This window comes from Streptomyces sp. A3M-1-3, from assembly GCF_024213665.1.
In the GTDB taxonomy this organism is placed as follows: Bacteria; Actinomycetota; Actinomycetes; order Streptomycetales; family Streptomycetaceae; genus Streptomyces.
Genome location: NZ_JANAVP010000017.1, coordinates 1 through 164,422 on the forward strand (window position 1 = coordinate 1; position 164,422 = coordinate 164,422).

General features: G+C 69.4%; 136 protein-coding genes, 2 tRNA genes, 11 pseudogenes and 1 riboswitch. Of the genes and pseudogenes, 91 read left to right on the forward strand and 58 right to left on the reverse strand.

Going from position 1 to position 164,422, the window contains the following annotated elements; all coding sequences use genetic code 11:
* The first annotated feature begins 114 nt into the window (after positions 1-114).
* Positions 115-378: a hypothetical protein gene (locus tag NLX86_RS20125; RefSeq protein ID WP_254373262.1), complete on the forward strand. Its 264-nt coding sequence runs from the start codon at positions 115-117 to the stop codon at positions 376-378.
* Positions 351-518, forward strand: a pseudogene (locus NLX86_RS20130) (SAM-dependent methyltransferase); the annotation flags it as partial. The gene NLX86_RS20125 and the pseudogene NLX86_RS20130, both read left to right, overlap by 28 nt.
* On the opposite strand, the gene NLX86_RS20135 reads toward NLX86_RS20130, so the two are convergent.
* From NLX86_RS20135 to NLX86_RS20165, 7 genes are all read right to left on the reverse strand, one after another.
* Positions 488-739 carry a hypothetical protein gene (locus NLX86_RS20135; protein WP_254373127.1) on the reverse strand — a complete coding sequence of 84 codons (252 nt, stop codon included), beginning with the start codon at positions 737-739 and terminating at the stop codon, positions 488-490. The pseudogene NLX86_RS20130 and the gene NLX86_RS20135 overlap by 31 nt on opposite strands.
* A gap of 81 nt (positions 740-820) precedes the next feature.
* Positions 821-1,939 (reverse strand): ADP-ribosylglycohydrolase family protein, encoded by a 1,119-nt coding sequence (locus tag NLX86_RS20140; RefSeq protein ID WP_254373128.1) that lies wholly within the window; start codon positions 1,937-1,939, stop codon positions 821-823.
* 255 nt (positions 1,940-2,194) lie between these two features.
* Complete coding sequence (locus NLX86_RS20145; RefSeq protein WP_254373129.1) at positions 2,195-3,628, reverse strand: flotillin family protein; 1,434 nt, start codon at positions 3,626-3,628, stop codon at positions 2,195-2,197.
* 115 nt (positions 3,629-3,743) lie between these two features.
* The gene (locus tag NLX86_RS20150; RefSeq protein ID WP_254373130.1) at positions 3,744-4,229 is read right to left on the reverse strand and encodes a hypothetical protein; all 486 of its coding nucleotides are present in this window, start codon (positions 4,227-4,229) and stop codon (positions 3,744-3,746) included.
* 82 nt (positions 4,230-4,311) lie between these two features.
* Complete coding sequence (locus NLX86_RS20155; protein ID WP_254373131.1) at positions 4,312-6,942, reverse strand: bifunctional FO biosynthesis protein CofGH; 2,631 nt, start codon at positions 6,940-6,942, stop codon at positions 4,312-4,314.
* 122 nt (positions 6,943-7,064) lie between these two features.
* Positions 7,065-7,847: an SDR family oxidoreductase gene (locus NLX86_RS20160; protein ID WP_254373132.1), complete on the reverse strand. Its 783-nt coding sequence runs from the start codon at positions 7,845-7,847 to the stop codon at positions 7,065-7,067.
* 92 nt (positions 7,848-7,939) lie between these two features.
* Positions 7,940-9,139 carry a PLP-dependent aminotransferase family protein gene (locus NLX86_RS20165; protein WP_254373133.1) on the reverse strand — a complete coding sequence of 400 codons (1,200 nt, stop codon included), beginning with the start codon at positions 9,137-9,139 and terminating at the stop codon, positions 7,940-7,942.
* Between the two features lie 150 nt (positions 9,140-9,289).
* Between NLX86_RS20165 and NLX86_RS20170 the strand changes: the two are divergent.
* A pseudogene (locus tag NLX86_RS20170) lies at positions 9,290-9,963 on the forward strand (hypothetical protein).
* Positions 9,964-10,080: 117 nt separating this feature from the next.
* Here the strand turns inward: NLX86_RS20170 and NLX86_RS20175 are convergent.
* The 3 genes from NLX86_RS20175 to NLX86_RS20185 form a co-directional block, all read right to left on the reverse strand.
* On the reverse strand, positions 10,081-10,290 hold the full coding sequence (locus NLX86_RS20175) for a DUF397 domain-containing protein (protein WP_254373134.1): 210 nt from the start codon (positions 10,288-10,290) through the stop codon (positions 10,081-10,083).
* 189 nt (positions 10,291-10,479) lie between these two features.
* Positions 10,480-11,385, reverse strand: coding sequence for a helix-turn-helix transcriptional regulator (locus NLX86_RS20180; protein WP_254373135.1), 906 nt, complete (start codon positions 11,383-11,385; stop codon positions 10,480-10,482).
* Between the two features lie 276 nt (positions 11,386-11,661).
* On the reverse strand, positions 11,662-12,429 hold the full coding sequence (locus NLX86_RS20185) for a GPP34 family phosphoprotein (protein WP_254373136.1): 768 nt from the start codon (positions 12,427-12,429) through the stop codon (positions 11,662-11,664).
* Positions 12,430-12,607: 178 nt separating this feature from the next.
* Here NLX86_RS20185 and NLX86_RS20190 point away from each other — a divergent pair, with 178 nt between their 5' ends.
* The 4 genes from NLX86_RS20190 to NLX86_RS20205 all read left to right on the forward strand — a co-directional run bounded on the left by NLX86_RS20190 (position 12,608) and on the right by NLX86_RS20205 (position 17,600).
* Positions 12,608-15,367, forward strand: coding sequence for a D-alanyl-D-alanine carboxypeptidase (locus NLX86_RS20190; protein ID WP_254373137.1), 2,760 nt, complete (start codon positions 12,608-12,610; stop codon positions 15,365-15,367).
* Between the two features lie 141 nt (positions 15,368-15,508).
* Positions 15,509-17,068: a glycosyltransferase family 39 protein gene (locus NLX86_RS20195; RefSeq protein ID WP_254373138.1), complete on the forward strand. Its 1,560-nt coding sequence runs from the start codon at positions 15,509-15,511 to the stop codon at positions 17,066-17,068.
* Between the two features lie 5 nt (positions 17,069-17,073).
* Complete coding sequence (locus NLX86_RS20200; RefSeq protein ID WP_254373139.1) at positions 17,074-17,295, forward strand: hypothetical protein; 222 nt, start codon at positions 17,074-17,076, stop codon at positions 17,293-17,295.
* 104 nt (positions 17,296-17,399) lie between these two features.
* Entirely contained in the window at positions 17,400-17,600 is a 201-nt protein-coding gene (locus tag NLX86_RS20205) for a hypothetical protein (RefSeq protein ID WP_254373140.1), read from the forward strand.
* A gap of 195 nt (positions 17,601-17,795) precedes the next feature.
* On the opposite strand, the gene NLX86_RS20210 is transcribed toward NLX86_RS20205, so the two are convergent.
* The 7 genes from NLX86_RS20210 to NLX86_RS20240 form a co-directional block, all read right to left on the reverse strand.
* Complete coding sequence (locus tag NLX86_RS20210) at positions 17,796-17,939, reverse strand: hypothetical protein (RefSeq protein WP_254373141.1); 144 nt, start codon at positions 17,937-17,939, stop codon at positions 17,796-17,798.
* A 393-nt stretch (positions 17,940-18,332) separates the two neighbouring features.
* Positions 18,333-19,157, reverse strand: a complete 825-nt coding sequence (locus NLX86_RS20215) for a hypothetical protein (RefSeq protein ID WP_254373142.1) — start codon at positions 19,155-19,157, stop codon at positions 18,333-18,335.
* Between the two features lie 108 nt (positions 19,158-19,265).
* Entirely contained in the window at positions 19,266-19,562 is a 297-nt protein-coding gene (locus NLX86_RS20220) for a hypothetical protein (RefSeq protein ID WP_254373143.1), read from the reverse strand.
* A 34-nt stretch (positions 19,563-19,596) separates the two neighbouring features.
* The gene (locus tag NLX86_RS20225) at positions 19,597-20,124 is read right to left on the reverse strand and encodes a ferredoxin (RefSeq protein WP_254373144.1); all 528 of its coding nucleotides are present in this window, start codon (positions 20,122-20,124) and stop codon (positions 19,597-19,599) included.
* Between the two features lie 307 nt (positions 20,125-20,431).
* Positions 20,432-21,322 (reverse strand): MerR family transcriptional regulator, encoded by an 891-nt coding sequence (locus NLX86_RS20230; protein WP_254373145.1) that lies wholly within the window; start codon positions 21,320-21,322, stop codon positions 20,432-20,434.
* Between the two features lie 104 nt (positions 21,323-21,426).
* Complete coding sequence (locus NLX86_RS20235) at positions 21,427-21,729, reverse strand: transposase (protein ID WP_254373146.1); 303 nt, start codon at positions 21,727-21,729, stop codon at positions 21,427-21,429.
* A gap of 396 nt (positions 21,730-22,125) precedes the next feature.
* Entirely contained in the window at positions 22,126-22,509 is a 384-nt protein-coding gene (locus NLX86_RS20240) for a hypothetical protein (protein ID WP_254373147.1), read from the reverse strand.
* Positions 22,510-23,097: 588 nt separating this feature from the next.
* On the opposite strand from NLX86_RS20240, the gene NLX86_RS20245 reads away from it, so the two are divergent.
* From NLX86_RS20245 to NLX86_RS20255, 3 genes and pseudogenes are all read left to right on the forward strand, one after another.
* A complete protein-coding gene (locus NLX86_RS20245; protein ID WP_254373148.1) occupies positions 23,098-25,146 on the forward strand; it encodes a pre-toxin TG domain-containing protein in 2,049 nt (682 codons plus the stop codon).
* Between the two features lie 14 nt (positions 25,147-25,160).
* A complete protein-coding gene (locus tag NLX86_RS20250) occupies positions 25,161-25,844 on the forward strand; it encodes a hypothetical protein (protein WP_254373149.1) in 684 nt (227 codons plus the stop codon).
* A 175-nt stretch (positions 25,845-26,019) separates the two neighbouring features.
* A pseudogene (locus NLX86_RS20255) lies at positions 26,020-26,311 on the forward strand (IS1380 family transposase); the annotation flags it as partial.
* A 50-nt stretch (positions 26,312-26,361) separates the two neighbouring features.
* Here the strand turns inward: NLX86_RS20255 and NLX86_RS20260 are convergent.
* Positions 26,362-28,005 carry an alpha/beta hydrolase gene (locus tag NLX86_RS20260; protein WP_254373150.1) on the reverse strand — a complete coding sequence of 548 codons (1,644 nt, stop codon included), beginning with the start codon at positions 28,003-28,005 and terminating at the stop codon, positions 26,362-26,364.
* 560 nt (positions 28,006-28,565) lie between these two features.
* On the opposite strand from NLX86_RS20260, the gene NLX86_RS20265 reads away from it, so the two are divergent.
* Positions 28,566-28,901 (forward strand): hypothetical protein, encoded by a 336-nt coding sequence (locus NLX86_RS20265; protein ID WP_254373151.1) that lies wholly within the window; start codon positions 28,566-28,568, stop codon positions 28,899-28,901.
* A 120-nt stretch (positions 28,902-29,021) separates the two neighbouring features.
* On the opposite strand, the gene NLX86_RS20270 is transcribed toward NLX86_RS20265, so the two are convergent.
* Positions 29,022-29,097: transfer RNA gene (locus NLX86_RS20270), tRNA-Arg, on the reverse strand.
* A gap of 136 nt (positions 29,098-29,233) precedes the next feature.
* On the opposite strand from NLX86_RS20270, the gene NLX86_RS20275 reads away from it, so the two are divergent.
* Complete coding sequence (locus NLX86_RS20275) at positions 29,234-30,922, forward strand: class I adenylate-forming enzyme family protein (protein WP_254373152.1); 1,689 nt, start codon at positions 29,234-29,236, stop codon at positions 30,920-30,922.
* Here NLX86_RS20275 and NLX86_RS20280 read toward each other — a convergent pair.
* Entirely contained in the window at positions 30,909-32,186 is a 1,278-nt protein-coding gene (locus NLX86_RS20280) for a M6 family metalloprotease domain-containing protein (RefSeq protein WP_254373153.1), read from the reverse strand. The two genes, NLX86_RS20275 and NLX86_RS20280, sit on opposite strands and share 14 nt — an antisense overlap.
* A 274-nt stretch (positions 32,187-32,460) precedes the next feature.
* Between NLX86_RS20280 and NLX86_RS20285 the strand changes: the two genes are divergently transcribed.
* The 7 genes from NLX86_RS20285 (at position 32,461) to NLX86_RS20315 (ending at position 40,789) form a co-directional block, all read left to right on the forward strand.
* Complete coding sequence (locus tag NLX86_RS20285) at positions 32,461-33,120, forward strand: TetR/AcrR family transcriptional regulator (protein WP_254373154.1); 660 nt, start codon at positions 32,461-32,463, stop codon at positions 33,118-33,120.
* A 194-nt stretch (positions 33,121-33,314) separates the two neighbouring features.
* Complete coding sequence (locus tag NLX86_RS20290) at positions 33,315-34,841, forward strand: MFS transporter (RefSeq protein ID WP_254373155.1); 1,527 nt, start codon at positions 33,315-33,317, stop codon at positions 34,839-34,841.
* Positions 34,842-35,004: 163 nt separating this feature from the next.
* Positions 35,005-35,185, forward strand: a riboswitch (cobalamin riboswitch).
* Positions 35,186-35,417: 232 nt separating this feature from the next.
* Positions 35,418-36,671 (forward strand): ABC transporter substrate-binding protein, encoded by a 1,254-nt coding sequence (locus NLX86_RS20295; protein ID WP_254373156.1) that lies wholly within the window; start codon positions 35,418-35,420, stop codon positions 36,669-36,671.
* The gene (locus NLX86_RS20300; protein ID WP_254373157.1) at positions 36,668-37,762 is read left to right on the forward strand and encodes an iron ABC transporter permease; all 1,095 of its coding nucleotides are present in this window, start codon (positions 36,668-36,670) and stop codon (positions 37,760-37,762) included. The genes NLX86_RS20295 and NLX86_RS20300 overlap by 4 nt, the downstream gene beginning before the upstream one ends.
* A 16-nt stretch (positions 37,763-37,778) precedes the next feature.
* Positions 37,779-38,900 carry an ABC transporter ATP-binding protein gene (locus NLX86_RS20305; protein ID WP_254373158.1) on the forward strand — a complete coding sequence of 374 codons (1,122 nt, stop codon included), beginning with the start codon at positions 37,779-37,781 and terminating at the stop codon, positions 38,898-38,900.
* Positions 38,894-39,622, forward strand: a complete 729-nt coding sequence (locus NLX86_RS20310) for a hypothetical protein (RefSeq protein WP_254373159.1) — start codon at positions 38,894-38,896, stop codon at positions 39,620-39,622. Before NLX86_RS20305 ends, NLX86_RS20310 begins: the two co-directional genes overlap by 7 nt.
* Positions 39,623-40,000: 378 nt before the next feature.
* Positions 40,001-40,789 (forward strand): dioxygenase, encoded by a 789-nt coding sequence (locus NLX86_RS20315; RefSeq protein WP_254373160.1) that lies wholly within the window; start codon positions 40,001-40,003, stop codon positions 40,787-40,789.
* A gap of 16 nt (positions 40,790-40,805) precedes the next feature.
* Here NLX86_RS20315 and NLX86_RS20320 read toward each other — a convergent pair.
* Positions 40,806-41,155, reverse strand: a pseudogene (locus tag NLX86_RS20320) (N-acetyltransferase family protein).
* A 188-nt stretch (positions 41,156-41,343) separates the two neighbouring features.
* On the opposite strand from NLX86_RS20320, the gene NLX86_RS20325 reads away from it, so the two are divergent.
* A complete protein-coding gene (locus NLX86_RS20325) occupies positions 41,344-42,342 on the forward strand; it encodes an RNA polymerase sigma factor RpoD/SigA (RefSeq protein ID WP_254373161.1) in 999 nt (332 codons plus the stop codon).
* Between the two features lie 137 nt (positions 42,343-42,479).
* Here NLX86_RS20325 and NLX86_RS20330 read toward each other — a convergent pair whose 3' ends face one another.
* A complete protein-coding gene (locus NLX86_RS20330; protein ID WP_308409620.1) occupies positions 42,480-43,445 on the reverse strand; it encodes a YafY family protein in 966 nt (321 codons plus the stop codon).
* Positions 43,446-43,503: 58 nt separating this feature from the next.
* Between NLX86_RS20330 and NLX86_RS20335 the strand changes: the two genes are divergently transcribed.
* From NLX86_RS20335 to NLX86_RS20350, 4 genes and pseudogenes are all read left to right on the forward strand, one after another.
* Positions 43,504-45,003 (forward strand): MFS transporter, encoded by a 1,500-nt coding sequence (locus NLX86_RS20335; protein WP_254373163.1) that lies wholly within the window; start codon positions 43,504-43,506, stop codon positions 45,001-45,003.
* 177 nt (positions 45,004-45,180) lie between these two features.
* On the forward strand, positions 45,181-45,942 hold the full coding sequence (locus NLX86_RS20340) for a DeoR/GlpR family DNA-binding transcription regulator (protein ID WP_254373164.1): 762 nt from the start codon (positions 45,181-45,183) through the stop codon (positions 45,940-45,942).
* Entirely contained in the window at positions 45,939-46,886 is a 948-nt protein-coding gene (pfkB, locus tag NLX86_RS20345; RefSeq protein WP_254373165.1) for a 1-phosphofructokinase, read from the forward strand. Before NLX86_RS20340 ends, pfkB begins: the two co-directional genes overlap by 4 nt.
* Before the next feature lie 64 nt (positions 46,887-46,950).
* Positions 46,951-47,235, forward strand: a pseudogene (locus tag NLX86_RS20350) (PTS lactose transporter subunit IIC); the annotation flags it as partial.
* A 32-nt stretch (positions 47,236-47,267) separates the two neighbouring features.
* Here NLX86_RS20350 and NLX86_RS20355 read toward each other — a convergent pair.
* The 3 genes from NLX86_RS20355 to NLX86_RS20365 all read right to left on the reverse strand — a co-directional run bounded on the left by NLX86_RS20355 (position 47,268) and on the right by NLX86_RS20365 (position 49,749).
* Positions 47,268-48,029 carry a DUF6227 family protein gene (locus NLX86_RS20355; protein WP_254373166.1) on the reverse strand — a complete coding sequence of 254 codons (762 nt, stop codon included), beginning with the start codon at positions 48,027-48,029 and terminating at the stop codon, positions 47,268-47,270.
* Between the two features lie 145 nt (positions 48,030-48,174).
* Positions 48,175-49,245, reverse strand: a complete 1,071-nt coding sequence (locus NLX86_RS20360; protein WP_254373167.1) for a P1 family peptidase — start codon at positions 49,243-49,245, stop codon at positions 48,175-48,177.
* A 117-nt stretch (positions 49,246-49,362) separates the two neighbouring features.
* Positions 49,363-49,749: a rodlin gene (locus tag NLX86_RS20365; RefSeq protein WP_254373168.1), complete on the reverse strand. Its 387-nt coding sequence runs from the start codon at positions 49,747-49,749 to the stop codon at positions 49,363-49,365.
* A 340-nt stretch (positions 49,750-50,089) separates the two neighbouring features.
* On the opposite strand from NLX86_RS20365, the gene NLX86_RS20370 reads away from it, so the two are divergent.
* Complete coding sequence (locus tag NLX86_RS20370; protein WP_254373169.1) at positions 50,090-50,908, forward strand: hypothetical protein; 819 nt, start codon at positions 50,090-50,092, stop codon at positions 50,906-50,908.
* 113 nt (positions 50,909-51,021) lie between these two features.
* Here NLX86_RS20370 and NLX86_RS20375 read toward each other — a convergent pair whose 3' ends face one another.
* From NLX86_RS20375 to NLX86_RS20385, 3 genes are all read right to left on the reverse strand, one after another.
* On the reverse strand, positions 51,022-51,336 hold the full coding sequence (locus tag NLX86_RS20375; RefSeq protein ID WP_254373170.1) for a hypothetical protein: 315 nt from the start codon (positions 51,334-51,336) through the stop codon (positions 51,022-51,024).
* Between the two features lie 139 nt (positions 51,337-51,475).
* Positions 51,476-51,958: a chaplin gene (locus tag NLX86_RS20380; RefSeq protein ID WP_254373171.1), complete on the reverse strand. Its 483-nt coding sequence runs from the start codon at positions 51,956-51,958 to the stop codon at positions 51,476-51,478.
* 101 nt (positions 51,959-52,059) lie between these two features.
* A complete protein-coding gene (locus NLX86_RS20385) occupies positions 52,060-52,293 on the reverse strand; it encodes a chaplin (protein ID WP_254373172.1) in 234 nt (77 codons plus the stop codon).
* A gap of 235 nt (positions 52,294-52,528) precedes the next feature.
* Here NLX86_RS20385 and NLX86_RS20390 point away from each other — a divergent pair, with 235 nt between their 5' ends.
* The 3 genes from NLX86_RS20390 to NLX86_RS20400 all read left to right on the forward strand — a co-directional run bounded on the left by NLX86_RS20390 (position 52,529) and on the right by NLX86_RS20400 (position 56,257).
* The gene (locus NLX86_RS20390) at positions 52,529-53,536 is read left to right on the forward strand and encodes a DUF3344 domain-containing protein (protein WP_254373173.1); all 1,008 of its coding nucleotides are present in this window, start codon (positions 52,529-52,531) and stop codon (positions 53,534-53,536) included.
* A 378-nt stretch (positions 53,537-53,914) separates the two neighbouring features.
* On the forward strand, positions 53,915-55,975 hold the full coding sequence (locus tag NLX86_RS20395) for a SpoIIE family protein phosphatase (protein WP_254373174.1): 2,061 nt from the start codon (positions 53,915-53,917) through the stop codon (positions 55,973-55,975).
* Positions 55,976-56,074: 99 nt separating this feature from the next.
* The gene (locus NLX86_RS20400) at positions 56,075-56,257 is read left to right on the forward strand and encodes a hypothetical protein (protein WP_254373175.1); all 183 of its coding nucleotides are present in this window, start codon (positions 56,075-56,077) and stop codon (positions 56,255-56,257) included.
* Positions 56,258-56,415: 158 nt separating this feature from the next.
* Here NLX86_RS20400 and NLX86_RS20405 read toward each other — a convergent pair whose 3' ends face one another.
* Positions 56,416-56,853, reverse strand: coding sequence for a DUF6299 family protein (locus NLX86_RS20405; protein WP_254373176.1), 438 nt, complete (start codon positions 56,851-56,853; stop codon positions 56,416-56,418).
* A gap of 308 nt (positions 56,854-57,161) precedes the next feature.
* Here NLX86_RS20405 and NLX86_RS20410 point away from each other — a divergent pair, with 308 nt between their 5' ends.
* Together NLX86_RS20410 and NLX86_RS20415 are read left to right on the forward strand one after the other, a co-directional pair.
* A complete protein-coding gene (locus NLX86_RS20410; protein ID WP_254373177.1) occupies positions 57,162-57,662 on the forward strand; it encodes a DUF5949 family protein in 501 nt (166 codons plus the stop codon).
* A 130-nt stretch (positions 57,663-57,792) separates the two neighbouring features.
* Positions 57,793-57,990 carry a hypothetical protein gene (locus tag NLX86_RS20415; RefSeq protein ID WP_254373178.1) on the forward strand — a complete coding sequence of 66 codons (198 nt, stop codon included), beginning with the start codon at positions 57,793-57,795 and terminating at the stop codon, positions 57,988-57,990.
* A gap of 7 nt (positions 57,991-57,997) precedes the next feature.
* On the opposite strand, the gene mscL is transcribed toward NLX86_RS20415, so the two are convergent.
* From mscL to NLX86_RS20445, 6 genes are all read right to left on the reverse strand, one after another.
* Entirely contained in the window at positions 57,998-58,480 is a 483-nt protein-coding gene (gene mscL, locus NLX86_RS20420) for a large conductance mechanosensitive channel protein MscL (protein WP_374213916.1), read from the reverse strand.
* A gap of 120 nt (positions 58,481-58,600) precedes the next feature.
* The gene (locus NLX86_RS20425; RefSeq protein ID WP_308409618.1) at positions 58,601-59,062 is read right to left on the reverse strand and encodes a hypothetical protein; all 462 of its coding nucleotides are present in this window, start codon (positions 59,060-59,062) and stop codon (positions 58,601-58,603) included.
* 219 nt (positions 59,063-59,281) lie between these two features.
* Positions 59,282-60,115, reverse strand: a complete 834-nt coding sequence (locus NLX86_RS20430; RefSeq protein ID WP_254373181.1) for an S-methyl-5'-thioadenosine phosphorylase — start codon at positions 60,113-60,115, stop codon at positions 59,282-59,284.
* A gap of 93 nt (positions 60,116-60,208) precedes the next feature.
* A complete protein-coding gene (locus NLX86_RS34790; RefSeq protein ID WP_254373182.1) occupies positions 60,209-60,562 on the reverse strand; it encodes an FmdB family zinc ribbon protein in 354 nt (117 codons plus the stop codon).
* 66 nt (positions 60,563-60,628) lie between these two features.
* Positions 60,629-61,942 (reverse strand): MFS transporter, encoded by a 1,314-nt coding sequence (locus NLX86_RS20440; RefSeq protein ID WP_254373183.1) that lies wholly within the window; start codon positions 61,940-61,942, stop codon positions 60,629-60,631.
* Positions 61,943-62,202: 260 nt separating this feature from the next.
* The gene (locus tag NLX86_RS20445) at positions 62,203-63,753 is read right to left on the reverse strand and encodes a potassium/proton antiporter (RefSeq protein ID WP_254373184.1); all 1,551 of its coding nucleotides are present in this window, start codon (positions 63,751-63,753) and stop codon (positions 62,203-62,205) included.
* A 194-nt stretch (positions 63,754-63,947) separates the two neighbouring features.
* Between NLX86_RS20445 and NLX86_RS20450 the strand changes: the two genes are divergently transcribed.
* The gene (locus NLX86_RS20450) at positions 63,948-66,761 is read left to right on the forward strand and encodes a penicillin acylase family protein (protein WP_254373185.1); all 2,814 of its coding nucleotides are present in this window, start codon (positions 63,948-63,950) and stop codon (positions 66,759-66,761) included.
* Between the two features lie 19 nt (positions 66,762-66,780).
* Here NLX86_RS20450 and NLX86_RS20455 read toward each other — a convergent pair whose 3' ends face one another.
* A complete protein-coding gene (locus tag NLX86_RS20455; RefSeq protein WP_254373186.1) occupies positions 66,781-67,386 on the reverse strand; it encodes a 5-formyltetrahydrofolate cyclo-ligase in 606 nt (201 codons plus the stop codon).
* 84 nt (positions 67,387-67,470) lie between these two features.
* On the opposite strand from NLX86_RS20455, the gene galU reads away from it, so the two are divergent.
* The 7 genes from galU (at position 67,471) to NLX86_RS20490 (ending at position 73,030) form a co-directional block, all read left to right on the forward strand.
* A complete protein-coding gene (galU, locus tag NLX86_RS20460; RefSeq protein WP_254373187.1) occupies positions 67,471-68,373 on the forward strand; it encodes a UTP--glucose-1-phosphate uridylyltransferase GalU in 903 nt (300 codons plus the stop codon).
* Between the two features lie 108 nt (positions 68,374-68,481).
* Positions 68,482-69,795 carry a gephyrin-like molybdotransferase Glp gene (gene glp / locus NLX86_RS20465; RefSeq protein ID WP_254373257.1) on the forward strand — a complete coding sequence of 438 codons (1,314 nt, stop codon included), beginning with the start codon at positions 68,482-68,484 and terminating at the stop codon, positions 69,793-69,795.
* A 68-nt stretch (positions 69,796-69,863) separates the two neighbouring features.
* A complete protein-coding gene (gene moaC, locus NLX86_RS20470; RefSeq protein WP_254373188.1) occupies positions 69,864-70,376 on the forward strand; it encodes a cyclic pyranopterin monophosphate synthase MoaC in 513 nt (170 codons plus the stop codon).
* The gene (locus NLX86_RS20475; protein WP_254373189.1) at positions 70,373-70,981 is read left to right on the forward strand and encodes a molybdenum cofactor biosynthesis protein B; all 609 of its coding nucleotides are present in this window, start codon (positions 70,373-70,375) and stop codon (positions 70,979-70,981) included. Before moaC ends, NLX86_RS20475 begins: the two co-directional genes overlap by 4 nt.
* The gene (locus NLX86_RS20480) at positions 70,978-71,604 is read left to right on the forward strand and encodes a GNAT family N-acetyltransferase (RefSeq protein ID WP_254373258.1); all 627 of its coding nucleotides are present in this window, start codon (positions 70,978-70,980) and stop codon (positions 71,602-71,604) included. The genes NLX86_RS20475 and NLX86_RS20480 overlap by 4 nt, the downstream gene beginning before the upstream one ends.
* Positions 71,605-71,766: 162 nt before the next feature.
* A complete protein-coding gene (glpR, locus tag NLX86_RS20485) occupies positions 71,767-72,888 on the forward strand; it encodes a gephyrin-like molybdotransferase receptor GlpR (RefSeq protein ID WP_254373190.1) in 1,122 nt (373 codons plus the stop codon).
* A 68-nt stretch (positions 72,889-72,956) separates the two neighbouring features.
* Positions 72,957-73,030, forward strand: a tRNA-Ala gene (locus NLX86_RS20490).
* Between the two features lie 258 nt (positions 73,031-73,288).
* Here NLX86_RS20490 and NLX86_RS20495 read toward each other — a convergent pair.
* Both NLX86_RS20495 and NLX86_RS20500 read right to left on the reverse strand, forming a co-directional pair.
* Positions 73,289-75,052: a hypothetical protein gene (locus NLX86_RS20495; protein ID WP_254373191.1), complete on the reverse strand. Its 1,764-nt coding sequence runs from the start codon at positions 75,050-75,052 to the stop codon at positions 73,289-73,291.
* On the reverse strand, positions 75,049-75,960 hold the full coding sequence (locus NLX86_RS20500) for a hypothetical protein (protein ID WP_254373192.1): 912 nt from the start codon (positions 75,958-75,960) through the stop codon (positions 75,049-75,051). The genes NLX86_RS20495 and NLX86_RS20500 overlap by 4 nt, the downstream gene beginning before the upstream one ends.
* 93 nt (positions 75,961-76,053) lie before the next feature.
* Between NLX86_RS20500 and NLX86_RS20505 the strand changes: the two genes are divergently transcribed.
* Entirely contained in the window at positions 76,054-76,371 is a 318-nt protein-coding gene (locus NLX86_RS20505; protein ID WP_254373193.1) for a helix-turn-helix domain-containing protein, read from the forward strand.
* Positions 76,372-76,603: 232 nt separating this feature from the next.
* On the opposite strand, the gene NLX86_RS20510 is transcribed toward NLX86_RS20505, so the two are convergent.
* The gene (locus tag NLX86_RS20510) at positions 76,604-77,047 is read right to left on the reverse strand and encodes a hypothetical protein (protein ID WP_254373194.1); all 444 of its coding nucleotides are present in this window, start codon (positions 77,045-77,047) and stop codon (positions 76,604-76,606) included.
* Between the two features lie 663 nt (positions 77,048-77,710).
* Between NLX86_RS20510 and NLX86_RS20515 the strand changes: the two genes are divergently transcribed.
* A complete protein-coding gene (locus NLX86_RS20515) occupies positions 77,711-78,205 on the forward strand; it encodes a hypothetical protein (RefSeq protein WP_254373195.1) in 495 nt (164 codons plus the stop codon).
* 375 nt (positions 78,206-78,580) lie between these two features.
* Here NLX86_RS20515 and NLX86_RS20520 read toward each other — a convergent pair whose 3' ends face one another.
* The gene (locus NLX86_RS20520) at positions 78,581-82,825 is read right to left on the reverse strand and encodes an FG-GAP-like repeat-containing protein (protein ID WP_254373196.1); all 4,245 of its coding nucleotides are present in this window, start codon (positions 82,823-82,825) and stop codon (positions 78,581-78,583) included.
* 507 nt (positions 82,826-83,332) lie between these two features.
* Between NLX86_RS20520 and NLX86_RS20525 the strand changes: the two genes are divergently transcribed.
* The 8 genes from NLX86_RS20525 to NLX86_RS20560 all read left to right on the forward strand — a co-directional run bounded on the left by NLX86_RS20525 (position 83,333) and on the right by NLX86_RS20560 (position 96,969).
* The gene (locus NLX86_RS20525) at positions 83,333-89,560 is read left to right on the forward strand and encodes an RHS repeat domain-containing protein (protein WP_374213917.1); all 6,228 of its coding nucleotides are present in this window, start codon (positions 83,333-83,335) and stop codon (positions 89,558-89,560) included.
* Positions 89,561-89,610: 50 nt separating this feature from the next.
* On the forward strand, positions 89,611-90,090 hold the full coding sequence (locus tag NLX86_RS20530) for a hypothetical protein (protein WP_254373198.1): 480 nt from the start codon (positions 89,611-89,613) through the stop codon (positions 90,088-90,090).
* Positions 90,091-90,281: 191 nt separating this feature from the next.
* On the forward strand, positions 90,282-90,824 hold the full coding sequence (locus NLX86_RS20535) for a hypothetical protein (protein WP_254373199.1): 543 nt from the start codon (positions 90,282-90,284) through the stop codon (positions 90,822-90,824).
* A gap of 1,276 nt (positions 90,825-92,100) precedes the next feature.
* Positions 92,101-93,054 (forward strand): helix-turn-helix domain-containing protein, encoded by a 954-nt coding sequence (locus tag NLX86_RS20540; protein ID WP_254373200.1) that lies wholly within the window; start codon positions 92,101-92,103, stop codon positions 93,052-93,054.
* A gap of 163 nt (positions 93,055-93,217) precedes the next feature.
* Positions 93,218-95,233: a PKD domain-containing protein gene (locus NLX86_RS20545; RefSeq protein ID WP_254373201.1), complete on the forward strand. Its 2,016-nt coding sequence runs from the start codon at positions 93,218-93,220 to the stop codon at positions 95,231-95,233.
* Between the two features lie 590 nt (positions 95,234-95,823).
* Entirely contained in the window at positions 95,824-96,351 is a 528-nt protein-coding gene (locus tag NLX86_RS20550; protein ID WP_254373202.1) for an FAD-dependent oxidoreductase, read from the forward strand.
* A gap of 132 nt (positions 96,352-96,483) precedes the next feature.
* Positions 96,484-96,711 carry a transposase gene (locus NLX86_RS20555; RefSeq protein ID WP_254373203.1) on the forward strand — a complete coding sequence of 76 codons (228 nt, stop codon included), beginning with the start codon at positions 96,484-96,486 and terminating at the stop codon, positions 96,709-96,711.
* A 9-nt stretch (positions 96,712-96,720) separates the two neighbouring features.
* Complete coding sequence (locus tag NLX86_RS20560) at positions 96,721-96,969, forward strand: hypothetical protein (RefSeq protein ID WP_254373204.1); 249 nt, start codon at positions 96,721-96,723, stop codon at positions 96,967-96,969.
* Between the two features lie 291 nt (positions 96,970-97,260).
* Here the strand turns inward: NLX86_RS20560 and NLX86_RS20565 are convergent, their stop codons facing one another.
* Entirely contained in the window at positions 97,261-99,030 is a 1,770-nt protein-coding gene (locus NLX86_RS20565) for an oleate hydratase (protein ID WP_254373205.1), read from the reverse strand.
* Positions 99,031-100,263: 1,233 nt separating this feature from the next.
* Here NLX86_RS20565 and NLX86_RS20570 point away from each other — a divergent pair.
* Together NLX86_RS20570 and NLX86_RS20575 are read left to right on the forward strand one after the other, a co-directional pair.
* Entirely contained in the window at positions 100,264-102,660 is a 2,397-nt protein-coding gene (locus NLX86_RS20570; RefSeq protein WP_254373206.1) for a SpoIIE family protein phosphatase, read from the forward strand.
* A 46-nt stretch (positions 102,661-102,706) separates the two neighbouring features.
* The gene (locus NLX86_RS20575) at positions 102,707-104,065 is read left to right on the forward strand and encodes a CoA transferase (protein ID WP_254373207.1); all 1,359 of its coding nucleotides are present in this window, start codon (positions 102,707-102,709) and stop codon (positions 104,063-104,065) included.
* Here the strand turns inward: NLX86_RS20575 and NLX86_RS20580 are convergent.
* From NLX86_RS20580 to NLX86_RS20590, 3 genes are all read right to left on the reverse strand, one after another.
* Positions 104,046-104,537: a GNAT family N-acetyltransferase gene (locus NLX86_RS20580; RefSeq protein WP_254373208.1), complete on the reverse strand. Its 492-nt coding sequence runs from the start codon at positions 104,535-104,537 to the stop codon at positions 104,046-104,048. The two genes, NLX86_RS20575 and NLX86_RS20580, sit on opposite strands and share 20 nt — an antisense overlap.
* Positions 104,538-104,706: 169 nt before the next feature.
* On the reverse strand, positions 104,707-105,366 hold the full coding sequence (locus tag NLX86_RS20585; protein WP_254373209.1) for a trans-aconitate 2-methyltransferase: 660 nt from the start codon (positions 105,364-105,366) through the stop codon (positions 104,707-104,709).
* 166 nt (positions 105,367-105,532) lie between these two features.
* On the reverse strand, positions 105,533-105,967 hold the full coding sequence (locus NLX86_RS20590) for a hypothetical protein (protein WP_254373210.1): 435 nt from the start codon (positions 105,965-105,967) through the stop codon (positions 105,533-105,535).
* 344 nt (positions 105,968-106,311) lie between these two features.
* Here NLX86_RS20590 and NLX86_RS20595 point away from each other — a divergent pair, with 344 nt between their 5' ends.
* The 4 genes and pseudogenes from NLX86_RS20595 to NLX86_RS20610 form a co-directional block, all read left to right on the forward strand.
* The gene (locus tag NLX86_RS20595; RefSeq protein ID WP_254373211.1) at positions 106,312-106,692 is read left to right on the forward strand and encodes a DUF6879 family protein; all 381 of its coding nucleotides are present in this window, start codon (positions 106,312-106,314) and stop codon (positions 106,690-106,692) included.
* A 7-nt stretch (positions 106,693-106,699) separates the two neighbouring features.
* Positions 106,700-107,542, forward strand: a complete 843-nt coding sequence (locus NLX86_RS20600) for a helix-turn-helix transcriptional regulator (protein WP_254373212.1) — start codon at positions 106,700-106,702, stop codon at positions 107,540-107,542.
* 216 nt (positions 107,543-107,758) lie between these two features.
* The gene (locus NLX86_RS20605) at positions 107,759-108,556 is read left to right on the forward strand and encodes an exodeoxyribonuclease III (RefSeq protein ID WP_254373213.1); all 798 of its coding nucleotides are present in this window, start codon (positions 107,759-107,761) and stop codon (positions 108,554-108,556) included.
* Positions 108,557-108,752: 196 nt separating this feature from the next.
* Positions 108,753-108,875: pseudogene (locus NLX86_RS20610) on the forward strand (XRE family transcriptional regulator); the annotation flags it as partial.
* A 162-nt stretch (positions 108,876-109,037) separates the two neighbouring features.
* Here NLX86_RS20610 and NLX86_RS20615 read toward each other — a convergent pair.
* Positions 109,038-109,691, reverse strand: coding sequence for a MerR family transcriptional regulator (locus NLX86_RS20615; RefSeq protein WP_254373259.1), 654 nt, complete (start codon positions 109,689-109,691; stop codon positions 109,038-109,040).
* A 202-nt stretch (positions 109,692-109,893) separates the two neighbouring features.
* Between NLX86_RS20615 and NLX86_RS20620 the strand changes: the two genes are divergently transcribed.
* From NLX86_RS20620 to NLX86_RS20635, 4 genes are all read left to right on the forward strand, one after another.
* Positions 109,894-111,423: an NAD(P)/FAD-dependent oxidoreductase gene (locus NLX86_RS20620; protein WP_254373214.1), complete on the forward strand. Its 1,530-nt coding sequence runs from the start codon at positions 109,894-109,896 to the stop codon at positions 111,421-111,423.
* The gene (locus tag NLX86_RS20625; RefSeq protein ID WP_254373215.1) at positions 111,420-112,415 is read left to right on the forward strand and encodes an alpha/beta fold hydrolase; all 996 of its coding nucleotides are present in this window, start codon (positions 111,420-111,422) and stop codon (positions 112,413-112,415) included. The genes NLX86_RS20620 and NLX86_RS20625 overlap by 4 nt, the downstream gene beginning before the upstream one ends.
* Positions 112,412-113,296, forward strand: coding sequence for an SDR family oxidoreductase (locus NLX86_RS20630; RefSeq protein WP_254373216.1), 885 nt, complete (start codon positions 112,412-112,414; stop codon positions 113,294-113,296). The genes NLX86_RS20625 and NLX86_RS20630 overlap by 4 nt, the downstream gene beginning before the upstream one ends.
* 77 nt (positions 113,297-113,373) lie before the next feature.
* Entirely contained in the window at positions 113,374-113,559 is a 186-nt protein-coding gene (locus NLX86_RS20635) for a hypothetical protein (RefSeq protein WP_254373217.1), read from the forward strand.
* 106 nt (positions 113,560-113,665) lie between these two features.
* Here the strand turns inward: NLX86_RS20635 and NLX86_RS20640 are convergent, their stop codons facing one another.
* Entirely contained in the window at positions 113,666-116,923 is a 3,258-nt protein-coding gene (locus tag NLX86_RS20640) for a S41 family peptidase (RefSeq protein ID WP_254373218.1), read from the reverse strand.
* Positions 116,924-117,128: 205 nt separating this feature from the next.
* Between NLX86_RS20640 and NLX86_RS20645 the strand changes: the two genes are divergently transcribed.
* Both NLX86_RS20645 and NLX86_RS20650 read left to right on the forward strand, forming a co-directional pair.
* On the forward strand, positions 117,129-117,719 hold the full coding sequence (locus NLX86_RS20645; RefSeq protein WP_254373219.1) for a TetR/AcrR family transcriptional regulator: 591 nt from the start codon (positions 117,129-117,131) through the stop codon (positions 117,717-117,719).
* Between the two features lie 104 nt (positions 117,720-117,823).
* On the forward strand, positions 117,824-120,061 hold the full coding sequence (locus tag NLX86_RS20650) for an MMPL family transporter (RefSeq protein ID WP_254373220.1): 2,238 nt from the start codon (positions 117,824-117,826) through the stop codon (positions 120,059-120,061).
* Between the two features lie 78 nt (positions 120,062-120,139).
* Here the strand turns inward: NLX86_RS20650 and NLX86_RS20655 are convergent, their stop codons facing one another.
* On the reverse strand, positions 120,140-120,523 hold the full coding sequence (locus NLX86_RS20655) for an SsgA family sporulation/cell division regulator (RefSeq protein ID WP_254373221.1): 384 nt from the start codon (positions 120,521-120,523) through the stop codon (positions 120,140-120,142).
* A gap of 166 nt (positions 120,524-120,689) precedes the next feature.
* Between NLX86_RS20655 and NLX86_RS20660 the strand changes: the two genes are divergently transcribed.
* From NLX86_RS20660 to NLX86_RS20675, 4 genes are all read left to right on the forward strand, one after another.
* Positions 120,690-121,760 (forward strand): energy-coupling factor ABC transporter permease, encoded by a 1,071-nt coding sequence (locus NLX86_RS20660; RefSeq protein ID WP_254373222.1) that lies wholly within the window; start codon positions 120,690-120,692, stop codon positions 121,758-121,760.
* 1 nt (position 121,761) lies between these two features.
* Positions 121,762-122,523, forward strand: a complete 762-nt coding sequence (gene cbiQ / locus NLX86_RS20665) for a cobalt ECF transporter T component CbiQ (RefSeq protein WP_254373223.1) — start codon at positions 121,762-121,764, stop codon at positions 122,521-122,523.
* Positions 122,511-123,296, forward strand: a complete 786-nt coding sequence (locus NLX86_RS20670; protein WP_254373224.1) for an energy-coupling factor ABC transporter ATP-binding protein — start codon at positions 122,511-122,513, stop codon at positions 123,294-123,296. Before cbiQ ends, NLX86_RS20670 begins: the two co-directional genes overlap by 13 nt.
* 349 nt (positions 123,297-123,645) lie before the next feature.
* Entirely contained in the window at positions 123,646-124,806 is a 1,161-nt protein-coding gene (locus NLX86_RS20675; protein ID WP_254373260.1) for a serine hydrolase domain-containing protein, read from the forward strand.
* A gap of 528 nt (positions 124,807-125,334) precedes the next feature.
* Here the strand turns inward: NLX86_RS20675 and NLX86_RS20680 are convergent.
* Positions 125,335-125,457: pseudogene (locus tag NLX86_RS20680) on the reverse strand (EamA family transporter); the annotation flags it as partial.
* 136 nt (positions 125,458-125,593) lie between these two features.
* Here NLX86_RS20680 and cutA point away from each other — a divergent pair.
* The gene (cutA, locus tag NLX86_RS20685; protein ID WP_254373225.1) at positions 125,594-125,926 is read left to right on the forward strand and encodes a divalent-cation tolerance protein CutA; all 333 of its coding nucleotides are present in this window, start codon (positions 125,594-125,596) and stop codon (positions 125,924-125,926) included.
* 4 nt (positions 125,927-125,930) lie between these two features.
* On the opposite strand, the gene NLX86_RS20690 is transcribed toward cutA, so the two are convergent.
* Complete coding sequence (locus NLX86_RS20690; protein WP_254373226.1) at positions 125,931-127,268, reverse strand: XRE family transcriptional regulator; 1,338 nt, start codon at positions 127,266-127,268, stop codon at positions 125,931-125,933.
* Between the two features lie 492 nt (positions 127,269-127,760).
* Between NLX86_RS20690 and NLX86_RS20695 the strand changes: the two genes are divergently transcribed.
* The 4 genes from NLX86_RS20695 to NLX86_RS20710 all read left to right on the forward strand — a co-directional run bounded on the left by NLX86_RS20695 (position 127,761) and on the right by NLX86_RS20710 (position 131,011).
* Positions 127,761-128,111: a hypothetical protein gene (locus NLX86_RS20695; RefSeq protein ID WP_254373227.1), complete on the forward strand. Its 351-nt coding sequence runs from the start codon at positions 127,761-127,763 to the stop codon at positions 128,109-128,111.
* A gap of 1,045 nt (positions 128,112-129,156) precedes the next feature.
* Complete coding sequence (locus tag NLX86_RS20700) at positions 129,157-129,582, forward strand: hypothetical protein (protein WP_254373228.1); 426 nt, start codon at positions 129,157-129,159, stop codon at positions 129,580-129,582.
* A 216-nt stretch (positions 129,583-129,798) separates the two neighbouring features.
* Positions 129,799-130,296 (forward strand): VanZ family protein, encoded by a 498-nt coding sequence (locus NLX86_RS20705; RefSeq protein ID WP_254373229.1) that lies wholly within the window; start codon positions 129,799-129,801, stop codon positions 130,294-130,296.
* 391 nt (positions 130,297-130,687) lie between these two features.
* A complete protein-coding gene (locus tag NLX86_RS20710; RefSeq protein WP_254373230.1) occupies positions 130,688-131,011 on the forward strand; it encodes a hypothetical protein in 324 nt (107 codons plus the stop codon).
* A 138-nt stretch (positions 131,012-131,149) separates the two neighbouring features.
* On the opposite strand, the gene NLX86_RS20715 is transcribed toward NLX86_RS20710, so the two are convergent.
* The 4 genes and pseudogenes from NLX86_RS20715 to NLX86_RS20730 form a co-directional block, all read right to left on the reverse strand.
* Positions 131,150-132,049, reverse strand: a complete 900-nt coding sequence (locus tag NLX86_RS20715) for a recombinase family protein (RefSeq protein ID WP_254373231.1) — start codon at positions 132,047-132,049, stop codon at positions 131,150-131,152.
* A pseudogene (locus NLX86_RS20720) lies at positions 132,048-132,233 on the reverse strand (EamA family transporter); the annotation flags it as partial. The gene NLX86_RS20715 and the pseudogene NLX86_RS20720, both read right to left, overlap by 2 nt.
* Positions 132,230-132,745 carry a YbaK/EbsC family protein gene (locus NLX86_RS20725; protein WP_254373232.1) on the reverse strand — a complete coding sequence of 172 codons (516 nt, stop codon included), beginning with the start codon at positions 132,743-132,745 and terminating at the stop codon, positions 132,230-132,232. The gene NLX86_RS20725 and the pseudogene NLX86_RS20720, both read right to left, overlap by 4 nt.
* A 56-nt stretch (positions 132,746-132,801) precedes the next feature.
* Positions 132,802-134,411 (reverse strand): annotated as a pseudogene (locus tag NLX86_RS20730) (penicillin-binding transpeptidase domain-containing protein).
* 520 nt (positions 134,412-134,931) lie between these two features.
* Here NLX86_RS20730 and NLX86_RS20735 point away from each other — a divergent pair.
* Positions 134,932-136,065 carry a glutathione-independent formaldehyde dehydrogenase gene (locus tag NLX86_RS20735; protein ID WP_254373233.1) on the forward strand — a complete coding sequence of 378 codons (1,134 nt, stop codon included), beginning with the start codon at positions 134,932-134,934 and terminating at the stop codon, positions 136,063-136,065.
* 79 nt (positions 136,066-136,144) lie between these two features.
* Here NLX86_RS20735 and NLX86_RS20740 read toward each other — a convergent pair whose 3' ends face one another.
* Positions 136,145-137,872, reverse strand: a complete 1,728-nt coding sequence (locus tag NLX86_RS20740; RefSeq protein WP_254373234.1) for a phospholipid carrier-dependent glycosyltransferase — start codon at positions 137,870-137,872, stop codon at positions 136,145-136,147.
* Between the two features lie 63 nt (positions 137,873-137,935).
* Here NLX86_RS20740 and rsmI point away from each other — a divergent pair, with 63 nt between their 5' ends.
* From rsmI to NLX86_RS20760, 4 genes are all read left to right on the forward strand, one after another.
* Entirely contained in the window at positions 137,936-138,814 is an 879-nt protein-coding gene (gene rsmI / locus NLX86_RS20745; protein WP_254373235.1) for a 16S rRNA (cytidine(1402)-2'-O)-methyltransferase, read from the forward strand.
* Between the two features lie 138 nt (positions 138,815-138,952).
* Positions 138,953-139,468 (forward strand): hypothetical protein, encoded by a 516-nt coding sequence (locus tag NLX86_RS20750; protein WP_254373236.1) that lies wholly within the window; start codon positions 138,953-138,955, stop codon positions 139,466-139,468.
* A gap of 82 nt (positions 139,469-139,550) precedes the next feature.
* Positions 139,551-140,432: a TatD family hydrolase gene (locus tag NLX86_RS20755; RefSeq protein WP_254373237.1), complete on the forward strand. Its 882-nt coding sequence runs from the start codon at positions 139,551-139,553 to the stop codon at positions 140,430-140,432.
* A gap of 215 nt (positions 140,433-140,647) precedes the next feature.
* Positions 140,648-141,958, forward strand: a complete 1,311-nt coding sequence (locus NLX86_RS20760) for a resuscitation-promoting factor (protein WP_254373261.1) — start codon at positions 140,648-140,650, stop codon at positions 141,956-141,958.
* A 34-nt stretch (positions 141,959-141,992) separates the two neighbouring features.
* On the opposite strand, the gene NLX86_RS20765 is transcribed toward NLX86_RS20760, so the two are convergent.
* The gene (locus NLX86_RS20765) at positions 141,993-142,478 is read right to left on the reverse strand and encodes a hypothetical protein (RefSeq protein ID WP_254373238.1); all 486 of its coding nucleotides are present in this window, start codon (positions 142,476-142,478) and stop codon (positions 141,993-141,995) included.
* A 221-nt stretch (positions 142,479-142,699) separates the two neighbouring features.
* Between NLX86_RS20765 and rsmA the strand changes: the two genes are divergently transcribed.
* The 5 genes and pseudogenes from rsmA (at position 142,700) to NLX86_RS20790 (ending at position 147,874) form a co-directional block, all read left to right on the forward strand.
* Positions 142,700-143,596, forward strand: a complete 897-nt coding sequence (rsmA, locus tag NLX86_RS20770; RefSeq protein WP_254373239.1) for a 16S rRNA (adenine(1518)-N(6)/adenine(1519)-N(6))-dimethyltransferase RsmA — start codon at positions 142,700-142,702, stop codon at positions 143,594-143,596.
* Positions 143,593-144,498, forward strand: coding sequence for a 4-(cytidine 5'-diphospho)-2-C-methyl-D-erythritol kinase (locus NLX86_RS20775; RefSeq protein ID WP_254373240.1), 906 nt, complete (start codon positions 143,593-143,595; stop codon positions 144,496-144,498). Before rsmA ends, NLX86_RS20775 begins: the two co-directional genes overlap by 4 nt.
* Positions 144,499-145,091: 593 nt before the next feature.
* Entirely contained in the window at positions 145,092-146,786 is a 1,695-nt protein-coding gene (locus NLX86_RS20780) for a recombinase family protein (RefSeq protein WP_254373241.1), read from the forward strand.
* 118 nt (positions 146,787-146,904) lie between these two features.
* Positions 146,905-147,057, forward strand: a complete 153-nt coding sequence (locus NLX86_RS20785; RefSeq protein WP_254373242.1) for a hypothetical protein — start codon at positions 146,905-146,907, stop codon at positions 147,055-147,057.
* Between the two features lie 53 nt (positions 147,058-147,110).
* Positions 147,111-147,874, forward strand: a pseudogene (locus NLX86_RS20790) (IS5 family transposase).
* 77 nt (positions 147,875-147,951) lie between these two features.
* Here the strand turns inward: NLX86_RS20790 and NLX86_RS20795 are convergent.
* The gene (locus NLX86_RS20795) at positions 147,952-148,302 is read right to left on the reverse strand and encodes a hypothetical protein (protein WP_254373243.1); all 351 of its coding nucleotides are present in this window, start codon (positions 148,300-148,302) and stop codon (positions 147,952-147,954) included.
* Between the two features lie 93 nt (positions 148,303-148,395).
* Positions 148,396-148,716, reverse strand: a pseudogene (locus tag NLX86_RS20800) (leucine zipper domain-containing protein); the annotation flags it as partial.
* Positions 148,717-148,822: 106 nt separating this feature from the next.
* Between NLX86_RS20800 and NLX86_RS20805 the strand changes: the two are divergent.
* The 9 genes from NLX86_RS20805 to NLX86_RS20845 all read left to right on the forward strand — a co-directional run bounded on the left by NLX86_RS20805 (position 148,823) and on the right by NLX86_RS20845 (position 161,051).
* Positions 148,823-150,016: a transposase gene (locus NLX86_RS20805; RefSeq protein WP_254373244.1), complete on the forward strand. Its 1,194-nt coding sequence runs from the start codon at positions 148,823-148,825 to the stop codon at positions 150,014-150,016.
* A 125-nt stretch (positions 150,017-150,141) separates the two neighbouring features.
* Entirely contained in the window at positions 150,142-151,929 is a 1,788-nt protein-coding gene (locus tag NLX86_RS20810) for an ABC-F family ATP-binding cassette domain-containing protein (protein WP_302061570.1), read from the forward strand.
* Positions 151,930-152,245: 316 nt separating this feature from the next.
* On the forward strand, positions 152,246-153,937 hold the full coding sequence (locus NLX86_RS20815) for a PQQ-binding-like beta-propeller repeat protein (protein ID WP_308409619.1): 1,692 nt from the start codon (positions 152,246-152,248) through the stop codon (positions 153,935-153,937).
* Between the two features lie 70 nt (positions 153,938-154,007).
* Positions 154,008-155,756 (forward strand): PQQ-binding-like beta-propeller repeat protein, encoded by a 1,749-nt coding sequence (locus tag NLX86_RS20820; protein ID WP_254373247.1) that lies wholly within the window; start codon positions 154,008-154,010, stop codon positions 155,754-155,756.
* Positions 155,757-155,948: 192 nt separating this feature from the next.
* Positions 155,949-156,629, forward strand: coding sequence for a LuxR C-terminal-related transcriptional regulator (locus NLX86_RS20825; protein WP_254373248.1), 681 nt, complete (start codon positions 155,949-155,951; stop codon positions 156,627-156,629).
* 182 nt (positions 156,630-156,811) lie between these two features.
* Positions 156,812-157,873: a galactose-1-phosphate uridylyltransferase gene (galT, locus tag NLX86_RS20830; protein WP_254373249.1), complete on the forward strand. Its 1,062-nt coding sequence runs from the start codon at positions 156,812-156,814 to the stop codon at positions 157,871-157,873.
* Positions 157,870-158,838 carry a UDP-glucose 4-epimerase GalE gene (gene galE, locus NLX86_RS20835; RefSeq protein ID WP_254373250.1) on the forward strand — a complete coding sequence of 323 codons (969 nt, stop codon included), beginning with the start codon at positions 157,870-157,872 and terminating at the stop codon, positions 158,836-158,838. Before galT ends, galE begins: the two co-directional genes overlap by 4 nt.
* Positions 158,835-160,013 (forward strand): galactokinase, encoded by a 1,179-nt coding sequence (gene galK, locus NLX86_RS20840; protein ID WP_254373251.1) that lies wholly within the window; start codon positions 158,835-158,837, stop codon positions 160,011-160,013. The genes galE and galK overlap by 4 nt, the downstream gene beginning before the upstream one ends.
* Positions 160,014-160,292: 279 nt before the next feature.
* Positions 160,293-161,051 carry a response regulator transcription factor gene (locus NLX86_RS20845; RefSeq protein WP_254373252.1) on the forward strand — a complete coding sequence of 253 codons (759 nt, stop codon included), beginning with the start codon at positions 160,293-160,295 and terminating at the stop codon, positions 161,049-161,051.
* On the opposite strand, the gene tamR is transcribed toward NLX86_RS20845, so the two are convergent.
* Positions 161,010-161,507, reverse strand: coding sequence for a MarR family transcriptional regulator TamR (tamR, locus tag NLX86_RS20850; RefSeq protein ID WP_254373253.1), 498 nt, complete (start codon positions 161,505-161,507; stop codon positions 161,010-161,012). The two genes, NLX86_RS20845 and tamR, sit on opposite strands and share 42 nt — an antisense overlap.
* Positions 161,508-161,638: 131 nt before the next feature.
* On the opposite strand from tamR, the gene NLX86_RS20855 reads away from it, so the two are divergent.
* The 3 genes from NLX86_RS20855 (at position 161,639) to NLX86_RS20865 (ending at position 164,222) form a co-directional block, all read left to right on the forward strand.
* Positions 161,639-162,496 (forward strand): trans-aconitate 2-methyltransferase, encoded by an 858-nt coding sequence (locus NLX86_RS20855; protein WP_254373254.1) that lies wholly within the window; start codon positions 161,639-161,641, stop codon positions 162,494-162,496.
* Entirely contained in the window at positions 162,496-162,858 is a 363-nt protein-coding gene (locus NLX86_RS20860) for a VOC family protein (RefSeq protein ID WP_254373255.1), read from the forward strand. The genes NLX86_RS20855 and NLX86_RS20860 overlap by 1 nt, the downstream gene beginning before the upstream one ends.
* A 236-nt stretch (positions 162,859-163,094) precedes the next feature.
* A complete protein-coding gene (locus NLX86_RS20865; protein WP_254373256.1) occupies positions 163,095-164,222 on the forward strand; it encodes a PP2C family protein-serine/threonine phosphatase in 1,128 nt (375 codons plus the stop codon).
* The last annotated feature ends 200 nt before the right edge of the window (positions 164,223-164,422 follow it).

The window sequence follows — 164,422 nt, forward strand, 5'->3', positions numbered from 1 at the left end:
TGCCCTCACGGAACCAGCGGTACGCGGTACGAGGGGCGATGCCCTGTGCACGTGCCCATTCCGTCAGGTTCATAAGCAAGATCATACGCTACTCATGACATGCAATAGACACTCATGGACACTCAATCAGCAGCAGCTTCCTACCCCGAGACGGACGATCCCGACCGACTGCTGGCGGCGGCGAAGTGCGCACTGGCCGAATGGGCCGTCGACGACCACTACGTCGACGGCGAAGCGGAAGAAGCCCACCCCGAACTGCTCGGCCAACGCCTGGCGATCGCCCACTCCGTCATCGACCAGGCCCATCAGGTGCGCCGTGCGTTCACGCCGGCTCCGCCCGCTACAGCGGCGCCAACAACCTCGTGCCCATCAACGTAGTCGACCTCACGTCCGCCACCATTCCGTACTGGCAGCTGCGGGCGAAGTCCTCGGTCGCCACTGGGATCGAGGAGGCGTTCCTGACCGCGTACGAGGAGGGCAGCTTCCACTACCTGCTCATCGCCGCCGACCGGATCTGAGCAGGCTGCGCGGCGCTCGGTCCCGGGCCTTGGGCCCCCGACGCGGGTGCCGCGTCGGGGAGCAGCGTGACCGGGCGCGGTTGCCGCGCGCCCGGCGCGTCGGTGCGGGGCGTACCGCTGCTCTCCGCGGCGAAGAGGCCGGCGGTGGCGAGGGCGGCGGTTGTCAGGGCCGCTGCGGTGAGCAGGCGCGGGGCGCGGGCCGGGGTGTGGGGCGCTGTCATGCGTATGACCTTGCACAGGTCGCCCGCAGCCGTCCCGCAGACACGCGTACGGCACGCGTACGGCTGCGAGTCGGCACCCGGTCAGCCGCCGCGCGGGTAGCGCGACAGCCAGCCCGGGGCGGATACCGCCGGGCCGTGCAGGGCCGGGCCCTGGGTCATCTCCATCGCGAAGTCGTCCGCCAGCTCCAGCACCGTGCCGCGTCCCTCCAGTTCGGCCAGCCAGGCGGGCGGCAGCGCCGTCTCGCCGTGCAGTACGCCGAGCAGGGCGCCGCAGACCGCGCCCGTGGCCACGGACGCGCCGCTGTGGTTCACGGCGAGGCGCAGCCCGTGGCGTACGTCCTCGCCCACCAGGGCGCAGTACACGGCGATGGCGAGCGCGTCCTCGGCCACCCGCCCGTCGCCCAGGGACTCGACCAGCGCGGGGGACGGCATGCCCTGGCGTACCGCGCCCAGCGCGTGCTTCAGGGCGTCCGTGACGGGCTGGTGGCCCGGGCGGGAGGCCAGCGCGGACAGCGCTCGCTGAACCGATCCGTCAAGGGACTCGCCGCGGGCCAGGCCGTGCACGATCAGGGCGAGCGCGCCGGCCGAGAGATACGCGGTGGGGTGGCCGTGCGTCTGCGCCGCGCACTCCACGGCGAGCTGGAGGACCAGGGCCGGTTCCCAGCCGACCAGCAGTCCGAACGGTGCCGACCGGACCAGCGCGCCGGCGTCGCGCGCGGTGGGGTTCTTGGGCCGGTCCAGGGTGCCCAGGATCTCGTCGCCCAGTCCGGTCAGGCAGGCGTGGGACGGGTCGCGGCGGGCGTAGAGCCATTCCTCGCGGGCGAGCCAGCCGTTGTCCTTGCGGCGCTCGTCCGGACCCCAGTCGCGCTGGGTGGCGGCCCACCGCAGATGTGCCCGGTGGACGTCCGTGGGCGGGTGCCAGGCCCCGGTGTCGCGGCGCACCTGGGCGCGTATCAGACCGTCGACGGTGAACAGGGTCAGCTGGGTGGCGGCCGTGACCGCGCCGCGTCTGCCGTAGGCGGGGGCGAAGTCCGTGATCCCTTCGGGCCCATGGGCGGCACGTATCTCCTCGAAGGTCAGGTCCGCCGCTCCCGCGCCGAGCGCGTCGCCCACGGCGCCGCCGAGCAGGGTGCCGCGCACCCGGCTGCGGAAGTCCTGCTGCTCCGCCCGGCCCCAGACGGCTGTGGCTGCTGCGCTCATGGCGCAGCACTGTAATCGACCGGGAACGGGCGGCTCAGAGGGCGGATCGGTATGTGGACAGTCGCCCGGCTAGTCACATTTGGCTGCCGCTGCCGCTGCCGCTGCCGCTGCCGCTGCCGCCGGGGCGCCGACTGCCCGACCTGGCGCGCACGGCGTCCGCCGTGCGGCGGGTGCCTGCGGCGTGCGGGAGCCCGGCCGGTGCGGATACCGGCCGGGCTCCTGTCGCCGCATTCGGCGGTCAGTCCGCGATCGCGGTCAGTCTGTGATCTCGATCTTGCCGTTGGGGGACTCGGCGGCGGGTACTGCCGTCGCCGTCGTCGTGCCCCGCTGTGTGATCCCCTTCAGCAGGGTCGCCACATCGACACCCGTGGTCGAGGAGAGCAGCTCCACGCCCTGGGCGACATTGTCCGCGACCGTGCGCGACAGCTGGCTCGCGCCGTCCGTGGAGATCACCGTCAGCTTGTCGATGGCGCTCAGCGGCTCGGCCGCCTTGGCGACGACCTGCGGCAGCACCTCGACCAGCATCTGCAGCACAGCCGCGTCGCCGTACTGCGCGAACGCGTCGGCCTTCTTCTGCATCGCCTCGGCCTCGGCGGAACCCCTCGCGGCGATCGCCGCCGCATGGGCCTCACCCTCGATACGCACGGCCTCGGCCAGCGCCGCACGGTGCAGCTTCTCGCCCTCACCGGTCAGCCGCGAGCGCTCCGCGTCCGCCTCGGCCTCCTTGACCTGGGCGACCCGGCGGGCCTCCGCCTCCTGCTCGGCCTGGTAGCGGGCCGCGTCGGCCGGCTTACGGACCTTGGTGTCCAGTTCGCGGTCGGTCAGCGCCGCCTGCCGCTCGGCCACCTTCTCCTGCTCGGCGAGCACCTCCTGTCGGCGCGCGGCCTCGGCGAGCGGGCCCGCCGCGTTGGCCTTGGCGGCCGCCGCCTCGGTCTCCGCCTTGATCTCCGCCTGGCGCAGGTTGAACGTCCGCTCCGCGACCGCGATCTCCTCGGCGGCCTTCAGCCGCGCCTGCTCCGACGCCCGGCGGGCGTTGGCCTCGGCGATGTCGGCCTCCTGCTTCGCGCGGGCGGCCTCCGGACGGCCGAGGTCCTCCAGGTAGGAACCCTCGGTGGTGATGTCCTGGATCTGGAACGCGTCGAGCACCAGCCCCTGACCGGACAGGCTCGCCTCGGCCTCCTCCGCGACCTGGCCGGCGAACACGGCCCGGTCCCGGATGATGTCCTCCACCGACATCCGGCCGACGATGGCACGCAGCGCGCCGGACAGCACTTCCTGGGTGAAGCCGACGATGCCGTCCTGCTGCTGGAGGAAGCGCTGGGCGGCCGCCCGGATGCTGTCCTCGTTGCCACCGACCTTGACGATCGCGACACCTTCGAGATTGGACTTCACGCCGCGCAGCGTGACCGCGCCGCGCACGTGGATCGGAATGTGCCGGCTGGACAGGTCCAGGGTGAACTTCTGCTGGACGAACGGCACGACGAAGACTCCGCCACCGACGACGACCTTCTGGCCGCTGTTGTCGGTGCTGATCCGGCCGGTGACCGGGTCGGTGGACTTCTTGCCGCGGCGGCCGGTGATGATGAAGGCCTCGCTGGGGCCGGCGACCTTGTAGCGCGTGATCACGACAAGGCCGAGAAGGACGAGGAGTACGACCACTCCCGCCACGGCTATGACGACTGAACTCATGAGAACCCCCCTGCCACCCGGGGACGGCAGATCGAAACGAATCGGATGGTTGGAACAGCGGTGGGACAGGCGGGACAAGCGGGACAGCTGCGATAGATGCGATAGATGCGACAGATCAGCGCTGGACGGGGCGCACCGCGACCGAGGTGGCCGACAGCGCCGCCTCCACCCAGATCTCCGCGCCGCGCTCCACCGGCACCTCGGACTTCGCCGCGAACTTCACCGGCTGGCCGGCGAGTCGCAGCAGCACCTCGCCGTAGCCGCCGGCCGGAATGGCGGTGACCACGGATCCCGCGGTGCCGATCAGATCGTCCTGGTGCGGAGTGGCGGCGGTCAGGTCGCGCATCAGCGCGCGGCTGAGCTTCCACCCCAGCAAGGCCGCCGCGATCCCGACGAGCACCCCGACCACGGTGGCCGCACCGGCCCCGAGGTCCGTGGTGCCCAGCACGATCGCGCCACCGAAGCCGAGCATCGACACGAAGCCGGCGATGACCGGCAGCGACACCAGCCCGTCGAACAGGGCCTCCAGTACGCCGTCGAAGACCAACGACAGCACCAGGAGGACGACCCCCGCGATGCCGAGACCGAGAAACAAGGTCACCGGACTCCCCCCTACTGCCCCGCCACTCCCCTGACCTGTCGGGATCGTCTCACGTCGTCATCGCTTCAGCACAGGGCCGACCTCAGTCCAGCACAGGGAGGAGATCCGGCAGGTGCCCGTCGGAGGCGCGGGCCGCCGCCACCCGCTCCTCGGACACCTCGCCGTACAGCGTCGTGCGCGGCCTCGCCGGCCGGCCCGCCGCCTCCGCGATCGCGACCAGGTCCCGCACCGAGCGGTACGAGCCGTAACTCGATCCGGCCATCCGGGAGATGGTCTCCTCCATCAACGTCCCGCCCAGGTCGTTCGCCCCGGACCGCAGCATCTCTGCCGCGCCCTCCGCGCCCAGTTTCACCCAACTGGTCTGGATATTGCTGATATGCGGGTGCAGGAGGAGGCGAGCCATCGCCGTCACGGCCCGGTTGTCGCGGGCGGTCGGACCGGGCCGGGCGATGCCCGCCAGATACACGGGCGCGTTGGTGTGGATGAACGGCAGCGTCACGAACTCGGTGAAGCCGCCCGTCTCCTGCTGGATGCGGGCCAGCGTACGGAAGTGGCCGAGCCAGTGCCGCGGCTGGTCCACATGCCCGTACATCATCGTCGAGGACGACCGGATGCCCAGCTCATGGGCCGTCCGTACGACCTCGATCCAGGTCGCCGTCGGCAGCTTGCCCTTCGTCAGGACCCACCGCACCTCGTCGTCGAGGATCTCCGCCGCCGTCCCCGGGATCGAGCCGAGGCCGGCCTCCTTCGCCGCCGCCAGCCACTCGCGGATCGACAGCCCGGTCCGGCTCGCGCCGTTGACGACCTCCATCGGCGAGAAGGCGTGCACATGGATGTCGGGGACACGCTCCTTAACCGCCCTAGCGATGTCGAAATACGCGGTGCCCGGCAGATCCGGGTGGATGCCGCCCTGCATGCACACCTCGACCGCGCCCACCTCCCACGCCTGCTGCGCCCGGTCGGCGACCTGGCCGAGGGAGAGGGTGTACGCGTCGGCGTCCGTGCGCCGCTGCGCGAACGCGCAGAAACGGCAGCCGGTGTAGCAGACGTTGGTGAAGTTGATGTTCCGCGTGACGGTGTACGTGACCTCGTCGCCGACCACATCCCGGCGCAGCTCGTCCGCGATCCGGGTCAGCGCGTCCAGCGCCGGCCCGTCCGCGTGCAGCAGGGCCAGCGCCTCCGCGTCGGTGAGCTTCGTCGGGTCGTCGGCCGCCTGGGCGAGGGCCTGCCGTACGTCTGTGTCGATCCGCTCCGGCACCATGCCCGGGGCCGCCGCCTCGCGCAGCGCGTCCCAGTCGCCGTACACCGCGTCGAAGTCGTCCCGGCGGTCGGCGGTCCGCCCCTCCGTGTCGATGGTCCGGTGCAGGTCGGTACGGCCGGACGACGCCACGAAGCCCTCATCCGGCTCCTGCCACGGGTGGCCCTCCACGACGGCATCCTCGCGGGCGAGGCCCGTGTCCGGGTCGGCCAGCGCCCTGACGTGCGGCAGCAGGCGGGGGTCGAGCCAGGGCTCGCCGCGCTGGATGAACTCCGGGTAGACGGCAAGGCGTTCGCGCAGCCGGAAGCCCTCGGCGGCGGAGCGCTCGGCGAGCTCGTCGATCTGCGGCCAGGGGCGCTCGGGGTTGACGTGGTCCGGGGTGAGCGGCGAGACGCCGCCCCAGTCGTCGATACCGGCGCCGATGAGACGCGCGTACTCGCCCGCGTAGCTATTGGATCCTGTCACCAGGTTGGGCGGCGCCTGGAGGCAGGCGGAGGGGCCCATGATGTGCCGGGCGACGGCGATGGTGGCGACCAGCTCGTCCAGCTCCGCGTCCGGCATACCGCGCATCGCCGTGTCCGGCTTGGCCCGGAAGTTCTGCATGATCAGTTCCTGAATGCCGTGGTACGCACGGGAGATGCGCCGCAGCGCGAACAGCGACTCGGCGCGCTCGTCGTACGTCTCCCCGATGCCGATCAGCAGCCCGCTGGTGAAGGGGACGGACGTGCGTCCCGCGTCCTCCAGGACCCGCAGCCGGACGGCGGGCTCCTTGTCCGGCGAGCCGTAGTGGGGGCCGCCGGGCTCACTCCAGAGCCGCTCGGACGTGGTCTCCAGCATCATGCCCATCGACGGCGCGACCGGCTTGAGCCGCTGGAAGTCCGTCCAGGACACGACGCCCGGGTTCAGGTGCGGCAGCAGCCCGGTCTCCTCCAGGATGCGGATCGCCATCGCCCGTACGTAGGCGATGGTGTCGTCGTACCCTGCGGCCTCCAGCCACTCGCGCGCCTCGGGCCAGCGGTCCTCGGGCCTGTCGCCCAGGGTGATCAAGGCTTCCTTGCAGCCCAGTTCGGCGCCGCGCCGGGCGATGGCCAGGACTTCGTCGGGGGACATGAACATCCCGTGGCCCGCGCGGCGCAGCTTGCCGGGAACGGTGGCGAAGGTGCAGTAGTGGCACTTGTCGCGACAGAGCCGGGTGAGCGGGATGAAGACGCTGCGCGAGTACGTGATGACTCCGGCGCGGCCGGCCGCCTCCAGACCCGCGTCGCGCACCCGCGCGGCGGAGGCGCACAGATCGGTGAGGTCGTCCCCGCGGGCCTGCAACAGCACGGCGGCCTCGGCGACATCCAACGCCACCCCGCCCCGCGCCCGCTTGAGCGCGCGCCGCATGGCATTGGCGGTCGGTCCGGTGCCGGTTCCCTGGGGCTGGGGCTGGGGAGCGTCGCTCGTCGTGGTCATCGTCCGAGCATACGATTCAGTGATCTGGGCGGAGGCTGCCTGGCGCGCTATTCGCGACGCCAGTCGTATCGACAGCCGTCGGCTCTCTGCAGTAACTGGACCCGCTGCCAAGGGGGGGGCGCCTACCTCATCAGCTCGCCCGCGTTGACCAGCAGCGACTGGCCGGTGATCGCGCGCGCCCGGTCGGAGGCCAGGAACGCCACGGCCTCCGCCACGTCTGCGTCCGTGGCCAGCTCCGGCAGCGCCATCCGGTCGGCGAGCCGGCCCAGCACCTCCGCCTCGGCGACGCCCTCGGTGTGCGCGGTGAACCGTACGTACGCCTGCACCGGCGGACCCCACATCCAGCCGGGCAGCACGGTGTTGACGCGGATCCGGTGCGGGCCCAGTTCGCGGGCCATGGAGTACATGGCTGAGGTGAGCGCGCCCTTGGAGGCCGCGTAGGCCGCCTGCCGTACCTGCGAGGGTGCGGCCACGGCCGACTGCGTACCGACGATGACGACCGAGCCGCCGCCCGCCTTGAGGGCGGGCAGGCAGGCGCGGGTCATCCGCAGGGTGCCCAGCAGGTTGACGTCGATGACCTGCTGCCAGGTGTCGAAGTCCGCGTCCTCGACGCCGCCGAAGTAGCTGTCCCAGGCGGCGACATGGACCACCGCGTCGACGCGCCCGAACCGTTCGACGGCGAGCGCGGCCAGCGCCTCGCACTGGGCCTCGTCGCCGATGTCCGTGGACCGGTACGCGGTGTGCGTGCCGTCCGGGTCGATCTCGGCGGCCGCCTTGGCGAGGTTCGCCTCGGTCCGGGCGCCGAGCACGGCGTTGCCTCCGTCGCGTACGACGGTGGCGGCGACCTGATGGCCGAGTCCGGCGCCGACGCCGGAGACGATGACGGTCTTCCCTTGCAGCAGCATGCGTGGTCGCCTCCTGGGAGCGCCGATTCTGACGGTGCGTCAGAGTAGGCGCGTTGCGCGGAGCAGGGAAGTCACTCGACGGTCCCCGCGCGTCACGAGACGTGGGCGGCCAGCGCCTTGCCGAGCCGCCGCAGCCCCTCGGCGATCTCCTCGGGGGTGTGGGTCACGAAGGACAGCCGCAGAGTGGCCGGGTCGGGGGCGGCGGCGAAGAAGGGCGCCCCCGGGACGTACGCCACGTCGTGCCGTACCGCGGTCCTCAGCAGCGCTGCGGCGTCGTGGCCCGCCGGCAACCGGGCCCAGAGGAACATCCCGCCCTCCGGCCGGTTCCACCCGGACCCCTCGGGCAGCGCGCCCCGGTCGAGCCCGTCGAGCAGTGCGTCGCGCCGCGCCCGGTAGGCGGTGCGCACCCGGTCCAGGTGACCGGTCAGATCGGCGGCGGCCAGGTAGCGGGCCGCGGCCACCTGGTCGACGGTCGAGGTGTGCAGATCTGCCGCCTGCTTGGCGACGGTGCACGCACGGCGCAGCGAATCCGGCGCGCGCAGCCAGCCGAGCCGCAGGCCGGGCGCCATGATCTTGGAGAAGCTGCCCAGCAGGGCGGTGCGGTCCTCGGCGCCGGGCTGCGCGGCGATCCACCGCTGGGCCTCGCCCTCGTAGCGCAGTTCGCCGTACGGGTCGTCCTCGACGATCCACACGCCGAGCCGGGCGGCGACCGAGGCCACCGCGCGGCGCCGGGCGGCAGGGAGGGTGCGGCCGGTCGGGTTCTGGAACGTCGGGATCGCATAGAGGAGCTTGGGGCGTTCGCGGACGACGAGTTCCTCCAGGGCCGCGGGGTCGATGCCGTCCTCGTCGCAGGGGACGGCCGCGACGCGCGCGCCGGTGAAGCGGAAGCACTGGAGGGCGGCGAGGTACGTGGGGCTCTCGACCAGCACGGTGTCCCCGGGTTCCAGCAGGGTGGTGGCGAGGAGGGTGAGGGCCTGCTGTGACCCGGTGGTGATCAGCAGGTCGTCGGGCCCGGTGGGCAGCCCACGGTCGGTGATCCGGGCGGCGAGGGCTTCGCGCAGCGCGGGGAAGCCCTCGGTGGTGGAGTACTGCAGGGCGCGGCGCGGGGCGGTGCTGAGCGCGTCGTCGTAGGCGGCCCGCAGCCCTTCGGCGTCGAACAGCTCGGGGGCGGGCAGTCCGCCGGCGAAGGAGATCACCCCGGGTCGTTCGGTGAGCGCGAGGATGTCCCGTACGGGCGAACTGCCGACCGAGGTCGCACGGGCGGCGAGTGGGGGCAGGGCGGCGGCGCACATGGGGGCTCCTTCGCTGGGGCGGGTGGCGGGGGCGTGGCGGCTCTCTCCGGCACCCTAACGGGTAAAGGTGCACCTGCCACCTATCCGTCCACGCGGAGAACCTCCTCCCACCCCCTCCCTAACTGACGATCCATCAGATACACCGGAGGGATGACAGAAGAGACTGCACCGACGGCAGGCACCTCTCCCGAGGCGTACGCGGAGCTGGCCGCCGTCGGCCCGTACGGAGTCCGGCCCGGCCACGCGCTGATCACCATGGTCGAGCCGCATCCCGGTCACGAGCACGCCTACAACCGCTGGTACGAGGACGACCACTACACCGCCGGCGCGATGGCCATGCCGTGGATGTACGCCGGCCGGCGCTGGGTCGCCACCCGGGAGCTCCAGCTGCTGCGCTATCCCGAGAAGTCCGCGGTCGCGCAGCCCGTCACCGCGGGCGCGTACATCTCCACGTACTGGATCACCGACGGGCGCTACGACGAGCACATGAAGTGGACCGTCGGCATCAACAAGCGGCTGAACCGGGACGGCCGCGTGGCTCGCCGGCGGCGATGGTGGTGATCTTCCGGCCGACGCCGCTGCCGGGCGACCGGATGACGTACGTGAAGCAGGTCGAGGGCGTGGACACCCGGCTGACCCTGCTGTGGTTCCTGGAGCGCGACCCGCGGGAGTGCTGGCAGGAGCACTTCACCGGGCTCGACGAGGCGGTGTCGGCAGCATCCATCAGCGGCTCCGCCGCGGGGTGCCTCGGGAGGGTCGAGCTGGTGGCGCCGTTCATCCCGACGGTGCCGGGCACGGACCGGTATGTGGACCAGCTCAGGTAGCAGGAAGGCGTGCGGGTGGGAGGCGGGCATGGCCGAGCCCCCTCGGCCAGGACGGCGGACCAGTCGAGAGGGCTCATGTCACTAGTGCTTGTGCAGTTGTTGTGGGGATGGTGGTGGTCAGCCGAGGTCAAACGCGCCCCGGCTCACATCCGCGACGAACGCGGTCCACGAGTCCGGCACGAAGGTGATCGAGGGACCTTCCGGCACCTTGGAGTCACGCACTGCAATTGCCTGCATGACGGGGGACTTCACCTCTACGCATGCACCGTTCCCGGTAGAATACGAGGACTTCGTCCAGGTATCCGTCGCGCCCTGATGAATTGCCATGTTCGCTCCGGTCTAGCCAGTTGTGTCGATTACTGCGCCAACGTTCTTGATGGCGTGATCGACGCTACTCGCCAACGTCGGTGCGCGAAGGGCGCATTCACTCGACCGGATGGCATATACCAGAGGGGTCTTCCCCCCGGAGGTGGCGACGGTGTACCGTACCGGCGCCCTGCCCCCAGGGGCGGGATCTCAGGTCGCGTACCCCGTCCCGCTCCCCGTCCCGCTCTCCGTCGCGCCCTCCTTCGCGTACACCTTGGCGATGTCCGCAATGAATTGCCGGGTCTGGTCCACATTCAGCGCCTGCGCCCGCAAATGCTCGTACATCACGCTGTAGTTCTGGACATCGTTCGCCTTCTCGAGATAGAGATCGCTGGTGACGCCCTCGATGTAGACCACACTTGAGTCGGACGCGTCCGGGAATTCCAGAATCGCGTACTGCCCGTTGACCCCGGGGTGGGCGCCCATCGCGAAGGGCATTACCTGCACCGTCACATGCGGCAGCTGCGACTGCTCTATCAGGTACTCCAGCTGCTGGATCATCAGCTGCTTGTCGCCGACCCGCCGGCGCAGCGCGGCCTCGTCGATCACCGCCCAGAGGCGGAGCGGGTGCTCGGGCGCGGAAATCCGCTCCTGGCGGCGCAGTCGCACCTGCACACGCTTCTCGATGTCGGTGTGCGGGGTCTCGGGCAGGGCGCCGTTGATGAGCGCCTCCGCGTACTCGCGGGTCTGGAGCAGGCCCGGGACGACCTGGGGCTCGTACACGCGCAGCGAGGCAGCGTCCGTCTCCAGGCCGATGTAGACGCTGTACGGGATGTCGCCGAAGGCGTGCCACCAGCCCTGCTGGCGCGAGTCCTTGGCCATCTGCATCAGCGAGTCGACGAGGCGGCGGTCCTCGACCTCGTACACCTCGCACAGATCGCGCACATCGCGCTGGCTGATGGACCGGCGGCCGTTCTCGAGCCGGCTGATCTTCGACTGGGAGACCAGCAGGCGTTCGGCGACCTGTTCGGCCGTCATGCCCTTCTCCTCGCGGAGGCGTCGGAGCTCCATGCCGAGCCGGCGGCGTCGGACGGTGGGATTGACATTGGACGCCACGTGAACGGCACCTCCGACTGCTTACGTATCTCTGCGTATCTGGTGTTGAGCAGATTGCCACCAACCGGCGTGGCGGCGCTGGGAAATGAGATATGCAGCAGGATGCGAGCCGGGCGGCGGTGCGCCCGGAGGGCATGCAGACGCGCGGGGTGGCGCGACCGGTACGGACCGGCTGCGCCACCCCGCGCGTACTGGCAGCTCCCGAACCGGGTCTGTGGGGACAGTCGGTGCGGGGTGTAGTCGTTCGGTGGTTCGGTCGTTCAGTTGCTTGGTCGCTCAGTGCGCGACGGCGCGTGCCATGCTCCCGCGGCGCGGTTGCATCGGCTGCCGTGGCATCGCCTGCAGCGGAACCCCGGCGGATTCCGTGCCCCGGACCGGCGACTGGCGCCCGCCCGGTGCCTGAGCGCGGCGTGGCTGCGCGGCCACACCGTTCTGGACGTCCATCACGGCGTGCGCCACGAGTCCGCCCATGGGGTCGTGCCGGATCAGATCCCGCAGCCTGCTGCGGGACGACCGTCCTTCATTGCCGGGGTACAGGTGCTTGCCGAGCCCGACTGCGTGGGCCAGCGCGGCAAGCGCCGCGGTCCGCGGGTCCGGCGGTACACCGGTGCGGATCGCGCTGTCCAGCCGGGCCCTGATCTCACGGCTGATTGCCGTATCCGTCGCTTGGTAGCGAGTCGTCGGCAGAACTCCGCACATCTGGCCCGCCACGGCATGCACCATGCCGCACCGCTCCAGATGCGAGAGGTAAGTCTGGCGCAGCCCCAGGCGGGGCCCGCCGATCCAGTGGACGGCGCGCACCGGGCTGCCGCGTCTGCGCAGCAGTTCCAGTGCGGAGTCCAATGTCGGATCTCCTGTCGGCCGTGGCATCACCACGGCGATACGATCCCCGTCCGGGGCTATCCGTCCCGCCAGAGCCAGCTCTACTAGCTGGGCCCCGGCAAGGCCGAGGTCGAGCGACTGCGGCTGCGCCGTGGTTCCCGTGGTCGGGTCCAAGGCGAGCAACAGAAGCTCTTCCGGAATTGTTCTGCGGCTCCTGCCCATCCATGCCTCCCCGCGTGGATGAATGACAGGGTGACCCCTCTCACATTCATCTGTCGAGAGTGCCTGGGTGCTTTGTACGGGAACCGGTAGCTATGTCGTTCTCGTCTAGCACGAGAGCGAGGTCCCCGAGACGGGACACTGGTAGACGGTTCGGACAGCTTGGACAGCTTGGACAGCTATGGAGGAGGCATCGGTGGCGGGCGAGTCCCCCGACAAGTCGGAGCAGCAGAGGTCGTCGGGGGAGAGCGCTCCGGCCGAGCGTGACCCGCGGCTGTCCGTCTTCCGTGAGCCGAAGCAAGGTACGGATCAGCCGACGGCGGTGTTCAAGATGCCGCGCCCGGCGGAGGCGACGGACGCACCCGCGGCCGGCGACTCGCGCCTGCGCGCGGCGGTGGCAGCCTGGGTAGCCACGGCGGACGAACCCCCCTCGGGCGCGGGAGCGGAACCGGCGCCGGAGGCCCCTGAGGACGCCTCCCGGCCTGCGGCGGGGCCAGACGCGGACGCCGAGGTGGCCGCCGGCCGCGAGCCCGAGGCTGCGGCGGGTGCGGATGCTGACGCGGAGTCGTACGCGCAGACCGGGGCCGAGTCGGCCACGAAGCCGTCACCCGAGGCGGGGGCGGAGGACGCCGCCCGCGCGTCCAAGGCTGCGGTTGACGCGGAGTCGTCACGCGCGGCTGAACCGGCGCGTGATTCCCGGCCCGTGGCCAGGGCCGAGCCGGACCCAGGCGCGGACGCCACGGACACCTCTCGGCCTGCGGCCGGGGCCGAGTCGGACGTGAAGCGGCAACGTGGTTCGGGGCTTGACGACGTTGTCCGTCCCGCTGACCGCAAGCCCAAGCCTGCGGCGGACGCCGAACCAGGGTCAGAGGCCAAGGACGCTGTCCGGACGGACGCTCCCGCAGGCCGCGAGGCGCAGGCTGCGGCCGAGGTGGACGTGCCCGCTGCTCGCGAGCCCAAGTCCGCGGCGGACGCTGTGCCCGCGCCTGGTTCCCGGTCTGCCACCGAGGCGGAGCCGGACGCCAAGTCCGTGCGCAGCGCGGAGGGCAAGGGGGCCGAGCACGGCTCTCGTGCTGCCCGCGGCGAGACGCAGAGCGACCGCTCCGCGGCTGACGCGGCGTCGGGCGAGGCCCGTGACGCGGCTGCCGAGCCGGATCGTTCCTCCGGGGCGTCTGCGGGGCAGGACGCTGCGGGTGCGAGTGCAAAGCGTGTCGATCAGGCCACAGCCGTGTTCAAGGCGGTCCGGCCGCCTGCGCCGAAGCCCGAGCCGGCTGCCGATCAGGCCACCACCGCCTTTAGGGCCGTACGGCCGTCCGCGCCGAAGCCGGAGCTGGCTGCCGATCAGGGCGCGACCGCGTCCCCGGCCAAGCCGGAGCCGACCGCCGATCAGGCCACGACCGCGTTCAAGGCGGTCCGTCCGCCTGCGGCCAAGCCGGAGCCGGCCGCCGATCAAGCCACCGCGTCCGCGGCAAAGCCCGAGCCGGCCGCCGATCAAGGCACCACCGCCTTCAAGGCCGTACGGCCGCCTGCCGCGCAGCCCGCGCCCGGGGCCGAGCGCGCCGGCAAGTTCGTACCGCTGAAGGCGCAGGCCCCAGCCCCCGCCCCCGCGAGCCGTCCGCTCGGGGAGAGCGAGAGGACCAAGCAGCAGCCACTGCCGCCCAAGCCGCCGCTCGACCTGCTGGCCGAGCTGACCAACACTCCGCCCCCCGCGCCCACCCCGGTGCGGACGGCCGTGTGGCGGGTCAAGATCTGGACTCCGCTCGTCCTTCTGCTGGCGATCGTCTTCGCGGTCGTACAGCTCGTGCGTCCACTGCCCGACCCGCAGTTGTCCATGACCGCGAAGTCGACGTTCGCGTTCGAGGGGGACAAGCCGTCCCTGCCCTGGCCCGCGAAGGGCCAGGCGTTCATGGCGGCGTCGGGACTCGGCACCGTCGGCTCCTCCGGTGAGCAGAAGCCCGTACCGATCGCCAGCGTCACCAAGGCGATGACGGCGTACGTCATCCTCAAGAACCACCCCCTCAGGGAGGGCGAGGACGGCCCGTCGATCGAGATCGACGCCAAGGGCGAGGCCGAGGGCCAGCTGGACAAGTCGGACGGCGAGTCGACGCTCAACACCGTCAAGGAGGGCGACAAGCTCACCCTCCACGACGCCATCGCGGCCATCATGATTCCGTCCGCAAACAACATCGCGCGCCAGCTCGCCCGCTGGGACGCCGGTTCCGAGGAGGCGTTCGTCAAGAAGATGAACGAGGCCGCCAAGGAGCTCGGGATGACGAACACGACGTACACGGACCCGTCCGGACTCAACGCGACGACCGTGAGCACCGCCGAGGACCAGGTGAAGCTGGGTCTGGAGCTGGTGGAGATCCCGGCGTTGATGGACATCACCAAGCTGCCGGAGTGGAAGGACCCGTCGGGCAAGAACTGGCGGAACTGGAACGAGCTCGTCCCGTTCGACGGGGCGCTCGGCATCAAGACCGGCAGCACGACGAAGGCCGGCGGCAACCTGCTCTTCGCCGCGCACAAGCCGATCGGTGGCACGGACCAGCTCATCGTCGGCGCGGTGCTGGCCCAGCACGACACGCCCATCCTCGGCACCGCCATCAAGGCGAGCAAGGACATCATGCTCGCGACGCAGGAACTGCTCGAGTCCCGCGTCGTAGTGAAGAAGGGCGATGTCGTCGGCCATGTCGACGACGGCCTGGGCGGGACGACGCCCGTCGTCGCGACCAAGGACGTGAACGCGGTGGGCTGGCCCGGCCTGACGGTGAAGATCGAACTGACCGACGGCGGCTCGACCGTCCCGCATTCGGCCAGGGCCGGAACGGATGTCGGGACGCTGACCGTGGGTGAGGGCGCCAGTCAGGTGAAGGTGCCGGTCGCGCTCCAGCAGGACCTCGCGGAGCCGTCGTTCGGCGACAAGCTCACGCGAGTCGCCTGACCCGCATCACCTGATGCGGGTCGCCTGGCCCGGGTCGCCCGACCCGGGCACCAGGACCGCACCCGGCTCCGCTGTCTCCTGACCCGCGACCGGGCTCCTGCACTCCCCCCAGTGGTCCTGCGCCCGCCCAGTGGTCCTGCGGTGCCCAGTAATGTGGAGCGCCTCCGCCGCGCGCCCGACCGTTCACGTAACTGCCCCTCGCAGGAGTCCGTCATCAGTACCACGCTGAACGTCGCCCCGGCCGTCGCCGCCGAACGCCCCGCGTGGACCTCCCGGACCACCGCCGCACTGGTCCCCCTGGTGGTGACGCTCGTCCTCGGCCTCTGGGGCATCCGCCGCGAGGGCAGTGTCTGGCGGGACGAGGTCGTGACGTACGACATGGCGCACCGCACCCTGCCCGACCTGTGGAACACGCTGCAGAACGCCGACGCGGTGCACGGCCTGTACTACTTCCTGATGCATGGGCTCTTCGCGGTGTTCGGCGGGGACGTGACCACCCTCCGGTTGCCGTCCGTACTGGCCACGGCCGCGGCCGCCGCGGGGATCGGGCTGCTCGGTCACCAGTTCGCGGGGCCGAGGGCGGGTCTGTTCGCCGGACTGGTCTTTCCCCTGATCCCTGCCGTGCAGGAGTACGCACAGGAGGGGCGCTCCTACGCGGTCGTGTGCGCCCTGGTCACCTGGGCCACCTGCCTCCTGGTGCGCGCCGCGTCCCAGCCCACGAGACGGCTGTGGATCGCTTACGCGGCCGTGGCGCTGACTGCCTGTCTGCTCCATGAGTTCGCCGTGCTGATGCTGACGGCGCACGGCGCGACCATGCTGTTCTCCGGCGTGCCGCGATCCGTGAAGAGGTCCTGGGTCCGGGCGGCCGCCTGTGTTGTCGCCGGGCTCGCCCCGCTCGCCCTCTTCAGCATGAGCCAGTCGGAGCAGGTCAGCTGGATCATGTGGCCCGACCCCATACAGCTGTTGAGCTTTGCGGCGATGGCGGCCGTAGGGTTGTGGTGCGCCCGTACCCCCGTCCGTTCGAGCGGACCGATCCGGCTGCGGACGCTCGCCCTCCCGCTGCTGATCCTGCCCACGGTCGTCCTGCTGCTGGCTTCCCAGCTCAGGCCGATGTATGTCGAGCGTTATGTCCTCTACTACGTCATAGGGTTCGCGCTGCTGATGGGCGCAGCGCTCGACCGGGCTTTCCGGCCGCCGAGCCGGCTGGACCAGACGTCGCGCCGGATGTGGGTGTGGTCCCTGTCGGTGGCGGCGGTCCTGGTGTCCCTGGTGCCCGTGGCCGTGCATCTGCGGAGCCCGGAGAGCCGCGTGGACGACGCCGCCGCCGTGGCGCTGGCGGTGCGGGAAGCCGCGGAGCCGGGTGACGGTCTGCTCTTCACGCCGGCCAGACGGCGCGTCTGGACGCTGGCTCACCAGGCGGAGTTCCGCGGACTCCACGATCTGGCTCTGGCCAGGGAAGTGGGCTCCTCCGATTCTCTGTACGGCGAGGAGATACCGGCTGAGCGGACACGCGCACGGATGCTCGCCGCCGAACGCATTGTCGTGCTCGGCGACCCCGAGGGCGATCAGCTCGACACGGCCGAGCCGGAGGTCGTCAAGCGCAGGACTCTCGAGGACCACTTCGAGCAATGCAGCAGCAAGGAGGTCACCGGGGCACGGATCATGGTCTACGCGCGCCCGGGGCGCTGCTCCGCACGCTGACGCGAATGCGGAAGGACCGTATCCACCCGCTCTGCGCGACCGGTTTGGCTTGCGGACTGTGCGGCAGCGGCGACGGCACAGGCGCGTTGCCGGGGATGAGCTGCCCGGTGTGTGGCGTGGGCCGGTCGGGCGCGGGCCCGGCGGGGCGCGGTCCGTGGATCGCCCGGGAAACCCAGGACGCCGTCGCGCACGCCGCAGCACAGATGCACCTCACCTGCCGCACCTGATCACTCACCCCCGGTCACCGCGGGTGCATGCGTACCGGGCTGCGCCTAGGATCCAAGTGGCGCAGCTTCACCGCATCCCGGCTTCCTCGAGGGAGTGACAACGGATGACCAGAGAGCGTACGAAGGAGCTCACGGCCGCCGCCCAGGCCCAGGCAACCGACCAACCCCCGCCCCCACCCGGCCACGGCTACGCGGGCCCGATCCACAGCAAGGTCAAGGGCGGCGCCCACACGAAGCCGGACCTGAAGCGGGCGGGCTCCCCGAAGGGCGACCGAATCGGCGAGCGGACAAAGGGCCTGAGCTGACGGGAGGCTGGTGGGCCACCCATGGGCCCCGTGATCTACGGCTCGCACCGTACCCCGCGGTCGGCGGAGCGGCTGGTCGGCCTCGGCGTGGATTCCGGTGTCAACGAAGACCCCCAGCCGGGGCGGTGGAAACGGATCAGCGGCCACGGCGCCAGTCCCCGGTGCGAGGTCGCCAGTTGGCCTCCAAGGGCGGCCTCAGCAGAGATCTTTGACGGTGATGTCGATCGTGCTGATCCCCGGAATCGGTGCGGAGGGTTCGTCACCGGCTGGGACGCTGAAGATCGGGAGGGTGTTGGCCGAGAGTCTCCAGTCGCCCTTGATGTACGTCCACCGTGCCACGGCATTGCTGTCCGGATCCGCCTTCCAACCCCGCTTGGCCAGGCGGTCGAGCCCTGCTTCAACAGCAGTGTCGGCGTTGTTGTCCGCGGTCGTGGCCGTCAGGACGACGGAACAGGGAGTGAAGCTGGTCGGGAGGGGCGCGTTTGACCGCGACCTTGGCTCGTTCTCCTGCCGCCGTCGGCTTGTCCTGGCCCGGTTTGTCGGGCCGACCGCTGTAGGTGAACGGGCCGCCCGAGATCACGATCCGCGTCGGCTCCCCCTTCTCCGCGGCACCGCCGGAACCGCCGCTTGGCACGGCGTCGAGGAGTCCGTACGACCGGGCCAGGTCCCCTGCGTGAACCCATGGCTATCTGTTGGGCCCGCCGTACGGCTGAGTTCTTCGTCGTTTCTGTCTCAGTCGTTGGTGCCGCTGGCCGCCGGGAACACGCAGGGGTGGCCGTCGTTGTCGAATGCCTGTCGGCTTTGAGCGAGCTCGGTCATCACGCCGCCCGGGGTGGCCAGCAGGAGCATGCGGACGATGCCTTGTTCGGGGGGTGCCATGGCTTCCCGCGCTGCTGTCAGATACGGACCGCGGGGGCTTCGGTGGTGGGATACGGGCCCCCAGCCGCCGAGCGCGGCGACGGACGCCGAGATCGCGGCCTCCGGGGAGCGTGAGATCGGACCGAGCAAGGCGCCGACCAAGGCCCCTTCCCCCTCAGGTGGCATGTCCGATATCCGCAGATCGGCCTCGGCTCCGAGGACGGCGGTTCGCAACCGCGCGACCTGTTCCCCCAGGAGTTCCCTCACCGCATCGCCGTCGAGCCCGACTGTCTCCACGGTGAGCGACACATGCGTCGACATCCACCAGTGGACCGTGTCGGCGAACTCCTTGCATTCCTCATCGGTGAGCACCGGTCCCAGAGGAACCTGTTCCTCGGGCGGCTGGTCGAACGGATCGCCCCCGATTCTCGCTTGGAGCATGTACGTCCCGCAGACCGTGCCCCCGCTGTGCCAGGTGTCGTCATCGACATCCAGGCGGCCGCTGCCGTCCTCCTCGTCGAAGGTGAACCACTCCTCCCGCAGGCCGAGGCAGGCGATCAGCGGCCTGATCGCCGCACGCAGTACCTGCTCGACGTCATCGCCTGCATCGGACGGCAGGACCATGAGCAGCGAGACGAAGAAGCCCTCGCTCTCCGCATCCGGGTCCGCCGCCCCGCACTGCACCGTCAACGGGCGCAACTCGGCGACCAGCGGCCGACAGGGTCTGCAGGGCAGCTTCCGCGGTGGGCGAGTGCCTCAAGTGGAGGCCGATCCGGGCAACGACATCGGACGGATCGAACTTCTGCATCAGGCGTAGCGGCCGTGTACTCGGGTGGAGCGGCAGGTCATGGGGACCCCCACGACCAGAAGCACCAGCGCCCAGGGCGCGGCGACCAGCGGCAGCACCGGCCACCAAGAGGAGGAGAGGAGGTCGCCGACGATCACCGCGGACGTGCTGCCCGTGAAGACCATGAACAGCAGCACCCGGACAAGGCGGGACCCGACCCTGCGCCGTAGAGCTCGATCGAGCCCGTTCGCGGCGCACATTGCCGCGGCCGCCACAGCGAGCAGCAGCAGCGGCCCCAGGACGCCGTAGATATTCACCGTCGCCCGCCCCTCCTCGCCCTGACGCCGAATCTTACAGCTCGGGCAAACACTCCCCTGGAGCGGGGGAGCGCCGGCAGTCGAGCCAGAACATGTAATGCCGAAGGTCGTCGGCGAGCTCTCCGGCAAGATACTCGGAATACCGGCGAGCGCCCGCTGCCTCGGCGAGATCGCCGTTGGCACCCCATTGAGGCAGGACGCGATCAATCCACTCCTCGACGCGGTGCCGCTCGCTCCACCACTCCCGTACCGCCGGCACAGTCCAGTGCTCATCGCCGTCCCGCGCGAACCCGAGATAGCAGTCGTCGTGGGCGGTCATCACGATTCCGGCAACGGCCACAGCGTCTGATGGCTGCCGGAAGACGAACCCGCGGTCCTCGTCATCGCACAACACGTTGTCCGGCGCGACGTCGAGCAGGTGCCAAACGGTGTCGGTCAGCCCGCAGTAGAAAGGGCCCGGCACGTTGCGCCAGTTTCGGTCGCTCCAGTCACCACGCCACACGAGCCCGCTGTCTCCTGCGGCTTCCAGGGCGGGAAGCGGATCCCAGTAGCCGACCATCACTCACGACCCTCCGTCTCGGGTTCCGCCGTGAAGCGCCGCCAGGCGAACGACCAGGCCAGTCAAGCGATCACTGCCGCTGAGGAATCGAGGTTATGTGCTCAGCCGGCGGTCTGAGTAGGCGACGTAGTCACAAGGTCCCGCGCCGCTGGTCTGCCCCTCCGTTCTGCAACGCCCTCTCCCGCCGGGTGACGTTCGGGCTCGGCACGATGTTCACGCTGGGCGCGGTGGCGGCCGCCGCCTTCTGGTGGCCGGACTGTTCGTCGGGGTCGTCGCGGCGGCGCTGCGCTGGGCGCCCCCGAGGGGGAGCTCAGGCGATGGGGGCGATGGGGAACGCCACGTCGCACACCGGGTCAGCGGGTCCGGCCGCGTCCCAGTCCGCGAAGTAGATCTCGCGGCAGGGCCCGGTGACGGTCAGACCCTGCTGCTGGACCCAGTCCTCGACCGCCTCGAAGGCGGCGGCGATCCGCGGGAAGACCACGTCCTCCTTGTTCACCCGTGCGTACGCGAAGCGCTGCGCGGGCTCGATCCGCAGCGCGAGACTCCGGCCGCTGCTCTGGCTGCTCGCGCCGCTCACCGCCGCGTACGCCTCGGCCGCCGCGACGTCGGAGACCGGTACGCAGGCCTCCGCCGGGCCGTCGCTCTCCTCTGTCACGTCGGCGTAGTAGGCGACGAACGGAATCCCGGCGATCCCGCCGCAGTCCTCGGCCGCCTTGACCAGCCGGTCGAAGGTGGCGGGGATCCACTGCGGCAGTTCATCGGCCAACAGGTGCTTGCGTACGGCCAGTACGGCCTGTTCGGCTACCTCGCAGGTCTTGATCTCGTACATGTCTTCCGGTTTCCTGCCTGACAGTCGGTCACGGAGATGGGACGCGATCGCGCGCTGCACGGTGATGCGTTCCTCGACCGCCGCCCAGTACGTCGCCACCGCCGCCGCGGCCTGCGGACCCGGCAGGCCGACGATCTCGGCGATCTCGGCCAGCGGCATGTCGATCCGCCGCAGCAGGGCCACCAGCCGCGCCTGCGCCACCTGGTCCGTGCGGTACCAGCGGTAGCCGCTGGACTCGTCGACCCGCGCCGGCGCGAGCAGCCCGAGCCGGTCGTACAGGCGCAGGGCCTTGGGCGACAGCCGTGAGCGCGCGGAGAACGCTCCGATGGTGAGCAGAGCGGCGCCGTCGGTGGTCTGGTCAGCCTGGTTCACCTGCCCATCCTCCCGTCACCGGGCCGCTTCGGCCCGGTGACGGGAGTATGGGCCCTGCCCTTGGGGGAAGGTCACCCCGACCACCCGGGCCGGGTCCGCCGCAGCTACTTCACCCACAAGACCATGCAGCGTTTGAGGACCTCACGCTCCATCTCCAGCTCCATGATCTTCTTGGACTTCTCCTTGTCCGCCGCCCGCAGCCGTGCCGGCTCCTCGCGCTCCGACTCCGACAGCGGCCCGCCGGCCGGCTCGGCCTGGCGCCGGGCCTTGTTCACCCAGTTCTGCAGCGTGCCCGGATTGATCCCCAGATCCCCCGCCACCTCTGTGGCGGTCTTCCCGGTCTCCGTCACGATCCGTACAGCCCCCTCATGGAACTCGGCATCGAACTTCCGGCGCGTCTGTGCCATGACCCTCAACTACCCATCTGGTCACGGACTCCACGGTACGAGGGGAACCTCACCCGAAGCGGAGTACGAGCCCAACGAGGCGGAGGAGTCCGTGCCGGATGGTGCTGATCCGTCGGGAGGAATATCGGGGCCTGGCGACCCGTCCGCTCACGCACCGCTCACGCACCGCTCACGCAAACGGCCTCGGACGGGGAGTCCGAGGCCGATTAGAACGCCTTCCTGGGGGAGAAACCCCAGGTCAGCGGCTTAATGCGTTGTGCCCCCGGCAGGATTCGAACCTGCGACACCCGCTTTAGGAGCATGATCATAAGCTCACTCGTCTTGCTTGATCTGGCGTGATGTTTCGCCGTTTCCGCAGGTCAGTGGCCTGATGGGGGAAGGTGAGGGAGTGATCCTTCACGATCCTTCGCGGGCCTTCTTTGTCTTGCTGTTCCCATCAGGTTCCCAGCCTGAGGGCATGCCGACGGTCTTCGAGAGTTGGCAGAGGCATCTACGCAGGTTCGTCGCCCAGCCCGGTTCCATTGAGCACCGCAGATGCTTTGGGAGGGGCGACAGGCTCAGCCACCTGAGATCACCGTCCGCCTCACGCAGGCAAGACCACAGCATGTCGTAGCCCTCCTGCGCGTTGTGCCGCGACCAGGGCGCGTACTCGTCGCACCATGCCTTGTCGAAGGCCCAACCACGCAGGTTGTCCAGCGTCTGCGCACCGAACCCACGGATCAGCGTGCCGCTCCTCAACCGCAACGTCGTCTCACCCAGCGACGAGTTGTAACTCGCCACCTCCAGGCGGAAACACCGACAGCAACCCCGACTTCGGCGGGTCAAAGCAGTGTGAGGAAGTCGCGCTTGAGCAGCTGCTCGACAGTGCATCCGCGCCGGTGCGCCATCTCGCGGAACGCGTCCCCTGCTCGGTGGTCAGCCGAGATGCAGCAGGAAGGGATAGTAGGGCGATCTTGAGCGGCTGAATCACCCTGTGTGCGCGCCTGTCAGCGACTTTCGCCGGTGTTGCGGAGTTGCGCATGGTGGGTCGTTGTTGATGGCCTGGGCCCGGCGGATCGCGCCGAGGGTGGCGGGCAGGGTGCACCAGGTCGCTGGCCGCTTTCCGCTTGCCCTGCCGGGCCGGCAGAAGCCGCTACCTGCCGCATTGACATCATGACGCCGAACCACCGCCGACAGAAACTCGCAGATCATCATGAAACCAACTGGCCCCTGGTGGGGCGGATCGTCGGGGATCGATGCTGCGCGTAAGCTACTGGTCGGTAATTGGTGGGTCGCTGCCTGAAGCGGACGGCCACCAGGGGGAATTCAGAGCCCGGCCGCGCCGGAGAGACCATCCGTGCGCGCCTTGCTCTCCGGCACGGGACGTATATGCACCGCCAACTCAAACTGAAAACTGCCGCACTGCTGACCATTCTCAGCGTCTTCCTGACGTTCGGGATGGGCGAGGACAGCGCGCTGGCCGCACAGAGCGTCAGGCTGACGCACGCCGAGGCGCAGCTCGAGGCCGCCGAGGCGAAGCTCGACACCGACCGCCTGGCCGCCATCGTCAAGGGCACCGCCAGGATCTCCGGCTGCGACAAGCTGTCGCTGCTGGAGAAACCGGCCTGCTATCGCGACTTCGCGCAGAAGGCCCTCAAGGTCGGTGCCGGCGTCGGCATGTTCGCGTACGGCGTCCACTACCTCCACAAGGACACCGTCGAACACTTCGGCACGGTGAAGAAGGAAGCCGCCGGCCTCCAGAAGCTGAGGGAGGCCTTCAAGGAGGACCCGACCAAGATCGCGGACCCTGAGTACCGCAAGCAGGTCGAGGACCGGATCCGCGCGACGGCCGCCGGCGCGCAGAAGGACATCGACAAGCTGATCAAGGACGTCCTCGAGACCATCGAGACGATCCTCGTGATAATCGAGATGACCCTGCTGCTGATCCGGCTGACGCTCGGACTCGCGCAGCTGGTCGGTGACCCGAAGTTCCAGGCCGCGGTCAAGAGCGTCAAGGACAACCTCGACGGGATCGGCAAGGCGCTCGACCAGATGAACGCCGGGTTCGCGCAGATGAACCGCGCCCTTGGCGACATGAACGATGCCGTCGACGACATCAACAAGTCGCTGGGCGGGCTGAACCAGTCCATCAACAAGGCCAACAAGGGCATGGACACCCTCAACGAGGGCATCGGCCAGGCCAACAAGGCCGTCGACGACATGAACAAGGTCGTCCCCGGCATCAAGAAGGCCGCCGAGAAGCTCCGCGAGGTTCCGGCCTTCGAGTTCGACTTCTCGAACGTCGGCAAGACCTGGAGCGACGGCTCCTCCGGCCTGGACAGCGAGGAGCAGCAGCGCCGGATGTCCATCATCCTCGGCCTGATGCCGGGCATCGGCGACGGCAAGGGCATCGTAGAGGCGATCACCGGCAAGGACATGATGACCGGCGAGCACGTCGACGGCTTCGACCGGGCCCTGGGTTCCCTCGCCGTGCTGCGCTGGCTGAAGCTGGGCGGCAAGCTCATCCCGGACGACATCGCGAAGGCACGCAAGACCGATGTGGTCTTCGAGTGCAACAGCTTCCCGGCCGGCACCCCCGTGCTCCTCGCGGACGGCACGCACAAGCCGATCGAGGACGTCCGGCCGGGTGACGAGGTCCTCGCGACCGACCCGGGCGGCGAGTTCGCCGAGCTGACCCGGCCGCGCCCGGTGATGTCGACGCCGTATACCTCCGAGTACACCGACAAGACGTTTGTCCGACTGTCGGTCGCCGGCGCGGACGGCGACGTCTCCGACCTCACGTCGACCGAGCAGCACCGCTACTGGCTGCCGGACCGGCAGGCGTGGGTCCCGGCGGGCGAGCTGCGCGCGGGCGACCGCCTGCACACCGCCGAGGGCACCGAGGCCACCGTCACCGCGACCGAACGGTCCGCCGGCCGGCAGGCCACCTACGACCTCGACGTCAGCGGCATCGACAGCTACTACGTGCGAGTCGGCGCCCAGGACGTCCTGGTCCACAACTGCACCGACCTGGCGCGCGCCGAGCGGATGTTCCCGGGCATCGCCCACACCCTGGACGAGCACGTCAACGTCGACCGGCAGAAGATGGAGGCCCTGGCGAAGGCCAAGACCCGGCGGATGGGCAGGCCCACGTCCAACTCCCGTTGGAAGAGCGCGGACCTCGCCCAGAAGGCGGTCAACCAGCTGGTCGACCAGAACAAGGACCGCATCACGAAGTTCGTGCAGGACGCGGGCAAGCCGGGCAAGCCGCAGCAGCTCACGCTCCAGGGCACGTACGGGACCGGATCGCTCGGCGACAGCATGGACCACCTCGGCAACTACAGTCCGACCACGAGCAACAGCTTCAAGGTGATCCTCGCCGCGAAAAAGGGCCACAAGCCCGGCGGCTTCTACGTCCTGACCGCCTACCCGCTGTAAAGGGGAGCAGAACCATGCACGACCCCGCAGCACAGCACGAGGACATGACCTTCGACTTCGGCGTGACCGAGCTCGGCACGTCCTTCCACGGCGACTGGATCCTCTACGCCGACACGGCACTGGATCATGCCCTGGCCTACCTAGGTGGCCGGAACCCGGGTCTCGAACCCGGCCGTGTCCTGCTCCTCATCGAGGACGTACTGCGGCTGCGGGATTCGGACCTCACCGGCGAGGAGCTGAGCGTTCTCTGGCTGGCCACGGGCACACCGATGGATGGCCAGCCTGAGATCGGCGGCAAGGAGCGCGCGTCCGTGGACCGCCTGCTGTCGCTGATCGTGCCGATCGCGAGAGCACGCGGCGCTTCGGAGGACGCCTGCACGACGTATCCCGTGTGCGTGCCCGACGGGGCCTCGCCGGCGACGGTCGAGCATCGCCGGCGGACGGCGGAGGTGGTCGCCATGGTCGGGCTGCTCGACCAGGGCGGAGACCAGGACACCCGGTCAGCGGCCACCCGTCACGCGCTGATGCGGTGCGCAGAAGTTGTCTGCGCCGAACTGGCCTTCCGGTTCCTGCTCTGTGCTGTCAACAGTTTCGGCACACCACTGACCCCGGCGGCGTACGAGCGACTCGAGCATCTGGCCGCGGCCTTCGGCTACGGCCCACACGTGGTCGACGCGGTCAAGTACCTCGTCAGCTGAGCGCCCGCCCGGCAGGCGCCCGGACGGCACCCCTCCCCGAGAAGACCGGGGACGGGTGCCGTCCGACAAGAGCCCGCATCCCTGCTCGAGTTGTGAAGCCCTCAGGCGATGCCCACCCCAGGCTGCGACAGTGCTGACTCCATGACCACTGCAGTGCATTTGAGAGGACGCTCTCTTGGAAGGCTTGGTCGAGGGCTCTGTACTCAGCCGACGGCTGGGCCTGCTGCGGGTGCTGTGTCCCCGCAGGACCGGCCTGGATCAGGCGATATCAGCGGCGTTGGCGCCGTGGCGCAAGGCGCGGGCGGTGCACGATCCGGGCAAGATCCGGCTGGATGTGGCGCTCGCGTTCGCGCTGGGCGGGGACTGCCTGGCTGATGTGGGCCTGCGTCGGGCCGGTGGCGTCTGATCCGACGGTCTCCCGCCTGATCGACACCCTCGCCGCGGGCACGTCACGAAGGATCGACGCAACAGACCACCAGTAGCAGCTGAGGGCGGTGAAGCAAGAGCACCGCGCAAGCTACGAGCACCTCGTTCCGCTGCGGGGAATCTTGCCGTCGAGCAGGTACGCGTTGACGGTCCTCGTCACGCAGTCGTAGTAGCCGTACGTCGTGTGGCCCTCGCCTTCGACCGTCAGATGGACGCCGACATCTTTACCCAGCTCTTCGGCCATGTGCTTGGAGCCCGGATACGGCGTGGCAGGGTCGCCGGTGTTGCCGATGACGAGGATCGGGGCAGCACCGTTGGCGCTGACGTCAGGGGTGGTGCGTTCGCCGTCGACCGGCCAGTGCATGCAGTCGTAGAGGGGCTGGGCCGATTGCTCGCCGAAGAGAGGAGAGGCTCTCTTGAACTCCGGGAGCCTGTGGTCAATGTCGAGGGGGTCCAGGCGCTGGTCGGAGTCGGCGCAGGTGATCGCGGTATGGGCGGCGACCGAATTGCCGGTTGGCGTCGCGCTGGGGGTGGCCCGGCGTGGTGCTTCTGCCCGGCTGGGTGCGTTCTCGCTGACGAGGTCGTACGCCGAGTCCAGCAGGTCGTTGCCGGTGCCTTGGTCCCTTACCCCGGCCAGGGCGTCCATGAGGAAGTCCCATCCGTCCTCGCCGTCGTACAGGGCGTTGGCGATGCCGCGGACGGCGAGTTCCGGGCCGAGGTTCTCGCCGGTGTGGGTGGTGGCGGGCTTCCTCTTCAGCCTGTCCAGCAGTTCGCCGACTCGTTTGATGGCCTGCTTGGGGTTATTGCCGGTGGGGCAGTCGTCGTAGGTGTCGGCGCAGTATCCGGCGAAGTGATCGAAGGCGAGCTGGAAGCTCTTGGCCTGGCTGAGTGCGGCCTGTAACTGGTTTTCGGTCGGGTCGATTGCGGCATCGAAGACGGCTCGGCCGACACTCTTGGGGAACAAGTGGGCGTAGATGCCGCCGAGTTCAGTGCCGTAGGAGAAGCCGAAGTAGTGCAGTTTGTCCTCGCCGAGCAGCCGCCGCATCAGGTCCATGTCTCGGGCTGTGTTCGAGGTGCCCACGTGGGGAAGGACCTTGCCGGAGTGCCTGTGGCAGGCGGCTGCGTACCTGGTGGGGTCCTGCTCCGATTCGTCCCCGCAGGTCACGGTGGCCGTGTTCCCGACGCCGCGCGGGTCAAAGCTGACCAGGTCGTAGCGGGTGCTGAGCTCGGCGTAGTTCTCGGCGGACTCGGGGAGCAACGCTATGCCGGACTCGCCGGGGCCGCCGAAGTTGAAGACGAGCGAGCCGATCTGCTTCCGCCGAGGCCCTGTGGCCTTCTTGCGGATCAGAGCTACGTCGATGGTTTCGCGGTCGGGCTTGTGGTAGTCCAGCGGTGCTTTCATCGTGACGCACTGCCAGCTGCGGCCCGGGGCGTCGCCGCCGCCCTGGGCCGCGGAGGGTGGCGGGCAGGTCGCCCAGTCGAGCCGCTGGGCGGTGAGGGCTGCAGGCAGCCCGGGCGCGGGCTTCGCCGGGCCGTCCTCCTTGCTCCCCTCGGCCGTCCCGGGCGAGGTGGCTGGCGCCGAGGCCTTGGGTGCCTTGTTGCTTGCTGCCCCGCACCCGGCCGCTGCGGTGATGGCGAGCAGTGCCGCGGCGGTGAGGACGCCCAACCGTATGCAGCCGGGCCGAAGGGCGCCGGATCGTAAAGAACCAGGAGACACGCCTGCCTGCTTTCGCATCTTGACCTCCTCCTCCGCCCCGCGCACCACAAGCCCCAGCAACGCTCTGAAGACCACCGTCGGGACGCCCGCCGCCGCACTCACCGCACCGGTGTCGGCGCCGAACCACGCAGCCAGAGCGGCATAGGAGCCGAAGTGGTCACCAGGTTGACGACGACCGCCCAGAGGAGGTAGTCCGGCGCCTTCAACAAGAAGGCCTTCCAGGGCCGCAACGCACGTCCCAGCCGCGGCTCCCGCTGCGCCTCACCGTCCGGGACCGCGTCTTCACTCCTTGCGCCAGGCATGGGTAGAGCATGGGCGACGCCACGCGCGTGACGCATTCGTTTCGGCGTAACTCCCCCAATTCATAAGGCGGTTGAGAGCCTGAAGATCAGCCCGACCATGGTCAGGAGGGCGCCACTGTTCCCGTGCCGCGCGGTGCAGACCCAACGCGCCGTGACCGGAAAGTGAATTCGACGTTCCACCTGCCTCACCCTGTTCGGCGACCACCAGGATGCGGCCGATCCGGCATCGGACCGGCAGCATCCGCGTTTACTGGTTTCGTCCGCCCACCGGTCTCAGTGACGCTGGGCGATGAGCGGGTCGAGGGTCTGGCGCGGGTCGTTTCCCCTCAGGGCGACATCGACGCGAAGACCTGTCAGCTTGCCGGCGAGCTCGGCGTTCAGGCCGCCTTCGCCGATGGCGTTGTGCATCTGGTGGTGCGGGACGACGACGGCGCATCCGCTTTCGATGAGGATGTCGGAGAGTTTGACCAGCGCCGGGGCCATGGCGAAGGACAGATAGGTCGTCTGATCGTCCGCGAGTCGATGATCTCGATCTTTTCGTTCACCATGGCGCGGTTGGGCATCTTCACTGCGCAGGTGAACAGAGGCGGGGGCCGGCTGTCAGATCGTTAACGAATGTCCGAAGTATGAAAAATGCGCAGTTCAATGTCCCCAGGGCGTTCCCATTGCGCGCCTGAAAGCCTTCCAGGGAGGCTCCCTGGAAGGCTTTCAGTGTGCTGACCTGCGGTGTTGTGGTGCCCCCGGCAGGATTCGAACCTGCGACACCCGCTTTAGGAGAGCGGTGCTCTATCCCCTGAGCTACGAAGGCGGGACGGGGACAGCGTAGCGGACCCCGTCTGTGTGCGGTGTGGAGTGGGGGTGGGGGGGCGGGTCGGGGGGAGCTTGACGGTGTACTTGGGCGGGCTTAGCTTCTGGGGAGCTGAGCACGCGCTTAGGAGATCCCCTTGCCTCACACCGACCTCGCAGTCGCCGCTGCCCGGCTCACCGCTCCCGGCGCGCCCTTCGCCGTCGTACGGGCGGAGGACGGCTCGCCGGTGTACGCGGGCGGGCCGCGCACCCTGCGCGAGTTCGTGGAGGTCACCTGGGCCTTCGGGGAGCGGACGTTTCTGGTGGGGGAGGAGCGGACGTACAGCTACGGCGAGTTCTTCGCGGCCGCCTCCGCCCTCGCCCGGCGGTTCGTCGACGAGTACGGGCTGGTGCCCGGTGACCGGGCCGTCGTCGCGATGCGCAACCATCCCGAGTGGCAGATCGCCTTCTGGGCGGCCCAGCTGGCCGGGCTGGTCGCCGTACCGCTGAACGCCTGGTGGACCGCCGACGAGTTCGCGTACGCCCTCGACGACTGTGAGCCACGCGTGCTGCTCGTCGACGGGGAGCGGCTGCCCCGGGTGGCCCCTTGGCTCGCTGCCCGGGAGGATCCGCCGCGGACCGTGGTGTTCCACCATGACCGGCCGGTCGGGGAGAGCATTGAGCGGTACGAGGATCTGCCGGCCCCCGATCCCCTGGTTGGCCCGCCCGCCGTCGATGTCAGGCCCGAGGACGACGCCACGATCATGTACACCTCGGGGACCACGGGACGGCCCAAGGGCGCCGTCGCCACCCATCTCGCGCAGGCCGGCGCCGCCATGAACCCCCGCTATCTGGCGGCCCTTTCGGCGCTGGGCAGGGGGCAGATCCCCGGTCAGGGGCCGACGCCGGTGACCCTGATGACGTTTCCGTTCTTCCACGTGGCCGCCTTCACCGGGTTGTACGCGGCGATGGCGGCCGGCGGCACGCTGGTGCTGATGCGCAAGTGGGACGCCGGCAAGGCGCTGGAGGCGATCCGCACGCACCGCGTCACCCACTACGGCGGCGTCCCGGCCACCGCGCTCCAGCTGCTCGACGCCGCCGAGCGGGCCGGCGACGGCCTGGAGACGCTGACCATGCTCAACACCGGCGGCGCCGCCGCCCCGCCCGACCTCGTGGCCCGGATCACCGCCCGCTTCGGCGAGCGCGTCGAGCCCCGCAACGGCTACGGGCTGACCGAGACCAGCGGCGGGGTGCTGGCCAACTTCGGGGCGTCGTACCGGCAGCATCCGGGCAGCGTCGGGCTGCCGACGCCCGCCACCGAGGTACGGATCGCCGGGCCCGGCGGCGCCGAGCTCCCCGAGGGCGAGATCGGCGAGCTGTGGCTGCGCGGGCAGGCGCTGGTGCGCGGCTACTGGCGGGACGAGAAGGCGACCGCCGAAGCGTTCCGGGACGGCTGGTTCCGCACCGGTGACCTGGCGGCCGTCCGCGACGGCGGCCGGGTGAGCATCGTCGACCGGATCAAGGACGTGGTCATCCGCGGCGGTGAGAACGTGTACTGCGTCGAGGTCGAGGCGGTACTCCACGACCACCCGGACGTCGTGGACGCGGCCGTGCTCGGCGTCCCGCACCCGGTGCTCGGTGAGGAGGTGGCCGCGGTGGTGCGGCTGCGGCCCGGGGCCGCCGCCGGGGTGGCGGAGTTGCGTGCGCACGCGGGGCAGCGCCTGGCCGCGTTCAAGGTGCCGGCGCATGTGCTCGTACGGGACGACGTACTGCCCCGCAACCCGACCGGGAAGATCGTCAAGCGGGAGCTGCGCAGCGAGGTGATCCGGCTGCTCACGGGCGGGTGATGCGCACCTGGTAGCTGCCGTTCCGGAGCTCGCCGACGACCGAGACGCTGATCTGGTTCTCATCGTCGGTGAAGGTCTCGCCGGGCCGGTAAGGCGCGTCGGAGAGCTCCGCGTGCACGTTGGGCTGCCGGGTGCAGCCGCCGCTCTCGACCTCGCTGTCGGAGACGGTGATCGGCCCCTGGCCGGTGTCGATGTCGGAGTCGACGCGGTAGATCAGCACCCCGGGCTTGCAGACCGCATCGTCGTTGCCGGCGCGGGTGCGGACCTCGACCGCGTAACCGGCCGTCTCGGAGACCGGCACGAAGGCGAGTTTTGCGCCGCCCTCGGTGGCCAGCGGCGTCAGGACGTGGTCGCTGACGCCGGGTATGGAGGCGCAGCTGATCTGGGTCCCGTCCAGCCAGCCGAGCTTCCACTTGTGCCAGCCGAGCAGGTCGTTGTTGGCCCCCCAGTCCTCGGACATGATGTCCCAGTGGCCGACGGCCCCGCCCCCGTCCGGGGTGTAGAGGTCGGGTAGGCCGAAGACATGGCCGTTCTCGTGCGGCAGGACCCGGTAGCCGGTGTCCTGGTACGAACCGGAGCCGTCGTCCTGGCGGCTGTAGACGAACGAGGTGTTGGAGAGCGGGACACCGTCGGCGTGCGGCGCGTCCGCGTTGCCGGAGAAGGTGACCGACAGGACGGTGTCGAGCGCGGAGGGCCCGGCGTTCGGGGTGACCAGGATGTTGACCACGTCGTACGCGCTGAAGTCCACCTCGGCGTCGGTGGCGGCGATGATGTGCTGGACGAGTTCGCGGTAGCCCGGCTCGTACGGTGAGCCGCGCTCGATCCCGTACGCACCGAACGGCTTCGGCATCCGCAGCCATTCCTTGAACGGGGCCTCCGGGCGGTAGCTGAGCCGTCCGTACGAGCTGGTCCTGAACCACTGCGTGGTCTGCGGGAAGAACTCCGCCAGCCGGTCCTCCGCCTTGCCCTCGCCCGGCGCGTCGGCGAAGTCGATCATGAGGTTCAGCGCCCGTATCTCGCCCGTTGAACGCGCGTAGCCGGGCGGCGTGGGCAGCCCCTCCGACATCTGTATGCCCATGGTTCCGGCGATCCGGCACGGGGCGAGCGCGGACTCGTCGGCGGCGGCCACCGGCCCGGCAGCCGCCTTGGAGCGGCTGGTCATGTCGCCGCTGGCTGTGGCGGTGACGGCGAGGGCGAGAGCGGTGACGGCTATGGACGCGCTGGTGCGGCGGGGTCTGCGTATCCGGGGGCGGGGCAGCGGCATGCGAGCGCCTTCGGGTCCGCGGCAGACGGCCGGGCCCGATCTGCACTCCGTGCGATCACCCTGTGACGGCGGTAGCCCATGCGCGCGCCGGGTGCGCCGAACGTGCGTTTCTCGCCCAAAGGTGGTGTGACGTACATCACATTGGATGCCGAAATAACCGGGGATCGTTTCCCCGTTTGCACGTGTGTCAGGCTAACCGGGGAGAGCTTCCCCGGTTGGGGGACGAGAGACCGATGGCACGCCGATCGAGGGATCGACAAGAAGGAGTGCGGCCGTGGATACCGCAGTCACGCATAGCGGCGAGGGACGACAGCGCGCCCCCCGGCCGCGGGCCGACGCCCTGCGCAACCGGGAGCGGATCGTCGCGGCCGCGCGCGAGATGTTCGTCGAGACCGGCCCGGACGCGCCGCTCGACGAGATCGCCCGGCGTGCGGGCGTCGGCAACGCCACGGTCTACCGCCACTTCGCCGACCGCGCCGAACTCGTCCGGCAGGTCGTCCTCTCCGTCACCGAGCGGATCACCGGCGAGGCCGAGACGGCGCTCGCCGAGGAACCCGACGCCTTCGCCGCCCTGCGCCGTTTCGTGCACGCGGCGGCGGACGAGCGGATCGGGGCGCTCTGCCCGATGCTCTCCGACGACTTCGACAAGAACCACCCGGCGCTGCTCGCCGCCCGCGACCGTCTCGAGAAGTCCGTCGAGGACCTCATGGCGCAGGCGCGCGAGGAGGGCAGGCTCCGCGCCGACGTCGCCGTCGGAGACCTGATGGTCGCCCTCTCCCAGCTCAGCCGGCCGCTGCCGGGCATCGCGTGCCTGGACATCGACCGCTTCGTCCACCGGCATCTGCAGCTGTTCCTCGACGGACTGCAGGCCCCGGCACGGTCCGAACTGCCGGGCTCTGCCGCGACCTTCGAGGACCTGCAACGAAAGCCGTAACTCCTGCGCGAACGAAAGCCGTAGCACCCGCGCGCCGACGCGCACGCAACGACCTCACGCAACGACCTCACGCAACGACCTCACGCAACGACCTCACGCAACGACCCCCGCCAACGATCTCAACGTAACGCGCTCGCACCACGCCCTGCTTACGTCCGGATTTGACTTCTCTGTACCGACAGGTGGCTACTCCCATGTCCAAAACAGCCGACACGGCCCTCCCTGATCCCAGCCGCTGGAAAGCGCTGGTCTTCATCGCCCTCGCCCAGCTGATGGTCGTGCTCGACGCGACCATCGTCAATATCGCGCTCCCCTCCGCGCAGCACGACCTCGGCATATCGGAGGGCAACAAGCAGTGGGTCATCACCGCCTACGCCCTGGCCTTCGGCGGACTGCTGCTCTTCGGCGGCCGGATCGCCGACCTGTGGGGCCGTAAGCGCACCTTCGTTGTCGGGCTGCTCGGCTTCGCGGCCGCCTCCGCCCTCGGCGGCGCGGCCTCCGGCGAGGCGATGATGCTCGGTGCTCGCGCCCTGCAGGGTGCCTTCGGCGCGCTGCTCGCGCCCGCCGCGCTCTCGCTCCTCGCGGTGATGTTCACCGATGCCAAGGAGCGGGCCAAGGCCTTCGGTATCTACGGTGCGATCGCCGGTGGCGGCGGCGCCGTGGGTCTGATCCTCGGCGGCTTCCTCACCGAGGTCCTCAACTGGCGCTGGACGTTCTTCGTCAACATCCCGTTCGCGATCATCGCCGCCGCCGGTGCGTACTTCGTGATCCGTGAGCCGGCCGGCGCCCGCAACCGCTCGACGCTCGACATCCCCGGTGTGGTCCTCTCCACCCTGGGCCTGGTCTCGCTGGTGTACGGATTCACCCGCGCCGAGTCCGACGGCTGGTCGGACGCGACCACCGTGGGCCTGTTCCTCGCCTCGGCGGTGCTGCTCGCCGCGTTCGTCTTCACCGAGTCGAAGGTCAAGTCGCCGCTGCTGCCGCTGCGCGTCCTGACCGACCGCAACCGCGGCGGTGTCTACCTCTCGCTGGGGCTCGCGATCATCGCGATGTTCGGGCTGTTCCTCTTCCTCACCTACTACCTCCAGATCGTGAAGGGGTACAAGCCGATCGAGACCGGCTTCGCCTTCCTCCCGATGATCGCGGGCATGATCGTCGGCTCCACCCAGATCGGTGCCCGGCTGATGACCCGGGTCGCGCCGCGCCTGCTGATGGGCCCGGGCTTCCTGGTCGCCGGTGTCGGCATGCTGCTGCTCACGCAGCTGGAGGTCGGTTCCTCGTACGCCGGCCTGATCCTGCCGGCGCAGGTGCTGCTGGGCCTGGGCATGGGTACCGCGTTCATGCCGGCCATGTCGCTGTCCACGCACGGGGTGCGGCCGGAGGACGCCGGTGTCGCGTCCGCCATGGTCAACACCTCGCAGCAGGTCGGCGGGGCCATCGGTACGGCCCTGCTGAACACCATCGCCGCCTCCGCCACCACCGCGTACATCACCACGCACGCGGCGGGCAGCGCGGACCAGCAGGCGCTGCAGCTCCAGGCCATGGTGCACGGCTACGCGAACGCCATCTGGTGGGCGGTCGGCATCCTCGCCGCCGCCGCGGCCATCGCGTTCACCTTGATCAACACCGGGCGCCCGGGTGGCGTCGAGGGCACGGGTGCGGGCACGGCCCCGGCCGACGGGGCGGAGGAAGAGATCAGGATCCCGGTCGTCGCGCACTGACGTACGCGCACGTACGCGCATGACGTAGGCGTACGCCACCTCAGCACCTGCCCTGGCCCCGCTCGGCGGAGCCAGGGCAGGTCCGTGTCTACAGGTTTCCTGTGTGCCTCCTGCTCCAAGACGTACGCCTCCCGGCACAAGTAGGGGGCTGGCGCGCCCGGGTGCCCGTCTGGGATGCTTCCGTCCGACAAGCGACGGCGGAACGAGGAAGCCGGTGAGATTCCGGCACGGTACCGCCACTGTGTAGGGGGAGCGACTCCGCCAAAGCCACCGCCCGTTGGGTGGGAAGGCCGGGGAAGCGTCGATCCCGAGTCAGGAGACTCACGCCGTCGCACCTCGACGTACCGGGGCGGATTTCCCCGAGAGAGGACGGTGGCACTCGTGTGCCCACGTACTTGCGTGACGTTTCCCCTTCTGGCTGCCCATAGAGGACGGACGCGACAACGTGTCGCTCCAGCCATGCCGTAGGAGCGCTGAACAGCCTTCCCGCGCTCGGCGCCCCCTTGCCTGAACCCTGAACCCCCTCTTCGGCGTACCCGTAATGCGGGCGCGCTTCGACGCATGCCAGGAGCCTTCGTGCCCGGACGACCAGCCATACCCGTACCCGTACCCGTACCCGTCCGTCGCCCGACCGCCGCTGCGGCGCTGCTCGCGCTGGGGCTCACGCTCACCGCGTGCGGTACCAGCGAGGCGCCCCCAGCGGCGGATTCCCGCGCCTCCAAGGCAGCGGGCTGCATCTCCGACTTCGACCCGGCCAAGGACTACTTCCCGGTCAAGTCCACGGTGGAGCACGCGAAGAACTTCTCCCTCCGGTACGAGAAGAGCTACCAGGTACTGACGGTGAAGGAGCCCTTCCCCAAGGGCAGGCCCGAGTCGTACGTCCTGGTCAAGTGCGGTGCCCCCAAGCCGAAGCTGACCGGTGACCTCGCCGCGGCGCAGCAGATCACCGTGCCGGTCAAGAGCCTGTACTCCGCCTCGACCACGCACCTGCCGCTGCTGACGGAGACCGGCACCCTTGATGTGCTGACCGGCGTGGCGAGCGGCGCCTTCGTCAGCTCGGCCGAGGTCCGCGATCGCGTGAAGTCGGGCAAGGTCGCCGAGTACGCCAAGGACAACACCCTCAACGCCGAGAAGGTCATCGGGGCCAAGCCCGACGTACTGATGACCCAGGGGACCGACGACCCGCAGTATCCGAAGCTGCGTCAGGCGGGCATCGCGGTGGTCGCCAACGCCGAGTGGCTGGAGCCGAGCCCGCTCGGACGGGCGGAGTGGGTCAAGGCGATGGCCGCGCTCACCGGGGCGGAGGAGCGCGCCGGCGAAGTGTTCGACACCGTGGAGAGCGACTACGCGAAGGTCGCCGCCAAGGCGGCCACAACCGTCTCGGCGGGCAAGCCCGTCAAGGTGTTGCCGGGCACGATGTACCAGGGCACCTGGAGCATGGCTTCCGGTGGCAGCTATGTCGGGAAGCTGCTCAAGGACGCGGGCGGCACCTACCCGTGGGCGGGCGAGAAGGGCACCGGCAACCTCCAGCTGAACTTCGAGGCCGTCTACGCCAAGGGCGGCGACGCGCCGGTCTGGCTGGTCGGTGAGCAGTGGAAGTCGACCGCCGACGCCGTCAAGGCCGACCGCCGCTACGGGAAGCTGACGTCCGTGACCGCCGGTGAGGTATGGACGAACACCAAGACCCAGCAGCCCGGCGGCGGCAACGACTTCTACGAACGCGGAGTGCTGCGTCCGGACCTCGTACTCAGCGACCTGTTTGCCCTCCTCCACCCGGACCAGGCCAAGGGCCACACCTTCACCTTCTACACCAAGGTGCCCAAGGCGTGACCACGCACACCGCCGCGCGCCCGGCCACGGCTCCGGAACAGTCAGGGACAGAGCGCCGTCGCCTTGTGGTGGTCGGCGCTCTGGCCGTCGGTACTGCGGCGCTGTTCGTCCTCACGATCGCCGTCGGCTCCTATCAGGTGCCGGTCCTCGAAGTGGTGCGCGTCCTGATCGCAGACGCGGGGGCTGATCCCCGGTGGACCGTCATCGTCGAGGAAGTGCGGCTGCCCCGCGCCCTGACCGCCACCGCCGTGGGCGCGGCTCTCGCCGTGGCCGGCGTACAGATGCAGACACTGTTCCGCAACGCGCTGGCCGACCCGTTCTCCCTGGGCGTGAGTTCGGGCGCGAGCATGGGTGTCGCGGCGGTGGTGGTCAGTACGGGCGGTGTGGCGGGGAGCTTCACCGGTGACCTCGCGGGGCTGGGGCGCGTCGGTGTGGTGCTGGCCGCATCCCTGGGCGCCGGGGCCGTGCTGGCGCTGGTGCTGCTGCTGTCGCGCTGGGTGCGCTCCGCGGTCAGCCTGCTCGTCATCGGGGTGATGATCGGCTCAGCGGCCACCGCGGTGGTGAGCGTGATGCTCGTGTACGCGCAACCCGAGCGCGCCCAGCAGTTCGTGATGTGGGGCCTGGGCAGTTTCAGCGCCACCACCTGGCCGGACCTCGCGGTGATGCTCCCCGTGATCGGCGCGGGCCTGACCGTAGCCCTGCTGACCACCAAGCGCCTGAACGCGCTGCTGCTCGGCGAGGACTACGCCCGCACGATGGGCGTGAACGTGCGGCGCAGCCGCGACCTCGCGCTGTTCGGTACGTCCCTGCTGGCGGGCGCCGCGACCGCGTTCTGCGGGCCGGTCGCGTTCCTCGGCCTGGCCGTACCTCATCTGACGCGAGTGGCCCTGGGCACCTCGGACCACCGGGGGCTGGTCCCGGCCTCGATGCTCGCCGGGGCGTTCCTCGCCCTGGTGTGCGCGCTGCTGAGCCAGCCGCCAGGTATGGACGCGGTGCTGCCGCTGAATGCGATTACTTCGCTGTTCGGTGCGCCCGTCGTGATCGCGTTCCTGATCCGCAGCCGCCGCGGACTGCAAGGAGTGACTTCATGACGGGAGCGTGACAGGCATGACAGGCATGACAGGCATGACGGGCATGAAAGGCGCGTCGAACATGGCGGGCACGACAGTCCTGGCCACCCCCGCGGAAGCAACTACCCCTCCCGCCATGGGCGGGCTCGCCGCTGACCAGCTCACCGTGGGCTACCGGACGCGGGCCGCCTGGCGGCGCGGCACACCACACGCGGTGCTGTCGGGCCTGGACCTGGAGGCTCGGGCCGGTGAACTGACCGTCCTGCTCGGCCCGAACGGCGCAGGCAAGTCAACCCTGTTGCGCACCCTGTGCGGACTCCTCCCACCGCTCGCCGGACGGATACGCATCGGCGGCCGGAGCATCACCGAGGAGTCCCCCGCCACACTGGCCAGGCGCCTCGCCGTCGTCCTCACCGACCGCGTCGACCCAGGACTGTTGTCGGCCCGCGAACTGGTGGCGCTGGGCCGGCATCCCCACACCGGTTTCACCGGCCGCCTGGCGCCCGCCGACCACACGGCCATCCAGTGGGCGCTGGAGGCGGTGGACGCCGCGCATCTCGCCGAACGGCCGGCCGCCGAGCTGTCCGACGGCGAACGCCAGCGGATCCTTACCGCGCGGGCACTCGCCCAGGAGCCCGACGCCATCCTCCTCGACGAGCCGACCGCGTTCCTCGACGTACCCTCGCGCGTGGCGCTGACCGTGCTCCTGCGCGACCTCGCCCGCAGCAAGGGCCTCACCGTCGTGGTCAGTACCCATGACCTCGAACTCGCCCTGCGGGTCGCCGATGCCGTCTGGCTGGTCGACCGCTCCTCCTGCGTACATACCGGAGCCCCCGAGGACCTGATGCGTACGGGAGCCATCGGCGCGGCCTTCGACGCCGACCACCTCGCCTTCGACCCGCTCTCGGGCAGCTTCGGACTACGCCGGGCCTCCCGCGCCACGGTGACGGTGAACGCCCCGCCCAGCCTTCGGCCTCTGTTGGAACGCGCTCTTGCGCGTGAGGGCATCGCCGCTCAGCACGGCCCAGTGGACGGCCCAGCGGACGGTGCCGCGGAGGTGAGCGCCGACGCGGACGGCAAGCTGACCCTGCGCCGAGATGGAACGGTCGTACGTACCGAGTCCTTCCACGAACTGACCCGGGCCGTACGCACATGGTGAACGACGCGGCCGCCATGCTGGAACAGGTCGCGGACATCGGCCCGTACTTCGCCGTGACCTGCGGCGAGCGTCCGGACTCTGCCGGGTTCCGGCCACTGACCGAGCTGTACGCCGATGCCGACGTGCTGCGGGAGTACGTACGGGCCGTCGCGCGCCGGCTCAGGACCGACCAGCCGCGCGTGGCTGCCTCAACTCTCCACCTCGGCACGGCCTCACGGCTCTGGTCCATCGCGCTCGCCTCCACCGCGCTGACCGGGCGGGTACCCGACCTGAACCCGGACCGGCTGTGGTGGCGGCCGGCCCCTACCCGTCCGGTCGAGCTGTGGCTCCCCACTCCGCGCGAGCTGCCCCAGGCCCCGGCCGCCGCCCTGCACGACACCGTCGCCATACAGAACCTGCGCCCGTTGGCCGACGCGGTCCACCGGGCCTGCGGGGTGTCTCCCCAGATCCTGCGCGGCAACGCGGCCTCGGCACTCGTCGGCGCCCTGCGAGTCCTGCTCACCCGAGCACCGCAAGCACCGCAAGCACCGCACGCCCCCCATCCACCATTGACTTCGGCGCCTGGCACTTCCACCTCTGCTTCGGCGAACACACCGCCACCGGCCCCGCACTCAACCGCATCCGCCGGTGCTCCCGCGCCGAGCTCTACCGCAGCATCGGCTCCTACGGTGCCCCCGTCAGCTGGGGACTGCGCCTGTTCAACGGCCGCGACGAACAGATGATGACCGTCCTGCTGCCCAACCGTTCCTCTGGACTGAGCAGGAGTGAGTCTGCTCAGCCCGCACGCCCCGAACGGTCTTGGGCGCACTGGTCCCCGGCGTACTCAACCCCCGGGGCGGCGACACGCATTCTGTGCGTGGTCCGGGCCCGGGAGGTCGGTTCCCTGCGCGATCCGGCCAAATGGGTACGGCCAGAGGCGACGGGGAGGCCCTGAACCATCACTCCGGTGGAGCAGGGGCCCCGCACGCCGGCGCCGTACCCGGCGTCCCAGATCACACGATCACGTTAACCCGGACGGCCCAGGACGCCGCAAGCCCGGAAGCCGACCATCACACGATCGAGTTGTTGAAAGTTAAATGAAGCGGGGTTAGTCTGTTGGCATGAGTGCTGTACCCGAGCGCATGCCCGCCCTCTACCTCGGCCATGGCGCCCCGCCGCTCGCCGACGACGCCGTCTGGCCCGGCCAGCTCGCCGCCTGGTCGGCGACTCTGCCGCGCCCGAAGGCGATCCTGATGGTCTCCGCGCACTGGGAAGAGGCCCCGCTCGCCCTCGGTGCGACCGGGCCGGCGCCGTTGGTGTACGACTTCTGGGGCTTCCCCGAGCACTACTACCAGGTCCGGTACGACGCCCCGGGCGCCCCCGAACTGGCCGAGAATGTACGGAGGTTGCTGCGCCGCGCCGGGACGCCCGTGCAGGACGTCCCGGACCGGGGGCTCGACCACGGCGCCTATGTGCCGCTGGTGGAGATGTTCCCGGCCGCCGACATCCCCGTACTGCAGGTTTCGATGCCCACCCTCGACCCGCGGAAGCTGATGGGCATCGGGCGCAGGCTCGCGCCCCTGCGGGACGAGGGCGTACTGATCGTCGGCAGCGGCTTCTTCACCCACAACCTGGCCGCGCTGCGCCACCCGGGCGGCGGCGTGCCGGGCTGGTCGGCGGAGTTCGACGACTGGGGGCGGCGGGCCCTTCACGCACAGGACGTGGACGCCCTGCTCGACTTCGAACACCAATCCCCGGCCGGGAAGCTCGCCCACCCGAGGACGGAACACTTCGCGCCGCTGTTCGTGACGCTGGGCGCCGCGGAGGCAGCGGGTGACCTTGACCGCCGCCGGGACGCGGTCGACGGCTTCTGGATGGGCCTGTCGAAGCGCTCGGTCCAGTACGGCTGAGCCCTACGCCGGAGCCCTACGCCGGATCGGCGAGCTCCTTCTCGTACCAGCGCACGTCCCAGTACCTGCCGAACTTCCAGCCCGCCTCGCTCGGTTGGCCGATCTCCACGCCGCCTTGGGGCGGAAGGCGCTGCTGGTTGCGTACCCGAGAATCCGGGCAGACGGGACTTCACGAGCAACCAGAAACTGGTGGGGGCCGTCTTCAGGGTGGGAGCTCAGCCACGGGCGGCGCTGCTCCGGGGTGAAAACGGCCGTGTCAAAGGTGACCGACGTCTCACGGACGTAGTGGTTGTAGATGTCCGTGAGGGCCCCGAGGTCGGCCTCCGCGCCTGGCCTGACCTGCACTTCTGTACGTTCTGGCGGCATGCGTCCCCCCTCGGCGGCTGGACAGGGTACTGCATGATCACGAAAACAAGGGCACGGCATGGGAATTCTGTCCGGATTCCAGTCGTTGTTTCCTTCGGATGCGGGCACTCGGGAGAGTGTTCCGACAGCCACTGAAGCCAGAGACCACCCGCGACAGACTCATTTCGACTCATCGCAAGGGAGCACGCATGGCAACCCGTGCCGTCGCCCGTAGTCAGTCCGCTTCCGGCGGGACGATCAGGGCAAGCAGTGTTCGCGCCGGAGGCGGGGAGATCGCCGACCGCGACCTGGTCGGCATGTACCTCGACGAGATCGCGCGTACACCGCTGCTCAACGCCGCCAAGGAAGTCGAGCTGTCCCAGATCATCGAGGCGGGGGTGTACGCCCAGCAGATCCTCGAAAAAGAGATAGAAAGCGACGCCGGCGGTGCGACGCGCGAGGAGCTCGAGGCGCTGGTCGCCGAGGGCGAGCGCGCCAAGGACGTCTTCATCCGCTCCAACCTTCGGCTGGTCGTGGCTGTCGCCCGCCGCTATCCGCGCAGCGGGCTGCCCCTGCTGGACCTGATCCAGGAGGGGAACGCCGGCTTGGTCCGCGCGGTCGAGAAGTTCGACTACGCGAAGGGCTTCAAGTTCTCCACGTACGCGACCTGGTGGATCCGTCAGGCGATCACCCGCTCCATAGCGGACCAGTCCCGCACGATCCGGCTCCCCGTCCACCTGGTGGAGGAGCTCGGCCGGATCCGCCGCGTGCAGCGCGAATTCAACCGTGAGAACGGGCGCGACCCGGAGCACGCGGAGATCGCCGCGGAGCTGGGCTCGACGCCCGAGCGCGTCGGGGACGTCCTGGACTGGGCCCGTGACCCGGTCAGCCTGAACATGTCCGTGGACGACGAGGGCGAGACGCAGTTCGGCGACCTGCTCGAGGACACGTCGGCGATCTCGCCCGAGCAGTCGGTGCTCACGCTGCTGCGCAGCGAGGAGCTGGAGGATCTGATCGGCAAGCTCGACACCCGTACGGCGTCGATCATCAAGATGAGGTACGGCATCGACGACGGCCGCGAGCGTACGCTTACCGAGGTCGGCAAGCAGCACGGCCTGACGCGCGAGCGGATCCGGCAGATCGAGAAGCACGCCCTGCTGGAACTGAAGCGGATGGCCCGGGACACCGGTTTCGACGCGGCGGCCTGACCCCGCCGCTCGAAGCCCCGCCCCGTCCCCATCCCCCAAGAACGGCCCCGGCACCTATCCCCCCCAGGTGTCGGGGTCCCGCCCCGGCACCTATCCCCCCAGGTGTCGGGGCCCTTCCGTTCCGGGGCTCTTCCGCGTTACGCCTTGCCCGCGCGGGTGAGCCGGCCGCCGAGTTCCGAGACGTACTCGACGAGCGCCACCGGCGCGCGCACCGTGAACTCGCAGTCGATCAGCGCGAGCCGCAGCGCCAGCCACTCCAGCGAGTCCGCCGACTCGGTCCGCAGTCGGCACGTGCGTTCGTCCACCGGCTCCGGCGCCCCCAGGGAAGCCGGCAGCCGTGCGGCCACGAACTCCGCGGGCGCGGCGAACGAGACCTCCACCCGGTACGCCGGCTGCAACCGGGACATCGACCGCTTGATGAACTCCGCCGCGTCACCGGTCGGCAGCGCGCGCGGAGCGAACCGCGCGCCGGTCGCGAACGGCTCGCTCACCCGGTCCACCCGGAACGTACGCCAGTCGTCGCGGCCGAGGTCGTACGCCACCAGGTACCACCGCCGCCCCGTCGAGACCAGCCGTACCGGCTCCGTCAGCCGCCGGCTCTCCGTCCCGTCGCCCGCCCGGTACGCGAACCGCAGCCGCTCCTGCCCGGTGACGGCCGAAGCCATGACCGTCAGCGTCTGCGGGTCCACGGTCGCCCCGTCTCCGCGCGTGAGCGGAATGGTGGCGGACTGGAGCGTGGTCACCCGGTGCCGCAGCCGGGACGGCAGCACCTGCTCCAGCTTGGCAAGGGCGCGTACGGACGCCTCCTCGATCCCCTCGATCGCATGGCCCGCGCCCGCCCGCAGGCCCACCGCGATCGCCACCGCCTCCTCGTCGTCGAGGAGCAGCGGCGGCATCGCGGCCCCCGCGACCAGCCGATAGCCGCCGATCGCGCCCTTGGACGCTTCCACCGGGTAGCCGAGTTCGCGCAGCCGGTCGATGTCGCGCCGGATCGTCCGGGGACTGACCCGAAGCCGTTCGGCGAGTTCGCTGCCGGGCCACTCCCTCGGGGTCTGCAGCAGCGAGAGCAGATTCAGCAGTCGTGCCGGGGTGTCTGTCATCAGTCCAGGATGGCAGCGAACTAGGACGTGACCTGTCCTATATCGGGTTTACGTTCGTCGCATGACATCCCAAGCCCCAGCCCAGTCTTCCGCAGACCGCCGCCGCTGGCTCGCGCTCGCGGTGGTGATGACCGCGGCCTTCATGGACCTGGTCGACGTGACCATCGTCAACATCGCGATCCCGAGCATCGAGCGGGACCTGTCCGCGACGTTCAGCTCGATCCAGTGGATCACCGCGGGCTACGCGCTCGCGTTCGCCGCGGGCCTGATCACGGGCGGCCGGCTGGGCGACATCTACGGCCGTAAGCAGATGTTCCTGATCGGCATCGCGGGCTTCACGCTCGCCTCCGCGCTGTGCGGCTTCGCCGCCAACCCGGAGATGCTGGTCGCCTCCCGCCTCCTCCAGGGCGCGATGGCCGCGATGATGGTGCCTCAGGTGCTGGCGATCATCCACGTCACCTTCCCGGCGCACGAGCGCGGCAAGGTCTTCGGGATGTTCGGCGCGGTCGTCGGTCTCGGCGCGGTCTCCGGCCCGATGCTCGGCGCGTTGCTCACCCAGTGGAACCTCTTCGGCCTCGAATGGCGCCCGATCTTCCTGATCAACCTCCCGGTCGGCATCGCGGGCCTGATCCTGGGCCACCGCTTCATCACCGAGTCGAAGGCCCCGAAGGCGCTCCGCCTCGACCTGGTCGGTGTCGCGCTCGCCACGCTTGGCCTGCTGATGCTGCTGTACCCGCTGATCCGCGGCCGGGAGCTGGACTGGCCGCTGTGGGGCTACCTCTGCATGGCGGGCAGTCTGCCGGTCTTCGGCGGGTTTGTCGCGTACGAGAAGTACAAGGCGCGCAAGGACGGCTCGCCCCTCGTCGAGCTCTCGCTCTTCAAGGTGAAGAGCTTCGCGGCGGGCGTCGCCGTGCAGCTCACCTTCGGTGTCGCGTGCGGCATCTTCTTCCTGGTCTGGACGCTGTACATGCAGATCGGCCTGGGCTGGAGCCCGCTGCGCGCGGGTACGACCGGTATCCCGTTCTCACTCGCGGTGTCGGTGGCCGCCGGCCTGTCCGTACAGAAGCTCGTACCGCGCTTCGGTCGCAAGGTGCTCCAGGCGGGTGCGCTGACGATGGCGGCCGGACTGCTGCTCTACATATGGGAGGCCGGCCGGTACGGCACGGGCATCCACCCGTGGCAGATGGCGCTTCCGCTGGTCGTGATGGGCATCGGCATGGGCCTGATCGTGGCGCCGCTCACCGACGCGGTGCTCTCCGAGGTGCCAGGTGAGCACTCCGGCTCGGCCTCGGGCCTGATCAACACGACCCAGCAGATGGGCAACGCGCTGGGCCTCGGCCTGGTGTCGGTGGTCTTCTTCGGCGCGATGGACGACCGTCCGGCGCCGAGCGCGGTGGGCACGGCCTTCGCGGATGCCTTCCAGAACTCGCTGTGGTGGGTGGTGGCGGTGCTCGCGGTCATCTTCCTGGTGATGTTCGCACTGCCGGCGAGGCCGAAGGCGGCCGAAGCCGCCGCGAGCCCGGCGGTGGCACCGGTCGAGGAACCCGCCCTCGTCTCCTGACGTCCCCCACTCGCGGCCCCGGCCCGTCGCCCCGGCCCCTCGGCTGAACAGCCGAGGGGCCGGGGCATGCGTCCGATTCGACCCACTCTCATGTCCGATTGTATTTACTTACGGGAAACGCGGGCGTAGTCTGTTGGTGAAACCACAGATTCGGGCATGGAACGGATGTAAAACCACATGTACGCACCGGAGCGCCAGCAGGAAATCCTCCGTCTCGCCCGCGAGAGCGGGAGGGTCGACGTGCTCTCGCTGGCCGAGGAGTTCCAGGTCACGGCGGAGACCATCCGGCGCGACCTCAAGATCCTGGACCGGTCCGGGATGGTCCGCCGTGTCCACGGCGGCGCGATACCGGCCGGGCGGCTCGACTTCGAGCCGGACGTCGCCGAGCGCGAGTCCACCGCCGCCGACGAGAAGAACCGCATCGCGCGGGCCGCGCTCGCCGAACTGCCGGCGGAGGGGAGCATCATCCTCGACGCCGGTACGACCGTGGCCCGGCTTGCCGCGGCCATCCCTGTCGAGTCCGGGCTCACCGTCGTCACCCATGGGCTGCCCGTCGCGGCCCGCCTCGCCGACCACCCGGGCATCGCTCTCCACCTGGTGGGCGGGCGCGTCCGGCACCGTACCCGGGCAGCCGTCGACGCGTGGGCGCTGCGGGCGTACGCCGAGATCCGCGCCGACGTCCTCTTCCTCGCCACCAACGGTTTCAGCCCGGACGGCGGGCTGACCACGCCGGATCTCGCGGAGGCGGCGGTCAAGAGCGCCGCGATCGCCGCGGCCCGGCGGGTTGTCCTGCTCGCCGACTCCGCCAAGGCCGGCCAGGAACACTTCGCCCGTTTCGGCTCCTTCGCCGATGTCGACCTGCTCATCACCGACTCGGGGCTCAGCCCCGAAGACGCGGACGCCATCAAGGCGGCCGGTACCGAGGTGCTGCTCACATGATCCTCACCGTCACCCCGAACCCGTCGCTCGACCGCACGTACGAAGTGGCGTCCCTCGACCGGGGCGAGGTCCTGCGGGCGAGCTCCGAACGGCTGGACCCGGGCGGCAAGGGCGTCAACGTCTCGCGTGCGGTGGCCGCCGCCGGGCACCCCACGACCGCGGTACTGCCGCTCGGCGGCGCGCCGGGGGCGGTGATCGCCGAACTCCTCAGTGGACTGGGCATCGACGTCACCGCCGTGAAGATCACGGGCCAGACCCGGTCAAACATCGCGGTCACCGAGCCCAGCGGCACACTCACGAAGATCAACGCACCGGGGCCCGAACTCACCCCCGCCGAATCCGGTCTGCTGCTCGACACGGTCCGTATGCACGCCCTGGACGGCGACTGGATCGCCTGCTGCGGCAGCCTCCCGCGCGGACTCGGGCCGCGGTGGTACTCCGACCTGGTCGCCCGCGTCCACGAGGCGGGGGCCCGCGTCGCTCTGGACACCTCGGGCCCGGCCCTCCTCGCCGCGCTGCATGAGCGCCCCGAGGTGGTCAAGCCCAACGCGGAGGAGCTCGCCGCGGCGGTCGGCCGCCCCCTCACCACCATCGGCGACGCCGTCGAGGCGGCGCGGGAGCTGCGGTCCCGCGGCGCCGGGGCCGTGCTGGCCAGCCTGGGCGCGGACGGCCAGCTGCTGGTCGACGGCTCGGGCACGTACTTCGGCAGCGCGACGGTCGCCACCGTCCGCAGCAACGTCGGCGCGGGGGACGCGTCCCTCGCCGGCTTCCTCCTGGCGGGCGGTACGGGCCCGGAGGCGCTGGGCGCGGCGGTCGCCCACGGCGCGGCGGCGGTGCAGCTGCCGGGCAGCGTGATGCCCACCCCCGCCGACCTCGACCCGTCCGCGGTCACCGTGACCGCGGACGTCCCGCTGCACCGGGCACTGACGGAGCCGACGACTTGAGCGAGATGATCAACGCGGCGCTGGTCGACCTCGACCTGTCCGCCGACCCGAAGGAAGCGGCGGCCCGTTCGCGGCCGCCGACCCGCTTCGGGTGATCCCGGCGGCGATGGCGGGCGGCGCGGTGACCGGCGCCCTGTCGATGGCCTTCGGATGCACACTGCGGGCCCCGCACGGCGGAGTGTTCGTCATCCCGCTGCTCGGCAACCCGGCCCTCTACCTGCTCGCGATCGCCGCCGGCACAGTCGTGACCACGGCCCTGGTGATCCTGCTCAAGGGCATGCGCAAGCCCGCGCCGACGCCGACACCGGTCACCGCCGAGGAAGACCCGAAGGTCCTCGCGGCGGCCTGACCCCCGGACGCGTCCGCGTCAGCGCACCCGCGTCAGCGCACCCGCGCGCGGAGCTCCATGGCTTCGCGCGCGCCCGCCTCCGTGGCGTACACCTCGCACATGTGCCGGCCGTCGGGGGTGGCCGTGTGCTCGACCTCCCAGAGGCTGATCTCGCTGCCGTCGGCGAGCACGAAGCCGTGCTCGTACAGCATGAACGCGGCCCCCGCGCGCGGCCCGTCGGCGGCGCACTGCCGGCCGAACGCCTGGGTGATCCGGTGCGCGTACGCGCCGCGCAGCAGCCGTGCCATGTCTTGGCCCGGCCGGTTGCCGTTCTCCGCGCGGCGCAGCAGCCGGCGCGCATGGTCCGCGGAGTCGTCCGGTACGTACACCCGCCGGGGCGCGGTCGGCGGGGTGGCCAGCAGAGCCCCGAGAACGGCGAGTTCGTCGGCCTCCCCGGTGTCGGCCGACAGCGCGAACTCCACCGCGCCGCCGCCCGGTTCGCCGCCCAGCCGGGACGCGGCAAGGCAGGCCTCCGACTGGTCCGCGTAGAGCTCGTAGCGCATGGTGTCGCCGCCGGTGCGGTACGCCAGCTCCCAGAGGGTGAGTGTGCTGCCGTCGTGGAGCAGACAGGTGTGCCGGTACGTCTCGCGGTGCAGCCCGGACGCCGAGCTGTGGTGCGAGGAGTACAGGGAACTGCTGTGCGCGAGCGCGGCACCGAGACGTTCGACGGTGGCGTCGGGCAGTTCGAAGGAGTTGAGGGCGCGGCCGAGGAGTCGCTCGAGGTGCGCCTCGGTTGTCTCGTACGGATCGCTCAAGGTGGGTCTCCAGGCCGTCGCTGCATGTTACTTCGCGGAAGCTCAACGTAGCCCCTGGGTCGGACATCGTGTCCGTGGTTCGGAAAAACGTACGGCCCGCACGGCGAGTTCCCGCCCTGCTCGGCCAACTCCCTTTCGCTGTACGTCAGTACAGGTCCCGGTATGCCGGGAACACTCCGCCGGGCCCGTCCACGCCCTCCGCGGCCAGCACCGCCTTGACGACGGCACGGGTCACCGCGTCCGCTCCGGCCGCCAGTACGTCGTTGAGGCCGTTGAGCTCGGCCAGGCCGAAGGGATCCGGCTCGGCGGGGGCGGCGAGCGGCCGGTTTCCGGTGGACAGGGTGAACACGGTGTCGCCGTCGTTGAGGAGATGGACAGGGCGCACGGCGCGCGCCAGCCCGTCGTGCGCCGTCCCCGCGAGCTTCTGCGCCTGGGCGCGGGTCAGTACGGCGTCGGTGCCGACAACCGCGAGGGTGGTGTTCAGCGGCGGACGCACGGAAGCCGCCGTCCGCTCCGCGGACTCGGCCCGTGCCTCGGCCAGCCGCCGCTGCGCCGCCGCGTGGACCTCTGCCGCGGGAAACTCGGGCCGGCTGTCCAGCAGCCGCCCGTACAGCACTCCGGTCAGCGGATCGACCACCGAGCCCACGGAGTTGACCACCACCAGCGCCCCGACCGTGATCCCGGAGTCGAGCAGCACACTGGCCGAGCCGACGCCGCCCTTCAGCCCCCCGGCGACCGCGCCCGTGCCCGCCCCGACGCTGCCCTCGGCGACCGGTGCGCCGTCCGCCGTCGCGGCGGCGGCCTCCACGGCCGCGCGGCCGACCGAGGCGTCGGGCCGCGACCGCCAGTCGCCGCCGCGCCCCAGGTCGAAGACGCAGGCGGCCGGGACGACCGGCACCACCTGCGCCGGGTCGGGCCCGACCCGCACCCCGCGGCCCCGTTCCTCCAGCCAGGCCATCACGCCGGACGCGGTGTCCAGCCCGTACGCGCTTCCGCCGGTCAGTACGACGGCTTCGATGCGCTGCACCAGATTGCGCGGATCGAGCGCGTCCGTCTCGCGGGTGCCGGGTCCGCCGCCCCGGACGTCCACCGCGGCGACCGCACCGCCCTCGGGGGCCAGGACGACGGTCGTACCGCTGAGCGCGCGGTCTCCGGCCAGCCGCGCGTGGCCGACCCGGAGCCCGGCCACGTCCGTCAGAGCGTCTACTCGAACCATGAGGCCCATGCGTACCACGTACGCACGCACGACAAGACCCCGGCAGCACAAGCCGCCGGGGTCTCGTCGCATCGCTCCACGGGCATCAGCGGCCCGGACGGTGAAGGGGAGCGCGGGTCAGCCGTTGGACGACAGGACCGGGATCTCGCTCAGGATGTGCGACAGCGGGTCGTCGCCGTCGATCTGAGTGGAGTTCTCGACGCACTGCTGGTTGTTGTTGGACGTCAGGATGTCCTGGACGGTGACCGGCACAACGCCGACGACCGAGCCGACGTTCGCCTTGCCAAGGGCGCCGATGCAGGGCTTGTTCAGCGAACCCTGGATGAGGCCGATCTGCGGGCTGTAGTCGCCCTGGATGGCGGTGTTGCCGTAGGTCTGCGAGGCGCCGTTGCCGTTCACCGTCGTGTCGTCGTCGGCAATGGCCATGGCGGGGGTGGCCATGGCAGCCCCCGCACCAATAACCGAGAACGTCACCGCGGCGGTGGCCAGCATCTTCTTGATCATTTTTCGTCCTTTTTTCGCACGAGTGCCCGCTACTGGAGCGCCCTGATCAACTGCCCGCTGGAGGATTGGTTCCGCTGCTTCACTCGAACGGCCCGCGCGCGGAGCGCCGGCTGCTCCGCAATGCGAGCCCTCTGTGCTCCGTGAGCGGGGTGGCGGCGCCGCTCACCCTCCGTACCGCTCACACGGACGCAGTAGATGCACCGACCAACGGAAACCTGCTGGTCATGAGCCGTTCAAGGAGCTTTCCTCGGCTGAATGGGGTGGTCCGCGCGGTTGCGCTCCGTGCGCGACATTCTCACGGTGAGTGAGAGATCACTCGCACTCACCGGAAGGAACTTCTGTGCGTTTCACATCTATGTCCCGCGTCCTCGTCCCCTCGGCGGTATCCGCCGCCCTCATCTTCGCGGCGTTCGGCCCCGCCGCCGCCGCGCAGAGCGACCAACAGGAAAGGTCGCGCACCGCGATCTCCGCCCAGGCTCCGCTCCCCCAGGCCGAAGCCCTCGGGGCTCAGGTCAAGACCATCAAGGGCCTGTCCGCCGAGCTCGCTCCCGTCACCGAGCTGCTCGAGGACGTGCTCAAGGCGGACAACGGCCAGCTCTCCGAAGCCGAGGCGACGAAGCACGCAGCTGCCGTCAAGGCGGCGCTCGCGCTGTCGACGGACACCAACGCGCCCGCGCCCGCCTCCGGCACCGAGAGCACGGTCGCGTCCGCGGATGTCGTGGACGACGCGCTCGTCGCCCTGCAGAAGGCGGTCGACGAGCTCATCGCGGCGGCCACCTCCGGCAGCGAGGCCGATGTGGCGTCCTCGGTCACGGCAGTCGTGACCGGACTGGTCAACGACATCGTCGCGACGGTGCTCGGCAGCGGTCTGCCGGCCGCGGACCTCGCGGGCCTGCCGACGATGCCCGCCCTGCCCGTGGCAGTCCCGGCCAACCCGGCGGAGCCCGCCATGCCGGCGGAGCCCGCCGCCCCGGCCGAGCCCGCCACGCCCGCTGAGCCGGCCACCCCGGCCGAGCCCGCCACGCCGGCGGAGCAGGCGACCCCGGCGGAGCCCGCCGCTCCGGCGACTCCGGCGGAGCCCGCCACCCCGGTGGAGCAGGCCAACCCGGCCGAACCCGCGGCCGTACCCGCCGCCCCGGCCGTACCGGTTACCCCGTAACGCAGCGGTGGCGGGTCCGGACGCGGACCCGCCACCCGCGTAACGACTGTGGCGCCACCGGCGGGAAGCCGGTGGCGCCACAGTCGTTACGCGCGTCTGCACAGGGAAGAGGCTCAGCCCTGGGTGCCCAGGTTGACCCCGCCCAGCATCGGGGTGCTCTTGGCGACCGCGCCGGTCGTCTTGAGCACCTCCGTCGGGGCGTTGTCGTGAACCCGCTTGAGGCCACCGGCGGCGTCCGCTACCGACTTCACCATGGAGCCCTGCTCTTCCAAGGCGCTCACGACGGTCCCGGTGGTGAGGGTCTCCGCGAGGGCGCCGTTGAGGCTCATGGGAGGAATGGACGCGCCGTTGGCGGCGAACGCGGGAGTGGCTCCTCCCACCGCCACCACGGAACCGGCGAGGACCGCAGCGACCTTGGCGTACTTCATTTCGAATCCCTTTCTCCGGCGGTGCTTGCGACACCGCTTTCACCATGGGTAACGAGTCCTATCGGTAACGGAAACTCCGCTCCCCGGCCTTTCTGGGGCACATTCGATTGACGAAATGCGGCGATTCTCTTATCAACTGCTATTGCGGTCGTCGGCGGTACAGCAGCGCCCCGCCCAGCAGCAGCCCACCGCCCACCGCGGCTGTGGCCGCGAGCTGTTCCGGCGTTCCCGTGGCCGCGAGCTCGGGGACGTCCGGCCGAGGTGCCGGGGGCGCGGGCGGTGTCACCTGCGGTGGGACGTGGCGCGGCGGAGCCGGTCTCGGCGTCTGCGGCCGCGGCTCGGGAGTTTCTGGAATCTCGGGGATCTCGGGAGGGTCGACGCTGTCGGACGCGCACTTGTTGCCGAATGCGGGGTTGAGGGCGCCGACGACGTCGACGGTGTTGCCGCACGCGTTCACGGGGGTGTCGACCGGCGCCGAGACACTGTTGCCGGCCAGGACGCCCGGAGAGTGGGCGGTGTCGCTCGCGGTACCACTGTCCGCGTGGGCGTTGCCGGCACCGAGCGAGAGCAAGCTCGATGCGGCCGCGGCGGTGAGCATGCCTTTGCTCAGAACCTGTCGCATGGGTATTTCCTGTCTTCAGGCAGCTGGAATCCAAGGTGGCCCCGGAGCGCACCGCCGTGCACTCGGGGCCATCCGAGGTTCACCCGCGGAGGGTGCTGTGGTCAGTCGTTCTCGCAGGCGTTGCCGAAGACGGGGTTCAGCAGCGCGATGACGTTGACGGTGTTGCCGCAGACGTTCACGGGGACGTGAACCGGGATCTGCACCACGTTGCCGGAGAGCACGCCGGGGGAGTGGGCCGCCACGGCGCCGGCATCCGAGTCGGCGACGGCCGGGGCAGCGGCTCCCATCGTCATCATGACGCCCGCAGCAACCGTGGCAGCCTTCTTGTGCTTCATTTCGATCCTTCCCGCAGTGGCGCCTGCCGCATACACGACCTTCGCGTTGCGCGCACAGTTCCCTGTCCGTGAACACCGCTGCAGGACTGGTAACGAGCGCCGGTCGGAAAGGAATCGGGAATATGCGGAGGCATCCCCCGAAGGGCTGTACGAGTGAGTGCGGCGTGATTTCCAACTCCCTTTCTGACAAAGTGCACTCCAGCTTTGTTGATTGATCGAAAATGGAGACCGGGCCATGCCGAAGTCGATGGGCCGCGCCGCGCGATGCGCCCTGGGCGTGCTGTCGTGCTTGGGACTTTCGGTGGTTCTTCCCTCGGCCACGGCTACTCCGGCCGCGCCGACAGCGCAGGAATCGGCAGTCGGGATCCCCTTCACGCAGCGCTATCGGGCCGTGCAGCACGGGGGCATCGTCCGGACCGCCAACGCCGCCGTCACCTCCCGTTTCGCGCAGGGCCCGTCCAGCCGCGCCCGGTTGACTCTGCCGCCCGGTTCGCGGGTGACGTACGCCCGCCTCTACTGGGGCGGAAACCTGCGCGTCGGCGAGCAGAAGCCGCCCAAGGACAGCGGCCGGGCCCTCGTCGCCGCGCCGGGTGGCGCGTACAGAGAACTCCTCGCGGACACCCGCGTCGGCCACCGCACCGCCGACGGCAGCGACGCCTACCAGGCCTCCGCGGACGTCACACACCTGGTGCGGGAGAGCCGTTCGGGCCTGTGGACCGTGACTCAGCTGAACAGCGCCGGGGGCCACACCGAGGCCGGCGTATGGGGCGGCTGGTCGCTCGTCGTCGCGTACGAGAACAGCCGGGAACCGCTGCGGCACCTGTCGCTCTGGGACGGCTTCGAAGCCCTCGGACCCACCCGCCGAAGCGCCTCGGTGCGCCTCGGCGGCCTGCGTATCCCGGCGTACGGGGCCGGCCGGGTGGGTGTGGTGGGGTACGACGGCGACCGGGGGGCGCTCGGGGACGCGCTGAGTGTCGAGGCGGGCGGCGGGCGTCGCGTCTGGCTCGGCGATTCCGCCAATCCGGCGGTCGACCTGATGAATTCGACGATCGCGGATCTCGGGCGCACCGCTGTCGGCCGGGAGCCCGCCCAGGTGAACACGCCGGGATACGACTCCGACGTCTTCGACCTCGAGCCGGCCCTGACCCGCGGTGGCGACCATTTGGACTTCCTCTTCCATGCCGCGGGTCCGGGCTACTTCGCGGGCGTGCTCTTCGTACAGGCGGACACGCGCCCGCGGTGAAAAGCAACTGACTGTGAGGGCTGCTGTCTTGGCTGGACCGTTTCCGATCCAGGATCGGCCGTGAACCCGGAGCGAGCGCACGGGCGGGGCTGGGTACGTATCCCCGCCAGCCGCACGGACCCGGAGCCGTACCCGTCCGCGCCGGTGGGTGTGCCCGCGCCCATGCCCCCGCCCCCGCCCTCGCCTGCGGCCGTGCAGTCGACCATCTATCTCGCGCTTCTGAACCGTTGGCGAGAAGCCGGCCGGACACTCCCTGGGCATCCTGATGCAGAGTGGGAGAGACTGATCTCGCAGCCCACGTGGCCCGGCCCCTGGCGCAGTGGTCCCTACCGCCAGACAGACTGACCCGGGCCTCCCGGCGGACCTCCGGAGGGCCGTATGGCAGAGGCAGAGCCGACTGGCCCGGTGATCGGGCCGGGGGAGCGGCTGGCCATGAACCGGATGGGCAGCTTCGACTGGGATCTGGACCGGGCGACGTTCGACCTCGATGACGCCGGGCTTGCCGTGTTCGACATGGAGCGGTCCGAGTACGACCTGAAGCCGCAGACGCTCAGTGCCCGGGTGTCGATCGAAGAAGGCGCACGGCTGGACGCCGCCGTGCAGCACGCGCTGCACACCGGGGAGGAGCAGTACGGCGCGTACTTCAAAATGACCCGCCGCGACGGCACCGAGCAGTGGTCGCACTCCCAGGGGCGCATCCTGCGGGACGGCCAGGGCCGGGCCCGCCGCATCATCGGGATCGTCCGGGACGCCACCGCCGAGCTCGCCCACTCCACGCTGGTGCGCTCGCTCGAGGCGCAGCGCCAGAAGCAGACGACGATCGTCCAGCGCACCACCGAGGCACTGTCGCGGGCCGTGACCGTGGACGACGTGACGGCGGTGCTGACGGGCGCGGGCGGGCTGGAGCGGCTGGGCGCCCAGGGGCTCGCCCTCGGCCTGGTCGAGGGCGACGCGTTCAAGGTCATCGCGCTGAGCGGGGAGTCCCTGGAGATCCTGGACGACCTGCGCTTCAACAAGCTCGACAAGTCGCTGCCGCTCGGTGAGGCCGTACTGACCCAGCAGCCGCGGTTCGTGAGCTCGCTGTCCGATCTGGCCGACAAGTTTCCGCTGCTGGCGCCCTATCTGCCGAGGCTCAGATACAACGCCGCCGTCTATCTTCCGCTGGTCGCCCAGGCCCGGTCCGTCGGCGGCCTCGCGCTCTTCTACCGGCGGCGCACGGACTTCAGCCCCGAGGAGCGCAACCTCCTCCTGGGCCTCGCGGGCATCGTCGCCCAGTCCCTGCAGCGGGCCATCCTCTTCGACCAGGAGCGGGAGTACGCCACCGGCCTTCAGGCGGCCATGCTGCCGCGCCGTATCCCCGAGATCATGGGCGGCGAGATCGCGGTCCGCTACCACTCGGCGTGGGGCGGCCGGGAGGTCGGCGGTGACTGGTACGACGTCATCCTGCTGCCCCGGGGGCGGGTGGGCATCGTGGTCGGCGACGTGCAGGGGCACGACACCCATGCCGCCGCGATCATGGGCCAGCTGCGGATCGCCCTGCGTGCGTACGCGGGGGAGGGCCATCCCCCGTCCACCGTGCTGGCGCGCGCCTCGCGGTTCCTCGCCGAACTCGACACGCAGCGCTTCGCCACCTGCACGTATGCCCAGGTGGACCTGGAGACCGGAGGCGTACGGGCGGTACGGGCGGGGCACCTGGGGCCGCTGATCCGGCACAACGACGGCCGGACCGGGTGGCCGAATCTGCGCGGGGGACTGCCGCTCGGCCTCGCCACGGTCTTCGAGCAGGAGGAGTACCCGGAGACCCGCCTCGACCTGGTGCCCGGCGAGACGCTGGTGCTGTGCACCGACGGCCTCGTCGAGGAGCCGGGGCTCGCCATCACCGACGGCATGGACGCCCTGGCGCACGAGGTGCGCACCGGCCCCCAGGGGGCGGGAGAACTGGCCGACCACCTTTCCGACAGGCTGTGGCAGCGCTGGGGCTCCGGCGACGACGTGGCGCTGCTGGTGCTGCGCCGGGAACCGGACCCGGGCACCCACCGTGCGCCGCGCATCCACCAGTACGTCCACCAGGCCGACCCGGAGGGGCTCTCCGAGGCCCGGTACGCGCTGCGCCAGGCGCTGCGGGACTGGGGCATGGCGGCGCTGGCCGACGATGTGGAGCTGGCGGCCGGGGAGCTGCTGGTGAACGCCCTCCTGCACACCGACGGCGGCGCGGTGCTCACGCTGGAGGTGCTGCCCGAGCCGGTACGGCGCATCCGCCTCTGGGTCAAGGACCGCTCCAGCGTCTGGCCACGGCGCCGGACGCCCGGGGAGGCCGCCACCACCGGCCGGGGGCTGCTGCTCGTCGACGCGGTGGCCAGCCACTGGGGGGTGGAGCCCCGCGGCGACGGGAAGGCGGTGTGGTGCGAGTTCACCGCGCCCGCGGCGGCGGGGCACTAGCCAGAGGTTGCTCAGGGTGTCTGTCGCGACACGCCGAGTTGTGGAGGGTGCGAGGTGGGGCGAACATCGATGCATGGAACGGAATCAGCCATGCGATGGATGAGTAGGACGACCGTCATGGGCCTGCTGGTGCTCCTGCTCCTGGCCGCCGGTCTGCCGACCGTGGCCGCGTACACGTCCGGCAGCCCCCTCGGCGGCCCGAACTGCCAGGCCGTGGCCTTCATGTCCGTCGTGGGCATCGGACCCGACTGCGGCGACCAGGAGCCGGGCGCGGCCCCCTAGGGTCTTTCGTTTGGATCAGGCCGGATCAGTGAGCGGGGTCTGGTGCGTGCAGCTGCAAGGCGGAGGAAGGAGCCACTGCGGAGCATTGGCGACTGACGACAACGCAGCAGATGTGCGTGCCAGGGCACGCGAGCCCGGCAAGATCCGAACGAGAGGCCCTAGGGGCCGACCAGCGTGACCGGGCTCTCCTGGCCGGCGAGGAAGTGCGGCAGGGGGAGCCAGCCGCCCGCCGTGCGGAGCGACATCAGCCTGGCCTCCACCTGCGCCGCCCCCGCCGCGTACACGGCACCCTCCGTGCTCCGGGTGTCGACCTTCCCGGTGTTGGTCCACGGGTGCTCCTGTCCGTCGCAGACGGCGGTGCTGCCACCGATGCTGTGTGACGCGCTGTTCTGCTTGAGGGTGGTCGCGACGAATACCGGACCGGACCCCGAGTCGTTGATGCAGCGGTAGGTGCCGGACAGGGTGACGAGCCCGTCCGCGGCGAGGTGTCCGTACTGCTGGACGGACACACTGTCGTAGGGTTCCGCCGCCTCGGTCGCGACCGGAAATGCCGCGGCCACCAGAATGCCGCCCACCACTGTGCCGAGCATGCGCATGACTGCCTCCGTGAACTGGAAAACGAAATGTTCTGGGTTCGCCAGTTTTGCGCTTCGGTGCGATGAAACCGATGCGCCAGGGGTCGTGTCGTCCGCGTGCACGCGGAATTCACGCGCGAGGATGCTCCGGGGCGGCGGACAGCGGCACCACACCGCCGCCCCGGAATCAGATGGTGCAACGACGTACGCCGGGAAAAGGTCACGGGGAATTCCCGCCGCCACGTTCGTGTATGCGCACCGGTGGCATTCGTCCGTCCAGGTGAATATGCGCCGGAAGGGGGCCTACGGGGCCACTAGGGTGCCGAGCCATGACCTCAACTCATACTGCAGCAAGCAGCTTTCAGCGAGGCCAGTTGGGCACCCTCTCGGTGCTCACATGGATCGGCGATCCCGCGGAAGGGCAGAACATTCCCTATCTGCTCGCTTTTTCGCTCGGAGACGGAACGGACGGACCCGAAGCGGGGGAGGCTGCCGTCCGGGCGCTGATCGTGGAATGCGGGTTGTCGGTGGGTGGCGGAGTGCTGGACGGCACCCGCGTTCCCAGCCTGCCGGTCAAACTTCTGGTCGAGGGCGGACAGGCCGTGCTCAACATGCCGTATCTGAGCGCCCAGTGCCCCGCCCCGCCGGAGTGGCTGCAGTCGGCCAACGAACACGAAGAGGTCTACTTCCTGCTGGCCAGCCGCCCGTGGCCGGAGGCGACGCCGGGCAAGCCGGTCAGCGAGGAGATGCTCAAGGCATTCGTGGGCGACGAGCAGACCCTCACCACGGCGGCGCACTGCCTGCTGCCGGTGACCCGGCTGCGTAAGTGACCCGACCCCGGAGCCGGCCGGTCGCCCGAGGGTGACCGGCCCACGGGGTTCCAGTACGGCGGCGGTTCCCCGGTCGCGCTCCACCGGCGTCACGCCGACCGCCACCGCGAGGGCGCCGTACCCTGGAGGTATGAGCACCGCCCCCACCCCCGGACCGCGCGCGTCGAAGCACGACTCCCAGCCCAAGCCGGCGCTGGTCTTCGACGATCCGACGGACCAGCAGTCCTCGGACGATACGGACCGCGGGTGGGGCGAGCGGCCTTCTGCGGGTGACAGCGCCACCGATCTGGCCCGCTTCCTCGACGAGAAGCCGCCCCACCACTTCTGAGCTCTGGCTACCGCTCGCGCCCGGAACCCGAGTCGCGCTGCGCGACCACGGCGTCCCGGATCTCCTTCAGGACCTCCAGCTCGGTCAGTTCGACCACTTCCTTCGCGCCTTCCTTCGCGGCCTCCCGGGCCGCCCGTCGGGCGAGGTACTTCGCCATGGGCAGCACCATCAGGAAGTACACGACCGCGGCGGTGATCAGGAAGCTGAGCGTCGCGCTGAGCACCGAGCCCCACATGATCGGGATGCCCGACGCGGCCTCGCCCGTCTTGGGGTCGATCTTGCACGGGTCCTTGAGGCAGTAGGTGTACTTGTTGAGGTCCTTGGTGCCGAAGGCGCCGACCACCGGGTTGATAAGGCCCTTGACCACGGCGTTCACGATCTGGGTGAACGCGGCGCCGATGACGACGGCGACCGCCAGGTCGATCACGTTGCCCCGCATCAGGAAGACCTTGAAGCCCTCCAGGACGCCGACCTTCTTCTCGCTCACCACTGAACCCTTCGTCGCCTGCACAGGACACGGAACAAACCGCTCCGAAACCTACGGCAGCGCGGGGGATCACCGTCCAGTCGATGTGCGCGATCTGATGACGTGACTGCGTATCCGTGCGATTCAGCACACGATCACCGCAAGTTGAGAGGTCACGCCGGCGCCCGCGAGCGCCGTCGCCGTGGTGCGGGGGACCGACAGCACTACCAGCGCCCCGCCGTCCTCCACCGCCCGGTCCGGCCTGGGCACTTCGGCCACCCGCGCCGACGCCGCGACCACACGGGCCCGGGAGTCCCCGCCCGGCGAGGAGTCGGCCGCCACCACGTCCACCCGGTCGCCGGGGCGCAGCAGCCGTACCGTCGCCGCGTCCGCGATCCGTACCGGAGCGGAAACCCGCTTCACCGCGGCCGGCCGGTGCCCGGCCGGCGAGGCTGCCGCCTCTGCCGCCGCACTGACCGGAGGCCCGGACCCGGCCGCCATCGCCGCTGCGGCCATCGCCAGCCCCGCGGCCATCGCCCGTCGCCTGCGCCGCACGGCCCGCCGCAGCCGGTGCGCACCGCCGCGCACCCGCAGGGGAGCGAACATCGGCACGACGCGCGGCGGAGGAGCGGGATGCGGCGCGGGAAGGGAGGACGTAGGAGAGGAGGTGGGGAGGGAGGTGGGGGACATGGCTACACCGCCTGCCGTGTGCGGGACTTCGGCCGAACGACCGAACAGCCCTCACGATCCCCTGTCCCGCCCGATCCCGCCGAGCCCTGTGGACGAGTACCCCGGTGTGGAGAACTCGCCCACCCTCCAAGGTGATTACGGCAGCTCGAAGCCCAGGTCCCAGCCGTCGTGGGCATGGGTGCACAGGCAGTCCCGCGCCTCGGTGGCCGGCAACTCCGCCACCGCATCGAAGAGCACGTCGCGCAGCCGCCCCACGTTCTCGCCGAATACCTTGAGCACCTCGGTGTGCGAGACGCCCTCGCCCGTCTCGGCGCCCGCGTCCAGGTCGGTCACCAGTGTCAGCGAGGTGTAGCAGAGCCCCAGCTCCCGGGCGAGCACCGCCTCCGGGTGCCCGGTCATGCCCACCACCGACCAGCCCATCGCCGCGTGCCACTGCGATTCCGCGCGGGTCGAGAAGCGCGGCCCCTCGACGACGACCAGCGTCCCGCCGTCCACCGGTTCCCAGTCCCGGCCGCGCGCCGCCGCGAGCGCCGTCGCCCGCCCGACCGGGCAGTACGGGTCGGCGAACGTCGTGTGGACGACATTGGGGATGCTGCCGTCCGGCAGCGGCTCGCCGTCGAAGTAGGTCTGCGTACGCGCCTTCGTACGGTCCACGAGCTGGTCCGGTACGAGCAGCGTCCCGGGCCCGTACTCCGCCCGCAGCCCGCCCACCGCACACGGTCCCAGCACCTGGCGCGCGCCCACCGAGCGCAGTGCCCACAGGTTGGCGCGGTAGTTGATGCGGTGCGGCGGGAGGTGGTGCCCGCGGCCGTGACGGGGGAGGAAGGCAACCTGCCGGCCCGCTATTTCACCAAGGAAAAGGGAGTCGCTCGGCTTTCCGTACGGGGTGTCCACCTCGATCTCGGACACGTCCTCCAGGAAGGAGTAGAAGCCCGAGCCGCCGATAACGCCGATCTCTGCGTTCGCCATGGCGATCACCCTAGGCCCTGTCCGGTCGCGAAGAACGCCGGGGACCCCGCCGTACATGAAGTACGACGGGGTCCCCGGCGGAAGGCGGAAGCCTCAGGCAGCCGAGGAGGAGCTGCCCGCGGAGCTGCCGGCGGCACTCGCGGAGCTCGTGGAGCTCGACGACGAGGCGGACGACGACGCCGGTGAAGAGCCCGAGGACGAAGAGCCCGAAGACGACGAGGCCGACGTCGAAGCCGCCGGCTTGGCGGCCGGTGCGCTGCTCGACGACGAGCCGCGGCTGTCGTTCCGGTAGAACCCGGAGCCCTTGAAAACGATGCCGACCGCGGAGAACACCTTCTTCAGGTGTCCCTCGCAACTCGGGCACTCGGTCAGGGCGTCATCGGTGAACTTCTGCACCGCCTCGAGGCCCTCGCCGCACGCGGTGCACTGGTACTGGTAGGTCGGCACTTGCTCCTCCTGGCACTCTCACTCATTGAGTGCTAACGACGTTCCATACTGACGTATTCCACTGGATCAGTCCACCGTCACCGGCACGCGGTGACCGATACCACTACGAGTCCCCCGAGCCGCGATCCGGCCCGGCGCCCTCGGCGACAGCCGTGAACGCAGCGCCACCAGGGTCGCCAGCGCCAGCGCCGTGCCCACCAGGGGCACCACGAAGCCGGCGCTCGCGCCGTGGGCGTCGGCCAGCCGGCCGGCCACCGTGACAGCTGCCGCCTGGCCGAGCGCGACCGCGCCGGTGAGCCAGGTGAAGGCCTCGGTCCGGGCGGTGGCCGGGACCAGCTTCTCGACCAGGGTGTAGCCGGTGATCAGCGCGGGCGCGATGCACAGGCCGACCAGCAGGCCGAGCGCCCCGAGCACCGGTACGGAGTGCACCGCCCACAGGGCCGAGGTCGCCAGGGTCAGCGCGGTGTAGCCGAGGAGCAGGCGCCTGCGCGGGCCGGACTTCCAGGCGATGGCGCCGCAGGCGATGCCCGCGAGCATGTTGCCGGCCGCGAAGACGCCGTACAGCAGACCGTTCGCGCCGGGGTTGCCGATCTCCTGGGAGAACGCGGTGAGCGAGACCTGCATGCCGCCGAAGACGGCGCCGATCCCGAGGAACGCGATCGCCAGGACCCGCACGCCCGGCACGGAGAGCGCGGAGGTGTGCGGTGCGGCGTCGGTGCCGGCGGCGGTGCCGGAGCCGCGGCTCGGCTTCGGCTGCGTACGCCGCTGCGCCGCGAAGAACAGGCCGCCGACCAGCGTCAGGCCGGCCTCGGCGGCCAGGCCGGCCGCGGGGTGCACGCCGACGCACAGCGCCGTCGCCAGCACCGGGCCGATGACGAACGTGAACTCGTCCGTCACCGACTCGAACGCGGCGGCGGTGGACATCAGCGGCGAGCCCTCCAGCTTCGCGGCCCAGCGGGCCCGCACCATCGGCCCGACCTGCGGGACGGAGGCACCGGCCGGGACGGCAGCGACGAAGAGGGCCCACATCGGGGCGCCGACGAGCGCGAGAGCGGTCAGCGCGCTGACGGAGGCCGCGTGCACCAGGACACCCGGCAGCAGTACGGCGCTCTGTCCGAAGCGGTCCGCGAGCTTGCCGCTCTGCGGTGCGAACAGCGCCATGGAGACGCCGGTGACCGCGGCGACGATGCCGGCGCTTCCGTACGAACCGGTGGTGTGCTGCACGAGCAGCACGATGCCGATGGTCAGCATCGCGAAGGGCTGGCGGGCGGCGAAGCCGGGCAGCAGGAAGCCCCAGGCGCCGGGTGTGCGCAGCAGTTGCCCGTATCCCGGGCGGGAGTCCTTGGCGGTGACCGCGACGGTGTTGACCGTGGTTGGCACGGTCCTTGCCTTTCTGCTGCCTGGTAGTGCTCCCCCGTCACAGGCCTTGTGAGCCGTACGGGAGCCCCGAGAGCTGTCCTCACGCGCAGGACCGGGGTAGATACCAGGGCCATCCCCAGCGGAGGGGGGGCCGCGGCCGCCGAGCGGTCGCGCCAGCTCTGCGTCAGGCAGAGTTGGTCGATCAGTGTGCCTTCATGCTACAGGGAAATTGGCCTTGCGTGCCTGTGATTGCGCATACACGGGGGATCGTTCACCTGCGATTAACCGGAGCTTCGGGGTCCGTGTCTGCGTCCATTCCGGCCCGTCCCCAGCCACCCGGCCAGCTTTCCGCCCTGCCCGACGGCGCGCAGCCGCGCCTCCGCCGCGTCCCGCACCGGATCCGTCGCCACCACCAGCAGCTCGTCGCCCCGCCGCAGCACGGTAGTGGGCGCCGGTACGAAGCTCTTCCCGTCCCGTACGACCAGGGTGACCGCGGCGCCGGGCGGCAGTCGCAGCTCGCTGACCTCGACGCCGTGCATCCTCGACTTCTCGGGGATGGCGACCGACAGCAGATGGCCGCGCAGCCTCTCCAGCGGCGCCGACTCGACGCCCAGGTCGGCCGCGGTGTCCGAATCGCCCAGCTGCAGCTTGCGGGCCAGCCAGGGCAGTGTCGGCCCCTGGACGAGCGTATAGACGACGACCAGCACGAAGACGATGTTGAAGATCCGGTCGCTGCCCTCGACCTCCGCCACCATCGGGATGGTGGCCAGGATGATGGGCACCGCGCCCCGCAGGCCCGCCCACGACATCAGGACCTGCTCCCGCCACGGCAGCCGGAAGGGCAGCAGGCTGACGAAGACAGACAGGGGCCGTGCCATCACGGTCAGCACCAGTCCCACGACCACGGCCGGCCAGAAGTCCGCGACCAGCTCGTGCGGGGTCACCAGCAGTCCGAGCAGGACGAACATGCCGATCTGGGCGATCCAGCCGATCCCGTCCGCGAACCCGCGGGTGGCGGGCCAGTGCGGGAGCTTGGCGTTCCCCAGGACCATCGCCGCAAGATAGACGGCGATGAAGCCGCTGCCGTGCGCCATCGCGCCGGCCGCGTAGGCGACGACCGCGATGGCCATCACCGCGATCGGGTAGAGGCCGGAGGCGGGCAGGGCCACATGGCGCAGCCCGTACGCACCGAGGAAGCCGACGGCGAGCCCGATGGCCGCGCCGATCGCCAGCTCCAGGGCGATCTTGCCGACGAGTACGTACCACTCGTCGACCGGGCCGGCCGTCGAGAAGGCCACCACCAGGATCACGACCGGGGCGTCGTTGAAGCCGGACTCCGCTTCCAGCACACCCGTTATCCGGGACGGCAGGGGGACCTTCCGCAGGACGGAGAAGACCGCGGCGGCATCCGTCGAGGACACCACCGCACCGATGATGAGCGCCTGCCGCCACTCGAGCCCGACCAGATAGTGCGCGCCCGCCGCCGTGACGCCGACGCTGACCGCGACGCCGACCAGCGACAGCGCGGCGGCGGCCGGCAGCGCCGGCCTGATCTCTTTCCACTTCGTGCCCAGACCACCCTCGGCCAGGATCACCACGAGGGCGGCGTAGCCGATGACCTGCGTCAGCGCGGCATTGTCGAAGACGACGCCACCGACGCCGTCCTGACCGATGGCGATACCGATGCCGAGGTAGATGAGCAGGCTGGGGAGCCCGCTGCGCGACGAGACACGTACCGCCGCGACCGCGACGAGCAGGACGAGCGAGCAGATCAGCAGGAGCTCATTGAGCTGGTGGACAGTCAGGGCCGGCCTTTCCCTCGAATCCCTCAACGCCTGCCGGATCGTTCCACCGGCGGCAGGTACTTCGTTACCTTACCTAATCTTTGACGCGTTCTTTACGCGCCCGCCCGCCCGTGCGACAGCAGTTCGACTGCGTTACTGATACCGCGTCCGGACCGGGTGAGCGCTGCGCCTATGGTTGCTCCCAGCACTCCCAGGACCACCCTGCCCCTCGAAGGACAGCGATGCCCGCCAACGAAACCGCCTCTTCCGGCAAGAAGAAGGGGCGACGTGCCCGCCTGATCTTGATCATCCTGGTGTTGGCGCTCGTCGCAGGTGTCGGGTACGGCGCGTACTGGAGCGTCGACAGCGTCCGTGCCTCGTTCCCGCAGACCACGGGGACGGTGCGGCTCAAGGGCCTCTCCGGTCCCGTCGACGTCAAGCGCGACGACTACGGCATCCCGCAGATCTACGCGAACTCCGACGCCGACCTGTTCCGGGCGCAGGGCTTCGTCCAGGCTCAGGACCGGTTCTGGGAGATGGACGTCCGCCGGCACATGACCGCCGGGCGTCTGTCGGAGATGTTCGGCAGCGGCCAGGTCGAGACGGACGCGTTCCTGCGCACCCTCGGCTGGCGCCGGGTGGCGCAGACGGAGTACGACACCAAGCTCACGCCGGAGACCAAGAAGTACCTCCAGGCGTACGCCGACGGGGTCAACGCGTACCTCGGGGACCGCGAGGGCAAGGAGCTGTCCGTCGAGCACGCGGCTCTCGGCCTGAGCAACGACTACAAGCCCGAGAAGTGGACGCCGGTCGACTCGGTGGCCTGGCTCAAGGCGATGGCCTGGGACCTGCGCGGCAACATGCAGGACGAGATCGACCGCTCGCTGATGACCAGCAGGCTTTCCCAGGCGCAGATCGACGAGCTCTACCCGCCGTACCCGTTCGGCCGGAACAAGCCGGTCGTCGAGGGCGGCCAGGTCGACACCGCCACCGGGACGTACGAACCGAAGGGCGGGTCGACGGGCACCTCCGGGTCCGCGGACGGCAGCACCGGCGGCGACACGTCCGGCGACACGTCCGGCGACACCGGCGGCGACACCGGACAGGGCAGTGCCCAGGGCGCCGCGCAGGGTCTGCAGACGCAGCTCTCGGCCCTCTCCGACACCCTCGACGAGATCCCCGCGCTGCTCGGCCCGAACGGCAACGGCATCGGCTCCAACTCCTGGGTCGTCTCCGGCAAGTACACGACCACCGGCAAGCCGCTGCTCGCCAACGACCCGCACCTGGCGCCCCAGCTGCCTTCGCTCTGGTACCAGATGGGCCTGCACTGCCGTAAGGTCTCGCCCTCCTGCCAGTACGACGTCGCCGGCTACACCTTCTCCGGCATGCCGGGCGTGATAATCGGCCACAACCAGGACATCGCCTGGGGCATGACCAACCTCGGCGCCGACGTGACCGACCTCTACCTGGAGCAGGTCACCCCCGAGGGCTACCTGTACGACAAGAAGACCCGGCCCTTCACGACCCGCGAAGAGGTCATCAAGGTCGCGGGCGGCGCCAGCAGGAAGATCACCGTACGCACCACAAACAACGGCCCGATCGTCTCCGACCGGAGCGACGAGCTGGCCAAGGTCGGCGAGAATGCCCCGGTCGCCGCGTCCGCTCCCGACCGCGGCAACGGCTACGCGATCGCGCTCCGCTGGACCGCCCTCGACCCGGGCAGGACCATGGACGCCGTCTTCGAGCTCAACCGGGCAAGGGACTTCGCGGGCTTCCGCAAGGCCGCCCGCAACTTCGAGGTCCCCTCGCAGAACCTGATCTACGCCGACAGCAAGGGCGCCGAGGGCAACATCGGCTACCAGGCGCCCGGCCGCATCCCGGTCCGCGGCAAGGGTGACGGCCGGATGCCCGCCCCCGGCTGGGACCCCGCGTACTCCTGGAAGAGCGGCGAGGGCGCGTACATTCCGCAGGACGAGCTGCCCTGGGACCTGAACCCCGAGCGCGGCTACATCGTCACCGCAAACCAGGCGGTCGCCGAGCCGGGCGAGGGCGCGTACCCCTACGCGCTCACCACGGACTGGGGCTACGGCGCCCGCAGCCAGCGGCTCAACGACCTCATCGGGACGAAGACGCAGGACGGGGGGAAGATCTCGACCGAGGACATGCAGAAGATGCAGATGGACAACCACAGCGAGATCGCCGTGCTGCTGAAGCCCATCCTGGCGGAGATCGACGTCTCGGACCCGAACGTCCGCGAGGCGCAGCAGCTGCTCGACGGCTGGGACTACACCCAGGAGCCGGACTCGGCGGCTGCCGCGTACTTCAACGCGGTCTGGCGCAACATCCTCAAACTCGCCTTCGGCAACAAGCTGCCCAAGGAGCTGCGGGTCGAGGGCGAGTGCCTGAACGTCCGGCCCGCGGACTCCACCGGTCCGGTGGACGATCTCGCGAAGCCGGTCCGCGAGTGCGGCGAGCGCGACGGCGACACGGCCCAGCCGGACGGCGGCGACCGCTGGTTCGAGGTCGTACGGAAGCTGATCAAGGACGAGGAGAGCGCCTGGTGGCAGGCGCCCAAGACCCGCCTGGACCCGGCGACCAAGACCCGTGACGAGCTCTTCGCCCGCGCCATGAAGGACGCCCGCTGGGAGCTGACCGCCAAACTCGGCAAGGACGTCGACAGCTGGAGCTGGGGCCGGCTGCACCAGCTGACCCTGAAGAACCAGACGCTCGGCACCGAGGGGCCCGGCTTTATGCAGTGGCTCCTCAACCGCGGCCCGTGGAACCTGGGCGGCGGCGAGGCCGCGGTCGACGCCACCGGCTGGAACGCGGCGGACGGGTACGGGGTCATCTGGGTCCCGTCGATGCGGATGGTCGTCAACCTGGGTGACCTCGACAAGTCCCGCTGGATCAACCTCAGCGGCGCCTCCGGGCACGCCTACAGCACGCACTACACCGACCAGACCGACAAGTGGGCCAAGGGTGAACTGCTCGACTGGGCGTTCACCGAGGAGGCGGTCGACAGGACGACAGCCGACGCCATGGTGCTCACGCCGTAAAGGTGCCGGGTTTGTCGGGTCAGGTGTTGAAGCGCGTGACCCCTCCGGGTGTCACCACCGCGTGTACGGGATGGTCGTGCGGCTCCTCCGGGACTCGCGCGACCACCTCGTTGTCGTACAGCAGCACCACCAGCGCGGGGTGCGCGCCCGCCCGTGCGAGCCGGGCGAGCACGCGGTCGTACGAGCCGCCGCCGCGGCCCAGGCGCATCCCGCGGGAGTCGACCGCCAGGCCGGGCAGCAGCACCGCACCGGCCGAGAGGACGGCGTCCGGGCCGAGTCTGGCGCCCGCCGGCTCCAGCAGGCTGATCCTGCCGGGGCGATTGGCGCGTACGAGCTGCTCCGCGCCCTCGTACGCGCCCCAGTCGAGGTCGTTGTCGGCCATCAGGACCGGCAGCAGGACGCGCACGCCCCGCGCGCGCAGCGCGTCGAGCAGCGCGCGGGTGCCGGGTTCGCTCCCTACGGAGACATACGCTGCCACGGTGTCCGCCTCCGTGAGTTCCGGCAGCTCCAGGGCCCGGCGGGCGAGAACCGCGGCGGCGTTCTCGGCGTCTTCCTTGGACAACCGGCCCCTGGCTGTGCGGAGTTCGCGTCGGATGTCCGTCTTGCCTGATCGGTCGTCGTGCATGTTCGACTCGTAAACCCTTCTATATGACCGCGTATTAACCGGAGCATCACCTTCCGCCCATACGCAGCGGATAAGGTTCTGTCCATGACTCAGTCGCACCACAAGATCAGCAAGGCTGTCATTCCCGCAGCTGGTCTTGGAACACGGTTCCTTCCGGCCACGAAGGCCACTCCGAAGGAAATGCTGCCCGTCGTCGACAAGCCGGCGATCCAGTATGTGGTGGAGGAGGCGGCCTCGGCCGGTCTCTCCGACGTCCTCATGATCACGGGCCGCAACAAGCGCCCGCTGGAGGACCACTTCGACCGCAACTACGAGCTGGAATCGGCACTGACCCGCAAGGGCGACGCCGAGCGGCTGGCCAAGGTGCAGGAGTCCAGCGACCTGGCGACCATGCACTACGTCCGCCAGGGCGACCCCAAGGGCCTCGGCCACGCCGTCCTGTGCGCCGCTCCGCACGTCGGCCAGGAGCCCTTCGCCGTACTCCTCGGCGACGACCTGATCGACCCGCGCGATCCGCTGCTGGCCCGCATGGTGGAGATCCAGGAGCAGCACGGCGGCAGCGTCATCGCCCTGATGGAGGTCGACCCGGCGCAGATCCACCTGTACGGCTGCGCCGCCGTCGAACCCACCCAGCACGGGGACGTCGTCAAGATCACCGGCCTGGTCGAGAAGCCGGACGCGGCCGAGGCGCCCAGCAACTACGCCATCATCGGCCGTTACGTCCTCGACCCGGCCGTCTTCGGGATACTGCGGCAGACCGAGCCGGGCCGGGGCGGCGAGATCCAGCTCACCGACGCCCTGCAGAAGCTCGCCGTCGACGAGACCGTGGGCGGGCCGGTGCACGGCGTGGTCTTCAAGGGCCGCCGCTATGACACCGGTGACCGCGGGGACTATCTGCGGGCCATTGTCAGACTCGCGTGCGAACGTGAAGACCTGGGACCCGAATTCCGGACCTGGCTTCGCAGTTATGTCACCGAGGAGATGTAGCACTTGAGCAGCACCGCACCATCGGGCACCGGTCCGTCGGACAAGGGGCCGTCGGGCACCGGTCCGTCGGACAGGGGGCCGTCGGGCACCGGGCTGTCGGACACGGGGCTGTCGGACAGGGGCAGGCCGCGGCTCTGGTCGGTGGACGAGCACCTGGGCGACATCCTCGGCGCTGTCCGTCCGCTCGAACCCATCGAGCTGCAACTCCTCGACGCCCAGGGCTGTGTCCTGGTCGAGGACGTCACCGTGCCCGTCGCCCTGCCGCCCTTCGACAACAGCTCGATGGACGGCTACGCGGTCCGTACGGCCGATGTCGCGGGCGCGAGCGAGGAGTTCCCCGCGGTGCTCATCGTCGTCGGTGACGTCGCGGCGGGCAGCGGCGAGCTGCCCGAGGTGGGCCCCGGCGAGGCCGCCCGCATCATGACCGGCGCCCCGCTGCCGCCCGGCGCCGAGGCCGTCGTCCCGGTCGAGTGGACCGACGGCGGTACGGGCGGGGGTGCGGCGACCGCGATGCGCGCGGCCAGTACCGCTCCCGAGGGTGCGAGCGGCGAGGTGCGGGTGCACCGCGCCGCCGAGGCGCGGGCGCATGTCCGCGCGCGCGGCAGTGACGTCCAGGCAGGCGACCTTGCGCTGGAGGCGGGCACGGTGCTGGGCCCGCCCCAGATCGCCCTGCTCGCCGCCATCGGCCGCGGCACGGTCCGGGTCCGGCCGCGGCCCCGCGTGGTCGTCATGTCGACCGGGAGCGAGCTGGTCCAGCCCGGCGAGGAGCTGGCCGAGGGCCGGATCTACGACTCCAACAGCTTCGCGCTCACCGCGGCCGCGCGGGACGCCGGCGCCATCGCGTACCGGGTCGGCGCCGTCGGCGACGACGCCGAGACGCTGCGCGCGACCATCGAGGACCAGCTGATCCGGGCCGACCTCATCGTCACCACGGGCGGCGTCAGCGTCGGCGCGTACGACGTCGTCAAGGAGGCCCTGTCCTCCGTCGGCGACGCGGACGAGCCGGGCAGCGGCGTCGACTTCCGCAAGCTGGCCATGCAGCCGGGCAAGCCGCAGGGCTTCGGGGCGATCGGCCCGGACCACACCCCGCTGCTCGCGCTGCCGGGCAACCCTGTCTCGTCGTACGTCTCCTTCGAGCTGTTCGTACGGCCGGCGATCCGCACGCTGATGGGCCTGCGGGACGTCCGGCGCCCGACCGTGCGGGCCGCCCTCAGCGCCGACAAGGCACTGTCCTCGCCGGCCGGCCGCCGCCAGTTCCTGCGCGGCACGTACGACGCCGAGGCGGGCACCGTCACTCCTGTGGGGGGTTCCGGCTCCCATCTGATCGCGGCCCTCGCGCACGCCGATTCGCTGATCGTCCTCCCGGAGGACACCACCTCGGCCGAGCCCGGTACCGAGCTCGACGTGGTCCTGCTCGGCTGAAGCCCTCCCGGTGCGGGTAGCGTGGCTGCTCACACAGGCCCTGCGAGGCCCGGACCGGGAGCGCCACAGTGACTGCGATTTCCCGGGGGGAGACCCCCGGATCCACTGAGCAAGACAGACTGACGCACATCGACGCCGCGGGCGCGGCCCGCATGGTCGATGTGTCGGAGAAGGACGTCACCACGCGGACCGCCTGCGCCAGCGGCCGCGTGCTGGTCTCTCCACGGGTGATCGAGCTGCTGCGCGGCGAGGGTGTGCCGAAGGGCGACGCCCTCGCGACCGCACGTATCGCCGGCATCATGGGCGCCAAGCGCACCCCCGACCTGATCCCGCTCTGCCACCCGCTCGCGGTCTCCGGCGTCAAGCTCGACCTCACGGTCGCCGACGACGCGGTCGAGATCCTCGCCACGGTGAAGACCACCGACCGGACGGGTGTCGAGATGGAGGCGCTGACCGCCGTCTCGGTCGCCGCGCTCACGGTGATCGACATGGTGAAGGCGGTCGACAAGGGCGCGGTCATTACGGACGTACGGGTCGAGGAGAAGACGGGCGGCAAGTCCGGCGACTGGAGTCGGTCATGAGCGCCGCGCCGCGCGCCGGAGAGGTGCACAGCCACAGCCACGGACCCGCGGCAGCCGCCGCCCCCGCCCCGGCACCCGAGCCGAGCGTGCCCGCCGCCCCGGTGGCGGCGCCGCGGCGGGCGCTGGTCGTCACCGCCTCGAACCGCGCCGCCGCAGGCGTCTACGCCGACCAGGGCGGCCCGGTCCTCGCCGAGGGCCTGCGCGCCCTGGGCTTCTCGGTCGACGGCCCGCAGGTCGTGCCGGACGGCGATCCGGTCGAGCAGGCGCTGCGCGCCGGGGTCGCCGCCGCCTACGACGTCATCCTCACCACCGGCGGTACGGGCATCTCGCCGACCGACCGGACCCCCGACGCGACCCGCCGCGTTCTCGACTACGAGATCCCCGGCATCCCCGAGGCGATCCGGGCCGAGAACCTGGCCAAGGTCCCCACCGCCGCCCTCTCGCGGGGACTGGCCGGTGTCGCCGGCCGGACGCTGATCGTCAACCTGCCGGGCTCCACCGGCGGAGTCCGCGACGGACTCGCGGTCCTGGGCCGGCTCCTCCTCCACGCCGTCGACCAGATGCGGGGCGGCGACCACCCCCGACCAGCGGGGGGCCCGAGCTGAACGCTCCTTCCTGGCCCGTCGTGCTGGGGGACGGCGATGTCGTCCTCCGCCCGATAAAGCTGCGCGACCAGCGGGCCTGGCGCGAGGTCAACCGGCGCAACCGCGACTGGCTGCGCCCCTGGGAGGCCACCATTCCGCCGCCTGCGCCGGCCGGCCCGGTGGCCCAGCGGCCCACGTACCGGCAGATGGTCCGCCATCTGCGCGCGGAGGCCAACGCCGGCCGGATGCTGCCGTTCGTGATCGAGTACGAGGGCCGCCTCGTCGGGCAGTTGACCGTCGCCGGGATCACCTGGGGCTCGATGTGCGCGGGGCATGTCGGCTACTGGGTCGACCGGGAGGTCGCGGGCCGCGGAGTGATGCCCACGGCGGTCGCCCTCGCGGTCGACCACTGTTTCCGTGCGGTCGGACTGCACCGCATCGAGGTCTGCATTCGCCCCGAGAACGGCCCCAGCCGCCGGGTCGTGGAGAAACTCGGATTCCGCGAGGAGGGCCTGCGCCCGGGTTACCTCCACATCGACGGCGCATGGCGCGACCATCTGGTGTTCGCCCTCACGGCCGAAGAGGTCCCCGAGGGCCTGCTCCGCCGCTGGCACCAGGCCCGGCCCGGGACATCGAGGAAATGAAATATGTGTTCGAAATTGGCCGCCATCCGAACGTAAAAACGCTCACCAACGCAGCCAGTTGATCCGAACAATCACAAAAAAAGTCCGTGATATCAGCCAGATCGTGCGACACACCGGGCCAATTGGCCGATGGCCTCGCTCGTACCCCTCTACGGTGTGAGGGTGAGCAGCAGCGGCCTCATCTACGCAGTCATTGTCGGGGCCTGGGCCGCCTACCTGGTGCCGATGTGGCTCCGGAGGCAGGACGAGCTGAACGAGGCCCGTCCGACGGAACGCTTCTCCACCGCCATCCGGCTGCTGTCGGGACGGGCGGCCATGGAGCGCCGTTACGCCAAGGATCTGCAGGAGCGCAGCGACGAGGAGGCGGAACCCCGCACCGACCCGGATGCCGTGACGGACCCTCCGAGTTCCGTCGACGTCCGGGCTTTCGCCGTGCCCCCGACAAGGACCGAACACACCGAACACACCGAGCACACGGAGCACACGGAACGGCCCGAGCGGCCTGAGCCGTCCGCGCCCGCCAGACCCGCGCGCCCCTCGGGCGACGCCGCCGAGCGTGCCCGGCGCGCCAAGCGCCTCAAGGTCCTCGCGCGCCGGCGGCGCACCACCGTGGTGCTCTTCCTCGCCTTCTCGCTCGGCGCCGTCGTCGCGGCGGTCGGCGGACTCCGCTTCCTCTGGGCGCCGGGCGTACCCGCCGCCCTGCTGAGCGCGTACATCATGCATCTGCGCGCCCAGGAGCGCCGGCGGTTCGCCTTCACCATGGACCGGCGCCGGGCCGAGGCGGCCGCGCAGCGGCTGCGCGAGACCCGGCCGCGCCGCAGGCAGCCGCCGGCGGCAGAGCAGGCCGAGGTGCCGGAGGCGCGAACGGAGCCCGACCCGGTCCCTGTCGTCTCGCCGCAGGAGGCCGGCCGCCGGGCCCTGGTCGAGCAGACCGACCACGCGGAGTGGGTCGACCAGCAGCGCGAGCGCGGTCCGGCCCAGGGCGAGAGCTGGGAGCCGGTCCCGGTCCCCCTGCCCACGTACGTCACCGCCCCGGTGGCGCCGCGCGCGACCGGCAGTGTGGACCTCGGCGCCCCGGACGCCTGGAGCTCCGCCCGCTCCAGCACCGCCGAGCCGACGCAGGACCGCACGGCGCCCCCGGCACCCGACCCGGCCCCGCGGCAGCGCACGCCCTCGACTTCCGCGTCCGCTTCGGCTTCCGCACGCCGCAGCCGCGAGCGCGGCCGCACCCCGCTCTTCGACCAGTACGAGGAGGAAGGCCGGCCGCGCGCCGCCAACGAGTGAGACGTGACCTGCGGAGGAACGGATTTCCAAGCACCCCGACGGGGGTGCTAAGGTTTCACTCGTTGCAAGGGCCTGTGGCGCAGTCTGGTAGCGCACCTCGTTCGCATCGAGGGGGTCTGGGGTTCAAATCCCCACAGGTCCACCGAAAAGGGACGTTCGCGGGTTAGCCCGCGAACTGTTCACGAGATCCCGTTCAGACGGTCACCGTCTGAACGGGATCTCGTCGTTTCGGCCTCTGCTTGTGTGAAAGTCAGCCTGCCGGGCCGCCGGGAAGCGGGGCGGCCCCCGTCGGAACCGACCGGGGGTGGAGATGCGGACATGCCGCGGGGACCGCAGGCATGGAGGCAGACTCCTGCGGTCTCGCGACGTGTCGATCTTCAATTACGGGGTGCGTGCCGGCTCAGGGGCTTCGGCTCAGGCTTCGGGGACGGGGCAGGGCTGTCTCCTCGGCTGCGGGATAGGGCGGGAGGACATCGCCAGGCTGGGGGACGAGGCCGGTAATGGGGCTCTTCTTGCTGGCGGCCAGGTACTGCTCGAGCTCCATGACGTTGTGGATCATGACGGTGATGGCGGACAGAAGCGTCTGGGCGACGCGGCCGCGGGGCTGACGCCTCTCTCGCGAGTGCAGGGCGGAGTCGACGGACTTCAGACGTCCGTTGCCGCCCTCGATGTGGGCACGGAGCGTCTGGTAGGCCAGAGCCCAGGAGGGTGTCTGCCAGGGCAGTTCCTGTCGGGTGCGGGGCATTACGTGCGCTTGCACGGTGACGGACGACTGGCGGCAGCACTTGGGGCGCTTATCGCGGTGGAGGTCGGGGGGCTCGACGGTGGGCCGGGCAGCGGGATGCGCGGCGCGTGCCCGGTGGGCGTCGAGGTCGATGACGACCGGCACGGGGCCCTTCTTCTTTGGGGTACCCCCGCCTTCCCGTTCCTGAGCCCAGGGGCAGTTGAGCTTGGTGCTGGGGCAGGCGTACCGCTCGGTGCCGCGATGGTCGAGGGTGTCCTTGCGGGTGAGGGCGTACGCCTCGATCTCCTCCAACTGTTCGCGAAGGGGGATCCGTTCACGCTCGTTCTTGGCGCTGCGGATCTGCTGGTAGAGGTCGAGCAGGGGGCGTGGGGTGAGCGGGCAGAACAGTCGGCCCACCTTGGTGATCGCGCCCTGGTGATGGCCTTCAGCTGTAGCGGCGGTGACCTGGGGCTCAGTGAAGTCGAGTACGGGCATGTAGCCGAGGGCGCGCATCGGCCGGTGGAAGTTGTCGGGCAGGAGCTTGGTGTAGGCACGGTCGGCGGCTGTGAAGCCGCGGAGTTCGGTGAGCTGGGCCAGAACAGCGCTGATGTAGTGTGCGTGGCGGCCCATGTCTTTCTCGGGGGTGTGCAGCACCATGCCGAGGATCAGCTGTGGGTAGCGGCCGGCCCGGTCCGGGTCGGCGTGTGCGGCGATGGCGAGGGTGGCGCTGTAGCCGAACTCCCGGTCGCCGCCGCCCTTGTAATGCCAGTTGGCGCTCGCCTCCAGGGCGGAACGCTTGCGCGTGTGGGGGCGGGCCCATGTAGGCACGCAGGTGGTGTCGATCGCCGTGTCGCCCCGCCAGTGGCGCATCAGACCTTTGGCGAACGCGGTGCGGACCGGGGCGGTAACCAGCCGGTTGGCAAGCTCTTCCACGCGGCGCAGGGCCGACTGCCCGCGCTCGCCGTTCCACTGAGCGGCCACCTTCAGGCCCGCCGCTCGGGGAAGCCGGCTGCGGCGCTGGTGAGGCGCCGCGTCCAGCAGACGGTTCATGCGGGTCCAGGCGCGGTGGAAGCGGTTGTACAGTGCGTTGACTGCGTTCTGGTCCTCAATGTCGCAAGTAGGGATGGACAGTTCAGCCCGCAGCCGTTCGCTGCTGCCGAAGGTGATGACCTCGAACGCGTCGTCGAGATTGTTGCTGCTCCGCTCGTAGCTTGCGCAGGCCAGAGCGAGCAGTACCAGGCGGATGGGGTAACCGGCAGGGCCTGGAAGTCCGGCGAACTCGGCTTCCACCATGTCCACGACGCCGCTGTGCTGCAGGATGCGGCGAAGTTTCAGGATCTTGCTGTCGGGCAGCGCGGACGGCTCGTGTGAACGCGGGTAGGGGCGGCGGGGGCGCCCGTTGCCGGGCTGGTAGCGAGGATCGTCGGCGGGAGTCCTCATGCCGAGCCGCGCAGCATGCGGGTGGTGGCCGCACTCGTGAGCGGGGGGACCGATGCCCGGTAGGGGGCCAGGGCGGCGGTCGACGTCATGCCCGCCGCAGCGGCGATGACATCTTCAGGGACCCGCTGGCGCAGCAACTCAACAATCCAGGTGCTGCGCAGCCGGGCCAGCTTCAGTTCGGGGAGCCCGGAAGCCCCCTTCAGCGTCCTCTGCGCCCAGTTGGAGACCCCGTTCTTCGGATCGGCGACCTGGCGTTGGGGAAGGAACAGGTACCCGTCGCCGGCGGCGCGTGCTCTCGCGGCGAGGTCTTCTTCCCACATCGCCCGGCAGACTACGAGTCGGTCGCTGCCCGGCACGGCGACGACGACCGCCTCGGACGGAAGCACGGTGATGTCGGTGCCGCGGGTCGCCAGCACCTCGCGGCGGGCCAGCCCGCAGCCGGCGCCCAGGGCCAGCAGAGCCAGGGCGCTGCCGCCGAGGGCGGACGTAGAAGGCAGTGTGCGGGCCCACATCAGGTAGCGCGCGAGTTCCGGCGGAGTGTAAGGGGCGGCCCGGTTCCGCTTGGCCCTCATACGGGGGGTCGGCTGCTGCCCGTACTCCAGCCACAGCAGAGCCTCGCGGACACGCAGAAGGATGCTCCGGTACGTCTGGATGGAACTGCCTTCGAGCTTCGTGCGTGCGAGCAGATAGCGCGTCATGACCTCCGGTGCCAGCCAGGCCAGCGGGTCGCGGGCGATACCGACGCGCTCGGCGTACACGGCCAGTCCGGACAGCGCGAGCATGAGCTTCGGCACCGGGTACGGGACGGAATCGCAGGTCGCGGCCGCCACCATGCGGACACCGTCGGCGACCAGCGGCCACTCCGACGGCTCTTCCGACGGCCGGTAGCCGAGGATCGCGCCGCTCATTTCCGTCTCCAAAGGAACACACCACGAGAAATGGCTACACAAGTGGCCACTTGTTTCGTGAGTGTGCACTTCGACCGTCAGGAGCGCATGCGCATGACCGGAGGACGAGGCCGCAGTGTGCCGCCGCGGCAGCTGGCCCGGGATCCTGAGAACTGGCCCGAGGCGACGATCCCCGACCACGCCCAGGCCCGGGTGGTGCAGGCCATCGCCCAGGCTCTGACCAGGCAAATGACCCGGGAAGGGCTGGGCCTGCGCGCGGTCGCCGCCCACAGTGGCGTCAACCGTCAGGCCGTGGCCAACCTCCTCGCCGGATCGAGTTGGCCGGACGTGGCCACGTTGAGCCGTCTGGAGGACGCGCTCGGGGTCGGCTTGTACCCGGGAGTTCCCGGACCGGGATCGCGGCATTGCTGAACCTCCGATAACCCGCGGTTGCCGTACGCGGGCAGGACGAATTCGGCTCAGCACGCCATGGACGGCCGACTGCTCGGCTACCCTCGTGAGCGCATGCTGAAGCCCCTTGCAGGACCGACGTGTGCAGGTGCCGTCGGGACTGATCCCTCGGCGGCACCACTTCTTCTTCGTCCCGCTCGACTCGGCTGATCCTTCCGGCGTCGAGCGGGATCACTGCTCTCCGTCGCCCTCGCTAGGCGGCTCCCGCGGGCCCGGCGTACTCACCGGTGTTGAGCACGAGCAGGTGGCCGCTTGCCACGAGCTTGTTGCACGCCCGCCGGATACCTTGCACCTGAGTACGCGAAGGGTTCTTGCGGCCCAAGGCGATCGTCACTTCCCGGGCGCGAAGCGGACGATCCGCGCTGACGAGGAGAATGACGATCTTCCGGCTCACCGGCCCCAAAGGCCGGGCCTGTCGTGGCCCCACACGGGGACCGGCCTTCTTCGCCGGCGTTCGTGCCGGCAGCTCGGGCGACTCCCCGGCCAGGAGCGATTCTTGATCAGAATCGCCTGAACCGTCAGTAGCGGATTCGGCGTCAAGGAGTTCGGCAACCGTGCGACGCGTGATTGCCAGAGCCTCCAGACGCCCCTCAAGCACATCAGCTCGTATTCGGGCCTGAAGGATCTGTTCCTGCATGGCACCCTCCTCCCGGTCCAGGCGTTGGAAGAGTGTGTCTGGCGCCACTGTGCCTCCAACAAGTGCGCTGCATCGAGACAGCGTTGGGCTGCTACTCCGAACTGCTGCTGTGGCATGCGAGGTTGAGGGTGCGCACGCGCGTTGCGTGCCCACTGTAGAGGGCTTCTGGGGAGGATCGGGAGGGATTCCTGAACATCGCCAGAAAGAGGGGGTAGTCGCTACCTGAAGCCTCCCCCGCACGGTTGCCGCCTGAGCCAGGAGCCCACGGCGGTGTCATAGAAGCAAGCAAAAGCTGCTTCGCACGAGTGAGAGTGAAGAGGTGCCTGACCTGCAACGACCGGATACTGACCTCCCCGTCGAGGTCTGGTCGCCGGTGCCCAGAGGTGGGGGCACCAACCGTGGTCAGTGGCGCGGCTTAGGCCCTGAATCAGCTGGCACCAGGGGATCGGTGACAGCTCAGAATCCCCCAAGGGCAGCCAGGGCCTACAGGAGTCACTTCGCCTCAGGCGAGCGGGTTCACCATGGACGAAGGGGAGTTATCGCTCCTGAGGTGAGAAGGAACGCCTGCGATCTTCTCGCGGGTGCCCTACGGTGAGGCATGAAGGGACTGGCACACCTGAGCGTCCGTCCCCGAATCTCAGGAACGAGGGTCAGAGGCGGGCGATGACGTCACTGTTCGATCGACTTGACGAAGAAGAGGCCACCATCCGTGGTGAGTTGGAAACTCTCCGCGAGAAGATCGCCGCTGCTGAGGAGCGACTTGCCCGTCTGACCATCACCCGTGACACCCTGCGGTCGCTTGCACCGTATGGCGCAGATCACGACGCGGACGCTTCCGCTTCGAAGGACCACCTACCCTCCCTTGCAACGTCTGACGAAGTCGCGAGGGCCGATCGCGCTGCCGGTGACCCGAAGCGGCAGGAGCCACCCTCCGGTCCGCTCGACCTGGAGACGGCCAGAAAGCAAATGCTGACCCTGCTGGAGAGCGCAGGTCGGCCGATGAGGGTGAACGACATTACCGCGGAGATCGGCGAGCCCTCCTCCAGGACGGAGACCAGCCGCTCAAGGCTCAAGCGACTGGTGGCCGAGCGCTTGGTTATCGAGAATCCGACAGGTTGGTTCGCCATCGCAGGCACCCCAGGATCGGATGACGCCTGATCACCGGGCGTCCATCATGCATCGCATCCGGCCAGCACACCCACCGAGCGCCTGAGTCGGCCTCGCGACCCCCTGATAGGGGTCGGCCCGACGCTGGTGGCTGTTCGCGAGGGGCTCATGCGCCGATAAAGCATTCCCAGGGCAGCGCGACGTGACATCTCCCGGCATGGGGCTTTTTATCTCCGAGTGGGACGGAGGGGCGCGCCCCTGCGCCCCTCGCAGTGACGGGCGCATGACACGGGGGGCCTCGCAAGATCACATCCATCCCTCCGCGGTCCTGCCGCCTCCGCGTTCCCGCGTTCTTCAGTCGAAAGGTGCTCGCCCTGGCAGGGTCTGCCGGGGCGAGCACCAGGTGTGCTGTGTGGTGAAGGTGTGTCAGTTGTAGCGGGTGATCAGGCGTGAGCGGTCTGCCCAGCTGCCCGCAGGGGACAGCCATCCGGCGGCGGGCTCGTTGAAGGTGCCGTCGGTCTTGATCGTCCAGGTGAACAGTTTGATGCTGCCGTCGTTGTAGCCGTACATGGTGGCGAGGTCGTCGCGGCCGTCGCCGTTGTAGTCGCCGGCCGTGAGCTGCATCCGGGAGGCGGTGAAGCGGTCGGGGCCGGCGTTCCAGGCGGCCTTCGGTGATGCGAACTTTCCGTCGGTGTCGGTGCTGAGGCTGATGAAGGTATGGATGCCGTCGCTGCCGTCTGTGTAGTCGTACCAGGTGGCCACGTCGTCACGCCGGTCGCCGTTGAAGTCGCCGGCGTGCATGTCGGTACGGGACCAGTCTCCCCAGCTGGTGCTGGTCCAGGAGGCGACCGGGCCCGTGAAGGATCCGGTGGGGGAGGTCAGGAAGGTCCACAGTTTCACGCTGCTGCCGTAGTTGTAGAGCACGCCGAGGTCGTCCCGGCCGTTGGCGTCGAAGTCACCGGTGACGAACTTGCAGTTCGCCACGTTCCAGCCGGTTGTGCTCCATGAGTTGAACGGGGCGTTGAAGCCTCCCCGTACGTCGGCGGTGAAGGTCCACAGCTTGTTGCCGTCGCCGTAGCGGTACCAGACCGCGAGGTCGTCGCGGCCGTCGCCGTTGAAGTCGCCGCTGTGCAGGGTCATCCGGTCCAGAGTCCAGGTTCCCGACCAGGAGGAGAACGGCTCGTTGAACGAGCCGCCGGTCTTGCCGAGCCAGGTCCAGAGCTTGACGCCGTCGGTGTACTGATAGGCGACCGCCACGTCTCCGTGCCCGTCGCCGTTGTAGTCGCCGGTGGTCGTCTTCATCCGGGCTGGGTCCCAGCCCGCGACGTCCCTGCTCCATGCGGTGAATGGTGCGTTGAACGTTCCGGTGGAGTTCGTCAGGAATGTGTGGACCGCGTCGTGCTCATCAGGGTAGTTGTACCAGCCGGCCACATCACTGCGTCCGTCAATGTTGTAGTCCTGCCGGACGGCTGTGCCGCTGCTCCACTGGGACTGCCCCTTAGCGTTGTAGATCACGAGGTTGCCGCGGTCCTGGAGGAGGGCGTATCCCTCCGCCGCGGTCGTCTCGGATTCCCATAGCACGGTGGAGCCGTCGGCCTTGTAGACCGTGAGGCGGCCGTTGCTCCCCATGACGGCCTTGGCGCCCGAATTTCCTGCAGTCTTCGTGGACCACAGAGCCTTGGCGTTGTTGGAGGTGATCACGAGATCGCCATCGTCCTGCATCGTGAGCTTGGCCGAGCGGGAGGTGACGGACTGACCGCCGGTCAGGGTGATACCGGCGGGGATTCGGGAGCCACCGGTGATGCCGTCGATGACGAAAGAGGCGCCGAACGAGATGTTGTCGGCTCCCGGGGTCTTTCCGGGCCATCCGAGCATGGTGTTGTCGGTCTTGCGAGCCCAAAGGTCGGGCTTGCCGTCCCCGGTTACGTCGCCGACGGACCCGATGGCCGGGTAAGTGGCGCCGCTGAATCCGGTGCCGATCTTCACCCGACCGGCGCTGTTGCCCCAGGTGGTGGGGTCGAGGTAGCCGTTGGGGCCCTTCTTGCCGTACGAGCGCCAGATGGTTCCGTCGGTGTCCCGCAGCCACAGATCAGGCACGCTGTCGCCGTTGAGGTCGCCAGGGGCTACGACGCTGAACTTGTCCCAGTCCCCCCCGCCCACCAGGACGGGTTCGCGGATGGTGTCGAGGGTGTATCCGGCGCGGTTGCCGTAGTAGGCCCACAGGAACTTGCCCTGCTTGACCAGCACATCGGGCTGGGTGTCGCCGTTGAGGTCGCCGGCCGCGACGATCTGCTCAGCGTTGTGCCAGTGGTCGTCACCGGTCCAGGCTTCGTCGCCCATGCAGCCGAGTTCGGGGTCCGGGACCGGGCAGGAGACCGTCAGCTGCGTGTAATTGTCGCTGATGACCCCGCGGCCGTTGTTCGGGTAGGTCCAGATCTTCTTCTTCTTGTCGATCTCGTCGTACTCGAGGGTGATCAGGTCGTTGTAACCGTCCTGGCCCCAGTCGCCGCGGGAGTCGACGCTGCCGCTGGTGAAGGACTTGCCGCCGTTGGTGGCGGCGGCGAAGTCGCCGTTGCCCTGGCCGGCGTAGGTCAGCAGGGTGCCGTTGGAGTCGATGCTCCAGATGTCGCTGTTGTTGTCGCCGTTGAGGTCGGTCGGCCCGTCACGGTCCTGGGAGCGGCCGGCGTAGTAGAGGTAGGTGGCGATGTCGGAGCGGTTGCCGACCTCGTCGACGCTGTAGGCGTAGACGAAGTGGGGGCCGTAGCCCGGGGGCTTCACCGTGGCCGGGACGCCGGGCGCCGCATCGTGCACATCGGGGTCGTAGTCGGTCCACCAGCTGTAGTGGTCCACGTCGGTGACGCCGTTGGGTGCGAAGGTGAACTTGCCATCTTCGCGGGCCTTGCCGGTTGCACTTGGCCAGCCGTTGTCACCAGGCGGGAACTTGTTGCCTTCCGAGGTGATCACGGGCGGCTTGCTGGGCCTGGTGCGGTCGATGGTGAACTTGCAGGTCGCGGACCAGGCGGAGTACGCGTTGTCCTGGTCCTTGGCGCGGACCTTCCACGTCCAGTCACCGGTGGGCAAGTCGCCGTCGGGGACGGCGAAGGTGGCGATCTTGCCCTTGGCGGCCGGGATCGACTTGCTGACGGTGGGGGCGGTTGCGCTGGCCTTGAAGAGCTGGAACTCGGCGGTGAGGTTGCCTGCGTCCTTGTCGTCGATCTTCGCGTAGAGGCTGACCTTGGTGTTGCCGATCGCCCCGCCGGTCTTGCAGTCGGTCTTCGGGTTGGTACCCAGGCTGGCGGGGACCTTGGGCGGGTTGTTGTACTTCGTCTCCAGGACCGCCGTCTTGGCGTCGAACTTCTTCCAGCCGAACGTGTCGGACTCGTCGGCGGCGTACATGCCCAGGGTGATGCTGGACCACTTCTTGTCGGCGGCCTCGCGGATCTTGGCGGTGGCGTCGAACTCGAGGTTGCCGGCCGCGCAGTCCTTGCTCCAGCCCTTGGCGTCGTTGACGGTGTCCAGCGGCTGCCCGCCGATCTGGGCCGGCTGCTTGTTCCACGTGGTCTTCTTCGAGATCGGACCGGTGTGCCACAACTGAACGGGTCTGTCCTGGCAGGACCACGACCAGGTGTTGCGGATCCGGAACGTGGAGGACTTGACCTGGGCGCCCTTGATGTCACTGGTGTCGAGCTGGACGAAGGACCGGGAGATCCGGTCCGAGCCGCCCGTCTCAGCCTCGTAGCCGACCCGGATGGGGTCCTTGGTGTTCCAGAAGGACGTGTCCGGGTACTGCTTGTAGACCCGGGTCCAGTTCTGCTTCTCACCCCAGGCCCACGACGGGTCTATGAACACCGGGTACTTGGTGTCCGCGCCGGTCAGCAGTGCCTGGTCCGGCTTGATCTCCAGGGTGTCCCCGGTCACCGTGGTGGGCATCTGCGCGTCCTGCGCACCCGGCGCGGGATCGAACGCATCACCGGGCACCTCCCCCTCCACAGCCGTGGCACTCATCGCGCCCATCTGGGCGGCTGCCGGGGTACCAGAAGTGACGGTGGTGGAGTCCCACATCAGAGGCGACGGGCTGGTGAACACCGTCTGCCCGGCCGGATTCGTGGCGGTGACACTGCCAGTCTCCGCATCAGTGGACACCGAAAGCCCGACAGTGTCCAGTTTGTACTTCAACGAGGCCAGTTCGGGATTCTGCGCAGCCTGGGCGGACTTGACCACCAGCAGCTGCGAGAAGCCCTCAACCTCCGCCTTCAGCTGCAGATCCACACCCGGCAGCACCTCGGCATAGGTCGCCACGTTCCCACTCAGGGTAGGCACAGGCAGTGCCTTGGGCCACGTCAGCGACAGAGTCCGGCCGTCCTTCACCCCCGACAGCAACGGCCCCGCCCCGCCGCCGGAGAACGTCACCGCCACCGTGGACGCCTTCGGCACCACCTTGCCATCGGACCCGAACGCCAAAGTGGTATCGGTCGGGATCCACGCCCCGTTCCGCAGCATCCGGACCGGCGTGCCGTACCGCTTGACCGACCAAGTCCCGTCCGGCTGGGCCCAAGTGTCCGTGGACTCCGTACGCGCCGAAGCCAACTCGTAGGGCTGACCGGTCGCCGCTGCCTGCTCCAGCGCGTACTCCTCCCCGCTCTTCGAACCCTCCGCCACCGGATCAGACAACGCGACTGCCGTCGCGCCGACCGAAGCGGCCGAAGCCGGGAGAGCCGCCAGCCCGGACGTAATGACACCACCCGCAAGCGCCACAGATATGACCCGTCTCACCCAAGGTCTCCTAAACGAACCGCCGCCACTAGAACTTCGCACAACCCCATCCTTCGCGTGATCGATATTCGCCGCGACTCTATAGAGATGCCAGAGCCTTTGGGCACTCCATCTGGAGTTAGATGGAATATCCGCCTACATCGGCGCATCTGAGCGATCTTGCCTCGAGTGGGGCATTCGATCACTCGTCATCCGTAGTGATGCAGCTTGCATATAGGCAGTGAACTGGCCAATGTGCCGTGATCAAGCCGTGCGGACAGGCGGGGCGCCGAAGAAGAACAGGCCTTTCGGGGACGGTCCCTGTTAGCCTTCGGCGATCATTTCGGGATCGATGGAGGGTGGGGCGTGAGACGCTTCCAAAAGCGCGGGCTGGCGGTTGCCTTGGCTGCCGCAGTCGCGGTGGGGGTGCTGCCGACGGCGGCCGCGGCAGCAAATTCGGATGGAAGAATTCCGCTTCCAAAGTTGAAACAGCCAAAAACTGTTCCGGTTGCGCGGGTCAAGGCGGGCGGTGCGAAGAAGCCTGACGCGGCGGCGGCTCATGCGTGGAAGGGTGCGCCGAAGGTCTCGTGGCCTGCAGCAGGTGCGGCCGAGGTGGATCTGACCACTGGGGCCGGTCTCGGCGCGAAGACATCGGCCTCCTCCGCGCGCGGCCAGGCGGTTCCGCCTGGTCCGAGGAAGGCGGGGAAGCTGCCGGTCTCGGTTGCTCAGGTGATAGGCAAAGCGCCTACAGCGGGGGACATCCCGGCCAAGGTGAAGGTGTCCGTGGCCGGGCGGGAGGCGACTCACAAGGCCGGCGTCGAGGGCGTACTGATATCGGTCGGCCGCACCGACGGAGTAACCAAGGCGGTCCCGGTTCGCGTCGAAGTCGACTACTCCTCCTTCCGGGGAGCCTACGGCGGCGACTGGGCCGCGCGGCTACGTCTGGTGGAGCTGCCGGCGTGTGCGTTGACCACGCCCGATCACGCGAAGTGCCGTATACAGAAGCCTGTTCCGACCAGGAACGACGTAGGCACGGGAAAGCTCTCTGCACCGGTGAATGTCGGCGGAGCGACGGTGCTCGCGGCGGCGGCGGAGGCAGCCGGACCGACGGGTGACTATAAGGCCACATCGCTTCAACCGTCCGGCTCCTGGAGTGCAGGTGGCTCGACGGGAGCGTTCAACTGGTCTTACCCGATCGGGGTTCCTGCGGTGCCAGGAGGCCTGCAGCCGTCGGTCTCGCTGGGTTATAACTCCCAGTCAGTGGACGGACGAACAGCCGCCTCGAACAACCAGCCGTCGTGGCTGGGTGACGGCTGGGACTGGGAGCCGGGATTCATCGAGCGCAGGTATAAGTCGTGCAACGACGACAAGACCGGCGGCACCAACACCTCCAACGTGGGGGACCGCTGCTGGTACAACGACAACGTCACCCTGTCCCTGGGCGGCAAGAACACCGAGCTCGTCTACGAGCAGGACAAGGGTTGGCACCCGGCGAACAACTCGGGCGAGAAGGTTGAGAAACTGACGGGCGCGACCAACGGTGACGGCGGCACCGCGGGTGTCGACGGCGCGGGTGAGCACTGGAAGGTCACCACGGCCGACGGTACGCAGTACTTCTTCGGGCTGAACCGCCTGCCGGGCTGGAAGGACAACGGCACGGCGGCCGACGACCCGGTCACAAACTCAACGTGGACGGCCCCCGTCTTCGGTAACCAGTCGGGCGAGCCCTGCTACAACGCGTCGTTCGCGAGCGCCTGGTGTCAGCAGGCCTGGCGCTGGCAGCTCGACTACGTGATCGACCCGCGCGGCAACGCGATGGCCTATTACTGGAAGACCGAGTCGAACAACTACAGCCGCAACGTCAGCGCTACCACCGGCAAGGGCACCGTCACGTCCTACACCCGGGGCGGCTACCTGGAGCACATCGACTACGGCCTGCGTTCCAGCGCCGTTTACACCGGCAAGGCCATGAGCCAGGTCCACTTCGGCGTCTCCGAGCGCTGCCTTACCACCTGCGGCACCTTCGACGAGACAAACGCCAAGAACTGGCCCGATGTCCCCTTCGACCAGTACTGCAAGGAGGGCGCCACCGAGTGCAAGCAGCAGGCCTCGCCCACCTTCTGGTCCCGCAAGCGTCTCACCTCGATCACCACCAAGGTCCTGACAGCAGGCACGTACAAGGACGTCGACACCTGGGCGTTGGCCCAGGACTTCCCGGCCTCCGGTGACGGCATCTCCACCCCGATGTGGCTGAAGTCGATCACCCGTACGGGCAAGGCGGGCGGTACGGCCGGACTCCCCCCGGTAACCTTCGCGGGCGAGCAGAAGGCCAACCGCGTCGACAAGACTGGTGACGGCCTCGCGCCCTTCATCCGGCTGCGCCTGTACCAGATCACCACCGAGACCGGCGGTACCATCGGTGTCACCTACTCGCAGCCCGAGTGCACGGCGGCCACACTGCCCCCGGCCGATGGCACCAACACCACCCGGTGCTACCCGGTGCGGTGGGCCTTCGAGGGTGAGACGGCCAAGACGGACTGGTTCAACTCGTATGTCGCCACCCAGATCGTCGAGGGCGACAACCTGGTCGAGTCCCCGGACAAGGTGACCTCGTACTCCTACCTGGGCGGCGCCGCCTGGGCCAAGAGCGAGGACGAGTTCACCAAGGCCGGCGACCGTACCTATTCGATCGCGCGCGGCTACGAGCGAGTCCAGGCCCGCACGGGTGCCGGGAGCGACCCCAAGACCCTGGGGGAGACACGGTTCTTCCGCGGTTTCGACGGAAAACAGGTCAACGACTCCGCGGGCGCGGCGGTCACCGACCGCGAGCAGTTCGCGGGAATGGTCCGGGAGTCCGCAACGTACAACGGCGACGACACGGCCAAGCTCGTGAGCGCCACATCGAACACTCCGTGGCGCTCGGCCGCCGTCGCCACCCGCGCCCGTTCCGGCCTGCCGGACCTGGTCGCCTACAAGACCGGCACCGAGAAGGAGTCGACCCGTACCACTGTCACGGGTGGCACCCGCACAACGGAGCTGACGCGCACTTTCGACGCGTACGGCATGGTCGCCACCGAGTCCTCGACCGGTGACACTGCCCACACCGGTGACGAGAAGTGCACGACCACCAGTTACGCCCGTGGCGCCGGCAGTGCGATCCTCGACAAGGTCAGCCGCGTCGAGACCGTCGCTGTCACTTGCGGCAGCGCCATCTCCCGCCCCGGCGACGTCATCGACGACGTCCGCACGTACTACGACGGCGGCGCTCTCGGTGCGGCACCGGTGCTGGGCCTGGTCACCAAGAGCGACCGGATCAACGGCGCGGGCAGCGGCTACGACGTCGTGGGCACCACGCCCAAGACGTGCGGCGCCGCGAAAAACGAGTTCTGCTTTGACCTTTACGGCCGTCCGCTCGCGACAGCGGACGCGTTCGGCAAAGTGACCACTACGGCCTACACGCCGTCCACCGGTGAGGTCCCCACGCAGACCGTCCTGACCAATCCGCGCTCTCACGCCACCACCACGCTCTCGGATCCCCTGCGCGGCCAGGCGACGCAGGTGACCGACGCCAACGGAAAGATCACCACCACGGCGTACGACCCGCTGGGCCGGGTCACCAAGGTCTGGATCCCGACTCGCTCAGCAGCCACCTACCCGGACTCGCCGAACTTCGTTTTCGACTATCTGGTCCGCAACGACGGACCGATCGTCACGACCACCAAGGCACTCGCCCACGATTCCAAGTACAAGATCAGCTACGCCTTCCAGGACGGCCTGCTGCGCTCACGCCAGACCCAGGAGACCTCGCCCGACCGGGCCGGACGACTGGTGAGCGAGACCTTCTACGACACCCGCGGCCAGGCGTGGCGCAGCTCCGGGGTCTACTACGCCACCGGGGCGGCCGAGCCGGTCCTCGTAACCGGCCAGGAACTGAAGTATCCGACCTCCACCGACACCGAGTTCGACGGCGCCGGGCGGCCCACCGCGGTGATCTCGAAGCGGTTCGGCGACGAGACGAAGCGCGTCGCTACCACGTACACGGGTGACACCACGACGGTCGTCCCGCCACAGGGCGGCACGGTGACGACCACGGTGGCCGACGCGCTGGGCCGCACGACGGCCCGGGTGGAATACACCACCGCGGACCGGACCGGATCCCAGTCCACGCTGTACCACTTCGACAAGCGCGGGCGCATGGACGAGTTCACAGACGCCTCGGGCGCGAAATGGACGTACACCTACGACGTGCGCGGCCGCCAGATCCAGATCGACGACCCCGACAAGGGGACGTCGAAGTCGAAGTACGACGCGGGCGACCGGGTGACCGACGCTACCGACGCCCGCCAGATCACCCTGCACACCGACTACGACGAGCTCGGCCGCAAGACCGCGGTGAAGAAGGGCGCGACCGTCCTGTCGAGCTGGGAGTACGACACCGTGGCGAAGGGCAAGCTGGCCAAGTCGACCCGGTTCGTGGACGGCAAGGCGTACGAGGCCGCGATCACGACGTACAACAGCCTTTACCAGCCGGTCGTCCAGCAGGTCACCGTGCCGGACAGCCAGGGCGCGCTGGCCGGCACCTACAAGTGGACGACGAGCTATAACCTCAACACCGGTCAGGTGATGTGGTCCCAGCAGCCCGCGATCGGCGGACTGCCCGCCGAGAAGGTAGCCAACACGTACACCCCCGTGTCCGGGCTGCTGAACACCATCGGCGCCGGCACGGACCCCCTGATGTCGGCGAACACGTACGACCACTACGGTCGCAATATTCGCCAGGAGTACGGCGCGTTCGCCCAGCACCTGTGGGTGAGCAGCGAGTTCGATGAGCACACCGGGGCGCTGAGCCGCAGCTACACCGACCGTGAGGTCGCACCGCAGAGGATCGAGGACACCAAGTACACATACGACCCGGCCGGCAACGTCACCTCGCTGGCCACCGCCTACGGCCAGGACGCAGGCCGCACCACCGACACCCAGTGCTTCACCGTGGACGCACTGCGGCGCGTCACCGAGGCATGGACGAACACTGGCGAGCAGTGCGCCACTGCGCCCTCGACCCCGGTCGTCGGCGGCCAGGACGCGTACTGGACGACGTACACCTACGACGCCGTCGGTAACCGCAAGACCGAGACGCAGCACAAGACCGCCTCGGGCCCGACCGGCGACACGACCCGGACGTACGCCGCTCCGACTGCGGGCAAGCACGACCTGCCCAAGGTCACGCAGACCGGCACCAGCCACGTCGAGGTCTTCACCTATGACGCCGCGGGCAACACCCAGACCCGAAAGATCGGGGCGGCGCCGGAGCAGACCCTCGGCTGGGACGACGAGGGCCACCTCGTCACCGTCAAGGAAGGCGCCACCGAAGTCGGCGGCTACGTCTACGACAGCGACGGTCAGCGGCTCATCCGCAAGGACGCGGACGGCACCACCCTCTACCTGCCCGGAGGCAACGAGCTCCACCTGAGCAAGACCGGCACGGTCACCGGCACGCGCTACTACACCGCGGCCGGCAAGGCCATCGCCGTGCGCACCAATGGAAAGCTGACCTTCCTAATCAGCGACCACCACGGCACCGGCACCATCCAGGTCACCGCGGACGCCGTCATGACCGTAACGCGCCGCGAGACAACCATCTTCGGCGCCGACCGCGGGACCCCGGCCACCGGCTGGACCGGCGACAAGGGCTTCGTCGGCGGCACACGAGACGGGGCGACCGGCCTCACCCACCTCGGTGCGCGCGAGTACGACCCCGCCACCGGTCGCTTCATCAGCGTCGACCCTCTGCTGGTGATCGAGGACCCGCGTCAGCTCAACCCGTACACGTACGGCCACAGCAACCCCCTGGCGTTCAGCGACCCGGCCGGCACCGAGATCGGCTCCCGGCCGAACTCCTGCGAGTACGACCTCGCGAACTGCTCGACGGAAGTGCAGCAGGACGTCGGCTACGACCCGGTCACCAGGACCGTCGGTACGACGTACTACATCAGCAAGCCCCGCCAGCCGCGGGTGTGGTACGTGGACCACTACCCCCACAACCCCAAGGCTCGGGCAAAGCCGATCGACTACTGGAACTGGACCAAGTGGGGCGGCATGAACGCCAGCGGGTTCTGGGGCAGCGCGTCGGGCCTGAGGGATCTGGAGGACGCCATCCCGCTCTACACCCACTACCGCACCGGCTTCGGCACGCCGGTCGAGGTGGACTACGAGAAGGCACTCCGGGAGGAAGAAGGCATCGCCGCCGAGGTCGCTGCGGAAGTGGCGAGATCCCAGCGTTGGGCAGAAGCCATACAGAAGAACAGCGGCAAGTCCGCCTTCTCCATCACCGGCAATGCGGTTTCCGTCAAGTCCTACCCGCAGACGGAGAACTGGCAGAAGGCGATCGGAGAACACCGGATCTGGGGAAGCGCGTCGGTGAAAACAAAGGGAGACCAGTTCACGATGCGTGTCGTCATCCACGCGATGGACCGCTGGGACTTCAATGCCGGCATGAGCGACATCGCCACCGGCACCGCCGACAGCGTAAACGGACGTTTCGCCGAACTCGGCTGGGCAAAGCCGTTCCTCACTTCTGGGACCGCGACGAGGACTGTCACGTGGACCAGGGGAGATATCCTTGGCACCAGCTCGGTTTCCGGAGGAGAGCGATGAGGATGCACCGCTGCCTGGCCGGTACGTTGCCAGTGTCCTTGGTGACCGTTATGACACTCGCATCCTGTGGATCCGAAACAGATACGGACGGCCCGGCCCACCGCCTTGTCGGCCAGTGCACGGTGCGGCAGGATGTCGATCAGATCACAGCACGGTTCCCCGAATTCAGGGAGCTTGAATACACGTCATGGTGCGGGATCACACCCAAGAGCGAATCCAGGGTGCCGGGACCGACGGACGTGCGCCTCGTTGGAGTCCTCAACTCCATGGACGACGCGGCCGTGCGAAAGTATGTCGAGGATCCGGCCCTGTCCTTCAAGCCTCTCGCCCCACGGGATGTGCCGTCCGAGATCGCAAAGGTACTGCCCGAAGGGGCACAGTGGATGGCGAGCGAGCAGTTCGACAAGCTCATCACCGGTGACCTCTACAGCGGGACCTTCTATGTAGACAAGAAGTCGGCACACGTCCTGTTCGACTGTATGAACCCCATCCGGAGGGATGGGCCTGCTCCGACCCTGACTACCGGCTGAACCGAGGGATCGGGCTGCCCAATGCAGCCCGATCCCCACACAGCCCCGCGGGACACAGCTGCAAGGGCCGGGCTCCCGCTGGTGAGGACGCAGATGTTCCTGCCTGCTGACCTCCGGGACGGCACCCGGGATGTCACCCGGGGCAGAGGCGATATCCTCGGCGCGACGGTTTCCGGGGGAGGTGGAGGGCGATGACGGCACGCAAGTTGCCCGCCGGTCCGTTTCTGGCTGCCCTGCTGACCGTGCTCACGGTGTCGTCCTGCGGGACGACCGGGAGTGACGGCGGCAGCACGTGCAAGGTACGGCACGAGATCGACCAGATCACGTCGCGGTTCCCATCGTTCAAGCAGCTCGAATCCACGTCATGGTGCGGAATCGAGCCGGAGACCGACAACTCCCGGGTGCCGGCGCAGGCCAATATCCGTCTGGTCGGTGTGCTCAACGCCGTGGACGACGAGGCGGTGCTGAAGGAACTCAATGATTCCGGCCTGCAGTTCAAACCCGCCGCGCCCCAGGAAGTACCGGCGGAGATCGCGAAGCTCCTGCCGGAAGGAGCCGAGTGGATGATGAGTGAGCAGATCAACAAGCGCATCACCGAGGATCTCTACTTCGGATCCTTCTACTACGACAAGCGGAGCGGGCAGGTGCTGTTCGACTGCTCGAACCCGCACCGGAAGGACGGTCCCGCGCCCAGCGTGACCGCCGGGCACCCAGCAGGGACGCTGGTGGGTTAATTCGGGCCCTGGTGCTTCGCCCCGTCATTATACGGCGGGGCGGAGTGCTGTCACGTGGATGGGTCGGGTGAAGGCGCGGGTTACTGGTCGTGCTTGGCGCGTGCCGCTCTTCAGTCGAGCGTGAGGGGGCCGTCTGGCAGCCAGCCGTCCAGGTAGCCATCGACCAGCATCGTTGTGGTCTCGATCTGCGATTCTTGGTCCAACCAGAGGCCAAGAGCAGGGCGTGGCGCCCACAAGATTCGCCCACCGGGGACCCCGTTGGGCGGCGACGCGTCAACGCGCACGATGTAGAAACGTGCCTCCACGCGTAGCGCCGCAGTGGCAGGTGCGGCAGCCCACCGGCGTCCGACGACGGAACCCAGGCGGGTGGGATATGACGCCAGGAGCTCGTGACAGAGGCGCATGACTGCGTCGGTGTATGACTCCTGGAGCCCTACGGGGCATCGGGGCAGGCCCCATGACCTCCGGCCGCTGCTGTGCCGAGGCCGCAGGACGATTCGGTGCGCAGAGTCGATCGCGATCAGCATCGCGACTCGTCGGAATCGCGGGGTCGGGATGTGCATGAGGCCAGCCTCACCCTAGGCTATTCAAATAGCCATTGGGGTGTGCCGAGAGGGTGAGATGGCGATGGTCGCGCCGGGCTGCCTTCGAGGCTGCCCATGGCTGGGCCCGCCTTCCCGTACGCGCGAGTGATTCGGAACCAGCTGCCGACGGCGACCGTGCGTTGTGACAGACAAGATGATGGATGACTTCGTCGACCCATGTGGGGGCGAGTTGCCCGCAACGGCCAAGCGTTCATAAAAGTCGGAAGTGTCGGCGCTTGGTGCGCGTCTGGCGATGCGGGGTGTGGGATGAATTTGGATGTGTCGTACATCAGTCTGGGAATTCGGCCCTCTGGAGTTGGGAAGCCTCAGGCGAAGGTCGGTGTAACCGCAGCTCAGCCCCACCCATGAACGGCCCACCGAAGGGCCGTTCGCGGGTTTACCCCGGAACGGTTCACGAGATCCCGGTCAGACGGTCACCGTCTGACCGGGATCTCGTCGTTTCAGCCTTGATTGGTACGGAAGTGGTCCATCGGACTGCTGGGAAGCGTGGCTTTCCCGGTCGGGGTGGATCGGGGGCCGTAGCTCACGCCTGAGCAGAGGCTCAACCCGATCGGCCTGGTACAGCGATCAACTACGCTGGCCACCGGCGCATGACGACCGGTGTCCGGGAACCAGGTGAAGCCCCTCCAGGCTGGAGCGCTCAACAGGTGCTGGAGAGTCGGGAGACGCGAATGCTGGAGCCGCTGGGCATGGGCGGTGTGGAGAGTGCTGTCTACATGCAGGTGATTTCTGAACCCAGCAGCACCGCGGCAGAAGTCGCGGGAGGTCTCGGTATGGCTCCGGGCCGGGTGCGTGGAGCCCTGGCGTGCCTGCTCGAAGCCGGGCTCATCACGCTGGTGAGCGGCAGGCCCGTCCGCTATTTTCCCGCCCCGCCGGATGTAGCCGTGGACGCGCTGGTCCGGCGCCGTCAGGAGGAGTTGGAACAGGTCCGCGCTCAGGCAAGTGCCCTGGCTCATCGGATGCGGGAGGCGCCGCGTAGTCGTGGCAGCAACCTGGTCGAACTGGTCGAAGGGGAGCAGGCCGTGGTGGAACACGTGTTGAGGCTCCAGCTCGGGGCGCGGCAGGAGGTACTCATCGTCGACTGCCCGCCGTACCTCTACCGGCCTGCTCCGGGGAACCCGCAGGAAGCACAGTCCATGCGTCGCGGCGTGGCGTACCGGGCCATCTACCATGCTCCGATACTGGACGAGCCAGGCCGCATGGACGACCTGTTGGCCAATATCGCCGCGGGTGAGCAGGCACGGGTACTGCCCGCGATCCGTATGAAGATGGTCATCGCCGACGGCCGACAGGCGTTGATCCCGGTCAGCTTCGACGCCGTCGAACTGAGCAGTCTGATCCTGGTGCATGCGTCGCCGCTGCTGACCGCGTTGGTGACGTCGTTCGAGCATCTGTGGAACAAGGCCGTCCCGCTGTCCGGCGCCCAGGATGAGGGCGGGCCGGGCAAGTCCGACCGTGACATGCTCACCATGCTCGCCGCAGGGATGAAGGACCGCGCCATCGCGCGGGCGCTGGGCATCACGGAGCGCAGTGTCACCCGGCGGGTTGCCCACCTGCTCAATACGCTCGGTGCGGAGACGCGTTTTCAGGCGGCGTTGCGGGCGGCCAAGCTGGGCTGGCTGTAGACGCGCCGCCCTCCTTGCCGCGTCCCGGCCCCACCAGGGTTGTGTCTGCTACCCGTCGAGCGTCTGCTTTCAGACGCATCCGACGACATGCCCGTGACAGGTTGCGCCTCCTAGAGTGCGTTCCGCCCCCACACCCCACGGTTTCGGGAAGGAGCGCAACGGCATGATACGAAGAGTGCTCGCGTGCTGCGTCACAACGGCCACGATCGGCCTGTTCACCTTCGCATGGGCCGCCCCGGCGCAGTCGCAGTCGGAGTCGGTGCAGCGGTCGAACTACATCGTGACGTTCAAGAGTTCAGTGGGCGACCCGGCCGGTCTCGCCGACGAGCAGGCCCGTCGGCATGACGGCGCGGTCAAGTCCGTCTACCGGCACGCGCTGAAGGGTTACTCGGCGACGCTTCCCGACTCGGCGGTCGCGCGCCTACGGTCCGACCCTCGGGTCGCATCCGTCGAGCCCGATCAGGTCGCGACCATCACCGGACAGACCGTGCCCACCGGAGTCCAGCGGATCTTCGCCGACGATAACGTCGACCTCGACATCGACGGCGTGGACGATGTCCGTACCGACGTCGACATCGCGATCCTTGACACCGGTATCGACCACGACCACCCCGATCTCAACGTCGTCGGCCGCACCAACTGCGGATACGGATTCACCGGCTGCAACGACAACGACAGCGAATCCGCGATGGACGACAACCATGGGCACGGCACCCATGTGGCCGGCTCAGCGGCGGCGATCGACAACGGCTCCGGTGTCGTCGGTGTCGCACCGGGTGCCCGGCTGTGGTCGGTCAAGGTGCTCAACGATGCAGGCAGCGGTCCCCTGAGCGACATCGCGGAAGGCCTCGACTGGGTGGCCGCCCGATCGACGACGATTGAAGTCGTCAACCTGAGCCTGGGCTGCGAATGCGCCGGCGACACCGCCCTCTCCACAGCCATCGCCAACCTGGTGGACAAGGGCGTCGTGGTCGTGGTGGCCGCGGGCAACAACGGCAAGGACGCGTCCAGTTTCTTCCCGGCCAGCCACCCCGACGTGATCACCGTGTCGGCACTTGCCGACTTCAACGGCGCTCCCGGCGGCGGAGCCGCCTCGACCTGCCGGGCCGAGACCGACGACACACTGGCCGACTTCTCCAACTTCGGTTCCACCGTGGAGATCGCCGCACCCGGCACGTGTATCTACTCGACGACTCTGGACGGCGGCTACAGCACGCTGTCGGGAACGTCGATGGCCAGCCCCCACGTGGCCGGTGCGGCCGGCTACTACGCGAGTCTGAAGAACCCCGGCAGCCGCGCCGACGTACTGAAGATCCGTGATGACCTCGTCTTCTCCGGGAACTCCGGCTGGACCGACGACTCCGGCGACAGCGCCAAGGAACCACTGCTCGATGTAGCCGCCCCATCGGACCCGACCCAGCCGAGAGCACGCTTCGCCGCCACCTGCGGGCCGACCACGTGTACCTTCGACGCATCCGGCTCTACCGACGACGGCACCGTCACCTCGTACGCGTGGAAGTTCGGCGACGGATCCACCGGCAGCGGCAAGACCGCCTCGCATACGTACGCCCCTGACAAGGTGTACACCGTCACGCTGACCGTCACCGACAACACCGGCAAGACGGACGAGACCAGCCAGGGCATCGTCGTCGGCAACCCGCCGCCCACCGCCTCCTTCACCAGCAGCTGCAGCAGCCCGCGTGTCTGTACGTTCGACGCCTCCGTCTCAGCCGACCCCGGGGGATCGGTCAGCAGCTACGCATGGACGTTCGGGGACGGCACCACCGGCACCGGAAAGGTGCTCTCGCACACGTACCCCGCACCCGGCGGCGGCACCTACACCGTGAAGCTGACCGTGACCGACAACCAGGGCAAGACCGCCACCACAACCAAGACGATCACACCGCCTCCCAACCAGCTGCCGGTTCCGGTGGTCAGCGTGGGATCCTGCTTGGCGTCCGTACACGGCTGCTACCTCAACGGGTACGCCACCAGCGACCCTGACGGCGGTCTCGCGTCGACGTTCACCTACGTCTGGGACTTCGGCGACGGCACGACCACCACCGGCGTCAGCGTCTTCCACGGCTACCCTGCCGCCGGCACGTACACCGTCAAACTCACCGTCACCGACGACGAGGGCACCAGCGCCGCCACCACCAGATCCGTGGTCGCGCCGTAACCCCCGGATCAGCCGGCAGGGTGGCGGGGCACAGCTGCCCCGCCACCCGTACCGGGCTCTGGTGGCTCATGATGCCGGCGGCGTTCGCGCCGGACTCCCGGCTGCCGGGCTCCCGGCTACGGTGGCCCACCGGCGATTCGATGCGGACCTCCGCGTCTTGTCCTGGGGTTCCACTGGGACATGCAGCTGTCCGATCCCACCTACCGCAGGAAGATTGCCCGGCAGCTGAACAAGGGCGAGTCGCCCAGCTCGACGAGAAGGGCCACAGGCCCCTGCGGACCGTGACCACTGACGAGGCCGGGCAGTAGCTCCCCGGACCAGCCCAGTTGCCCGGCCCCTCCAGGGCCTCGGCAACGGAAATGGCCTCATCTGCGCTTTCTGCCCACGCTGCTCAGGCGGGTGGCTGTGACGAGGCCTCGCGAGTGGTGAGGGTGTATCGGTACCAGTCCGGCCTGGGTGCTGTGGCCGGCTGCTCCGGCGGACGGCGGAGCCGGAATCCGCCTCGCCGCGCCCGTCTCGGCCGTGCGGCAGACCACCGACGAGGTCCTCGTCACTTTCGAAGGCGGCGCGCCCGCGCGTCCCGTGTGGTGGTGACAGTGCCGTTCGGGGTCCTGCGCGACATCGAGTTCACTCCGGCACTCGCCCCGGACAAGATCGCGCTGTCCGAGGAGAACCATGCGGGGCAGGGCCAGAAGGTCTGGGTGCTGGCCAAGAACGTGCCTGACGACCTGAGCGGTTTCGGCTGGAACACCGCCTTCGACTTCGTCGGAGTAATCGACGTCACGCCGGACGGCCAGGTGCTGGTCTGTTTCAGTCCCGAGGCGAACGGGGTGGACGTCGACGACGTGGCCACCGTGCAGCGGGCCGTCCGCGCGTTCGCGCCCGACGCCGAGGTCATGGCCGTCGCGAGCCACGACTGGAACGCCGACCCCTGGTCGCGGGGCACCTGGACGACGTTCCGCCCCGGGCAGATCCTCCGCGCCGAGGCTGCACTCGCCCGCCCCGAGGGCGCGATCCACTTCGCCGGGGCGCACACCGCCCGCCGCTGGCCCGGCTTCATCGACGGGGCCATCGAGAGCGGGAGCCGCGTCGCCAGGGAAGTCCTGGACGTCCTGTGATCTCCCGAGCCGAACCGCGCTCCGAGGGCATCCGCGGAGTCCAACTCGGCTGCCCGGCCGTGTGATTGTCTCGCACACCTATACAGGAACACGTCCGACCGGCCCGGGCGGACGCGGGCCTATTCCTCCGACATGACGGACGCGGAGTGGGAGGCGGTAGGCGGCCTGCTGCCCGTGCCGGCGTGTCTGAACGGGAAGGGCGGGCAGCCGGAGGGCTACTGCCACCGGCAGATGATCGACGCGATTCGCTGCCTGGTCGCGGGCGGCATCACGTGGCGGGCCATGTCGGCCGACTTTACTCCAGCTGTAGATCGTGATCTTGGCGGGAGGGTCGGTGGAGGCGGAGGCGGCCACCGTTGATCATCGTGAGTGGGCCAGCGGTTCTACGACTGGGCCGTCACCGACCTCACCGAGGATCGGCCCGGCCACAGCCACCCATCCGTTCATGCGGACCTCCAGTGCAAGCACACCACCGGTTTCCTCACCGTCGCCTACCAGCGCCTGGGCGCCATGCAGCAGCAGTGGCTGGACAAGAACCCCGACGTCGACAAGGACCGGGAGGCTCTCCTCGCCCGCCAAACACGTATCGCCGAAACAGTACTCAACGGGACGCTATGAACCATGCGCCTGGAGGAGCCCCAGGACAGCCGCGGCGAGCACGGACAGCGCGTCGGCCATAAGTCGTACATCTCGTGGGCGAGCGACCTGGCGGGGGGCGAGTGGCACTCGGATGCGTCCTCGGCCCCGGCCGGCCCGACGGGCTCGCGTTTGGGATACCCCGGCGGCTCCGAGCCCTCTTCCCTCTGACCAGGCGCCTCCGAGCCCTCTTCCCTCTGACCAGGCGCCTCCGGTCAGCCGCCCGCTGCGTAGCGGCGCCGGAGTGCTGCCGCCGGGGATGGGCGGCCTCGGCTATTCCGTGTCGGGGATGAGGCCGAATTCCGTCAGCAGTTCGCCGATCTCGGTTGATTCCAGCTTGCGCAGGAGTTGCTTGCGAAGGATCTCTGGGCCTGGCAGGTGGAGTGTCTCGCCGTCCCGTAGCCGGCTGGCGGCGTCCAGCAGTCTGCGGATGTCGTAGGTGGAGTTGAACACCTCCGGTACGGCGCGTTCGATGCCGAGCAGTTGGTAGGCGGCTTCCATGCCTGTACGTACGGAGTACTCGGTGGTGAAGATCGTGTCACGGGTGGTCTCGGCGAACTGGCCGATGAACGCGAAGTTGACCGCTGCCCGTGGTACCACGTCAGGGCGGTCCCCGGCCCGGCGGGGCAGGAAGAAGGCTGTGACGTAGGGCATCATCACAGGCACGCAGGTGGCGCCGTTCGCGGCGAGTTCACTGATCTCGTCGGTGGGGGCGCCGAGGTGGTAGAGCCACTCCTGGGTGATCTCTTCCCCGGTGCAGTCCTGCATCGGCTTTTTCACGTAGTCGCCGGGGCGGTCGGTGAACAGCCCGTAGAGCCATACGACGATCTGGTCGGCCGGCTGCTGCTTGAAGTGGGGCTGCCGGTTGACGGTCCAGCTCATGAGCCAGCTGGAATCCCTGATGGTGACGATGCCGCCGGTGACGACCTTGCCGCTGAACGGGTCGCGTTTGGCGATCTTCTGGATCAGTTTCGGGATCCGCTGGTCGAGTGTGGTGACGGTGGCCGACTCCCATTTGCTCTCGGAGATGTTGCCGCAGAACACCTCGGGGCGACCGAAGGACTCATCACGGCTCGCGATCTTCCGCCAGAGGTCCCATGCCGGGGCCGGGCCCTCGTTCAGGCGGGCCGCGGTGTGGTGGTCGCCGTTGTCCGAGTTCTCGGTGAGGGAGCCGATCGTCGTGAGGAGCAGGTCGTCCGCTGCGAGGTCGGTTCCGCCCGCCTCTCCGGCGGAGATCCAGTGGATGCGGGTCGCCTGCTTGCGGTCCGGGGTGATGTCGAAGCTGATGTCGGTGACCTCGGTGTCGAGTTGGAATGTCACGCCCTGGCCGACCAGCCACCGGGTCAGCGGGAGCACGAGCGACTCGTACTGGTTGTACTTGGTGAACTTCAGAGTGGACAGGTCGGGAAGACCGCCCACGTGGTGCACGAAGCGGTGCAGGTACAGCTTCATCTCCAGGGCGCTGTGCCACTCTTCGAAGGCGAACATCGTGCGCCAGTACAGCCAGAAGTGGCTGTCCAGGAAGTCTCTGCCGAAGACCTCGTTGATGCGTTTGCCCTCCATCTCCTCGCGAGTGGCGAGGAAGATCCTCAAGATGTCCTTCTGCGCACGGTCACTGAGCGCGAACAGCCCGTCGGTGTGAGCGTCCTGCCCCTGGTTCTCGGTGACCCGCTGCAGGGAGAAGTTGGGGTCGTCCTTGTTCAGCCAGTAGAACTCGTCGAGGACCGAGGCGCCCTCGGTCTCGATCGAGGGGATCGACCGGAACAGGTCCCACAGGCACTCCATGTGGTCTTCCATCTCGCGGCCGCCGCGGATGACGAAGCCTTTCTCCGGCTCCTTGATGCCATCCAGCGCGCCCCCGGGAAGTTTCTGCTGTTCCAGGACGGTGATCCGGTCGCCGCTCATATGTCCATCGCGGATGAGGAAGGCGGCGCCGGCGAGCGAAGCGAGTCCGGAGCCCACGAACCAGGCCGTTTTCCGCTCCACCCCCGCAGGCTTGCGCGGCCGTGCGAATGCCTCGTAGTTCCCGCTGCCGTAGTACACGGTGACCTCTTCCTTGGCGGACGCATGCGGCTCTCGTGGGGCCGGGTGTCACCCACTGACGGTTATGCCGGGATAGCACCAAATGACATCGAGATGTGACATTTTGCCGACAAGGAGGAACGTACTGGCCCCCACCTGGCTATGGCCGGACAACACGTCGCCGAGCAGGTGCCCAAACCCGCGATCACGAACCCTCGTCGGTGGCCACGGACCGTAGTGGCCGGTGCCGTTGGTCGGCGAGCTGGCCGACTTCGCAGTCACGGTCGACGCTGATGGAGCCGTAGTGGTTCACCACCGAGCTGCGGGCCTGTGAAATGCGCGCCGGCGCTTCGCGGCCGGCGTTTACTCGTCGGCCTCGATGGGAATGTCAGCCGCCAGCGGGGAGATGACCAGCTCCCTCGTCTTGCTCGGCGGCCCGGGGCGCTGCTACGACGCCGCCCGGTTGGTCGGTGCCTACCGGGTGCATATGCCGCATGCGTCGGCGGTCGGCTTATGGCCCTTCGTCCCGGGCCCCGGGGTGAAGGGCCCTGCCGCGCGGTGATAGCCCTGACCAGCGCGGAGTGGGTGAAGGTGGCGTCGAGATACGGTTCCTTCAGGAGGTGTCCGAGGGACGCGCGTGGTGTCCACATCGAAGTCCGGTCGGGCCATCCGGACTGACCGGGTCCTTCGGATAGGGAAGGGCCTGCGCGAGTGATGAAGACGTGCTCCTCCACCCGAGCCAAGAGCGCGCCCGCCGGCGGAGGTGCCCAGCGCCGTCCTACGACGGATCCCCACCGCGTCTCCCGATCGCCGGAGAGGCGCGCTGCGAGCCGGACGACCGCCTGGCTGTACGACTCCAGCAGGTGGACGGCGCACCGTGGCAGTGCCCATTGCCGTGGGGCGGAACCGGGCCACCTGGGTGTGCCGGACGAGTGCTGCCGCGCTCTGGCGGGATCTCTTCGGTGCTCATCGAAGGTCCGCCCAGGAGTGCCTCGGGGCAATGCTGAAACCCGCTCCCGGTCGTCACGCCTCAACATTGCGGGCAGGGCTTGAATGCACTGTACATCTACCTGGGAGACGGAGTTCTCGACGCCGGGAAGCCCTCTGGGAACGTCCGCGTTCCCCCAGCTCACACCCACCCGTGAACGGCCGACCGCACGCAGAAGTCCCGTCCGATCGCTGAGATCGGGCGGGACTTTCGCGTTCCCTGAAGAATGGCAGTGACCGGGAGCGTCGAGCGAGGTGTGCATGCACATGGTTCGCAAGAGTGAGGGTTTCCTCGACGCCGTGTATTCGGCGGGACTGGTGGTGGACGGCACCGGAACCGTGCTGGGCTGCACGCCCGCGGCCGAGACGCTCCTGGACCGCCGCGCCGAGGACCTGCGCGGACAGACCCTCCCCTCCCTGCTGGCCGATCCCGGCCACTGGCCCCGGGTCATGGCCCAGCGGAGCGGCCCCGTATGGGAAGGCAGGGCCGTCGTACGGACGGGGGACGGCGGGGACTTGGACGTCGCGTTCCGCGTCCTCCCGCTGGACCCGGGCCGGCGGAGCGAGCGCGACTCCCCATGGCTGGTCCTGGGCGCGCCTCACGCCGTGGTGTCGAAGTGGCGTCAGGACTTCGCGTTCACTCAGGAGCTGTTCCTCCAGGACCGTATCGGCTTTGCCGTGTTCGACAAGGAACTGCGGCTGGTGCGGACGAATACGCACCTGCTGCCGTACACGGGCGTGCCCGCCGACCTGGCGGGCCACCGGCTGGCCGACTTCCTCTGGGCCGAGGACGCGCGGCAGATCGATGATCAGCTGCGCGAGGTCCTCCGGTCCGGGGTTCCCTTGGTGGGGGTGGACGCCCTCGTACGCACGCTGGTCGACCCCGGAGCGGGGCGGATCATGGCGGTGTCCGTGTTCCGCCTCCAGGAGCCGGACGGACGGGTGATGGGGGTCACCGGCCTCTTCACCGATGTCACGGAGCAGCGCCGGGCGCGCCGGCGGCTCGATCTTCTGCAGCGGGCCACCGCGGTGCTCGGGAACTCGCTGTCCGTCGCGGAAACCGCGCAGGATCTGGCGGATGTGCTCGTGCCGGATCTTGCCGACACGGCTGTTGTCGACATCGCCGAGGGCGTCTTCCGGTTCGCGGAGGCCGGCCCCGACCGTCATCGGCTTCACCTCCTGCGCCGGGCGGCCGCGGCCGGACCGGGTGCCGGACCGGATGCCGGACCGGATACCGAACCGGCCGAACAGCCCGAACCCGGTGACGTGGTCGAGGTGGACACCGGAGGATCGCTGCGGGACCGGCTCTGGGCCGACGACGGCCCCGACGAGCACCAGCGCGTCCGCTCGGGCATGACCGTACTGCTGCGAGCCAGGGGCAAGCTCCTCGGGCGGGTCATCGTGCGGCGCACCAGCGTTCTCCCGTTCGACGAGAACGATCTGGACCTGCTGGGGGAGATCGCCTCCCGCGCGGCCCTGGTGCTGGACAACGCACGTCGCTTCGCCCGCGAGCGGCGGGCGAATGTGAGTCTGCAGCGCAGCCTGCTGCCCCCGGCCGAGGCCGACACGGTGGCGGTGCAGGCGGCCAGTGTCTATCTCCCCACCGATGCGACCACCGGGGTCAGCGGAGACTGGTTCGACGTCATCCCGCTGTCGTCCGCACGGGTTGCCCTGGTGGTCGGCGACGTCGTCGGCCACGGACTGCACGCCACCGCGACGATGGGACGGCTGCGCACCGCCGTACGTACGCTGGCGGACCTCGATCTCGAGCCGGACGAACTGCTCGCCCATCTCGACGACCTCGTCTCCCAGCTCACGGTCGAAGCCGGCGGCAACGAGCCCGGCGCACCGGGTTCCGAACAGCAGGGCGCGTACCACGCGTTCGGCGCCACCTGCCTGTACATGATGTACGACCCCGTGGCGCGGCACTGCGCGATGGCAAGCGCGGGGCATCCACCGCCGGCCGTGATCGCTCCGGACGGGACAGTCGAGTACGTGGACGTCAGCCCCGGACCGCCGCTGGGAGTCGGCGGACTGCCCTTCGAACCCGTGGAGCTGGATGTCGAGCCGGGCAGCGTGCTCGCGCTCTTCACCGACGGGCTCATCGAGCGGGGCGCGGGCGATGTCGACGAAGGAATGGACGCGCTCCGGCAGCGGCTGATGGACGCCGACGCGCTCTGCCGACCGCTCCCGGACGTCGGTCGGGAGGTGGTGGAGGGACTGGCCCCGAGCCGGCTCCCCGACGACGTCACCCTGCTGCTCGCCCGTACCCGAGTGGTTCCGCCGGACGACAGCGTGACCTGGGCACTGGAGGCGGACCCGGCGGTCGTGGCCGGCGCGCGTGAGCTGGTGGTCGGACAGCTGGCCCGCTGGGGACTGGACGAACTGGCCTTCACCACCGAGCTGGTGGCGAGCGAGCTGGTCACCAACGCCATCCGCTACGCGGGCGGACCCGTCGAACTCCGGCTCATCCGGGCAGGCACCCTGATCTGCGAGGTCTCCGACCCGAGCAGCACCCAGCCGCGGATGCGGCGGGCCCACACCACCGAGGAAGGCGGGCGCGGTCTCTTCCTGATCGCGCAGCTCACCCAGCGGTGGGGCAGCCGCTACACGCGGCGCGGAAAGACCATCTGGGCGGAGCAGCCTCTGCCGGGGCCGGAGTGAGGCCCGCAATGTACGAGGCCACGAGGTACGAGGCCACAATGACCGCATGACAGACGGAATCGACGACACGGCCGCGCAGGCATGGGCCGCCCTCGGCGGGCCGGGCGGGATGGCCGGGCTGGTGTCGTACAGCGGGGCCGGAGACGTGCTCCCTTCGCGGCTGCCGGTGCGGCAGCTGGCTCGGGCCAGTGTCGGGGTGTGTTCGCTCGCCGCCGCCGAGCTGGCCTCTGTACGTACGGGGAAACCGGTGGCCGCGGTACGGGTGGACGAGGGCGCCGTGGCCACCGCGTTCGTCAGCGAGCGGCATCTGCGGATCGGCGGCAGGACGCCGACGACGTTCGCGCCGCTCTCCGGGTTCTGGCGGGCGGCCGACGGGTGGGTACGGACACACGCCAACTACCCGCACCACCGCGACCGGTTGCTGGACGCGCTCGGGATCCGGAACGGGGACCGGCTGGCCGACGCGGTGGCGGAGCTGGCCGCCGTGGAAGTCCAGGAGCGGGTGTACGCGGCCGGCGGGCTCGCCGTCGCGGTGGTCCCGCCCGGAGATGCCCCGGGCCATCCGCTCGCCGAGGTGCGGCCGGCCGGGGAGGAGGGCGGGAGCCCGGCGCTCCCGGCCGGTGTGCTGCCCGCGGACGGGGTGCGGGTGCTGGACCTGACGCGGGTCATCGCCGGGCCGGTTGCGACGCGCACCATCGGGCTGCTGGGCGCGGACGTACTGCGGATCGACTCGCCGGGGCTGCCGGAGGCGGCGGACGCGCACGCCGACACCGGGTTCGGGAAGCGGTCGGCCCGGCTGGATCTGGCGCAGGCGGCGGACCGGCGGGTCTTTGACGAGTTGCTCGGGGCGGCCGATGTCGTGGTCACCGGCTATCGGCCCGGCGCGCTGGACCGGCTCGGTCTGGCGCCGGACTCCCTGCTGGAGCGGCGGCCCGGGCTGGTCGTGGCGCAGGTGTGCGCGTGGGGGTGGTCCGGGCCGTGGGCCGGCCGGCGGGGATTCGACAGTCTGGTACAGGCCGGGTGCGGAATCGCGGAGATCGAGGCCGGGCCGGACGGCCGCCCCGGCGTGCTGCCCGCGCAGGCGCTGGACCACGGAACCGGGTACCTACTGGCCGCCGCGGTACTGCGGTCGCTGACCGGCCGTCAGCGGGACGGACGCGGCAGGCACGTGCGGCTCTCCCTCGCGGGGACGGCGTCCTGGCTGATGCACGGCATCCGGGCCACCCCGGCGGGCGAGGGTGCGTACGAGGCGGAGAAGTGGCTGAACGAGACGGAATCGCCCTACGGGCCGCTCCGCCACGCCCTGCCGCCGCTCGGCTTCGACGGTGCTCCCGCGGACTGGAGCCGGCCGCCGAGCCTGTGGGGTGCGGACCGGGCCGCCTGGCTCACGGATGCAGGGGGCTGAGCGGCTTGGCGAAGCAGCGGCTGTTCTCGTACTCGCGGTAGTGGCCGAACTTCGTGCACGGCAGATAGCCGCTGGAGGCGTAGAGGGCGATCGCCTCCGGCTGCTTCGTCCCGGTCTCCAGAACCATCCGGATGCGGCCCGCCGCACGGGCGCTGTCCTCCAGGGCGGCCAGGATGCGGCGGGCCAGCCCCAGCCCACGCGCCTCGGGGACGACGTACATGCGCTTGAGCTCGGCGTCGCCGTCCGCGTACCCCTCGCCGTTCTGCTCCTGCGCGCGCCAGCCGCCCGTGGCCACCGGCCGGTCCTGGTCGTCGTACGCGAGCAGGTAGAGGCCGCTCGGCGCCTGGAACATCGCCGGGGCGAGCGGCGTGACGTCGCCCTCGTCGTCGTAGCGCTGCGCGTATTCGAGCTGGACCTGGTCGTTGAGCTTGACCGCGTCGGGGTGGTCGTAGGCTGTGGGCCGAATAATCATGTGGAACATCGTACTTCTATGCAGAGGATTGGGTGGGTGCATATCCGGCTCGGTATCGTGCCGCAAATGCTCACTGTGACCTCCGACAGTGACTGTAAAACATGTGCCTACGCGAGACGGCCCCGGCACTCCATCCGGAGGTACCGGGGCCGTGCGTGCCCAGCTCGGGTCAGGGACTGACCTTGGCCTGAACGATCAGCGTTCCGAGATTCTCCGGATCGGGCGCCTCCACGATGCCGGCGTCGACGTCGGTGAATCCGTAGTTCATGAGGATGCCCCTCCACATGTCCTCGGAGTATGCCCACCTCTGTACCGGGAGGATCTTGCCGTTGAAGCCGTTGCCGTACATCCCCTGCGCTCCGTAGCAGCCATCAACGGCCGGGGCTTGCGAAAACACCAGCACCCCCCGGGGAGATAGCCGCTGACGGATGGCGGGGAGCAGTCGGCGTGGGTCGGTGAACCAGAACGCTCCCCAGACCGAATAGATCGCGTCGTACGTCTCTGACGTGGTCGTGAGATAGTCCACCGCCTCACGAAGCAGGAACCGGGCCCCCTCGACGTCGCCCCACCGTTCCGCGGCGTGCTTGAGCTGGGCTGGGGAGAGGTCGACGCCCGTGGCCTCGACGCCCTTCCGGGCGAGATAGGCGACTTCGTTGCCGCTGCCGCACCCCAGCTCCAAGGTGGTATCAGGCTGGCACAGCAGCTCTTCCGCGGGGCCGTGGTAGTCGTACTGCGTCCAGCAGAACCCCTTGTCGACGGAGTCCTGTACCGAACCGATCTTTGTTACCGCTCCGGACGCATAGCGGTCCCAGTAAGTCTCAACGCTCATGCCGCAACGTTCCTCGCTGGACTAGTTGTGAGCATCTGTACCGTCAGGCTCCGACGGGCTCACACGCTACTCGCCGTCCCTCGTGGTCGTGGCCGCAACGTGGACGTTCCCCCAAACGGGAGCCGGCGGCACCCGAGGGATGCCGCCGGCCTGTGGTGTTGTGGTGCTAGTGGCAGCTCGTGCCCTGAGCGCAGGGGGAGCACTTCGAGGAGTCCCGCTCCCACAGCGGCCAGTCGATGACGAACCCGTGTTGCTCGACCACGGCCGCGGTCCTCATGACCGTGCCGTCGGCCTTGCGGTCGATCTCGGGTATGTGGTGGAGGAACTGTCCGTTGTTGTACTTCACGCAGAACGCGGCGTAGTTCGCCGTGTCGAGAATGAGCGCGTGCACGGCGACGTCGACCAGCTCGCCGCATCCGAGTTCCAGACCCTCGCCCATGGTCTCCATGGCGGTGATCAGGTACGCGACGGCCTGACCCATAAGGCGGCCGGCCATCACGCTGTCCATGAGGTAGTCGCGGGTCAGCAGCTGGATTTCCCTGTCCCACACCTCCTCGCCCAAGAGTTCCTTTGGATCACGGACTGCTACTGCTGTACCCATACGGGGCACCTCCCGCTCGAACGGATCTTGCGGAACCCTCCCCGCCCGTCAGATGCGGTTTCGTCGGAGCCGACGACGAACGGGGAGGGGCTTGCTCCCACCTCGGCTGGTCCCTCATCAGCTTGGCCGTGGGTTGGGTGCTGACTTCCGAGGTGGGGTGTCTGTGAGGCCGGACTGCGTCCGCCGTGGTGCGGTGATCGGTGAGCCGGTGAGTCACTCGGTGCGGCTGTAGCGGATGGAACCCGCCAGGCCGTCCTGATGGGGCCGGTGGCGGCCTCGTCGTGGGTGGCGTGCGTGCGCACCCAGCGGGCGAAGTCGTAAGCCTCCGTCGAGCGGAGCACGATGTGAACCAACCCGTGACCGTTGACCACGTCGTCCGGGTAGACCTCGCCGGGGAGGCTCATGATCCGGGGGTGCTCGTCGTCAGTGAGCCGCATTCTCGGTACGTCGGGTGGGAGCACTCCCTGACGTGCCTGAACATGGAGGCCGGCGAAGACATTCGATGGCTGCCCCGTCACCAGCTGCCCGAGGGCATCACCTTCCCCCTGCGCGGGAACGACTGGTGGCTGTTCGATCACCGCCTCTTGGCTGTTGGGCACTTCGACAACGAGGGCCGAGTCCTGGGTTCCGAGCTGATCGAGAACCCCGAGGTGGTCGCGGAATGCGTCCGCGTACGAGACCAGCTCTGGGCCCTCGCAGTCCCTCACGTCGAGTACAAGCCCTGACCCGTCAGTGAGTAACCAAGCACAGGAAGCACGGGAAGCGTTGGGTGCCCGGTTGCGAGGGTTCCGCAAAGATGCGGGCTTCTCAAGCGGTCGGGCATTCGCCGCTGCGACCAGGTGGCAGGAATCAAAGGTTTCCCGGATTGAGAACGGCAGGCAGAACGCGAGTGAGGGCGACATTCGTGTCTGGTGTCGGCACACCGGCTCGGAGGACCAGGTCGACGACCTGATCGCTACGGTCCGGCACATCGAAGAACTGTGGCTCGAATGGCGCCGCCAACTCCAGGCAGGCGCGGAGCCCCGGCAGCGCAAGGCCCTGCCGGTCTACGCGAAAACCAAGGTGTTCCGGATCTGGCATCCCACACTTGTGTGGGGGACTCTCCAGACGGCGGAGTACGCAGCCGAGACCTTCCGTCAGGTCATCGACTTCTACGAGATCCCAAACGACATGGATGCGGCAGTAGCCAAGCGGCTGGAGCGTCAGCAGTACCTGTATCAGGGAGACCGGATCTTCAACGTGCTACTTGCCGAACAGGCCCTTTACACCAACTTCGGCGGCCCGGAGGTCATGAGAGGCCAGCTCGACCGACTGCTCGCGGTGATGTCCTTGCCGCGCATGAGCCTGGGGCTCGTCCCAACCTCAGCCCCGATGCTCGTATGGCCTGGCAACTCGTTTTCCATGTTCGACAGCAAGCTCGTGCTCGTAGAGACCTACTCGGCAGAGTTCTCGGTCGCTCAGCCACGAGAGATCGCGCTCTACGCGAAGGCGTTCGACCTTCTCAAGCGGTCGGCGGTGTACGGCCAGTCGGCAAGGGCGTTGATCACGCGTGCTCTTGAGCGGTTGGACTTGTAGTTCTCTGCCGCACGACCTCGGAAGGCGCGCAAGTTCGAGGGCTACCCGCGGCGGCGTCGTGGGGCGAGGGCGATGCCGTAGCCGGCCGTGGTCTCGGGTCCGCCGAGCGTGGGAAGGCGGCGGTGAGGCCGATGAGGGTCTGCACGACGGTGCGGCCGGCCAGGAGGACGTGCCGAGTAGTCTGCATAACCATTCGCTGAGATCTTGGAGCATGTTTTGCTTACTGTGACGTCCGTGAATGTAAACGGGCTGCGCGCCGCCGCCAAAAAGGGCTTCGTGCCGTGGCTGGCCGGGACGGCCGCCGATGTCATCTGCCTCCAGGAGGTACGGGCCGAGGCTCAGCAGCTCCCGGAGGAGGTCAGGCAGCCCGAGGGCTGGCACGCCGTACACGCCCCGGCCGCGGCCAAGGGCCGGGCCGGGGTCTCGCTCTACACCCGGCGCGCGCCGGAGCGGGTGCAGGTCGGCTTCGGCAGCAGCGAGTTCGACGGCAGCGGGCGGTACGTCGAGGCGGACCTGCCGGGCGTCACGGTCGCGAGCCTGTACCTGCCCTCGGGAGACGTCGGCACCGAGCGGCAGGACGAGAAAGTCCGCTTCATGGGCGAGTTCCTGCCGTACCTCAAGGAGCTGAAGGAGCGGGCGGCGGCAGGCGGGCGCGATGTCCTGGTCTGCGGCGACTGGAACATCGCCCACCAGGAGGCGGACCTGAAGAACTGGAAGGCCAACCGGAAGAACTCCGGCTTCCTGCCGGAGGAGCGTGCGTGGCTGTCCCGGGTGTTCGGTGAGGCGGAGTACGTCGATGTGGTGCGGGCCCTGCATCCGGAACAGGAGGGGCCGTACTCGTGGTGGTCGTACCGAGGGCGCGCTTTCGACAACGATGCAGGCTGGCGCATCGATCTTCTCGTCAGTTCACCTCGCTTGGTGGAGCGCGCGGTCAAGGCCTACGTCGAACGGGCCGCGACGCATGGCGAGCGCTGGAGCGACCACGCGCCGGTGACGGCCGTCTTCGACCTGTAGGCGGACAGCGGTAAGCCCCGCCCGGCTCGTATTGTTCGTCGTCGCCGGACGGGGCTTGGGAGGTGTCCCGCTCAGTGCTCGCGTGGGTGGTACGGCTCTCGGGTGGCTCTGCCGCGCCAGGGCTCCGGTCCCGGGCACGGCGGGGGTGCCGGGGGAGCGATGGCCATGCCACAGGCGAAGCAGAAGTGCCAGCCCGTCTCGCCTGGTCGGGCACGACTCGCCTCTCCTGCATCTGCGCCGGCAGGGTGATGGCGGCATGTTTTCCCGGTTTGCCGAGCATGCCGAGGAGCTGTGGAGCCGGGCCGTCCCTGTCGAGTAGGCGGCAGGCCGGGGTGCTAAACCGAGTGCCTGGTGGCCATTCTCGCTGTCCAGGCGCTCAACGAGATGCTGGGCCTGCACGAGTGTGATCTCTGCCCGCCTGGGCCGAACTGGGGTCATGAACCAAGTTGGTTGAGTGACCCCGGCACCTGCGCGCCGTGGGTCAGTCCTGCCCCGGGCGGGCGAGTCTGCGGTCCATTGCCATCGACAGCTCCGCCTCCACCACGCTCTTGGCCAGCGGGCGCAGCCGTTCCAGTGCGTCGCCGATGTCGTCCGGGCCCTTGGCCATGTGGGTGCCCACGAGTGAGGTGAAGAGGCCGGCCATCGCGTCCGCGTGCTCGCGCACCTGGCGGCCGGCCGCGAGTACGGCGGCGAGCGGGACGCCCTCGCGGACAAGGGCGGCGGAGACGTCCAGCAGCCGGCGGCTGATGTGGACGATCTGGTCTCCGTCGGTGGCCAGGTAGCCGAGGTCGAGCGCGGCGGCCAGGTTCTCCGCGGTGACCTCGCCCTCGAAGTAGTCGGCCAGATCCTCGGGCGTGAGTCGGACAGGGGTCTCCTCGGTCCACTGCGGGAGCTCGCCGAGGCCGAGGAGTTCGCCGACGTCGCGGCCGTGCTCGAACGCGGTGATCAGTTCGGCGATGCCGCCCAGGGTGTGGCCGCGTTCGAGAAGGGCGGCGATGGTCCGGAGCCGGGCCAGGTGGTGTTCGTCGTACCAGGCGATGCGGCCCTCGCGGCGGGGCGGCGGGATCAGCTTGCGCTCGCGGTAGAAGCGCAGGGTGCGCACTGTGATACCGGCCTCCTTGGCCAGTTCGGCCATGCGGTACTCGCGTACGGTGCCTTTGTCGCTCTCCTGTGCTTCTGCCACAACGGCAGCCTATGTCGTGGAGGCCGGGGCGCGGCGAGCCCCATACCGTCGGTAACTTTCCTGCGCCGGACCCCTACCCATGAGTACGGGGCTGCTCTACTCTCCGAACCGTGCCAGTGATTGCTGGCAGGGTCGCAGGACAGCTGGAGGCGGCATGGCCGAGCACGAGCATGTACGAGTGGCGGTGATCGGATCCGGATTCGGCGGCCTCGGCGCCGCGGTCCGGCTGCGCCGGGAAGGGATCACCGACTTCGTGGTCCTGGAGCGCGCGGACTCCGTCGGCGGCACCTGGCGGGACAACAGCTATCCGGGCTGTGCCTGCGACGTGCCCTCGCATCTGTACTCGTTCTCGTTCGCCCCCAACCCCGACTGGCCGCGTACGTTCTCCGGCCAGCCGCACATCCGCGCGTACCTGGAGCATGTAGCCGACACCTTCGGGCTGCGCCCGCACATCCGGCTGAACGCCGAGGTGCGGATGATGCGCTGGGACAGCGACGCGCTCCAGTGGGAGATCGAGACCGCCAACGGCCGGCTGACCGCCGATGTCGTCGTCTCCGCGACCGGACCGCTCTCCGACCCCAAGATCCCCGACATCCCGGGCCTCGCGGAGTTCCCCGGCAAGGTCTTCCACTCCGCCCGCTGGGACCACGACTACGACCTCAGTGGCAAGCGCGTCGCGATGATCGGGACCGGCGCCTCGGCCATCCAGATCGTCCCGGCGATCCAGCCGAAGGCCGGCCGGCTGACCCTCTTCCAGCGCACGCCGCCGTGGGTGATGCCGCGCATGGACCGCGCGATCACCGGCGCCGAGCGCTGGCTGCACCGGCAGCTGCCGTTCACCGGGAGCGCGCGCCGCGGCCTGCTGTGGGGGATCCGCGAGCTGCAGGTGAGCGCCTTCACCAAGCACCCGAACCAGCTGTGGCTCATCGAGTCGCTCGCCAAGTCCAACATCGCGCGCTCCGTCAAGGACCCCGCACTGCGGGCCAGGCTGACGCCCTCGTACCGCATCGGCTGCAAGCGCATCCTGCTGTCGAGCGAGTACTACCCGGCGCTCGCCAAGCCCAATGTGGACGTCGTCGCCTCCGGGCTGACCGAGGTGCGCGGATCGACGCTGATCGCGGCCGATTGCAGCGAGACCGAGGCCGATGTGATCATTTTCGGTACCGGCTTCCATGTCACCGACATGCCGATCGCCGACCGGGTCGTCGGAGTCAACGGCACCACGCTCGCCGAGGAGTGGAAGGGCGGCATGGAGTCGCTGCGCGGCGCGACCGCCGCCGGCTTCCCCAACTGGATGACGATCATCGGCCCGAACACCGGGCTGGGCAACAGCTCGATGATCCTGATGATCGAGTCGCAGCTCAACTACATGGCCGACTATCTGCGCCAACTGACCACCCTCGGCGGGAAGGCCGCACTCGCGGCCAGGCCGTCCGCCGTGCACGCGTGGAACCGCCGGGTGCAGGAGCGGATGAAGCGGACCGTGTGGAACACGGGCGGCTGCACCAGCTGGTACCTGGACGCCAACGGGCGCAATACGACCATCTGGCCCGGTACAACCGGTGAGTTCCGGCGCGCGACCCGCGAGGTCGACCTCGCCGAGTACGAGGTGCTGCGGGTGCGGGCGGCGGCTGCCGTCTCCGCCGAAGCAGACGCCGAAGAGGCCGAGGAAGTGTCCGCATGAGCCGGCTGATGCACGTCGTCGACGGGCCGTACGCGCCCCCCGCAGCCGGACGCGAGCTGACCGCCGTCTCCGCCGACGGGTCCCGGCTGCACGTCGAGGTGCACGGCCCCGCCGGCGCGCCCGCCGTCGTGCTCGCGCACGGCTGGACCTGCTCGACCGCCTTCTGGGCCGCGCAGATCCGGGGGCTGGCCGACAGCCACCGGGTGATCGTCTACGACCAGCGCGGCCACGGACGCAGTCCCGCGCCCGCCGCGTCCGGCGGCTACAGCACGCACGCACTCGCCGACGACCTGGAGGCTGTGCTCGGCGCGGCCCTGGAGCCCGGCGAGAAGGCCATGCTCGTCGGCCACTCCATGGGCGGCATGACGCTGATGGCGAGCGCCGGGCGGGCGAAGTTCCAGGAGCACGCCGCCGCCGTACTGCTGTGCAGCACCGGCAGCTCGCGGCTGGTCGCCGAATCGCTCGTACTGCCGCTCCGCCCCGGGCGTATACGGACCAGGCTCACCCGCTCGGTCCTGGGCTCGCGCGTCCCCCTCGGGCCGGTCACGCCGCTGGCCAAGCGGATCCTGAAGTACGGGACCATGGGACCGGGCGCGTCCCCCGACAAGGTTGAGGCGTGCGCCCGCATCGTGCACGCCTGCCCGCGCGTGGTGCGGCACGGCTGGTCGCACGTCCTCAGCGAACTGGATCTCGAGGCCGCGGTACTGGAGATACGGGTGCCCACCGCCGTGATCGGCGGCACCGCCGACCGGCTCACCCCGATCGTGCACTCCCGCGCCCTCGCGGCCGTCCTTCCCGAGTGCGTCGGCCTCACCGAACTCGCGGGGGTGGGGCACATGACCCCGGTCGAGGCGCCGGAGGCGGTCACCGGCTCGATCCGTGAACTCGTTTCCCAGCACGTACTGGCACCGGCCGAGCGGTCGGCCGAGCGGTCGGCCGAGCGGTCGGCCGAGGAGCCGGCCGAGGAGCAGGCCAAGGAGGGGGCGCTGTGAGCGCACGCAGGAGTCTGGAAGGTCAGGTCGTCGTCGTCACGGGCGCGGCAAGGGGTGTGGGCGAGCTGCTGGCCCGCAAGCTCTCCGCGCGCGGCGCGAAGGTGGCGCTGGTGGGCCTGGAGCCCGACGCGCTGAAGGAGGTGTCCGAACGGCTGCACACCGACAGCGACCACTGGTGCGTGGATGTCACCGACCACGAGGCCATGGCGCGGGTGGCGCAGGAGGTCAAGCAGCGCTTCGGGAAGGTCGACATCGTCGTGGCGAACGCCGGTGTCGCCGCCGGGGGTCCGTTCGTGGACTCCGATCCCGACGCGTGGCGGCGGGTCATCGAGGTCAATCTGATCGGCGGAGCGGTCACGGGACGCGCGTTCCTGCCCGTACTCATGGAGAGCCGGGGCTACTTCCTGCAGATCGCGTCGTTGGCCGCGATCACTCCGGCGCCGATGATGACCGCGTACTGCGCGTCCAAGTCGGGGGTTGAGGCCTTCGCGCACAGCCTGCGCGCAGAGGTCGGCTACAAGGGTGTACGGGTCGGCGTCGGCTATCTGTCGTGGACCGACACGGACATGGTCCGGGGCGCCGACCAGGACGAGGTGATGCGTGAGCTGCGCCAGCGGCTGCCCTGGCCGTCGAACCGTACGTACCCGCTCGGCCCCGCGGTGGACCGCATCGTCGCCGGGATCGAGCGGCGGTCGGCCCATGTGTACGCGCAGTGGTGGCTGCGTGGGATGCAGTCGGTGCGGGGGTATCTGCCGGGCATCATCGCCGCTGTCGGGCAGCGGGAGATGAAGCGGTTCGAACCGCGTCTCGCCAGTGTCAGCAAGGGACTTGTGGGGGCGGGCGGGGCCGCGGACGAGAAGGAACGCACCCAGCACCGTTGATCGAAATGCGTGGAATGTCGGCCCGTGTCAGTCTGGTCGAGGCCCAATCCCGCACACCCCACTAGGAGTGAACTTCCATGGGCATTTCGGACCAGTTCAGGGACAAGGCGCAGGAACTCGCCGACCAGGCCAAGCAGAAGGCGGGCAAGGCCAAGGACGAGCCGTCGCGGCGTAAGTCGCAGGACCCCGACCGGGCGCGGATGGAAGAGGAGCGGCTGGCCGAGGAGGCGCGTCGGAAGTTCGACGACGACTACGACGTCTGACCTGCTGACACGCTCACTGCGTCATGAGACGAACGCCAAGGGGCGCCCCGCCGGGTGCGCCCCTTGGCGTTCGTCTCAACAGCCGTTCGTCTCAACAGCCGTGGCCTCAACGTCCGTTGCGCGGTGGCAGCTTGGGGCGGCGGAGGTCCGGCACGTCCCGGTAGTCCGGCGGTGTCGAGGCCGGGTTCCGGGCCAGCAGGTCCAGGGCCACCTCGACCGCGTCGTCCAGCTGGGCGTGGCGGCCCTCCGCCCAGTCGAGCGGAGTGCGCTCGATCTCGAGGTCCGGCTCCACGCCGTGGTTCTCGATCGACCACCCGTACTGGTCGAACCAGGCCGCGTTCATCGGGACGGTGATGACCGTGCCGTCGCCGAGCTGGTGCCGTCCTGTCATGCCTACTACACCGCCCCAGGTGCGCAGACCCACCACCGGGCCGAGGCCCAGCAGCCGGAACGCCGCCGTGATCATGTCGCCGTCGGAGGACGTCGCCTCGTCGGCCAGGGCGACCACCGGGCCCCGGGGCGAGTTCGAGGCATAACTGACGGGCTGCGCATTGCGGGTGAGGTCCCAGCCGAGGATCGTGCGGGTCAGTTTCTCGACCACCAGCTCGCTGATGTGGCCGCCCGCGTTTCCGCGTACGTCCACGATCAGCGCCGGCCGCGAGACCTCCATCCGCAGGTCCCGGTTGAACTGGGCCCAGCCCGAGCCGCCCATGTCGGGGATGTGCAGGTAGCCGCACTTGCCGCCGCTCGCTTCGCGTACGACCTCACGGCGCTTGGTCACCCAGTCCTGGTAGCGGAGCGGGCGCTCGTCGATCAGCGGCACGATCGCGACCCGGCGCGCCCGCCCCTCGCCCTCCGCCGGCTGAAAGGTCAGCTCGACGGTCGTGCCGCCGGCCATCGACAGCAGCGGATAGGGGCCCGCCACCGGGTCGACCGGGCGGCCGTCCACGTGCGTGAGGACCGCGCCGTCGCGGATACCCGTACCGGCCAGCGGGGAACGGGCCTTGGAGTCGGACGATTCGCCCGGCAGGATCCGCTTGACCACCCAGGCGCCGTCGCGGCACACGAGGTTGGCGCCGAGGAGGCCCATCGCGCGCTGGTAGTGCGCGGGGCCCTCGTTGCGGCGGGCGGGCGAGACATACGCGTGCGAGGTGCCCAGTTCGCCCAGTACCTCGCGCAGGAGGTCGGCGAACTCGTCGGGCGAGGCGACCCGTTCGACGAGCGGGCGGTACTGGTCGAGCACGCTGTCCCAGTCGATGCCGCACATCTGCGGCTCCCAGAAGTACGCGCGGATGATGCGGCCCGCCTCGTCGTACGCCTGCCGCCACTCGGCACCCGGGTCGACCTCGTGCAGGATCCGGCGGAGGTCCAGGTAGACCGTGGAGTCGCTGTCACCGGTCTCGGTCGCCGGTACGGCCCGCAGGTCGCCGTCGTCCACCACCACGACCCGGGTTCCGTCGCCGCTGACCGCGAACGAGTCGAGGTGGCCCACCAGTTCGGTCTTGCGGGCCTTGGTGATGTCGAAGTGTTCGAGCGTGGGACGGCCGGAGATGTCGGCCGGGTTGACGAACGTCTCGCCGAGCGCGCCCGAGATCGGCCAGCGCAGCCAGACCAGTCCGCCGCCGCTGACCGCGTGGAGCGCCGAATACTTGGACGCGGTGACGGGGAAGGGCGTCACCCGGTCCGCGAGCCCCTCGACCTCGACCAGCACCGTGCCTTCACCGCCGGTCTCCCCGTCCGCCGGGTCGAGGCCGCCCGCGGCCGGGCGGCCCTCCGGCGACAGCGCGAAGGGCGAGGGCGTCGCGGACGACAGCGGTACGAGATAGGGGCGGCAGCCCAGCGGGAACGAGAGGTCGCCGGTGTGCACGTCGTACACCGGGTCGAAGCCGCGCCACGACAGGAAGGAGAGATAGCGGCCGTCGCTGGTGAAGACCGGATTCTCGTCCTCGAAGCGGCCGTTGGTGACGTCGACGATGGTGCGGTCCTTGATCCGGGCCACCTTGATCTGCCGCAGTGAGCGGCCGATGCCGGGGTGCGACCAGGTCAGCCAGGCGCCGTCGGGGGAGAAGGACAGGTCGCGGACCGGCCCGTTGACGGACCGGATCAGCTCGGTGACCCCGCCGGTGGATTCCTCGGTGGCGTCGATCAGCAGGAGCCGTCCGTCGTTCGAGGCGATCGCGAGCCGCTCGCCCTCGGGGTCGGAGAGCAGTTCCTGTACGCGGCCGAGTTCCCCGGACGCGAGCCGGCGGGGCTCACGCTCCCCGGTGGCCCGCGGCAGGTAGGCGATCTCGACCGCGTCCTCGCCGTCCGCGTCGGTGACGTACGCGACCTGGCCGCCGCTGCCGAGCATCTCCGGCAGCCGGACCCGTACGCCCGGGGTGTCGGCGATGGTGCGGGCCGGGCCGTCGCGGTGGGTGAGCCAGTACAGGCTGCCGCGGACGGTCACCGCGCTCGCGCGGCCCGTGGAGTCGACGGAGAGCGAGTCGACATGGCTGGAGGCGGGAATCTGGTAGCTGCGCCGGCCGGCCCGCGGGCCGCCGAGCCGTACGTCGAGCTTGCGCGGCGCCGCGTCGGCGCCCAGGTCCTCGACCATCCACACGTCGCCGGCGCACTGGTAGACGATCCGGCGCCCGTCGCTGGAGGCGTGCCGGGCGTAGAACTCGTCGTGGTCCGTGTGGCGCCGCAGGTCGGTGCCGTCGGGCAGGCAGGAGTAGAGGTTGCCGATGCCTTCGTGGTCGGACAGGAACGCGATACGGCCGGACACGAACATCGGGCAGTCCAGGTGGCCCCCGATGCCGTCCAGCAGACGCTTGCCGTGCAGCCACATCCGGCCGGTCGCTCCGCCCTGGTAGCGCTTCCACGCGGCGGGCTCGTGCGGGGGCTTTCCCGTGAGCAGCAGGGTGAGGTGCTCGCCCTCGATGTCGGCGACCTGGATGTCGGAGACCGGGCCCCAGGGCAGCTGCCCGCCGGGGGAGCCGTCGGTGGCCACTTTGTATGCCCAGGAGAAGTAGGCGAAGGGCTGGCCGTGCGAGGAGACGGCCAGGATGTGGCCGTCGGGATCCCAGCCGCAGACCCGGGTGTCGGTGGAACCCCAGTAGGTGAGTCGGCGGGACGGGCCGCCTTCGACGGGCGCGAGGTGGATCTCGGGGTCGAGGCTGCGCCAGGTCGTGTACGCGATGTGGCGGCCGTCGGGGGAGAAGCGGGGATGGCCGACTCTGGTGCGGTCGACGGTGACCCGCCAGGCGCGGCCGGGTGGGTGGCCGGACGGGACGAGCGGGGCCACCCACAGGTCGTCCTCGGCGGCGAAGCACAGCAAGTCGTCGTGGAGATGCGGACAGCGGAGATACGCGATGTCGTCACTCACCCCCCAATGCTTTCCGCGCGAGGGGGCCGCGGCAACTCGTACGCACGGAGTAATCGTCCGGTGCCGTGATGCAGGCCACTGGCGAAACGGTTTCGTTTCGCTCGCGGCGCCCGGTAGATTAAGCGTACGAAACCGTTTCGTTCGGATAGCGCGGATGGTGCGGATAGCTCGGATAGCTCGGGATAGTGCGGACAGGAGGTCGGGAATGGCCAAGTGCGTGGTGTCACGTCGCAGCCGGATCACGCCGGAGCGCGAGGCGGAACTGTACGAAGCCGTACTCGGCCTGCTGCGCGACGTCGGCTACGACGCCCTGACCATGGACGCCGTCGCCGGCCGCACCCGTTCCAGCAAGGCCACCCTCTACCGCCAATGGGGGAGCAAGCCGCAGCTGGTCGCGCGGGCGCTGCGGCACGGTAAGCCGGTGGACGTCTCGGAGATCGACACCGGCAGCCTGCGCGGCGACTTCCACGAAATCGTGGCGCGCTCGGACGACGCCCGGATGGAGCGGGACAGCGCGCTGCTGCGCGGTCTCGCCCGGGCCGTCCACGAGAACCCCGACCTGCTTCAGGCGCTGCGTGAGCTGCTCATCGAGCCCGAGATGACCGGGCTCGACGTCGTGGTGCAGCGTGCGATCGACCGGGGCGAGGTCGCCGCGGACAACCCCGCACTCAAGTACATGTCGCACATGCTCGTCGGAGCCTTCATTGCTCATCCGCTGATCCAGGACCGGTCCCCCGACCAGGCCTTCCTCGGCGACTACATCGACTCCGTGGTCCTCCCCGCCCTCGGCGTCTGACCTCTCCCCGCACCACAAAGTCCCACCTGACGCGCACCGCTCACGTCGTCGGGCTGGTCATCCCTGCCCTCTCGTCCCAACGACCTGACCGGGAGTACGCCCTCGTGGCCACATTCCTCTACAAACTCGGGCGGTTCGCCTTCCGGCGCCGCCGCTTCGTCGCCCTCGTGTGGGTGGCTCTGCTGGCGCTCGCCGGAGTCGGCGCGGCCTCCGCCTCGACTGCCACCTCCGGCTCCTTCTCGATACCCGGTACGGAGGCCCAGAAGGCCTTCGACCTGCTGGAACAGCGCTTCCCCGGCGCCAGCGCCGACGGCGCGACCGCCCGTGTCGTCTTCAAGGCCCCGGACGGCCAGAAGATGACCGACCCGGCCCACAAGGCCGAGGTCGAGAAGGTCGTCGCCGACCTCAAGGCCGGCTCCGACCAGGTGGTCTCGGTCGTCGATCCGTACGCCGGCAAGGCGGTCAGCCGGGACGGTTCGACCGCGTACACCCAGGTCTCGTACAAGGTCAGCGGCATGGAGCTGACCGAGGAGACCCGGGAGGCGCTGGGGGACGCGGGCAAGAAGGCGCAGGACGCCGGCCTCACGGTCGAGATCGGCGGTGACGCGCTCCAGGCCGCGCCCGAGACCGGCGCCGGCGAGATCATCGGTGTCGTCGTGGCCGCGATCGTGCTCGTGATCACCTTCGGTTCGCTGGTGGCCGCCGGGCTGCCGCTGCTGACCGCGATCATCGGCGTCGGCATCGGCGTCTCCACGATCGCGGCACTGGCGAACGTCCTGGACCTGGGCTCCACCACGGCGACGCTCGCGACGATGATCGGCCTCGCGGTCGGCATCGACTACGCGCTCTTCATCGTCTCCCGCTACCGGGCCGAGCTGGCCGAGGGCCGCGAGCGCGAGGAAGCGGCCGGGCGGGCCGTTGGAACGGCCGGTTCCGCCGTTGTCTTCGCCGGACTCACCGTCGTCATCGCCCTGGTGGGCCTGGCCGTCGTCAACATTCCGATGCTGACCAAGATGGGCGTCGCGGCGGCCGGCACGGTCGTGATCGCCGTGCTGATCGCGCTCACCCTCATCCCGGCGCTGCTCGGCTTCGCGGGCAAGAGGGTGCACGGACGCAGGGCCCGTAAGCAGCCGCTGCGGAAGACCGACGCCAAGCCCAACATGGGCACCCGCTGGGCGCGCTTCGTCCTGCGCCGGCCGGTCGCGGTGCTGCTCACCGGTGTGGTCGGGCTCGGCATCATCGCCGTACCCGCGGCCTCGCTGGAGATGGGTCTGCCGGATGACGGCTCCCAGTCGGTCTCCACCACCCAGCGCAAGGCGTACGACCTGCTGTCCGACGGGTTCGGCCCCGGCTTCAACGGGCCGCTGCTGACGGTTGTCGATGCCACCGGCAGCGACGACGCCAAGGGCGCGGTCGACCAGGTGGTCACGACGGTCAAGGACCTCGACCAGGTCGCGGCCGTCACCCCGGCCACCTTCAACAGGGCCGGCGACACCGCTACGATCACGATCATCCCCAAGGACCGGCCGAGTTCGGCCGGCACCGAGGATCTGGTGCACGCGATCCGCGACTCGGGCGCCGGACTCGAGAACGACACGGGCGCCGAGGTGCTGGTCACCGGCGCCACCGCGATGAACATCGACTTCTCGCAGAAGATGAACGACGCGCTGCTGCCCTACCTCGCGCTCGTCGTCGGTCTCGCCTTCCTGCTGCTGATGGTGGTCTTCCGGTCGGTCCTGGTCCCGCTGAAGGCGGCCCTCGGCTTCCTGCTCTCGGTCGTCGCCGCCCTCGGCGCGGTCGTCGCGGTCTTCCAGTGGGGCTGGCTCGGCTCGCTGTTCGGGATCGAACAGACCGGCCCGATCATGAGCATGATGCCGATCTTCATGGTGGGTGTCGTGTTCGGCCTGGCCATGGACTACGAGGTCTTCCTGGTCACGCGGATGCGGGAGGCGTACGTCCACGGCGAGCGGCCGGGGCAGGCGATCGTCACCGGCTTCCAGCACGGGGCCCGGGTCGTCACCGCCGCGGCCGTCATCATGATCGCGGTCTTCTCCGGCTTCATCGGATCCAGCGAGCAGATGATCAAGATGATCGGCTTCGGTCTCGCGATCGCCGTGTTCTTCGACGCCTTCGTCGTCCGGATGGCCGTCGTGCCGGCGGTCCTCGCGCTGCTGGGCAGGAAGGCGTGGTGGCTGCCGCGCTGGCTGGACCTCGTGCTGCCGAACGTGGATGTGGAGGGCGAGCAGCTGCGCAAGCAGCTGACCGACGCTCCTGAAGGCGACGCTTCTGACGGCGACGCTCCTGAGGACCCGGACGAGGAGCGCGAGCTGGTGCGCGTCTGAGTGCGCGTCTGAGTGCGCGCCTCAGCGCGCGCCTGAGCCTGCCGCCGCTTTCCGGCGGCGAGGTTCAGTGGCCCGGTCTCACCCCCGCAGGGAGGTGCTGCCGGGCCGCTGCGCGTCCGCCACCGCGTACGTGTGGCGCAGGAAGCGGCGGAGCGCCGAGCTGTCGAACTGCACCACCGCCACGCCCTCGGGCGAGTGGAACTCGACCACCACCTGGACCCGGCCGCACGGCCAGACCCGTACGTCCCCGGTGCCGGCCGGGGAGCGCAGACCCGTTTCCAGGAGGCGGCGGGTCAGTCTCCACTCGTTCTCGGTGCCGTCGGGGGAGAGCCCGGCCGGGAAGACGATGCGTACGCTCTCGGGTTCGTCCGGATCGAAGCGCAGGGCGACGGCGACCGCTCGGTAGTAGGGGGCGTCGGTGATGATCCGGGCGCGGGCAGGGTCTTCGACGGCGGTGGGCATCGGCCGGCTCCTCACATTCGCGACCTATGTCCCCTAATGTCCCATATTTTCGGGAAAGTGGCTGTTCTTATTTGTGGTGAGGTCGCTCTTGCAATGAGTTCGCAATTGGGCACTATCATCAAACGGTTAAGCAGCTCATCAGGACCGCAGGAAGCGGAGCCCATCCATGCATGTACCCGACGGATTCATCAACGCACCCGTCTCGGTGGCCGCCGGAGTCGTCGCGGCCGGTGCCGTCGCCGTCAGCCTGCGCGGCGCCCGCCGCGAGTTGGACGACAGGACCGCGCCGCTCGCCGGGCTCGTCGCCGCCTTCATCTTCGCCGTGCAGATGCTGAACTTCCCGGTCGCGGCCGGTACAAGTGGCCATCTGCTGGGCGGGGCGCTCGCCGCGATACTCGTCGGCCCGTACACCGGGGTGCTGTGTGTGTCCGTGGTCCTGCTGATGCAGGGCATCCTCTTCGCCGACGGCGGGCTCACCGCTCTCGGCGTCAACATCACGGTCATGGGCGTGGTGACGGTCGTCGTCTCGTACGCCCTGTTCCGCGGCTTGGTCACGATCCTGCCGCGCGGGCGCCACTCCGTGACCGCCGCCGCCTTCGTCGCCGCGCTGGTCTCCGTGCCGGCCTCGGCGGCCGCGTTCACTCTGCTCTACGCCGTCGGCGGCACGACCGACGTGCCGCTCGGCAAGGTGCTGACCGCGATGGTCGGCGTCCACGTCCTGATCGGCATCGGCGAGGCCCTGATCACCGCGGCGACGGTCGGCGCGGTCATCGCCGTACGCCCCGACCTCGTGTACGGCGCCCGGGGACTGGCCGCGCCGCTCAAGCTCCGCGTCGGCGGCGAACTGGTGGACGTGCCCGCCGCGGCCCCCGCTGCCGTCCCGACTGCTGTCCCGGCAGCCGCCCGCTCCACCCGCAGGGTGTGGGGCGCGGGCCTGGTCACCGCCCTGGCCCTCGCGGGATTCGTCAGCTTCTACGCCTCCGCCAACCCCGACGGCCTGGAGAAGGTCGCCGCGGACACCGGCTTCGACAAGAAGGTCGAAGAGCACGCCGCGGCCGACTCGCCGCTCGCCGACTACGGCGTCAAGGACGTCGACAACGCCCGGCTCTCAGGCGGCCTCGCCGGCGTCATCGGCGTCGGGGTGACCGTCGTCGCGGGCAGCGGGGTCTTCTGGGCAGTCCGCCGCCGCCGTACCGAGGAGCCGGTCCGGGCAGGGGCCGCGCGGGAAACGGCCTGACATGGGCGCGGGCCACGCACACAAGCTCTACCGGCACGGCCACTCGCCGGTCCACGAGCTGCCTCCGCACTGCAAGCTCGCCGCGGTCTTCTGCTTCGTACTGGTCGTCGTGTCCACCCCGCGCGAGGCGGTGTGGGCCTTCGGCCTGTACGCGGTGCTGCTGGCGGGGGTCGCGGCGGTGGCCCGTATCCCGGCCGGCTTCCTGCTGAAGCGGCTGCTGATCGAGATCCCGTTCGTCGCCTTCGCCGTACTGATGCCGTTCGTGGCGGAGGGCGAGCGCGTGGACGTACTCGGCATGTCGCTGAGCGTCTCCGGCCTCTGGGGTGCGTGGAACATCCTCGCCAAGGGCACGCTCGGCGTCGCCGCGTCGGTGCTCCTCGCCTCGACGACCGAACTGCGCGCGCTACTGCTCGGCCTGCAACGGCTGAAGCTCCCGCCGCTGCTCGTCCAGATCGCCTCCTTCATGATCCGCTACGGCGACGTGATCAGCGACGAGATGCGCCGCATGTCGATCGCGCGCCGCTCACGCGGCTTCGAGGCACGCGGCGTACGGCAGTGGGGTGTCCTCGCCAAGACGGCGGGGGCGCTCTTCATCCGCTCGTACGAACGCGGTGAACGGGTGCACCTGGCGATGATCAGCCGGGGGTACGCGGGCACGATGCCGGTGATCGATGAGGTGACGGCCTCGCGGACGCAATGGGCGCACGCGGCCGCGCTCCCGGCGGCGGCGCTCCCCGCCTGCCTGATGGGATGGACCCTGTGACTCCCCTTGTGACTGACCCTCTTGCGCCTGCGTCGCTGGAAGTCTCCGGCCTCGCCTACGCCTATCCGGACGGCCACCAGGCCCTGTTCGGCGTCGACCTGACCGTCGCGCGCGGTGAACGGGTCGCGCTGCTCGGCCCCAACGGCGCCGGCAAGACCACCCTCGTCCTGCACCTCAACGGCATCCTCGACGCCGGTGTGGGCACCGTGCGGGTTGCCGGGCTCCCGGTCGAGAAGCGGAACCTCGCCGAGATCCGCCGGCGCGTCGGCATCGTCTTCCAGGACCCGGACGACCAGCTGTTCATGCCGACGGTCCGGGAGGACGTGGCGTTCGGGCCGGCGGCCTCCGGGCTGCGCGGCGCGGAGCTTGAGGCCCGGGTCACCGCGGCGCTGGAGCAGGTCGGCATGGCCGAGTACGCGGAACGGCCCCCGCACCACCTGTCGTTCGGGCAGCGCCGCCGGGTCGCCGTCGCGACCGTACTGGCGATGGAGCCCGAGATCCTGGTGCTGGACGAGCCGTCGTCCAACCTCGACCCTGCTTCCCGCCGTGAACTGGCCGACATTCTGCGGTCGTTGGACGTCACCGTGCTGATGGTCACGCACGACCTGCCGTACGCACTGGAGCTGTGTCCGCGTGCCCTGGTGCTCAGCGAGGGGGTCATCGTGGCCGACGGCCGCACCCAGGACGTGCTCTGCGACGACGAACTGATGCGGGCGCACCGCCTGGAGCTGCCGTTCGGCTTCGACCCGCGCGCTGTGACAATGGACGCGTGAACGAGGACGTGAGGCGAGGGCGAGGGCGTCGCTGCTGTTGTTGACCGGCTCCACCGTCAGCGCGAAGGTGGGCATCGGCCCGAACGACTCGAAGGGCTACGGCCTCGCCGTCGCCCTCAGCGTCTCGCTGCCGCTCCTCGACCAGGAACTGGCGGCGGGCTTCGTGAGCGCGGCGCACCAGGTCTGTCCGTACTCCAACGCGACGCGCGACAACATCGACGTCTCGATCGTGCTGAGCTGCCCCTGCCTGCCCCTGCCCCTGGTCGCCGAGCGGTCGGCTGCCCGTTGCACCATGGAGGGACGACGCGCCACCCGGGTGCTTCAGAACGACGTGGGAGTGAGTGCGCGCGTGGACGTCCAGGGCACGGTGGCGGCAGGCTTCGAGCCGGTCAGGGACGCGTTCGTACGCAACTTCGAGCAGCGCGGCGAGCGCGGCGCCGCGGTCGCCGTCTACCGGGACGGGCGCAAGGTCGTCGACCTGTGGGGCGGCACGCGCGATGTGGACGGCACCGACCCGTGGGCCGTCGACACTGCGCAGATCGTGCGGTCCGCGACGAAGGGGGTGGCGGCGGCTGTGCCGTTGCTGCTCCACCAGCGGGGGCAGCTGGACCTGGATGCGCCGGTGGGTACTTACTGGCCGGAGTTCAAGGCGGGCGGCAAGGAGCGGGCGCTCGTACGGCACCTGCTGTCGCACCGCGCGGGCGTGCCGGTGCTCGACCGGCCGCTGACGATGGCGGAGGCGGCGGACGGCGAGAGCGGGCCGCTCGCGGTCGCCGCGCAGCAGGCGGTCTGGGAGCCTGGCACGGACCACGGATACCACGCGCAGACGTACAGCTGGCTGCTCGGCGAGCTGGTCCGCCGGGTCACCGGGCGGAGCATCGGGCGGCTGGTCGCGGAGGAGATCGCGGGCCCATTGGGGCTGGACTTCTGGATAGGTCTGCCGCCGGAGGAAGCCCACCGGGCGGGCCGTGTCGGTCCGGTCGAGGAGCCTGCGGGGGGCGCGGGGCAGCTGCGGCTGCGCCCCAAGCGGAGCGTCTCGGACGCCTACCGGGATCCGGAGTCCCTCACCCGCCGGGCGTTCGGGGCCATAGATCCACTCCCGGACGAGAACGACCCGGCGTACCGGGCCGCCGAACTGCCCGCCTCCGCGGGCATCTCGACGGCCCGCGCGCTGGCCCGTTTCTACGCCGCGACGATCGGTGAGGTCGACGGCCACCGGCTCTTCGCCCCTGCGACGCTGACGCTGGCCCGCACGGAGGAGTCCGCGGGCCCGGACCGGGTGCTGCTGCCGGCCGCAGGCCGGTGGGCGGGGCAAGGCGCGCGGCAGGTCCGGGATGGGCCCGCCCCGGCCAAGCGGCCCGCCGGCCGGTGGGTGGCCAAGCGGCGCGGCCACTTCGCGGTCGGCCCGGCCCCGGCCAGGCGGCCGCCAGGCCGGTGGTCGGTGCGCAGTCGGCTCGGGAGGGGCCCGGCCAGCTCAGCGGCCGCAGGCCGGTGGGTGTTGGGCACGTGACCGGTCCGCGACGGGCCGGACCCGGCTATCAGGCCGGTGGGGCCGAGGTGTGGCGACGTCAGTCGTGTCGGGCGTCCGCAGGGGCCGTGATCGTGTCCGGTTTGCCAGGATTTATGGCCTGCCTGCGGTCTCCCTCGGCCGCTTGATGGCAGCTCACCTCGGATTGGGCGTTGTGGTGGCACATCAGACGGCCGTCGGTCGCTGAGCCGGGGCCGGGCCACTCCCCGGAGTGGCCGCGCTCCCACCCACCGGCCCGAGGCCACTGAACAGAGCCCGCGCCGCCCGAGCAGCTGATGTGCCGGGCCCCGCTCCCCGGGGCCGCCCGACACAAAGTTGCACCAGCGGGACGCGGCTCACTGTCAAGGGTGCAGCGAAGCGGAATCGCGCAGCGACGCGACGTAGGAGCGCCCTTTGCAGGGAGACGTGGCCCGCCATACTCACAAACCGGGCGGCCCCGGGTTTCCCGTCCGCCCCTCGCCCCTGGCGACCGTCACCCCCCGCGCCCCGCGCCCCGCACCTCCGGCCAGCTCAACTCACCTGCAGCATCAGGCCGATGCCCACCACCATCAGGCCCGCCGCCGCGATGCGGGGGCCGCCGAAGCGCTCCTTGAAGAAGAGCGCGCCGATCGCCGCGCCCACGATGATGCTAGTCAATGCCTGTTTGGACGGTAATAACTTCGCTGGTCAGACAGGGTGGACGTCGGGCCAGACGCGAAACAGCCCCGTCCGGATGGTGGGTTCACTGGGTGCACCCGTTAGTCCCTGGCTGCGCGGATAGGCTCACCGCATGACTGACTTCTTGCAGGTGTCCACAGCAACGGAGAACCGTGAGGCCGCTGTCGAGCTGGCGCAGTCGGTGGTGTCGGCTCGGTTTGCGGCAGGGGCGCAAATCGTCGGGCCTGTGATTTCTGTGTTCTGGCATGAGGGTCAGTTCGGATCGGGGGAGGAGTGGCAGATCTTGTTCAAGATCCGTGCCGACGCCTACGCCGATCTTGAAGGGCACCTGTTGAAATATCACCCGTGGAAGAACCCAGAGGTCTCGGCAGTGCCGATCGTGTCCGGGTCCGCTGCCTACCTGCGCTGGGTGCAGACGACAACCGCACCGGACGCTTCGGGCTGACGCGTCAGACTCCAGCCAGTTCCAGGACTTCGGCCACTGCCGGGAGCTCACGATGAGTGCTGAGCTGCCGCAGCGTCGGCTCGATCCGTTCGCGCGGGCGCACCGATGCGACACCGGCCGACAGTTCCAGGACACGGCCGGTGACGGCGGCTGCCTGCTCGACCTCTCCGGCGGACAAGTAGGAGTCGGCCAGCCACGACAGGTAAAGGCTCTTGTCGCGAGCATGGGCGTCGTCGTACTGGGACAAGGCGTCTTCCAGCACAGGCACGGCGCGGAGCGGGCGACGTAGTTCGGTCCAGCATCGGCCGGTCATGATCTTCAGCTCGTTGCGGTCCACCCATGAGACCCAATCCGGCTGCGGGGTTCCGTCGTCTTCGCTGAGCGCGGTCTCGGCGGCGTTCAGCGCTCGCTCGGTCTCGTTGGCGTGCCCCGCAACGGCGTAGGCCCAAGCCAGCCGCTCGTACAGCAACGCCCGGACACCGCGCGGGGCGTCGGGTCCTGCGGTGCGGCATGACTTGATGGCAATCTCTATGCCCGCCTGCCGGTCACCGTTGGATTTCTGGTAGGCGAGGAAGGCGAGAGCGTTGCCCGCGAGTGCGGCGTCTCCCGCGTCAGTTGCGGCCTGGTAGCTCGCCTCGTACAGGCTGGTTGCGTCGGCGTGCTTCCCTCCGTCGAACGCGGCCCAGCCCGCTTGCTGCGCCTGTTCAGCCAGTACGGAGAGCAGGGCGCGCCCTGTCTCCTCCGCGTAGCTGGCCTCTCGGAGCAGACCCTTCGTGGCTTGGTATTCGCCAAGATAGACGTGGTACGTGTCGCCCCCGCCCAGGACGTCGTCCAGGCGGCGCAGGCGTGCTGTTCGCTTACGAAGTTGCTCGGGGATGCGGGGGCCGATCCGGCGATCCGTCTTGATCTTGTCGACTTCGGGCAGGCCGACCGCCAATCCGGCCCCTGCCGATGCCCTGAAAAACTCCCTGCGCCGCACTCTGGCGTCTCCCTCTCCGTTCGTGGCGATGCTGCGCGCGGGCGCGGTGGGGCGATGACTGGACGGCTCGGACGTCTCCCACTCGCGGGGAGAAAGACCGAGCATGTGCCCTGGGATACGCAAGGCATCAGCAATCCTCGCGATCTTTTCGAACGTGGTGACGCTGCCACAGCCACGCGCCAGGGCACCTACGCGCTCCGGCTTGATGTCACACTCAGCCGCAATCTTCGAGTCGCTGATCTCGGCTTCACTGCGGGCAAGGCGGAATACCGTGCCGAAGTCGTGTGCCGTGATTGCGGCTCTGACGTCCGCGCGGTTCAGGAGATCGCGTGGAAGCGCGGTCGGCGGTTCGTATGCGGCCATAAGGTACCCCGTTGCGCCTGCCGGTGACAGTGTGTCGCGCTGGTCTGGAAGTCAGCCTACCCATGATGGGGATACCCACGGATGGGAAGTCAGTTCCGTTATCCAGCAGGAGGGTTGGGAGATCAGACCCCCGCGACCGCTGACACGGCCCGGGGGCGTGGCCAACGTTGATTGGAGCGTCGACATGTCGCACTGTATCTCCCGGATCTTCGTGGCGTTCTTGCGCCTGTTACTGTCTGCGCCGGGCCGTCACAGGTCGGCCGGCTCGCCTCCCGCGGCACCCTCTGAGGGCATCCCGACGGAGCCCCTGCCGCGCCTCCCCCGGCCTGTTCTCCGGGGTGAGGACATCGGGCTTGTCCGCCCTTACCTCGTTGCGCACGAGCAGCGCCAGGAGGAGCGACGGCAGCGGACGCCGCGCCGGGCGTTGTGGCTGGCCGTGCACGGTATCGACGTCGGCCCCCGGCTCATTCACGGCGTGGAGGTTGTCGCGTGATGGGTCAGACGCATGCCGGGCGGCTGCTGCCGTGGACCGGGCCGGAGGGTAAGCCGTGCTATCTCGTCGGCGACGGGAGGGGGTACCTGTCCCGTGTCGCCGACAACGTGGAGGACGTACAGCTAGGCATGGGCGCTGACCTTCTCGATCACGTGGCCGAAGTGCTCGGCGATGAAAGGGCGACGGTCGTCGAACTCCGATTCATTGCAGCTCGGTTGACCGAGGCCTTGAGTGACGCGCTACGCGTGGCGGAGAGCCGTGGCGAACGCCTGCCGGCACCGGAGTACGACGGTCCGGGCGAGACCGACGGCGATGACGGTCCTGCGCTCTCGGCAGAGGCGTTCGGGTGAGCGCCATGGTGACTAAATCCGTGTACCGGTTCGCAGATTGGACGCTGAGTCTCGATCTCTCCGGGAGTGGGCCGATCTTCGAGGCTGAGTGCACGAGCTGCGGGGAGTTGTCCGGAGCATCTGACGGCAAAGATGCGCCTGAGGTGTGGTGCCTGCGACATGCGGGCCGCTCCGGTCATACGGGATTTCGGGCCGTGGTGACCTCGTTCTTCCGAGCCACCAGTCACGACGGTTTCCACGCGGACTGACGCCCTGACTCGCCGGGACAGCCACAAAACCGCATAAGCAAGTCGGACCACCCCTCGCCTGGACAGCTTCCGGGGTGGTCCGACGGAGAGTCCCTGTTCAGGACCCCGGTGCCGATGGTACCGGGGCTGTCGTCGTTTGCTGATTCGGATCGGTGGCCAATGACGACGTCAAGCCAGCCTGAGAGAAGGGGACTTGAGCTGATGCACGGCCCTGGCGGTGTGAGTTTTGAAGGTGAGGAGTCGGACCCTGACGCGGTGCTGTGGGTGCGTGGTGTGGACTACATCGCCGGCTGGCGGGAGGCGGGGTATGCGCTCGCGGAGCTGTCAGGGGCCCTGGCCACGGCGGGCGTGCCTTCCGGTGACGTGGCGATGCGGCGCTGCACGGCTGGCCAGGCTCCTTGGCACCTCCGGATCGGACGCTGGTTAGGCACTGCTGGGCGGAGTATGGAACTACCTTTGCCTTGAAGTGGCCGACCCGGCTGCGCCTGATATGCAGGAAGGGCTGTGCCAATTATTCACCGTTAGGATGGCCGCATTCTTGAAGCCGGCGGCTGTGTGGGGTACTCGCCTTGGATGGCGGGCCAGCTGCTGGTGGTAGCGATTCGAGCACCGGCTTAGAGGGTCGGATCCTCGGAGGGTGATTAATTAGGATTTGTGGCTGCCTGGAGACCTTAAAGCCCTTCGCTGTGTGATTTAGGTCATACCCATGCCGCTTGACGGTAACCACTTACGCAGTCAAGATCATTTCGGGGAGCACCACACTGATGCGTTTACGACCAACGTTACAAGGAGAAGCTATGCGCATTTCGGCTTCCAATGTTGCGGCAATTGCCGCCTTGGCTCTCATTCCGACTATTGCCGGGGTTTCTTCGGCCACCGCCGGGGGTGCAGCAGTTCAGGGATACTGGAATTGCCCCAGCAATGGATACATCACGCCGGGTGACCGGTGCACCCAGTTGACCAATGGCGTGCTCAAGGTCAGCCTGGGTGATAATGGAAGCTACGTCGATTCCGGCTATGAGAAGACCGGTGGTAGCGCGGTCACTGCGAAAGTAGGATTCCTGCGAACTGGGACGAATCGCTGGGCTGCCAGCCAGACAATGAAGGCGGGCCTTATCTATAGAAAGAATTGGTCGCCGGTTGCATCCCCCTGTTCTCCCACCAACGGCCTCCTGTACTCCGGTGGTACTACCTACCAGACGCCGGCCGCCGACACCTGCTGAACACTGACGTCATGCACCCCTGAGTCGAAAAGCCAAGGCTCAGGGGTGTACGCATAACTTCCCACCTATTTCTCTCAGCTCGTCAGGAAGAATCCCCCAGTGTTGTATGCCGTGTTTCGAGGACATGAATCCTTCATATTCTTGGCGATCTTGACTACTGTGGTGCTTGCTTGCTTTGGATACAAGGTCGCGCGTACACGCGGGGACCGGCCTGGTATGCATGCACTTTTCGTTGCGGCGATAACCGGCGTGATTTGCCTGACGCTATGGACTACAGGTGGAGGATCAAGGCAACCGAGAACCTGTGTCGTCAATCGTGACCTCCTAGAGCCTTTCACCACAGAGCAAGGGCTGCTCAACGCGGGTATGTTCGTTCCGGTTGGCCTGCTCGGAGTGCTGGCCACAAGGCGAGTTCTCGGCCCACTCGTTGCGGGTTTTCTTTTGACTCTTACTATCGAAACCTTGCAAGGCGCTCTTTCCTTCCTAGGGCGCGGCTGCGATACGAGTGATCTCCAGATGAATTCCCTGGGTGTTGGTGTTGGGGTGATCTGTGGATGGCTGGTGAGCCACCTGGAGACGCGTGGCGGCAAATTCCGGGAACCTATGAAACGTTCCAATACTGTCGCTGCCACCGGTGTCTTCGTTGCCCTGGTGGCGACATGGTTTGCGTTCATAACTCCGCAATCGGTCTCTCACACTCTCGCCCAGCGCTGAACAAGAAGAAGCTGCCCGAGAAGCTATCCGTGATGCTTTTGGAGACCACTACAAGATTCGACAAATTAACTTCGCCGAGGGGCCGAACGGGACCGGCACGGTCATGGCATCGTTTGCCGAAGGATTTGCTGAGCTCGATTGGCCTGGCCGAAATAGATTCAGCGCAAGTCTCGACATATCTGACGCCGGGAAGCCGAGCGGGTATCCCATCCCCGGAGTCCACCGCCCTCCTGCAGGCAACGAAGAAGCCCAGCGGCTTGCGCTTAAGTACGCCCAAGCACATGCACCGTGGGGAATCGGCGAGTCATCGACCGTTACCACCCCCGTGGGGCCTAATGCAAGCCTAGGATGGATGACTAGCTGGCGACGCCGAAATGCTAACGGTGTTCTCATGCCCATGCGACTTGACATTCAAGTAGACCGATCCGGCAGGGTATCTCAGCTCATTATGCTGAATGTGAAAGATCCAGAACTTCCATCGCCTCAGGTCGAAAAAGGATCTGCGATTTCAACCTTGCTGACAAAAGCGGACTCGGTACACGTTAAGCATGGCGTGCCAGTAGTAGAGTTGGTTGCCAAAAAAGAACGCGGCGAGTGGCGGCAGCAGTGGTTCATTACCATACCCACAGCGAAAGACGTTATTATCGGCAGCGTGGACGCTATGTCCGGGGCAGTGATTAAGTTTAATCGGCACGCTGACAGCCTTGATGATTAGGCGGCTGAACTGACGCCTTGTCTCGGTATCGGGAGGCGGAGACCTACGGTGCGGTGAGCCTAGACAGCTCCACTGCACCGGAGATCTCCGCCATACGCCTGATCTCCGAGTGGTTAATACCCTCGTGGTCAGTCGCTCTTAATCCAGCAGGTTGGCTTTTGTCTCTACGCGGTCCGTGTCGAAACCGCGCCCCTTCCGCGTGGGCGGGTGAATGATGACTGCGGAAAACAGGAAGCGGTAGATGGCATTGAGTCGGCTGTAGTTTTCGGCCTTCTCCAACTGCGTCCAGTTCGCCCCGGCGTTCGGTCCCGCGATGCCCTCAAGCACTGCAACGGGGCGGAGTACGGTACGGCGCTGACGCTCCTTGATTCGCTTCACGATGTCCGCCCTCATGGCCTTGTACTCGGCTGTGGTGAAGTCGTCGTCAGAGAGCCAGAGCTGATTCAGCTCCTTGAGGCGTTGCTGATCCTTCTCGTCTGCTTCCACGTCAGCCTCTGAACGGGTGGTCGACGCCGGTTCGCGGCCGGATACGTCAAGCTCCGTCAGGACACCGATCGCCACATCACGCATGAACGCTTCGAGCGGTCTGGCTGATACGGAACGGCCGCACTTCTGCTCACCGTTGAGGTTCGCTCGTGTGCATCGGTAGTAGGCGTACCTGCCGCCGTTCGTGCCGGCTATGCACATGCCGCACGTGCATGTGGCCACGCCGCGCAGGACGTAGTACCGGTTCGGTCGCTTTTGCTCTGTCTCGATCGTCGCGGCCCGGTGACTCCTGAGTTCCTGGACCTCGGCCCACTGGCCGCGATCGATGATGGCGGGCCAAGTGCCTACGCCGATTTCTTCGCCGAGATGGAAGCGGATTCCCGCCACGAAGTGGGAGGAAAGCAGGTTGCGGACGTTGTCCTGCTCCCAGACCTTGCCCTTGGATGCAGGCACCTTACGGTCCCTGAGGTCCTGGGCGATGCCAGCGGGCGAGTCTCCATCGAGGTAGCGGCGGAAGACCTCGCGGACGATCTCCGCTTCTTCCTCTACCAACGTACGGCCAGGCCCCGGCGGCCGGCAGCGGCACGAAGCAGGCCAGTACGAGACCGATGACCGCCCCGCCGCCCGCCATCAGCGTGAAGGCGACCAGCTGGTCCCGGATGCCGTGCGCGATGGCGTTCCAACTGGCGTGCGTGACCGCGGCGATGAGGACGGCCGCCGCGACGAGTACGCTCACGCGGTGCGCTCGCGCCGCTCGCGCACGTCCACCAGCGTGCCGCCCGCGTGCGCGATCAGCGTCTTGGGCTCCAGCGGGAAGACCGTGTGCGGGGTGCCGGCCGCCGCCCACACCACCTCGTGGTCGAGCAGCCCCCGGTCGGCGAGTACCCGCGTCCGGGTGCGGTGGCCGAAGGGCGGTACGCCGCCGATGGCGTAACCGGTGGTTTCCCGTACCAGGTCCGCGTCCGCGCGCCCCACCGTCCCGGCGCCCAACTCCCTTCGTACCGCTTCCACATCCACCCGCGAGGAGCCGTCCATCAGGACGAGGACGGGAACACCGTCCGCCGCGAAGATCAGCGACTTCACGATCTGGCTGAGCGCGCAGCCGATCGCGGCGGCGGCCTCCGCGGCCGTACGGGTGCCGTCGGGGAAGCGGCGGACCTCCACATCCAGGTCCAGCTGCCTCAGCGCCTCGGCGAACCGTGGGTGGATGACAGATTCTTCAGCGGCGGCGCTTTCGGGAGTGCTCATGGCCTGCACGCTAGCGCTCGGTGTACGGGCCACGCGAACGCGTTCCGGCCGGCCCGTCAGTTGCCGGCCCGCAGCACCGTCGCCACGATCGGCCCGGCCGCGTCGCCGCCGTGCCCGCCCTTCTCGACGACGGCGGCCACCGCCAGATCGCCGGAGTATCCGGTGAACCAGCTGTTGGGCTGGGCGTTTCCGTCGATCTCGGCGGAACCGGTCTTCGCCCCCTTCGGGGAAGGGACGCCGGCCATCGCAGGGGCGCCCGAGCCAGACGTCGCGGTCAGCTGCATCGCGCGGCGCAGGGCCATGGCGACGGAGGGCCTGAGGCCGTCCGCGCTCGCCAGCTGCCGGTCGTCCAGCGTCTGCGCGACGATCACCGGCTGACGGAACCGGCCCGTCTGCGCCGTCGCGGTCACCGACGCCATGTTCAGCGGGCTCATCAGCACCTTGCCCTGGCCGATCATCGCGGCCGCACTGTCCTGCTTGCCGGTCACCGGCACGCTGCCGTCGAAGGACGGGACCCCGATACTCCACTCCCGGCCGATGCCGAAGAACCGGTCGGCGGCGTCGGTCAGGGACGCGTCGTCGATGGCGTCACTGGCGATCGGCTTGATGAAGGCGGTGTTGCACGACTGGGCGAAGCTCCGCTCGAAGGTGGAGTCCGTCAGCGCGAAGCCCCTCAGGTTGCGGAAGGTCTGGCCGTACCAGATGGCCGTCTTGGGGCAGGGCGCGCTGCCGCCGTACGACATCAGGCCCCTGTCGAGGTACAGCGCGGCCGTGACGATCTTCATCGTCGAGCCGGGTGCCAGCTGCCCCTGGAACGCCGCGTTGTACCCGTCGGCGCGGTGGTTGGCGAACCCCAGGACATGGCCGGTGCTGGGCTCGATCGCCACCACCGACGACTCGCCGTACTTCTTGACCGCCCGTTCCGCCGCCTCCTGCACCTCGGCGTCCAGGGTCGTCTCCAGCTTCGCCGGCTTGCCCTCCGACAGGGTCAGCAGCGTCTGGTCGGGGCTGCCCTCGCCCATGCTGTCGATCCACAGCTCGACCCCTGGCTCGCCGCCCTCGGCCCGGTCGCCGTACCGGGACCTGAGCTCGTCCAGGACCGGCCCGAGCGACGGGTACTTCTCCCTGGTGAGCGGCTGTCCGTCGCGGTCCACCGCCTCCAGGGACGGCGCCGAGGCCGTGCCGGTCTTCAGCTGCAGGCCGGGCGTCAGCTTGGGGTGGACCACCGCCGGTGCCCAGTCGACCAGCGCCTTGCCGGTCTGCACGCCGCGGACGACCGTCAGTGCCGACTCGTACGTCCAGGGCTTGGTCGTGCCCTCGTACGACACCACGGCCTTGACGGTGACGGGACCTTCGCGCCGACCGCCGTGCCCGGCGTCAGGGTCACCTGCGAGACACGTACATCCGTGCGGTACGCGGCCAGCGCGGGCTGCGCCTCGGCCGCGTTGTTGGTGAGCCCGGACGCGGTGTTCACGTCCCCCTCCGCCCAGGCGGCGAGGAAGTCCTTCGCCGTCCGGTCGATCTCCTCGGCGGTGGGCGGGCCCGTCCTGGCCTCAACCGCTCCGCCGCCCGCCCCGCCCAGCACGCTGTACGCGCCGTAACCGACGCCGCTCGCCACGACCACGAACACGCCGCCGACGACGGCGACCTTCATCCCGCTCCGCATCCCCGTAGTCCCTCCCCAGGACCCCGCACTGAACACGTTCAAAAAGGGGTACTTGCCCACACCATACGGTGCGTGAGCGGGCCAGGGTGATTCTGTTATCGGAACGGAACGGAACGGAACGATGCGGTGCCGCGCCTCGCCTACGCCACGGCGCGCCTCAACGGTCCGCGATGTCCTCGCGGAGGCCGTCGGAGAACTCCCACCACGACAGGGGGAGCCAGTCGCCGTTCACAAACGCATCGACAGTCGCGCCGCGACCGCGGACAGTAACCGTTGTTCCGGGCGGGTACGAGGTGCCGGACAGGCCGGGCACCTGGACGAGCAAGGTCCCGAGCCGTGTGCTTCCACGTGTCGCCCTCCCTTTCGTTTCCTCAGTGCCATAGTGCGATACCGGAGCGGGTATTCCTCCTGAGATTAGCGGTTTGACCCATCCAGCAGGCCGGAGAAGTATGAGAGATAGGTCACGTGAAAAGGGGTGGGCAATCATGCGTGCCCATCGCCGATCAGGAGGTGGCAACAAATGAAAGCCGTCGTCTACAAGGGACCGTTCACCGTGGCGGTCGAGGATGTCGAGAAGCCCAGCATGCAACACCCGAACGACGTGATCGTACGGATCACTTCCACCGCGATCTGTGGCTCGGACCTGCACATGTACGAAGGGCGTACGGCGGCCGAGCCCGGCATCGTGTTCGGTCACGAGAACATGGGAGTCATCGAGGAAGTCGGCCAGGGCGTCACCTCCCTCAAGGAGGGCGACCGTGTGGTCATCCCCTTCAATGTCGCCTGTGGGTTCTGCACTAATTGCGTCGACGGATTCACCGGTTTCTGTCAGACCGTCAATCCGGGATTCGCGGGCGGCGCTTACGGCTATGTCGCCATGGGACCTTGGACGGGAGGCCAGGCCGAATATCTTCGCGTTCCCTATGCCGACTTCAACTGCCTGAAGCTGCCGCCGGGAAACGAGCACGAGAGCGACTTCATGCTGCTCGCCGACATCTTCCCCACCGGCTACCACGGCTGTGAACTCGCGCAGGTCCGCCCGGGCGAGAGCGTTGCGGTGTACGGCGGCGGGCCGGTCGGGCTCATGGCCGCCTACTCGGCTCTGCTGCGCGGCGCGAGCAAGGTCTTCAGCGTCGACCGGGTTCCCGAGCGGCTGGAGAAGGCCCGGGAGATCGGCGCGATCCCGATCAACTTCGCCGAGGGCGACCCGGTGAAGCAAATCAAGGATCAGACAGAGGGCGTAGGCACGGACAAGGGCGTGGACGCCGTCGGCTACCAGGCGATGGCGCACGGCACGGACCGCGAGGAACCGGCGACCGTTCTGAACTCGCTCGTCGGCACGGTCCGGGCCACTGGTGCCCTCGGCATACCCGGCCTCTATGTCCCGGCAGACCCGGGAGGCCCTGACGAGCAGGCAAAGAAGGGCATGCTCCTCGTTTCGATCGGCAAGCTCTTCGAGAAGGGCCTACGGCTGGGTACGGGCCAGTGCAACGTGAAGCGCTACAACCGGTACCTGCGCGACATGATCATCGAGGGCCGGGCGAAGCCGAGCTTCGTCGTCTCGCACGAACTCCCCCTGGACCAGGCCTCGTCGGCGTACGACAAGTTCGACAAGCGCATCGAGGGCTACACGAAGGTCATCCTGCATCCGTAGACCACTAAAAACGATCACGGCGGACACGACCCCAACAGGGGCCCTGTCCGCCGTCGTTGCAGCTAGGACCGGGCAGGGCCTAGACCCAGGTGTCGAACCACATCCGGTTGCGCCAGGAGTCCATCGGGATCGTCTGGCCCGTGTAGATCGGATAGAAGTAGATGAAGTTCCACACGATCAGCAGCACCAGCACGCCCGACCCGACCGCCCCGATCGTCCGCCGCCGTTCACTCGCCCCCGGCGGTCCCAGCAGTGCGCCGATCATCATCGCGACCGCCAGGCACAGGTACGGCACGAACACGACCGCGTAGAAGAGGAAGATCGTGCGCTCCTGGTAGTTGAACCAGGGCAGATAGCCCGCCGCGATCGCGCACGCGATCGCGCCCGCCCGCCAGTCGCGGCGGAACGCCCACCGCCACAGCACGTACAGCAGCGCGAAGCAGCCCGCCCACCACAGCAGCGGGGTGCCGAGCGCCAGGACCTCGCGGGCGCACTTGCCCGCCTCGGTCGCCGGGCAGCCGTCCTTGCCGGGGAGCGGCGACTCGTAGAAGTACGAGACGGGCCGGCCCTGCACCAGCCAGCTCCACGGGTTCGACTCGTAGGTGTGGGCCGAGGTCAGGTCCACATGGAACTGGTAGACCTCGCTCTCGTAGTGCCACAGGCTGCGCAGCCAGTCCGGCAGCCAGGTGAAGTTCCCGCCCGCGCCGTCGCCCCTGGCCCAGTCCCGGAAGTAGCCGCCCTTGCCGTTGTCGGGGCTGAGGATCCAGCCGGTCCACGAGGCGGTGTACGTGACCAGCGCGACCGGCACGGTGGAGACGAAGGCAGGCAGCGCGTCCCGCTTGAGCATTGCGAGATACGGGTTCACCGCGCCGGCCACCCGCCGCGCGCCCACGTCCCACAGCACCGTCAGGATGCCGAAGAAGACGATGGCGACCGCGCCGTTCCACTTGGTGCCGAACGCCAGGCCCAGGCAGACGCCCGCCGCGATCCGCCAGGGCCGCAGGCCCAGCCGGAGCCGCTCGGCGACCTCGGCGCCCGGGCGTGCCACCCCGTCCGCGTCGACCGGCAGGGCAGCCGCGAGCCGGGCGCGCGACCAGTCGCGGTCAACGAGCAGACAGCCGAACGCGGCCAGTACGAAGAACATCAGCACCTGGTCGAGCAGCGCGGTGCGGCTCATCACGAAGTGCAGCCCGTCGACGGCCAGCAGCGCGCCCGCCAGACAGCCCAGGAAGGTTGAGCGGAAGAGCCGTCGGCCGATCCGGCACAGCATCAGCACCGAGAGGGTGCCGAGCACGGCGGTCATGAACCGCCAGCCGAACGGGTCGAAGCCGAAGATCCACTCGCCGGCGCCGATGACCCACTTGCCGACCGGTGGATGCACCACATAGCCGGGATCCGTGGGGATCGCGACCCGCGACGGGTCGGCGATGATCGACTTGTCGATGTCCCTGGGCCAGCTGGACTCGACCCCGCGGTTGATCAGCGCCCAGGCGTCCTTGGCGTAGTACGTCTCGTCGAATATCACCGCCTTCGGGCTGCCCAGGTTCACGAACCGCAGCACTCCGGCCACCAGGGCCACCAGCAGCGGCCCGCCCCACGCCGACCAGCGCACCAGCCGCCGCGCGGCGCCGGGCGGCAGCCCGAGCACCGTCCACAGCTGCGCGGACGGCTTGGTGTACGCAGGCACCAGCCGCCGGGCGACACCTGCGTTCGCCGGGGCCGCGTAGCCGAACCGGCGCAGCCGCCGCTGCCAGGAGGGCGGCTGTTCGTCGGCGGCCCGGCCGGGGTGGGTCGCAGTGCTAGTCACCGGGTCATCGTAGGGAACGGATCTGTGCGACTCGCAAGGCCCGGGCCCTGCGAGGATGGTCGGGTGACAGGAACGCTGGTACTCGCAGGGACCCCCATCGGTGATGTCGCGGACGCGCCGCCCCGGCTGGCCGCCGAGCTGGCGACGGCCGACGTCGTCGCCGCCGAGGACACCCGGCGACTGCGCCGGCTGACCCAGGCGCTGGGTGTGCACACCACCGGGCGGGTCGTGTCGTACTTCGAGGGCAACGAGACCGCCCGGACGCCCGAACTGGTCGAGGCCCTGGAGGGCGGCGCCCGGGTGCTGCTGGTCACCGACGCCGGGATGCCTTCCGTCTCCGACCCCGGCTACCGGCTGGTCGCCGCGGCCGTCGAGAAGGACATCAAGGTCACCGCCGTCCCCGGGCCCTCGGCCGTGCTGACCGCACTGGCTCTGTCCGGACTCCCGGTGGACCGCTTCTGCTTCGAGGGTTTCCTGCCCCGCAAGGCGGGCGAGCGCCTCGGCAGGCTCCGCGAGGTCGCCGACGAGCGCCGCACCCTCGTGTACTTCGAGGCCCCGCACCGCCTGGACGACACGCTCGCCGCGATGGCCGAGGTATTCGGCGAGGAGCGGCGGGCCGCCGTCTGCCGGGAGCTGACCAAGACGTACGAGGAAGTCAAGCGCGGCCCGCTGGGGGCGCTCGCCGCGTGGGCGGCCGAAGGCGTCCGCGGCGAGATCACCGTCGTTGTCGAGGGCGCGGCGGACACCGGGCCGCAGGAACTCGACCCGGCCGAGCTGGTGCGCCGGGTGCAGGTGCGCGAAGAGGCGGGGGAGCGGCGCAAGGAGGCCATCGCGGCGGTGGCGGCGGAGGTGGGGCTGCCCAAGCGGGAGGTGTTCGACGCAGTGGTCGCGGCAAAGAACGCGGCTCGGCAGGAGCCGGAAGTCGGTAAAGGACTAACCTGAAAAGCAAAACTTAGGCCGCGCATCGGGGTCTTTTCCCAACAGATGCCCAAGACCGCTCCAACAGCCGACAGACCTGATGCGCTCCCGCCGGAACAGGCGTCCACTGGCAAGTGCCACCAGCGGACCAGAGGAGCTGGCATGAGTGAGATCGCAGACACCCCGACCCCCGGCGCGGCCGCCCGCCCGATCAGCAGCGGCAGCGGCGTGGCCACCGCGCACGAGTCCTATGCGTTCGCCTGCATGAGGTGCGGATACGGCTGGGAGCAGTCGTACGACATCGAGCATCACGTCGACGGCAAGGGACAGGAATTCGTCACCTACAAGGCCAACGGGGAACGGGTCCCCTCGCCGCTCTCCAAGCCCACCTGCCTGAACTGCGGCATGCATGTCGTGCGCATCATGCGGGCCGGTCAGGTCTCCTCGGTACTGGGCACGCTGGAGGAGCTGTACCACCACCCCGTCGCGCCCGGGATCGCCGGACCGGTGCCGGCCGGTGCGCCGGTGAAGCGCCGGCCCAAGCCGGCGGAGCCGGTGGCCGAGCCGGTGGCAGCCGAGCCCGCCGCCGCCGAGCGTGCGACTCCGGGCACGGACGAGGCCCAGGTCGGGCACCACTGGCAGCTGTCCCACCTGTTCCACCCGTTCCACCGCAAGTGATGCGGCATGCGGCACTGATGTGGCACTGATGCGGCACTGATGCGGCTCCGGGGTCCCTCGTACGACTCGTAGGATCGGCCCCATGCCGAACACTCCCGGGGCCAAGGACGCTCCGCCGCCGCTTCCCGAACCGCTCGGGGTGCCGGTCGCCGACTCGCACACCCACCTGGACATGCAGGAGGGCACCGTCGAAGGGGCCCTGGAGAAGGCGGCCTCGGTCGGCGTCACGACCGTGGTCCAGGTGGGCTGCGACGTGAAGGGCTCACGCTGGGCCGCGGAGACGGCTGCCGCCTGGGAGAACGTGTGGGCCACGGTTGCCCTGCACCCCAACGAGGCCCCGCGCATCGTCCACGGTGACCCGGACGGCTGGTCCAGGCAGGGCGCGCGCGAGGCGGGCGGGGACGCCGCACTCGACGACGCGCTCGCCGAGATCGACCGGCTGGCCGCGCTGCCGCAGGTACGCGGCGTCGGTGAGACCGGCCTGGACTGCTTCCGCACCGGACCCGACGGGATGGCCGCGCAGGAGCGCTCCTTCCGGGCGCACATCGAGATCGCCAAACGGCACGGCAAGGCGCTCGTCATCCACGACCGCGATGCGCACGCCGATGTCCTGCGCGTCCTGCGCGACGAGGGCGCTCCCGAGCGCACCGTCTTCCACTGCTATTCGGGCGACGCCCAGATGGCTGAGGTCTGCGCCGCCGCGGGCTACTTCATGTCCTTCGCCGGCAACGTGACCTTCAAGAACGCCCAGCCGCTGCGCGACGCTCTCGCCGTCGCGCCGCTCGACCTCGTACTGGTCGAGACCGATGCGCCGTTCCTGACCCCGGCGCCCTACCGCGGACGGCCCAACGCGCCGTATCTCATTCCGGTCACCGTCCGTGCCATGGCCCAGGTGAGGGGCCTCGACGAGGACACCATGGCGGAGGCGATCGCCGTGAACACGGCTCGCGCGTTCGATTACTGAGTGAAGCCGCGTCGCTTGGGAGAGTGACGGTCGCTCCGCTAGTGTCCCGGCCCGCAGCGTCAGCCAGGCGGGACCGGACCACTGGAGCGAGCGTCGTGAGCAATGCGCAGGGCAGTCACCGGGCGGGGCGCGGGGGCGGCGGTCGCCGGGCCAGGACCGCGGAGCCGTACGAGCTGCATGAGCCCTACGAGGCGCATGAGTCGTACGTGCCCTACATGCCTTACGTGCCGCACGAGCCTGTGCCGCACGAGCCTGTGCCGCACGAGCCTGACCTGCCGCACGAGCCTGACGTGCCCTTCTCCGAGCAGGCGACCCTCCCGGTCACGCTCTCCGCCACCCTCCCCGACACCTTGCTGCCTCACCAGAGCACGCCGGGAGTGGGCGGCCGGGCCGAGGCCCGGCGGGCGGCCCGGCGGCGCAAGGCCGTCCAGGGGCCCGAGGGACTGCGCCGCCTCGTCCCGCAGGCGCTGGTCGTGGCGTTCCTGGCCGGCGGCACCTCGGCGTTCATCGTCCAGGACAAGGCGGTCCGGCTCACCGTCGACGGCGTCCCGCGCACCATGCACACCTTCGCCGACGACGTGGACGAACTGCTGGAGGACCAGGGGCTCGAGGTCGGCCGCCACGACATCGTCGCCCCTGCCCCCGACACCGAGCTCGCCCACGGTGACGAGGTAGTCGTCCGGTACGGCCGTCCCGTCTCGCTCACCCTCGACGGGCAGCGCCGCCGGGTGTGGACCACCGCCCGCACGGTCGACGGCGCACTGCGTCAGCTCGGGGTGCGCGCGGAGGGCGCGTACCTCTCCGCCTCGCGCTCCTCCCGGATCTCCCGCCACGGCCTCGCGCTGGACGTCCGTACCGAGCGCACGGTGACGTTCATGGCCGACGGCCGCGAACGCACCATCCGTACCAACGCGGCAACCGTGGCGGAGGCCCTCGGCCAGGCCGGCATCACCCTGCGCGGCCAGGACACCACGTCCGTGCCGCCCGGCTCCTTCCCGCGCGACGGTCAGACCGTCACCGTCATGCGGATCACCGGGACGAAGGAGGTCCGCGAGGAGCCCATCCGGTTCGCCGTCCGGCGGACCGAGGACGCGTCGCTCTTCACCGGTACGGAGGTGGTCGCACGCGCCGGCGTGCACGGCTCCCGGCGGGTCACCTACGCCCTGCGCACCGTCAACGGCGTGCGGCAGAAGCTGAGGAAGATCGCCGAAGAGGTGGTGCGGAAGCCGGTCACCCAGATCGTCCGCGTCGGCACCAAGGCCCGGCCGACGTCCGTCCAGGGCGCCGACGGGCTCAACTGGAGCGGGCTCGCCCGCTGTGAGTCGGGCGACCGCCCCGGCGCGGTCGACCCCTCGGGGACGTACGGCGGGCTGTACCAGTTCGACACCCGCACCTGGCAGGCCCTGGGGGGCAGCGGCCGGCCGCAGGACGCGAGCGCGAGCGAGCAGACGTACCGGGCGAAGAAGCTGTACGTACAAAGGGGAGCGAGCCCCTGGCCGCACTGCGGCCGGCTGCTGCATGGCTGAGACGACATCGACCCCGAGCGCGAGACCGCCGTGGTCAGCCGCTGCGCCGCGCCGGAAGGATCGCGGCGATGCCGCAGCCGAGGAGGCCGAGGAGGCCGAGGGCTGCGGCGCCCATGAGGGACAGGTGGAGGAGGGTGTCCGCGGTCTCGGGCTCGCCGTACGCGCGGTCGCCCAGGGCCCGGGCCTCGCCGGTGAAGGAGCGCCCGCCGTCGGAGCGGGGCAGGTCGTCGGCCTTGGCGTACAGAGTCCCGGTGACGGGCTTGCCGTCGGCGGTCCAGGTGGAGCCCTCACACTTGCCGCTGCGGGAGCCCCCGCCGCCGCGGCCGACAATGGTCTCGATGCTGCAGGAGCTGGGCAGTTGGACGGTGACGGGGGTGCCGAAGGCGTACGCGGCTCCCCAGCCCGTCGGCTTCTGGGAACTGCTGCCGAAGAAGAAGAACACCCCGACGGCGATGGCGGTGATGATGAGGCTGAGCACGGCCAGCCCCTTGATCGTGCTTCTGTCGCGTCGTTCCGTCACAGCTGCCCCCGCGTGATGTATGCATGCCAAAATCCGGGCGTTCCGCACCGTGGATTGGCCGGTTCTCGCCCCTGGATGTCGCGCGTTTGTACCGCGCCCGGCGCGCGGCTGTCAACGCCCCGGGTGCAGCCACCCAGAAGAAACTCGAACTGCTGGAGGCTGTTGATCTGCGGAGATTCCGTCTCGCCCGTCCCAGTCGCAACACGCTTTAGGCTTGACCGGTGAGCACCACTGAGCCTGAGCCCGACGTGTCCGCCGCCCTCCTGGGCCCCGCCGACATCCGCGAACTGGCCGCCGCCCTGGGCGTACGCCCCACCAAGCAGCGCGGCCAGAACTTCGTCATCGACGCCAACACGGTCCGGCGGATCGTGCGCACGGCGGGCGTGCGGCCGGACGACGTGGTCGTCGAGGTCGGGCCGGGGCTCGGCTCGCTGACGCTGGCGCTGCTTGAGGCGGCGGACCGGGTCGTCGCGGTCGAGATCGACGACGTACTGGCCGGTGCGCTGCCCGCGACCATCGCGGCCCGGCTGCCCGCCCGCGCGGACCGCTTCTCCCTCGTACACACCGATGCGATGCACGTCCAGGAACTGCCCGGCCCGCCGCCGACCGCGCTGGTCGCCAATCTCCCGTACAACGTGGCCGTGCCCGTCCTGCTGCACATGCTCGACCGCTTCCCGACCATCGACCGCACCCTGGTCATGGTCCAGGCGGAGGTGGCCGACCGGCTGGCGGCCAAGCCCGGCAACAAGGTGTACGGAGTGCCGTCGGTGAAGGCCAACTGGTACGCGGAGGTCAAGCGGGCCGGGGCCATCGGCCGCAACGTGTTCTGGCCGGCGCCGAATGTCGACTCGGGGCTCGTCGCGCTCGTACGCCGGACCGAACCGCTGAAGACCACCGCCACCAAGGCGGAGGTCTTCGAGGTCGTCGACGCGGCCTTCGCGCAGCGCCGCAAGACGCTCCGGGCCGCGCTCGCGGGATGGGCCGGATCGGCCCCCGCCGCCGAGGCGGCGCTGGTCGCGGCCGGGGTCTCGCCGCAGGCGCGGGGCGAGGCGCTGACGGTCGAGGAGTTCGCCCGTATCGCGGAGGCAGCGAAGTCCATGAAGGAGACGTCCGCGTGAGCGCGAGCATCACGGTCCGAGTGCCCGCCAAGGTCAATGTGCAGCTCGCGGTGGGCGGGGCACGCCCCGACGGCTTCCACGACCTGGCCAACGTCTTCCTCGCGGTGAGCCTGTACGACGAGGTCACGGTCACGCCCGCCCACTCGCTGCGGATCACCTGCTCCGGCCCGGACGCCGGCCAGGTCCCGCTGGACCGTACGAACCTGGCCGCGCGGGCGGCGGAGCTGCTGGCCGCACGCCACGGGCTCCGCCCCGACGTGCACCTCCACATCGCCAAGGACATCCCGGTGGCCGGCGGCATGGCCGGCGGCAGCGCGGACGGCGCGGGCGCGCTGCTCGCGTGCGACGCGCTGTGGGGCACGGGCGCCTCGCGGGCCGAACTCCTCGACATCTGCGCCGAGCTGGGCAGCGATGTGCCGTTCAGCCTGGTCGGGGGCGCGGCGCTCGGCACCGGCCGCGGCGAGCACCTGACCCCGCTGGAGGTCGGCGGCACCTTCCACTGGGTCTTCGCGGTGGCCGACGGCGGGCTGTCCACGCCCGCGGTGTACCGGGAGTTCGACCGCCTGAACGCGGGCACCGCAGTCCCGGCCCCCGAGGCGTCCCAGGCCCTGCTGACCGCCCTGCGCACCGGCGACCCCACCGCCCTGGCGGACGCCCTGGCCAACGACCTGCAACCGGCGGCGCTGTCGCTGCGCCCGTCGCTGGCGGACACCCTCGCGGCCGGCACGGCGGCGGGCGCCCTGGCGGCGCTGGTCTCCGGCTCCGGCCCGACGACGGCGTTCCTGGCGAAGGACGCGGACGCGGCCGAATCGGTGGCGAAGGCCCTGCTGTCGTCGGGGACCTGCCGCACGGCCCGAGTGGCATCGTCCCCGGCCGAGGGCGCGACGGTCGTGTCCCGGTGAATCCCGCTGTGAACCGGCGCGGCTTGGGCTGTACGCGGAGCGCAAGCCCTCCGGGAGGAAACCGATGACCGAACGCCCGCCTCTGCTGCCGGGCCGCTGATTCCGATGCCTGCCCTCACTCCGGCTGCCCTGCGTGCTGCGGTGGCCCAGATCGCTCCGGCGTACCTGCCCGCTTGTCGAGCATCTCGAATGGGCTGCGGAACAGAGTGCTGAGCAGAGCACCATCGCGCCACTGAGGGCGTTTCTCCCATGGTGGGGAGAATTCGTTGCCGTCCAGCGGATCCCCGTACGCGCGGCGCGGCTGCGACACCTGGAAGCCACCGCGGAGTGACCGAAGCAGCGGAGCTGAGTGATTGCCGGATCGTACGGCGATGCTGATCGCTGTGCGGATCAGCGCCCTCCGCCGTCGCGATGGCGCTGAGGGCCGGACGCGGTAATCCTGACCGTCGCACGGCGGGCGGCATGCGCGGTCGCGCCCAGCCCGGGGAGTCGGTCCATATCCGTTTCAGAAGCGTTGATGGCCGTCAGTTCAGTCAGTGTTGAGGCAGTCGTTCAAGTCTGCTAGTGGGTACCAACTCGCCAGCATCGGTTGCATGATGGAAAACCCGAGAGTGCTCGGCGTTGTGCGTCTCAGCGTCGTGCAGGACGACACCACATCCCCGGCGCGTCAGCGCCAGCACATCCAGCACTGGGCGGATACGCCCAACATCATGGGAACGATCGTGGGTTGGGCCGAGGACCTCGACGTGTCCGGCAGCCTGGACCCGTTCAAGCGTCCGGGTCTCGGGCCTTGGCTGGCCGAGCATGCCGACGAGTTTGACGTGTTGTGCGTCTGGAAGCTGGACAGACTCACGCGCCGGTCGCTGCACTTCTCACAGCTTCTGGAGTGGTGCGACAGGAACGGCAAGTTCATCGTCTCTACAAGCGAGGGGTTCGATCTCTCCACGCCCATGGGCAAGACGTTCGCCCGCATCATCGCCGCGTTCGCGGAAGGCGAGTGGGAAGCGATCCGGGCACGGAACATGGACGCTCAGCGCAAGTTGGTTGAAGACGGTGCTTGGCACGGTGGCCAGACACCCATGGGGTATGTCCTCGAACGACGCGAGGAGGGCGGGAAGGTCCTCGTTCAGGATGAGACGTACGGACCGCTGATGCGCCAGATCGTCAGGGACATCGAAGATGGAATGACGATGTACCGCATCTGCCGTGAACTCAACGAGAAGGGTGTTCCCTCATGGCGGGACCATCTGCGTCTGCGCGCCGGGCAGCCGTCCCGGAACGGGGAATGGCGCACAGGGCCACTTGAGAAGGCCCTCAAGAACCCCAGGATGACGGGAGTCCAGATGTTCCGAGGGCAGATCGTGGACGACGACGACGGCAACCCGCGGATGATCAACGATGAGCCGCTTCTGACGCTGAGCGAGTGGCACTCGGTGTTGTCGCGGCTGGAGGAGCGCTCTCCAGCGAACCGCGCTTCGCGCACGACCTACATGCTTTCTGGCATCGCCAAGTGCGGTAAGTGCGAGGGGCCGATGTACATCAAGGTCAGGCCGGCCAAGGGGAAGCCACGCGAGGAGGGTTACTACCACTACGTCTGCGGCAGAGCACATCGCGGAATCCAGTGCGACGGATCTGCCACCAGTCGCAAGGATGACCTTGAAGCGGTCATAGACGAAGCGCTCTTGACCCACCTTGGCCAATCCGAGGTGATGGTCAAGGCTGCTCAAGCCACGACTGATCACAGGGCGGAACTATCCGCTGTTCAGGGGCGTCTGGCGCGTCTCGAACGCGACTTCCTCAACGGGAGGTACGACGAGGAGGGACAGGAAGAGTCCTACTGGCGCATGCACAGGTCCTTGTCGGGAAAGGGATCACGCCTCAAGGAACTGGTCGCGAAAGCGCCGGAACAGAAGTACGTCGGCACGGGCAAGAAATTCGCCGAGATGTGGGCGGCGAAGGACGCCGAGGACCGGCGGGCGTTCCTGACACAGCACAAGGTGTCGGTAACCGTCTACAAGAGTCTCGTCGAATGGTCGCCCTTCTCGGCGGTGATTGAGCTCGGTGATCTCACGGCCATGGCCATGAGCGCTGGTCTCGCCATCACTGACAGTCCGGAGAATCAGAACGTGATCGTCGGCTACCAGATCCCTGCAAAGGGCGCACCGCGGTGGTTCACCAAGCGTTGGCCGATGTGGCATCAGGGAAACCCGTTCGTACTGCACGGCACGCAGGCAGACCGTCCAACCGTCCCCAAGCAGCGGGCAGTACGAGAGAGCACATCTCGTTGACGACGCCGTGAGTCCTTGTGAGGCTGCCCGCATGTGCGGCCCTTCGGATCGTGCAGCCTCGATGAGGCACAGCGAAGTGCCCCTCCTCTATCCTCCACCCGAAGGAACTCCGCCGAGGATGTCGAGATCGCATCGTCGGCTCCGTCCCTGGAGTGAATGCGCCAAGCTGGGTGCAACAGGAGACAAGGAGCTGGAGATGACCAGGTATCTGCTGGCCGTGACGTACCAGGACGGTGTCGACATGCCGCCGATGACGGAGCGAAAGCCCTAGGTCCTGTCCGATGGGTCAGGTAACTCACCTGTTGGCCGATCGTTGCGCTCGGTGTGGGGCGAGGTGATCTTTCTGATGACGAATGGGCTCGGCTGGAACCTCACCTGCCGAGGAGCGTGGGTCGGGGTGGACGGTGGCAGTGTCACCGCCGGGTGATCAACGGGATTCTGTTCCGGCAGCGGACCGGCCTGCCGTGGCGGGATCTGCCGTCCCGGTTTGGGAAGTGGAAGACGGTTCATGACCGTCATCGCAGGTGGTCAGCGGACGGCACGTGGGAGAGGATTCTGCGGGCCGTCCAGGCCGAGGCCGATGCCGAGGGCCGGATCGACTGGAGCATGGTGAGCGTGGACTCCACCTCCTGCCGGGCTCATCAGCACGCGGCAGGAGTCCGTTCCCGTTCACCGAGAATTGCCGGCAGACGCAGCAGGCCCGTGCATCACCGCCCCGACGAGGCTCTGGGCCGTTCACGAGGCGGATTGAACTGCAAGATCCACTTGGTGGGTGAGGGTGGGTTCCGCCCGCTCGCCTTCGTCATCACGCCCGGCCAGTGGGGCGACGCCCCGCAGCTGTTCCCGTGCTGGAACAGATCAGGGTTCCTCGGCCAGGAGGCGGACACCCACGTACTCGGCCCGACCACCTCGGGGGCGACAAGGCATACTCGTCCCGCCGTAACCGCCGTTACCTGCGGCAGCGCCAGGGCGGCCGCCCGACCGGCTTCGACAGAGCGATCTACCGTCGCCGCAACGAAGTGGAACGGACGATCAACAGGCTCAAGACTTTCCGCGCGGTCGCGACCCGTTACGACAAGAGGGCCTAGGTCTTTCATGGCACGGTGACCGTCGCCGCTATCCGCCTTTGGCTCCGCACTGGGTGAGGGCCCCCGCTCAGAGCTCCTTAGCCCGGGTAGTGGCGCTGAAGTTCGCTGAGCACGCGCTCGTCGGCGGCCCTGATGTCCCACAACGAGCTATCCACTTCGGTCAGGACGACAACCAGCCCGTCCTCGGCGAACCCACAAACCTCAGCGTCGATCAACTGGAACCCCGGGGTCGTCAGCGACAGCAGCGTCAACGTGTCCATACCGGACCCTGCGGACCATCGCTCCATCTCGACACAGCGAGGATCCACCATCTCGTCGATCTCAACGCGCCACGTCAGTCCCAGGCCGAAGCTGCCAAGCCGAACCAACAGTTCAGCAAGCGTCACGTAGTGACTTCCCTGCCAGGCAGGGAAGGTGATCCCCTTCATCCCTGCTTCTGCTTCGGCCGTATACCGCGACAAGCGATCCCCCGCGTTCGGCACCAAACGCTAGATGATCGATTCCAAGGGATCGGCTGAGCCGATCCGGGGCGGTCCCCACCGGCGCATGACACGGACCTTGATGATCCGCCGCTCGGTGCGGGTCGGAGTGCGCCGCGGGCTGTGATGAGGGCGCAAGGACAGGTCGGCCATGCCCGCCACGCCCCGCTCACGGTAGCGGTCGGCCCACCGCTGGGCCGTGGTCGGCGAGACCTGGAAACGTTCCGCAGCCCGCCGCAGGGTCCAGCCGTCCTCGACCACGCAGCGGGCCAGGCGCAGACGGCCGGTCTCGGTCAGGGGCGCATTACGGGGTCTTCGAACTTGAGCGGTGCAGTTCCGGTGCCTGCATTGACTGTCTGTCACAGTCTGTGATCGGCAGTGTGGTTGTCACCCCTGGATGCAGGACGCCCGTGGTCCTGGTTGATCATTTCTGTTCTCTACGCAGAAGGATCACTGGGGAGCCACGGGCTTGGTCAACGATACGACGTTGCTGTTGGACCTGGACGGGGTGTCCGTCATCCGGGTCGAGCGGCTTGAGAACGGTACGCGCCGAGTCCATCTGGCCACGGCGGACACCTCGGCCAGAGCCTGCCCGGTGTGCGGGGTCTTCGCGTCCCGGGTGAAGGGGGCGGCGACCACCCGGCCGCGTGATCTCCCCTACGGAGAGCACCCCCTGGAGTTCTTGTGGCACAAACGCCGCTGGTGGTGCCGGGAGGCGTCCTGTCCTCGGAAGTCGTTCACCGAGCAGATCCCGCAGATACCGGCCGGGGCCCGGTTGACCGAGCGGTTGCGGTGTGCGGCCGGACGCCAGGTCCGCGATGCCGGCTCCACCGTCGTGCAGGCCGCCCGCGACCTCGGCCTGTCCTGGCCGGTGGTGATGGATGCCTTCCGCACCGCCGCTGCGACCGTGACCGAGGCACCGCTGCCCGAGGTTTCGGTGCTGGGCATCGACGAGACCCGGCGCGGCCGCACCTGCTGGGAACAGGATCCCGACACCGGGAAGTGGCAGCTGACGCGGGACCGCTGGCACACCGGGTTCGTCGACGCGCTCGGCACCGGCGGGTTGCTCGGCCAAGTCGAGGGCCGCACCGCCGCCGACGTCCTGGCCTGGCTGTCCACCACGCCCCTGACCTGGCGCAAGACCATCCACCATGTCGCCATCGACATGTCGGCCACCTACCGGGCCGCGATCCGCACCCTCCTTGCCCTGGCCCGCACCGGCGCCGACCGCGAACAAGTACGCCATGCCCGATGGAAGTTCCTGACCTGGTGCGCGGACTCCGACATCCCCGAAGTCCGCACCCTCGCCGCCACCGTCGACCGCTTGTGGCCCGAGATCGCCGCGTTCATCGACACCGGTCACAGCAACGCCAAGAGCGAGGGCATCAACCGCGTGATCAAGCTCGTCGCCCGCAACGCGTTCGGGTTCCGCAACGCCGACAGCCAACGTCTACGGACACGCTGCGTCACCACCCGCCGCGCCCGCGGACACCTCCGCACCGCTCAACTTCGAAGACCCGCATTACGGTGGGCCATGAGGGCCTCTCTGGGACCCGGTGCAGATGTCGCAATCCACACCGAGCCAGAAGGCCCTCACCCATTTCAAGATCTCCTAGCGGAGACTTGCATCACCGTCCACAACCTCCCGGGTCAGAACACCTAGGGCGCCTGCCGCGCAGAGTCGGCGACCATGGGATCCTTGACATGTAGGTATGGGTCACGGCGCGCGGTCGTGCCAGATCAAGGCTAGGAGCGGTTCCGGTGGCGCGTGCCCTTTTGTCACTCGAAATGGTCAGCAAGGTGTACGGCACCCGTACCCTGCTCGACGGCATCTCCCTCGGCGTGTCCGAGGGGGACAGGATCGGTGTCGTGGGCCGCAACGGTGACGGCAAGACGACCCTCATCCGGATGCTCGCGAAGCTGGAGGAGGCCGACAGCGGCCGGGTCACCCACAGCGGCGGACTGCGCCTCGGGGTGCTCACCCAGCACGATTCGCTCGACCCCGCCGCGACCATCCGGCACGAGATCATCGGCGACCTCGCCGACCACGAGTGGGCCGGCAACGCCAAGATCCGCGATGTGCTCATCGGCCTCTTCGGCGGGCTGGACCTGCCCGGCTTCGGGCACGGGCTGGACACCGTGATCGGCCCGCTCTCCGGCGGTGAGCGCCGCCGGATCGCGCTCGCCCAGCTGCTGATCGCCGAGCAGGACCTGGTCGTCCTCGACGAGCCGACGAACCACCTCGACGTCGAGGGCATCGCCTGGCTGGCCCAGCATCTCCAGGCGCGCCGCTCGGCGCTGGTCTGCGTCACCCACGACCGCTGGTTCCTCGACCAGGTGTGCACCCGGATGTGGGACGTCCAGCGGGGGGATGTGCACGAGTACGAGGGCGGCTACAGCGACTATGTGTTCGCCCGCGCCGAGCGTGAGCGCATCGCCGCCACCGAAGAGGTCAAGCGGAAGAACCTGGTCCGCAAGGAGCTGGCCTGGCTGCGGCGCGGCGCTCCGGCCCGGACCAGCAAGCCGCGCTTCCGCGTGGAGGCGGCCAACGAGCTGATCGCGGACGTGCCGCCGCCCCGGGACACCGCCGAGCTGATGAAGTTCGCGAACTCGCGCCTGGGCAAGACGGTCTTCGACATGGAGGACGTGACGGTCCAGGCCGGGCAGAAGGTGCTGCTCAAGCACCTCACCTGGCAGCTCGGCCCGGGCGACCGGGTCGGCCTCGTCGGCGTGAACGGCGCGGGCAAGACCTCGCTCCTGCGGGCGCTGGCCGAGGCCGCCCGTACCCAGGGCGACGAACAGCCCGTGGCCGGCAAGATCGCGGTCGGCAGGACCGTGAAGCTCGCCTACCTCTCGCAGGAGGTCGGCGAACTCGACCCGTCGCTGCGCGTGCTGGAGGCGGTCCAGCGGGTGCGCGACCGGGTGGACCTCGGCAAGGGCCGCGAGATGACGGCAGGCCAGCTGTGCGAGCAGTTCGGCTTCTCCAAGGAGAAGCAGTGGACGCCCGTCGGCGACCTCTCGGGCGGCGAGCGGCGCCGGCTGCAGATCCTGCGTCTGCTGATGGACGAGCCGAACGTCCTCTTCCTCGACGAGCCGACGAACGACCTCGACATCGAGACGCTGACCCAGCTGGAGGACCTGCTCGACGGCTGGCCGGGCTCGTTGATCGTCATCAGCCACGACCGGTTCTTCATCGAGCGGACCACCGACAAGGTGATGGCGCTGCTCGGCGACGCGTCGCTGCGGATGCTGCCGCGCGGACTCGACGAGTACCTGGAGCGCCGCCGACGGATCGTCGAGTCCGCGACGCCCGCTCCGGCGGCCGCGGCCGCGGCCGCGTCGGCTCCGGCGAAGGAGAAGCCGGCCGGGGACGCACGGGCGGCGAAGAAGGAACTGCAGAAGATCGAGCGGCAGCTGAACAAGCTTTCCGACCGCGAGACCATCCTGCACGCCCAGATCGCCGACAACGCCACCGACTTCGAGAAGGTGGCGAAGCTGGACGCGGAACTGCGTGAACTGATCGTCGGGCGCGACGAGTTGGAGATGCGCTGGCTGGAGCTTGCGGAGAGGCAGTGATGGCGCGGTAACAAGGCCATCACGGGCCGGTCCTCCCTTGGGAACAGGGGCTGGACCGGCCCTTCCGGTATGGGGGCGGAGTGATAGAAAGAACTCCCGCTCGACTGACGTAAATCTGCGGGATCCATGCCCGATTCGCTCCTTTCCGGCGGTGTTTCGCCGCCGGAATTGCGGGGGAGGCCGGTCGGGCAGCGGACCCCGCGTGAAGAGGTAAGTGCTGATGAGTCAGCCACCCAACCAGCCACCGCAGGGGGGCTTCGGCGCGCCCCAGGATCCCCAACAGGGGGTCCCCACGCCTCCGGCGCAGCCTCCGCAGATGCCGCCGGCCCCGCCGGCCCAGCCCGGTTACGGCTATCCGCAGGCACCGCAGCCCGGTTACGGCTACCCGCAGGGCGCACCGCCCGCCGGGGACAACCCGTACGCGCAGCAGCAGCCCGGCCCCTACGGCCGGCCCGGTCCGTACGGCGGCCAGCAGCAGCCCGGTCCGTACGGCGGCGGGCAGGCGCCCGGTCCGTACGGCCAGCAGGGCCCGTACGGCTACCCGCCCCAGCAGTTCCCGGGCGTCCCGGCGCCGGCCGGCGGCGGCAGGAACCCCTTCAAGGGCAAGCCCGCGCTCATTATCATCGCCGCGGCGGTGGCCGGCCTGCTCGTGATCGGCGGCGGCGCCTACGCGTTGGCCGGCGGCGGCGACGAGGACGACAAGCCGAAGGCCGGCAAGAGCCAGGACGCGAAGCCGAGCAGCTCGCCCAGCGTCGACGAGGGCGACGGCAGTGGCGACGGCGAGCAGACCAACGAGGGCCTCAACGCAGGGCGCAAGCCGGGCGAGGACAAGGTCCTGTGGCTGAAGACGAACGACATCGACGTGCCCGGCAGTGGCGCCGACGCACTCGGCATGTGGTTCGCGGGCGATGTGGTCGCCAAGGTCTCGTACAAGTCGGTCACCGCGTACGGCGTCGCCGACGGCCGGAAGAACTGGTCCGTCCCGTTCACCGGCGACATCTGCGGAGCGCCCCGGCAGACCACCACGGACGGCAAGGTCGTGGTCGGCTTCAAGGACGGCACCTCCAAGGACGCCGACTGCAACCAGCTCAAGATGATCGACCTCAAGACCGGCAAGGAGGGATGGACGAAGGAGGTCCCCAAGGAGGGCGCCTTCGACATCATGACCCAGCTGGAGTTGGCGATCAGCGGGGACACCGTCACCGCCAGCCGGATGGGCCCGTCCAGCGCCTTCCGGGTCAGCGACGGCACGAAGCTGTTCGGCAAGACATCCGGCCCGTGCACCCCCGCCTCGTTCGCGGGCGGCGCGAGGCTGATCGCCGTCGAGACGTGCACCAAGTCCGAGACCGAGCAGGTCGAGGAGTTCGACCCGGTGACCGGCAAGGCCAAGTGGACGTTCAAGGTCCCCAAGGGCTGGACGGTCAGAAAGGTCTACTCCGTCACCCCGCTCGTCCTCTACATGACGAACAAGGACAAGAACCAGTGGAACGTCACCACGTTCAAGACTGACGGCAGGGTCCGCTCGCAGCTCGAGACCAAGGACAGCTTCCAGCCCGACTGCGGATTCTCCGTCCTCGACCGCGACCTGCAGGGCTGCATCGGCGCGGTGGCCGACGCCAACACGCTCTACCTGCCGACCGAGCCGAAGTCGGGCGGAAGCGGCGGCCGTTCCAACGAGATCGTCGCCTTCGACCTCAACACCGGCAAGGCCAAGTGGCGTTCAGCGGCCGGCGAGGGCCGCACGATGATGCCGCTCAAGGCGGAGGGCGGAAGCCTCGTGGCGTACCTGGAGCCGACGTACGACAAGGGCGGCTCGGTCGCGAGCATCGCCGCGGGCGGCGGCAACCCGAAGGTGCTGCTTCAGCACCCCGAGGCGGCCTCCGACATCGAGGACTCCTTCTTCTCGAAGCAGGTCGACTACGTGGACGGCCGGTTCTTCATCTCGACCACCCGGCTCTCGGGCAAGGACGACGCCGAGGAGAAGCTCATGATGGCCTTCGGCAAGTGAGTCCGCTGAACACGTCCCACGAGCACTCCGACCCCGTCCCCCACTTCCCTTCCTCAGAGGTACGACCGCGATGACTCAGCCGCCCCAGCCGCCCCCACCGCCCAACGAGCCGCCGCAGGGAGGGTTCGGCGCGCCCCAGGACCCCCCGCCGGGAGGGTTCGGCGCGCCGCAGCAGCCACCGGCGTACGGCTATCCGCAGGCTCCTCCGCCCCGCGGGCCCGGTTACGGCTATCCGCAGGCGCCGCAGCCCGGTTACGGCTACCCGCAGCAGCCGCCCCAGCAGCAGCCGGGGTACGGCTACCCGGCCGCGCCGCCGCCACCGACTCCGCCCGGCGGCGGCTCCGGCGGTGGCGGCAAGAAGATCAACGCCCAGATGATGATCATCATCGCGGCGGCCGTCGCGGTGGCGCTGATCATCGTCGGCGGCGTCTGGTACGCGTCGGGCAAGGACGACAACAGCAGCGGCAAGGACGAGTCCAAGGGCACCTCGGGCTCGACCGAGGGCGGCAAGGACGGCAAGGGCAGAGATAGCCCCGCCTTCGGGGGCGAGGGCAAGGAGAAGGCCCCGGCCGACCCCAAGTCCACGGTCGCCTTCCAGGTGCCGCACCCCAAGGTCACCGACCTGACCACGGTGGAAGGCTCCTGGGTCACCGACACGGTGTACGCGAAGAGCGGCGTCAGCCAGGTCGTCGGCTACGACCCGGTCAAGGGAACCCAGAAGTGGGTCATCCCGCTGCCGGGCAACGTCTGCGCCGCGACGAAGCACGTCACCCAGGACAACAAGACGGCGATCGCGTTCGAGGCCGCCAAGCGGACCGCCGCCGAGAAGTACCAGCGGTGCACCGAGGTCGGCGTGATCGACCTCAACGCGGGCGAGCTGCTGTGGAGCAAGTCCACGAAGGGGGCCAACGGCGGGGACCAGAAGGTCGACTTCAAGGAGGTCACCATCGGTGGCCCGACCGTCGCCGCGGGCGGCACCAGCGGCGGGGCCGCATGGAACCTCGCGGACGGCGCGCCCCGCTGGGTGCCGAAGATCGATCCCGAGGACTGCTACGACATGGGGTACGCCGGTGGCGAGGCCCTGGCCACGGTCCGCAAGTGCGGCCCGTACGAGAACCGGTACCTCGTCGTCCAGGCCCTGGACCCGGCCACCGGCGCGCCGCTGTCCTCGTACAAGATGTCGGCCGGCATCGAGTGGGCGAGCATCGTCTCCAGCAAGCCGCTGGTGGTGGCGGCCGACGTCGGCGACAGCGCGGGTGACGGCAGCGGCATCTCGGACTTCTTCTCGATCGACGAGAAGACCGGCAAGCTGCGCAGCAAGATCACGGTCGACGCCGACCGGTACGCCGCCCAGTGCGCGAGCACCGAGGTCGAGTCCTGCCAGAAGGTCGTGGTCGGCAACGGCCGGATCTATGTGCCGACCGAGGAGCACGAGGGCGCCGGCGAGTACAGCAGGACGAACGAGATCGTCTCCTTCGACCTGACCACCGGTAAGGCCACCACCGACCGGGCGGACGCGGGCGACCGCTACACGATGTCCCCGCTGCGGATGGACGGCGGCAACATCATCGCGTACAAGTCGCCCCCCTACGACGAGGGCGGACAGATCGTCAGCATCGACGGCCGTGCGCTCAAGCAGACCGTGTTGATGGAGAACCCGGGGGACAAGGCCGTCCGTTCCGCGGAGACCAGCTTCTCGCTGAACCACGCGGAGCTCCGCTACGCGAACGGCCGGATGTACCTCTCCGAGATCCTGATCAGCAAGCCGACGGACAGCACGCAGAAGGACTACCTCGTGGTCGCCTTCGGGACCGGCTGACCCGGCGGACCCGGCGGACCAGGGCAGACCCGGCCTGACCCCGGCAGGCCCCGTACCGGGAGAGCCTGGAATGACGGAGAATTCGGCATTCTGGGGGCTTCCACCCGGTAACGGGCGCGCAAAGTCGAACAAGCGTGTAGCTTGCCGGGTCAGGAGGGCCGGGGGGCCTGCTCCTGGGGGATGGGGGGTTCGATGGGAGTGCGGCTCATGGTGGTCGACGACCACCGTCTGCTGGCCGAGGCGCTCGCCTCGGCACTGAAACTGCGCGGGCACCGAGTGCTCGCCGCGGCCGCGCCCACCTCGGGCGCCGCCGAGCTGGTGGTGAGCCGGGCGCCGGAGGTGTGCCTGTTCGGTACGGCGACCCCGGCCGAACCGGGCGCCTTCGAGCCGATCGTACGGATCAAACGCGACCGGCCCCAGGTGGCCGTGGTGGTGCTGGGGCCGGTGCCCAGCCCGCGCGGGATCGCCGCGGCCTTCGCCGCCGGCGCCTGCGGGTACGTACGCCACGACGAGCGCATCGAGGGGGTCGAGCGCGCCATGGTGAAGGCCCGGACCGGCGAGGCCGCGGTCGCGCCACAGCTGTTGCAAGGCGCCTTCGCCGAGCTGCTCAACCCGGCCGTCCAGCCGGACGACGAGGGCACCCGGCTGCTGCGGATCCTGACGCCGCGCGAGGTGGAGGTGCTGGTCAGGGTCGCGGACGGCGAGGACACCCGGCTGATCGCCGCCGGCATGGGGATCGCCCCGAGCACGGCCCGGACACACGTCCAGCGGGTGCTGATGAAGCTGGGCGTCGGGTCCCGGCTGGAGGCCGCGGCGCTCGCGGCGCGCACCGGGCTGCTGGACCGGGTGGCCACCGGCCCGGTGGCCGACTGAACACGCACGACCGCATGACCTCTGCATGACCTGAGCGGTACGGGAGACGGCTTCCCGTACCGCTCAGCCGTATGCCCGGGCCCCCGGCCGGCCGCGTGTGCACCACCATTGACGCGTGCTGTTGGGTTGTGGTTCTTTGCGTGTGGTTTTGTTGAGTCGGTCGGTGTGTGAGGAGTGCTCGGGTGAAGAAGACGTCGGTCCAGCTCGCGGACGGCCGAGAGCTGATCTACTTCGACGCCCGCGACGACGCCGTACGCGACGCAGTCGACCCGCGGCCTCTCGAAGCCGTTTCGACCACCTCCGAGATCCGCCACGACCCGCTCCTCGGCGACGCGGTCGCCATCGCCTCGCACCGGCAGACCCGCATCCACCACCCGCCCGCCGACGCCTGCCCGCTCTGCCCGTCCCACGACGGCCGGCACAGCGAGATCCCCGCCCCGGACTACGACGTCGCCGTCTTCGAGAACCGCTTCCCCTCCCTCGCCGGCGACTCCGGCCGCTGTGAGGTCGTCTGCTTCACCTCCGACCACGACGCCTCGTTCGCCGACCTCACCGAGGAGCAGGCGGCGCTGGTCCTGGAGGCCTGGACCGACCGCACCGCGGAACTGGCCGGACTCCCGGAGGTCAAGCAGGTGTTCTGTTTCGAGAACCGCGGCGCGGAGATCGGGGTCACCCTCGGCCACCCGCACGGACAGATCTACGCGTACCCCTTCACCACCCCCCGCACCGCGCTGATGCTGCGCTCGCTCGCCGCGCACACGGAGGCGACCGGCGGCCGGAACCTCTTCGACGACGTCGTCGCGCGCGAGCGCGCCGAGGGGAAGCGGGTGGTGCTGGAGGGCCGGCACTGGGTCGCCTTCGTCCCGTACGCCGCGCACTGGCCGTACGAGGTGCACCTCTACCCCCAGCGGCGGGTCCCCGACCTGCGTGCCCTCGACGACGCGGCGCGCGCGGAGTTCCCCCAGATCTATCTGGAGCTGCTGAGGCGGTTCGACCGGATCTTCGGGCCCGGGGAGCCTCCGACGCCGTACATCGCCGCCTGGCATCAGGCGCCGTTCGGCCCGCTGGAGGACTTCGGCGTCGACCGGCAGGATTTCGCCCTTCACCTTGAGCTTTTCACCATCCGGCGTACTTCCGGCAAGCTGAAGTTCCTCGCGGGCTCCGAATCCGGCATGAACGTGTTCATCAACGATGTGCCGCCCGAGGCCGCGGCCGAGCGACTGCGAGAGGTAGCGAGCAAGTGAGCGCAAAGTACCTGGTCACGGGCGGTGCGGGATATATCGGCAGTGTGGTGGCGGCGCATCTTCTGGAGGCCGGCCACGAGGTGACCGTCCTCGACGATCTCTCCACCGGATTCCGGGAAGCGGTCCCGGCCGGTGCCGCGTTCATCGAGGGCCGCATCCAGGACGCCGCCGAATGGCTGGATCCCTCGTACGCGGGGGTGCTGCACTTCGCGGCCTTCTCGCAGGTCGGCGAGTCCGTCGTCAACCCTGAGAAGTACTGGGTCAACAACGTCGGCGGGACCATGGCCCTGCTGGCCGCCATGCGCGGCGCCGGGGTGCGCACGCTCGTCTTCTCCTCCACCGCGGCGACCTACGGCGAACCGGTCTCCACGCCGATCACCGAAGCCGCCGCCACCGTGCCGACCAGCCCGTACGGCGCCTCCAAGCTCGCCGTCGACCACATGATCACGGGCGAGTGTGCGGCGCACGGACTGGCCGCCGCCTCCCTGCGGTACTTCAACGTGGCCGGCGCGCACGGGGCGTACGGGGAGCGTCACACCCCCGAGTCGCACCTCATCCCGCTCGTCCTCCAGGTCGCCCAGGGCAGGCGCGAGGCCATCTCCGTGTACGGCGACGACTACCCCACCCCCGACGGCACCTGCGTCCGCGACTACATCCATGTCGCGGACCTCGCCGAGGCGCACCTCCTCGCCCTGGACGCCGTGGTCACCGGCGAACACCTGATCTGCAACCTCGGCAACGGCAACGGCTTCTCGGTCCGCGAGGTCATCGAGACCGTCCGCAAGGTCACCGGCCACCCGATCCCGGAGACCGCCGCCCCGCGCCGCGCCGGCGACCCGGCCGTGCTCGTCGCCTCCGCCGAGACGGCCCGGCAGAAGCTCGGCTGGCAGCCCTCGCGCGCCGACCTGGCCGATATCATCGAAGACGCCTGGGCGTTCGCCCGACGGACGGACAGTGAGACGTGAGGATCGCCGAGGACTTCGCAGCGCTCTACGGGACGGCCCCCGAGGGCATATGGGAGGCACCCGGCCGGGTGAACCTGATCGGTGAGTACACCGACTTCAACGGCGGTTTCGTGATGCCGCTGGCCCTCCCGCACACCGCCGTCGCCGCCGTCTCGCGCCGTACGGACGGAGTCCTGCGCCTCCACTCGGCGGACATGGACGGCGGCGTGGTCCAGCTGCGCGTCGACGAACTGGCCCCGCTCTCGGGGGCGGGCTGGGCTGCGTACCCGGTGGGTGTGGTCTGGGCGCTGCGGGAGGCCGGCCACGCCGTCACCGGCGCCGACATCCACCTGACGTCCACCGTGCCGACGGGCGCGGGCCTGTCCTCGTCCGCCGCGCTGGAGGTGGTCACCGCCCTCGCCCTGAACGACCTGTACGAACTGGGCCTGAGCCGAGAGCAGTTGGCGGTCACGGGACAGCGCGCCGAGAACGCCTTCGTCGGCGTCCCGTGCGGGATCATGGACCAGACGGCCTCGGCCTCCTGCACGGACGGTCACGTCCTGCACCTCGACACCCGCGACCTCAGCCGGCGACAGATCCCGTTCGACCTGGCCGGCCGCGGACTGCGGCTGCTGGTCGTCGACACCCGCGTGAAGCACGCGCTCGGCGACGGCGCGTACGCGGAGCGGCGCGCCGGGTGCGAGGCGGGTGCGCGGGCGCTCGGCGTGCGCGCGCTGCGCGAGGTCGCCCACGTGCAACTGCCCGATGCCCTCGCCTGTTTGAGCGACGAGACGGTACGACGCTATGTGCGGCACGTGGTCACCGACAACCACCGGGTCGGACAGGTGGTCGCGCTGCTCGACGCGGGAGACGTCCGCGCCGTCGGGCCGGTGCTGACTGAGGGCCACTCCTCGCTCCGGGACGACCTCCGGGTCTCCTGTCCCGAGCTGGACCTGGTGGTGGCCGCCGCGAACGCGGCGGGCGCGCTGGGCGCCCGGATGACGGGCGGCGGCTTCGGCGGCTCCGCGATCGTCCTGGTCGAGGCGGCGGAGGCGGACATGGTGGCCAAATCCGTCACCGAGGCATTCTCCGCCGCGGGGTACTCGGCTCCGCGGATCTTCCCGGCGGTTCCGTCGGCGGGTGCACGCAGACTCACACACGGGTTCGCGCCCGGTCTCACACACGGGCTCAAGTGAAAAGTTCTTTGTCGACTTCTGTCTCTTTGTGAAACTTCCGGCACACCACAAACATCCTGGCCAACCAGTTCTGCGATTCACCTTCCGCTCCCCGCCGCCGCCCGTAGGCTGATGCACAGCACCGGTGGGGGCCGGTGTTGATTCAGGGGTAGCGACAGTCGGGTACGACGCCCGGGGTGAGGTGGCAGTCGAAGTACGGCGGCGGCCGTGCGACTGCGGTTCACCCGTCTCCGGGCGCCGTACCCGTGCCGGTCTGTTCCCCGATGCATGGGGGTGTCTGTGGTTCGTATCCGTGTTCTCGTGGTGGACGATCACCGCATCTTCGCCGAGTCACTGGCGGCCGCCCTGGCCGCCGAGCCCGACGTGGACGTGTCCGCGGCCGGCAGCGGCCCCGCCGCGCTGCGCTGCATGGACCGGTCGGTGGCCGAAGGGCGCAGATTCGATGTCCTGCTGGTCGACGCCGACCTCGGCAGCTCGGCGGGCACGCATGCGGTGCCCGACGCGGGCAGCGAGGACGGCGTGGTGGACGGCATCTCGCTGGTGGCCGGGGTGCGTTCGGCCCAGCCCGCGGTCCGTACGGTCGTACTCGCCGAGCGGGACGACCCGCGCCGGGCCGCGCTCGCCCTGCAGGCCGGAGCGTCCGGCTGGGTGGCCAAGGACTGCTCGCTGTCCCGGCTGCTCGCCGTGATCCGGGGCGTGCTGCGCGAGGAGACGCATCTGCCGCCGGCCCTGCTCACGGGCGTACTGCGGGAGTTGACCGCGGCGCGCAAGCACCGCACGGAGAGCGAGCGGCTCGTCGAGTCGCTGACCCCGCGCGAGCGGGAGGTGCTGTGCTGCATGGTGGCCGGCCTGAACCGCAAGGATGTGGCGTCCCGGCTGTTCCTCTCGCCGCACACCGTCCGTACGCATATGCAGAACGTGCTGGGAAAGCTCGGCGTGCACTCGACGCTGGCCGCGGTCGCACTGGCCCGCCGCGCGGGCGTCCGGCCGGTCGACCTAGCCGGGGATGTTGTCGAACGGAGCAGTCAGTTGGCGTAGCAGTCCGGCCAGCTCGCCGCGCTGCGCGCGGGAGAGCTCGGCGAGGATCGCGCGCTCCTGGGCGAGCAGCCCGGCCAGCGCCTGGTCGGCCCGGTCGCGGCCCTCGGGGGTGAGCCGCACCAGCACGCCGCGCCGGTCGCTGGGGTCGGGCAGCCGCTCGACCAGGCCCTTCTTGGCGAGCCGGTCGATGCGGTTGGTCATGGTCCCCGAGGTGACCAGTGTCTGGGTGAGCAGTTGGCCGGGGGAGAGCTGGTACGGGGCTCCGGCGCGCCGCAGCGAGGTGAGCACGTCGAACTCCCAGGGCTCCAGGCTGTGCTCGGAGAACGCGAGCCGGCGGGCCCGGTCGAGATGGCGGGCGAGCCGGCTGACGCGGCTGAGCACCTCGAGTGGCTCCACGTCGAGGTCCGGGCGCTCGCGGCGCCATGCTGCGACCAGTCGGTCGACCTCGTCCTCCATGACGATCAGTGTAAGGGGTCTGTCGATATGAAGTCTCTTGACATCAAGATATATTTTGCTGGACTATTGGGCAGGCAGGGGCCGGAACCTGGTTCCGCTTCTGCAAGCAGCGCCAGCAAGGGGGCTCGAACATGCATTCCGAATCCGTGTCGTCTGCGCCATCAGCGTCAGCTGCGCCCACCTGGGACCCGCAGCAGTACCTGCGTCACTCCGGCCATCGCACCCGGCCGTTCCTGGATCTTCTCGCCCGCATACCCGAACTGCCGTCCACCGGCCGCCGGCCGTCGCGTATCGCCGACCTCGGCTGCGGCCCCGGCAACGTCACCAAACTCCTCGCGGACCGCTGGCCGGACGCCCACATCACCGGCTTCGACCTGTCGCCCGAAATGCTCGCGCAGGCGCAGAAGCAGTACGCCGGCACCACACCCGGCGGCGGCTGGCTCGACTTCCGTCCGGCGGACGCGGCGCACTGGACGCCGGAGGAACCGTACGACCTGATCGTCTCCAACGCCGCCCTCCAGTGGGTGCCCAACCACCCCGAGTCGTTCCCCATCTGGCTCGACGGCCTCAAGCCGGGCGGCACGTTCGCCTTCCAGATCCCCGGCAACTTCAACGCGCCGAGCCACGCGCTCCTCGGCGAACTGTGCGACGCCCCGCAGTGGCGCGACCGGCTCGAGGGCCACGGCCGCCGCTTCGTACACATCCTCGACCCCGACGAGTACCTGATGCGGCTCACGGACCTCGGCTGCGAGGCCGACGCCTGGGAGACGACCTACCTGCAACTCCTGCGCGGCCAGGACCCGGTGCTCGACTGGGTCAAGGGCACCGCCCTGCGGCCGGTCCTCACCGCCCTGGAGGGCGACGAGGCGGCGACGGAGGAGTTCCTCGCCCAGTACCGCGACCTGCTCCGCAAGGCCTACCCGCCGGGCCCGCGGGGCACGGTCTTCCCGTTCCGCCGGATCTTCGCCGTCGCCCGGAAGGTGTCGTGATGCTGGTCGCCGTCGACCATGTGCAGCCGGCCGCTCCGCCGGGCTCCGAGGATGACCTGCGCGCGTACTACGCGGACATCCTCGGCATGACCGAACTGCCCAAGCCGCCGGTCCTGGCGGCCCGCGGCGGCTGCTGGTTCGCGGCCGGCCCGGTCCAGCTGCACCTTGGCATCGAATCCGCCTTCGTCCCGGCCGGAAAGGCCCACCCGGGACTGCGGGTCAAGGACATCGAGGCGTACGCGGAACGCCTGGCGTCCCGCGGCGCGAAGGTGGTCTGGGACGACAACCTGCCGGGCCACCGCCGCTTCTACTCACAGGACCCGGTGGGAAACCGCCTCGAATTCCTGGAGCCGGCGCCCTGACCCCCACCCGATCGGTTGATCATCTGCCGGTCCGGCGCACTGGGGCGCCACGCATGCGTAGCGTCCCGGTGTCACCTGTGCCCGTAGACCGACGCCGCTGCCTTAAGGCAGACGCCGGCATTGCGGTGTGGTCGCCGCGCTCTCGCCTCAGCGGCTGGGCTGTAACCGGCACCGGCGCCCTCTGCTGACGTGGGTACACCTGATGTTGCCTGCTTCAGCCCGATATGATGCATTTTGTGATCACGCCCGGGCGGCTGCGCCGCCGTCGTCCTCCCTACGGCGGCCGGTGGGAAGCTGCCCTGCTGTCACCGGTGATCCTTACCGTCCTCATCGCCGGCCTGGCGTTCTCCACACCGAGGGAGATCGCCTTCAGCCGCCTCCTGCCCGCAGCACCCGCCCTCGCCGCCGCGATGTGGCCCGTACTCCCCACGATCCTGCTGGGGACGTTCTGCCTGCTGGTCATGATCGGCCTCAGCTTCGTCTACACCGACCTGGGGACGCCATACACGGCGGCTGCGATCGTCGCGGTCACCTTGGCGGCCGCATATGCAAGCCATGTCCGACTCCAGCGGGAGGAGACACTCTTCCACGTCCGGCTCGTCGCCGACGCAGCCCAGAAGGTGCTGCTACGCCCCCTGCCGCGCCGCATCGCGGACGTCGAGATCGAGTCGCTGTATCTGGCGGCCCAGGAGCAGGCCCGGATCGGCGGCGACTTCTATGAGGCGGCCGACACGCCGTACGGGGTCCGGCTGCTCATCGGCGATGTACGCGGCAAGGGCCTGCCCGCGGTGGGGGCGGCCTCGACGGTGATCAGCTGCTTCAGGGAGGCCGCGTACGACGAGCCCGACCTGAGGGGCATCATCCATCGCCTGGAGACCAGTATCTGCCGCTACAGCGCCGCTTTCCCCGGCCAGGACCTGCCGGAGCGCTTTGCTACCGCTATTCTCGCCGAGATCCCGCACGGCGGCGGCCACGTCAGACTTCTCAACTGCGGGCACCCCCCGCCGCTGCTCATGCACCACGGGGGGATCCGCGTCCTGGAGCCCACCGCCCCCTCGCCGCCCCTCAACCTCGCGACGCTCATCGGAAACCGCTACTGCGTCGACACCGTCACCTTCGCCCCGGGCGACCAGCTGCTGCTCTACACCGACGGCGTAACGGAGACCCGGGACCGCACCGGCGAGTTCTTCCCACTGCCGGACTGGATACGGGGGCAAGGCCCGGCGCCGCCCCGCGAACTGCTCGACCGGCTTCACCGGGACCTGCTCCACTACAGCGGCGGAAGGCTCGACGACGACATCGCGGCCCTCGCCGTGCGGTACCAGAACACCCGGTCCCAGGTCAAGCAGTTCGGAGTCGACTGAGACGCCAGTTCTTTCCTGATACCGGACACCGCAGGTCGATGACATAACCGCGAGGGGTAGGAAGCTGCTGCTGATTGAGTGTCCATGAGTGTCTATTGCATGTCATGAGTAGCGTATGATCTCGCTTATGAACCTGACGGAATGGGCACGTGCACAGGGCATCGCCCCTCGTACCGCGTACCGCTGGTTCCGTGAGGGCA

Bases quoted from the DNA above. Each gene is read 5' to 3' on its own strand.
- NLX86_RS20125 (WP_254373262.1), top strand. From the start codon at position 115: ATGGACACTCAATCAGCAGCAGCTTCCTACCCCGAGACGGACGATCCC.
- NLX86_RS20135 (WP_254373127.1), bottom strand. From the start codon at position 739: ATGACAGCGCCCCACACCCCGGCCCGCGCCCCGCGCCTGCTCACCGCA.
- NLX86_RS20140 (WP_254373128.1), bottom strand. From the start codon at position 1,939: ATGAGCGCAGCAGCCACAGCCGTCTGGGGCCGGGCGGAGCAGCAGGAC.
- NLX86_RS20145 (WP_254373129.1), bottom strand. From the start codon at position 3,628: ATGAGTTCAGTCGTCATAGCCGTGGCGGGAGTGGTCGTACTCCTCGTC.
- NLX86_RS20155 (WP_254373131.1), bottom strand. From the start codon at position 6,942: ATGACCACGACGAGCGACGCTCCCCAGCCCCAGCCCCAGGGAACCGGC.
- NLX86_RS20160 (WP_254373132.1), bottom strand. From the start codon at position 7,847: ATGCTGCTGCAAGGGAAGACCGTCATCGTCTCCGGCGTCGGCGCCGGA.
- NLX86_RS20165 (WP_254373133.1), bottom strand. From the start codon at position 9,139: ATGTGCGCCGCCGCCCTGCCCCCACTCGCCGCCCGTGCGACCTCGGTC.
- NLX86_RS20175 (WP_254373134.1), bottom strand. From the start codon at position 10,290: ATGGCAATTCATCAGGGCGCGACGGATACCTGGACGAAGTCCTCGTAT.
- NLX86_RS20185 (WP_254373136.1), bottom strand. From the start codon at position 12,429: ATGGGCAGGAGCCGCAGAACAATTCCGGAAGAGCTTCTGTTGCTCGCC.
- NLX86_RS20190 (WP_254373137.1), top strand. From the start codon at position 12,608: ATGGAGGAGGCATCGGTGGCGGGCGAGTCCCCCGACAAGTCGGAGCAG.
- NLX86_RS20200 (WP_254373139.1), top strand. From the start codon at position 17,074: ATGCGGAAGGACCGTATCCACCCGCTCTGCGCGACCGGTTTGGCTTGC.
- NLX86_RS20205 (WP_254373140.1), top strand. From the start codon at position 17,400: ATGACCAGAGAGCGTACGAAGGAGCTCACGGCCGCCGCCCAGGCCCAG.
- NLX86_RS20235 (WP_254373146.1), bottom strand. From the start codon at position 21,729: ATGGCACAGACGCGCCGGAAGTTCGATGCCGAGTTCCATGAGGGGGCT.
- NLX86_RS20245 (WP_254373148.1), top strand. From the start codon at position 23,098: ATGCACCGCCAACTCAAACTGAAAACTGCCGCACTGCTGACCATTCTC.
- NLX86_RS20250 (WP_254373149.1), top strand. From the start codon at position 25,161: ATGCACGACCCCGCAGCACAGCACGAGGACATGACCTTCGACTTCGGC.
- NLX86_RS20260 (WP_254373150.1), bottom strand. From the start codon at position 28,005: ATGCGAAAGCAGGCAGGCGTGTCTCCTGGTTCTTTACGATCCGGCGCC.
- NLX86_RS20280 (WP_254373153.1), bottom strand. From the start codon at position 32,186: ATGCCGCTGCCCCGCCCCCGGATACGCAGACCCCGCCGCACCAGCGCG.
- NLX86_RS20290 (WP_254373155.1), top strand. From the start codon at position 33,315: ATGTCCAAAACAGCCGACACGGCCCTCCCTGATCCCAGCCGCTGGAAA.
- NLX86_RS20305 (WP_254373158.1), top strand. From the start codon at position 37,779: ATGACAGGCATGACAGGCATGACGGGCATGAAAGGCGCGTCGAACATG.
- NLX86_RS20310 (WP_254373159.1), top strand. From the start codon at position 38,894: ATGGTGAACGACGCGGCCGCCATGCTGGAACAGGTCGCGGACATCGGC.
- NLX86_RS20315 (WP_254373160.1), top strand. From the start codon at position 40,001: ATGAGTGCTGTACCCGAGCGCATGCCCGCCCTCTACCTCGGCCATGGC.
- NLX86_RS20325 (WP_254373161.1), top strand. From the start codon at position 41,344: ATGGCAACCCGTGCCGTCGCCCGTAGTCAGTCCGCTTCCGGCGGGACG.
- NLX86_RS20335 (WP_254373163.1), top strand. From the start codon at position 43,504: ATGACATCCCAAGCCCCAGCCCAGTCTTCCGCAGACCGCCGCCGCTGG.
- NLX86_RS20340 (WP_254373164.1), top strand. From the start codon at position 45,181: ATGTACGCACCGGAGCGCCAGCAGGAAATCCTCCGTCTCGCCCGCGAG.
- pfkB (WP_254373165.1), top strand. From the start codon at position 45,939: ATGATCCTCACCGTCACCCCGAACCCGTCGCTCGACCGCACGTACGAA.
- NLX86_RS20360 (WP_254373167.1), bottom strand. From the start codon at position 49,245: ATGGTTCGAGTAGACGCTCTGACGGACGTGGCCGGGCTCCGGGTCGGC.
- NLX86_RS20365 (WP_254373168.1), bottom strand. From the start codon at position 49,749: ATGATCAAGAAGATGCTGGCCACCGCCGCGGTGACGTTCTCGGTTATT.
- NLX86_RS20375 (WP_254373170.1), bottom strand. From the start codon at position 51,336: ATGAAGTACGCCAAGGTCGCTGCGGTCCTCGCCGGTTCCGTGGTGGCG.
- NLX86_RS20380 (WP_254373171.1), bottom strand. From the start codon at position 51,958: ATGCGACAGGTTCTGAGCAAAGGCATGCTCACCGCCGCGGCCGCATCG.
- NLX86_RS20385 (WP_254373172.1), bottom strand. From the start codon at position 52,293: ATGAAGCACAAGAAGGCTGCCACGGTTGCTGCGGGCGTCATGATGACG.
- NLX86_RS20390 (WP_254373173.1), top strand. From the start codon at position 52,529: ATGCCGAAGTCGATGGGCCGCGCCGCGCGATGCGCCCTGGGCGTGCTG.
- NLX86_RS20395 (WP_254373174.1), top strand. From the start codon at position 53,915: ATGGCAGAGGCAGAGCCGACTGGCCCGGTGATCGGGCCGGGGGAGCGG.
- NLX86_RS20400 (WP_254373175.1), top strand. From the start codon at position 56,075: ATGAGTAGGACGACCGTCATGGGCCTGCTGGTGCTCCTGCTCCTGGCC.
- NLX86_RS20405 (WP_254373176.1), bottom strand. From the start codon at position 56,853: ATGCGCATGCTCGGCACAGTGGTGGGCGGCATTCTGGTGGCCGCGGCA.
- NLX86_RS20410 (WP_254373177.1), top strand. From the start codon at position 57,162: ATGACCTCAACTCATACTGCAGCAAGCAGCTTTCAGCGAGGCCAGTTG.
- NLX86_RS20415 (WP_254373178.1), top strand. From the start codon at position 57,793: ATGAGCACCGCCCCCACCCCCGGACCGCGCGCGTCGAAGCACGACTCC.
- NLX86_RS20425 (WP_308409618.1), bottom strand. From the start codon at position 59,062: ATGTTCGCTCCCCTGCGGGTGCGCGGCGGTGCGCACCGGCTGCGGCGG.
- NLX86_RS20430 (WP_254373181.1), bottom strand. From the start codon at position 60,115: ATGGCGAACGCAGAGATCGGCGTTATCGGCGGCTCGGGCTTCTACTCC.
- NLX86_RS20450 (WP_254373185.1), top strand. From the start codon at position 63,948: ATGCCCGCCAACGAAACCGCCTCTTCCGGCAAGAAGAAGGGGCGACGT.
- NLX86_RS20455 (WP_254373186.1), bottom strand. From the start codon at position 67,386: ATGCACGACGACCGATCAGGCAAGACGGACATCCGACGCGAACTCCGC.
- galU (WP_254373187.1), top strand. From the start codon at position 67,471: ATGACTCAGTCGCACCACAAGATCAGCAAGGCTGTCATTCCCGCAGCT.
- NLX86_RS20475 (WP_254373189.1), top strand. From the start codon at position 70,373: ATGAGCGCCGCGCCGCGCGCCGGAGAGGTGCACAGCCACAGCCACGGA.
- NLX86_RS20495 (WP_254373191.1), bottom strand. From the start codon at position 75,052: ATGAGGACTCCCGCCGACGATCCTCGCTACCAGCCCGGCAACGGGCGC.
- NLX86_RS20500 (WP_254373192.1), bottom strand. From the start codon at position 75,960: ATGAGCGGCGCGATCCTCGGCTACCGGCCGTCGGAAGAGCCGTCGGAG.
- NLX86_RS20505 (WP_254373193.1), top strand. From the start codon at position 76,054: ATGACCGGAGGACGAGGCCGCAGTGTGCCGCCGCGGCAGCTGGCCCGG.
- NLX86_RS20510 (WP_254373194.1), bottom strand. From the start codon at position 77,047: ATGCAGGAACAGATCCTTCAGGCCCGAATACGAGCTGATGTGCTTGAG.
- NLX86_RS20515 (WP_254373195.1), top strand. From the start codon at position 77,711: ATGACGTCACTGTTCGATCGACTTGACGAAGAAGAGGCCACCATCCGT.
- NLX86_RS20530 (WP_254373198.1), top strand. From the start codon at position 89,611: ATGACACTCGCATCCTGTGGATCCGAAACAGATACGGACGGCCCGGCC.
- NLX86_RS20535 (WP_254373199.1), top strand. From the start codon at position 90,282: ATGACGGCACGCAAGTTGCCCGCCGGTCCGTTTCTGGCTGCCCTGCTG.
- NLX86_RS20540 (WP_254373200.1), top strand. From the start codon at position 92,101: ATGCTGGAGCCGCTGGGCATGGGCGGTGTGGAGAGTGCTGTCTACATG.
- NLX86_RS20545 (WP_254373201.1), top strand. From the start codon at position 93,218: ATGATACGAAGAGTGCTCGCGTGCTGCGTCACAACGGCCACGATCGGC.
- NLX86_RS20555 (WP_254373203.1), top strand. From the start codon at position 96,484: ATGACGGACGCGGAGTGGGAGGCGGTAGGCGGCCTGCTGCCCGTGCCG.
- NLX86_RS20570 (WP_254373206.1), top strand. From the start codon at position 100,264: ATGGTTCGCAAGAGTGAGGGTTTCCTCGACGCCGTGTATTCGGCGGGA.
- NLX86_RS20575 (WP_254373207.1), top strand. From the start codon at position 102,707: ATGACAGACGGAATCGACGACACGGCCGCGCAGGCATGGGCCGCCCTC.
- NLX86_RS20580 (WP_254373208.1), bottom strand. From the start codon at position 104,537: ATGATTATTCGGCCCACAGCCTACGACCACCCCGACGCGGTCAAGCTC.
- NLX86_RS20585 (WP_254373209.1), bottom strand. From the start codon at position 105,366: ATGAGCGTTGAGACTTACTGGGACCGCTATGCGTCCGGAGCGGTAACA.
- NLX86_RS20590 (WP_254373210.1), bottom strand. From the start codon at position 105,967: ATGGGTACAGCAGTAGCAGTCCGTGATCCAAAGGAACTCTTGGGCGAG.
- NLX86_RS20615 (WP_254373259.1), bottom strand. From the start codon at position 109,691: ATGGCCGAACTGGCCAAGGAGGCCGGTATCACAGTGCGCACCCTGCGC.
- NLX86_RS20620 (WP_254373214.1), top strand. From the start codon at position 109,894: ATGGCCGAGCACGAGCATGTACGAGTGGCGGTGATCGGATCCGGATTC.
- NLX86_RS20625 (WP_254373215.1), top strand. From the start codon at position 111,420: ATGAGCCGGCTGATGCACGTCGTCGACGGGCCGTACGCGCCCCCCGCA.
- NLX86_RS20635 (WP_254373217.1), top strand. From the start codon at position 113,374: ATGGGCATTTCGGACCAGTTCAGGGACAAGGCGCAGGAACTCGCCGAC.
- NLX86_RS20645 (WP_254373219.1), top strand. From the start codon at position 117,129: ATGGCCAAGTGCGTGGTGTCACGTCGCAGCCGGATCACGCCGGAGCGC.
- NLX86_RS20655 (WP_254373221.1), bottom strand. From the start codon at position 120,523: ATGCCCACCGCCGTCGAAGACCCTGCCCGCGCCCGGATCATCACCGAC.
- NLX86_RS20660 (WP_254373222.1), top strand. From the start codon at position 120,690: ATGCATGTACCCGACGGATTCATCAACGCACCCGTCTCGGTGGCCGCC.
- cbiQ (WP_254373223.1), top strand. From the start codon at position 121,762: ATGGGCGCGGGCCACGCACACAAGCTCTACCGGCACGGCCACTCGCCG.
- NLX86_RS20670 (WP_254373224.1), top strand. From the start codon at position 122,511: ATGGACCCTGTGACTCCCCTTGTGACTGACCCTCTTGCGCCTGCGTCG.
- cutA (WP_254373225.1), top strand. From the start codon at position 125,594: ATGACTGACTTCTTGCAGGTGTCCACAGCAACGGAGAACCGTGAGGCC.
- NLX86_RS20690 (WP_254373226.1), bottom strand. From the start codon at position 127,268: ATGGCCGCATACGAACCGCCGACCGCGCTTCCACGCGATCTCCTGAAC.
- NLX86_RS20695 (WP_254373227.1), top strand. From the start codon at position 127,761: ATGGGTCAGACGCATGCCGGGCGGCTGCTGCCGTGGACCGGGCCGGAG.
- NLX86_RS20700 (WP_254373228.1), top strand. From the start codon at position 129,157: ATGCGCATTTCGGCTTCCAATGTTGCGGCAATTGCCGCCTTGGCTCTC.
- NLX86_RS20705 (WP_254373229.1), top strand. From the start codon at position 129,799: ATGCATGCACTTTTCGTTGCGGCGATAACCGGCGTGATTTGCCTGACG.
- NLX86_RS20710 (WP_254373230.1), top strand. From the start codon at position 130,688: ATGCCCATGCGACTTGACATTCAAGTAGACCGATCCGGCAGGGTATCT.
- NLX86_RS20725 (WP_254373232.1), bottom strand. From the start codon at position 132,745: ATGAGCACTCCCGAAAGCGCCGCCGCTGAAGAATCTGTCATCCACCCA.
- NLX86_RS20735 (WP_254373233.1), top strand. From the start codon at position 134,932: ATGAAAGCCGTCGTCTACAAGGGACCGTTCACCGTGGCGGTCGAGGAT.
- NLX86_RS20750 (WP_254373236.1), top strand. From the start codon at position 138,953: ATGAGTGAGATCGCAGACACCCCGACCCCCGGCGCGGCCGCCCGCCCG.
- NLX86_RS20755 (WP_254373237.1), top strand. From the start codon at position 139,551: ATGCCGAACACTCCCGGGGCCAAGGACGCTCCGCCGCCGCTTCCCGAA.
- NLX86_RS20760 (WP_254373261.1), top strand. From the start codon at position 140,648: ATGCCTTACGTGCCGCACGAGCCTGTGCCGCACGAGCCTGTGCCGCAC.
- NLX86_RS20780 (WP_254373241.1), top strand. From the start codon at position 145,092: ATGATGGAAAACCCGAGAGTGCTCGGCGTTGTGCGTCTCAGCGTCGTG.
- NLX86_RS20785 (WP_254373242.1), top strand. From the start codon at position 146,905: ATGTCGAGATCGCATCGTCGGCTCCGTCCCTGGAGTGAATGCGCCAAG.
- NLX86_RS20795 (WP_254373243.1), bottom strand. From the start codon at position 148,302: ATGAAGGGGATCACCTTCCCTGCCTGGCAGGGAAGTCACTACGTGACG.
- NLX86_RS20810 (WP_302061570.1), top strand. From the start codon at position 150,142: ATGGTCAGCAAGGTGTACGGCACCCGTACCCTGCTCGACGGCATCTCC.
- NLX86_RS20815 (WP_308409619.1), top strand. From the start codon at position 152,246: ATGCCGCCGGCCCCGCCGGCCCAGCCCGGTTACGGCTATCCGCAGGCA.
- NLX86_RS20820 (WP_254373247.1), top strand. From the start codon at position 154,008: ATGACTCAGCCGCCCCAGCCGCCCCCACCGCCCAACGAGCCGCCGCAG.
- NLX86_RS20825 (WP_254373248.1), top strand. From the start codon at position 155,949: ATGGGAGTGCGGCTCATGGTGGTCGACGACCACCGTCTGCTGGCCGAG.
- tamR (WP_254373253.1), bottom strand. From the start codon at position 161,507: ATGGAGGACGAGGTCGACCGACTGGTCGCAGCATGGCGCCGCGAGCGC.
- NLX86_RS20855 (WP_254373254.1), top strand. From the start codon at position 161,639: ATGCATTCCGAATCCGTGTCGTCTGCGCCATCAGCGTCAGCTGCGCCC.
- NLX86_RS20860 (WP_254373255.1), top strand. From the start codon at position 162,496: ATGCTGGTCGCCGTCGACCATGTGCAGCCGGCCGCTCCGCCGGGCTCC.